A 230,686-nucleotide genomic window follows, 5' to 3' on the forward strand; every position below is an offset into this window, starting at 1 on the left:
CCTCTCAAAAAGGTGATCACCAGTTTTGCCGGGCTGCGTGCCCATGAGGGCGGAAATGACTTTATCATAGAGGAGGCTTCAGATGCCCCGGGATTTATCGACTGTGCGGGAATAGAATCTCCCGGCCTTACCAGTGCACCGGCTGTGGGGCTTATGGTGGCGGATATTCTGCGGGATAAGATGCACCTGCAGAGAAATCCTGATTTTCAGGGGAGGAGAAAGGGGATACTGAATCCAGCGCTGCTCTCCATAGAAGATAGAAATAAACTGATTCTGAAACAGCCGGCCTATGGACATATTATCTGCCGGTGCGAAATGATTTCCGAAGGGGAGATATTGGATGCCATACACCGGCCGCTGGGGGCGCGTTCACTGGACGGCGTGAAGCGCAGGACGAGAGCCGGTATGGGGCGGTGCCAGGCCGGATTCTGTTCGCCGAGAACGATGGAGATTCTGGCAAGGGAACTGGGCGTATCCATGGAAGCGATTACAAAGGCCGGCGGAAACTCCGGACTGATTGTGGGGACGAATAAAGATGTGCTGTAGATGGATTGGCATCACATGTAACAGTCAAGGCAGGCATGAAATGTGATCATCAGATCAGCAGCAAGGGGAAGATGAACTGGAAGTTTGCGGACAGCGGGAGGATATAAAAATGGAGAAATATGAGATCGTGATCATCGGAGGAGGGCCTGCAGGACTGGCAGCGGCAGTTTCAGCCAGAAATGCAGGAATAAAGAGCATTCTGATCCTGGAACGGGATAAGGAGCTGGGGGGAATTCTGAACCAGTGCATCCATAATGGGTTCGGTCTGCATACCTTTCAGGAGGAGCTGACCGGTCCGGAATATGCGGCGCGCTTTGAGGCGCGCGTTTTGGAACTGGGGATTGAATACAGACTGGAAACAATGGTCATGGACATCAGCCGGGAGAAGCTGGTTACTGCCATGAACCGGGAAAGAGGCATGTATCAGATTCAGGCGGAGGCCATCGTCCTGGCCATGGGATGCAGAGAGCGTTCCAGAGGTGCGCTGAACATACCGGGCTACCGTCCGGCGGGGATTTATTCGGCCGGGACGGCGCAGCGGCTTGTGAATATGGAGGGGGTTCTGCCCGGCAGAAAGGTTGTGATACTGGGATCCGGGGACATTGGACTGATTATGGCGAGAAGAATGACGCTGGAAGGCGCAGAGGTGAAAGCAGTGGCGGAGCTGATGCCATACTCCGGAGGGCTGAAGCGGAATATTGTACAGTGTCTGGACGACTACGGCATACCACTGAAGCTGAGCCACACCGTAACAGATATTAAGGGAAAAGAGCGCGTGGAAGGGATAACGCTTGCGGCGGTTGATGAAAAAGGAAGACCCATTCCCGGAACAGAGGAGGACTACGAGTGCGATACGCTTCTCCTGTCGGTTGGCCTGATTCCGGAAAATGAATTATCCGGGCAGATGGGAGTGGAGCTAAACTCCGCCACCTCCGGGCCGGTCGTGAATGAAAGTCTGGAGACCAGTGCGGCGGGAGTCTTTGCCTGTGGAAATGTTCTGCATGTCCACGATCTGGTAGATTTCGTATCAGAGGAGGCGGAAATGGCAGGGCGGAATGCCGCACATTATGTGAAGAGGCATGTGGATAAGTCCAGCGAAAACAGCGGAGGATATGAAAAAGTGATTCTAATACAGCCGTCAGGCGGGGTGCGATATACTGTCCCTTCATTTATAAGACCGGATCATATGGGGGATAAGCTGACAGTAAGATTCCGGGTTGGCAGTGTGTACCGCAAGTGTTATGTCAGCGTCTATCTCGGGGAAGAAAGAATCATTCACAAAAAACGTCCTGTAATGGCTCCGGGGGAGATGGAAGAGATCAGGCTGGAGAAGTCCCGTCTGCTGTGTTGCAATGGAGATGAAACAATCAGAATTCGGATAGAGGAGGCATAGAAATGGAGAAAAAAGAACTGATCTGTATCGGCTGTCCCATGGGATGTGCCTTAACGGTGGAGACAGAGGGAAATGAGGTTCTGTCCGTGACGGGAAACACTTGTCCACGCGGGGAAAGCTATGCCAGAAAGGAAGTGACGAATCCCACCAGAATTGTGACCACAACGGTCAGGATGAGAGACAGCCGTGAGAAGACGGTCTCTGTAAAGACGGAGGCGGATATTCCGAAAGATAAGATATTTGAGTGCGTAAGGCAGCTGAAGGGTGTAGAAATGAAACCTCCTGTGCATATAGGGGATATCGTTCTGGAGAATGCTGCGGGAACCAGAGTAAACGTGGTGGCTACCAGGGAAGTGATTTGCTAAAAACCGTTACTGGCGCAGATAGCGGGTACTATCACAGGAATTTAGAGTATGGACTACTAGTGGGAATTTAAACAAATATAAACTTATCGCTGCGGTAAATGGTTCTGGCCACCTCAACAACGGTTTTGGAGGGAAGAGTGACGCAGCGGCAGGTGAGAACAAGGCTGGGAGCGTACCCCTTTATCTGCAGAAGGGAGCGCTCCTTTTTGCTGAGAGAAGAGACCGTAAGCTGCCGGTTCTCTGTATGCAGATTGAAATAGCCGCAATTATGGATATAGTCATAGACCGAAGTAATCGAGGCGCCGTCCTCCTGAATGCAGGGGAACAGATCCTCAGCCATATAGCTGATATGTATGGCAGCAGGCTCCCCATCCAGAATACGCAGGCGGGTGATCTTATAAATAGGCTCTTCGAATTCCACACCCAGCATGCTGTGAATCAGAGAATCACCCCGCAGTTTCTGGCATCCCATATTCCGGGTCTCAAAGGAAAGATTGAGATCCGCCATCTTGCTGGAAAAACTACGGTCCTCCATAGAAAGCAGAATCTTATCCCGCCTGCCGGAAAAAAAACTGCCATAGCCCTGCATGGCATAGATATAACCCAGTTCCTTCAGCCGTTCATAAGCCTTCCGGATCTCAGAGCGGGGTACGCCAAATCGAACGGCCATTTTATTTTCGCTTGGCATCTTATCGCCCTTCTTGTATATATTTTCCTGAAATTCCTGAATAAGAACATCAACAATGGACTCCCATGTCCAGTTTTTCTTCATATGAGTACACCTCCGCATATATTCTGACAATGAAGAGCATGGGGGTCAGACCCCTTTGCAAAGGGGTCTGACCCCCATGCTCTTCTGCCTGTTTTCCCCTCGATTATAGCAACACTATCTTATGCTTACAATAATATTCAGACAACTTTACGAAGAGTTTACGCAACCCAGTTGGCAACTTTACATTCCTCCCATAAGATGCTCAGAGAAGCAAAATATGGTTGCGATGCACGCCCCACAGGCCGTGAATAGCAGCAAAATATGAGAACTTATACAAAGGCAGATCAGGAGGAATTGTTATGACGAAACGGGAGATATCCGTAATTCTGGCAGGAGCTTCCCAGAAGGAAATTATTGAAATTGCCGCGGCGATTCAAGAAAGCTGTGAGATTCAGATTATGAAGCCGCCGCAGAAAACACTTGTGATGGTAAAAGCCAGGGAATCTGTTAAAAAGTCTCTTTTCTATCTCGGTGAAGTGCTTGCATCAGAATGTATGGTGCTGGTGGATAGTGCCAAAGGCGCGGCGGTACTTGCAGGGGATGATTTTGACAAGGTGACGGCGGCAGCTGTCATTGACGGGTTTCTGAATCTGCCGGATAAAAAGGCGGAGAAGGAGCAGGTACTCGGGCAGATTCAAAAGCTTGGCAGACAGCAGGTGGCCGAACGGGCAAAGTTAAATCGTGCGCTTAGAAAATCCAAGGTTAATTTCAATGTAATGGGAGAATAAAAAATGGTGAAGGAATTAAAACTTGCATATGAGTTTGATTTTGTATTTGACGGACAGAAGGTATTCAGAGAACTGCTCCATGTTCTGGCTAACCCGGGAACAATCGGCAGTATTAGAAACCAGGCTGGTAAATTTGCAGGCAGCCACCAGGCTTTGATGGCGCTGGGGTGTACATTGCTGGATAATGAGGAAACAATGTATGTGGAAAAGAATCCAGTTCTTTCTGCGGATTTACACAGCCTGACACTGTGCCATGAGACGGATCTGGATAAGGCAGACTATATCTTTCTTTCCTCCGAGATGAATTACGGTTCCATGGAACAGATTTTGAAACATATAAAACACGGGACGTATGCCGATCCCCAGCAGTCAGCTACGGTGTTTTTGCAGTGTACGGAGCTGGCAGGCAGAGACTCCATGACACTGGAGGGTCCCGGCATAAAAGACAGACTTACTGTCCATGTATGTCCCTATATAAAAAAAGTCACCGCCCTGCGTCAGAGCCTGCAGATTGAATATCCGCTTGGGGTGGATCTGGTATTTGCGGATCTTACCGGAAACATGATGGGCGTTCCGAGGCTGTGCAGGCTGATATAAAAAGAAGAGTACGCAAGAAAATAATAGGAGGCAGACATATGGCTTATGTAGCAGTTACCGGCGGCAGAGAGGCAATTGAACAGTCCTTGAAACTGCTGGAAATATTCAGAGAGGGCAAAGAAGATATCAGCGTGTCATGTATAAAAGAAAATATGGCGCTGTTAGTAGATAAGATTATGAGCGAGGCTGGGTTTTACTCAGAAGAGTATGCTGCGCTGGCGCTGAAGCAGTGCCAGGGGAGCGTGGAGGAAGCGGTATTTTTACTGCGGGCCTACCGTTCCACCCTGCCGAGAAATTACTATTCACTGCCGATTGATACTGGAAAAATGCGGATTCTGCGGAGGATTTCAGCTGCCTTTAAAGATATCCCGGGAGGGCAGATACTGGGGCCTACATACGATTATTCACATCGTCTTCTGGACTTTTCACTGATGGAAGGCACTATGGAAGATAATATAGAAGGCAATATAGAAGGCAGTATAGAAGACAATACGAAAGTCACCGAAGAAGACCATTTAAATTATAACAAAGCGCTGGAAGTGCAGGAACAAATAAAAAAAACAGAGGCAGATGACGGCGCCGATATCCGATGCAGCCGCGTGACAGATCTTTTAAAAGCAGAGAATCTTCTGGAGAATACGGAGGAAGATAATACCCCGCCCTTTGATGTGACCAGCAGCCTGCTCACATTTCCTGCCCCGCGCAGCGCCAGGCTGCAGACGTTTGCGAGAAGTGATGCAGGATTCCTGGGAGGAGTGGCATACAGCTCCATGCGCGGATATGGGGCTGTGCATCCGACCGTGTCCGAGCTGCGGTGCGGATATGTGGAAGTATGTATCCCCTATGCACTGAATGAGGAAGAAGAGATCTGTATCGGAGAAATCCTCGTGACCGAAGTGGAAGCATTAGTGCCCTCCCACACAGAAACAGATGAGGAATTTGATAAGATGACGCTTTCCGGAGGATACGGCCTGATTTTCGGCAGAAATGAGAACAAGGCCATTGCCATGTCGATTGCAGATGCGGGACTGGAAACAGAGGGAAGCACCCCCTCCCAGGATGAGGAATTTGTTCTCACCCATGGCGATTGTCTCGAAATGAGCGGCTTTATTTCCCATTTAAAGCTGCCGCACTATGTTACTTTCCAATCAAAGCTGGACAGAGTCAGATAGGCAGTGCCAAATGAGTTATGTAAAATACGAATACGGGCTACTAGAGGGATCAGACCCCTCTGCAGAGAAAAGGAGGAGGAATAAATGATTGATGCAAAGCACTATAATTTTGCTTTTCTGGATGAGGGATCGAAGCGTGAAATCAGAAGGAGCATATTAAAGGCAGTGGCCATCCCCGGCTACCAGGTCCCTTTTGGTTCCAGAGAGCTGCCCATTGGCAGGGGCTGGGGGACGGGGGGTATTCAGATCACTCTGTCCATTATCGGAAAAGAGGATGTACTGAAAGTGATCGATCAGGGCAGTGATGACAGTGTCAATGCTGTAAATATAAAAAAACTGGTGGAAGAATGCACCGGGGTGGAACTTACCACGGATTCGGAAGAAGCCAGTATCATTCAGAGCCGCCACAGAATACCGGAGATTCCCATGAGAAATGACCAAATACTGGTCCTTCAGGTGCCGACGCCGGAACCTCTGCGTATGGTAGAGCCGAGGGAATCTGTGACAAAACAGATGCATGCGGAAGCAGAGTACAGCGGTATGTGGCTTTCCCTTTTTGAGGATCTGACCCAGTACGGGGATATCAGCATCAGTTCCGAATACCCGGTCATGGTGGAGGAACGTTATGTCATGAATCCCAGCCCCATCCCGAGGTATGACAACCAGAAGCTGAATGACAGCGATACCCTGTATCTGTTCGGCGCAGGACGGGAAAAGAAGATCTATGCCATCCCGCCGCATACGGATGTGGTATCCATGTGTTTTGAGGATGTTCCGTTTAAAACAGAAGACTTTGAAGGAAAACAATGCAGACTATGCGGTGCACAGGGAGTATATCTGGATGAGATCATAGATGAGAGTACCGGAGAAAAGGTATACGAATGCAGTGATACCGGATTCTGCCGTGGCAGAAGGGAGCGTGGAGCATAATGGAAAAGCCCGTAATGGATATTCAGAATCTGACCGTGCGTTATGGAAAAACCTGTGATTACTGCAGGAATGGAGGAGCACTGGTCAAAAACACCTGTCCCCGTTGTAAAACCGTCTGGGCATGCAGCGATATTCATATAACTTTGTACGAGGGCGAAATACTGGGAATCGTAGGAGAGTCAGGTTCCGGAAAATCAACACTGATGAAAAGTCTGTATTTTGATTTTGATATAACGGAGGGAAAAGGGTATCTCCGCGATTTTGAGAATGGGGAGGCCGATATTTTCGAACAGAGCCTGCAAAGGAAAAAGTATATAAAAAACCATATCATGGGAATGGTTTACCAGAATCCCCTGCTCGGCCTTCGGATGGACTACTCCGGCGCAGGCAACATTGCCGAGAAGCTGATAGCTGCCGGCCAGCGGAATTTTGCGGGGATGAACGAACGCGTAGAGGAACTGCTGGATGCCGTGGAAATTCTGCAGTCCAGGAAGAAGGAACCGCCGAAAAACTTCAGCGGAGGCATGCAGCAGCGCGTACAGATCTCCAAGGCACTGGCAAATAATCCGGCGATTCTCCTATTGGATGAAGTCACCACGGGGCTGGACCTGTCCGTGCAGGCAAAAGTGCTGGAACTGATCCGCAGAATCCGGCAGGAATTCCACATTTCCATCATGCTGGTTTCCCATGATCTGGCGGTGATACGCATGCTTGCAGACAGAACAATTGTTATGCTGGACGGAAAGATCATCGAGCAGGGGCTGACCGATCAGATCCTGGATGACCCGCAGCAGCCATATACCCAGCAGCTGGTCCATTCCCTTTTGTAATAGGCGGAATAGGAATTATGTAACAACTAGAATGGGAAATATGTAACAGCTGGAATAGGAATTATGCAACAGATGAAATGGAATTTGTGTAACAGAGGAATAAAATATGCAACAGCTGAATTGGAAAAATGTGAGGAAGATTACATGCAGAAAATAATAACAAACGGAATCATTGTCCTGGAGGATCAGATGCTGCAGGACAATGATGTGGTGATAGAAAACGGCAGGATCACCGGCATCCGGCGAACTGGGGATACGGATAAAACCGGTTCCCGCGAAATCTATGATGCCGGTGGAGCCTATATTATGCCGGGCATTATAGATATTCATTCCGATATGATCGAGACATATATACAGCCGCGCAGTACTGCGGTCATGGATTTTGAAATGGCCCTGGGGGAAGCGGAGCGGGTGCTGGCTGTCTGCGGTATCACGACAATGTTTCACTCTATATCCATGTTCAGAGACGGTTCCTGGGACGTAAAAGAAATCAGACAGTCCTCCCAGGTAAAGAAACTGGCCGGGCTGATCGGAGAATACCGGCACAGGAGGAGGCTGATCCGGCATAGATATCATCTGCGCTATGAAATAGATAATCTGGACTGCTATGAAGAGGTGGCGGCCATGCTTGAAGGCGGCCTGGTGGATCTGCTGTCCTTCATGGATCATTCGCCGGGACAGGGACAGTATAAAAATCTGGATATTTACCGGAAACATCAGCCAGACGAGGGCAGGGGCCTTTCCGGGAAGGAATTTGAGGAACTGGTACAGCGGGAAATGCAGAAAAAAACAGTGACGTTTCCACAATTGAGGAAACTGGCAGAGATAGCAGCAAAACATGGGATCTCCGTGGCGAGCCATGATGATGATACTATAGAAAAGCTGGACATGAACCGGGAACTGGGCGTGTCCATCAGTGAATTTCCGATTACGCTGGAAGTGGCAGAGACCGCAGTGAAACAAGGACTTCAGACCGTTTTAGGGGCGCCGAATATACTGCTGGGGGGATCCCACTCCGGAAATTTGTCCGCACTGGAGGCAATTCGGGCAGGCGCCGCCAATATTCTTGTATCTGACTATTACCCTCAGGCCCTGCTGCAGGCAGTATTCTGTCTGAACAGGGAACACGGCATCCCTCTCTGGGAGGCAGTGCAGTATGTGACGGCCAATCCCGCCAGGGCTGTGGGGCTGGATCAGGAGCTGGGGTCTGTGGAAATTGGAAAGAGAGCAGATCTGCTTATCGTAGATGCAGAAGAGGGAAAACCTGCAGTGAAGCAGGTATTTGTGAATGGAGAATGTATTATGGAATGCCGTTACCGTGTGGCGGATTAGGAGGATATATGGAGCATATACTGGAAATTAAGGGGCTGTCGAAACAATTTTATCTGCATGAGCAGGGCAGGGAGATCAAGAGCTGCAGGGACATCAGCTTTACACTGGACAAAGGTGGGTTTATTGGAATCGTGGGAACATCAGGGGCCGGAAAATCTACGGTTCTGCGCTGCATTTACCGGACCTATTCCGTCACCACCGGAAGCGTGATGTACGATTCACTTTCCTACGGCAGGCTGGATCTGGCAAGAGCGGAAGAAAGAAAAATCATTCATCTGCGGAAAGTAGAAATCGGATATGTATCGCAGTTTCTGAGCATACTTCCCCGCACCACAGCCCGGGAGCACGTGATCAACGGCGCTCTGGACGCAGGCTTTTCCTATGAAGAGTCCAGAGAAAAAGCGGAAGAAATGCTGCGATACTTTAAGCTGAGCGAGACGCTCTGGGATATCTATCCCAACACGTTTTCCGGCGGGGAGAAGCTGAGGCTGAACCTGGCTCATGCCATGGTAAAGACACCAAGGCTTTTATTGCTGGATGAACCGACGGCATCACTGGACAACAGCACAAAGCTTCTGGTAAAAGAATTACTGATGAAACTAAAAGCAGAAGGAACATCCATGATCGGTATATTCCACGATCTGGAGTTCATGGAAGGACTTTGTGACCGCGTGTACAATATTTCAAAGGGCAGCTTTCAGACAGAGGAGGCGGTTTGATGTACCGGGCGGACTTACATATACATACAGCGGTATCTGACTGCAGCCTGCAGACTGAGGCCATTCTTGCGGGGGCGAAAGCGGCGGGGATAACACATCTGTCTTTTACAGACCATGATACAACGCTGGATGCAGAAAAGCACAAGGAATTGGCGGAACAACAGGGCATTCAGTCTATTATTGGAATCGAAATGTCCGCATTTGATTTTAAAAGAAATAAAAAAGTTCATATACTTGGATATAAGTATCAGACTAACCGGCAGATTGAAGCCATTGGAAAAGAAACATTGAAAAAAAGAAATGAAAACTGTCTGAAGCAGATCGAGATACTACGGGACCTCGGATACCGCATATCCGCGGAGGAGATCAGGAAGACGGCAGGGTCCTGCATTTATAAGCAGCATATTTTGGATTATCTGGTAAAGACCGGGCAGAGTGAAACGCTGTTCGGGAGAGTTTACCAAAATATATTTAAAAACCAGGGTCCCTGTGACTTCGACATTGAATATCCCGCTGCAGAGGATGTCGTGCAGGCAATCAAGGCGGATAAAGGATACGCGGTGCTGGCCCATCCGGGGCAGCAGGGAAACTACGGGGTGATACACCGGCTGGCGGAGGCAGGTCTGGACGGGATCGAGTGGAACCACCCCTCCCACGGAAAGTCCGACAGAAGAAGGATTGAGGAGTACTGCCGCAGCTACCGCCTGTTCATGACAGGGGGAAGTGATTTCCATGGCAGGTACGAAAACGGGAAGACAATGCTGGGAGCCTATCCCGCACATGAAAGCAGTGAGATCTTGTTTATTCCATAAAATGTAAAATAATTTAACATATCCGGGGAAATATTTTACAGAATTCCAACCAACAGATGATAAAAATTCAATAATCGGACGATATAATTACCTTGTGAAATGAAGATTAATAAGAAATCTGGAGGTAATTATGAAGAAGATTATAGTAATGGGAATGATAGCCCTCATGACTCTGAGCACACTGACAGGATGCGTGACAAAGGCAGATGCAAAGGACAGCAGCAGCACATCGTCAGGTGCAGGAGACGAAAATGTCATCAATGTATATACCGCTCTCGAGGACGAGCAGGTGACGGATTATCTGGAAGAATTTAAGGAACAGAACCCGGATGTCACAGTAAATGTAACCAGGGAATCCACCGGTATCATTACATCAAAACTGCTTGCGGAAAAGGACAATCCGGTTGCAGATGTGGTATGGGGCCTGTCGGCTACCAGCCTGCTTGTACTTGCACAGGATAATATGCTGGAACCTTACGAACCGGAAGGAGCGGACAGAATTCTTCCGGAATTCAAAGACAGCGCGGATGTACCTTCCTGGGTGGGTATTGATGCTTGGGAAACTGCATTCATTGTAAATAAGGAAGTCCTAAAATCCAAGGGAATCGATACTGTACCAAAATCTTATGAAGACCTGCTGGATCCGAAGTATAAAGGTCTGATTGCAATGTCTAATCCCGCATCTTCCGGCACCGGTCTCTTAACTGTCAATGGAATTCTCAGCCTCTACGGCGATGAGGAAGGATGGGACTATCTGGATAAGCTTCATGAAAACGTAGCAGTTTATATGCATTCCGGTTCTCAGCCAGCTAAGGCCACAGCAGCAGGGGAATATGGAATCGGCATCTCCTTCGGTTACCGCTGCATTCAGTCTGCAGAAGAAGTGGGAAGCGAAATCTGCGAGGCAGTGTTTCCGTCAGAGGGTTCCGGATGGGATATGGAAGCAAATGCGCTGATCAAAAAGGAAAACGAAAAAGAGATATCTAAAAGTTTCCTGGACTGGGCAATTTCTGACAACGTAATGAAAAAATATGCAACCAATTATCCGATTGTTGCAACCGGCGCCAGCGATAACATTCCAGAAGGGTACTCCCAGAATCCGCTGGATCAGCTGATCCCGGATATGGACTTTAACAAAGCTGCAAAGAACAGAGAATCCATCCTGGAAAGCTGGACCGAGCGTTACGATTCCAAGAGTGCTCCGGAAGAATAGAGGTACAAGATATGAGCGTAAGTTTAAAAATCAGCGGTGTTTCTAAGGTTTTTGAAAAGAATGTGGCATTGAACCATGTGAACTTACAAATCCAAGCAGGCGAATTCGTATGCCTGCTTGGCCCTTCCGGGTGCGGCAAATCCACATTGCTGCGTTTAATAGCCGGCCTGGACCGGCCCAGTGAGGGGCGGATATATATCAACGACAGAGATGTGACCAATCTCCCGCCGTCCAGAAGAAATTTTGGGATCATGTTCCAGTCCTATGCGCTCTTTCCGAACCTTTCGGCATACGAAAATGTGGCATATGGGCTGCGTAATAAAAAGATAAAGAATAAAGACATCGAAGAACGGGTAGGGCGCCTGTTTGAGATGATTAAACTGACCAATGCAAAGGACCGCCTGCCGTCCCAGATGTCGGGCGGAGAACAGCAGCGTGTTGCACTGGCAAGGGCACTGGCGACAGAGCCCGATTTTTTGCTGCTGGATGAACCCTTATCCGCGCTGGATGCTAAGGTCAGGGTTGCCCTGCGCAAAGAGATCTGCAGCATTCAGAAAGAACTGGGGCTTACGACCATTATGGTAACCCATGACCAGGATGAAGCCCTGACCATGGCGGACAGAATTATTGTCATGAATAAGGCGGTTGTGATGCAGGAGGGAACTCCGGAAGAAATCTATGAGCATCCGAAGAATCCTTTTGTAGCGGATTTCATCGGCTCTATTAATTTTATTGACCGTGAAAAGAGCAGAGTATACAACCTGGGAAATTATGAGCGGGTGGCCATACGTCCTGAAAAGATAGAAATAGAAAGAACGGCAGGCAGGGAAAGCCTGCGCGGGAAGATAGCAGATATTGAATTCAGAGGATTTTATAACCGTGTTTCTGTGCAGGTGAGCCATGTGGTCTATGGCGATATGGTGCTGTATGTGGATGTGCCTTTCCAGGCGGCAAAAGAAAAGAAATTCCGAGTGGGTGAGATCGTGTTTGTTAATATGCCGCGCGAAGAACTGCTTGGGTTTGAATCCGCATAATTAAAACGGGCGGGTCCCGGAACATCATTTAAGGAGAAAACAACATAACATGAACCGTATAAAAACATTCGTAAGGAGAGGAGAAAAGGAGGATATTGTCAGAGGAGCCGCAATTTACCTGGTTATGATTTTTCTGGTTCTCTTCCTGGTTCTCCCCCTGTGTACCCTGTTCCTGAAGGCATTTCAGGACAAGAGCGGTGCATTTGCAGGCCTGTCCCAGTTTGCAAAATATTTTCAGAGCAAATCCATGGTTTATTCCATATCACATACCTTTTTTATTGCAGTTGTATCCACATTCATATCAGTGACACTGGCATTTTTTTTCGCCTATTCCCTGGCACGAAAAAACGTGCCGTGGAAAGGATTTTTCAGGTATGTAGGAATGATCCCGATCTTCGCTCCCACCATGCTGCTTGGGATTGCATTGATCTATCTGTTTGGAAATAAAGGGATCTTCACCGCACTCGGCTGGCAGGTACCCTTATACGGCAGAGTGGGGATTATTATCGCGGAAAGCATCTACTGTTTCCCGGTGGCGACAACGATTCTGACGGTGGCATTTTCCGCTGCTGACAACCGGCTGTATGAGGCTGCAGAAACAATGGGTACTTCGGCGGTCCGGAAAATGTTTACGATCACCATACCGAACGTCAAGTACGGACTGATCAGTGCCATATTTGTAGCGTTTACCTACAGTTTTACCGATTTTGGCGCCCCCTCGGTTGTGGGAGGCAACTATAACGTGCTGGCAACAGACGTCTACAAGCAGGTAGTGGGGCAGCAGAACTTTAACATGGGTGCGGTAGTGGGAATCATCCTGCTGTTTCCGGCCGTTCTGTCCTTCGCAGTGGATCGGATTACAAATAAAAAGCAGAATGCGGCGATCAGCGCAAAATCCATACCATACCAAATCAAACCACACAGGCCCAGCGACATGGCGGCAACTATATTCTGTTTTCTGATCACGCTGGCTATGCTGTTGTTTTTTGCAGTCGCCCTGTTTGCCTCTCTGATCAAATTCTGGCCCTACAACCTGACATTTACACTGTCCAACTATGACCTGGGCAGAATCTCCTCAGGCAGCGGAATCACTGCATTCAAAAATTCCATAATCATAGCGCTCATATCGGCATTTCTGGGAACTTTCATCACATTCCTGGGAGCATACCTGATTGAGAAAAACCAGAAGTTCAAGGCCAGCAGAAGATTTACATACATGCTCTCCATCACCCCAATGGCGATTCCGGGAACCGTTGTAGGCCTGAGTTTCATCATGTTTTTCAACGCGCCAGACTTCAAGATCCCATTCACAGACGGCTACGTACTACAAAATCCTTTCCACTTTCTATACGGAACCATCTGGATCATCGTATTGGCAAACATGATTCACTTCTACTCCGTGCCCTTTAGCACCGCCACAACCGCCCTGAAAAGGCTGGACAAAGAATTCGAAACCGTATCCGAATCCCTCGCAGTCCCCTTCTATAAGACCCTGCGCCGCGTCACACTCCCTCTGTGTACGCCCGCAATCTGCGAAATGTGGGTATACTTTTTCGTGAACTCCCTGGTCACCGTATCCGCGGTCGTATTCCTGTTCACCCCGACGGCCCCCATAGCGGCCGTAGCCATAGTAAGCCTTGAAGGCGCAGGTCAGACCGCCCCCGCCGTAGCGATGTGCATGCTCCTCCTCTTCATAAATCTAATCGTAAGGGCACTCTACGAAGCCGGCCGGCATAGAGGGCAGAAAACAGGTTTATCATCCTGATGTTTCTGCAAAGCCGGGGCAGAATACCTGTCCCTCAGCATGTGTATGTGCACCGGGGCGGTTATTCGTGTTATTGCGAAAAATATAAGAACTATTTGTAATTTTTTATCTGATCGTCGTTCTTGTGTTGACAATATTCTTATTTCAGGGTATGTTTGTCTGGAAAAACTGAATCATACTATTCATCAAATGCTCGAAAGAGGTAAAAGGGAATCAGGTGAAAAGCCTGAACGGTCCGGCCACTGTATCCAGGGAGTGAAAGCTGTAAGATGTCATTGCAGAATCTGTATTTTGTGAGAAGGCACAGCATGAGCGGTAATCTGGAAGTCAGGAAACCTGTTTGACGAATAAGAGAGGAAACTTCCGGTTAAAAGTGCCCTGTCTGAATATTTAAAGTTGTTACGTACATTTTTGGAGACAACTTTGTTTGTGTGTACCTAAAGTATATACATGTATTAGACATTTGCTTATTTCGGGCAGATGTCTTTTTTATGATATAGGAAGTTCCTCTGGGAGGATGCACACGCCGCGATAAGGCATATAGCCGCGAAGCGGCGCGGCGGCGCCAAATCGTGCAAGCTCACTCTGTACTTTTGCAGTTATAAGCAGAAGTTAGAGAATGAAGATGAATATTTGTGAGGATAGTTTTAAACTATTAATGGAAAGAGGAGAAAAAGTATGAAATTGAGAAACAAACTGATCAGCATAATGCTGGTGCTTGCATTAGGAATGAGTATTACAGCATGTGGAAAAGATGCTTCCGATGCGGATGCAGCATCCGCGGAAAAGGCAAAACCGGCACAGGAAGAAGAAACTAAAACGGAGGGGGAATTTCCCTTTACATTAAAAACGCAGGATGATATCGAAGTTACATTTACACATGTGCCTGAAAGAGTAATTGCAGCCAATGCATGCACAGGTGACGAATTAATGGCAATGGGACTGGGAGACAAAATTATCGGCAGAGCATATACAAATTCTAAAATCAATCCAGAGTGGAATGATGCGTATTTAAAGATTCCAGAGCTTGCAGAGTCAGCCCCCTCATTGGAGGCAATCCTGGCGCAGGAGCCGGATTTTGTCTATGGGCGGTCCAGTGCATTTTCTGAAAAAAATAATACAGAACATGGGACATTAAACGGCTATGGTATTATGTCACTTGCTTCAATTGAAGGATATACGATCGGTGCGGATGTTGATGTTGTATATGAAGATTTTTATAACCTCGGACGTATCTTTGGTCTGGAAGACAGAGCAGAAGAAATCGTAGAGGAAATGAAGGCTCAGATCGAGTCGGCTGAAAATGCGGTGAAGGGTCAGGAAACCGTGAAAGTATTTGTTTATGATATGGCGCAGGACGGCGGAGCATATACCTGCGGAAATAATTTTACTGCAAAACTGATTGAACATGCAGGAGGGAAAAATATCTTTTCCGATATGGATAAGACCTGGGCAAATGTAAGCTGGGAAGAAGTAGTAGAACGTGCCCCGGAAGTCATTGTGATAGACGATTACGGTGATACCTCTTTAGAACAGAAAATATCCGAATTAAAAGAGAATCCGGCATTGGCAGCAGTACCGGCAATTGCAAATGACAGAATTATTTCTGTAAATCTTTGCGAGGTATTCGCAAGCTCTATGACGGGAGATACAATTGAAAAATTTGCAAAAGCATTCCATCCGGACTGTTTTGAATGAAAGTGATGTACAGGTATGAAGAATATTTGTATGGCTATAAAAAAGCATAGCGTTGTATGTTCCATTATTCTTTGTATACTGCTGATCATTTCTATTGTTTTGGCCGTCGGAATAGGGCCGGTTACCATAGACTTTTTTTCCGTCTGGAAAATTGTGCTGCATAACATATCCCAGTACATTGGTCTGGAACATCTGATTTCTATAGAAGAAATGAAAAACAGTACACAGAATATTGTCTGGTTTTTAAGGGTGCCAAGGGTGCTCCTGGGCGGCCTTGTAGGAGCGGGGCTGACACTTTCCGGGATCTGTATGCAGGCGTTTACAAAGAATCCGCTTGCAGAACCCTATGTGCTGGGAATTTCATCCGGCGCATCTTTGGGGGCCGTGCTGGCAATGCTTGCCGGAGTCTGGCTTCCATGGAGCGGAAGGTTAACCGTCTCCACAGGTTCTTTTGCCGGAGCGATGGTATCAATGCTTTTTGTGTACACTCTGGCAAGAACAGGAAATGCAGTGACGCCAGTACGTTTAATCTTAGTGGGAGTTGCAGTCTCGTCTTTATTCAGCGCTTTGACGAATTACATCGTGTATACGGCCCCGAATGATGCGGCGGTAAGAGAGGCAACCTTCTGGATGCTGGGTGGATTAGGAAGTGCTGAATGGAGCGATATCCCTCTATTGGGGATACTCATTATCCCGGCATTTTTGTGCCTGATGTACCTGTCCAGGGCCTTAAATGCACTGCTGATGGGAGAACATTCAGCCATTACACTTGGTGTAAATGTAAATATTGTGAGGCGGATTCTCATCATTGTGTCTGCCTTATTAACAGCTTCTGCCGTTGCAGTAAGCGGCTGTATTGGATTTATCGGGCTGGTAGTTCCCCATATGATCCGCTCCATTGTAGGAGCGGATCACAAAAAACTAATTCCGCTTTCAGTTCTTACAGGCGCCCTGTTCATGATCTGGGTAGATGTGGGAGCCAGAATGCTTCATCCGCCGACGGAAATCCCCATAGGAATCCTGACAGCATTTATCGGGGCCCCGTTATTCCTGTGGATGATAAAGGTACGTCAATACGAGTTTAAATAAGGGGGATCAGCATGACATGATAGAAATCAAAGAACTTTCTTATCAAGTACGGGACAGACAGATACTATCCCAGATTGATATGCACATAAAAAAGAAAGAATTTGTAGGCATAATCGGCCCAAACGGAAGCGGAAAGTCTACACTTCTAAAAAATATATATAAAGTCCTCAAACCACAGGAAGGCAGCATCTTCCTCATGGAAGAAAATCTAACAGCTATGAGCAATCGGGAAATGGCGCAAAAATTATCGGTCCTCATCCAAGAGCAGGAAGCAAGCTTTGACTTTACCGTAGAAGAAGTTGTAATGATGGGCCGTCACGCCAGAAAAAAGATGCTGGAATCAGAAGACAATAGGGACAAAAAAACAGTACAAGAAATCTTAAAAAAGATCGGACTCTATTCCATAAGCAGCCAGAGTTTTCTCACCCTCTCAGGAGGCGAAAAACAAAGAGTCCTGATAGCCCGTGCATTCGTCCAGGACACACCCTGCCTAATCCTGGACGAGCCCACAAACCACCTGGACATCAAATACCAGCTAGAACTAATGAATCTGGTAAAAGCCCAAAACAAAACCGTAATAGCCGCAATACACGACCTAAACATAGCATCCTTATATTGCAGCTATTTATATGTCTTAAAAAATGGCCAAATTGCAGCCCAAGGTCCGCCCCAGGAAGTCCTGACAGAAAAAACAATCCACGAAGTGTACGGCGTACATGCAACTTTATACACAGACCAAACCGGCCAAAAACACATCCTATTCCACCCTCGATAGATGTTAAACACCTGTCTCCCAGCGAGCTTAGCGGCAGTTAGGAGGAAAACGGACAGAAACGTATGGCTGAAAACTGATTTCCGAATCAGTTTTCAAGAAAGCCTAAGCCGTATAGGCATCAGCCTGGGCGGTGAATGCTTTCGGTGCCATACATTTCTGTCCGTTTCTTCCTTACTGCTGCTTAACGAAGCGCCCATATTTCTCACGCCGTATGTGTCTCTGCACCCGGCCGGACATTCTGACGCACACTTCGCGCCCCCCATCTGCCCAAAAAACTTCCCTCCCCACAAACCGCCCCCTTTTATTGTAATGATTTAGATGCTATAATGATCACATCGAATAAAAAGAGAGGTGTACTATGAGTATTTATGATTTGGATGCGTACGAACTGATATTAAAAGAAGATTTATCAGACTTAAAATCGAAGGGCAGCCTTTTGCGACATAAAAAGAGCGGAGCGAGAGTTCTGCTAATGGAAAACGACGACGAGAACAAGGTATTTTCCATTGGATTCCGCACTCCGCCTTCCGACAGCACGGGTGTTCCGCACATCATGGAACATTCTGTACTGTGCGGTTCCAGGGACTTCCCGGTTAAGGATCCTTTCGTAGAACTGGTGAAAGGTTCTCTGAACACTTTTTTGAATGCCATGACCTATCCGGACAAGACTGTTTATCCGGTTGCGAGCTGCAATGACAAGGACTTCCAGAACCTGATGCATGTATATATGGATGCGGTATTTTATCCGAATATCTACGAGCACGAAGAAATCTTCCGCCAGGAGGGCTGGAGCTATAAACTGGACAGCCCGGATGGGGACCTGGAATACAACGGTGTTGTTTACAACGAGATGAAGGGGGCGTTTTCCTCTCCTGAGGGAGTGCTGGACCGGGTAATCCTGAATTCCCTTTTCCCGGATACTTCCTATGCAAATGAGTCGGGAGGGGATCCGGAATTTATTCCTGAATTGACATATGAGCAATTTTTGAATTTTCATAGAAAGTATTATCATCCTTCCAACAGCTATATCTATCTGTATGGCGATATGGATATGAAAGAGAAGCTTCAGTGGCTGGACAGGGAATACCTGAGCAGATTTGACCAGATTCCGCTGGACTCAGAGATTAAATACCAGAAGCCTTTCGAAAAAGTGAAGGAACTTGAAATTGAATACTCTATTTCAAGCGAGGAGACAGAGGAGGATAATACGTATCTGTCCTATAACAAAGTGATCGGTACGAGCCTGGATGAGAGGCTGTACCTGGCATTTCAGATTCTCGACTATGCGCTGCTTTCCGCTCCGGGTGCCCCGCTGAAAAAAGCGCTTGTGGATGCCGGAATCGGCAAAGATATTATGGGGTCCTATGACAATGGGATATACCAGCCTATATTCTCTGTGATTGCAAAGAACGCCAATTTGGAACAAAAAGAAGAGTTCCTTTCAATAATTGAAGGTACACTGAAAGACATTGTAGAGAAGGGAATCGATAAAAAGGCACTGGAAGCCGGAATCAATTACCATGAATTCCGTTTCCGCGAAGCAGATTTTGGAAATTATCCGAAAGGGCTCATGTACGGCCTTCAGATGTTTGACAGTTGGCTTTATGACGAAGAAAAACCATTCATCCACATGCAGGCAATTCCGACTTTTGACTTTTTGAAAGGGCAGATGAACACCGGATATTTTGAGTCACTGATTCAGACCTATCTTCTGGACAATACACATGCCTCTGTTGTAGTGGTGAAACCAGAGAAGGGAAGGACAGCGCGGCAGGACAAAGAGCTGGCTGATAAACTGCAGGTTTATAAGAGAAATTTAAGTCGGGAAGAAATAAATAAATTGGTAGAAGACACAAAATCATTGCTTGCATACCAGGAGGAAGAATCTCCGAAAGAGGATCAGGAGAAGATACCGGTATTGAGCCCGGAGGATATTTCCAGGGAAATCGCGCCGATCTGCAATGAAGAAAAAGAGTTGGACGGCATTAAAATGATCCATCACAATGTGGAGACAAATGGCATCGGGTATATCACACTGATGTTTGATTTATCCGGTGTTCCGGAGGAAAAACTGGTATATGCCGGACTGCTGCAGGCGGTGCTTGGAATGATCGATACGAACCATTACGGTTATGGGGAATTATTTAATGAGATCAATGTCCACACCGGGGGAATCGGAACTTCCCTGGAACTGTATGCGGACGTAACGAAAGTAAAGGAAAAGGAATTCCGCGCCACGTTGGAGATGAAAGGTAAGGCCCTTTATCCGAAGATGGATATCCTGCTTGCTATGATGCGCGAGATTTTGATGGAGTCCAAACTGGATGATGAAAAGCGCCTGAAAGAGATCCTGGCTATGCTGAAATCCAGGATGCAGATGAGCTTCCAGTCCTCCGGGCATACAACGGCGGCTCTGCGTGCACTGTCCTATGACTCACCTCTTGCTAAGTTTAAGGATGATACGGAAGGCATCGGATTTTATCAGGCCGTAAAGGAAATCGAAGAAAACTTTGAAGAAAAGAAAGCAGAACTGATCAGGAACCTCAAAGCGATTGCCATGGATATTTTCCGGGCAGATAATATGATGATAAGCTATACGTCCGCAGAGGAAGGGCTGGAATCCATCAAAGCGGGGATCGGGAAAATAAAATCAGGTCTTCATGAGGAGCCTAAGCCTGAGGAAACACCTTGTATTATTCACTGCAAAAAAAGAAACGAAGGCTTTAAGACATCTTCCAAAGTGCAGTATGTTGCTAGGGTGGGCAACTTTATTGACCATGGGGCGGATTACAACGGAGCGCTTCAGATCCTGAAAGTTATTTTAAGCTATGACTATCTATGGCAGAATGTACGTGTAAAAGGCGGAGCATACGGCTGTATGAGCAGCTTCAACCGGATTGGGGAGGGGTATTTTATCTCCTACCGCGATCCGAATCTGAGGAAGACCATGGAGACTTATAAAGGGGTTGTGAATTATCTCAGAAAGTTTACTGTAGATGAAAGAGACATGAATAAGTATATCATCGGCACCATCAGCAATATTGACCGGCCAATGACTCCGGCCACAAAAGGAGACCGTTCCATGAATCTCTATATGAATCATGTATCGGCGGACATGATCCGAAAAGAGCGCATGGAAATACTTGGCGCACAGCAGGAGGATATCCGTGCGCTCGCAGATGTTGTGGAGGCGGTACTTGCCGCAGACCAGCTGTGCGTAATCGGAAGCGAAGAAAAAATAGAAGAACAGAAAGATATGTTTGGCGAGGTAAAGACATTGTTTTAGCGTGTATCTGGCAAATCATGTCCCCGGCAGAGGCCGTTTTGCGCTGCAGATCGTTACTATGCATAGGACGGTCCGCACAGCAGTGGATGCCCGCCGGGGGCGGCGAATGCCCATGTACACTCTGACCCAGGCCAAAATGAAGGGTGAAAGAATGAAAGAAAATTATAAATCAGGATTTGTTACTTTGATCGGACGTCCAAATGTGGGAAAGTCTACTTTAATGAACTATCTGATCGGCCAGAAGATTGCGATAACGTCCAATAAACCTCAGACTACCCGAAACCGGATTCAGACGGTTCTGACGACGGAGGAAGGCCAGATTGTATTCGTCGATACTCCGGGGATCCACAAGGCCAAAAATAAGCTGGGCGAATACATGGTAAATGTTGCAGAACGGACGCTGAACGAGGTAGATGTAGTCTTATGGCTCGTGGAGCCGTCCACCTTTATCGGCGCCGGAGAGCAGCATATCATCGAACAACTAAAGCGTGTTAAGACACCGGTTATTCTTGTGATAAATAAGACAGATATGGTAAAAAAAGAAGAAGTCCTGACTTTCATAGATGCATATAAGAACGCCTATGATTTTGCTGCGATCGTGCCGGTGTCCGCGAGAAATGGGGAAAATACAGAGGAGCTGGTCAAGGTGATTATGCAGCATCTCCCATATGGTCCGCAGTTTTATGATGAAGACACGATTACGGATCAGCCCGAGCGTCAGATCGTAGCAGAACTGATCCGTGAGAAAGCCCTGCACTGCCTGCAGGAAGAGATTCCTCACGGAATCGCCGTGGCGATCGACAGCATGAAGATGGAAAAAAGGGTCATGCATATTGATGCGACGATCATCTGTGAACGGGATTCCCACAAAGGGATTATCATAGGAAAGCAGGGAAGTATGCTGAAAAAGATCGGCAGCACCGCGAGGTATGAGATCGAGCGTCTTCTCGGCTGCAGGGTAAATCTAAAACTTTGGGTAAAAGTGCAGAAAAACTGGCGTGACAGTGATTTTATGATGAAAAACTTTGGCTACCAGGATGAGCAAAGATAGAGCAAAGCCAGGAAAAATAAGGGTGTCAAGGCATTTTGCCCAAAATGTGCTGGCAGATTTTACGAGGTATAGCACTGTCTGAATCGGAGAACCTAATAGTATAACCCAAGGGTATTTCATAACAAGTACCCGGCAGGCGGGGCTGCGGCAAATCCGCAGAATTATGTATACCCAAGGGCATCCCGTAACTCATGCCCTTCGGGCGGATCTGCGGTAAAGCTGCAGAATTATGTACCACATAAGAAGAGGTGATCTGATGGAAGAAGAATACTGGAATAAGTTTTTTGCAACCGGAAGTGTGAAGGATTATCTGTCCTATAAGATGCAGGAATCTGCAGATGAGAAAGGGCAGATAAAGGAAAAAAGTGTGGGAGTAAGCAATTGTGAATCAGATTGTACTGACAGGTATGGTTCTGTCTACAGCGCCAATTGGGGAATATGACAGAAGAGTAGTAATTTTAACAAAAGAACAGGGAAAGTTAGCTGCGTTTGCCAAGGGCTCAAGGCGTCCAAACAGCCCTCTGGTAGGCGCAGTTAATCCGTTTACATTTGGGGAGTTCACCATGTATGAGGGGCGCTCTTCCCATACGATACAGTCTGTCAATGTTCTGAACTATTTTGCAGAACTCCGGGAAGATATTATGGGCGCATATTACGGTTTTTATTTTCTCGAGTTTGCAAATTATTATACAAAAGAATCAAATGATGAGAGAGAAATGCTGAAACTTTTATATCAGACCATGAGAGCGCTGACCAATCCGCATATTCCCAACAGGCTCATCCGATACATATTTGAACTAAAGGCCTACTGCATCAACGGAGAGGGGCCGGAAGTTTTCCAGTGCGTGTCGTGCGGAGATAAGGAGCGCCCAGCTGTATTCAGCGTCCGAAAAGGAGGCCTGGTATGTACAGAGTGTGACAGAGATCTCATAGACGGCATCCGTTTGGACAACTCGACATTATATAGCATGCAATATATAGAAAGCAGTAAAATAGAGAAGTTGTATACATTTAATGTAACAGATAAAGTACTGGATCAATTGTCCCGGGTATTGGACCGCTACAGGGAAGTCTATGTAGATAAACGGTTTAAATCACTGGAGATACTTGAGACTCTCCTATAAAACGGGAGTTAGCGACGAGCTTTAGTCTTGGCGCGGATGGGGGGGACGCGGATGGAATTGGCTATGCGTATTATGTATCTTGTTTAAACGGATTTTACAGCTATTATTATGGAATCTTTAACAGAACTACCAATTCTATCCCATCCGGTGCAACCGTACGGGGGCCCTCCGGGGAAATGAGCTTTTACCTGCCGTCTGGATGCAACAGCGAATGACGAGGTGAGTCCGGGAGCTGGCGGGGCGATGTCTGCTGGTGAAAAGTCCATAAAGCGAGCGTTTAGAAGCTGTTGAAGAAAACGGAACGGGAAGGGAGGGCAGAATTTGCCTTACCAGGCAAATTCTGAAGCCGCCTGCGGCGCGAATGCATCGGCATTCGGGCCAAATGCGGTGGTACCTCCCTTCCCGTTCCGTTTTCTTCTACAGCTTCTTAGCGCAGTGTCAGGACATTTCACCAGCAGACATCGCCCCGCCAGCTCCCGGACTCACCTCGTCATTCGCGTCCCCCGGCCGTCAACGAGACTGAAGCTCGTCACTAAATCCCGATTTTTGGGCAAACGGCTTGAAAATCTCCCCCATAGCCGTTATAATAGTTACCAATTGAGATGAAATAGAATGTGAGGAGCAGTATTATGGTAGAAAAAACGATGGATAAAATTGTGGCTCTTGCCAAAACAAGAGGATTTGTTTACCCGGGGTCCGAGATATACGGTGGACTTGCTAATACATGGGATTACGGAAACCTCGGTGTAGAGCTGAAGAATAACGTGAAAAGAGCCTGGTGGCAGAAGTTTATCCAGGAGTCCCCTTATAATGTGGGGGTGGACTGTGCAATTCTTATGAACCCACAGACATGGATTGCATCCGGACATCTGGGCGGATTTTCAGATCCTTTGATGGACTGCCGGGAATGCCATGAGCGTTTCAGAGCAGACAAGATTATTGAGGACTACTGCGCGGAGCATGATATCGCAATCGAAGGCGCTGTTGACGCATGGTCACAGGAACAGATGTCTGCGTTTATTGAAGAGCACCAGATTCCGTGCCCTTCCTGCGGAAAGCATAATTTTACGGATATCCGTCAGTTTAACCTGATGTTTAAGACCTTCCAGGGGGTTACGGAAGATGCGAAGAACACAGTTTACCTCAGACCAGAGACTGCCCAGGGTATTTTTGTGAATTTTAAAAATGTCCAGAGAACATCCAGAAAGAAGATTCCGTTTGGTATCGGACAGATCGGAAAATCTTTCAGAAATGAAATCACACCCGGTAACTTTACCTTCCGTACAAGAGAATTCGAGCAGATGGAGCTGGAATTCTTCTGTGAGCCAGGCACCGATCTGGACTGGTTTGCATACTGGAAGCAGTTCTGCCTTGATTGGCTGAGTTCACTGGGGCTCAAAGAGGATGAGGTCAGATACCGTGATCACGATAAAGAGGAACTTTCCTTCTACAGCAAGGCAACTACAGACGTGGAATTCCTTTTCCCGTTTGGATGGGGCGAGCTGTGGGGAATCGCAGACAGAACCGACTATGACCTGACACAGCATCAGGAAGTTTCGAAACAGGACATGTCCTATTTTGATGATGAGAAGAAAGAAAAATACATCCCATATGTCATCGAACCGTCACTGGGAGCGGACCGTATGGTACTGGCATTCCTCTGCAGCGCATATGACGAGGAAGAGCTGGAGGGCGGAGACATGCGTACTGTTCTGCATTTCCATCCTGCGCTTGCGCCGGTGAAGATTGGTGTTCTGCCGTTGTCCAAGAAACTGAATGGGGGTGCGGAAAAGGTATTTGCAGAATTGTCCAAACTTTATAACTGTGAATTCGATGACCGTGGAAATATTGGAAAACGTTACCGCCGTCAGGATGAGATCGGAACACCGTTCTGTGTGACCTACGACTTTGATTCAGAGGAAGACGGTGCTGTGACTGTACGAGACAGAGACACCATGGAACAGGAAAGAATCAAAATCGAAGATCTGAAAGCATACTTTGAAGAAAAGTTAAGATTTTAACAATTTTAGGGCGTACTCTTTAGAAAAAGAGTTGCGTCCTAATCTGCTATCAGCAGAATCTGTTACAAAACGTGCGGGGCATTTTCTCCAGACGGTAAATATAAAAATAAAAGAAAGGATAACGCAGGCACGCATTTTGCATACAGTGTCTGCGCCCTTCAGATACTGGAGCATCTGAAGACTGCAAGTATCTGCAGGGGGCGGTAAAGGATATGGAAAAAAATTTATGGGAAGTTTATACAGAAGATCAGTTAAAAGAACTGGAATCGTTGACAGGTGACTACAAAAAGTTTCTGGATACAGGAAAAACAGAACGTGAGTGTGTTACAGAAGTCATCAGACAGGCTGAGGCTGCCGGTTACATAGAACTCTCCAAGGCAAATGAAGTGAAACGCGGAGATAAAGTGTATGCTGCATGGATGGGCAAATCAATTGCGCTTTTTAACATCGGGGAGGAACCGGTTGAGAATGGTATGAACATTCTAGGTGCACACATCGATTCCCCGCGCATGGATCTGAAACAGAATCCATTGTATGAGGACAGTGGATTCGCGTATTTTGATACACATTATTACGGCGGCATTAAAAAATATCAGTGGGTGACGATTCCGCTGGCAATCCATGGAGTAGTAGTACGCAAAGACGGAACTACGGTAGAGGTCTCAATTGGAGAAAAAAGCGAGGAACCGGTTTTTGTTGTAACGGATCTGCTGATACATCTTTCAGGCAAACAGCTGGAAAAGAAAGCAAACACAGTGGTGGAGGGGGAAAACCTGGATATCCTGATTGGAAGCAGACCGCTGGCAGGCGAGGAAAAGGATGCGGCTGCCGCACAGATTCTAAAGCTGCTGAAAGAGACTTATGATATTGAAAAAGAAGACCTGATGTCTGCTGAGTTGGAGGTAGTTCCGGCAGGAAAGGCCAGGGACTGCGGACTGGACAGAAGCATGATCATGGCTTATGGCCAGGACGACCGTGTATGTGCATACACCTCGCTCGCCGCCATGCTGGATGTTAAGGATGTGAAACGCACTTCCTGCTGTATCCTGGTAGATAAAGAGGAGATCGGAAGCGTTGGCGCTACCGGAATGCATTCCCGTTTCTTTGAAAATGCAGTAGCAGAGCTGATGGATAAGATGGGAGTCTTTTCTGAACTAAAGCTCCGCCATGCACTTGCGAATTCAACAATGATTTCCTCCGATGTCGGGGCTGCTTATGATCCAATGTATGCAGATGTGTATGATAAGAAATCTTCTTCTTTCTTTGGAAACGGACTTGTGATCAAGAAGCACACGGGTTCCAGGGGAAAGAGCGGTTCCAACGATGCGAATGCGGAGTATATCGCAAAGCTGCGCAGAGTATTTGATGAAAATCAGGTTGCCTTCCAGATGACAGAGATGGGCAAGATCGATGTCGGAGGGGGCGGCACTATAGCATACATACTGGCTCAGTTCGGAATGGAAGTGATAGACGGCGGAGTCGCAGTGCTCTGTATGCATGCACCTTGGGAGGTATCAAGCAAGGCGGATGTCTATGAGGCTTACCGTGCATACTGCGCATTTTTAAAAGATATGCAATAGTACTACAGCGTGATTGAAAATTGCTTGTTGCAAGTCAGTATTAGACTGTCCGGCAGGTAAGTAATAGTAAGACGGGATGAAAGGGCAGCGGCAGCCGCCGCATAACTGAAATCCCGTCTTTTCCTATGTGAAAAGAATAGATTCTGGCAGAATCATCCATACTATCTTTTAGTAAAAGCAATGATACTGAATATAAAAGTAGAAAGAGGAAGTAGTTATGGAGAGAAAAAATGCCTGGAACTATTACGGTGCGGAGGAGAGAAAACGTGTGGAAGATATCTGCCATGCATACTGTCATTTTTTGGACTGCAGTAAAACGGAACGGGAGTGTGCAGCGTCGGCGATCAAACTTGCCAGGGCCCAGGGGTACCGGGATCTGGATCAGATCCGGGAGGCAAAGGAGCCGCTGAAGCCCGGAGATAAAGTGTATGCCTGCCAGATGGATAAAACCGTGGTGCTCTTTCAGATCGGCACAGAGCCTTTTGAAAAGGGGATGAACATACTGGGTGCACATATCGATTCCCCCCGGATCGACGTGAAGCAGGTTCCGCTTTATGAGGAAAAGGGGAATGTGTATCTGGACACCCATTATTATGGTGGCATCAAAAAGTATCAGTGGCTGGCGCTGCCTCTGGCACTTCATGGCGTAGTTGTCAGAAAGGACGGCACCAAAACCGAGGTCAAAATTGGAGAAAAGGAGAAGGATCCGGTATTTGTCATTACAGACCTCCTGCCCCATCTTGGGAGAGAGCAGAACGAAAAGAAAGTAAAAGAACTGATCGACGCCGAAAAACTGGATCTTCTAATTGGAAATCTGCCATGCGCAAAGACAGAACTTAAAAAAAGCAATACAAAGAAGCATCTTGAGTTTATAAACAGCGATGATGATAAAAAAGAAACGGAAATGGTAAAACAGACAATTTTAAAGTTGCTTCAGGATCAGTATCAGATCAAAGAAGAAGACTTTATTTCTGCGGAACTGGAGATCGTGCCTGCCGGCAGGGCCAGAGACTGCGGCCTGGACCGGAGTATGATATTGGCATATGGGCAGGATGACAGAAGCTGTGCCTTTACCTCTCTTCTTGCACTCCTGGAACTGAAGATGTCCAGGAGGACCTCGTGTTGTCTTTTGGTAGACAAAGAGGAGATCGGCAGCACCGGCGCTACAGGTATGCGCTCTCATTTTTTTGAAAATACAGTGGCAGAGATTATGGATCTGTGCGGTGACTTTTCCGAATTGAAGCTGCGCCGGACTCTGAGCCGTTCCCAGATGCTTTCCTCGGATGTAAGCGCAGCCTATGACCCTATGTTTGAAGAATATTATGAGAAAAAGAATTCCGCATATCTCGGAAACGGTCTGGTCTTTAACAAATATTCCGGCAGCGGAGGAAAATCCGGCGGAAATGACGCAAATCCCGAATATATGGCCCAGCTGCGGCAGATTATGGACAAATATAAGGTCGTTATCCAAACGGCGGAACTGGGAGCGGTAGACAAAGGGGGCGGCGGTACCATAGCCTACCTGATGGCCGACTATGGGATGAATGTGATCGACTGCGGGATTCCTGTACTGAACATGCATGCGCCCTGGGAAGTCTCCAGTAAGGCCGATATTTATGAAGCGCTGAAAGGATATCTCGCATTTTTAAAAGACGCATAATAATAGGTACAAAAAGAAATCGTGAAAACCGGGGAAACTCCTGTGTACAGTGAGATTTGCCCGGTTTTAACCTTATACCAAAAAGAAAATTGTGAATAATTCCGAAGAAATGTTGAAGAGAAATCGTAAAAAGGAATATTACACAAAAAAAACTTGCAAATCTTGTGCAAATTTACGGACAAAATGCTTGACGAGCATAACTAAAACCATTAGAATATTATATGCGACTTAGTGCAGTTTTATTTGAAAAAATTATTTAGGAGGTCATTAAAAAATGGCAAAATGGGTTTATATGTTTACGGAAGGTAATGCAACCATGAGAAACCTGCTTGGTGGTAAAGGTGCTAACCTTGCTGAGATGACAAACCTGGGTCTTCCTGTACCACAGGGATTTACAATCACGACAGAAGCTTGTACCCAGTATTATGAAGATGGCAGAAAGATCAATGACGAGATTATGGATCAGATTATGGATGCCATCACAAAGATGGAAGAAGTAACCGGAAAGAAATTTGGTGATAAAGAGAACCCGCTTCTTGTTTCCGTTCGTTCAGGAGCAAGAGCTTCTATGCCAGGTATGATGGACACTATCCTGAACCTTGGTTTAAATGAAGAAGTTGTTGACGTACTGGCTGCTAAGTCCGGCAATCCGCGCTGGGCATGGGACTGCTACAGAAGATTCATCCAGATGTACTCTGACGTAGTTATGGAAGTTGGTAAGAAATACTTCGAAGAGCTCATCGACAAGATGAAAGAAGAAAAAGGCGTAACACAGGACGTTGACCTGACGGCAGAGGATCTGAAGGTTCTGGCCGGACAGTTCAAAGATGAATATAAAGCTATGATCGGCGAAGAGTTCCCAACTGATCCGAAGGAACAGCTGATGGGCGCTATCAAAGCTGTGTTCCGTTCATGGGACAACCCGAGAGCTAATGTATACCGTCGTGATAATGATATCCCGTATTCATGGGGAACAGCTGTTAACGTACAGATGATGGCATTCGGTAACATGGGCGACACATCAGGTACAGGTGTTGCATTTACACGTGACCCAGCTACAGGCGAGAAGAAACTCATGGGAGAATTCCTGATGAACGCACAGGGCGAAGATGTTGTTGCCGGTGTCCGCACTCCTCAGAAGATTTCCCAGCTGCATGAAGTTATGCCGGAAGTATACGATCAGTTTGTTGCAATCTGTGATAAACTGGAAGACCACTACAGAGATATGCAGGACATGGAGTTCACGATCGAAGACAGAAAGCTTTACATGCTGCAGACACGTAATGGTAAGAGAACAGCTCAGGCTGCTCTGCAGATTGCATGCGATTTAGTAGACGAAGGAATGATCACAGAAGAAAAAGCTGTTGTAATGATCGATCCTAGAAACTTAGATACACTGCTTCACCCACAGTTTGATGCTGCTGCGCTGAAAGCTGCTGTACCGGTTGGCAAAGCACTCGGAGCTTCACCAGGAGCTGCTTGCGGTAAAGTTGTATTTACAGCTGACGATGCAAAAGAGTGGGCTGCAAGAGGCGAAAAAGTCGTACTTGTACGTCTTGAGACTTCACCGGAAGATATCGAAGGTATGAAAGCTGCTCAGGGTATCTTGACAGTACGTGGCGGTATGACATCTCACGCTGCCGTTGTTGCACGTGGAATGGGTACATGCTGTGTATCCGGATGCGGTGACATTGTTATGGACGAAGCAAACAAGAAGTTCACACTTGGCGGAAAAGAATACCACGAAGGAGATGCAATCTCTCTGGATGGTTCTACAGGTAACATCTATGACGGATTAATCCCGACAGTAGACGCTACAATCGCTGGTGAATTTGGAAGAATCATGGGATGGGCTGACAAGTACAGAACTATGAAAGTTCGTACAAATGCAGATACACCAGAAGATGCTAAGAAAGCTCGTGAACTTGGAGCAGAAGGTATCGGACTCTGCCGTACAGAGCACATGTTCTTCGAGGGCGACAGAATCGATGCATTCCGCGAAATGATCTGCTCAGATACATTAGAAGAAAGAGAAGCAGCACTCGATAAGATCCTTCCTGTACAGCAGGGAGACTTTGAAGGCCTGTTTGAAGCACTGGAAGGAAACCCGGTTACAATTCGTTTCTTAGACCCACCGCTTCATGAATTCGTTCCTACAGAAGAAGAGGATATCAAGAAACTTGCAGATGCTCAGGGCAAGACTGTAGAGCAGATTAAGACAATCATTGATTCCCTTCATGAATTCAACCCAATGATGGGACATCGTGGATGCCGTCTTGCAGTTACTTACCCAGAGATTGCAAAGATGCAGACAAAGGCTGTTATCCGTGCAGCTATCAACGTACAGAAAGCACACGCTGACTGGAACGTTTGCCCGGAAATCATGATTCCGCTGGTTGGAGATATCAAAGAATTTAAGTTTGTTAAGAAAATCGTTGTTGAGACAGCTGACGCAGAGATCGCAGCAGCTGGAATCGAGCTTAAGTATGAAGTTGGTACTATGATCGAGATTCCAAGAGCCTGCCTGACAGCTGATGACATTGCGAAAGAAGCTGACTTCTTCTGCTTCGGAACCAATGACTTAACACAGATGACATACGGATTCTCACGTGATGATGCTGGTAAGTTCTTAGATGCTTACTATGACACCAAGATCTTCGAGAACGACCCATTTGCAAAACTTGACCAGACAGGTGTTGGTAAGTTAATGGAAATGTCACTGAAGTTAGGAAAACCGGTTAATCCAAGTCTGCACGTAGGTATCTGCGGCGAGCACGGCGGAGACCCAAGCTCAGTAGAATTCTGCAACACAATTGGTCTGGATTATGTATCCTGCTCACCATTCCGTGTTCCGATTGCAAGACTGGCTGCTGCTCAGGCTGCAATTGCTAAGAAGAATGCTTAAGAAGTAATTGTTGTTTTTTCAATAATAATCAGACCTTTGGTTTCAATGCCAAAGGTCTTTTTTTCAGGAAATTGCTGCAAAAGGACTTCGGTATTCTCGTTCAAAAGCTGCGAAAAGTTGCCTGCTGGTACAGGCTAAATTGTGGTGGACAGCCTTTTCCTGACGTGATATAATGCGAATCAACAGATCGACAAATCAGGATATTATTTTATCTTGTGTATAAGAGGGATTTGTGATGGAAGCAAAATTTATATTTGCACAATTTCTGGCTTTTTGCGGCGCGGTGTTATATTTCATTTCATATCAATGTCGAGACAACCGTAAATTGTATATGGTACAGTTGTTTTCGTACTTATTCTATACTGTACACTTCTTCGTTTTGGGTGCCGAGACAGGGGGGATTAGTTATATCCTTAATCTTGCAAGGTCTATCTTCCTTGCTGGTAAATGGAACTTTGCACGTAGCAATAAAATGTGCATGATTCTTTGTTCCCTTCAACTAGTTGTTGCAGCTGCCACTTGGGCGGGCTGGATATCGCTGCTTCCGGTCAGCGCAAATATCGCGTCTACAATTGGCGGGTATACCCACAATGCACAGAAAATTCGAATTGCCACTATGTTTTTCAATTCACCCTTATGGATAATTTATGATATTATAATTGGCTCCTGGATAGGTGCCTTAGATGAAATCGCAAGTGAAGTATCTGCGCTGATTTCAATACGCAGATACGGATGGAAGAACTTAGGGAATGTCAAAGATTGATTTTATGATTTAGATAGATTTCAGTTTATCGGTGCGGACATAAACACATTCCGAAGAAAACACACCCCGAAACTTCATACCACTCAGCGACCGCCGACTGCAAAAGGGAGGTGGTCTTTTTAGTAGATTAAGAAATTAATCCAATTGTTCCGGATAAGAAGTGGTACTTTAAAAAATAGAGTTTCGCTTGCGAAACCCGCGCCTGCGGCGGTTACAACTTACGCCGCAGTGTGCATCCCGCCGGGAGGGCTTTTTATTTTACAGGTGAACTTTTCTGTGAAATATAAAAGTTTTTTCGACAACTTTTTACCTGTACAGCAGCTGAAAAACTATGAATACCTCCGGGATTTTGCTATAATCAGGGATGTGAAAGAAGTTCTTATGAAAAAGGTGATTTGTAAAATGAAGAGTAAAATACTGATTATAGAAGATGATAAAAAACTGAACGATGGTATAAAGCTGGCGCTAAGAAGGGAATATTTATGTGATCAGGCATTTAATCTAAAAGAGGCGAAAGAATTATATAATGTTGATCATTATGATGTGATATTGCTGGATGTAAATCTTCCGGACGGTAACGGATTTGACTTTATGGAAGAAATCAGAAAAACAGATCTGACACCGATTATCCTGTTAACTGCTAATAAAATGGAGATGGATATTGTGTCCGGACTTGAAATGGGAGCAAATGATTATATTACAAAGCCGTTTAGTCTTGCAGTTCTTCGAGCAAGAGTGGCAGTACAATTGAGAAATATAGCGGCGGCCCCATTGTCTTTTTCAATTGGTGATTTTTATTTTGATTTCCAAAAAATGGAGTTTCGCAAGAAAGATAGTTTGCTCGAATTAAGCAAAACCGAACAGAGATTACTTAAAAAACTGGTTGAAAATATGGGCAGGAGCATTAGCCGGGAACAGTTAACCGATTACATTTGGCAGGGAGAAAATGAGTTTGTAGATGAGCACGCTTTAACAGTAGTTGTGAATCGTCTGCGCAATAAATTAGGGGACGATAATCAGAACTATATTAAAACAGTTTATGGCGTTGGATATATGTGGGTGAGAAAATAGGATGTGGTATGTTTGGATTGGAATCATTACTTTTTTAGCCGGAATTTTTATAGCAATCTATTTTTGGCGAAAAGAGAAGAAAACAACAGGGCAGATTCAGAAAATGCTGGATAATGTCATAGCAGGAAGAGCTGTAGATGTACAATTGAATGAATCAAAGGCAGCGGCAATCGAGAATGATATGTGGCGGTATCTTTGTGGTAAAGAAGCGTTTGAACAAAATATACGAAGAGAGAAGATGCAGATACAGTCAAAAATATCTGATATTTCCCATCAGGCTGTTATACCGATTTCAAATATTATTTTATATTCACAGTTGGCAGAAGAACAACTAAAGACAAGGGACATAGAAGAAATGGCTGCTGTTGAAGAGGAAATGGCAGCAATTCAGGAACAGGCTGAGCAGCTCGATTTTTTAATTGAAACATTAGTAAAACTTTCCCGTACAGAAACAGGTATGATTCATGTAAATATGAAATGCCAGTTATTACAGCCACTTTTGGATACCATCCGAATGCAGTTTCAGGAGAAAGCGGGAAAAAGGGGAATCAAATTAATTATAGCAGATACAGAGGAAGCGGCAGTCTTTGATCTGAAATGGACGATTGAAGCAGTTGCTAATATTGTAGATAACGGGATTAAATATACAAAGCCTGGTGGAAGCGTAAAGATTCAGGTGGAATCCTATTCTTCGTTTGTGAGAATGGATGTCACCGATAATGGAATTGGAATTGCGGAGACGGAGCAGGCGTCTGTTTTTAACAGATTTTACCGATCAGAAATGGTAAGTGAGGAGCCCGGAGTAGGAATAGGGTTATATCTTGCACGGGAAGTTATGAAAGCGCAGGACGGATATATTAAGGTGAGTTCCAGGATTGGAGAAGGCAGTCAGTTCTCCTTGTTTTTCTTAAAAGAAGAAATCTCTCAAAACTGAGATACTTGTGAAACCAGTTTGAGATCATAATGTGCTATAGTCTGTATTGAAGGAGGATGCCGGAATACAGGCTATTTTTATATTTTCATAAAGGAGACGGATTATAAATGAATATTCTTGAAACAAAAGGATTGAAAAAAATATATGGGAATGGAGCAGCCAAGGTCACTGCTCTTGATGGGATTGATCTTGTGGCAGAGCGTGGAGAATTTATTGCAATCGTAGGTTCTTCTGGAAGTGGAAAGACAACACTTTTAAATATGATTGGGGGCCTGGATGTTCCTGATGAAGGGGAAATATTGATTGATCAGAAAGAACTGCAGAAATTGTCAGATAATGAGCTGACGGTATTCCGAAGAAGAAAAATAGGTTTTATTTTTCAACAATATAATTTGATTCCGATGCTAAGTGTTTGGGAAAATATTATTTTGCCTTTGAAAATGGACGGGAGGGCAGTGGATAAAGAGTATGTTATGGAAATTGTTAACATCCTTGGCATTCAGGAAAAACTGAAGAATGTACCAAATGAATTATCAGGCGGACAGCAGCAAAGAGTGGCGATTGCAAGAGCACTTGCCATAAAACCTGCGCTTATTCTTGCAGATGTAAACTGGACTAGCCTTTTTAGCTGTGTATAGCGTATATACTGTTTAAAACAATGGAATATAGGTACAGCATACACAAGTGATGATGAAATATGTATACGCAGTATAGAGATAAATCAGATGTCTGGATGAGGAGAATGGAACCTCAGACCAGATTTTTTTAATGTCAATTCATACCAGATTGGAGACAGTATCTTTGGTGGCTATTGGTATAGCATTTATCGTTTCAATGGAGTAGGGTTGTGATGAAGAAAACAAGCAGGAAGGAGAAGTGAATGGCATTACAAAGAAAGCAGTCTGGAACAGCCAAGGTAAAAAGAAACAGCTGGGCTCGTGGTAAAGGAGCTTATAGCTTCAGGGGAGAGCTGAAGCGTGGAATATCGCTTAATAAGAAGATGCTGAACAGGAGGATCCGGCATGGCAATATCAAGGACCTAAAAAATGCAGAGTACAGAAAAACTTGCAGGACAATCAATATCGTTTCTTTTTCCTGAAAAGTTCCTGACATCCTACACTTCTGTCTAAGATAGACAGAAACAAGGCATCTTCTTTGGTAGGTTCTGTGAATTGATTATTTTGCAGAAGCTGGTATAGTGTTGTCTCGTAAAGGAGGCAACAAGGATGGAACCAAACACCCAAGATATTACATGGCTGGATGAAATGGAATCTGAACTGGATCACTGGATGGTGCAGTATCTCACCGGACATCATGAAGGATACCGTACATTATTAAAAGAGCAGTCTGAGATTTTAAAGCAATATCCAGTCATAACGAAATTGCAGGAAGGAACAGACGGACTGTACCTCACTCCAAAGGAACATCGCATGTATTTTAAGTTTAGGAGCGTGCAGACGGAGAGGGAAGCCTTGGAGAGAAAATACTTTTATCTTATGGGGCAGGCAGATATGATACCGTACAAGCAGGTTCTGCAGGGACTCTCCAGAAAAAAGGAGAGAAAAAGACAATCCATAATCCAGCACCTGAATTTGGAATCCTGGCAGATGGAATTAATCAACCATGCGGTTGTAGAAGCAGAAATGCAGGCAAAGGAAAACTGTGCAGAGTATGAGGATATCAACGAGCAAATCAGCACACTGTATAGTAAATATCCATTTATAGACCGGCTGTTGGACAGAAGCAAGATTACGGAAGAAAAGGTGTTTTCAGCTGAAGAACTGCAGGGACTGTCGGAATGCCTGAAATTAGAGGCGGACAAACGTTACATTGAAGAAATTGAGCTGTATCTAAAAGGGATTCGGGATGGCCATGCACTGAAAAAATTGTTAGAACCAAAATAAAAACGAATAAAGCAGCTGGAGGAATCAGATCCCTTGCCGGCTGCTTTTATTAGTCTACGTGAGAATATTTCCAGAAGGGAAAGATTATGAAGGTTAAATGTCCTCATGTAAGGGTAAAAAGAGGGACGCACAGGAGAAGGTTCAGATCCTTCGATTGTCCTCCTCACTGCCATCAATCAGATATTCATATGAGACATCAAAAATCTCAGACAGTGCCTTCAGTTCCAAGTCAGTGACATACCTTTTATTTGTCTCAATGCGGGTAATCACATTCTTATCCATATCATAACCAGCCAGCTGCAGTTTTTCGGCTAAATCCCTTTGGGAGAGGCTATGCTCCTTACGAAGCGCAATCAATTGCTGGCTGATTAAATTTTTCTCACCGGTTTTTGTACGAGGTTTTGGCATACGTATCCCTTCCTGCAAAATGAAACAAAAATATTTTGTCTCACTTTTTACACTTTTCTATTGATTTTACATGGGAAAGACGATAAAATCGGTTGTAAAAGTGATACAAAAATGAAAGGATACTAAATGTGGAGGGCACGGGAATAAGCAATGGGTGTATAAGGAAAATAATGAATCAGTTTTGGGAAACATTTGTGATAGGAGCCAGAAAGTAAAAAATCAGTTTTGAAGGATTCCTTTCTTATTATGTGCTATGGAAAGATATTTGATACAAAAAGAAGGGGGAAAAGCTGAGGTAGAATCAGACATAGAAGGATTACATGCAGAACTGTACACAAAAAAGAAGGCATCTACGAAAATGCGCTATGGGACAAAGCTACTGAACACGGCAAAGGGATAACTCTGAAAATGTTCTGCAGGAGGTTATATCAGACCGTTGAAAAAGGCATTGATGTCCGTGCCAAATATTTTAGACAGGGCAACCAGTTCACTGACTTTGATATTCATGCGGTTCGTTTCTAATTTAGCGTATGTACTTTTGGATACTTCTATGCCCATCATGCCAAGTTTTGCTATCACCTCATCCTGTGTGAGTTTGCTCTGATAGCGCAGTGCCTGAATATTTTGTCCAATGTCCATATCTGGTCTTATTTTCTGCATAATCTAACCCTTTCATAAGAAAAATGTTTCGCAATAAGGAAACTTTGATATTGATTTTACTGGTTTTATTATCTATAATGTTTCGTAATAAAGAATTATTTGCAGCAGGGAGGAAAAATATGCAGCGGACAGATATGGAACGGTTTGCATTCCTGTATCTATGCGGTTCAAAAGATGAGGAGATTCTGACAGGGAAGGAAAAGATGGCTTATTCAGACTTTGACCGGCTGACTTATCTGACGGATTTCTTTGGATTTACATCTTATAACCTGGAAATCTGGAATCAATATGTGGGGCTGTTCTCGGAGCAGTTTGAGGCGCTGATACAGCTCATCAATGAAGCGTATCCGGAGGAATTGGATTTCTCAGGAGATGATAGTGGATACCGGCTTCATGAGATGTGGATTGGTGATTTCTGTAAAAGTGCACCAACGGAGGACCTGAAGGAATGGCTGAGGCATGAAGCGGTAGAAATCAGCGAAGTAAATGGATTGGAATATAAAGAGACTGAGTCAGAGGTATGATAAAAAAGAGTCATAGAACAGGCAGGCATATGGTTGAAAGAACCAAGTGCCGTGCCTGTTTTTTGCTATAGATTCGAGGGGAGGTGAGGATACTGGAAAGGAAAGAAATGAGCGTATACGAATTGCTGGCAGCTGCCAGAGAGGCTCAGGGGACTAACTACGTAAAAGGGGATGGGATATTCTGTGAAAAGCGGTTCCGAAAAGAGACAGCCCATATGGTTGAATTCCTAATCAGGGAAGGGCAGGATGCTTTTGGAGGGAAGGGGGAATACCACAGGAAGTTCCTGACAGAAAAAGAATATCAAAACATACTCCTTCAGGTGAAACAGGGAAAAATATGGATAAAAAGACATGCGCAGATACAAGGACCTTCCCTTTGCTATACCCCGGTCCCTGATTCCCCAAATATCGGGAAGAACACTCCAAAAAGGATTACCAACTGGGAAAAAAGATGATGACTTCGTACGAGGAACACAGCCACCATCCGGTAGGAAATCTTAAATATAATTATAACTAGGACATTAAAAAATAGAAGAGAGGATGTGATATCTATCATTATAGGAATCGACCACGGATATTATGCCATAAAAGGAAGCCATGTGTGTTTCCCAACAGGACTTGCAGCGTATGATTATGAGCCGTATACCATGCAGAATGTCCTGCAGTACCAGAACAGCTATTATGTCTGCGGTACAGGACGTCAGACGCTTTTAAAAGACAAGACGGCGAATGACAATTATTATCTGCTGACTATGGCAGCCATTGCACAGGAAATACGTTATCGGAAAGCAGAAAAGAAAACAGGGGTTGTTCTTGCAGCCGGACTTCCCCTTGCCAGTTTTGGCAGGGAAAAGCAGCCGTTTAGGGAATATCTGTTTCGGAAAGAGCAGCCGCTTTGTTTTCGATATGAAAATGAAGGCTACGAGATCCAGATAGAGGATGTGAAGCTGTTCCCCCAAGGCTATTCTGCGCTGGCACTCCATCCCGAATTCATCAATAGGGAGCCCTCTGTCCTCCTGATTGATATCGGGGGATGGACGGTGGACCTGATGCGGCTGGACAATGCTGTTCCAAATGCGGGAACCTGCCGCAGTCTGGAGTTAGGTGTCATACGGTGTATTGACGAAATCATGGAGCAGGTTCGGAGGAAGACCGGACTGTCTGTGACGGATGTACAGATTGAACGTGTTCTGGGCGGCAGTTCCTGCAGTATGGAGCCGGAGGCGAAAGAAATCATCCAGCGGCACGGCAGGCTGTATACTGAACGGATCCTGTCTTCTGTCATGGAGGCTGGTTTTGATTTAAGGGCAGTCCCGTCTGTATTCATGGGTGGGGGAGCAGCCATCGTGAAGCGCCACGTGAGGCCGCAGGACGGCCTGTGCCGGCAGATTTTCCTTACAGACGTCCATGCCAACGCTTCCGGGTATGAACGGATTGTAGGGCAGATGTGGGCACAGTGAAACGTCCCGTTTTTTCCTTCCGCCCCAACATGGACCATGCGGATCACAGGCAGGCATGGGAAATACTGTCACGTGTCCCGGAAGGGCAGAAGAACCAATACCTGGTCCAGGCAATCCTTGAGGTGCAGGAAAGGGCATATCTGGAGAAGGTCATCCGGGAAACTGTTCGGGAAGAACTGAAAAGTGGCGGTATGCCACATCCTGAAGCATCTGTGAGAGAAACAATCCCAAATCAGATGTTGGATTTTTTATCGAAACTGGAAAGCAGTGGGTAAAGGAGGTGATGCCAATTGAGGGGATAATAGCACCAATCTGAACAGCCTGGTTCTACATAGATGTATTATTGTATATGCTTCGTTTCCGGGACTTTCAAGGACTGATATTTGTTAGGTATTGTGAATAGCTTTCCATACATCTTTGGAGTATGTTGTGTATAGCAAAAGAAAGGAGATATACAGATGCCAGAGATGAAGAACATATGCGGAAAAATCCCTCTGGACCTGCATGAAAAGGTCCGGCAGGAGATTGAACAGACTGAGAGCAGCACACAGAAATTTATACTTCAGGTCATTGAAGAGCATTTCAGCAAAGGAGAGATGGGCATGGAAATGAGGACAGTAGCAGTACAGGTATCGGAGGAACTTTTTGGCAGGCTGAAAGCAGTCATCGTGAAGAAAGGGTGCAAACAGAAAGATTTCCTGCTTGCCATTATCCAACAGGCGATTGAAGCTGAGGAAGCGAAATACGGGCAGGCAGAGGCGCAGAAGCCGGAGGCAGGGGAGATACCGGAAGAAAGCGCAGAATGCCAGGAGGAGCCAGAAATAGAAGCGTCAGAGGACGGTGCCGGAGCGTCAGAGGACGAGGAGCCAGTAAGGGAGGATTCGGATGCGGAAGCAGCAGATGAGGACGGGCTTCCAGAAGCAACAGAGGATTCATGGCAGGAAGAAACAGAATAACCGAAACGAAGGAAGAAACGGTGTGGAGCAATCCATGCCGTTTCTTTCGTCAAATCACAAAGTGAAGGAGGCTGATAAACGCAACCATACGATTTTTTGATTTATTCAGCGGAGTCGGAGGATTCCGCGAAGGACTGAGAAGGGCCGGAGGATTTACCTGTGTGGGGCACTGCGAAGTGGATGTCCATGCGGATAAGAACTACCGGGTACTGTTTGATACGGAAGGGGAGTGGTTCTGTAATGACGCAAGAAACATTGACACCGGAGAAATGCCAGATTTTAATCTGCTTTGTGCGGGATTTCCCTGCCAGTCATTTTCAATCGCTGGAAAAAGGGGAGGCTTTGCAGATGCCAGAGGGACCCTCTTCTTTGAAATTGCCAGACTGCTTAAAGATAGGCGGCCTGCATATTTTCTCCTTGAAAACGTACCCGGACTGCTATCACATGACAAAGGGCGGACGTTTTACACCATCCTCTGTACGCTTTCAGAACTGGGGTATTTTGTGGAGTGGAAAGTGCTTAACAGTAAGGATTTCGGAGTCCCACAGTCAAGGAAGCGGGTGTATCTTGTCGGATATCTTGATGGAAGATGTGCCGGAAAAATATTACCTTTCCCAGAAACAAACGGAGCAGCTCTTATACAAGTCCATGCAGGCAAGCAGGGGGAAAGGGTCTACCACCCCTCCGGCGTAAGCTGTACCCTGACTGCCGGGGCAGGAGGAATGGGGGGAAAGACTGGACTGTATGAGTTTGGCGTGCCTATCAAGGAGAATACGAAAAAAGGATATAAGATGGCATTTCCTGGTGACAGCATCGACTTTGGGTATGCCAGAATGAATACGAGGAGAGGCAGGGTGGGGAATGCAATCGCCCATACACTGACAACCGGAAGCTCGCAGGGAACACTGGACTTTGAGGAAGAAACCCTATCCCCTAAAATAGCGGAACCAGACCAGCGTCCGGCAATGTACCGGAATAATGGCATAAACAGCCAATCAGGGGAGCATTTCGGACTATTGGAAGAAACAGGGCCAAGGGCGGTTCTGACCCCGGCAAAAGAAAATCCAAGGCAGAGCGGTCGGAGGATGAGGGAACCGGAAGAACCTATGTTTACAATTACAGCTACGGACCGGCATGGTGTTATCCACCACGGGAGGATCCGGAGGCTGACGCCACGGGAGTGTCTGCGGCTGCAGGGGTATTATGATTCCCAGATTGACCGGATGATGAAAGAAACCTCAGATAATCAGCTATATAAGCAGGCAGGAAATGGCATCACAGTAAATGTGATTGAAGCTATTGGAAGGCGGCTTCGGGAAATAGATATTCAGTTGGGACAGAATCCAGACAATGAGGAAAGGCAGTGACCGCTTATCGATATACAGGGACAATATTTCGGTACGGAGATTGAGATGACCGGAATCACGAGGAATGAGGCGGCAGAGGCTGTGGGGGAACTGTTTGGAACCGTGCCATATTATATTGGGACTTATTACAGAACATAGGGAGTAGAAGACCCGGAGGGGAAGGAATGGAAATTCACGTATGACAGCAGCATCCATGCCCAAAGGCGGGAAGGTGACCGCTATATCAATGCAGGAAAAGACTACAAAACAGAGATGGTCAGCCCAAAACTTGAATACTCCGAAATGGAAAAACTGCAGAACGTTGTGCGGTGTCTGCGTCAGCATGGCGGGAAGGTGAATTCTTCCTGTGGGATGCATGTCCATGTGGATGCGGCGAACCATACCCCGAGGAGCCTCAAAAATGCTTTGACGATTATGTATTCTAAGGGAGATATTCTGTTCAAGGCATTAAAGGTCAATCCATCAAGGGTGGAGCAATGGTGCAAGAAAGTAAGGGGAAATGTGTTGACAGATATCCGGAAGATGCCATCTGGCACCATGTCTATGGAACAACTCCGCCGGCTCTGGTATGAGGAGCAAAGAAACGGCGGAGACTCCCACAGCCATTATGACCAGACAAGATATTATGCGTTGAACCTCCATGCGGTCTTCGACAAAGGGACTGTGGAATGGCGGTGCTTCAACAGCACCCTGCATGCAGGGAAGGTGAGGGCGAACATTACGCTTGCCCTTGCCATATCTGCACAGGCAATCAACCAGAAATGCGCCCACATGAGAAAAACGGAGATTACAGAGAATCCCTGCTTTACTTTCAGGACATTCCTGCTAAGGCTGGGTCTGATTGGACCAGAATATAAGAATGTCCGGGAACATCTGCTCGCAAATCTGGAAGGGGACAGGGCATGGAGATATGACAAAAGCAATTATGAGTGTCTCAGGAAAAACGGGGAGATACGGTAGGAGGTGTTTGAAATAGAAGAAAGATACTATTTTGCCTATGGCAGCAATATGAATTTGGACCAGATGGGGTTCCGATGTCCGGATGCCGTAGTAGTGGATAACGTCCGGCTGGAAGATTACCGGCTGGCATTCTGCGGAAGAAATCCGGGAAACGGCGTGGCAACGATCCTGCCAGAAGAGGGCAGCCATGTGGACGGGGTGATGTGGAAGATTACCCCACGCTGTGAGGAAAGTCTGGACCATTATGAGGGATATCCCCATTTATATGGAAAAGAGATGGTAAGTGTTCGTAAACAAGGAGGTGTGCAACAAGATGTGGCAGTCTATGTCATGAATGCCCCTTATAAGGACTGCCCGGCAAAACCTTCGGATTTTTATCTGAAAGGGATCTTAGAAGGGTGCAGGCAGAACCAGCTTCCCGTAGCGCCAGTCATGGATGCTGTGAAACGCACAAAACAGGAACTGGGGGAAGAGAAACAAAAAGGCAGAAGCTGCAGTGAGAAGTGGATGGGCAGATGACCGCAGGGAAGAGTGTTTCCCTGCGGTTTTGCAATACAAAAAGAGACACCACGCAACAGCGGGTGGGAAGGAGTATGATATGGAAACGAGAAAAATGAAAAAGAGGGTTATCGCATTGGGACTTGCCTTTTTAATGGGGCTAAGTCCTTTTGGCAGTGCCGTAACTTATGCTTCGGAAAACAACACAGAGTCAGTGGAAGCAGAAGCTGAGGTCGTTATTTCTCCTGATACAGCAGGGATAGAAGCGAAAAGTTCCGTAACGGCAGAAGATATCACAAAAGATGTATCGGACGATACCTTCGTGGTGGAAGACTGCATGGAGGGAATCATTTACGATGCCTCCACGGAGGAGGTGACACTTGCCGGTATCGAAGCAGAGGGCGGTGGTGCATATCATCCGGATCAGGCAGGAACGTATATTGCGAACTATATGGTAGTGCCCAAAGATCAATCAGATGTTTACTATATCACCCGCAAGGTCGTGCTGACTGACACCGAGGGAGAGGCACATGGGGAAGCAAATGGTGGAGACAGGCAGAAGGAGGACACTGCCTCAGAAGAGGATTCGGAGGATGCTTCTGCGTTGGAACCAGAAGTCAAAGTTGTCAGTGGTGCTGAAGATGTGACACTGGAAGCAGTGCGACAGTTAGAAGAAAAGATTGAATCTGGAAATGTCATGGTATTTTCCGGTGCAGCTAACAATTTTTCAGCAAGGTCCAGCGTCACATTAGAAAAGGGAGAAGACATCTATTACCCTGATTATATTGGAAATTATCTGACCAGCTGGTTCTGGGTGAATGGGAAGATTGCATATTGTCTGGAATCCCACAAGGCAACTCCCCCAAGTGGTGATTATGTTGCCGAAGTACTGGATTCCAATAAGGCATTACAGAAAATTTTATATTATGGGTATGGCGGCGCCGGGGATGTGACAGGCAGTTATCTGTCAGGAAAGAGTGCGGAAGAAAAATATGTCTATACCCATATTGCAGCAAGTTACTCTTATGCAGGGGAAGCAGCGTTCACCGGCTGTGATTATAATGACTTGGTTAATGCAGGTGTTATTGCCTATATTGACTATCTGACTGGGATGGAAGAGCCGCCGAAAGGAGAAGTCTCTCTTTCGGGGACAAGCGTGAAAGCTGTCAGAAGCGGGGATGTGCAGAGAACACCCGATATCAAACTGGATGGGGATTACCGGAATTATATTTCCATTGATATCCCTAAGAATGTAACCGGTTATAATAAATCAAAAGGGACTTCGGCAACGAACGGAAAACTTCAGGTTTACGGGGGCGATACCTTTTATCTGGAAGCAAAGATGACCGTATCGGGTGCGTATTCTTCCGGCAGTCTGAAAGGCTCTGTGGGAGAGACATGGAGAACCCTGGTACTTACAACAGGGGAAGCCGATCAGGATATCGGTGTCTTTGAATCAGAAAGCGCACAGCCGGTAAGCTTCAAGGTGGACTGGCTGGAGATGGCAAGGATTGAACTGGAAAAGAAGGATAAGGAAACCAGCCATCCTCTGTCTGGGGCAGTTTATGGCATCTATACAGACTCTGCATGCAAAAACAAGCTGATGGAGATGCCGGTGACAGATGGAAACGGAAAGGCGGTCAGTGATTATTTTGATGCAGATATTAAGAAGGTATATGTAAAAGAAATCACACCGCCTACATACTATGCCACAAATAAGACGGTGTACCCAGTTTCAGTAACAGCCGGAAACATGGTAAAGGTCGAGGCAGTCGACCAGCCAATCAAGGGGGAAATCACGCTGAAGAAGATTGACGTGGAGACACAGGCATTTCTGGCACAGGGTGATGCAGAACTTACCGGGGCAGTCTATGGACTGTATGCAAAGGAAGATATTCAAAAACCGGATGGAACGGGCATCTTACATAAAAAAGGCAGCCTGATCCAGCAGAAAACCATTGGGGAAGGCGGTGAGATAAAGTTTCAGGACCTGTATCCGGGGGCGATGTTCATCCGGGAGATAACAAGTCCGGTGGGCTATCTGCCAGACCCGACTGAAATCGATGCAACACTTACGAGGGAATCTCCGGAAAAAGAAGTAGTGGTAAAAGCAGTCACTTCCAAAGAACAGGTTATGAAGCAGGCGTTCCAGATTATTAAGGTTTCTGAGGATGGAACGCAGACAGAGACGGATCTGGTGAAAGGCGCAGAGTTCACGGTTTATCTGATCAGCGATTTATCAGAGGTAAAAGATGGCAGCCTGAAACCATCCAATGGTTCCGGGTATACAGCGGAAGACTTTACCGCCTATGATTTTACGAAAGAAACACCGGCTGTCACCTATGAAAATGGCAAGGCAGTGAAGGTGCCTGTTCTTGTGACGGATGGGAAAGGGTATGCCAAGAGCGTGGAGCTTCCCTATGGAGCCTACATCTGTGTGGAAACCAAGACACCGGCTAATTTAAAACAGGTCAATCCCTTTGTGGTCACGGTAAGCATGGACAGCCGGGAGCCACAGCAGTGGCGGATATTTGATGACCGCCCCTATGATTTCCTTCTGAAAATCATCAAAAAGGATGCCCAGACAAACCAGCCGGTTCTGAAGAATTCAGCAGTCTATAAAATTTATGACTGTGAGAAAGAGAAATATGTGGAACAGGTCATCCAGTACCCCGAGAAAGGGAAAATATCAGAATTTTCCACCAATAGCCAGGGATTTCTGGTGCTGCCACAGGCGCTGAAAGCGGGACATTACCGGATTGAGGAGATTTCTGCCCCTGATTCTTATGTAAGGCAGGGGTATGAGCAGAGCCTGAATGATGGGGAAACCGTGTTTTCTCCGCTGGATGTAACCAATAAGGGCATCTACGAAGAGAATCCAAAGGAAGGAATCGAACTCATAATCAATACCGATACCCCACACCAGATTGACCCGGATACGGGCGCATACCTTGTGGAGGTGGCGCAGTACAACGATGAGCAGGTGGGAAGCCTGACGCTGAGAAAAGTAGGCGGGCAGTTAAAAACGGTCAAAGGAGAATCCGCTCTTGAAAAAGTAGCAGGTTTTTTCTCTGGCCTGAAGGATGCGGTTACAGGATCGGGTACAGACGGGACAGGAATCAGACAGGAATTTATTTATGAAGAAGACAGCGTGGAAGGAGCCGTTTTCGAACTCCATGCAAAAGATACCATCTATTCTCCAGACGGTGCCGTGGATGAAGCCGGGAATCCGGTTGTCCGTTATCAGAAGGACGACTTGGTGGCGACTTTGACAACAGATGCCGAGGGAACCAGTGTCGTCAATAACCTGCCGTTGGGCACGTTTTATCTGAAAGAGACGAAGGCGGGCGAGAATTTCGTCCTAAATACGGAACAGAAAGAATTCACGCTGTCTGCCGGGGATGATACGGCGGCAGTTGTCTATGAGGGAGTCACTTATAAAAATGAGCGTCAGAAAATAAAAATCTCCATCCATAAGAAGGACAGCATATCTGATAAACCGCTGGAGGGCGTGACTTTTGAATTGTATGCGGGGGAAGATATCCTGTCTGCACAGGGCAAAATTCTGATTCCGAAAGATACCCTGATTGAAACGAAAACGACCGATGAAGAGGGGAACCTTACCTTTGACAGCGAGGTATGCCACGGAAAATATTATGTAAAAGAACAACATCTGCCGGGATATCTTCCAAATGAGGAAATCTGGGAATTTGAAGCTGTCTATGAAAACCAGGAGGAGAGCCTGGTTGAGATTACGAAAGACATAAGGAACCAGCCAACGGAATCCCATTTTACCAAGACGGACCTGACCACTGGGGAGGAGCTGGAAGGGGCATCTTTGCAGATTATCGACAGTGAGAATCATATCGTGGAGGAATGGATCAGCACGAAAGAAACCCATGTGGTATATGGACTGCCGGAGGGAGACTATATTCTGCATGAAGAACTTGCGCCTCTTATAGATGGCTATGTGTCGGCGGCAGACGTGGAATTTACGGTGCTGGAAGACGGAAGTATCGCAGAGGTCGAGATGAAGGATGAATATTCTAAAGCGGAGATATCCAAGACAGATATCACTACAGGGAAAGAACTGAAAGGGGCAAAGCTGCAGGTTCTGGACAAAGACGGAAAGGTTCTGGAAGAGTGGGTAACCGATGGAAAGCCACATCAGATAGAAAAGCTTCCGGTTGGGACAGAACTGACCTTGCGTGAAATCACGGCTCCGGAAGGGTATGTAACTGCGGAGGATGTAAGATTTACGTTGGAGGATACCAGAGAAATACAAAAGGTAGAAATGAAGGATGAATGCTCCAAAGTGGAGATATCCAAGACGGATCTCACAACCGGGAAAGAGCTGGAAGGGGCAAAATTGCAGGTTCTGGACAAAGATGGAAAGATTTTGGAAGAGTGGGTGACCGATGGAAAGCCGCATCAGATAGAAAAGCTTCCGGTAGGCATAGAACTGACCCTGCGTGAGATCACAGCCCCGGAGGGCTATGAGATTGCGGAAGATGTGAAATTTACATTGAAAGATACTACAGAGGTTCAGAAGATAGAGATGAAAGATGCAAGGATTCCGGAAAAACCTGTGGCATCTGTACCCAAAACAGGGGATGACCCGTTAAAGCCAATCCTACTGCTGGCACTCTGTGCCGTAACGGCGGTGGCATGGGTTGCGGTCACTATCCGCAGGAGAAAGAGAAAGAAAGCAGATGAGAAGGAATAAGGGCAGAATACTGCAGGTTATCTTATTCCTAATCTTTGTAGTCAGCAGCGGAATCCTGATGTATGATTTGGTGATATCCCCAAAACAGAATCAGGAAATGGCAAAGCAGCTAAAAGAAGAATTCCCGGAGAAAGATACGCAATCTCCGGGAGTTTCTCCCACGGAAGAACCTGCCCCGGAAGGGGAAAAGCAACCGGCTGGGAGAGAAAGGGAAGCGCAATCCATTGATATTGCGGCACTTCAGGTGGCATACCCGGATGTGAAGGGATGGATTACAATTCCGGGTACAAATATTGACTACCCTGTCCTGAAAAGTGGGGAATCGGAGCCGGAATATTACTTAAACCACAACTACAGAAGGGAGTGGGATGCAAATGGCAGCCTGTTCCTGCAGTGGAACTGTGATGTGTCTGAAAGCCAGAACCTTATCGTCTATGGGCACAATATGAACAGTGGAGCCATGTTCGGCAATTTGGACAGGTTTGCTTCAGCGGACTACTGGAGGGAACACAGAAATATCTTTTTCCAGACGCTTCATGGAACTTCGGAATATGAGATTGTGTCTGTAATGAAAGCGGATCTGTCTATGTTCCCGTTCCAGCAAGTGCATTTTGTTGGGGAGGGAAGTCTGGAGGCGCATGTTGGGCAGGCGAAAAGCCTGGGAATGTTCGGGACGGGGGAGTTATGCCACGTTTCGGCACCTGTTTTGACGCTGGTCACCTGCGCTTATGAGTGGGAGGATGCCAGGACGGTGTTGGTGGCGGTAAGAAAGGGAGCGGTTCAGGTTGATTAAAGGGATGCCTTTGATATATAATGGGAGAAAGCAGAAGAAATACTAAAAGAATGACAGGAAAAATGCAGTAAGATTTTAATTAAAATATGTAAAGGAGTATGCCTTATGGAGAATAATCAAATGGTAGACCTTCTGAAGAGACGGTTCCATATAGAGGCAGGGAAACAGGACAGAGGGGGTGTTTATGCACTTACACAGAGGAAGATGGCATATAATTCAAACCGTATAGAAGGAAGTACTCTGACAGAGAAGCAGACGGCATCTATTTTTGAAACAGGAACCATCCGTGCAGACGGAAGTATCTTTAGAACGAAAGATGTCGAGGAGATGACAGGACATTTTACCATGTTCAACTATATGCTGGAAACCTGTGAAGAGTTATTGTCTCAAACCTTGATTAAAGCATATCATTACCGCCTGAAAGCAGGTGTATTTGAAGATATTGCAAATGGATACCCTATCGGAGAATATAAAAACAGGAGAAATATGGTTTCCGATATCATGACCTCAGCACCGGAAAATGTGGAAGAGGATATGAAAGCTCTTCTGGACAGCTATAATGAGAAAGAATCCCATAATTTAAAAGATCTTGCCAAATTTCATGCAAAGTTTGAAAAAATCCATCCATTCCAGGACGGAAACGGCAGGACAGGACGGATGATTCTGTTCAAGGAGTGTTTACGCAGCAATGTCATGCCTTTTATTATCGGGGATGACAGAAAAGCGGATTATTATGAATGTCTGAACAATGCCCAGCGAAATGAAGTTTATGAACCTCTTATCCAATTTTTTGAGCAAGAGCAGGAACGATACACTGAGATGGTGAAAGATTTTATCTGCCCAGTAATGAAGACCCGGAATACAAATCCGGCTTCAGACAGAGAGCGGTAATTGATTCCCAAAAGAGATATAATCTCGCAAAGGGATGGAATTTTCTGCAGTATAAGCAGATTTTAGAAAGAGTGCTATTTATATAGAATCAAAGGGAAGTGCGAGGAAAATTCGGAGAAAACAGGAGGTATCCGGTCATGAAAAAATTGTTTGAATGCGCGAATCAATATGTTAAGGACAGCAATTGGAAGGATCTGGCACTGATTAAATTTTGCTTATGCGCTATGGGAATGATGATAGGTCTGTGCATTCCCAAGGAGAAAAAGAAGTATCCACTTATTCTGGCTGCAATTGTATTTACCGTCACATACATTCCATTGATGACAAAATATATAAAGATTGCAGCAAGGTCATTAAGTCCTGAAAAAACAGCTAAAGGACAGTAGGAAAAACAAAAAAATAGCAAGAAGATGAATAGCAGGGTGTATTCCGTAAAAAGAAGACACCCTGCTATTTTTGTAGTAGAAAGAAGGGATGTATTTATGAAACGATTCTATACAGCAGAAGCAGTAACAGAGGGGCATCCGGATAAACTGTGCGACATCATCGCAGACAGTATCCTGGATGCGTGCCTCACAGAAGACAGGGATTCCCACGTGGCATGTGAGGTGCTTGCCACAAAGGGGAACATTTTTGTGGCGGGGGAGATTACATGCCAGTACGAACCGGATGTGTTTGGGATTATCCGGACGGTTTTGGAAGATGTGGGATATCCGGCAGACGGGATACAGATGGATGCGCTGATACACAGCCAGAGTCCGGATATTGCCAAGGCAGTGGCGTGTTCCATAGAAAAAAGAAAAAGCCGGTCAGACAATGCGGCTGAATGGGAGCGTGGAGCCGGGGACCAGGGCGTTATGATTGGCTATGCCTGTGATGAGACGCCGCAGATGATGCCCCTGCCGGTGGTGTTGGCAAACCGGATTGTCCGGGAGCTGTCTGCCTGCAGGAAAAGTTCCTACATTACAGGAATCCTGCCGGATGGAAAAGCGCAGGTGACTGTGGAATATGAAGACGGCAAGCCTGTCCGCGTGGAATCTGTTGTGGTGTCCTGCCAGCATGAAGCAGATAAAAATACGAAGAAACTAGAGCATGAAATCCGGGAAAAGGTATTACGTCCGGCTCTGCGCCCGCTTCCGGCAGATGAGGATACCAAGATTATGATTAACCCTTCCGGACGTTTTGTATGCGGGGGCATGGACGCAGATACGGGGCTGACCGGCCGAAAGCTGATGGTGGATACTTACGGAAGCGTAGTGCCGCATGGGGGCGGGGCGTTCTCCGGGAAGGACTGTTCCAAAGTGGACCGCTCTGCAGCGTACATGGCGCGCTATATAGCAAAAAATATAGTAGCCGCAGGTCTTGCCAGCCGGTGTCAGGTGTCTCTTGCCTATGCCATCGGTGTTGCCCAGCCAGTCATGGTTCAGGTAGATACTTTTGGTACCGGAAAAATCTGTGCCGATGACTGTCTTGCGGCAGCAATCCCTCTGGTATTCGGACTGGCACCAAGACAGATCATGGACTGTCTGCGCCTGGACCGTCCTATTTTTAAGCGGACAGCGGCTTACGGGCATTTCGGCAGAAAGGAATTCCCGTGGGAACGGATTGATAAGGCAGAGGCATTGAAGGATGCGGTAATCTGATGCCCTGGGTAGGTGAAGAGGAAATCAAAGCAGCCAGGGCCATGTCCTGCATCGAGTACCTGAAGCGGTTTGAAAGCACCAGACTGGAAAAAGCCAGTGCCAGGAATGAATGGCAGCTAAAAGACCATGACAGCTTCAAAATCAATGAAATTACAAGCGCATGGCATTGGAAATCCAGAGGGATTGGCGGTTATAATGCGCTGCGTTTTTTAACAGAGGTGGATGGGATGGGGTTCGTGGAAGCAGTCCAGTTTCTGAGCGGGCAGAACCCTTCTTATATCCCTCCGGAACATATGGAAAAAGAAAAAGCGCCTTTTGTATTGCCGAAACGCTACCAGAACTGTGGGCGTGTCCGGCAATATTTACTTGGCAGGGGAATCAGCAACGAAGTCATTACTTACTGCATACAGAAAGGGATTCTTTATGAGAGTGCCCCATACCACAACGCTGTTTTTGTTGGACTGGATAGGAATCAGGAACCTAAGTATGCGTTCCTTAGTGGCATCTATGATGGATCGGGAAAGCGTTTCCGGATAGAGCAGGAGGGCAGTGACAAGACCTGTTCTTTCTGTATTCCGCCATCAGAAAAAAGTGTCCGGGTGGCACTTTATGAAGCGGCCATCGATGGAATGGCACATATGACACTGGAGCAGAACCGGGCAGACAAGTACCGTCTGTCCCTTGGGGGAATCAGTGCACCGAAGGAAGGAGAGCAGAGAAAGGGATTTAAGAACCCTTCTGCGCTGACAGCCTTTTTAGAACAGCATCCGGATATTAAGGAGATTGAAATCTGTACGGATAATGATTTTGCAGGAAGGTGGGCATGCGACCACATCAGGGAAGCCTATCAGGGACAGTACCGTGTTATCGTGAACCTGCCAGCATTGGAAGGTGCAGATTATGGAGACATGGCAAGAGAGGCAGTGAAGAAGACTGCAAGGGCAAAGGAACTAGAAGACAGAGGGAGGTGATTGGAATAGGAATAGAAGAAAACGGTGTATTACCAATTGAATTACTGACACCCCTTACCGCAGAATTTTATCCGGATGATGCCGGAGACGGCTTTGACGAGGAAGAGGGCGGTGTTGAAGATCTGGATGGGGAGGATTTGGCCCAGTATGAGGAAACCATACAGAAGATGGTGGAAAAGGAAAATTCTTATGGTGCGGAAGATGGAAAGGCCAGAAGTTTCTGTGCGGAAGGTGGAGGGAATCTTATATGGCTGTACCACGCTGAAACTTAAAGAATATCTGGATACGCAAGAATTCAGTGAACTGTGCGAATTCATCACCGGCCAGTATAGTGATGGCTGGGGCGAGGGATTTGAGCAGAGAGAAATCCCGGTAGAGGGAGGAAACCTGTATGTCCATTTCTGGCAGGGGCATGAGACAAAGTTCCGGCAGAGGACGAAGCCACAGGAAGAACATAACACAATGCCGCCGGAAAGAAAGCCTAAATTGAAGCTGCTCGGCCATGACGGAAATATCTTTTCCATTTTAGCGGATGCCAGAAGACTGTTAATCCGCAATGGGCAGGCAGAACAGGCGGAAGAGATGTATGGGAAGGTGCGGGAATCCGGTGACTATTATCAGGCGCTGGGGATTATCAGTGAGTATGTGGAAACAGAACTGAGCCCTTCACGGGACACGGATAAGAGCAGGAAGAAAACAGAGAAGGGGGAATGCCGGTGATTTATCAATTAAAGATGCCAATGCAGGGAAGATTCCAGATGGATGAACCGTTTTATGAAATGGATGATGATCCTAATTTACTGGAACCTCCTCAGGAGCAGTACATACCCGATTATGTTCTGTTGTCTGAAGGGGAGCTGGCAGCATATGAAGAGGAGGTGCAGTCATTTCTGCAGCAATGGACCAGCGGGAATGAAACATTGGATAAAAGCGGACTGTTTGAAGATTTGGCGGAGAACGGCAGACTGCGGAACAAATTAGAATGTGTGGAAGTTACTGCAGCTGCAGAAGCTTGCTGCCTTCAGGGGAGAATTACGATACGGACAAAAGAAAAGCTGACGGATGAAGAACAGTATATATTAGAGAGCCATGTAAGGTTACAGATGGAAAATGGCTGGGGCAGCAGCTTCCCGAGTATAGCGGTTCCGGGAGGCAGTCTGCAGTTTTTTATGGAGCAACCGGATTCCTGCTATTTTAAGGCTCAGAAGAAATATGAGATTACCAAGATTCCACACCCCAAATACCCTTGGCTGCACCGGATACGTTCTCTTGTCACTATTAATGAGCGTGTTCCGGCAGGCACGCTGGGGGGATTTGTCCAGAGTGAGAAGAACCTGTCTCAGGAAGGAAAATGCTGGATTTACGACAATGCACTCTGCTGTGAGGCGGCAGTGACAGAAAAAGAGGCAGGACTGTTTGATGGCGCTGTTGCAAGAGGGGATGCACTGGTGACCGGGGATGCATGCCTGTATGACCGGGCGGTTGCAGAAGGGCGGTGCGTTATCCGAAATGGGGAAGTCAAGGAAGATGCGAGGATTGCAGGGTTTGCAGTTCTTTCAGAGGGGACAATAGACGGATTGTCTCCGTTGGTTGCCGGACACAGCAATGTATATGGGGAAGTCTGGGGATTGTTTGTAATTAAGGACATTGTATTGCCGAAAGAGGAACTGATCAATCCAACAGAGGATCTGTTTATCATTGAAAATGGACAACGTGACGTACTTGTAAAACAAAAGAAGCTGGAACCGCCTAAGAGGTATGTCATGCAGCAAGAGAAACAGAAAAAAGCAGTGAAGAAACAGCCAGAGCGCTGAAAAGAAAGGATGATGCCTATTGGAACATAGCCTGAAACTGGAAACCATGATGAATGAGGGGGATATCCCCAAGGAGCACACAGGAGGTGAGAATTGGGAGATTCTTCACGGGGATACCCTGAAGCTGGTAAAAGCATTTAACCCCGGAATCTTTGATGCGGTAATCACAGATCCGCCTTATGCTTCGGGAGGTACGAAGCAGAATGAGAGGAACCGCACGACCAACCAGAAATACAGCAGCATGAAAAGTGGGAATGCCCTGCCGGACTTTGACGGGGATAATAAGGACCAGCGATCCTGGACCCACTGGATGGCAGAGTGGCTGTATGATGTGCGGAAAGCCTGTAAATCAGGTGCTCCCATCTGTCTGTTTATTGATTGGAGACAGTATCCATCCATTACGGATGCCCTGCAATGGGCAGGCTGGATATGGCGTGGGACTGCTGTGTGGGATAAGGGCAACTCCCGTCCGCAGAAAGGGCGGTTCCGCCAGCAGGCAGAATACATTGTGCGGGGCAGTAACGGACCGATGCCTGTGAGCCGTCCAGTGTCCTGCCTTCCGGGGGTGTTCCGCTATGGGAATCCCCAGAACCGCATCCATGTGACGGAAAAGCCTTTGCAGCTGATGAAGGATGTCATCCAGATCTGTGAACCGGGCGGGATGCTCTTAGACCCCTTTGCAGGAGCGGGAACAACGATTTTAGCGGCAGCACAGGAAGGCTACCGGGCAGTGGGTATTGAAGTGACGGATACTTATTATAAGCTGGGCACAGACCGGGTACGGTTTGCGCTGAATGCTACAGATGGAAAAAAGGAGGATGGCAGCAATGGAGAATAATTTATCATATCGGGATTTTCAGGAAACCCTGATGCGGTCAGTCAGCCAGAACCTGAACAGAAATGGAACATATCACTGTGAGCTGACGCAGACACAGAAAAATAATGTAGTCCTGTCAGGTTTGTCCATCAGGCAGGATGGCAGCAAGTCAGCACCTGTCATTTATCTGAATGATTTTTATCAATCTTACCTTAAGGGAAAGCCTCTGCACCAGATCAGCAGGGAAATGGTGGGATTTTATCAGAGTCAGGAAATCCCTGAATTTGACCATGCCGACTTTGCTGATTATGGAAAGATGAGAGATAAGCTCCGGGTACGGCTGGTCAACAAAGAAAATAACCAGACATACTATAAGCAGGGACCCTATAAGATACATCCGATGGGGGCAGAGATCCTGTTTTTGGAGTTGGAGAAAAATGAGTCAGGAAGTATGTATGTACAGGTGACAGATGCTATGGCAGAGTCATGGAAGGTACCCAAAGCAGAATTATTTAAAATAGCATTAGAAAATACGCAGAACAGCAATCAAGTAAAATTCCAGTCTATGAATGAGGCAATGGATGAGATATTTTCATTAAATGCAGAGGGGGATTTCGATACACCCATGCATATATTGAGTAATGAAAATAACCAATACGGAGCCACGGTAGCATTGTATCCAGATGTGCTTAAGGAGATTAGCAAACAGATTGGAAGCGATTATTACATACTCCCCTCAAGTGTTCACGAACTAATCATTTTGAGAAAGAAGGACTGTGACATAACAGAGAAGGAACTGCGGAGTATGGTCAGGGAAATTAACCAGAGTATCGTATCGCCAGAGGAAATTTTAGGGAATGAGGTATTTGAGTACCGGGCAGATATGGACAGGGTGAAAAAATGTGTAAAAGGAGAAAGAGCGAGGTAATCAGGGCATCCATATGGATGCCCTGAAATCATGTTCAGGAGAATGAGAGCATCCACAGGGATGCCCAAAGGAGGGATGTGTATTGGAACAGGCGTTGGCTTATGTATGCTGTCCGGCAGAGGAGAGCCGGACAAAGCTGCAGAAATACTGCCGTAAGATTTTTGAAATGGGGTATGTGCCTATCTGTCCTCAGTTTGGTTTCTCACCATTTTTAGATGAAAGTGAGGCGGAGGATCAGCAGGCTTTCAACCGGATGGCGCACTTAGTCTTAAGGAGATGCCGTATGGTAGTGGTCTGCGGTCGGGAGGTAACAGGAACAATGAATACGGAAATCAGCATGGCAGACCGGCTCCATATCATTTGCACCACGTTGGATGGGCTAATTAAAATCAAGGAAAATCAATAGTCAGCAATACTTAACTGATAGTTATGGCTGACTATTTGGTGCGACTGGTTTTGCAAGCATAGCGTTTGGATATCCAAACGCACTTTGGGGAGAACCCCAATCCCCCGGCAGTCGAGAAAGGAGAGAAGAAACATGTTTTTTGCAGGAATGGCTCTTGGGGCAATGGCAGGCGCAGCCTTTGGCATTGGATTGATGTGCTGTGTGGTTGCCGGAAAGCGGGAAGATCAGCAGATGGAGCAGATGCGGATACGCAGACAAAAGGAGGGAGAACTGAAAACAATCCTTTTCCGAGATATGGAAGGGTTGGAGAGGTTCTCCCTTTTTGGATGGGGAAAGTCTTTGCATGATGGCGGAGGACGGAACAAAAGAGATTGGGCTTTGCCGCTTTGTGGATGAAAAGCAGGTGGATGTGAATGGGCAGGTCTGGGAGATCGGGGAATTCCTCTGGCAGATGGAGCGCAGAGGGATCCAGGTGTATCCCTTAGAAACAGCAGAAAAGAAGAAAAGGTAGGTGGTCGAATGAGAAAACGAAACCATGTGGTTCCGGTACGGTTGAATGCAAAGGAACTTCGGCATCTGGACGGTCAGGTAGCAAAGAGTGGATTAAGCAGGGAAGAATTCTTACGTTCCCTGATTTTAGGCGCACAGCTGCAGACAAAGCCCTGTGAACATCACGTAGAACTTCTTCGAAAGATTGCGGGGCTTTGCAATAATGCCAACCAGCTTGCCCATGTCGCCAATGGCACCGGAATGGCAGGGGAAGCCAGCGTCCAGGAAATGCTCCGGATTTCCAAAGAGACCTGGCGTCTGGTGAAAGAGGAATGGTAGATGGCATATACCAGCGTCCTCCCCGTCCACCGCCTGGATCGTTCCATTGATTATGTGAAAGACCGGACAAAGATCACCAAAAGCGCAGGCTCCTTGGAAGAAGCTATCGATTATGCATTCAATCGGGAAAAGACGGAACAGACCATTTTTGAGGATGCCATGGGGTGTACCTGTGAGAATGCTTATGCAGACATGGTAAAGACCAAAGAGTGCTTCCATAAGAAAGGCGGGGTACAGGGCTACCATCTGGTGCAGAGCTTTGCAGAAGGGGAAGTATCCCCGGAACTGGCACATCTCATTGGGCAGGAACTGGCAGAGCAGCTATTGAAAGGGCAGTATGAGGTGGTGATCACTACTCATTTGAATACCAGTCATTATCACAACCATCTGGTATGGAATTCGGTGAGCATGGTGGAGGGGAAGAAATACCACAGCAATGCTAAAAGTTATTTTACCGAAGTGCGTCAGATTTCCGACCAATTATGCAGAAAATATGGTCTCTCGGTGATCCAGACGAATCAGGGAAAAGCCATGCATTATGCCCAGTGGAAAGCAGAAGCGGAAGGGAAATCTACCTGGAGGACTGCCATCCGCATGGATATCCGGGATGCCATTGGCGTGAGCTTTTCCTGGAGTCAGTTTATCAAAGAAATGGAGAAGCGGGGTTATACGTGGAAGCTGAACCGGAAGTACCCATCCTTAAAGACACCGGGGATGGAGCGGTATATCCGCCTGCGTTCCTTGGGAAAAGGATATGGGGAGGCAGAAATCCGGGAGAAAATCTTACGTCCAAAGATCCGGCAGGTGTATGGAACAACACAGATGCAGTTTCCAAAGAGGAAACTTACTGGCTTACAGAAATTGTATTATTCCTATTTATATCAGATGGGGGTATTTCCGAAGAAGCCAAAGCGGATTCCCTATGCAGTACGTTCCGATATTCGGAGGCTGGACCAAAGGATTTGCCAGATGGAGTTTTTGCAAAAAGAAGAGATTACCACCAGGGAAGAGCTGGCAGCATACCGGAAACCCTTGGAAGAACAGGTACTTTCTTTGATGAAAGAGCGCAGAGAATTATACCGGAAAAAACCGGGAGGTATGCGCATTCAGGAAATCAATGGGGAATTAAAAGAACTTCGTAAGAGAATCCGCTTAAGCCAGCAGATTGAAAAACAGTCCTTTGAAATGGAAGAGCGGTTAAGGCAGGCAAAAGAACAGGAGGAGGTACAGGAAGTGTCAGGGAAACAGCGAAGAGAGGCAGAACGGAATCGGTAAGGAGGTGAGAGCGTATGAACTATGGCGGTGATGCGGCGGATCAGATTGTCCGGTATTCCATGGAAGGCATGGAACATACCTTACGAATCAGCGGGAGCATTGCAAAAAATCTGGCGGTGCTGATTGTAGCGGTGATGAAGGATCAGAAAAAGACCAGGGGAAAAACCAACTTGCTTCGGATGTTAAAGGAACAGCGGGCAATGAAGTTTTTCACCATTCCCCATGACAGGCTGCGGGAGTTTGCCGGGGAAGCCAAATCCAGGGGGCTTTTGTATGTGGTCATCCGGGATAAGAAAAATCCCAAGTCCGCAGAGATCATGGTGTTTGCCGATGATGCAGCGAAGGTGAACCGGGTGCTGGATAAGATGAATCTGGACTTTGTAAAATCCGAAGCCGGGGAAGCGGTTGTGGAGCAGGCGCCAGTCCTGGAAGCAGAGCGAGTGATCGATGCAGAGTTTACCGAGAAAACTGAGGGAAAAGAGGAACTTCCAGTCAAGACCGAAAAGGTGGTGCTGCCGGAAGGAACCATTGAATTTGAACTGGATGAAGAAGAGCATTTGTTTGATGTAGGGGAAGTTTCTCCTTCGGGGGAAATTTTTACCCAGGCGGAGAAGGCAGAGAATCTGTCCGAACCTTCCTCGCACAACAGCGATTCTTTTTCCGGGCAGGAAACTAGCTGGAAAAGGGACAAGCCCTCTGTCCGGCAGGAACTAAAGAAGATTGAAGCCGAGCAGAAACAGCGCAGGCAGACACAGAAGAGTCGGAGAAAACCGAGAAACCAGCAACGAAAGAAGAAAAAAGTGAAAGGCAGGTAAGATGATATGGATTTAACGAGTATGCTCCCAGGTGGAGCAGGGGAAGAACAGGCTCCAGAGCAGCGGCTGTCAAAAGAAGAGTATGCAGCCATGAAAAAACAGCAGAGGGAAGAAGTGTGGGCAGAGGTTGACACCCAGGCGCAGGCAGTGTTCCAAAATGGAGGATCTTTAAAAGGATTCTTGGATTTTATGGCACAGTGCAACACTCAGAAAACGCCCAACCTTCTGCTGATCTACGGACAGAATCCACAGGCAACCGAGGTAAAGTCTTATGATTACTGGAAGGCAGAGAACCGTTCTCCAAAATCCGGGGTGCATGGATACACTTATATGGTCAGCACCGAATATGAAAAAGACGGAGAGATGCGGACAGGCTATACCATCAGTAAGGGCTTTGACATCAGCCAGATGAGTGGAAAGCCTCTGGAGGAACGTCCGCAGCGTTCCATGGAAGAACTGATCCATGCAGTTTTAAAGGATCAGCCAGTGCGGATGCAGATCGCAGACAATCTGCCGGAAGGCATCCAGGCACAGTATATCCCAAAACAGCGTACCGTATATGTGCGCAATGGCATGGATGAGAATACAACGTTCCATGCAGTGAACCGGGAACTGGCGTGTGCAGCATTAGACCAGCATGATGGGAATTATGTCAGGAAGAAAGTCAATGCCCAGGCATACTGTGCCGCCTATGTAATCGGCAAGCGGTATGGGGCAGAGGTGTCCGGTTTCCAGTTTGGAAAAGTAGCAGAAATGCAGGCGAATGGGCAAAAAGATCCCCAGGAATTGCGTGGCTTTTTAAATGATGTGCGTCAGGCAGCCTATACCATCCGTAATCATATGGAACGGAACTTTGGGGAACAGGAGCAGACTTTTGCGAAGGATGATTTTTCCTTTGAGGAACCGCCAAAGCAGGCACCGAAGAAGGAGAAAAAAGAGAAACAGTCGGAGCGGTAAGTTCTGAAAGAAGTTCCGTCTTTGGGATAGCTATTGTGAGGCTCTTGTGGTATGTTGGGTGTAACAAAGGAGGTGCCGAAGATGGCAGATTACTATTTGAAAACAGATAATATCATGAAAAACATGTTTACGGTGGCATTAAAAGACGAACTGGCAGCCCAGAGTCAGATGGGAAAGGTTCGCCCAGCTACAGAAGCCATGATGCAGAAAGTCCGTTCCTATGAACTTTCCGAGAAAAGGCTTCCCATCACCATAGAGGAACAGAGGGAACTTCGCAATGCCCTCAACCGGCTGCGGGATAAGTATCTGGCCATGGGCAGGTACAGCGACGGCATTGACAGCGTGATCTTAAAGGTCATGAAACCAAACACCAGCAGGCGCTTCTTCTGGTAGCAGAAGGGAGGGATGTCTATGAGGATGTATGATCAAAAACAAGTGGAACAATTACGAAAGCGGTATCCAAAAGGAACAAGGCTCTGCCTGGACTTTATGGATGAGGCAGGGATGCCGCCGGGATTGCAGGGAACGGTAGCATTTATCGATGATGCCGGACAGATTCACATGCATTGGGAGAATGGGCGGAGCCTTGCCATCGTTCCCAGTGTGGATTCTTTTCATAGGGTAGACGGACCAGCAAACGAAGTGCCAAAAGACGAAAAAGAGAAGAAGGAGCGAAGCCAGCAGAGGTAGCATGGAAACGTTCTGACCTTTGGGTGTGGCTGTTGTTTCTGCCCGTTGTCTGGTGGGCAGGCGCCATCACTGCCTGTGCCATCAAGCCGGATACCAATCTGTTACAAATCTTACAAGTGCTGACCGAAAAACTGGATCAGCCATTTTCTATCACCTATACACCGTACACACTGCGGTGTGTGTTCACATTCACAATCGCCTATGTGTTAGGCATCGGTATTTATTATTCCCAGAAGAGAAATTATCGAAGAGGGGTGGAGCATGGCTCTGCCAAGTGGGGCGATGCAGCTTCCATCTGCAAGCGTTACCGGGACAAGCGGTACACCCAGAATCTCATTTTAACCCAGAACTTCCGTATGGTGCTGGACTGTTATAAGCATAAACGAAACTTGAATGTCCTTGTGGTGGGCGGTTCCGGTGCGGGAAAAAGCCGGGCATACGCCGTAGTCAACATTATGCAGTGCAACTGTTCCATGGTGATCACCGATCCCAAAGGGGAACTTCTGCGGAAAACCGGAGGGCTGCTGGAACGGGAAGGGTATGAAGTGCGGGTGTTTGATCTGATTAACCCGGAAACGTCCTTTTGTTATAATCCCTTTGCTTATGTGCGGGATGACAAGGATGTGCTAAAGCTCATCAACAACCTGATCCGAAACACCACCCCGAAGGGGGCGCAGAGTTCGGATCCGTTTTGGGAGAAAAGCGAGACCGCGCTGTTGCAGGCACTGATGCTGTATCTGTTACATGAAGCGCCGCCGGAGGAACAAAACTTCTCCATGATTATGGAAATGTTAGGTTCTGCCCAGGTGAAAGAGGACGATGAGGAATACCAGTCGCCTTTGGATATCCTGTTTGAACGACTGGAGATGCGCAATCCGGAAAGTATTGCAGTCAAGCAGTATGCCATTTACAAGCAGGCGGCTGGAAAAACTGCAAAGTCGATTCTGATTTCCGTGGGTGTCCGTCTGGCAGCCTTTAACTTAAAGCAGATTGCCAATTTAACCTGCACCGATGAACTGGATCTTTACAGCATCGGGGAGAAAAAGGTGGCGTTGTTTTGTTGTATCCCGGATGCAGATACCAGCCTCAACTATCTGGTGGGCATGATTTATAGTAACCTCTTCCAGACCCTTTATTATGTGGCAGACCGGAAATACCATGGGAAACTGCCCATTCCGGTACACTGCATCATGGATGAGTGGCCCAACGTGGCATTGCCGGATGATTTTGACAAACTTCTGGCAACCATGCGGTCGCGCGCAATTTCCTGCAGTATCATCATTCAGAATATTGCCCAGATGAAAGCTTTGTTTAAGGACAGCTGGGAAAGTCTCATAGGAAATTGCGATGAATTTTTATACCTGGGTGGTAATGAAAAAGAGGGGCATAAATATGTCTCAGAACTACTGGGAAAAGAAACGTTGGATACCAATACCTACGGGCAGACCAAGGGAAGAAGCGGAAGTTATTCTGTGAATTTCCAACAGTCTGGAAGGGAACTTCTTACCCCGGATGAAGTGCGACTTTTGGATAACCGGAAAGCGGTGCTGCTGGTGCGTGGGGAACGTCCCATTTTGGATGAGAAATATGATCTGCATAAGCATGTGAATGTGAAATATACCGAGGATGGCGGTGCGCCTCCCTATGATTATGCGAAAGCACCGCTGTCCCATGAAGATGTAACCATTGATACCAGGAGACTGGATGATTATGAACTGCTCTCAGCTGAGGAAATCCTCGGAGGGGAGCAGTCTTTTTGATTGGAGGAATGCCATTGAAGAAAACAAATGAAATGCCAAAGAATCAAACAGGAAGCCGTGCCTTTGTACCGAAACGGATGGGAAAAGGGCCCAAATATCCCTTTGCCTTTTATGTGGCACTGGTGCTGTCCATGACGGTAGGGGCAATGCCGGTGCTTGCTGCCGGAGATCCGCTGGCGGTCATTAATAACCTGTCCACCTTTATCTTTTCCCTGATCCGGGCCATTGGTCTGATCTTATTGGGATTTGGTGTGGTACAGGTAGGCTTGAGCCTAAAGAGCCACGATCCCAGCCAGAGAGCCAACGGGTTTCTGACGCTGGCAGGCGGCGTCATCATCACCTTCGCAAAAGAGATCCTGGACCTGATCGTTGGGTAGCAGGAAGAAATGGAAAGGGGCGGGGAGAGATTCTTCCTGCCCCGGCAAAGGAGGTGAAGCTGTTTGAGTGATAACTGGATCGTGCAGAACCTAAACTCTGCACTGAACACCTGGAATGAGAAACTGGCAGAAATCTGGACACTGCTTACCCAAAGCCCGGAATCCTTTAAGGGGGGAGATATTTGGAGTGTCATCACTGGAATCAACGGAGCGCTGACCGCCATTGGATATGGACTGTTAGTCTTGTTTTTTGCTGCCGGGATTGTAAAGACCTGTGGCAGCTTTACAGATATGAAGAAGCCGGAGCATGCCCTCAAAGCCTTTATCCGGTTTGCTCTGGCACAAGGCGCCATCATGTATGGCATGGAACTGATGACAGCGCTGTTCTCCATTGTGCAGGGGATTGTGTCCACCATTATGGCACAGTCAGGTATGACAAACGGGGGTGTGACAGAACTTCCGGCAGAGATTGTGGAGAAGATTGAAGCGGTGGGAATGTTGGAATCCATTCCCTTGTGGATCGTGACCTTGCTTGGAAGCCTTTTGATTACGGTGCTGTCCTTCATTATGATCCTTACCGTATATGGAAGGATGTTTAAGCTGTATATGTATACTGCCATTGCGCCCATCCCCATTTCCACTTTTGCGGGAGAACCCTCCCAGTCGGTGGGAAAGAATTTTATCAAGTCTTATGCCGGAGTGTGTCTGGAAGGGGCGATCATTGCACTGGCCTGCATTATCTTTTCCGTGTATTCTGCCAGTCCCCCGGCCATTGGGGATACGTCCTTAAGTGCAGTGACCATTGTGTGGAATTATATCGGAGAGTTGGTGTTTAACTTATTGGTACTGGTTGGGGCGGTAAAAGCATCCGACCGGATTGTAAAAGAAATGATGGGATTATAGGAGGAAGTAAAACCATGAATGAGAAGAAAAATAGAAACGAAAGAAAGACTTTGCCATTTCCTTGGGAATACGGGCAGGAAGAAATTACTTTGAAGGTATCCAGCTATGCTTACGGAAACGGACTTGCGATTTTGATGTATCGCCAGGAGGAAGGGGAGTTGGAATTGTTTGATGATCTGACGGTAAATCTTCCGGGCGGATATGGTCTGGAACCCCAAGAGGCATTTATAAGCGGTGATTTTACGAAGGACAAGCTGACATTCATCGAAAAGAACAGGCTGGGAAACAGACTGCCGGGACAGGCTCGGTCAGGCTTTGCTACCTACACCCCAGTGGCGTTTGACCTTTCAAGGCTTGCCCAGTATGACAGGGAAGGGGTGGAAGAATTTTGCAGACAATGGGGACTGGATGTGCCAAAAGAATCGGAAAAAATACAAGGGAAACCTGCAGGCAGAAAGAAAAGAGAAAGAGAGAGATAAAAATATATGGAAGTAAAAATGAATAAAGAAATCCGTAACTATCAGGAGTCCATGTTTATGGGGCTGAATCTGCGCCAGTGTATCTTTTCCCTACTTGCCATCGCTGTGGCAGTAGGGATTTATTTTGGTCTGGGAGACTATGTGGGGAAGGAAATGACTGGGTGGCTGTGTATCTTAGGCGCTGCCCCATTCGCAGCCTGCGGGTTCTTCCAGTATCATGGCATGAATGCGGAGCAGTTTGCCTGGGCGTATATCAAGTCCGAGTTTTTATACCCCAAGCGATTGCTGTTTCAAAGCGAGGATCTGTACCATGCCTGCATGGAAGAAACTATGAGCCTTAGAGAAAAGACCAGGGGAGATGGTGCTGCCCTTTTGAGAAAGCGGGAACAGCGGGCAAGGAAAAAACAGATGAAGCAGAAAAAGAAGTCAGGAAGGAGTGGTGCGTTTGATTAAAACCTTACAGCAGGCATTAAAAATGGACCGGGAGAAGTTCAAAGTCCCAAGGTCTGTCCAGAAGGCGATTCCCATCCAGCGGATCTGGCCGGATGGGGTGTTCCAGTCCGGGACGAAATTTTCCAAATCCTTTCGGTTTTCGGATATCAACTATGCCATTGCAAGCAAAGAAGATAAAACGGAAATGTTCTTAGATTACAGTGAGCTGTTAAATGCTTTGGATTCCGGCGCATCTGCCAAGATCACCCTGAACAACAGAAGAATCAATAAGGAAGAGTTTGAAGCTTCCTTGCTTTTGCCGATGAAAGAGGACGGGCTGGATGAATACCGGAAGGAATACAACGAAATGTTGCTATCCAAGGTCAGCGGCACCAACAACAGCATTTATCAGGAACGGTATCTGACGGTTAGTGTCCATAAGAAGAACATTGATGAGGCAAGGACGTATTTTGCCCGTGTGGGAACGGATATCATCACCCATCTGAGCAAGCTGTCCTCCATTGGGGAAGAACTGGATGCGGAACAGCGCCTGCAGATTTTCCGTGATTTCTTCCAGGTAGACCAGCCCCAGTGCTTTCCGTTTGATATGAAGGCGTTTGCCAAACGGGGGAGCAGCTTTAAGGACTGGATCTGTCCCCAGTCCATGGAGTTTTCCAAAGACTGTTTCAAGATTAATGAGCGGTATGGACGGGTGCTGTATATGCAGGATTATGCCAGTTATGTAAAGGATGACATGATTTCGGAGTTATGTGATTTGGGCCGGGATCTGATGCTGTCCATTGACATTCTCCCAGTGCCAACAGACGAAGCAGTGCGTGAGATCCAAAACCGTTTGCTCGGCGTGGAGACGAACGTGACCAATTGGCAGAGACGCCAGAATGCTAACAATAACTTTTCTGCCATTGTGCCCTATGATATGGAACTGCAGAGGAAAGAGACCAAAGAGATGCTGGATGACCTGACCACCAGGGATCAGCGGATGATGTTCGGCATCCTTACCATGGTGCATATGGCAGGCAGCAAGAAACAGTTGGATTCGGATACAGAGAGCATCTTATCCGTGGCAAGAAAGCATTTGTGCCAGATGGCAACCTTGAAGTGGCAGCAAGTGGATGGACTCAATACGGTACTGCCTTATGGCATCCGCAAGATCAATGCCCTTCGTACCCTGACTACAGAATCTACCGCAGTGTTGATCCCATTTCATACCCAGGAGATCATGCAGCCGGGTGGGATTTATTATGGGCAGAATGCGGTGAGCAAAAATATGCTGGTGGCAGACCGAAGGAAGTTATTGAATGGAAACTCCTTCCGTCTGGGTGTCAGCGGTTCGGGAAAAAGTTTCTCGGCAAAAGAAGAGATTGTGGATCTTGCCCTGTCTACGGAAGATGACATTCTCATCTTAGACCCGGAGTCCGAGTTCGGTTCTTTGGTAGAAGCACTGAATGGAGAAGTGATTACAATTTCCGCCACATCCAACACCCATCTGAATGCACTGGATATGGATTCTGCCTATGGAAACGATAAGAATCCGCTGATTGAAAAGTCGGAATTTATCCTGTCTTTGTTTGAACAGTTAGTGGGGGCTGGCAATCTGTCGGCAAAGGAGAAATCCATTCTGGACCGCTGTACCGCAGATGTGTACCGGGAATATATCCGGAGCGGTTACCAGAGCGAAGCGCCGACCTTGAAAGACTTGTACCGACAGTTCATGCTCCAGCCGGAAGAGGAGGCCAGAGGGCTTGCATTGTCTTCGGAACTGTTTATCAATGGAAGTCTCAATACCTTTGCACAGAAAACCAATGTGGATACGAAGAACCGTATCATTGCCTATGATATCCGGGAACTGGGAGAGCAGCTCATGCCCCTGGGGATGCTGGTTACTTTGGACAGTATTTTCAACCGTGTGATCCAGAACTGGAAGAAAGGAAAGACTACCTGGATCTTTGCCGATGAGTTTTATCTATTGTTCCGGTACCAATATAGCGCTGACTTTTTCTACCGCCTCTACAAGAGAATTCGTAAATACCAGGGATTTGTCACAGGTTTAACGCAGAACGTAGAAGAACTGTTAAAATCCGATACGGCAAGGCTGATGCTGGCAAACAGTGAGTTTTTGATCCTTTTGAATCAGGCAACCACAGATCGGGATGAACTGGCGTCCCTTTTGAACATTTCCGAGAACCAGTTATCCTATATCACCAATGTAGGTGCAGGAAAGGGACTGATCCGGTGTTCCGGGAATCTGGTGCCATTTGAGAACAGCTTCCCGAAGAATACGAAGCTGTACCGCTTGATGACAACGAAACCGGGAGAGTGTTAGTCGAAAAGAGATTTTTTAGGGTGTTGCTGGAATTTCTTCGGCAGCATCCTTTTGGGAAGGAGGGAATGTAAATGGAAGAAGGACAAACAGTGGAAATCCAGGAAACGAGAGAACCGCTTCGGGAGCAGGGCAGTATCCGGGCATTGCTGGAACTTTTGGAACAACAGGGCATGGAGCAGGAAAAAGGGGATGTGCTCCGTATGGCAGACTATATTGATTCTATGGAAATGCAGCTGGGAACTGTCCTAAAGGAATTGGGAGAGGTGAAGAAGCAACTGGGTGTGATGCAGGAAAGCAAGGTCAAACTCTTTGCGGTGAACACAATCCAGAAGGCGGAACATCAGGTGAAAACACTTCGTTTTCAGGTGGGAGAATGGAAAAGAAAGTTTGTGGAACGGGCAGAACAGGCAGTTGTAGACTTTAAAGAAAAGGGAAAAGATGCCCTTGCCTGTGCGGTAAAGGGAATGCACCTTACGCAGGGATTGCAAAAAATCCAATCGTCTCTGCATACGGTGATGCTGTCGGTGGATCAGAAGATTGACCGTCTGGGGAGCATGGTGGAAGAACTGCATGTTGCCAAAGGGCATCTGCGGAATGCATTTCTGGAAGCGGGTGGAAAAGAGGTGCGAAAGCTCACAGAACGCAATCCCGAACAGGGAATCATCTTTCAAACCCAGAAGGTGTTATTCCAATCCATGCAGAGTATCCATAAGCTGGAACAGAAAACGGAGCGATTGCAACAGCAGATAGGGAAGCTGGAAGCAAGAGAAGGAAAACAACCGTCTGTGAAGGATACCCTGCAGAAACTGAGACAGGAACCACACCCTTTGAAGTTTGGTAAAGAAGAAAAACAGAAGTCTGCGGTTCGATAAAGAGAAGTTTTTCAAAGGGAGGTGAAATCCATGAAAGAAGAAACAACCATTACCTTTCTTGCAGCGGAGTGCGGGGAGTTTCATGGGATGGGGGAGTGTATCGAATGTACGTCTTTAAAAGAAGCCTTCCGGCATTACCAGAGATTTTGCAAACGTTCCCCTCAGATGCTTCCGTCTTTGGAATTTTCTCTGCACCATGCAGAGGATCCTCTGTATAACGAGGGAGAATATCCATTGGCTACCGGGGAGAAGGGAAAAGAGTTACTATCCTATGTTCCCTACTATGCCAATCATCCGCTGGTGCAGGAAGCGGTAAGGGAATTGGAACAGCTGGAGAGTCAGCAGAAGAAATCAAAAAAGCGGGGAAGGGAACGTTAGAAAGTACAGAAGATGGGAGGTGTGTGATTGAAAGATATCAAAGAAAAAGTGCGGGATCAAAGTCCAAAGATCCGCAATCCTGCCTCCCGGCTTCCGAAAGAACTGGTGCGTTCTGCGATGCTGGAGACAAAAGAAAAGACCAGCATCATGGCAGATAAGATCGGAAGAGAAACGGGAGAGGAATCCCCGGTAGAATATGCTGGAAACCGGATAGAACGAGTGGAACAGCGGGCTGGGAAAGAAAGCGCTTTTGCAGCCTATCGTGGCGGAAAGAAGCTGGCAGTGAAAACCTATGAAAAGTTAAAAGAACAAAGACAAAAGCAGAGAGAAGCTGTTACCGCCCCTTTGGACGGGGAAACAGGAAACGGCGGAACATCTGCCCAGACAGGACAGGCAAGAGCAAAGAAAGGGCGCACAGGAGCCGGACGGAGCATCAAGGTCAAACCGGAAGCGGAGAAAACGATCAAGGAAGCCGGAAACCGGGCAGTAAAAACAGCGCCCCGCATGGTGAAAGCGTCCCCGGTTTCTTCCAAGAAGGTGAAAACCCAGGCAATCTTACAAAAAAAGCAGGCTCTAACATCTATGAGGGCGGCAAGGGAAGCAAAACGGGCTGCCATGCGTTCTGCCCAGGCAGCAAGACAAAGCGCCAAGGCGGCAAAAACAACTGCCAGGGGGCTGAAAGCTATGGCGGAAGCTGCCGCCCATGCGGTAAAGGCAGCTTTTGCAGCATTGATGGCAGGCGGTGGTATGGTATTTGTGATCTTGATCCTTATTGTAGGAATCATTGGCGGCGCTTCGTTTATCGGGAGTTCCCAGAGCAGCGAGCCGCTGAGTGCGGAAGTCCTGGCCCATACCCCAGTGATCCAGCGGTATGCCAGTGAATTTGGAATCCCGGAATATGTATCGGTCATCCAGGCAATCATGATGCAGGAAAGCGGCGGGAGAGGAACCGATCCCATGCAGGCCAGCGAGTGTCCGTATAATACCCAGTATCCTAATACGCCTGGTGCAATTCAGGATGCAGACTATTCCATCAAGGTAGGCGTACAGTATTATGCAGATTGTGTCCGGGAAGCCGGATGTAAAAGCCCACAGGATATGGACAAGTTAAAACTTAGTTTACAAGGCTATAATTACGGGAATGGGTACATCACATGGGCAATCCGAAAACATGGGGGCTATAGTGAAGCCAATGCACTGCAGTTTTCCCAGGAACAGGCAGCCGCCCATGGATGGCCAAGGTATGGCGATCCGGAGTATGTACCCCATGTGCTTCGATATTATTCCGGCGGGGGATTGTTTGCCGGACTTTTTGGAAATGGGCAGCTTGTGACCATTGCGAAAAGCCAGTTGGGGAACGAAGGCGGCCAGAAGTTCTGGTCATGGTATGGATTTGACAGTCGGGAAGAATGGTGTGCCTGTTTTGTCAGCTGGTGTGCGGATCAGTCAGGACTTATTCAAAAGGAAGTAGTGCCAAAGTTTTCTGTTTGTACGGACGGTGTGGCTTTGTTTCAGGCAAAGAGAAAATGGCAAGGTGGTGGAAGTGTTCCGACACCAGGAAGCCTCATCTTTTTTGACTGGAATCAGGATGGAGCCAGTGACCATGTAGGAATCGTGGAAAGCTGTGATGGAACTACGGTACATACGATTGAAGGAAATAGTGGAGATGCAGTAAAGCAGAATAGTTATACAGTGAATTCCCAGTCCATTTTGGGATATGGACTGGTTACTTATTAAAAAATGAGAAAAAATCAAAGAATGGATTGCATTGTAGGAGCAGAGGAACAATGCTATAATAGAAAAGGTGGGCAGGGCTAATGTCCTGCCTGTTGATAAATACAAAAAGTACAATCATGAGATTGATAAAATAGAGTAATCAGGGAGTGGAATATTTGAAACGAGAAGAGATTTTTGAATATGTAAAAAACCAATATGGAACAGTTCCAGAGTATCTCTGGGAAACATCACCGAAAAGTGCAGTGCTTCGGCATAAAAATGGAAAGTGGTATGCAGTGCTGATGCAGGTTGAAAAATCTAGGTTGGGATTAGAAGAAGAGAGCATGGTAGATGTCATCAATGTGAAGTGCGAACCGGATATGGTTGGACTTCTGACACAGACTTATGGTTTTCTTCCGGGATATCATATGAATAAAAAGTACTGGATTACAATGTTGTTGGATGGAAGGGTGAGCGAAGCAAAGATATTGGATTTTTTGGATCTGAGTTATGATTTGATAGATCAGAAGAAAGATTGATTTGTAAATAAATTTGAATGGTGTGCAGAGGATGAGAAAATATGAAAGCAATAAATATATATATTCAAGAATACAAGAGAATATGGCCACTGAATTTGAAAATATTTTCTCACAAAGATCAAAAAAGTTAAATGTAAAAGTATAGGAGTTTCTTGCGATAAAAACTCTTGTTGACTTGTTGCTGGATATAAATATAGAAATAAAGCATTTTGAGAATATTTTTGCTTCCTTTACGATAGAACAGATTGGAAAAGAAACAGAGTAGATACCTTACTCATGAGGGAATATCTCTGTGGTTGGAGACAGGAACTATAGAGGCAGGTGGAAAACAGGCAGAGCTTACAAAAAATGAATTGCGGATCATGTATTATCTTTTTGAGCATGACGGAGTCATCTGTACAAGGGCAGATTTGATTGAATACTTATGGGATAATCGGCTCTACTCAGATACATCTTACCACAATGAGGAATTAAAGTCACTAACCCGTTATCGTTTTGATAAGGTCAAAGAACGGGCAAAATTGAAAAGTTCTGTTTCAAGACTTGTCTGTATTCTTTTCCCGGAGCTGGAAAGACTTGTTCCTACGCTTCATATGGCATCCGTCTATGCTTTGCTTTGTGAATTTCCAAGTGCAGATGCTGTTGCAAATGCACATCTCACAAGGCTTTCCAACCTACTCTTTGATAGTTCGAAAGGCAGATATGGAAAAGATACTGCTGTCATGTTTCGTGACGCTGCAAGAAGTTCTATCGGTTCTCATATGCCTGCCAAGTCTTTGGAACTAAAGCACACCATAAAACTTATTCGGGAATTAGCGATTGAGATTGACGAGATTGAAGCAGCCATCAAACGAATCATGGATAAAGAAATCCAATCGCCAATCTTTACCATTCCCGGTATCAGTTACCGGATGGGCGCAATGATCATCGCTGAGATTGGGGATTTCTCTCGTTTTGATTCCGCAGATAAGATATTCGCATATGCAGGAATGTCTCCCTCCACTTATCAATCCGGACAGTTAGACAACTGTTATTCCCATATGGAGAAACGAGGTTCCAGATACCTCCGGTATGCCCTTTACAATGCCACAAAATATGTCTGTCACTGGGATAAATCTTTTGGTGCATATCTTGAAAAGAAACGCTCGGAAGGCAAGCATTATAATGTTGCCATATCCCATGCCGCTAAGAAGCTTGTGCGATTGATTTTTGCAATGGAGAAATCAGGAAAAGCATATCTGCCAACTGCTTAATTTTTTTCTGTAAATATCTCCTTTTAGAGCACCTATAAAGATGCTCTTGTTGTCATACAGTTTTCAAGGTTCAAATATATCTGAAATGCATTTCTGCAATTCATTCAAAAAGCTTTCATTTTAGATTTGACTTTTAATAGTTAGTCTTTCTATACTCATTTTCACTTCAAATGTCGTTCCGCCCTGCTCATTTCCATGAACCTCAATCTTCCCGTCATGCGCCCGCACGATCTCGCGTACCATTGCAAGTCCAAGACCTACACCGCCAATTTTTCGGCTTCTTGACTTATCCACCCGGAAGAATGGTTCAAAGATCTGCTCTCGGAATGTCTCATCGATTCCATTTCCTGTATCTGCAATCGTCAGAACAACTTCTTTCCTCTTTCGTTCTGCCGATACCGTAACTTTTCCATCTGCATGGTTGTATTTAATCGCATTTTCAACAAGGTTATAAAGCATCCGATAGATCAGTATATCACTTCCTGTCAGCATCAGACCCTCGCCTGCATTCTCTTCTTTCTCATCTACTGTACTCTGCGATTTCTGTATCAGTGCAACACCTTTTTCCTGTGCCAACGGTTCCAGATCTGCCAGCACTTCCTCGATTAGTCCGCAAAGTTCGATCTTGTCATTGCGCGCTACTGTCTGTAACTCACTCATATCCAGAAGTGTTCTGACCAACTTGCTGAGACGCTCGTTCTGCTCTGTCACCATCTGGATCGTCTCTTGCGCCGCTTCCCCATTCTCCAGATTTTCTGACGCATGATAGAGGTCCAGTTGTGCTTGAATTAATGCCAAAGGAGTCCGCAGCTCATGCGCTGCATTCCCGGTAAACTGGCGCTGTGTCTCGAACGATTCCGACAGTCGCAAAAGCATCTTATTATAAGACGTACGAAGTATGTCCAACTCTGCAATCTTATTCTCTTCGATCGTATAATCCGTCAGGTTCTGTGCCTGTACTTTTTCAACTGTCTCAGAAAACTCTCTGAGCGGTTTTAATGCACGACCACTAATAAAATATGTCACCGCTCCACCAAGTAACGCTACAACACCTGTGATCAGTAGACTTCTGTTTCTATAATCGGATTTCGAATTATACACCTCCGTAGCAAATTGTGATGCAAAATTGTCCCACTCATTATCCGGAATCTCAATGTATAGTGCTTCCGGTGTTTTTCCCTGATCTGTAACTGTTTCCTGAAGTGTATCGATATAATAGACTCCATTCTTATATAAGAAAAATGTAAGGCATCCGCACAATACTGTGATCAACACTGTAGTAAGGATTGTCAGTCTCCACTGGAGTGATAATTTTCTCATGCTTTGCCATCTCCTCCTATCTTATAACCCTCGCCAATCCTATTTACGATCGGATCATAGCCAAGTCCCGCCTTGAGTTTTCTCCTCAGGGAAGACATATGCACACGAATAGAGCCGCTAAAACTATCCACAGAAGAATCCCAAACATGCTCAATCAACTCTTCCTGGCTGACCGGCCGGCCCTGATTCAGAAGAAGATACTCTAGAATCCCATTTTCTTTTCTCGTCAACGCAACCGGATTCTCTTCTGCATACGCCACTCGTTCTCTTATATCAAACCGAATGCCGTTGCATTCCAGGCAGACATTTTTCTGTATGAATTTTCGTCTCGTCAGACTTCTCACGCGTGCCTCGAGTTCCTGCAAATGAAATGGTTTTTCCATATAATCATTCGCACCTACATCCAACCCTTCAACTTTATCTGCAATCTGACTTCTCGCAGACAAGATCAATACCTTTGTCTCTTCATCTTCTTTACGAAGTTCCCGAAGAATCTCCATCCCATCCACCCCAGGAAGATTAAGATCAAGCACGATCAGATCATACATTTCAGCATAAATCATATCCAATGCTTCTTCTCCGTCATTGCACACATCCACCTCATAGCCGGTCTGGTGCAGACTTTTCGCGATCATGTCACATAATTTCTTCTCATCTTCAACGACTAATAATCTCACTTTATTTTTCTCCATCTTCTTAACAGAAATTTTACACCTCCTATTGTATAATGCCAACATCGAAAAGTCAATAAACTGACTTTGAACATTGAAAGGAGTATTTTATGAAATCTGAAAAAGCATCACAGATTCTTTTACTTACAGCCGGTCTGGTTCTTTTCTTTGGCGGAATTTTCCGCGGCGAAGCCGCTGTAGTACTCAGCAAAGCAATAAAATTATGTATGGAGTGTGTCGGAATTGGATAAGAAAATAAAATCAAACAAAAACATTTTCGTCCGTTTCCGCGGATGGATTCAGGCCGCTGCAACACTGCTTACAAACATTCACATTCCGAATCTATGGAAAGGAAAAATTTATCAGGGAAATGTAAAGACAATGTGTGTACCCGGACTGAACTGCTACTCTTGTCCGGCCGCCACAGGTGCCTGTCCGATTGGAGCTTTCCAGGCTGTAGTTGGTTCCTCAAAATTCAAGTTCACCTACTACATCACCGGATTTTTCATCCTGTTAGGAGTTCTGTTAGGACGATTTATCTGCGGTTTCCTTTGTCCGTTTGGATGGTTTCAGGATTTGCTGCATAAGATTCCGGGTAAGAAATTTTCCACCGCAAAGTTGAAACCCATACGGTATCTGAAATACGTGATTCTGGTCGTCTTTGTTATACTGCTTCCGGCATTTGTAACCAATTCACTTGGTATGGGAGATCCTTTCTTCTGTAAATACATTTGCCCACAGGGCGTACTTGAAGGCGCAATTCCTCTGTCACTTGCCAACTCAGGAATCCGTTCTGCACTCGGACATCTGTTTACATTTAAGTTCACAATCCTTGTGCTTTTTATCATCTTAAGCATCTTGCTTTACCGTCCATTCTGTAAATGGATCTGCCCACTCGGTGCCATCTATTCTCTGTTTAACAGAGTATCTTTTCTTAAGATTCAGGTGGATCACGAGAAATGTGTTGGCTGCCAGAAGTGTAGCCGTGTTTGCAAAATGGATGTCAATGTAGTAGACACACCGAACCATCCGGAGTGTATTCGCTGCGGAGAATGTATGAAAGCCTGCCCGACTGATGCAATCTGCTATCATTACGGATTTTCAAACAAGAAACAGGCTGACAATAAACTAAGATAAAATCAATAAAATGAAATTCAAAAGGAGCTTTAAAATTATGAAAAACAAATCAATCAAAACAAACTCAATGAAATTAAAAAAGGTAATCGCTGCATCACTTGCCATTTCCGTACTTCTTGCTTTCACAGGCTGCGGAAGCGCTTCCTCCTCAACAAACAATAAGAAACAGGAATCCACTTCCTCTGTAGATGCCGGAAGCACAGATGAACTGAACGACCTTTACCAGCAGGAAAATCAGCTTTTTGCTGATCACAAAGACGCTTGGGACAAAGTATTTGGTTTTATGAGCAAGAATACTGCCGGTGATGCCATGAGTGAAAACTATGCAGACGTCCTTGCAAGTACAGTTGAATCTAATAAAGATTCCTTCTCAGAAGAAGAGTATGAAACTCTGAGCAAAGACATTGAGACGATCCGCGGCATCGAAGAAGAAATTGCAAAGCTTGAGAAAGAGATTGCTGCATCTGATTCCTCTGACAGTGCTTCCTCCAAATTAGATGAATCCGCAAGTGTGTTTCACAGGTTCAAAGGAAAAGATTTGGATGGAAATGATGTAGATGACAGCCTTTTCACTAATAACAAAGTTACAGTTGTAAACTTCTGGTTCAGTGGGTGCAAGCCATGCGTTGGAGAGCTTTCTAAACTGAATGAATTAAACGAAACACTCAAGAAAATGGGTGGCGAAGTTGTTGGTATCAATACAGACACTTTAGATGACAATCAGGATGGAATCAAAGAAGCGAAAGAAATCTTAAAAGCTCAAGGTGCTTCCTACAAGAATCTGACTTTCGATTCTGATTCAACAGTTGGAAAATACGCCGGCAACATTATGGCATTCCCTACAACAGTTCTTGTTGATAAAGACGGAAATATCGTTGGCGAGCCTTTGATGGGCGGAATTGACGATCAAGCAAACTACGATCAGCTGATGAAACAGATTCAGTCCGTAATCGACCAGAAATAATTTATCTTATAATTAAGGATTGTCAATTTTTACGTATAAATTTTGGAGAAATCTGTGGGTAGGGATGTATCCCCCAGTTTTAAGAAAAATGGATTAGATTATCAAAATATTGTTATTTTTGCAGGATATAATATCGATAGTCTTTCGTTAATGAAAAGTCTAATCCCCTAGCTATGTTGGGGAGAATGGAATAAGCAGAGGTGTGTGGGGGCAATAAAAAAGGATCCTATGTGCTTGTGATATCCGTCTTTTAGGACGAGCAGTAACAGTAACCTTAGGAGAGCTGATAATAAACCACCATTGAATTGTGGGTGTAACTAGAAATTGAATTAGCAGGCCTCGATTTTGCTGGGCCGAAGATTCCAAGAGATTGTGATATATTTTGGAGGTAAGCTATGACGAAAATAGAAGAATTTGTAAAACTGATAACAGGACGATTTGACAATAAGGAGCAATTTGATGCAATGAAAAAGGCAGGAAAGACATACCCTTATGCACAGCACGTAAATACGGTTTGCAATGATAAAATTAAAAATCTTCCTGCTGATTTTAAGGGCATGTTTATTGTAGAAGAAAGTTATTATGAAAATGAAGGAAAGCGTCATGCGTCACCGCATCTTTTCTTGATTACAGAGAAAGAAGATAGAATTTTACTTTCATCCTATGAAATTCCAAATGGGGAAGATAAGAACACGTTTTCATATGAATTTATGAAAGAGGTGGAATATATTGAATTAAAAAAATCCAAAAAATTTACTCCTGCACTATATTATGAGAGAAACGGTGTCTGGGAGGGAGGCAGTACTAGTCAGTTCTCACCCGTTATGATATTTAAACTATGGGAAAAGTTTTCGGATACGTGTTTGGAAGTATTCGAAAGTATGGAAGTGAATGGAAAAAGAACATTTGGATATGACGTTCCGATTGTCTATAAGAGGGTATAAAGTCTTTGTTTAACGGTTCGAAAATTCTGAAAATAAAGGAAGCAGTTCGAGTATAGCTAGTACTACAGCGAACAACTAAGTTTCTTTTTACGATGCGACAGATAAGCACAATGATTCCTTTTTATATAATAGCAGATGATCCTCTGCATGCAGGAAGATGTGAACTCTATCATGCTATACAATAACCTGACGACCATAGGCATCGTCAGCGGAATTCCTTTTTTAGCCATCCTCCGCATTTTTCAAAGCATTGTTCAATCGGCCAACGCAGCGTTGCTGCCCGATCCAGCTAGGTATACGAGATATGATCCGGTGCATTGGATACAAAATATTTGATGGTCCCATCCTCGTATCTGCGGGCATATAACCAGACAGCTTCCCCTGGTTTTACGTAATTCCGGTTCCCATCCTTGCGGCAGGACACGACACGAATGATAAACCTCTGCGCTTGATTGGTTTTTTGGAGCCTTCCGTAAGAGTTACCGGTTCCCATGGGAGATCCGCTGCTTCTGCCAGGCTTCGCACACTGACCGGATGGCCGGATCACACAGGGTATTTCTTTAGTCGGCCACGGCCTCTGTCCGGTTCTGAGCTTATGATACGTGGAGGTTCCAGGAAAATCTGCTCCTTTGTATTGGTTGCCGCAAAATACCATACTCCATCTGGCAGATGTAAGCTATCCAGGAATGCATGGTCACAGCCATATGCGGCATCGCATCCGACCCATCGGACCCGAAACCGTCCTGTCTGAAAGGCACGGTTGAGAAGATCCTGTGTAATCTGATTTTTTGTAAGGAAGGTCCTGCCCTATGGAAAACGGCATTTGGCACGCAGGGGCTGGTGGGAATCCTGGAACCATGCCTGGGGGATATAAAGGTCATAGTCCACCAGGCCGTAACCGGAGTCACCGGCATAAGAAAGGAATCCCCCAACCTGACAGTTTTCCCGTTTGCCCAGCCTGCCGCAGTATTGTCGTTTTACTCCAATAGAATGTATTCCTTTTTTTATGAAGCTGGTATCATCAACAGACAACATGGCACCCTCATGGTTCAGTTGGGCTGCCAGAAGCTGCTGGCAGATGTCAAGGATTGCCGGCTCATCCAGCGGAGCACATGTAAAGAACTGTTGCATGGGCTGGACAGATTTCTCATCTAATAAATGCAAGGCGATGGGTTCAATAGATTTACGGTCTAAAGGACTGAGTAATCCCTTAACAAAAGCTGCGAAATGGCTTCTCTGTTTTTTAGAGAAAAAGGCACAATCGTATTGGTGCAGGTATGTCTCTAAGAGCCTTCCGATATCCTGTGTACTGCTAGGATCGATCGCCCACTGTTCTAATAATCGTGGATCATATGTTGTGTTTGTCATCATAATATCCACCCCCTTTTATTATATCAGTTATAGGGGACAATTTAAGATAACTATTGAAAGTTCGCTGTAGTACTAGAATGATTGTAAAAAATCCTGATGTAATGTTTTTTGATCAAGTCACATCAAATTTGGCTACTAAAACTAGTGGGTTACTGAAAGAGTCGATTCATTTGATTTTTGCAGATAAAATTTGTATTATCATAACGCATGATTTAGAAATGGCATCTATTGCGGATACAAGTATAAATTTATCAGATTAATGGTTAAAAAGGATTTTAATTACTTCTTTTTAAAAGGCAATAAATATTTCTTTAGGTCTTGTAAAGAGATGGAAACTATTTTTTATCATTATGCAGAAAATCATGTGGAAGAATTAAAATTTAGGAACGAATGTGTAGTAAGTGGAAATGAGTTCAATGAGTTTATACTACGAAAATTCGATTATAACCTTGGAAGAATATATAGACCTTTTTTGCAGTACATACGTTAAAACGTTAAGTTTGGTAGAATGCCCATTATATTCTAAGCAGCTTATAACTTGGGAAAAATGAAAAAAATAGTTTTACAAGGGGATATATAAAAACTTAAAAAAATCCACGGTGTTACGAATTGTACAAATCTTTTTGGAATAATTTGAAGTTTTTAATCGGAAACGGGAATTAGGCACCAATAGAGTATTTGATGCTTCCAACAAGTACTTATAATTGTCTTAAAAGACAAAAGTTTTGTTTTATCCAGAATTTAGAACAAAAATATAATTCTGTTGAAAAATTATGCTGTATCCGAAAAATGGGTGTGCATTCTTCTGAAATTGTGATAAAGGCACTGTAAAAATGGGATGATAAAGCAAAAAAACTATAGGTCACTCAATTCTGGAGCAGGAAAAAGATTTTTTGTGTCCGTGGGAAAATCGGTTTATGATGTAAAATGTAGATATTACAATACCGCTTTAAAAATAGTTCTGGGAGAATATGAAGAATACATATATAGGTGTTAAATTCAAATGCAGACAAGGAAAGATTTAACTATTCGTATATATATCAAAGACTTTTTCGATATGGAAATGTTTATTGGCTTATGGAACATCAATTGCGGGACTTGTAAGTAAATGAGGATAGGTCTTTGATGAAACTCATTTTATACCGGATGAAGCAATAATTCATGTGAAGTGCAGCAAATATTTTTTCTGGCGTTATTAAAAAATGAAAACTATTTTTATCATTATACAGAAAGTCATGTGGAGGAATTGTAATATGAGAAACAGAGAGATGGGGGTGTGAAGAAAAACAGAATTATAGTAATTGCTGATGAAGGAGAAATGACATGGGAAAGTTTGATTTTGTTGGAACAACAAGCAGAGTTTTATCAAATGAAAAGTATCCAGGATGCCCTTTCCAACCTGACAGTTTTCTCTTATCATTTGATTTTAATTGCAGTAAAACGAGAACTGGAAATAGTATGCCAACTTGTAGAAGCAATCCGAAAGCTGGTGATAACACCTATGATTGTTTTATTACCGGATCATTCTGAAATGCGAAATAAAATCATTTACTTGGGGGCAGATGTGGTATTGACACAACCGTATACAGCGGAAGAAGTCAGTCTGCAGTCGTATGCATTGATTCGCCGCTATACAGAATGGAAATCGGAAAGAAAAGAAGAAATCCCTGTTATGGTAGGAAAACTGAAAATCCTTCCACTTCAAAGAACAGTAGAATGGGAGCATAAAAGAATCCCTGTTGTAAAAAGGGAGTTTGATTTTCTGTATCTGTTAGCAAATACGCCGGGAAGAGTATATACATACAGTCAGATCTATCAACTGGTATGGCAGGAGTACCCACATGGGGATATTACAAATATTATTTACTGCATGGTACATCGACTGAAACAGAAATTGAAAAAAGTAGATGTAAATGCAGAGCATATAATCAGCAGTGTAAAAGAGGTTGGATATTGTTTAAAAGTATATAAGGAATCATAGAAGGCGGGTTTCTGAAAATGGAGCCTGCTTTTTATATGGTGAGATTTGGTTGTAACTGTAATAGAAAAGAAATGACAGGAAAACTGACATTTATTTGACAGAAAGCTGACAGTCTGATGACAGATTCGTCTTGTATACTACTTCTTTATGTAAAGAATGGGCTTCGTTCCATGACATAAAGGAGCAGTATATGTGCCGGAAAGAGTTACAAAAGAGGAAAAACTAACTTCATATGCAGCGTTTGGTGGTGTCGCAATTCGAAACAGGATTGCGGCATCTTTCTTTTTGTGGACAAAATTTCAGTTAGCACGACCTTTCTCGTGTGAGAATGCAAGATCACCGCCGCTCCGATTTGATTTCAAAAAAATTCAGATCGGAGGAAAAGAAAGGTGACATTTCATAAAGCAAAAGAAGAATATAAATGGAAACAGTGGAAGGAGCAGGAGGAACGGATTTTGCGAAAATCCGGTGTCAGTGAAGAGGTGATCCAAAGACTTCGTGAATTAGACTGGCAGGATTTTAATGCGGAGCGGAGATTCTGGGAACATTTTTCTTCTAGTCAAGAAGAATTATACACCAGGGAATTGGAAGAACCATCTTCAGTGGTGCTTAATATTCAACAGTTACTTGACAGTGTGGAGAATGAGCAGCTATTACAGGTTCTTTTGGAGTCGGATAAGAAAACACTGCAGATTTTACTTCTGAAGATGTGGGGATTTTCTGTTCGTGAGATTGCAGGCCAGATGGGACTAGCGGAAAAGACCATTTATACACGGATTGAGCGATTGAAGAAAAAAATTAAAAAAGTTTTGAAGAAGTGAAGAAAAATGGGGTATCTCATCGGCTCTATATATGAAAGGGGTAATTGCCCCTCGTTCCTTGACAACCACATACCAGCATTACAGGTACGTTCCCAAAGATAGAAGCGTGACAGCATAAGCGCCAGGACGGATGGGAACAAGCACTGCAGGATTGTTATGGAAAGGTCTGTACAAAGACTATGGCGAATCAGTTCGTGAGAAAACTGTCAGTGCCTGTTCTCATTCTGAGCGACTCCTTATAGCTGTGAATGGACTTTTGCAGGTCTTTCGCCAGGATCATCGGAGGGGGATAATGATACGAAATTCTTCTCAAAAAAGAAGAGGATGGACTCTAAGTTGTAATCAGCAAGACTTTCAGGAAATCTGTGAGCGGTGCGAAGCGAAGCATCCGCCTGTGATGTTCCCTACCATAGATGTGGTATGGCAGCCGGGGAGTCGAGGACAAATACGGTGCTAAAGAAAAGAAAAAACGATAAGAAATCAAAAAAGAGTGTGTCGTTGATATCAGATACATGCGGCTGTGGGAAAGTGCCACAGCCGTATTCTTGTGGTATTAACGCCATGCGGAAAGAAGTACTATGTTTTATAAAGTTGAATATCAAAAAAGAGCGCATCAGGAAGTGGAGAAGATCTTCCGGGTGCTATTTCCGGAACAGGGACTGGCAGTCCGGGAAGAGCAGATCCGTCTATGCCATGAAATGCTGGATACTCTGCTGGGAGAACAGATTGCCTTGTGTGATGCAGGGGTGGGGATTGGGAAGACCTATGCTTATCTGGTAGCCTGCGTATTATTGCGGAAGTATTCTATGCTGACAGGGCGAGGAAATCCGTTGGAACATCGTCCGGTGGTGGTGTCCACCTCCAGTATCGCATTGCAGAAAGCTATATTGACGGAATATATTCCCTTTTTGTCCAGGGTGCTGCTGGAGCAAGGAATCATTCAGTCTCCGCTTCGGGCAGTGGTGCGAAAAGGGAAAGAACACTTTGTCTGTGACAATAGGCTGGAACAACGAATCGAAGCAATCCGCCATAAACAGAAGAATGCTGCCCAAAAAGAAGCACTACTGTCCTTGCGGAAACAGTATGATATGGATAGCGTAAAGAATCTGAGCGGGTTTGACAGAAGGCTGGTCTGTGTGCCGAAATTCTGTCCAAGAGAATGTCCGGGCAGGCAGATGTGCCGCTATCAGAGATATCTGGAAGAATCCAGGAAACAGGATGTGTTCATTCAAATCTGTAATCATAATTATTTACTGGCAGATGCGTATCACAGAGCAGAAGGATACAAGCCTTTATTGTCTGATTATCGGACGTTGATTGTAGATGAAGCTCATAAGTTACCGGAAGCGGCAAGGCAGATGTTTGGAAAAAACCTGTGCATGGATGATATCCGAGAAATAGCATATTATCTGGAACGGGAGCATCAGAAAGAAGAGGCAAGAATCCTGCGGACAGTGATGTGTGACGCATTGCATGTTGTTGGTGCAGAACACCGAATTGGAAAAGGAATCCGGGAAACATTCCGTCATACAACAGATAGTGTGGTTTCTCTGTGGGAAGGAGTAGAAATGTTGGAATTTCTTTTGGACAAGCTGGAAAAATGTGTTCCAAAGTGGATACGGAATCGACTGGAGGATGCAAAAGAGGTGCTGAAGTGTTTTTGTAGCAGCGATGAAAAATATGTCTGCTATCTGCAATTCGATACAGAGCAGCTTCCCATTTTATGCGCAGCCAGCCGGGAAATCCCAGAATTGCTTCAGAAGATGTTATGGGATCGGGAAGAAGGGATATCCGCCATCTTAACCAGCGGAACGCTAAAGGCAGGCGCAGGCTTTTTGCGCACACGGCAGATCACCGGGCTGGAAGGAAGAGCAGGAGTGCAGGAATATGTGGCAGAGTCCCCATTTTCTTATGAGAGGAACTGTCTGTTATACTTGCCAAAGACGCTGGAACATTGCAGGAGAGGGAGCAGGGAAGAGGCAGTAATGGTGGCAAACCATATCCATTCTCTGATCTGTTCTACTTACGGGCATACGCTGGTACTGTTTACCTCTTATACATTGATGGGAAGTGTGTATCAGATTTTAAGAGACAGCCTGCCATTTCCCATGGTGGAAGTATGGAGACACTCCCAGGAGGAAATTTTGCGGTTCAAGACCATGGAGAATGGGGTGCTGTTTGCAGCCGGCTCCTGCTGGGAAGGGGTGGACTTTCCGGGAGATATGGTATCTTCGCTGATTATTGTGAAACTGCCTTTTGCAGTACCAGATCCCATCAGCGAGGCAGAGAAGGAAACCTATGATTCCCTGGAAACCTATATCCAGTCCATCATTGTGCCGGATATGCAGAAGAAACTACGCCAGGGATTTGGGAGAGCCATTCGTACAGAAACTGATACTTGTGTGGTGTCTATTTTAGATATTCGGGCGGTAAAAGGCGGCAAGTATCACGAAGATGTGATGTGTGCGCTTCCGTCCTGCCGGATAGCAGAGGAGTTGAGAGAGGTGCAGGATTTTATCCGCAGCCGGAAAGGGGTGGAATATTATTTGTAATAGACGAAATTCCCTTTCCAGCCTTGTTGCTTATGCTTATTTTCTGGGCGCTTTTAAGGGAAAAGTTTAGTACAGTTTTGGGGGCACTTTTGGAGGGATTGTTGGTATTGATGAATAGCTATTTGAACATGAAGTGGGTATAATGTGTATAGCGTTAGAGGAAAGGACGGTGAGCAAAATGGCACGATATGCAGTGGAACATATCTGGGAAGGAAAACAGGAATATTTCTTGATCCGGGATCATCAGAGTTGGCAGATGGTGCTGCTCCCGTCCAAGTATCTGACGCATTTGATCCGAGCAAACCGTTCCCCGAATACCGTTGGCCGCAGGGCAAAATCCATCCGGTTCTATCTGGAATATCTGGATGAGAAAGAGATGGAACTGTCCCAGGTGGCAGAACTGGAATTCCAGGAACAGTATGAACATTATGTGGGATTTCTCCACTGGCTGAAAGCCGGAAACCATTTGCATGAAAAGAAAGAGAAACTGCCAAGCAATAAAACCTGCAATGCGTACTTAAAAGACGTGTTCAGGTTTTTCTGTTTTTTAGAACTGGAAGCAGATATGGAAAGGCTGAAAGTGTTATATTATGACAGTTTTACCACCCATGATTCCATCGGTGTAAAACGGAAGCTGCGGTTCCGGTCATTCAATGGCTATCTGAAAGAGGAAGAACGAAACGTCCGTCCGGCAGAGCATCAGGAGATTTTGGAACTTTTGAAGCAGTGTACCAACTGCAGGGACCAGCTTCTGATCATGCTGCTGGCAGAGACCGGATACCGGATCGGCGAGATCTTAGGGGTAGATTATACCAGAGATATTGATTACGAAAGACATACCATCCGGGTATTCTTCCGGGATGACAATGAGAATAAGGCAAGGGCGAAGAATGCGGCATACCGAAGATCCAAAGTCAGTGATGCCACCTTCCAGTTTTTATTGTTTTATCTGTCCAAGTACCGGGAATTTCTGCAACACCAGCCGATGCTGTTTGTAAACATCGAAGGAGAGACAAAAGGAAAGGCACTGCAGGTGGATGCAGTTTACCGGATGCTGGAGCGGATGGAGAAAAAGACAGGCATCCATACGACGCCCCATATGTTACGGAGATACTTCGGAAACATGAGGCGGGATGCCGGATGGCCACTGGAAATGATCAGTGAGGCATATGGACATAAGCACATCGACACAACCATCAAATATCTGAACATTGTAGATGACCAGCTTATGGAAGCCAGCGACCAATATTATGCAAAACATTCAGCCCTTTATGATGTGGAGAAACTCCTGTAGGAGGTGAAGAATATGCCCGCTTATCAATTACATATTTATGAACAGCAGGAAAAGCGGGAAGCACTGGAAGAAAAAATCTGTGAACAGGTGGGTGCCTGCACAGAAGTAAATGGAACCATACGAAAAAGGGTAAAGAAGTTCCTGATAGAAGAGGGGATTACAGATATTTCAGAGATGGACGCAGCCCTAAGAATCCGCTACGAAGAATATTTGGAAAGGAACGAAACCGTTCTTGCACCGATTACCTGCCTGCGGGGATTTGATGAAATCGTGATTCATCGGATGAAAGAAGAACTGCAGACACTGGTAGGGAGAAGAAACTATACTACTGAGTATCAGGAACAGTGGATGTGCCTTACCCATTATCCGGAGATTGAGATTGCGGAATCCTTTCTAGCAAGCAAAGACGGAAAAGAACTGCTGTGGAATTTTACCCTGGAGTGTCCAAGAAATTTGAAGATGCAGATTTTTACAGTACTGAAAGAGATAATCCATACCTACAAAGGTCGTTACAGAAAAGAGAAACTGCTGGCACTGCAAAGGTTCTATCAATTCTGTGCGAAACATCAAGTGGCTGATATTGAAACCATGACACTGACCAAAGAACAGCAATTTGAACAGGAACTCTCGGAAGAATTTTGCGGGAAAAAGAGAAGTACTATGTTTGGCATCCTGCAGATAAGCAGAAAAATCCTATTTTTACAGGCGCCGGAAATTCATTGGCAAGCGAATGTGTGGTTTTTGGAACGTTTCCATTTTTCCAGGGAACGGATGAATCCAAGTAAGCCTGTGGAATCGGTATCCTTTAAAGAGGTGACCAACCTGGAAAATCAAAAGATTTTGCAAAAATATCTGCGGTATCTGTTTGGAATTACAGATTTATCTATCAGTACCATCCGAATCAAGTTGCTGGAACTTCGTATATTCCTGGCACACTTCAATGGAGAAGAAAATCCGATTTATGAAGTGGAAGCGGAGAAAATTCAGAGATATCTGGAATCTGTTCAGGTGCAGGATATCCGTGAAAAAACAGCAAATGGGAGAATTTTTATGATTTTGCAGTTTTACAATTTTCTTGTAGTAAAAGGATATCTGAAGAAGATTCCCTTCTGGCATGCGTATTATCTGCAGAAAGAAGTGCATGTCCACCATGACCGCAGTGTACCGGAAAAAATCTATACGGAAATTTTATCGAAACTGGCAGAGTTTCCGGAACATCTGCGGTTGATGTTCCTGCACTTATGGTGTACAGGAATCCGGGGAAGCGAAGTATGTACCCTGACAGGTGGTGATTATGAAGAAAAGAATGGAGATTACTGGCTGAAAGTGTATCAGGTGAAAATGAAAACGTATAAGCGGATTCCCATTCCAGAAGCATTGTATAAGCTGGTGCAGGTGTACAAAAAGAAATATCAGATCGGATCAGAAGAATATCTGTTTAAAAGCAAAAAAGGTGGAGCATTCCAGTATGCTACATTACGATATCAAATGTTGAAATACTGTGAGAAAAATCAGATTGCAGATGGAGAATATATATTCAGATCCCATGATTACCGCCATAACCTGGCTACGCTTTATTATGATAATGGTATTTCCATCCAAGCGGTACGAGATTACTTGGGGCATGAATATGAAGAAATGACTAGGCAGTATGTGGACTATATGCCGAAGAAACTGGAAAAAGCCAGTGAAGCGTATTTCCAGGAAGAAACCCACAGCTTTGCGGCGGAACTGATGAAAGGAGAGTTCCATGGATGAGAAATTGTATCTAATCGATTTGGACTGCTATGTAAGAGCAGAGGAAAAAGAGAAAAAGAAGGTAAAGGAATCCTATTGCTTTGATTTAGGATTGCTTCCAACAAAAGGGATTCAAAAAGAATTCCGTTCCTTTATTGAGAATCGAAGCCGACAATGTGCCTTGGCAACGATGATACAGGAACGAGTGATCTATCAGAGATTTTGCAGAATGGTAAAGGATAAGCACATCCGGGCAGAGAGCCTGCAGGAACTGGGGTGGGAACAGTGGCTGTTAAAAATTCGAAGCTGGCTTCTGGAACATGGGCAGAAACTGACCATGCAGGGAATCAGTGTATATGGGAAAGAAAAGACAGTGCCATCGAGCCTCATCACTTATGTGCGGAAGGCATATCAATTTACAGAAGCCAAAGAGGAACGGGATGAGATTGAGAAAGATATCTGGAAATTAGAGAATCTGGATATTGCCTATAAAAAGAATCCGATTAAAAATGTACAGACTTTGAATTTTACAGCGATTATCCAGGATGACTTACGGGAAGAAACAAAAAAGGCAGTTTATGAACATTTACATCACGAAGCGATTGCAACGATTATCAAAGAACTGACAGCCGTCCGGAGATTATCCAAATATCTGAAAGAAAAATATCCCGATATCCATTCGGCAGAAGAACTGAATCGGGAGTTGCTGGAAGAATATCTGACGTACCTTGCAACGGAAGCGGAGGGCGTGAATAATTACCGAATGGATTTGACAAGACTCCGGGAAGTGCTGGAAACCATTGGAAAATTATATGGGTATCCACATTTAGAAATTTTATTCCTGGCCAGCGACTTGCCCAGACAGGTGCAGCCGAAAATAAAATCTTATTCAGACAGTGAGCTGATTCGTTTTAATGCAGCGCTTGCGGAACTGGATGAGCAGATGGAGCGGCTTATGGTCATCCACCAGATGTTAGGAACAAGGATATCTGATACCCTTACTCTGCAGACAGACTGCCTGTATCGGCAGGACCGACATCCTATGATCCAGATCCGGCAGATGAAAACAACTACATTTGTGAAGCCTATCAGTGCAGAACTGGAACTGCTGATTGAAAAAGCAATCCAATATACTAGAAAAATGTTTGGAGATACGGTTTACATTTTTGTGGATGAGAAAAATAGCAAGAGACCTATGCAGTACAATACCGTTCAAAACAAGGTGATGGATCTGATCCAGAAAAAAGATTTGCGGGACGATCATGGAGAATTGTTTGGATTTGGAACGCATATGTTCCGCCATGTATATGGTATCCGCTTAACAGAACTGCATCTGGATGACTGGACCATCGCAAAACTACTGGGGCATACATCCGTAAAGAATGTGAAATTTTACCGGAAGATGAGTCTCCAGATCATCGCAGATGAAACAAGAGAAATCAGAGCAGAGATGAGCCGGATGATTCGGGCGAATTTAGCAGGATGGGGGAAAGAGTATGAGCAAATATGACAAGATGCTGGAAGTAAACCATAAGCAGAGAGTGGAGAAGATTCAGAGGGCAAAACTGACAATTCAGGAAATGATTGAAGAAGAGGATAAAGTGACCGTTCCCAAACTGATGCAAAAGACCGGACTGTCCAGAGGATTTTTCTATAAGAACCCGGAAGTGCGAAAGGCAGTAGATCGTGCCTTGCAGCTACAGGCTGGCATGGTAGATAAGAGAAGAAAGATTTTAGATATGGCAATGGACAACCGTATCCTGCAGCTGGAGCAACAAGTAGCGAAACTGAAAAGAGAGAATGAAATATTACGGAAAGAAAATGAAGCAATGCGGAAAGCATTGAATAAGAGAGATTTGAATCTGATTAAGAATTTCTAATGAAGAAGAAAATAATCAGCGACTGGCAGGGGCGTGAAGAACGTGCCTGCTGGTGGCTGTGGGGATAAAATAGAGGAGAAAGCAAGACTTTTTCATTTTGTTATTTAAATATTTCATGATACAATAGTGCTATAAGTTAAATTTGAGGGAGGGATTTCTACGATAGCACTTTTGGAGAAAATTCGTGAAGTAATAAATAAAAGAATACAAGAGAAAAAGAAAAATGAATTTACAGACTTGGCGCCCATTGATGATATTGAAAATGGAGCTGAATATTTAAAGGCATTACATTGGGCGATAAAGAAAAAGAAAGTTAAAAATATTGCACTGGCAGGTCCATATGGTGCGGGCAAGAGTAGTATTATTGATACATATTTGAAAAAACATAGAATTATTAGAAGTAAATCGCTTCGTGTTTCAATGGCAACTTTTGTTGAAAACGAAACTGATGAGAAGGGGAATCCTAAGAAAATTTCTTTGAAACAAGATGAAATTGAATTAGGAATTTTAAAGCAATTATTTTATAAAGTCAATTATAAAAAGATCCCGCAGAGCAGATATCTGAAGCTGCACAAAATTAATTGGAAACGTGTCTGGGGATATTTGGTTTTGATATTTTTAATTTTGGGAGTGATGGAATTTATATTTTTTCCAGATACTTTTCAAATGATAATCGAAAAAATAGAAGAGGCAGGCGGAAAATTTGGATTAAAAGAAATGGTTTCGGATAGTATTTTCCTTGCTTTTTGTGCGGGAATATTGGCAATCATCGCCCGAACATATCGTTTGGTGCTGTTTCGCTTTAAAGTAAATGAAGTAAAATTGCCAGCAGAGACAGTTGTGAAAAATTCTGAAACTGCAACGGAAACTGTATTTAATAAAAATATGGATGAAATTGTATATTTCTTTGAAGAGACAAAGTATAGAATTGTGTTTTTTGAAGATCTAGATCGTTTAGAAGATCCATCTATTTTTATCCACCTTCGGGAATTGAATACATTATTGAATAATTACGATGGGATTAAGGGGCGCATCGTTTTTGTTTATGCTATTAGAGATGATATATTTACTGATACAGACAGAACAAAGTTCTTTGAATTTATTATTCCGGTAATTCCAATTATAAATTCTACGAATTCAGGGGAAATCTTTTTACAAAAACTTGAGGAATCTGAAAAGAAAGGGATTGTTCATGAAATCTCACAGGAATTTATATTAGACGTATCTCCATATGTTGAAGATATGCGAATTCTTCAGAATATATACAATGAGTTTGTCATCTATAAGGAAACGATTCGTACTGATCAGGAACTGAAATTGTCAGATGAAACAATGATGGCATTGATTATTTTTAAAAATTTGTATCCACGGGAGTTTGCGGAACTTCAAATGGAGAGAGGAGTAGTGAAACAAGCTTTTGAGGATAAGCAAAGATATATCTCTGGACAATGTATGCAATGGCGAAATGAGGTCGATGAGCTTACACAGGAACTAGAAAAATATCATGATGACTGTTTAGAACACGTTAAAGAACTTAAAACAGCCATGCTTGGTGCTATGGTGGATTGGCAGGGTATTCCATATAGTATAAATAAAAGCCATTGGGATAAATATTCAGTAAGTAAAATAATGGAGGATTCGTTTGAATTATTGAAACTTGCGGAATTAAAGGATGTTGAAATTGAGTATTATACATGGAGTCGTTTCCAGTCGGAAAAATCTGTGAATAATTTTCAAGAAGTTTTTCAACGATATTATGAAAGAATTAAAAATTTTCAATTTGTTCGAGAAAAAGGTGTTAGTTCAATAAAAAATGAAATTGAAGATTTGAAGAAGAAAGTACATGAACTTTCAGGTTGGTCACTTAAAAAGCTGATAGAAGAATTTGGAGTCCATAGTGTACTATCTGAAAAAGTTACTGAAAATAAATTGCTTGTATTTATGCTTCGAAGAGGATACATTGATGAAAAATACGCAAATTATATCAATTATTTTAAGGGGACAAGCATTACAAAAGAAGATATGAATTATATACTGGCAGTAAAAAATATGGAAAAGCTGCCATATAATTATAACTTGACAAAAGTTGGAATGGTTATACAGCGTTTACAACCGTATGAATTTGAACAAAAAAGTATTTTCAATTTTATTCTTTTGGAATATTTATTATCTGAAGAAGAGGAAGAGGACATTGAAAAACGTACAGTCTTGATTGGACAATTATCTGATGGAACAGTAGAAAGCTGGAAATTTATAGACGAATTTATTGATCTAACTCAATATAAAGAAAGGCTTATTCAGTTATTAGCAATGTACTGGGAAAATATGTGGAATTATATTGTCCAAGACATAACAATAACATATGAAAGAAAAATTTTTTATTTAAGATTACTTGTCAATAATGTGGATTCGGAACGTTTGTTTGAATTAAATGATAAGCATAATATAAGCAGTTTCATAGAGACAAATCCAGATATATTACAGCAGTTATCATCTATTCAAGATCAAAAGGTGATTTCCTTAATTGAAACACTTGAAATTAGTTTTACAAATGTTGCTATTGAAAATGTTTCGGAGGAAGTTTTGAGATATGTTTTTGAAAATCAGCGTTATGAGTTAAATGGTACGATGATACGTAGGATTGTGGAATTTGAAGATGGTACAATGCTTTCCGGTTTAGATACCCGCAATTATACAACAATTATTTCACTAGGATATGAACCGTTAATTAAATACATACAAGAAAATCTGAAACAGTATGTGAAGGAAATTATATTGGTGCCTAATAATACTAAGGAAGATGTTGAACAGATTATGGATTTGTTAGAAAGAATGTTGGAAAATGCTCCAGAAGAGACCGAAATCTGTTTGGAATTAGTGAATCATGAAGAATTTTGCGTAGATGATATTTCTGAATGTTGTGGAAAGTTTGATTCTAATTTTGATAAGGGCGTGAAAATTCTTTGGGACGAGTTATTAGATAAAGAAAAAATAAGCTTGAAATGGGAGAATATCAAATGTTATCGGGACAGATATAAGATTACGCCAGAACTACTTCGATACATTGAGGCAAATAGCGAGCAACTTGCATGTTTAGAAAATCAATGCTTAAATGAAGTGTTTGCCGAAGAACTTATTACAAGTACAATTGACGATTCTGCTTTTGAGAAACTATTACCTCAGTTAGAATTGGAATTTGATATTCCAATAGAGAAGGTTGAGAAACAGAAAGTGGGAATTTTGATTAAGAAAAAATATATTCCTTTTGATGTTAATAAATATGGTGAAATTAAAGATGTCTATCCTGATTTATGTCCAGATTTTATTTTGTATAATCAAGCGGAATATATGGAAGTGATGGAAAAGATTCCAATGGGAGAAAAATTATTAGAAACACTATTGCTTTCGCCTGTTCTCGATTTTTCTAATGCAGAAGTTCTGTTGGATGCTTTTGGAGAAAATTGTATGACTACACATATTGCACAGCATTTGCTCCAGATACATGTAAAAATTAGTATATCGGTATTTAATACAGCATGGACATACTTATTAACTGACGAAATAAAAAATAGTTTGATGCTTAAATATTGTTCTATTTTGAATGCGCCAGATTTTGAATATTGTTTTTCGGAACTTTCAAAAATATATCCTAAATTTGGTGATAGAAGCAAAAGACATAATGCTGAAATGTCAAATACAAGTGAAAATAAAAAATTGGCTGAACGGTTAAAAGAAGTGGGTTACATAACTAGCTATACTGAACAAGAAAAAGATGATTTTGATCCAGTTAAGGGAACGGGAGGTAAGAAAAATATTATTTCGTGTTGGATAAAAATGGTGAAAATGTGAAAAATGGAAACACGGTTGCATTCGTAGGATAAAGGTGGGGATAGAACCCCGCCTTTTCTATAATAAAGTCTACATAGTACACAAGTGTGTATTCCGTTAAAGCCCCTATTTTCAAGGCATAAGGGGACAGGGGTACAGTTTACGGACGAACCGACAGGAAATCTGGATTCCCGGACAAGTCAGGATGTACTGGGGCTGTTAAAGGTAACGAGTGCCAGGTTCAGTCAGACAGTCATTATGATTACACATAACGAGGAAATTGCACAGCTTGCAGATCGGATTTTACGGATCGAGGATGGCAAAATCGTTAGAAAGTAGGTGTGTTTGATGAGAAACAATTCGGAAGAAAAATTAAAATTGCATCTGCGTTTTTTAAAGAACTATAAAAAAAATACAGCAGCGATTTTTCTGAGTTTTTCCCTGACCTTTCTGCTGCTTACCGTTATGCTTGTTCTAATCCGAACGAATTTTCAAATTTCGAATTTGCAGGCGAAATTAGAGTATGCACCGGGTGATTGTTATATAGAGTCTTTATCGCAACAGCAAATAGATAAGCTGAAAAAAGATCCGGACATAGAATGGGTATTTGTACAGCAGGGGGCATATACTGCTTATCAAAAAAGCAAACAGACTGCCTTCTTCATAAAAGCCGATAAGTCTGTTATGACAATGACTGCCAAAATAATGGAAGGTACATATCCGCAAAAAACAGGGGAAGCTGCCGCAGAAAAGTGGGTACTTTTGAATCTTGGCATAGAACCTGTAATCGGAACAACATTTACATTAACAAATTATAAAACAGGAACGGAAGAAAAATTTTTGCTGACAGGAATCCTGTCAGATATTTATCGGAATAAAAAATCAGGGGTATTGGAAATGTATTCGGTAATGGATGCAAAACCGGCGGATCCGGAATCTTACATGGCATATCTGCAATTCAGGGAGAATGTATCCTATGAAGAAAAAACAGAGCGCCTGCAGACGCAATTAGGAATAGAGAAAAAGCAGATTAAGGAAAATCCTGCAAGAGAAAATTATAAAGAGTTTTATGTGCTGTGTGCAGAAATAGTTCTTTTGATTTTTGTAATCTGTATGGTGATTTTTTATGGAATATATCGAATTGCTATCTTTGCCAGGGTACAGCAATATGGTATTCTGAGAGCATTGGGAATGAAAAAAAGGACAGTGATGAAACTAATACTGGCTGAACTGTATCAAATATATATCGTAAGCGCACCAATCGGGATTATGTTCGGAATATTATTCTCATATTTTATAATGAAATTATCCGGTGATTTTGAAAAGAAAATCTTTTTGTTTAATGAATCTGCAAAGATATCTCTCATCATACCAATAGGAGAAATCATACTTAGTGTCGTACTTGTTGCGGCTGGGATAGGGATAATCGGGTACAGAATCGGAAAACGCATTACAAACAGACCGGTTGTACAGGTCATTTCAGGGGAATGGGAAAACAGGCAAAAGAAATATACAGGTTTTTCCCTTGAAAAAGCCGAAAGTAAAACCGGAACTTTGGTCCGAATGGGATGCAAATATATTTTCCGGGATATGAAAACCAGTTGTTTTGTTGTACTCACCATTTGTCTCGGTGCAGCATTATTTACCGGTTTGGCATATGAAATAAAAATAGCAGAAACTTATCGGTCAGATATAAAAGAAAGAGATTATCTAAACGGGCAGTATGCAATGTCTATGCTTTATTATGGGAATGTTGATGAAGGTGTCTCAAGGAATAGTGCTGAGGAAATAATGAAGCTGGAAGAAATTACAGATATAAAGACCAGTTCAGCACTTCCTGTCCGCGTAATTGATGAATCTGATGTTGTAAGAAATACGAATTATTATGATGAGTATAATAAACGACTGGAAGAGATTTATGGTTATAGTAAAGCAGGTTTTGACGGGGAAAATCAAATATATGAATCGAAATTATGCGGATATAACACAAGTGCTTTGAAAGCATTGGAAAATTATGTGATTGAAGGGGAATTTTCACCGGACAAACTTGCCGAAGATGAAATCATACTATCTGTTTTCAGAACAAAGGGAAACCAAACAGATAATCCGGGCTCATATCAAGAAGGGACCCCTTTGATGGAGTATCAGGTGGGTGATGAAATTACATATAAATATCGGCAGGATTTACAAACTAATTCTATTGAGTATGACAGTTTGCAGGACAGAGATTCAGAATATGTAAATCGCACAGTAAAAATTGCAGCAATTGTATCGTTCCCGTATATGTTGGATTGTGACAGAACAGTTTATCCCCTTTTGATTACACATGACCGTTACATAAAGAAAATGGCTGCGAACAGCTCGTTTCAATGTTTGTATCTGAATGGTAAGCAGGAGATGAGCAGAGAAGCACAGATGGAGCTGGAGAGAGCTTTGATCAGAATTGGAAATGAGCATTCGGATGTTTCCACCCGCAGCCTTATTGATGAAATCGAACAGAATGAAATGTTATACCGGAAACAGATGGTATATATCTACAGTATTGCAATTGTCAGTTTTATTCTTGTAATCATCAATATGTTAAATAATCTGCATTACCGCATGCAGGTACGTACCAGAGAAGTATGTATGCTTCGGGCGGTTGGGTTTAGTGTGTCCATGACGAAAAAAATGATTATGATCGAGAATGTGGTTTTGGGGTGTGCAGGTATTGGCATTGCATTTGTATTGTCAAATCCGGTTTCGAAATATTTATATAAAATATCGGATATGGGGGCATTTGGACATAACTATTCTTTTGATTACCGGGCATTTATATTTGTGTCAGTATGCGCTTTGGTTATTTGTGTATTGCTTTCTCTGGGAATCTTAAAAGAATGGAAGACAAAGCGGATAATTGAAGGGATAGGTAAGTTTGAATGAGAGGATGAAGAGGAGCGAAATATATCGGGAAAACGCTTATTATTTATGGTGAAATAGAAGAGAAGTGCGAGCTGAGAAATCAGCATAGCTGATTTCCTCTGGCGAGTGGAGGAAACTCTTCTCGCTTTTGTAAGCTGATTATATATAGCAGGGAAATCCTGTCGGGTAAGGTCTAACCAACCGCCCGTACCGAGTCTTTGGAGTCGAAGCGGTAACGTCAGATTTAAGTGTAGGGCAGGGAGCAACAGAGCCGAAACGAAAGTGAAGTAATTGAGCTGGGAAATTATTATGAGGCCGGAAATGGTCGATACGTTTTTTCTCGTAGCAGACAACACTCCTGTAACCGATATGGTAAGGATACAGGGACGTCCCCCAGTCTGAGAGCTTGGCGAGGTTGATGATAAATATATAATACAGAACAGCTGAGGTCCTGTTATCTCCTTGTATAAGGTATGGAGATCAAACCAAAGAAATGCGATAGAAATCCAAATGGATCACAGGAAGTCCGATACATCCATAGTACCGTAGAAGCTGCTAATCACAGTGGAGGAATGGGATGTACACTTTATAGCTTCAAGTAAATCTGAATCATGCAGACAAGGAGAGCTGATATCATGGTAAACGAATTGCTTGGAATACAATACAACATTGCGAAAGCAAATGTAACCGACAGACGGGTTCAAAATCTTGCGTCATATATCAATGTGGACAGTCTTAGGGCAATCCATAAAACAATGGATAAGAATAAGGCAAGCGGCATAGACAGAGTGACAAAAGAGGAATATGAACGAAATCTGGAGGAAAACCTTGAAAATCTCGTGAAAAGAATGAAGAACGGTAGTTACCGTCCTAAACCAACAAGAAGAGTTTATATTCCAAAAGAAACAAAAGGCAAAATGAGACCGCTTGGTATATCCGGTTATGAGGATAAACTGGTGGAGAATGCAATCGCGCAGATACTTGAGCAAATCTATGAACCAAAGTTTTATAATGAGAGCTTCGGCTTTAGACCAAATCAAAACTGCCATGAGGCAGTAAGAGAAATCATGGAAATGATACAGTATCACAAAACGAATTATGTGGTGGAAGCAGATATCAGAGGATTCTTTGATAATGTAGACCATAACTGGCTGATGAAAATGTTAAGTCATGATATAGCGGATAAGAGATTTCTTGAAATAGTAGAGAAGTTTCTGAAAGCAGGAATCATGGAAAACGGGAAATATACAGACAGTGAACGAGGTACCCCACAGGGAAATGGAGCAAGTCCGATACTTGCAAACATATATTTACATTATATACTGGATAACTGGTTTGATGTGATTGTGAAAAGACAAAGTAGGGGAGAATGTTATTTAATCCGCTATTGTGATGATTTTGTATGCTGTTTCCAGTATGAAAATGAAGCAGGAGTATTCCGCCAGAGATTAGAAGAACGTTTTGCTAAGTATGGACTGGAGTTAGCAGAAGAAAAGACGAAGATTCTTGAGTTCGGGAGGTTTGCCAGGCACAATAGGGAAAGACGAGGAGAGAGAAAGCCAGATACCTTCGACTTCCTAGGTTTCACATTTTATTGCGGAATGGACACAAAGAAGCAGTTTTTCCGTTGTAGAGTGAAAACGAGCAGAAAGAAACTACGCAGTAAAATCAAAGCAATGAAGGAATGGATTAAGAACCATAGAACCATTCCCATGGAATTGATATTCAAGACAATCAATGCAAAACTAAGAGGTCACTACCAGTATTATGGAGTGACGGACAACACAAGAGAGGTTAAGCTATTTCTGAATGTCACCAAGCGTCTATTATTTAAGTGGCTGAATCGTAGAAGTCAGAAAAAGAGCTATACATGGGAAACATTCAATAATGGAGTGCTCAGAACATTTCCGCTACTAGAACCCAGTATCAAGGTTAGCCTGTTTTACAGGTAGGTATGAATATAAAGTGAAAAGCCGTATGCGTTAATAGCGCACGTACGGTTTTGTGTAGGGGTATGGGGAGTAATCCCCATATCTACTAGAGAGTAATGCAGAGTGATATCAGGTTGGGATAACCTTATGGTAAATTCCGGATATGGCCAGGTGCGAATGTAAAGTGAACATAAATTCCCGGGGAGATTCGCACCAGATAAAAGGGGGAAATTTGATAAAGTGACGAGAAAAAAAGATGATTTGATCGGAAAGAATTGTAATTTTTAGGCGTATGGTATAAAATTTAGAAGTAAAGCATAATTTTCGTGTATGAAAACTGTGCAATTTTGCTGTCGCTCCTTGCGTGGGAGCGTGGATTGAAATGCACAAAAAATATGCTGCCATAAGAGATAAAAAGTCGCTCCTTGCGTGGGAGCGTGGATTGAAATAGTCGATCCATGTGACCATAGCAAGGGGGCAGGGGTCGCTCCTTGCGTGGGAGCGTGGATTGAAATTAACGATCCCATAGGCGTATCGTTTTCCAGTAACGTCGCTCCTTGCGTGGGAGCGTGGATTGAAATATTCTGAACGTAACCATAACGAGTAAAATACTCGTCGCTCCTTGCGTGGGAGCGTGGATTGAAATCATCAATAACTGACTATTTGATTTTGAATCGTTGTCGCTCCTTGCGTGGGAGCGTGGATTGAAATATGTAGTCATCCACCTTGAGTACAGGGATGTATTGTCGCTCCTTGCGTGGGAGCGTGGATTGAAATTGTAATCACAACACATCTACTCGATGGTTTTACGCGTCGCTCCTTGCGTGGGAGCGTGGATTGAAATATGGTATAAGGAAAAAGTTGATGTCTGGTGGGCTGTCGCTCCTTGCGTGGGAGCGTGGATTGAAATCGCTGTCGATTTAGTTTAAAACCAAGATGCCTACCGTCGCTCCTTGCGTGGGAGCGTGGATTGAAATAATCTGAAACAAGCCATTACTGTCCGGATGAGATTGTCGCTCCTTGCGTGGGAGCGTGGATTGAAATCTGCGAATCTGCAGACATTGGTATCCGCGCCCCCAGTCGCTCCTTGCGTGGGAGCGTGGATTGAAATACAAATTAGTATTTGAATAATTTTGTATACATATCGTCGCTCCTTGCGTGGGAGTGTGGATTGAAACATATATAGTGATGATGCCTCCTTTGGTTATATGGTCGCTCCTTGTAGTAGTGCGGATTGAAATATCCAAGTGTTCATCTACCTGTGCTGACAGTGATGGTCACTTCCTACACAGCTACAAGGTACAAGATGTCGATATGAGGGCATAAGTTGAGCAAGGCTAAGAAAAGGCGATCTCCTTTACAGTACTATCATTGGATTTGTTATGTTTACTATGTTAGAAAAAAAGGAGGAACTTAATGAGATATTTAGCCCATATTGAAGAAGATTCAGGAGAACAAACGTTAAAGGAGCATTTGATAAATGTAGCCGATTTATCAGCAGAATTTGCAAAGTCCTTTGGCTGCTATGATTGGGGCTATTGTTGTGGTATGCTGCATGATATTGGAAAATATTCCGAGGAATTTCAGCAACGCCTGGCAGGCAGCAATATACGTGTTGACCATTCTACCGCTGGGGCAAAATTATGCTATGAAATAGGCGGCATGTATGGCTTTCTTAGTTACTGTATAGCTGGGCATCATACAGGCTTGCCAGATACGGGAGAGGACTCGAATACAAGTACGGCGTCTACCTTAAAGGGAAGGCTGAAGAAAAACGTGAAAGACTATCAGGCATATAAAAAAGAGATCAGTGTTCCGCCTTTGTCAAATCCTCCGTTTAATCCAAAGGACGCCAAAAATATAGATTTTACGCTAAGTACGTTTATCAGAATGCTCTATTCCTGTCTGGTAGATGCTGATTATTTAGATACTGAAAATTTTATGAAACCAGGGGAAACAGCCAGAGATCCAGGTGATTCTGTAGAAATATTGCTTGGAAGACTAAAAAAACATATTTCAGGCTGGATCGCTAATACGGATATTGAAACGGTAAATGGCAGAAGGACGGAAATACTTAAGAACTGTCTGGATATGGGGAATTCAGACAGAGGACTTTTTAGCCTTACAGTACCAACTGGTGGCGGAAAGACAGTGGCCTCGCTGGCCTTTGCCCTCCAACATGCCGTTAAGAACAATATGGAACGAATTATTTATGTGATTCCTTACACCAGTATTATTGAACAAAATGCCAAAGTTTTCAGTGAGATTCTGGGCAAGAATAATGTCCTGGAAAATCATTGCAATGTAGATTATGAAAGTGATGAAGAATTAAAGCCGATGCAATTGGCTGCAGAAAATTGGGATAAGCCAGTGATTGTTACGACAAATGTCCAGTTTTTTGAGTCTCTTTTTGCAAATAAATCATCTAAGTGCAGGAAGCTCCATAATATTGCGAACAGTGTGATTATTTTTGATGAGGCACAGATGCTGCCGAATGATTATTTAAAGCCATGTATAGCGATGATGGAAGAACTCTTAAAACGTTATCGGTCAAGTATTGTTCTGTGTACAGCGACACAGCCGGCATTATCACAATTTTTTCAGGAAGATGTAACACCAAAAGAATTGTGTCCCAGATGCAAGGAACAGTTCCAGTTTTTTAAACGTGTATCCTTTCAAAATTTGAAAACGATATCGGAGGATGAATTAGTTGCCAGACTGGAAACAGAAAGCCAGGCACTATGTATAGTGAATACGAAAAAGAGGGCACAAAACATCTATAAAAGACTGGAAAATGAAGGAGTATATCATCTCTCTACGTGCATGTACCCCTGCCATAGAAAACGTGTGTTGGATGAGATCAGGAAGCGTTTGCAGGATGGAGAAAGATGTATTGTGATATCAACCAGCCTTGTAGAGGCCGGAGTGGATTTGGATTTTCAATCAGTTTACAGACAGTTAGCCGGAGTGGATTCCATCATTCAGGCAGCGGGAAGATGCAACAGAGAGGGGAAAAGAGGCGTCGAGGAGAGCAAGACTTATATATTTCAATTTGTTGAAAAAGAATATGTCCCAGGACAGAAACAACAGATTGCGGTTACGAAAGATTTACTGGAGGATGAAGCTGACATATCTTCGCTGGAATCCGTGTCTAAATATTTTAGAATGCTGTATCATTTCCGGGGAGAAAGTCTGGACAAAAAAGATATTTTAGGAGAGTTTAGAAAAGGAAGATTCCCTTTTGCTAAAGTAAGCCGAGAGTTTAAAATCATAGAAGAGAATACAAAGACTATTTTTATAAACAGAGAACAAGCGGCGGATGAGATACTGACAAGATTAAAATATGAAGGTTTTACAAAAAGACTAATGAGACAGGCAGGGCAGTTTTGCATCAATGTATATAACAACGAATTTCAGAAACTCTTTGCTGCGGGCATGCTTCAGGAAATTACGGAAGACATGAAAGAAGATTTTTTCTTGCTGCGTACGGAAGAGCAGTATACAGAAGAAATGGGGCTGGTTTTGGATGTTGAGTTTGGCAGGGCAGTCATGTTATAAAAAGTAAGGGGTGCAATTAGGAGGTTATTGTTTAATACTGACTGTGTCAGATGGAAAAATATGGTCAGAATAATCTATGTATATTTTTTATAAGGGTGAGTAATATGATCCCGTACCATGGAAACAAATTGTAGATTATCCAGAAATAAGAAAAGCCCGATATAACAAGAACTTCTATTTTGGTTTCTATTGTACAAAATATGAAAAACAGGCAGAACGTTGGGCAACACGTTTTGGAAAAGATGGCTATATTAATAAGTATGAGTACACTCTTAACGATCAACTAAAGATCTTAAGCTTCAGTAAAATGACGGAGAAGTGGTTGGATTTTATTATCGCTTGCAGAAACGGAGCGTCTCACAGTTATGATATTGTAGAAGGCCCTATGGCTGATGATTCAATATTTAATTATGTTCAGAACTTTATGGATGGGAAGATATCAAGGGCAGCATTTTGGGAACTTGTAAAGTTTAATCATCCAACTCATCAAATTAGTTTCCATACTATTTCTGCTCTTGATACTCTCGACTTTATTGGAAGCGAGGTAGTGTATGGGAACAAAAAATAATGATAAACTATTTTTTACTTGCAGCTTAATTGAATATATTGGAAGAAGGATGAAAAGGACAAGAAAAGAAATTACAGATGAGCTTGGGAAAGAGGCTATTGAAAGAATTTACGAGTATGCAGATGTTTTTCATTGTGAACCAATTGAAACGGTAGCAGTGGAGTTTATAGAAGAATATGGAATAACACAAGGCGATTTTGATAATGAAAAGGAGTGCAGATATAGAGTTCCTGATTATTGGACCATGGGGGAGGTGTATGAACGTCTGATAGAAGATTTGTATTCAAATGAAGCGATAACAGATGGGATCTGGGAGGTTTATCATTCCTGGATTGATGAGCATCTGTCAGATTATAATACGGATTTCTATTATCAGCCAAGGGATTATATAGCTGCATGCTATCGCTCGGGTGAGATTTTATCTTGAAAGCAGATAAGACTCCCACCGATATAAGTGGCAGGTAAATAATAAGTTCGTCCTGGCGGGAGTATAATCTCCTTCCAGGGGAAAGCCGTCGGTGGATGGCAGAGGCACGCAGAGGTATTATGTCATGCGGAGCATGCGCGTGTCTCGCTGCAAGGACGCCAGGGCGTACTTCAAAAAATACGGGAAGGAGGAAGAAGTATGGGGATAGGCGTGAAAGTAAGGGTCTGGGGGGAGTATGCACTCTTCGGCAGACCTGAGATGAAAGTGGAAAGATGTTCCTACGATGTCATGACGCCTTCAGCAGCCAGAGGGATTTTAGAGGCTGTATACTGGCATCCCGGCATGCGCTGGGTGATTGACCGGATCTATGTGGTAAACCCCATACAGTTTACCAGCATACGCAGGAATGAGGTGAAAAGCAAAATATCCACCAGCAATGCACTGGCGGCATATAATGGCGGAAAAAAACCGCTTTATATCAGCACCAGGGAAGACATTGTACAAAGGGCATCTCTGCTTTTGTGCGATGTGGAATATGTGATCGAAGCGCATTTTAATATGACGGAAAAAGCCAATGCAACTGATAATCCCGGGAAATTTAAAGACATTATCATGAGGCGGCTGAAGAGGGGGGAGTGTTTTCACAACCCCTATTTTGGATGCAGAGAATTTCCGGCTAATTTTAAGCTCTGTGAGGAGGCGGAAATATCAACGGCTTATGAGGATGTGGAAGAGAAGGATTTGGGCTTTATGCTGTATGATATGGAATATTTAGACGACGGGGAGATCAGGCCCATGTTTTTCCGGGCTGTTATGAAAAAAGGCGTATTAGATCTAAGAGACTGTGAGGTGATCCGATGATTTTACAGGCTTTGGTGAAGCATTATGAGACGCTTGCAGATGCAGATAAAGTTACAAGGCAGGGCTGGTGCCATGCGAAAGTGTCATTTGGAATTAACCTCTCAAAAGACGGAGATATAAAAGGGATTATATCACTAAAACGTGAAGCGGAGCGAGGAAAGAAAACAGTGTGGCTTCCTTCTTTAATTATAGTTCCAGAGATGGTCGCAAGGTCATCAGGAGTGTCTGCGAATTTTTTGTGCGACAATTCGAAATATCTGCTGGGAATTGATGCGGAGGGGACAAATCAAAGGGTATTAGATTGTTTTCAGGCGGCAAAGGAAAAACACTTGTTATTATTAGCCAATGTCCACAGTGAAATGGCGGAAGCGGTCAAAAAGTATTTCGAAAAATGGGAACCTGAACATGCGGCTGACAATCCGGAACTGCAGGAAGACTGGGATGAAATAACGGAGGGCGGTAACTTAATATTCTGTATGAGCTTAGACTATGCGCAAGACGACAGTGAAATAAAAAGAGCGTGGGAGCAGGCGCTGGCAGCAGGGTCAGAACAGGTTACAGGGACATGCCTGGTTACGGGTGAGAAAGCGGAAATTTCGAGAATACATAACACAATTAAAGGCGTGCCAGGAGCGCAGTCCAGCGGTGCGGCACTGGTATCTTTTAATGCCCCGGCATTTGAATCCTATGGGAAGGCGCAGAGTTACAATGCCCCGGTTGGTAAATATGCTGCATTTGCATATACAACAGCATTGAATTATCTGCTGGCCCAGAGGAATTACACCTTTCAGTTTGGCGACACGATGGTTGTATTTTGGGCGGAAGATGGGAATGAAGTTTATCAGGATATATTTTCCTGGTCAGTAGATCCGAAACCGGATAATCAGGAGACGGTACGCGGGGTATTTGATGCATTAAAAAAACAGGAAGCTATTGATATTGGCGGAATTCAGATAAATACGGAGCAGGAATTCTATATTTTAGGTTTAGCACCCAATGCTGCCCGGCTGGCTGTCCGGTTTTTTTATCAGAACTCTTTTGGGAATATTTTAAATAATATTTCCAGGCATTATGAAAGAATGAAAATTGTAAAGCCTTCATGGGAGGAGCGCGAATATTTGGGAATAGGCCAGATGCTCCAGGAGACGGTGAATCAAAAATCAAAAGATAAGAAACCTGTACCGAATATGGCGGCGATGGTTTTGCAGGCTGTCTTATCCGGCGGCAGATACCCGGCCAATCTATACAGTAATACCATGATCCGAATCCGAGCAGAACAGGGAAAGATAACATGGGGAAGGGCAGGGATTATAAAGGCTTATTTAATAAGGAATTGTACATGGGGTAAAGGAGATGATTTTATGGGATTAAATGAAGATTGTAATGATGCGGCATATGTATTGGGACGAATTTTTTCTGTATTGGAAGCTGTTCAGGAAGAAGCGAACCCGGGAATAAATGCAACCATTCGGGACAGATACTTCAATGCGGCATGTACTACACCGGAATCTATTTTTCCGATCCTGATTAAATTAAAGAATAGTCATATCAAAAAAATAGATAGAACAAAAGAAGCTGCAAAAGTGTACTATGAAAAACTTCTTACGAATCTTATGGGAAAGCTGGACCAGTATCCAAAGCGCCTGACATTGGAAGCGCAGGGTAGATTTATGTTAGGTTACTATCATCAGGTACAGAAAAGGTATGAGAAAAAGGAGGATAAGTAAATGAGCGAAGTGATAAAAAACAGGTATGAGTTTGTCGTATTATTTGATGTAGAAAATGGTAACCCGAACGGAGATCCGGATGCAGGTAATATGCCGAGAATCGATCCGGAGAGCGGATATGGTATTGTTACAGATGTATGTCTGAAAAGAAAAATCAGGAATTATGTAGAGACTGTAAAAGAGGATGCGGAAGGATACAGGATATATATCAAGGAAGATGTTCCATTAAACAGAAGCGATAACGAGGCTTATATACATCTGGGCGTGAATGATAAAACAATAAAAGAACTGAAAAAGAAAGATCCTGATGCAGATGTGAAAATCAGGGATTTTATGTGTGAGAAGTTTTATGACATCAGAACTTTTGGAGCTGTGATGACTACCTTTGTGAAAGCGGCACTGAACTGTGGTCAAGTCAGAGGCCCGGTACAGCTTGGTTTTGCAAGAAGTATTGACCCTATTATCAGTCAGGAAGTAACAATTACCAGAGTTGCTATTACAACGGAAAAAGATGCTGAAAATAAGAGTACAGAAATGGGAAGAAAAAATATTGTTCCATATGCACTGTATCGTGTGGAGGGGTATATTTCTGCCAACCTGGCCAGAAAGGTAACTGGATTTTCCGAGGAAGATCTTGAACTTTTGTGGGAGGCAGTCATTAATATGTTTGAGCATGACCACTCTGCCGCCAGAGGGAAGATGGCAGTCCGGGAACTGATTGTATTTAAGCACAGCAAAGAGTTGGGCGACTGCCCGGCTTACAAATTATTTGATGCTGTTGAGGTGAAGAGAAAGGCGGATGTTCAGTATCCGAGAAAGTATCAGGATTATACAGTAGAAATACATGAGGACATGATACCGGATTCAATAGAGGTGAAATGGAAGATATAATGGAATATTCAGAAGATGATTATTTGATGATATCAGGAATACAGCATTTTAAATTTTGCCGGCGGCAGTGGGCTTTGATTCATATTGAACAGCAATGGGATGAAAATGTTCATACGGTGGTAGGTGAATTAATGCACAAAAAAGTCCATGATCCATATTTAACGGAGAAAAGGAAAGATGTTTTGATCACGAGGGCGCTTCCAGTGTCTTCCAGGACAATGGGAGTCAGCGGAGAGTGTGATGTGGTAGAGTTCCAAAAAAGTGAAGATGGAATCAAACTGCACGGACATCGCGGACTTTATAAAGTTTATCCAATTGAATATAAAAAAGGAAAACCGAAAGTAACCGGGGAAGATCGGCTTCAACTTACTGCACAGGCACTTTGTCTGGAAGAAATGTTTTCCATCCCAGTCCCCGAGGGGGCAATATTCTACGGTGAGACGAGAAGACGGGAAGTCATTGAAATAACAGAGGAACTTCGAAAAGAAGTGAAGGATATGTTTCTGGAGATGCACCAATACTACAACAGGCAATACACTCCAAAAGTGAAGTATAGCAAAGCATGTAATGCATGCTCTCTTAAAGATATCTGTCTTCCTAAATTGGGAAAGGCTGTTTCCGTGAAGGAATACATGGATCAGATGCTGAAGGAGGGGGAGGAATGAAAAAACTACTAAACACACTTTACGTTACATCTGAAAACAGCTATTTATCTTTGGATGGAGAAAATATTGTAGTGCTGGATTCAGAGAAAGAAGTTGGCAGGCTTCCTCTGCATAATTTGGAAGGAATTGTTTCCTTTGGTTACCGTGGTACAAGCCCTGCTCTGATGGGAGCCTGCGCAGACCGGAATATTTCGTTATGTTACCTGACGCCGCAGGGAAAGTTTCTGGCAAGAGTTTCGGGAAAAATAAAAGGAAACGTTATCTTGAGAGAGCAGCAATATGCAAGCAGCCAGAGCGAAGAGAAGAGTCTGGAAATCGCAAAGAATTGTATTATAGGAAAAGTACATAATGCCCGCTGGGTACTTGAGAGAGCAACGAGAGACCATAGCATGCAGATCGATGTTGAAAAAGTTAAAAGTGCGTCCGATAAATTAAGGAAATCCTTAGAACTTATTAAGTCATGCCAGTCAAAAGAGCAGTTGAGAGGCTTCGAGGGAGAAGCGGCAAGCGTTTATTTCGGCGTGCTTGACGAATTGATCTTGCAGCAGAAAAAGGAGTTTACTTTTCAGGGGAGGAATAAAAGACCGCCCCTGGATCATGTAAATGCTTTGCTTTCTTTTGTTTATACATTACTAACAAATACAATAACCTCTGCGCTGGAAACCGTAGGATTAGATCCGTGCATCGGGTATCTGCACACTGAACGTCCGGGACGGGTATCATTATCATTAGATCTTATAGAAGAGCTTCGTGCTGTGTTAGCGGATCGTTTTGTACTGTCTTTGATCAATAAAAAGATTATTAGCGGAAAGAACTTTGATAAAAAAGAAAATGGCGCGGTTCTTATGGATGATGAGCTTCGTAGAATTGTATTGACGGAATGGCAGAATAAAAAGAAGGAAACTTTAACGCATCCATATTTGAAAGAAAAAGTGGAATGGGGAATGGTACCCTATGTACAGGCGATGCTGCTTGCCAGGTACCTTAGAGGTGACTTAGATGGATATCCCGTGTTCTTGTGGAAATGAGGTGGGGCAATGCTGGTACTGATTACATATGATGTGAATACGGAAACGGCTGCCGGAAAAACCAGATTGAGAAAAGTGGCGAAACAATGTGTCAATTATGGAAGACGAGTGCAGAATTCAGTATTTGAGTGTATACTGGATCATGCACAGTGTGTCAGGCTGAAGGCAATATTATCTGAAATCATTGATGAGAACGTGGATAGTCTTAGATTTTATTATTTAGGCAATAATTATAAGACCAGGGTTGAACATTTTGGGGTCGAAAGGGGAACTTCTGCTGATCAGACGTTGATTATGTAGCATCCTGTAAGTTCTCTTTAAACAATGAAGAAAGGCGTAGACTGATGGCAGAGTTTAATATGGGGTTACAACTAAATAATGGTATTCAAATGCCCCGCATTGGCATGGGCGCTTGGCTTTTAGGTGAAAGTATAAAAACGGAAAAGGAAGAACTTGAAGCGCTGCAGGCCGGACTGGATGCAGGCGTGTGTCTAATTGACACTGCCGAGATGTACGGGAATGGCCGATCAGAACGGCTTATTGGTGAAGCGATAAAAGGATACAATCGGGATCATTTATTTCTTGTATCAAAGGTCTTACCGCAGAATGCCGGGCACCGGCATATATTTAGAAGCGTTGAGATGACATTAAAGAACCTGAAAACTGATTATCTGGATCTCTATCTGCTTCACTGGCGCGGGTCAATTCCTCTGGAGGAAACGGTATCCTGTATGGAACAACTGGTGAAAGACGGGAAAATAAGAAGCTGGGGCGTTTCTAATTTCGACACAGATGACATGGAAGAATTGTTCAGTATTCCGTCTGGCAGAAACTGCGTTGTGAATCAAGTTTTGTATCATCTCGGCTCCCGGGGCGTGGAATACGATTTGCTGCCGTGGCTGACAGAACATAAAATTCCGTTGATGGCATACTGCCCACTGGCACAAGCGGGAGATCTCAGAGGAGAACTGTTGTCTGATGAGAGCGTCCGCAAGGTCGCAGAAGCACATGGAATTACAAAAATGCAGGTTCTGCTGGCATTTGTGCTGTATAAGAAAAATGTGATCGCGATTCCGCGCAGTGGAAAAAAGGAACATGTTCTGCAAAACTGGGATGCACGAAGAATTGAATTGACGGAGGAAGAGTATCATTTGTTGGATGAAGCTTTTCCAGCTCCACAGCGAAAGACTTACCTGGATATTGTTTGAGATACAGATGTTTCTTTGTAAAAGGTCAGGCAGCTCTGTGCATTTATTGCACAGACTGTAATGAAACATGATGGTTTCAGACATTCAGTATCCACTTCGTTTCATGCTATCCGTGCGCTAATGGCGTACGGCACTATCCATCATAGATGAATTTCAATGAGCTGGATACGTAACAGTTATGCCTAAACTATTACCTTACGATAACAGTATAATAATATTACGGTAGGAGCATGTAGTTCATTTAGGGACTGCACCATGGAGACCTTGGGGAATATAATTATCAGTAAACTGTCAAAATATAGAAAATATTAAAAGAAAATTGCTGATGGGAATGTTCTGATAGTATTTATGGTGTTTTAGGTGCGAATGTGAAGTGAACATAAATTCCCCGGGAGATTCGCACCATATAAATCTATAAAATGTTATATTGAGACGAGAAAAAAAGCGAGTTTGAGCTAAAACAGTTGTAATTTCTAGGAAAATGCTATAGAATTTTAGGAGAAATGTATAATTATCATGTGTAAAAATTGTGCAATTCTGCTGTCACTCCCTGCGTGGGAGTGTGGATTGAAATCTGCTGTACGATTACCCACACAGAGATATATCTCTGTCACTCCCTGCGTGGGAGTGTGGATTGAAATTATATAGCTGTACGGATAGGTGTATAATTTTGAATGTCACTCCCTGCGTGGGAGTGTGGATTGAAATTAATAATTCGTCAAAACTCTGGACTGTTCCGTCTGTCACTCCCTGCGTGGGAGTGTGGATTGAAATTGTGCACTTTCCCATTTGGCATCTACATGCCAAGTCACTCCCTGCGTGGGAGTGTGGATTGAAATTGCTGCCTCGTATCCCTTAAGATGTATAGAATCGTCACTCCCTGCGTGGGAGTGTGGATTGAAATCACAATTTATCATTTGACGGATCATTTATAGTCGTCACTCCCTGCGTGGGAGTGTGGATTGAAATACAAACTGTAACCGTCCATCCTCGTCATAAAACGGGTCACTCCCTGCGTGGGAGTGTGGATTGAAATGGCAATTACGTCTTACGCGATGAATTTTACAATGTCACTCCCTGCGTGGGAGTGTGGATTGAAATTGTCGGAACGTACTTATCTGCACCACCTGCTACCTCGTCACTCCCTGCGTGGGAGTGTGGATTGAAATCAGAGTGGGTGCTATGTTTTTTGACGAGTATCAGGAGTCACTCCCTGCGTGGGAGTGTGGATTGAAATATCGTCATCTTCCTGATCGATTCGGACAAACTGGTCACTCCCTGCGTGGGAGTGTGGATTGAAATAAAAGGTGCGTGCAGCGAAAAGAGTGAAAAATAGTCACTCCCTGCGTGGGAGTGTGGATTGAAATATCTGCAATGCTTCCGCTTTTTCCGAGCTCAGAGTCACTCCCTGCGTGGGAGTGTGGATTGAAATCTTATGTATTTCTGCCTGAGAGTATAATTTAGACGTCACTCCCTGCGTGGGAGTGTGGATTGAAATTCCTTGTCAGATCAGACTCGATCCTGTCGATTTCCGTCACTCCCTGCGTGGGAGTGTGGATTGAAATTTTCAGGCGGTCAAGTTCATCCTCGACGTCGGAGTCACTCCCTGCGTGGGAGTGTGGATTGAAATCGTACAAAAGTCTGGGATGGAACATATAACCCGGTCACTCCCTGCGTGGGAGTGTGGATTGAAATGATTTTAAATGGATCTGTCATAAGTGCCCTACGGTCACTCCCTGCGTGGGAGTGTGGATAGCCATATAGAATCCACACTGATAAACAAAATAAGGTAGACTGTCCGAAAGCGCTAGTAGCCAGGAAAACCATTAGCTGTAAGGCGGATTTACCATAAGAGGGGGATTAGCTTTGCTTGAATTTTAGATTGATTTATGAGGTTTTGTTTCAGATTGTGTGTGGATCATATTCATCAACATGAACGTCGCAGTTTTTGGGGCAGTACAGCAGATAGTATTGTCCATAGAGCTTGCGACATAATAGAGAACTACGGCTTTTTTAAGTGTATCCCCTTATGAGTGGTTGAGCTCATTGGATGTCTTTTCATCACGGTGCCTTCATTCATCATGATTATAGCGATATATGGCAGTTTTTTGAGCTACCTTACTGAAATTGCTGCGATCTGCTTTTGCAGGAGAGCAGAGCCAGAGTGTTGGAAAGCGTTTTAACAAGAATTATTTATTGTCTATCGGAGGGGGCTATTATTGTGCTTGTCTGTATTATCTTTTCTGTGTTTGCGGCTTACCTGCGGAGCGTTATTTTAAATGTGGTGGCAGTTAGGATGGTACTGCGTTATATCGAAGCGCTTGTGTCCAATATGCTTGTCCTTGCCAGTGCGGGAAAAATGGAAGACCGTGTTGTTAAAGAGATGCTGGATTCGTAATTGTGAAAATTTATGTGTTGCAATTGACTTTATAGTATTAAATGAATATAATATGATTAGAATATTACTACCGCTACAAACTCAAGGAGGTGCCGTTATGAATATTCGTCCATCTGCAGCAATACGTCAGAATTACAATGAGATTGCAGAAATGTGTAGAAACACCGCAGAACCGGTTTTCCTTACTAAAAACGGCGAGGGAGATTTGGTTGTTATGGATATTGAAACCTATAATAGACGGGAAAAAATGCTGAAGCTTCGTGAGGAATTGCTTGCCGTCGAGGAGGACAGGATGCATGGTAGCAAAGGATACTCTGTCAGTGAAGTTACTACGATGATGCGTAGTGCAGTCAAGGAGGCAGCAGGTCGTGGAACAGCAGAATAAATACCGTGTCATTATATCGGAAAGGGCAACGCAGATGCTTATTTTTCATGCAGCATTTTTGTCACAGGTTAGCCCCGAAGCGGCAGAACGGTTGACAGTTGAATTTGAAAAGACAGCAAATTCGTTGGAAATGATGCCGCAGAGATGTCCGTGGCTTACAGGTGAATATATTCCCAGAAATGCTTACCGTTTTATCCTGTTTGAAAAACGCTATGTGATAATATTCCAGATAGTAGATAATATAGTCTATGCCGATTATGTGGTAGATTGCAGACAGGATTACAGTTGGCTTATCAGATAAGATTGGAATAATCAGAACAGGATATCGTCACTCTATGGCAGGTGGCGTTTTTTCGTCAAGCAGTGGTTCCCTATATTGACTGATTACAGCTTGATATAGGGGCTTTTTTAAATTATTATCTGTTTTATTATTGATGAACAGAAACAGATGGACGGAGCTGTGTGTAAAATATAGGTACTTATAGGTGTATTTTTCACCGCAACGGCTACGGAGCTGAAGGCTCTGTCATAAAGTCTGTATTTATTTTTCGTATCCTGTAACATTATCTTATTATGTCAAGGCACTGATGTTTACCTACTTACGATGCGAGTAAAATGGTAAGAATATTATACGAATTATAAGGTGCGAATGCTAAGTGGACATAAATTTCCTGGGAGATTCGCACCAAATAAACGTGTAAATTGTAATATAAAATACAAAAGAAGTGGGGATTTGTGCGAAAAGAATTGTAATATCTAAGAGAATGGTATAAAATTTTAGGAGAAAAGCATAATTCTCTTGTGTGTAAATTGTGTGATTTTGCCGTCACTCCCTGCGTGGGAGTGTGGATTGAAATCTGCGGTATGTCGATTTTTTTACGGTTCGTTCTTGTCACTCCCTGCGTGGGAGTGTGGATTGAAATATCGTTAGCTTTTGTTTTTCATCACAAACGATCGTCACTCCCTGCGTGGGAGTGTGGATTGAAATGCCCGATATCATCGTGGGTTTTCCAACAGGATACGTCACTCCCTGCGTGGGAGTGTGGATTGAAATTTTGTGTTGCGTGTCTTTTTTGATCATATACCAAGTCACTCCCTGCGTGGGAGTGTGGATTGAAATTTTTAAAACCAAAACGTCATTCTCAATATATTTTGTCACTCCCTGCGTGGGAGTGTGGATTGAAATGTCAATTACCCCAAATCCGTCAACACCAATCTGTCGTCACTCCCTGCGTGGGAGTGTGGATTGAAATATATTCTTCGCTGGTCGAATATGTTTCAAAAGGAGTCACTCCCTGCGTGGGAGTGTGGATTGAAATTGGAAACAGGTTTGATAACCACGGACTTCCATCAGTCACTCCCTGCGTGGGAGTGTGGATTGAAATATTTTAACCATTTTTTGATATAATACATGCGTGAGTCACTCCCTGCGTGGGAGTGTGGATTGAAATACCCATTACTCCAATTACTTTCGCCATCTTTTTCGTCACTCCCTGCGTGGGAGTGTGGATTGAAATGGTGACGGTCTGCAAGAGACAGGCTGTCTTTTTGTCACTCCCTGCGTGGGAGTGTGGATTGAAATTTCTTTACTTTTTGAGAAAAGTGTACTTCCGTAGAGTCACTCCCTGCGTGGGAGTGTGGATTGAAATACACGATGAATTATCAAAAATTTTATCCTACAACTGTCACTCCCTGCGTGGGAGTGTGGATTGAAATCCCCGGGCACCCCTTCTTTGCCATATTGCTCGCGTCACTCCCTGCGTGGGAGTGTGGGTTGAAATCCCACAGAAGTTACGACCGAATGGAAAAGATACGTCACTCCCTGTATCAGAACGTGAAACGAAATTTTTAATGTATATAATGGAGTTGAATGAAGCAGGACTATATTAGAAGTATTTTATTTAATTAGGGCAGTTCTAACAAAAAGAACCGTTTTTTCACTTATGTTCTAATTTGATTAGCGATATTATATATAGCTCAATAGACCCGGACATAATGTGTAATAGCAGAGAAATTGACTATCGGATTGAAGATTATATGAGTAAAGCATTTGAGTGTAATATGCTTACGTTAGAGCATCAGAGTTTTGTTTATAAAACTATTTGAAAAACAAACAAGAATAGTTTACGTAAACGTTCAATAGTGAATGCGTCCAATAAAGAAACTGCTCATAAGGATGGCATACACCCAATGTGTTATTAAAAGCAGATGATGCGTCAATAATTGTCAGGCATCATTTTGTTTAAATGAAAATAAATTAAGCAGGAGGACCACTTTGAAAGAAAGATTAAAACAAGTAATGTCAGCAGAGGCGCATGTCATACAAAAGATGTCGGAGGAGATTGATTACGATGTCCTATGCCGGATCGCTGAGATATTTTGTCATGTGAAGGAAAACAGTAAGAAAGTAATTTTAGCAGGTTGCGGGACTGCAGGGATGGCCGCAAAAAGAATTTCCCATACACTCTGTGTAGTTGAAATTCCGTCTTTTTTTCTATCACCTGCAGATTCGATCCATGGCGGGATGGGGGCAATGCAGAAAGGCGATGTGTTGATATTGATCAGTAAGAGCGGGAATACGCAGGAAATTATGAATTATATCCCGGCAGCAAAGCAAAAGGGACTGACCATTATTGCTGTTACGGAAAATGCAGAGTCCAAATTAGGAAAGAATGCAGATATTACATTAAAAATTGCAGTGGAAAGAGAACCAGATAAATGGGGAATTATCTCCTCTGCCAGTACACTCGCCTTTATCTCGGCATTTGATGCCATTGCATTTTCGGTGATGGAAAAGACGGGCTATACAAAAGAGGAATTTTATCTGATCCATACAGGGGGCGGTGTGGGTGACATACTTCGCACCGAAGGGATGCAAAGATAACGTGGGGAAAAATGCCATATAGATGTGGAAAAAAGAAGAGCAGTTGTATAAAATGAAGCCTGTCCATAACCATGACTGCAAATAGGGCATTGGAGACAAAGTTAATCTTTGTTTTGATTGCAGTTGTAGTCTGGTTTTATGGCTAGTTTTTTTAAAAAACAGTAGCCATTTTTTTGCATTTTTGGTATAATTATAAATTAACGGGAGAAATAGTTACAAAGGGGAGTACAACTGAATGAAAGAAAAATTAATTAAGGGGTTTCTTGCGCTTGCCGCCCTCCTTACTTTTTCTGGTATGGAATGTAAGGCGGAGATTGCAGGGGACGATGCATTTTCCAATCTTGCCTGGGAGCAGGTATTTGAGGAGAATCTGATTGGATCTGTGGGAGTGGTCCAGTCTATTTGTGCTACGGATGATTATATTATCTGTATTGAGAACACGGGAGAGAATCAGGATCCGGATGTTGTGTCAGCTTATTATAAGAATAAAGTGGACAAGGATGGCAACCCGGTGGAACAGTATTCACTGGCAAAACGTGTAAACGATATGAATTGGGAGCATGGCAATGGTATGGCCTATAACCCGGATAAAAATGAGATTTATGTTGCCTTGTATACCAATATTGATCCAGAGAACAGGGGATGCCTTTATGTAATGGATCCGGATACACTTGGATATAAGGGCAAGATAAAGATCAGCGACAATTATAATATACTTGGGATTGATTACAAAGAGGATACGGATCAGTATATCATCCAGACGAATGTGGATGACGGATATAGTTTTAAGATTCTGGATTCAGAGTTCCAGGTTGTGGACGAGTTGGGAAGTTTCCCGGAATCGGCTAAGGGTTATAATTTTCAGGATCTGGCCGTGTGCGGCGATTACATTTTTAATTTCCCGCTGACACTTGACTGGGGAATCGGAGATTTTCTGCACGTATATTCCATATCAAGAAGAACGATGGTCACTGCGCCACAGCTGGATTTCCGTTTTGATAATATTACACACGATGAGCCGGAATCTTTGTGCGAGATCGAACCGGGCGTATTTCTTGCTGCGGTCAATGTTACGAACACGGCTGGTGAAAGAAAGATACGGTTTTACAAGACGGAGATGCCCTACTATTTTCAGGTTACTGTTAAGGGCGAAAATGGAACGGTCAGCGAGAGCGGTAAGGTTTTGAGAGGGGAAAGTTTCCCTGTTACCTACCAGGCAGAGGATGGGTATGAATTATCCTCACTCTTGGTCAATGGGGTGGAAGAAGATATTGAAAAATATCAGGATGGGTATTCACTCACCGATATACGAGAAGATTGTGAGATTCAGGTCTCATTTACAAAGATCCAGCCGGCAGCAGTGCCAAAGGGAAATTCCGGCGGTACCCACATAAGGATACCGGCGCCGGCGGCAGCAGGTTCCGTGGCTGGGGCGTGCATGGTTATCGGATTTGGCTTTTTCCTTTTCCATATCCGTATGGAGAGAAAGAGAAAGTTATCTTATGCCAGAGAACTGCGCAGGCAGATTATATTGGATATGGCTTAATAAGTGTTTGATCATTCGTGATACACGTCTGATGGACATGGTATATACCCGCAAAACGGGCAGAACCTTCAGGAATGAGGGGGCTGCCCGTTTTGCTTTTACAGGTTATAATAGGATTTACTGCGTCAATTGAAGCAGCAGATCCAGTTCTTTTTGAGGCCACAGTCCAAGACTGCCTTCATGGTGCAGAATGTGATGCACCTCATCCAGTGAAGCATTTCCAGACTTCATTAAGTATTCAAAACGAGTACATACAATTGCAATGTTAAGCAGTGTTGCAGATGGTTCGGAAAGGTTCTTGGGAAAGGCCGTATCTTTCAGATTACTGTGATGACAAAGAATAATTGTATGTATATCTTCCGGCAGAAATTTTTCTGCGATTTCAGCGCCCAGTATATTATGCCTGTCGCTGTCATTTCCCAGATCGGTAATCTCACCGGGAAGCGATAAGTATCCGATATCTCTAAGAAGAACCGCATAATGCAGGGTCAGCAGATCTTTTGTTGAAAGCCCCAGCGTTATGCCAAGACGTTTGGTAAAGTAAGCACACCGCAGATTACTGATCTGGATATCAGGTTTACGCTGCGAAAGGGCACATAAAAATCCCTGCGTAATCTTTTCGAAAGAGATCATATTTAGCTTATCTTCCTGCATGAGCAGTACGGCTTTGATCTTGGTCAGAAGTTCGATGCGTTTGAAGGGCTTGCTCAGGAAATCAATTGCTCCGGCCTCAAGTGCACGAATTCTATGCTGGTCTTCATTCAGTGCGGTCAATATGATGACCGGAAGTTCTCTGCACTGTGGCAGGCATCGCAGACGCTCGCATACCTGATAACCATTAAGGGTGGGGAGCATAATATCTACAATTGCCAGATCTGGTTTTTCTTTCTCTGCGAGGCTGATCGCCTCCAGGCCATCCGTCGCAACTACGGCGGTATATCCGTACTTTTCTAAGATATCTGTCATTAGCATCTGACTGGCTATGTCATCTTCAACAACTAATATTTTAGACATATATGTCCTCCTTCATAACTTCTATAAATAAAAACGAGCAATTCTGACCTTTAACACAATTATGCGTGTAAAATGTGTTAAAGTCAAGAAAAATTCTGATTATTAACACATTCTGTGGGTGATGAAAATGAAAATTTACATGTACAGGGGAAAGAAAAATTTATGCGGTGAAAAAATACGAATGGCACGATTAAAAAGGCGGATTACGCAAAGCAATTTAGCTGCCAGGGTTCAGCTTGAGGGGATCACACTGGAAAGAGACAGCATAAGCCGCATAGAGAAAGGAACACGGTTTGTAACAGATTATGAGTTGAAAACATTTTCAAAGATTCTTGGGGTAAGCATGGAGTGGCTGACCACGGAAGATGCGCTGTAGTGAAGACACTGCAGCGCTTTTTTTTATCTTGTAAGAAAGTCTTCTTACCAAGATAAAAAAAGCTTCTGCGAGTGTTTCACAAAATGGCAGGTATATACTTTTAGGATTCTGCAGGACTATTATTCTCAGGTATAGATGGACAGACAGGCAGCACAACCTGAACGACCAACCCAGCAGGAGGATTATCTTCCAGCCAGATTTTGCCCATATGCAACTCAACAAGACTCCTGCATATGGCCAGCCCCAGGCCCACGCCTTGATAATTACGGGTAAAACTTGAATTTACCTGCTCAAATGGATAAAAAACCTTTTCTTTTAATTCATCTTCTATTCCAATACCATTATCAATTACGCTGATCGAATAAGTGGTTTCATTAATGGGGCGGAACCGAATGCATATTTCTTTATTTTCTGGAGTGAATTTGATCGCATTTGATAACATATTTAACAGCAGCTGACGGATCTTCTGTACATCCCACATGGCTGTGAGGCCGGTATCCTCCGGTTTTATATCGATTACAAGCTGCAGGTCCTTGCTCTGGATCAATGGCATGACTGATACGGAAACGCTTTCTATGATGTCAGCCACATTTACCTCTTCCAGGGATAGGGTCTCAACATGTCTGTCCAGTTTAACAAAATGTAATATATCATCTATTAATGCGAGCAGATGATTGCCGCTGTCAAGTATGACAAAGATATACTGTTTCTGCTTTTCGTTGAGCTTCCCAAATAATTCGTCATGTAGGATAGAGGCGAAACCGATGATGGAGTTGAGCGGTGTGCGCAGCTCATGGGACATATTGGCAAGAAACGCGGATTTGCATTTGTTGGCTTCTTTTAATTCGTCAATCGTATGTATAAGATACTCGGTTCGTTCCAAAACACGTTTTTCAAGAATCAAATTTTCCGCAATCAATTTTTTAGACATCGTGAGCAGGTCGTCAGTGAGTTCCTGAATCTCTATTGGAACAAACCAGTTATCCCAGAAAATATTTTCAGGGGGTGTACTGTCTTTGGCAATTGAGCGTGAGAATCTCTGCAGCTTATGGAGGGGAGCAGTAATACGGCCGCAGAGAACGCGGAGGACAAAAGCTGCAATGAGGATTAGAAGCAGGGTTATTACGCTGATAAACAGCAGATCACCGTAACCAAGATCTGCAAACAGGTAAGTAGGTGCGCCGACCCCGATATTCCCGATCACTTCATTTTTTATGTTATACAGCGGATCAGCTACAATGATTCCATATCCGTTCCTTTCATCCATTAGGATCTTTCCCTGCCAGCGTTTCCCTGAATTTGTAGTTTCGTAGAGTTCACTGTTCTGAAAGGAGCCTTCCAGGTAAGAAAAGTCATCGATATCGATATTGGAACAGATTCGAAGCCCTTTTCCTGCGCTGACAGACAAGTATGTACCAGGGACTGCGGAAGTATAATTGTGTGCCAGGGTATTATTGTTATTAATAAGGAAGCCGCCGACAATGGCTCCGTGCAGCCTTGTTCCATCATAGAGCGGAAAGAGGACTAGGTGCAGCATCGCCGGGATGTTTTCGGTGTTAGCATTTAGCCGTACACTTTGTCTGAAAGAAGGCGAAGCCTGATTGACAGACTCTGCCGATAGTATCTCTGTTGTATGTAAGGGGGCGGTATCGTTTTCAAAGAATTGAAGCAGATAATCCAGTTCCCATTCAGTGCCTGCCTGATGGTCCGCACTGCACAGAATTGTGCCATGTTCATCTACTACAAGGTAATAACCGGGTTCCTGCTTATCTGCGAGCTTAAGGAGTTCATCTAAGACCTGATAGTCTTTGCCGGCGATCAATGCATTCAGGTCATTGTAATTGCAGATTCCGGCTAAGGTCTGCTCAATGGCTGTCTCGTGAATAAGCATCTGGTCTTTGGCTACGTTGAGGGCGACATCCAGGCGGGACAGGACTCCTTTATTGGCTGTCTTATAATTATGGTAAGCGATGATACTGCCAAGAGTTCCGAGTGTCAGGACAAGGATAAACAAAAAAGCTATATAGATGTAGAACGCAATCGGTTTTTTCCTCATAATACCTCTCTTTCCGACAGGGGCAGCTAATTCAGCATTTCGTAAACTGCTAGCTGTGTTCGGTTACTAAGACTCAGTTTTTTTAGAATATTGCTAATATGTGCTTTTACTGTATGCTCACTAATCTGCAGATGGCCGGCGATCTGCTGGTTAGACATACCGATACTTACAAGATGGATTATTTCCTGTTCCCGGGAAGTCAGTTCACTGAGAGCTTCTTTATTAATCTTGATTTTGTCCTTTTTGTGGAATGTCAGTGCAAGGTCGTTGGAAGACATTAGGGAGAATATGATATCAAAACCGGACACGATTAGATTGGAAAGCTCGTAGAAATCGGTGGTTTCCGGATCGGAAGAGAAGGATTCGATATCATGAAACGAAGTAAAAAGTGCTTCCGTATTCTGATGCTGCGGCTGTGTAATGATAATGTAAAAATTTGCGTTGTCTGTATCGGAGATGTCCAGTGGAAGCCCCAAAGGGGCAATCGCATAAAAACACTGGTAAGGACAGGTGGTAACGGTTAATGCTTCGGGAGGCCGCTGTGTCAGCCGTTTAGAAAAAACTTGACATACGCTGTCAGTTTCCGTGAGTTTACTGTTGCAGAAAGGGATCTGGTTGGAAGGGATTGTGACAGGCTGGTTATCCACATTGTAAATGGTGATCGACACCTGAAAGTATTTGGAATACATATCCTGCAGCTGCTGTATTTTTGCCAGGGCGTATGCAAAACTTGTCTGTTTGGGTGTCATTGGGAGTCCTCCTCTTTCAATATGGGGCGTTTACAGGATCTTCAGAGTAAAAGCAATCCGTAATGCTGCCCGTGCTGTCCCAAGTCTTTATTCCGGAAAATTCCGGGGTTCAGGAAAAACATTACGTTTTAGATCAATACTCCATCAATCATATAATACCAGAGATCCGGTTAAAAAAAAATTAGAAATAAGTATTAAATCGGGGCAAATCTAATACTTTTGACCAGGTAAAGGAGGAGAGTAGCACATTATAGCTATATAGAGTGGAAGTATAGACAAATAAGACTATTTATAAAAATTATCTGAAAAAAATAGGTAATTATCCTAATTTTCAAATATATTATTTTGCACTATACTGAAAATATAGATTATCGCATAGAAAGAATCCGGACTTTCGAGTGAAAAAAAGAGAAAATAAGAGGAGGTATTACAAAGTATGGAAAAAACAAAATCTCGCGTTCTTGAAATGCTGGAAACGGGGAAAACGGTAGCATGGCCGCCAACAGCTAATGCAGATAGGGAATTGACGGACTTTGTCCAAAAAGAAGTGGTAGGTAAGCCGTCTACTGATCGTACACAGAGGCTGTTCGACCATTTTTTGAATTCAAAATGCCGTTTTGACGGGCAGATGCCATTGTTATATACCGAAGCGTGGAAAAAGTATGACGGCATGCCGCTGTATATCCGCAGAGGTCTTTCATATAAGTATATGATTGAGAATATGGACGCTACCGTAAAAGAAGATGAAGTAATCGTTGGTTCAAAGACACGTTTTACGCGTGGTGCAACGATGTATCCTCAGTTCTCTACAAAATTTATGATTGATTTCTTGAATATGGCGGAGGATGAGGAAGCAAAACTCTTTTCTGTGAGCGGTGATGATGAGGCTCACAATATCAAAGAAGAGGGCTGGATCAAATTGGGACAGTTGTTCTCTATCCGTGAAGAAGAAGTAGCGCCGATGAAAGAGTGTCTCGAGTATTGGAGCACACGTTCAATAGAAGATGTATCTGAGAAAGTAATGGAAGAATCCTTCCCATATTATAAAGATTTGAAACTGGCACAGAAAGTGGGGATATTCCCTGGCTCCGGCCTTGCATCCGGATGTGACGGACGCTGGACACCGGCATATGATATTATCGTTGAGCGCGGCTTGGAAGATGTGATTGCTGAGTGTAAGCGTCATCTGGAAGAAGAACAGCCGATCAAAAAAGAGGGGGCAGAGAAAATCTATTTCTGGCAGGCTTGCATCTATACTTGTGAGGCAATCATTACATGGGCAAATCACTATGCTGAGGACGCACGCCGTCAGGCAGAGACTGCAGCTGAGCCCCGTAAGAGCGAGCTGCTTTTGATGGCGGAAGGTCTTGAGTGGGCTCCGGCTAAACCGGCCCGTACATTTAGAGAAGGGCTGCAGGCTGCATGGCTCGGACATTTGATGGTTTGGAACGATTCTATTTCTCTTGGACTGTCACCAGCTCACTGGGGTAAGCTATTATATCCGTTATATGCGGCGGATCTTGAAGCCGGACGTATCACAAAAGAAGAGGCTCTTGAGCTTTGGGAAATCATGAGAATTAAGTTCAGTTCTGAAGAATATATCACACCATCAGCATGGGCTGCTATGGCATCCTCCAACTCCTTCCAGCATATGACGGTAGGCGGACTGGATCCGAAGACTGGACAGTGTATTGATAATGAATTAGAGGATATGATTCTTGAGGCAGGGGTGAATATTCCGACACCGCAGCCGACGCTGGGTATTCTTGTAAGCTCCAAGACTTCGGAACATCTGCTTTTGAAAGCGGCAGAGACAACGAAGGCCGGGTGCGGATATCCCGCATGGTTCAATTATGATATGCAGGTTCAGCACCTTCTCTGGTGTCATGCGGAGGAAAATATAACTCTGGAGGATGCAAGAGATGTTAGTATAGCCGGATGTGTTGAGATTGGTATGCAGGGTACCACACATGGCATTAACCATCCTGCATTCTATAATGAAGGAAAAACATTCGAACTGGCATTAAATAATGGAGTTGACCCGAGAACCGGTGAAGTTTGTTTCACAGGCTGTAAACCGATTACATGTTATCAGGATGTCTGGGATAACTTTATTATGATCCGTGAGCATTATATGAGAGTTTACATGCGTTACTGGGATTTCGTAATCGGTATCTGCCGCGGGATTCATCCGAAGATTGCAGGCTCCGTACTGATGCATGACTGTGTAGCGGTTGGACGTCCGCAGGATGATAATGGATGCCGTTACAATAAGTCAGTCACACTGCTTGATTCCGGCACAGTAAACGTCTGCAATGGTCTGGCAGCTATGAAGAAACTGATCTGGGATGAAAAGAAATATACATTTGAAGAATTTAAAGAGGCGATTGATAACAACTTTGGCTATAAGGTTGGCGCTGTTGCAGGTAACTTCTCTATGCTTAACCAGGAAATCGAGCCTTCATTACATATGAAATATGCGAAGATCCATAAGGATATCCTGGAGGCGCCGAAGTTTGGTAACGATGATGATTATGTAGACAACATCTTTGTAGATCTGTGGCACGACTATGACAGAGTCTGTGCATCAGAGATTACATATCTTGGATATCGTTGGCTGACGGCGGCATTATCTATATCTGCTCATGGGCCTCATGGCAGGGTTACCGGGGCTACGGCAGATGGCCGTCTGTCAGGAGTTACTCTTTGTGATGGTATTCTCTCTGCATCGCCTGGAACGGATACAAATGGGCCAATGGCGCTCCTCAATTCCGGAGTGAAGCTGGATCCTACAGAGTATCGCAGCGTTCAGCTCAACATGAAGATTCATCCGAATGCAATCCGCGGGGAAGAAGGAAGCAGAAACTTTGTAGATTTTATTAAATCATACTTTAATAATGGCGGCTATCATGTACAGTTCAATATTGTTGACTCGAATATGCTCCGCGACGCCCAGAAGCATCCTGAAAACTACCGTGAACTGATGGTTCGTGTTGCCGGATTCAGTGCTTATTGGTGCGAGCTTGGGAAACCGATTCAGGATGAAGTTATTGCCCGTACGGAATACAATCAGGTATAAACCAGATGATTCATCAGCTAATTTAGATAAGTCTTTAAGCCTGGAGGAGGGGAGTGGTTTCTCCTCCTCTTTAAAATTTCGGTGAGGAGGAATGAAAATGAGTGAAAAAAGTGTAAAATTCTCTGGCTGGTCAGTGACGGGGGCGGCATTTGTGATTGTATTGTTCCATATGACAATCCGCGGTTCATTTGCAACGTTAATCAATGGAATGGTTGAAGCGACCGGCTGGTCAACGGCTGCTGTTTCAGCAGGCAGCTCAATCTTCATGGTTATGTACGGGCTCTTTGCTTTTTTCGTTGGGACATATATTGATAAGCTTGGCTGCCGTGTTACTTACACGATGCATGGTATTATCATGGGAGTTGGTCTATTCCTTTGCAGTTTCGCAAAAGAGCCATGGCAGTACTGGTTATTCTACGGTGTAATTGCCGGTATCGGTTCTGGCGCGTTCTGGGCTCCTATTACCTCTATGGTTCGTCAGTGGTTTATGGATAAGTTAGGCCTTGCAATGGGCCTTACAACAGCTGCTGCCGGTGTTGCCATGAGTATCGGGCCTCTTCTGTCCATGATTCTGATATCAACTGCTTCATGGCAGATCATGATGAGAGTATTCGGTATTGTCCTGATGATAGGTATTACAATTGCGGCACAGTTTACCAAGAGTAAACCAGAGGCCTTTGGCCAGAAACCGCTGGGCTATGACAACTTTATGGCAAAGCTGGCAAAAGCAGATACTGGCAAGAAAAAAGAAGAGTTCTACGTCCCATTTAAATGGGCGGTAAAACACAAATCTTTCTGGACGCTTGCATTGTTATGGTTCTTCTCTAACTTTGCAGAATTTATCGTATTTTCACATTCTATTAACTATGTTACAAGGGATCTTGGTTATGATAAACTTTCTGCAACCTATATATACTGCATCATCGGTCTGATGTTCATTATTTCAGCAGTAGTGGTAGGCGGTTATGTTGATAAACTGACAAAGAAGATGAGTGATCCGGTTAAGGCGCGCAAGAGAGTTCTTACATTCTCTTATGTCGGATGTGCAATTATGGCGCTGTGGCTGAATTATGGAGTCAGGCTTACTGCAAATGGCGGACAAAGCCACTGGGCGTTCCTGGCCTATGCAATTCTCTTCGGTCTTGTATATGGAATGTACATTCCGACAGTAGCAGGCTACGTCGGAGTTATCCTTGGCCGAAAAGAGATGCCGCCTGCATGGGGGCTTATCTCATTGGTCGGAATGGCAGGCGGAGCAGGTATGGGTCCTTACGTTGCAGGTGCCCTTCGTGATGCGACAGGAAGCTACTTTGTAGCGATCTGGATTTCTGTAATATTCTACCTTATAGCGTGTGTATTTGTTAATGTAGCGAAACAGCCGTCGAGTGAAGAGGTGTGGGGCGATAAGTAGACAATTAGATTCCTGGGATTAGACAGCAGGGGCGGGGAATTCGGATGCCCCGACGCCCCCCTGCGGCGTGGCTTAGAGCATGATTTTAATAAAAAAGAATACTTAATGTGGATAACCTGCTCAATTTTAAACACTCTGGTTTATGATTTGAAAATTTTGTACTAAGCTGGGAGAAAGGAGAGCCGTCCGCCGGACTCGAAAGAGGATAGCAGGATGGTATGTATAGATATGGAAAATAAAGATGAGATGAAGGCATTGGTTTTTGATATTCAGAGTTTTTCGACCCATGATGGACCGGGAATCCGTACTAATATCTTTTTTAAGGGATGTCCGCTCACCTGCCTATGGTGTGCCAATCCGGAGGGACAGAAGGCTGTACCCCAATTATTCTATACAAAGATGAAGTGTGCAGGATGCATGTTCTGCGCAAAAGTATGCCCCCATGATGCAGTTACGGCATATGAGACGCCGGAAGAGATCGAAAAATATGGTTTTGTCCGTCACGACAGGGAAAAATGCGATAAATGTAAGACTCATGACTGTGTGGGAATGTGCCTTCAGAATGCTCTTGAGATTACCGGCAAATGGATGACGGTTGATGACATTATGGAAAAGGTACATAGAGACGCTTCTTACTATGCGGGAAAAGGCGGAGTTACACTTTCCGGAGGGGATCCTCTGATCTATCCCGAATTTGTGACAGAACTTCTGCGGCGCTGCAAGAATGAAGGAATTAATACGGCTCTTGAGTCGGAATTGTGCGTGCCGTGCCGGAACCTGGAACTAGTCATGCCGTATATTGACCTGTATCTGACAGATATTAAAATTATAGACGAGCAGAAACATATAGAGATGACCGGAGCCAGCAATAAGCAGATCCTGGAGAATCTCCGTTTCATCGGGCATACCTGTCCGGAAAAGGCATGTCTCCGCTATCCGATCATACCAGGCTGTACGGACTCGGAGGACAATGTTCATGCAATAGGAAAGTTCTGCAGGGATAATGGCTTCAGCCGGGTGAATATTCTGCCATATCATAAACTGGGTTCGTCTAAACATGAACGGCTGGGAAGTACGTATCTTCTTCCGGATGTGCAGGCGCCGGGGGATGAAGAAATGCGCTGCATTGCGGATATATTGGAAACCTATGCGATAACGTGTATTATTAATTGAGTAAAAGGAAAATTCATGGAACCGTTCCTGGTTCTGAACAGAGACAAATTCTTTTCCCTATATGGGCAGTGCCGCGGCAATCTATGTTGAACCGGCACTGCTCTTCCATTTTCATAAATCCTTTCTGCAGTATCAGGCTTTTTCTCTGCCCTGTTTAACTGATATTTAGCGAGATATATCAAAAGAATTTAAATGAATATGACTTGACTCGGCTCCGATGCTGACTTATAATCAAATAAAAAGCGGTCAGACCGGTAAGGAGCAATATGGAATACAATAGAGAAACAGAAAACAAAAGATTACTATATTCTAAATTGTCGGATAAAATTTATCAATATATAAAAGATGAAAACCTGCGTCCCGGAGACAAACTGCCCGGGGAGCGGAAGCTTGCAGCAGAATGGAAAGTAAGCCGCCCCAGCCTGCGCGAAGCTATCCGGGAGCTGGAGAACCAGGGAATTGTCCATGCGGAAGTGGGAAAAGGGACATTCGTCACAGACTATGTGGAAGGCAGACAGTTCAGCATCCACCTGGCTTTAAAGAATTTCCTGGAATTGTTTGAAGTAAAGACGGTATTAGAGCGTTACAGCTTGGAGAAAGCGATTCCCAACATATCCGAAGAGCGCCTGAACAAGCTGGAAGATATGGCTGTCCAAATGAATGCCATAGCGTCTACCGGAATCATGCCCAAAGAGATGGACCATCATTTTCATAGATATATTCTCGAGTGCTATGGCAACCAGGAGATGACCAATCTGGTCTGTAATATGATCGAGATGTACGAGACCTTTGACGACGAATTGTACGGATACTTTGAAGAAAAAGACTTTGATTACTTCCAGATCCTTCTAAAGACGTTCCCTTACCACCTGGAAATGGTGCAGATGATGAAAGAAAGAAACGTGGAAGAAGCACTGAAACGATATGATAAAATAGTGGCACTGGATTTGGAGATTTATAAGCGGATTGAGTAGGTGGGAGGGGCGTTGGGCAGAAGGAGATCCAGGCTCTGGACGGAGCTGTGTATGCTGTTTCAGAACCCGCACTATGTGCCTGGAAGCAGTAACAGATAAAATGTGAAAAATAGAGGTACCTGCCTTTGGTCCGAAAGCCGATGCTTTCGCACCTCGCACCGCAGGCGGCAACAAGATTTGATGCGGATATCAAATATTGTCCTTTATTTTTCACATTTTTTTCTGTAACTGACTCTATAGCACACCTAAACGATATCTTTCACCCGCTCACAGTAGTACTGTACAATTTCCCACTTTGCGTCTTCGGGAATTCTGTGATCAGGACAGGGGATATACCCCAATTCTTCTGCCATTGGTTTGAGCCTTTGGATTTCTTCGTCGATGGCGGCATAATCAAGGGACAGGAGGTGTTTGCGCATTCCGCCGATTCCTTTCACTTGTTTTCCATACTTGGCGCGCCAGGGGGATATGCTGGCGTCCCAGGTACCTACTTCGATGGGAAACATGGTGTTGACTCCATTTTCCAGCCAGGCGGGGAGGAGGGAATCTACCAGGCCGTCACAGTCTACGCTGATGATGCTGATATGATGCGTGTTTAAAAGATCAGTGATTTTTTTGTAATAGGGGGCGGTGTATTCTTCAAACATCACGGGAGAGAGCAGGGGGCCGTTTTTGTAGCAGACATCTTCCCAGAAATGTGCATAATCGAACTGCACGCCTGTTTCCAGTGTGCGCTTTACGGAATGATAGCAGAGATCGCCCACGGTGCGGAACATTTCCTCCAGCAGTTCTTCGTCATCGGCCATCAGATAACTGAGGCCCACGATTCCAAGATAATCCCGGATCCTGCCGCAGAGGCTGCCGCAGTGGAGACCGATGGGGAGGCCCTTGGCCTGCTCTGTCTTTGCATATTCTAATTCAGCCTGAGAAAATCGCTCCTCTGTGTAGGTGAGCCTGGGAAGATAATGTTTTTCCCAGGAGTCTCTGTCGGTTAGGAGATGGTCTACTTCGGTAGGAATAGATTTCGCACCGGTTCTTTGGAGGACAAAGACACCGTCACAGTTCAGATATTTGTCAAAGCCATTGTCCAGGTGCTCTACTACTTTTTCCTCAAAGAAAGGAAATAATTCCGTCGTGGTTATACGGTTTGCATGCCATCCGAAATCAAACCCCAGTTTTTCGGAGAGAATGGCCTCGGCCTCAAAGGAGTACTCTTCGAGATCCAGTATGTCTTTGCTGACATGTCCCTCCCGGACCCATTTTTCAACGACCTCCGGCGTAAATCCAAAGTGTACAGCGGGCATGCGGTCCGGTTTTTCATAATTCATAATTGCGTGCAGACGTTCACGGTTGTTCATAATGACCTCCTATAAAATAATTGATTTATGCGCTTTTATTTTGTATAATCGTAGCATGTATAATAAAGGAAATGTTTTGGATTGTTGCTATAAAATATAGGAAAATTGCTATAAAGGAGACGGGATGAAACTACAATATCATTATGCATTGTCGGGAGATTCCTATGATGTGAGGCATACGTCTGGCGCGATTGCAAAAAACCTGAATTTTCATGTGGATTCGCTGGGGCATTACCATACATATCCGGGATACTACACCGACAGAGAAGGGCTCGATACCTATCTGCTTCTATTTACTTTATCCGGACAGGGGTATCTGGAATATCAGGGGCAGGAATATTTTATGACGAAGGATACTGCGGCGTTGATCAGCTGCAGCGAACATCAGTTTTACCGCACAGAGTCTGAGGAATGGGAATTCAAATATATCCATTTTTATGGCAGCTCTGCCGATAAGTACTATGAGATGCTGCGAAGCCAGGGAGCAGTATTTCTGGATATTTCGGATCCCATCAGGATGAATGAACTCCTGAAAGAACTGAAGAGCTGGGCGGCTCAGAGCGGAGGGGCCGCGGACATCAGGACAGCCAGTACCATGGAAAATATTTTCGCAGAACTTCTGGTAGAACAGCTGAATCCCAAACAGGATAAAGCGTATATCCTTCACAGAAAAGCAATTATGGATATAACCGATTATATACAGGAACATTATCAGGAAGACCTGACAGTAGAATTACTGGCAGATAAAGTATCTATGAGCAAGTATTATTTTATAAGAGTCTTTAAGAAAGCAATGGGGATATCCCCCTATGAGTATCTGAAATGCTGCCGTATCAATGAATCCAAGCGGCTGTTAAAAGAAACAGCCTATTCCGTAGGCCAGATCGCAGACATGACGGGATATAAAAATGTAAATATCTATATCCAAAACTTCAAACAATGCGTGGGGACAACACCGCTAAGGTATCGGAAGAAGGCGGTTTAAAGGGGGGAGGTCGCCTGTCGGGAGCGGGACTTCTGCCGCGGCCCGGGAAACTTCTGTGTCCCTTTCCGGCTGCGGGCCGTTTGCCTAGGCTCTCTAAATAAAAACTACATCCGATTGGGAGGCACCGGCGGCATTCACCCCGCAATTCATCAGAATTGCGGGGTGAATGCCGCCGGTGCCTCCCAATCGGATGTAGTTTTTATTTAGAGAGCCTACGGCGCACTCTATGCATCCGGAAAGGGACACAGAAGTTTCCCGGGCCGCGGCAGAAGTCCCGCTCCCGACAGGCTGGATGCCTCCTTGGTGGAACGAGCCGGTAGGGGGATGGGCCCAATGAATCGTGTTGGGAGAAATCTTATTTTCAACCGGGGCTACGCAGCCCCAAAAAACGAATCCATCCACTGCCCCCGTAAAGAAGCCCCCGGGCAAACGAGTTATCCCTGCCGGCTGGATGCACCAGCGATATGAAGGGATGGCCGTAATCCTCCCAAGTGCACACATGCCGTTTTGAAGCGCTAAAGCGGACCTTAGAAATTCTTGGAAGCCGCCAGCCGCAAAAGAGGGGAGATTTTGTGATCACCGAATCACAAAATCGGCTGACTCAGCGCGAGAAATCATTAGATTTCTTGCGATGTGTCAGCCCGTGCCCCTCTTTTGCAGCTGGCGGCTTCCTAGAATTTCTTAGGTCCGTGTCCGCGCATCAAAACGGCATGTGTGCACTTGGGAGGATTGCGGCCATCCCTTCATTTCGCGTCCCCCTACGCACCTACTCCTTTGTCCCCCCCTTCCCACATACGATGATCTGCTGAAGGGTGAATTCTGGAAGTTTGACGATTGTTTTTCCAGCCTGTTTTTCTGTTTCCAGAATCCGGGATTCTGGATAAACCATTTCGATCTGTCCAACAGGCTGCGTGATCTCAAGAGTACCTCCGCTCAAGGGATAGGCATCTCCGTGGAAACGTTTGGGAACCATGGATATCTGGTGGATGATCCAGCTGTCTTTGGTCTCGAAATAAGCGGTCCTTATGGCCTCGGGCAGGTCTGTGTTGTTTCGGACTGCGGGGGTGATTTCTTCCATTTCCAGGAGATCCCGGAATAGTTCATGTGGATATTGAAAGCTCTCCAGGGATGCCATGGTGAAAAAGTCAAAGGCCATGTAGTAGGTTCGGCCTTTTTCTATGCTGTTGCAGAGCAGGGCCGGGAGTTCTGCATCTTTTCCCGGCGGCGGGCTCCACCAGTTTACCCAGTGCTCTGCATCACAGGCAACACAGGGGAGCACAAAAGTTAAAAGTGTCTCTGCTGCTGCAGCCGATTCTGTTTCTATAAAGTGTTCGCTCACCGGTGGAGTGGTGCAGGACAAAAGGCCCGAAAAACTTTTGGTTTCTGTGTTTTTCAGGTAAGCGGACCAGCGGTTCGCGGTATATTCGGTATTAATAGCAGCACCTCCCGTTCCAAACAGCTCACTGATGGAGGATGCGGGACGCTTTGTGGAATCGGCGTTCCAGAGGCCGCTCTGGCCCGAACTGATGAGAAGGCCGCCGTTTGCCACATATTCTTTTAACAGTACGGCGGTGTCTTCCTCTATGACGTAAACCTCCGGCAAGAGAAGCACATTGTACTGCGCCAGGAGTGACGGGGTTAATGTCCGCTCCGGCAGAACCATGTAAGGAACCTTGGCATGCTCGCACAGCTGCATTGCACCCAGTACGGCATTCTGGTGCGGGTTGTGACGCTTCATGCGGATAATGGCATCCGGATGAAGAGCGGGCAGGTTAACGGTCATGGACAGATCGCTCTGCAGGATGCCGGCACACTTAACAGGACTGCGTCCCGTCAGATAGGGCTCCATTTTTTCAATCTCGGTAAATGCTGTTCCCAGACGTCGGGCCTCCTCAAAATCCAGGGTGCCGTCGATATGCTGGGATCCGCTGTACATTCCGACGCGGCAGCCCTGGGCTGCGATTGAAGAAAGATCGCAGATATATTCATTGACGGAACTGTAGTTGTAGACCTGGGATGCCTCTCCGGGTACCAAGATCGGGTACTGTCCGATGGCAGTGTCCCTCGCATAGGCGGACGAGAACCAGTTGTCTTTGAGCAGAGGCTCAGAAAACTGATAGTCCAGCATGTCACGGATTTCCTGCGGATAGTGGCAGGAAAAATTGATTGTAACAGCAAGATCAGGATCAATGGCTTTCACCCGTTGCTTTAGTTCCTCCAGAAAATCTTTTGCGTTTTGATTTAAAAACTGTACGATATCGGCCTTGTGTGCCAGAATATCCCCGTCGGTTTCAGGAAGCGGATAGTGGTAGACAGAAGCAAATTTACTGCGGCAGGCATCACAATAACAGAGTGAAGCGCCGAAAATATCGAGAAACAGGGAGTCCGGGGTGTAATTTTTTACGATTTCTTCCAGCTGCGCAAGGCAGTATTCTCTGTACCCGGTCTGATAGCAGCAGAGGCTCCATTTGGCGAATTCATCGTCACGGATCAGCGGAGCGCCGTCCGGCCGCCTTACACGCCATTCTGGAAATCTTCTGGCAGCACCCTCATCATATTCAATACAATAGTAGGCAACAAATTCAATGTCTTTTTCTTTCAAAAGAGTACTGACCCTGCGGATCCAGTCACCTTCGATTCCCTGATGTTTCTGGGCCCCTTCAATATGACTCGGATAATAAGTTACCCCCCAGTGGTCTTTGCAGTATACCATAAGAGAGTCTATATGTGCGGTCTCAAAAAAGTCCTCGTACTCTTTGATATCCAGATGGTTAAGTAAAACATCGGGGGGCTGCGGAGAATGATGGTCAATCAGGTAGCATCGCCTTGTGGCAGTGTATTTTTTACTCATCTTTTATTAAGCAATAGACAGTACAAACTGTGTATTGCCTGCTCCTTTCTGAAATTTGGAAAATAGCAGTGCTAAAAATAACTTAGAAGTGAGAGCAGATAAGGGAAAGTATATTAAGCTAAGAATATAAAAATTAAACAGGGTTGTCAAGCGCATTTTAGAAGATAAGTAATAAAAAATAACCAAAAATGTTATGGATAAATTAGATAAAAAGTATAAAAATTACAAATTTATTGACAATTAATTGGTTAGATGTTAGGATAATTGCATAAGTGGTCAGACCGGAAATACCTCACGCCAGTGACCGGCAGGACCAGGTAAGGGAGAAGTGTTACAAAAAAGTAAAAGGGTTCGGATCATTTGGTATTGTGGTCTGAAAAAACAGAAAAAGGAGAGGAAAATATGAAAAAGAGATTATTGGCGGCACTCATGGCAGCGGTAATGGTAGGCGGACTGCTTGCAGGATGCGGTTCATCCGATAAGAAGGAAAAGACCGACGCAGATACCGCAAAAACAGAATCGGAAGTGACACTGCGCTTCATCGATGTCAGCCCCAGCCCTCAGCGTCAGAAGTATTACGAGGGCGTATTTGAGAAGTTTAAAGAGGAGAAAGGCATTACAGTTAAGTATGAGAGTGTTCCGTGGGATGATGCGGCAGATAAACTGACCGTGCTTGGAACATCAGGACAGTTGCCGGATGTTATTACAACACACCCGCTCTGGCTGGGACAGTTCACAGAGGCTGACTGGGTAATTCCGATTGATGATTATGTGGAGGAGAATGGCGACCAGTTCGTAGAGGCAGTACAGAAGATCAACTGGGCACAGGAAAAAGAGAGATACGGACATGTATACTCTGTACCGGACGGGTTTATGGTGAAGGGTATCTTCTACAGAAAAGACTGGGTTAAAGAGATCGGCTATGAGATTCCAACAGGGGATAAGTGGACATACGATGCATATTTTGATCTGATCAAGGCTTTGACAGACAAAGACCAGAAGCGTTACGGTAACTCTTTCAGAGGCGCCAGGGGTGCATTTGACCCGCTGCTGGCTTACTTACAGTCATTTACGGGCGGTTATGTATACGATGAGGAAGGAAACTTCATCCTGAACACACCGGAATGCGTAGAAGCCTTAGAAAAATGGTGTGAGATCTATACAGACGGCTATGTGCCGGAAGACTCTGTTAACTGGGGATTTGTTGAGATGGTCGATAACTTTACCGGCGGCCTGACAGGTACAATATCCAATGATTCAGAAGTGGCAATGGCCTGTGAAGAGAAGATGGATCCGGAACAGTGGGGCGTACTTCCGATGCCGGTATCAACTGTAGACGGAAAGATGATGAACACAGCAGGAAGCCCATATTCCTACACGATTGCAAAGACCTCTGAATATCCGGATGAGGCACTGGAACTGATTGATTTCCTGGTTAGACCTGACAATAACATTGAGTACTGCAAGATGGGCGGCCTGATTCCGATCAAAAATGATGTCGGAGACGATGATACATATGGTGAAGACGGACCTTATGCAGTATTCTTAGACGAGCTGAATGACCCGAACTTTACAGTTCCGCCGATGTATGGACCATTCAACTATACAGACCTGCACCAGGATATGTTCCATACTGAACTGCAGAAGTATCTGCTTGGGCAGCAGTCAGCGGAAGATGTGCTGAACCACATCGGAGATGAACTTACAACCAGAATGAAACAATACCTGGCAGATAATGAAGGATCTACGATTGAATCACCGAAGACGATGCAGTAGGCGTGGGGAAGGAAACAGTTAATCGTATATTAAGATAAGATTTAAAAGGGGGATTTAATGTGGAAACTTTAAAACATTAATCCCCCTGTTTTAGCTTCATAGTTAAAAACATTTGGGCTGCGCCTCGCGGCAGAAGTATCGGGGCATACATGAAAACGAACCGACAAAGGAGAGTGATACCTGCATGAAAAAGAAAATGGAACCGTGGTTATTTTTACTTCCAGTACTAGTTATTTTGCTTCTGCTGTTTGGCTATCCGCTGATTAACAGTATTATTATGGCGTTTCAAAATTATAAGCTGACTGCGCCGAATGATATCCAGTTTAACGGGCTTGAGAATTTTGCCAAATTGTTTGGTGATCCGGACAGCATGATGATCCTGAAAAATTCCTTTATATATGTGATTGTATCCGTTCTCGGGCAGTTTCTGCTGGGGATGATGCTGGCGCTGGCGCTGAAAAAACAGTTCCGCGGCAGAGGGATTTACCAGTCCATCGTATTTCTTCCCTGGGCTTTTTCCGGATTTGTAGTCGGCCTGATCTTCCGCTGGTCATTTAATGGGGAATATGGTATTGTGAATAACCTTCTCATGAAATTCGGCCTGACCGATCATAACATTGCATGGCTGGGCACGCCCGGATTCTCATTGGCGGTTGTCATTATGGCCATGATCTGGATGGGAATTCCTTTCTTTGCCATTATGATATTGGCGGCGCTGCAGTCGATCCCTTCCGACGTATATGAGGCGGCGGATGTAGACGGCTGCGGTACGGTACGGCAGTTTTTCCAGATCACGCTCCCGTACATAAAGCCGACACTGATTACGACGGTTCTGTTGCGGACGATCTGGATCTTCAACTCCCTGGACCTGGTGGTAATTATCACGGACGGCGGACCTGCAAACACCTCGCAGACGCTTCCGGCGTACATGTATTCCAAGGCGTTTGGGTCCTATGACTTTGGATTTGCGGCGGCTCTGGGTGTGATTCTGATGCTGATACTGGGAATCTATGCGATGGTATTCCTCAAGGTTACCAAATATGATAAGGCAGGTGATTTTTAAATGAGCAGAAAAACAAAGAATGCAATTGGCGGAACCATACGTGTATTGATTTTAATTTTCTTCTTTTTACTGGTTGTGCTGCCCATTTACTGGATCGTGGTTACCTCCTTTAAATCCAGCGGCGAAATACTGGATCTGAATAACATCACCTATTTTCCAGAGGCATTTACGTGGAAGAACTATACGGATCTGTTTGAGCAGTTTAACTACGGTGTTCTGCTGAAAAACAGCCTCCTGGTATCTGTGGCTTCCGCATTGGTCGTAACTGTATTTTCCATGTTGGGCGGATATTCACTTGCTCGTTATAAATTTAAGGGAAAACAGACGATTATCCTCTTTTTCCTGGTAACACAGATGATCCCCGGGATTTTGGTTATCATCCCGCTGTATATCATTTTCTCGAAGATGGGGCTGATCAATACCCATATTGGATTGTTTATCTTTTACGTGACGGCGAACCTTCCGTTCTGTGTCATTACCATGCGGAGCTTCTTTGAACGGATACCGGTAACCCTGGAAGAAGCCGCCAGAGTAGACGGGTGTACGAAGATGCAGTCGCTGTTTAAGATTGTATTTCCGATCATGTTCCCGGGAATTGTGTCCGTATTTGTATTCGGATTCATCGGGGCATGGAACGAGCTGATTGCCGGTTCTATCTTTATCAGCACCCCGGAGATGTGGACGATTCCGGTGGGATTGAAGACATTGATCGGAAAATACAATGTAGAATGGGGCCTGCTAATGGCCGGCGGTGTTATGGCGCTGCTGCCTACTGCGGTCATGTTTGCGGCCATGCAGAAATTTATCGTGGAAGGTATGACGGCCGGAGCCGTGAAAGAATAGGTGGAATCTATGAGAGAAGACAGATTGGCAGTGACACATCTTGGGGAAGACCAAAGCCAGTATTTAAATGCGGTGGTTCCTCCGGTCTTTATGAATTCTCTGCATATATTTGACAGCCTGGAATCCTATGCGGCTCATGGGGAGAACGAGGCATATGTTTACGGCAGGGCGGCAAATCCAACGGTGAACATCCTAGAAGAAAAGGTGGCTGCCCTGGAGCAGGGCTGCAGAGGAATTGCATTTTCCAGCGGTATGGCGGCGGCATCGGCGGCAATCCTGGCCGTGTGCCGTGCAGGCAGCCACATTATATGTATGCGGGATGTCTACCAGCCTGTGAAAAATATACTGAACAACTATTTTATCCCGCGTATGGGCATGTCGGTTTCGTACTGGGACGGAACCGATATGGATGTGCTGGAGGGGATGATTCAGGACAATACGGATATGATTCTGCTGGAGAGTCCCGCAACCTTTGTATTTACGGTAACAGATATAGCGAAGACGGCAAAAATCGCCAGGGCACATGGAATCAGAACTTATATTGATAATACATTCTGTACGCCGCTGTTTCAGAAACCTCTGACAATGGGCATTGATATCGTGATGCATACGATGTCAAAATATATTGGCGGGCACAGTGATATTATCGGAGGTATCCTCGTTGTAAAAGATGAGAATTTGGGGAAATATCTGAAGGAAACCGTCAGAGCGCTTTTCGGGGGCATCCTTGGGCCGATGGAGGCGTGGCTGGGGATTCGCGGGCTGCGCACTCTGCAGGTGAGGGTGGAAGAACACCAGAGGACTGCTATGGCTGTGGCTCAGTATCTGGAAAAGCATCCGAAGGTCGAAAAAGTATATTATACGGGACTGGCATCGCATCCGCAGGCTGAACTGATTCAAAGGCAGCAGACAGGACACACAGGCCTTATGAGTTTTGTGCTGAAGGAGGCGCCCGAAAAGGCGGCAGAGACAGTCAATCGACTGAAGGTATTTGAGATCGGATGTTCCTGGGGCGGATTTGAGAGTCTGGCGCTGTGTCCTCTGATACACTACAGCCAGGAAGAATTGGAGTTTTTAAATCTGCATGCACATGACAGCGGTTTGATCCGCATTCATTGTGGTCTGGAAGGCGCAGATGTGCTGATCGAGGATTTGGAGCAGGCGCTGCAGGAGAGGTAACGGTATTTAGAGAGGGAATCTATGACAAATCGAGAGCGAGAACAGGCAACCTTGAATTTCGGCCGGCCGCAGGGGCGCGGATCTGTGGAGGAGACATTCTATCCATGGGATCTGACTGTCGGCAGATTTCACGGGGAGGGCCTTCCCGAAGCAGTCTGGAAAGGGCTTATACAGCAAGAAGAGGAAGCCTGTGAAAAGTATTTTAAAGTGAGTTTTGGAGAGCCGGTGATGGCGTACGAATCTTATCTCGGGTTTGATCCGGTCAGGAGGGCGAAGTTTCTGATTCCCCATGGCGGCGAATCCGGACTGCGGATTTCGTCTTCCAGCAATTGGGAGGCGGTTCGGGAGGCCTCTGAAAAAGAAGTCGCGAGCTGGTTTACCGATGAAAACATAGAAAAGGTATATGGAAGCCTTGCAAAAGGGCATAAAAACGGGGATTATTCTGTGCGCATGAATATAGAGGGCTTTTTCTGGATACCCCGGGAACTGCTGGGCGTGGAAGAGCATCTGTATGCTTTTTATGACGAACCGGAACTCATTCATGAAATCAACAGTTTTACCCTGGAGATATATGAAACATATCTTCCAAAAGTGCTGTCCGTGATACAGCCCGATCTGATCTATATTCAGGAAGACCTGAGCGGAAAGAACGGCCCGATGATATCGCCGGACTGTTTCAGGGAATTTGTGGGTAATTATTACAGAAAATTAATTCCGCTGTTGAAAAAACACGGCTGCGGCAATGTTTTTGTGGATACGGACGGGGATTTTATGAAGCTGATTCCTGAATTCATTGACTCAGGTGTAGACGGATTTCTTCCCATGGATGTGAATGCGGGCATGGATATTGCAGCTGTGCGCGGCAGATTTCCAAACCTGAAGTTCGTGGGCGGTTTTAATAAGCTCTGCATTGCAGAAGGGCCGGAGGCAATAGACAGGGAATTTGAACGGATTCTGCCGGTGATCAGGCAGGGCGGGTACATACCTGGGGCAGACCATCAGGTGGCGCCGTCTACTTCTCTGGACAATTACAGATACTATATCAGCAGGCTGCAGGAAGCAATGAAACAGGCAGGGAGGGTGAATCATTGAATAAAAAGGAGATTAGAGACCAGCTGTGCCATCCCCGCAGGGAGACAAGGGGCAGGACGCGATGGTGGTGGTACGGCTGTGCGGTAGATAAAGAAGAAATTGTACGGGAACTGGATCTGATGCAGGAGGCCCGGATTGGTGGAGTGGAGCTTCAGATACTTTATCCCCTGCAGGCGGATGATGAGGCAAAAGGCATACATAATTACGAATATCTGTCGCCGGGATTTATGGATATGATACGGTTTGCGGCGGATGAGGCAGCAAAGAGAGACATGCAGTTTGATCTGACCCTCGGTTCGTCCTGGCCTTTTGGAGGCCCTTTCCTTAAGGAAGAGTTAAGCGGACAGAGCGTTCTGCCGTTTACAATTGATGTAGAAGGGCCTTGCACTTTTTATAAAGACCTGACTACGGTTATCTATGGAAAAGTAGTCGGGGCGGTGCTTGGTAAGATGGAAGGAGTCAGCATGCTTCCGGAGACCATTGTGGATATTACGGAGCGGGTGGTGGATAAGTATCTGTTTAACTGGCCCTGGGGTACCGAGATTGGCGAGATCCAGGTGCCGGAAGGGCTGCACAAGATCGTACTGTTTGTTTCAAGCGATAAGAAACAGCGGGTGCTTAAACCTCTGCGCGGAGGTGACGGGCTGATTATTGACCACAACAGAAAGGAGTCTCTGCGGGCATTTTTGGAATACGGCGGAGACCCCATTGTGGAAGCCGTGGGAGAGGGGAAGATTCGGAACTTTTTCTGCGATTCCATCGAAGTATTCGGGCATAACTGGACGGATATTCTCTATGAAGAATTCAAAAAGAGGCGCGGATATGAACTCAGGCCGTATATCTATGCTCTCTGGGGAGAAATCCGCGGGATGACAGAGCAGGTAAGATATGATTTTCAGAAGACCATGGCAGAGCTGACGGTGGAGAATTTCTTCCAAGAACTGACAGACTGGTGCCATGAGAAAGGCGCGCTCTCCAGAATCCAGGCGCATGGAACCTGGGGGGATATCCTGCAGGCATATGGCGCGGCAGATATACCGGAGGGAGAGACCTTCTCGGCCTTTGACAGATATGAAGTAAATACGGTGCACAGAAGGCTGGCTGTTTCCGCAGGCCATGTATATCACAGGCCGGTTATTTCTAATGAATCTTTTACATGGCTCCGTTTTCCGCGCTTTGTGGTATCACTTGAGAATATCAAGGCGGCCGCAGACAGCATATTCCTGGATGGAATCAACCAGATTGTCAATCACGGCTATGGCTACAGCAGGGCGGATGGGGATGAGATGCTGGCTTTTTATGCATCTACCAACATCAACCATACAAATACATGGTGGAAATACTATAAATATATCAGCGTTTATATCAACCGGGTATGTGACTTCTTGCAGCGCGGCGAGGCAGTTGTTACGACGGCGGTCTATCTTCCCCAGCATGATATCTGGGCGGAGACGCCCCTTGCGGATACGCATATGTGCATGAAGCTGGATGAGAGACTGGATGCGGCCTGTGTAGATGCGGTCCATAAAGCGGGATACTGGTTTGACTATGTAAATGACGATGTACTGGAACATTGGGATGCATATCCGTACGACACCCTGATCCTTATAGAATGTGACAGTATTCCGGCCGGTACAATGAGAAGAATCCGGGAATTCGCGGAGCATGGCGGTAAGGTGATTGCAGCAGACCGGCTTCCGAAGAAATCCTGCGGACGCATTGGGTACGAGGAAAATACAGAAGAGGTCCTGAAGATTGGAAATGAACTGCAAAGCTGCGGCAGAGTGGCAGTTACGGCAGATAAATATGGCAGCCTCATCGCGGAACTGCGCAGGGGGAAAGTACCGGATGTCAGGATCGGCATGCACCCTGATATGGTGGGATATGTGCATCGCAGAACAGAGACGGAAGATATTTATTTTATATCTAATATCAATCAAAAAGGATATGAAGAAACTATAAAATTTACAAATACAAGAAATGGGTTCTGTGTGTTTGATCCCATGAGCGGTCAGGAAAAAGCGGTACGGTCTGTATTGGAAGATATAGACGGAATAGAAGTTAAATTATATCTGGAAGCATTTCAATCCCTGATCTTTGTATTTGGCAGCGGGATGGAACAGCCGTTGACTGAGACAGAGCCTGAGGAGAGCGGACTGCTGGATATTTCCTGCGGATGGACGTTGGAAGTACCGGAAAGATCTGTACAGAGAAGCTATGACCAGCTGGAAAGCTGGGAACAGGAGCCGGAGCTTAAGTACTATTCTGGAAGCGGCAAATATGAGAAAGTGTTCCGGATTACGGAAGGACAGTGGAAGAAATTTTCCGTCCAGGACAGGATTCTGCTGCAGCTTGAACATGTTGGGGAAACAGCGGAAATCTATGTGAATGGCCGACTGGCAGATACCCTGATTAAACGTCCTTATCAGGCGGATATTACCGGATTGTTGCAGGTGGGAGAGAACAAAATTGAAATTGTCGCTGTAAACCTGTTAATTAACAGAATGATAGATCCGGGATATCCGGAAAAAGAGCTGGAAAAGATGATCCCCCAGTGGCCATATGCGACCGGCGGGCTGGATCAGTGCAGAAAAGAAAGGCTTTTTAACTGGCGGGAGAGAGACATGATCACGGAACCGCTTCCATCCGGGCTTTGGGGGAAGATTCAGATCTTGGGCCTGAGACAGAAGCATAAAGTATACCCGCAGGGCACCCCGTAATACATGCCCTGCGGGCGGGTCTGCAGCAAAGCTGCAGAATAAGGTATACCCAAAGGGCACCCCGTAATTCATGCCCTGCGGGCGGATCCGCAGAAAACTGCGGAACAATGTATAGAATACACTGCAGGGGAGCTGTGAAAAGCGCAAGATGCAGGATGTTGCTGCATGGAGGTTTTAAACACTTTCCGGGGCAGATGTGAAAAGGAGTGGTTGGTATGGCAGAGCAGAATACAATGTGGGCGCTGGTGAAGGAAAAACCGGAACCGGGGCTTTGGATGAGACGCGTGGAGATTCCGCAGGTCGGTAAGAACGAGGTAAAGATCAAGATCCTGAAAACTTCCATCTGCGGAACGGATGTACATATATACAACTGGAACAAATGGGCGCAGGAGACAATCCCGATCGGCCTGACGGCAGGCCATGAGTATGTCGGAGAGATCGTTGAAACCGGTGAAAATGTAGAGGGGTTCTATGTCGGAGAAAAGGTATCCGGAGAGGGCCACATTGTCTGTGGCAAATGCAGGAACTGTCTGGCAGGCCTTCCCCATCTCTGCAGGAACACGCAGGGAGTTGGAGTAAACCGGAATGGGGCGTTTGCGGAGTATCTTGTAATCCCTGCTACGAATGTGTGGAAGTGTTCTCCTCAGATCAAAGAAGAATTGTATTCCTGCTTTGATCCGCTGGGAAATGCGGTGCATACGGCGCTGTCCTTTAACGAAATCGGCGAAGATGTCCTGATAACAGGGGCGGGCCCCATCGGAATTATGGCGGCTGCGATCAGTAAGCATGTGGGGGCCAGGTATGTAGTGATTACGGATGTGAATGAATACCGTCTTGCGCTTGCCAGGGAAATGGGGGCCAGCCGCGCCGTCAATATCGCAAAAGAGAATCTGAAAGACGTGATGTATGAGCTGGGGATGAAGGAAGGATTCGATGTGGGGCTGGAAATGTCCGGAAATGAAGCCGGCTTTAATGATATGGTCAATAATATGAAAAATGGCGGAAAAATTGCGCTGCTTGGACTTCAGAAATCCAATGCCCGGATCGACTGGAGCAAGGTGATCTTTAACGGTCTGACCATCAAGGGGATTTACGGAAGAGAAATGTGGGAGACATGGTACAAGATGGATACTATGCTTCAGAGCGGGCTGGACATTGAACGAATTATTACTCATAGGTTCGATATTAAGGACTACGAAGAGGGATTTGCCGTTATGAACAGCGGAAATTCCGGCAAAGTAGTATTGGACTGGACATCTTTGTATTAGTGCACACTTTATTGCAGCTTGCTGCAAATCCTTTCAAAGGGCAAAAATTACGGGCTGTCCTTTGGACATGATTGAAAATTCATTTGCCCTGCCGGTTGTCCGGTTAAGCGGGAATGCTCATATAATAACAGTTTATTCTTGCATGAACTGTTACGATTATACACGTTTTAGCGGTATAGAATATATTGATTTTGGGAGGAAGACTGAAATGAAAAAAGAGGACGCTCTTGCATACTATAAAAAAGAAGTGGATGATATAAAAGAAGCCGGCCTGTTCAAGGGTGAAAAGCTGATCACATCACCGCAGGGGGCTAAAGTAAAACTGGAGGACGGCCGGGAGCTGCTGAATATGTGTGCCAATAATTACCTTGGACTTGCCAATGACTCCAGGGTCATGGCAGCTGCTGCAAAATCCTATGAGGAAAGGGGATATGGGCTTTCTTCTGTAAGATTTATCTGCGGGACGCAGGATGTGCATAAAGAGCTGGAGGCTGCCATCAGCCGCTTTTTCGGTACGGAGGATACAATTTTGTATTCATCTTGTTTTGATGCTAACGGCGGGCTGTTTGAGACCATTCTGACATCGGATGACGCAGTGATCAGTGATGAGCTGAACCACGCCAGTATCATCGACGGCGTGCGTCTGTGCAAGGCAAAACGATTCCGGTATAAGAACAACGATATGGAAGACCTGCGGGAACAGCTGAAAGCAGCGGATGAAGCGGGTGCAAGAATCAAACTGATTGCTACGGACGGCGTTTTTTCCATGGACGGTATCATTGCGGATCTGAAGGGGATCTGCGATCTGGCGGACGAATATCAGGCGCTCGTAATGGTGGATGACAGCCATTCGGCCGGTTTTGTGGGCAGGACAGGGCGCGGAACAGCGGAACACTGTGGAACAGAAGGCAGAGTGGATGTGATCACAGGTACCCTGGGAAAGGCTCTGGGCGGAGCATCCGGCGGGTATACCACCGGCAGAAAAGAGATCATAGATCTGCTGCGCCAGCGCAGCCGCCCTTACCTTTTTTCAAATACACTTGCACCGGCTATTGCCAAAGCCAGCCTGGAAGTATTTCGGATACTGGAGAGCGATACTTCTCTGAGGGATCACCTGGAAGAGATCACGGCTTATTACAGAAAAGAGATGACAGAGGCAGGATTCGATATTATTGAGAGTACACATCCGATTGTGCCGGTAATGCTTTATGATGAGAAGCTGGCGGGGGAAATGGCGGCTAAGATGATGGAGAAAGGGATTTATGTCGTGGCTTTTTCTTATCCGGTGGTGCCTAAGGGGAAGGCGCGGATCAGAACACAGGTTAGTGCGGGACATACGAAAGAGGATATTGATTATATCGTGAAGTGCTTTAAGGAGGTCAGGGATGAGGTCTAAGGGGGACGCTGAGTGAAAGGCGAGTCTGGTTCCCTCCGGGGAAGTGTATGCCATGTCAATGTCCTTTCCGTTCACGAAGAATCCGTAAGCGAAAAAACAGGGAATATGGAGGGTGTTTGCCGCAGTTGGCCCGAATGCTGATGCATTCGCGCCGCCGGCGGCATCCGGGCGGGAGGGCGGCGTCACGGGAAAGGCGTATTTGGGTGGGCTATTTGGAGCCTTTTGGATTGAGATATTTCTGTTAAAGAACATGGAGTGGTACTGAATTTTTAAGATTAACCGGGAAGCAAGGTGGATGTGGAAATTAATGGATGCTGGTTTTGTGGGATGTGCATAAATTGGGGGCGGTAAAATAGGTAGTTTTTACTATTGTTTTTTTGGCTTTGATTTGTTATAGTACTTTTTGTAAGAAAATTGATTATATGGAATGTTATGATTCAGTTCAGCATGATCCGTTAAGATGTTTATTTCATAGTTTATATGGAATCGTCGTACGGGTCTTTTTTATTTTACTTTGGGGGAAAGCAGATGAAGATTTCCAGAGTTTTGAATAACAGTTGTGTGATTGTGTTAGATGATAATGAGAAAGAGCTGGTTCTTTTGGGGAATGGGATTGGGTATGCTAAGCGGCCGAAGGATACGGTGGATAAGACCAAGGTTGAGAAGGTTTTTGTTCTGCAGGAGGGGCAGCATGTGGAAAGGTTTGCGGAGCTGCTGGAACGGGTGCCGGATGGGATCGTAGATCTTGCGGAGGAATTGATTGAGATGGCACATGACTGGCTGGGGACGGAACTGGATGAGTCTATTCATATTTCGCTGCCCGATCATATTGCGGGGGCGGTGGATAATTATAAGAATGATGTGGTATTACACAATACATTGCTTTTGGAAATAAAAAAGTTTTATGAGAAAGAATATCGTATCGGAGAGGCGGGGCTGAATTTGATTGAGGAACGCCTGGGAATCCGAATGGCCGAGGATGAGGCGGGGTTTATTGCAATGCATTTTGTGAATGCCCAGTCTAATTCGGAAAATGACCAGACCAGGGCAGTGATTACGCTGGTGGATGAGATGGACCGGATTATTTCGCAGTATTTTGGTAAGAAGATGGCGGCTTTGGATAAGAATTCTCTGATTTATTGCAGATATATGACTCATTTGAAATTCTTTGCGCAAAGGGTGCTTACCAAGACTTATTTTGAAGAGAATGATGTGAAGCCGCTGAACCTTACGCTGAGGAAATATAAAGAAGAGTACGCATGCAGCAAGAAGGTGTGCGGGTTTATTGAGAAGAAATATAATTACGAAGTAAATGAGGACGAGGTGCTGTATCTGACTGTGCACCTGGTACAGATAATGAACAGGAAGCAGCAGGTGTAGAATGCTGCGTGTTACTATTCACGGGGCCGTGCACCAAGCTGCACGGCATTCGAGACAATAAAGTGGTGGGGGCGGCAGATGACATGAGGGGCCGCTGGAAGTATAAGTAGATAGTGAAACAGGAATGTTATGATTTAGTTCAGCATGATCCGGATAACCAAGGGGGGCGATTTAAACTGCCGCTAGGTTTTCTGGGTCATTTTTATATATAATAGAAACGTGCTTAGCATTTTCCTATTATATAAAACCCTCTGGGGGATGCACACGCCTCGATAAGGTATATAGCAGCAAGGCAGTATCGCGGCGGCGCCAAAATGTGCAAGCCCCTTATGAGTGAGGGGATGGGGAGTTGAAACGGGCTTGGCCACATTGTTATCATCAGGTCATTTTATATGACCTGCAGCTGATGCTTCCGGGCATCTGTAAACTTGGGAAATACCGCTGTTACGGTGTTTTAAGGTCTCCTGCAGGGACGGATAGATTTCACTTCGGACATGTGATGTTCTAAGGAAACACAAGAGATAAGTTTAAACAATTTATCAGGAAGAAAGAGAGGAAGAGAATTATGGCAAAGGATTACAGCAGGCTGGCGGAACAGATTGTTCAATGCGTCGGCGGAAAAGAAAATATTAAGTCATTGATCCACTGCATGACAAGGTTGCGGTTTCAGCTGCAGGATACGGAGAAAGTGGATACAGAGAAACTGCAGCAGACGGAGGGAGTCATTAAGTTAATGATCTCTGGTGAGCAGTATCAGGTCGTGATCGGCACGCATGTGGATGAAGTGATGGCGGCCATTGAGAAAGTGACCGGTGTTTCCTATGGCGGAAAAATTGATGCGGTGGAGCCGGAAGATGTTAAGAAGGGCTGGAAGGAGAGGCTGTCACCGAAGAATATTGTGAATATATTTATAGATACTGTGGCGGGAATCTTCCTTCCGTTGATGGGCGCTATGATGGGCGCGTCGCTGTTGAAGGCAGTGGCTATTATGTGCTCCACATTCGGATGGCTTTCACCCGATAACACAACGTATACGATTTTATATGCAATCGGGGACGGATTTTTCTATTTTATGCCGATTTTCCTGGCATTTACGGCGGCGAAAAAATTCGATGCAGAGCGTTTTGCAGCGGTTGCAATTGCAGCGGCTATGGTATATCCGGATCTGACGGCACTGTATAGCAGCGGCGCAGAGACACAGTTTCTGGGGATTCCGGTCGTACTGATCAGCTACACTTCATCTGTACTGCCGATTATCGTAGCGGTATATGCGCAGAGTAAGCTGGAAAAGGTTTTGAATAAGATTTTCCCCAAAATGATACGTTCCATCTTTGTGCCGGTTTTAACATTGCTGATTATCGTACCTGTTTCCTTGATTGTAATTGGGCCTGTTACGGATGTGATCGGTTCAGGAATCGGGAACGGACTTGGGTGGCTGGTAGAGACGGTTCCGGCAGTGGCTGGTTTTGCGCTTGGCGTTCTATGGCCAATCCTGATAATTTTTGGATTTCACTGGGGGCTTGTACCGGTTGTAATGAATAATATCACCGTGTATGGAGGGGATATGCTTCTCCCTTGTACGGCCGGAACTAATTTTGCAATGGCCGGCGCAGCACTGGGGATCTGGCTCAAGACCAAGAAGACTTCCGTGAAAAGCGCCGCTCTGCCGGCAGCCGTGTCGGCATTGGTTGGTGGTATTACCGAACCGGCTATTTATGGACTGAACCTGAAATATAAACGTCCGTTTTTTATCGCATGCCTGTGTACCGGCGTGGGCGGTATCTTTGTTGGAATGTCGGGAGTCATGTTCCCATCTGTTATGACAACCTGTATCTTAACCCTGCCGGCGTTGATTGGTTTGGGCGGTGTATCGGTTATCATTGCTTCTGCAATCGGATTTTTTGGAAGTGCGGTACTGACCTATTTGTTTGGATTCAATGATTCTATGGTAAAAGAGGAGGAGTAAATAATGAAGAAACCGGCAGTTAACCCGTATCTGCCGTCCTGGGAATTTGTACCGGACGGGGAGCCACATGTATTTGAAGGCAGGCTCTATGTATATGGATCCCATGACCGTTCACATGGAACCACCTATTGTGAGGAGGACTACGTAGGCTGGAGCGCGCCGCTGGATGATCTGGGAGACTGGAAATACGAAGGCGTGATCTATCGGAAAAATCAGGACAAAGAGAACCCGGACGGTAAGAAGCTGATGTTTGCGCCGGATGCCGCGCAGGGGCCTGATGGACGGTATTATCTGTATTACGGGCTTTCGGATGTGGAATACATAGGGGTGGCGGTCAGCAGTTCGCCGGCCGGCCCCTTTGAATATTACGGAAGAGTAGCATATGAAGACGGCAGTGGTCTGGAGGGGCTGGCATTTGACCCGGGGATTCTAGCAGAAGAAGACGGTATCTATCTTTATTATGGTTTTTCACATAAAGCAGATGATAAAACTAAGAGACAGTTTGAGGTCATGAACAAAAAGATTATGCCGGGTGCATACATGGTGAAGCTTGACAGGGACATGAAAACAGCGGTTTCAAAGCCGGTTCTGATTGCCAATGGCTATTCTTCTGCGAAAGGAACCAGTTTCGAAGAGCATCCGTTTTTTGAGGCTTCCAGTATCCGGCGTATTGGCGGGAAATACTATTTTGTTTACTCCAGCCTGCAAGGACATGAGTTGTGTTACGCAGTATCCGATTCCCCGGAGGGGCCGTTTGTCTACGGCGGAGTAATTGTATCGAACGGTGATATCGGCCTGGGAGAGGGGCAGAGGGCCTATGATGCAAATAATCACGGCGGAATCGTGGAAGTTATGGGGCAGTACTACATTTTTTATCACCGCCATACCCACGGAACACATTTCAGCCGTCAGGGGTGTGCGGAAAAAATACGGATCATGGAAGATGGCAGTATCCCGCAAACGGAGATCACGAGCTGCGGGCTGAATCGCGGCCCGCTGTCTGCAAAAGCACAATATCCGGCATACATTATCTGCAATCTGCACGGTCCCAAACCTGCCTGCCACATACCGTCTAAACCTCCTTATGACGAGACAGTTCCTTATCTGTGGGAAACAAAAGCGAAGGACAGGGAGCAGCGGATATTATATCTGAAGAATCTTCAGAAAAATGCGGCCTGTGGGGTAAAATACCTGGAATTTTCAGGCGTATCAGAGATCAAGGTCACAATCAAAGGCGCATCCGGTCGGATTCATGTCTGCCTGGATGATGAAAAGAACAGCCCGTCAGCCGTGATACATGTGGGAAACACTTCCGAAGAATGGCAGTCCTGCACTGCGCCCGCAGTTATTTCCGACGGCATTCATGCAGTCTATTTCTGGTTTGAACCAGACGCAGGCTCCATGGACATGCTGGATTTCAGGTTCTCATAATATGAAGAATATTTCTGAAATAAGAAAAATTGACGGTATATGGACGCTGCTTGTGGATGGGAAACCATTTACCATGTTATGTGGGGAAGTGCATAACTCGTCGGCGTCCGATGCCGGATATATGGAAGAGCAGGTATGGCCTTTTCTGAAAGGGCTTCATATAAACAGCCTTCTGGTTCCGGTTTACTGGGAAATGATAGAGGCTAAGGAGGGGGATTTTGATTTTAATGTATTAGATGCTATTATTGAACAGGCAGAAAGGGAAGGCGTCAAACTTGGAATACTTTGGTTAGGCCTGTGGAAAAACGGAATCTCCAGCTATGCCCCGGAGTGGGTGAAGAAGGATCCGGGACGCTTCTTTCGGTCAGAAGACAGATATAACCGGCCCATGGATGTCATTTCCGCGTTCTGCAAGGCGGCTGTAGAAGCGGACGCAAAGGCATTTGGCAGATTGATGGAACACATTGGTGAGAAAAATAAAGAGACGCAGAACGTCATTTTGGTACAGGTAGAAAACGAAGTGGGGCTGCTGGGCAGCGACAGAGACTATTCCCCGGAAGCAAATGCGCTATTTGCGAAAGAAATTCCCGGGGAGGTTTCGGGGATGTATGAGAGAAGCGGTTCCTGGGAGCAGGCGTTTGGAGAAGAGGCTGCCGAAGTTTTCATGGAATATGCCTACGCCCGTGCCGTAGGGTGGATTGCCAAAGCCGGAAAAGAGGCGTACCCGCTTCCGATGTGCGTGAATGCATGGATTGAAAAATTTCCATGGCGTCCGGGCGGATATCCAAGCGGCGGCCCAATCGCCCGCTTCCTTCCGCTCTGGAAAAGATTTGCACCTGATATAGATGCAGTATGCCCGGATGTGTATACCTCAGATTTCAAAGGGATCTGCAGGGAATATAAGACGGCGGGGAATCCGCTTCTGATTCCGGAGCACAGACGCGATATCAGGAATATCAGCCATTTGTTTTATGCAGCAGGTGCGTGCCAGGCTCTGTGCTTTTCACCCTTTGGCATCGAGGATTTTCTGATGCCGCCGGAGACACGGACAGGGATCGGCAATCCGGAGGTTATGAAAATCCTAAATATCGATAAGAGCGCATGGGAGTGCGAAAAGACAGGTGTTTTTCTGGGCTTGGCATATCAACTGCTGGCTTCCTCCATGGATGTGATATACCGATATCAGAAAATGGGGAAAGTGCATGGATTTCTGCGGGAAAATGAACATGATAAGGGAACGGTCATACACCTTTCATCCTGCGATGTGCAGATCGGCTATATAGACCAGAAGCCGGATACGCCGAAGTCGGCAGGGCTGATTATAGAAAGCGGGGACAGGGAGTTCTATGCCGCAGGCGTGAATTTTAGATATTCACTGCTTCCGCCTAAAAACGAGATGAGAGAGGCAGGCATATTGGAATACAGCGAAGGGCAGTTTAGAGATGGTGAGTTCCGAAGAGGCCGCATACTGAACGGAGACGAGAGGTACTGCATGCTGATGTTGGAAAAACCGGAGCTGCAGCGAGTGAAATGGTATTTTTATCAGGAGGATATAGAAAGATGAAACAGATATTTCCGGAAACATTTTTGTGGGGAGGTGCGGTGGCGGCCAATCAATGTGAAGGCGCTTATCTGGAGGACGGAAAAGGACTTTCCATACAGGACGTGACTCCGAGAGGGATTATGGGGGCGCCCACTGAAACACCTACCAAAGATAATATGAAACTGACGGGCATTGATTTTTATCACCGCTATAAGGAAGACATCAGGCTGTTTGCAGAGATGGGGTTTAAAGTGTTCCGGACTTCCATAGCATGGTCCAGGATTTACCCGCATGGGGACGACAGAGAGCCGAATGAGAAGGGACTTCAGTTTTACGATGATTTATTTGATGAATGCCATAAATATGGAATAGAGCCTTTGGTGACAATTTCTCACTACGAAACGCCCCTGCATCTCGCTAAAGAGTACAATGGATGGACCAATAGGAAACTGATTGGTTTCTATGAAAATTATGTGAGGACTATTTTTAAGCGCTATAGAGGGAAAGTGAAGTATTGGCTGACGTTTAATGAGATCAATTCCGTCCTTCATGCCCCTTTTATGAGCGGAGCAATCATGACGCCGAAGGAGTCTCTCTCCCAGCAGGATCTGTACCAGGCAATCCATCATGAACTGGTAGCAAGTGCACGGGCGGTCAGCCTCGCACATGAGATGATGCCGGGGGCCATGGTGGGCTGCATGATTCTGGGAAACCCCACATATCCGCTGACGCCGGATCCGTCCGATGTTATTAAGGCGATGAAGCGCGATCAGGAGAATTATTATTTTGCTGATGTACAGGTAAGGGGATATTACCCCCGGTATATGGACAGCTTTTTTGCGGAAAATAACGTGAAGATACAGATGCTTCCCGGAGACGAGGAAATTCTGAAAAATACGGTGGACTTCATATCTTTTAGTTATTACGGAAGCACATGTGAATCTGCAGACCCAAAAGCCAAAACGGGGGAAGGCAATATCATGGGAGGCGTGACCAATCCCTGCCTGCCGGTCAGCGAGTGGGGATGGCCTATCGATGCGCAGGGGCTGCGCTACTATCTGAATCAGTTGTATGACCGATACCAGAAGCCTTTGTTTATTGTAGAAAATGGCCTTGGAGCCGTGGATGAGCTCAAGGCAGATGAGGGCGGTGTACTGACTGTGGAGGATGATTACCGAATCCAGTATCTGGACGCCCATATCCGGGAAATGGCGAAAGCCATAGAAGACGGCGTAGATTTGCTGGGATACACTACCTGGGGCTGCATCGATCTGGTCAGTGCAAGTACGGCACAGCTGAAGAAGAGATATGGATTTATCTACGTGGACAGAAATGACGACGGCAGCGGTACGCTGAACAGATATAAGAAAAAATCATTTTACTGGTACAAAAACGTAATTGAAACAAACGGGCAGTGTCTGGAAGATGAAAAGAAAGGAGTGTAGGGCTATGTTATCATTTTTAAAGAAAAAGAACCAGGAGGAAACCGTAAAAGAGCTGAAAGCATGTATATCCGGCAGAGTCATTCCGATCACAGAAGTAAAAGACCAGGTATTTTCATCCAGGGCGCTTGGGGACGGCATTGCGATAGAACCAGAGGGCAATATCATAACAGCCCCTGGTGACGGCGTCATATCGGTTATCATGGAAGATACCCGCCACGCAGTGGGAATGACACTCAATAACGGGGCCGAGATTTTGATTCATGAGGGGCTTGATACCGTAGAAATGAATGGAGAGGGATTCGAACTATTCGTGAAAGCGGGTGATAAGGTAAAGGCCGGGGACAGACTGCTGAAGTTTGATGCTGACCTCATATTGGAGAGAGGGTTTGAGAGGACTTGCGTTCTTGTATTGACAAACACGGATGAGTTTCCAGACGTTACCTTTCATACGGGGATGTCTGGGGAGCAGAATCAGACGGTAGTGGTTAGCTTTTTAGGGACGGGTGGGGGTGCGTCCAAACGGTAGTAGTGGTCGTCTGCTAGGGGACGCTTTGTAAGCTGGGAAGCATATTGAATCGTATGGCGGGAGCGTATAGCAGCGGTTTGTAGAAAGGGCAGGGCGTGATTGGCTTATTTTAAATGGCGAATGGTATATGTTATCATTTAGAGGCGCATTCTATAAAAATTCCTACTTGTCCTTTTTTAAAAAATAGTTATACTTATAAGTATAAACATATAGGAAAGTTGGGATGTTGCTTTATGGCAAGCAAATACGTAAAAGTCTACAGTGCATTAAAAAAGCAGATTGAGCTTGGTGAATATGGCGTAGGCCAGCTGATTCCCCCGGAAGGGGAGCTGATGCAGGAATACATGGTATCCAGGGACACGGTGCGCAAAGCGCTGGGGATGCTGGAAAACCAGGGGTATATCCAGAAGTCCAGAGGAAAGGCAGCGGTTGTTGTTGAGAAAAAGGACTACAAGTTCCCGTTCGCGGAGATTGCCAGCTTTAAGGAACTGAATGAAAATCTGGGACGGCGGACGGAGACGGAGGTGGAGAACCTGGAGATTCTGACGGATAAGAAGCAGATCATGGCAGTTTTTGGAGATGACAGGGAAAAAGAAATCTATGAGCTGCTGCGCATCCGGAAGATCGAAGGCGAGCGGGTGATTATCGACCATGATTATTTCAAAAGAAGCGTGGTGACGAACCTTCCTCTCAGGGCCTGCAGGGATTCTGTCTATGCATACCTGGAAAAAGAACTGGGAATTCGGATTGGCTATGCCTCCAAAGAAATATCCGTAGAGACAGCAAATGATGAGGATAAAAAGTATCTGGATCTGGGAGAATATAACCTGGTGGTGGTAGTGAAAAGCTATACGTACATGCGGGATCATTGTTTGTTCCAGTTTACGGAATCGAGACACAGACCGGACCACTTCCGCTTTGTAGGATTTGCACAAAGAAAAGAATAGAAATTTATGAATGGTGCCGAAAATGAGTGCGGCACCATTTTTATTTCCTAAAATGCTTGACTAACAAATACGTATATGATAGCTTAAAATTAACATATACGTATAAGTTGATAAAGGAGATTCACTTCAAAATTAGGAGGAATAGGGAGAATGGCTGAGTTTTCAAAAGACGCTGAAAAGCTGTTAGAATTGATCGGAGGGAAAGAGAATGTGGTCTCTTTCACCCACTGTGCCACCAGAATGCGCTTTGTTCTCGCAGATGAGAAAAAGGCAGATGTAAAAAAGATCGAGGAATTGCCTTCTGTAAAGGGAAGCTTTACACAGGGAGGCCAGTTCCAGGTAATTATCGGTAACAAAGTATCCGTTTTCTTTGATGAGTTTTCCAGGATCAGCAGAATGGACGGCGTGGATAAACAGGAAGTAAAAGCGGCGGCCAAAGGCAAGATGAACCTTCTGCAGAGGGGCGTTGCGAACCTTGCGGAGATATTTGCGCCGATCATTCCGGCCATCATTGTCGGCGGTCTGATCCTGGGATTTCGAAATATCATCGGTGATATCAAGCTTCTGGAGGACGGGACAAAATCCATTACCGAAGTGTACCAGATGTGGGCGGGAATCTACAATTTCCTGTGGCTGATCGGCGAGGCCATATTCGTATTCCTGCCGGTGGGTATCACATGGTCCGTATGTAAGAAGATGAATGTGGACCAGATGCTGGGGATCGTGCTTGGTATCACACTCGTCTCCCCGCAGCTGATGTCGGCAAGCGATTACATCGCTGCTGTGGAAGCAGGCGAAGCGGTGAAAACATGGGACTTCGGCGCATTCCATATCAACATGGTAGGATATCAGTCCCAGGTCATACCGGCCATCTTAGTCGGCCTGGTTTTCGCGGTGTTCTACCGGTTCCTGAAAAAACGTGTGCCGGAAATGATTTCTATGATTGTCGTGCCATTCTGTTCCCTTGTACCGGCGGTGCTTTTGGCACATACCGTAATCGGCCCATTCGGAAGGATGATTGGCGACGGCCTTGCAAGCATTATCATGGCAGGATTCAGCTCCTCATTCAGCTGGCTCTTCAGCGGAATTTACGGACTCCTGTATCCATTGCTGGTGATCACCGGGCTGCACCACTCTATGCTGCCGATTGATCTTCAGACTGTTGCAGCCATGGGCGGAATCTATACATTCCCGGTTGTAGCTTTAAGCAACATTGCACAGGCCTCCGCAGTAATGGCTTTTGTATTTCTTCATAAAAAAGACGCAAGGGTCAAAGAAGTGGGGATCCCCTCATTTGTATCAGGGTTCCTGGGAGTTACGGAACCGGCAATGTTCGGTGTAAATCTGAAATATTTATATCCCTTTATCGGAGCTATGCTGGCAAGCGGCGTCATGGGGATTATATCCCGGGTATTTGGGGTGATTGCAAACAGCGTCGGAGTCGGGGGTATCCCTGCATTTTTATCAATGCGCGGAGATAAGATGCTGATCTATATCGTATGTATTGTGATTGACATTGTTCTGGCATTTCTTTTTACCGTTCTTCTGTCTAAGACCAAACTGAAAGATTACGGAAATAAATAGGAAGTACATCAATGGACAGAAAAGAACATGAATTAAAAGGAAGATTATGAATCGATAATCATTATGATCAGGAGACTATGAGAAGGAGAAGATATATGAATTTAGGAAATAAAGTCGTTTATCAGATTTATCCAAAGTCATTCCAGGATTCCAATGGGGATGGCCTTGGAGATCTGGCAGGGATCATCAGCCGGCTGGATTACCTGGCAGAGCTGGGAGCAGACTACCTTTGGATTACGCCCTTTTTTGTATCCCCCCAGTATGATAACGGGTACGACATAGCGGATTACCGCAGGATTGATCCCCGTTACGGCACGATGAAAGAATTTGAAACCCTGGTAGCCGAGGCGGGAAAGAGGAATATGTATCTGATGATGGACATGGTGTTCAACCACTGCTCCACCCGCCACGAATGGTTCCAAAAAGCGCTGGAAGGAGATCCATATTACCGTGATTTCTTCATCATCAGAAAAGGGAAAAACGGACTGCCCCCGACAAACTGGGTGTCCAAGTTCGGGGGGAACGCATGGAGCTATCTGCCCGCGACAGACGAGTATTACCTGCATCTCTTCCATGTGACACAGGCGGATTTAAACTGGGAAAACCCAAATGTGCGAAAGGAATGTTATGATATCATACGCTTTTGGATGGATAAAGGGGTAAAAGGTTTCCGTTTTGACGTGATCAACCTGATTTCCAAACCAGAGGTATACGAGGACGACCTGATTGGGGATGGGCATACATTTTACACGGACGGCGCAAAGATCCATGATTATCTTCATGAGCTGAACCGGGAGACATTCGGCAGATGCGGCGACATCGTTACGGTTGGGGAGATGTCGTCTACAACCCTGGAAAACAGCATCCGTTATTCCAACCCGGAATCAGAGGAGTTGTCCATGATTTTCAGTTTCCACCATCTGAAAGTGGATTACCCGTCCGGAAATAAATGGGCAGTGGAGCCTTTTAGATTCCACGATCTGAAGAAAAATCTTTTTACCTGGCAGAGGGAGATGGAAAAAGGCGGAGGATGGAATGCGCTGTTCTGGTGCAATCACGATCAGCCCAGAATCGTATCCCGTATTGGGGATGACAAAGAATACCGCCTGGAATCTGCAAAAATGCTTGCCACAACCATACACGGACTGCGGGGGACACCCTATATCTACCAGGGAGAAGAGATCGGGATGACCAATGCTGGATATACAGAGATCGGCCAGTATCGGGATATAGAATCGCTGAATTACTTCAACATCCTGAAGCAGGAGGGCAAGAACGAACAGGAGATCTACGAGATTCTGGGCAAAAAATCCAGAGACAACTCCCGCACCCCGATGCAGTGGGATGACACAGAACATGCAGGGTTTACCGATGGAACCCCGTGGATATCCGTAATCCAGAATTATAAAGAGATCAATACACTGGACCGGAACCAGGAAGATTCTATCTTCCAATATTATAAAAAACTCATTGAACTTAGAAAAACCTATCCGGTCATAGCGGACGGAACCTTTGAAGCACTTCTTGAAGACCATCCACAGATCCTGGCCTATAAGCGGGCCAATGCACATAGCGAACTTTATGTGTTCTGCAACTACTATCCCCGGAATGTAGAAATACCGATGGAAATACCGGGGGACTGCAGAAGCATCCTATCAAACTATCCCCAGAGCAATCTTTCCGTGCTCCGGCCTTATGAAGCAGTTATGCTGTATCGGGAGAAAGGGAACGAGGAATAGGAAGCGGCCCTGGCTTCCGGCACCGGTCTCAACCATTGGTAGAATTTACGCAGAATCTCAATGAATGGGTGATTGCCTTTGAATTTACTGCCTTGTATAATGAAAGAAAAGGTGGTGAATGTAATGTCATATCTGGCACAAAATCTGGTATGGTTCAGAAAGAAGAACGGATTGACACAGGATGATCTGGCGACGCGGCTGGGAATCTCTTATCAGGCAGTATCCAAGTGGGAAAACAATCAATCTCTTCCCGATGTGGAACAGCTTGTTCGGATTTCAGATATCTTCCATATCAGCATGGACGCGTTGATGGGCCATACGCCGTCCCGCGAAAAATTGACCCAATATGAGGCGAAGTATCTGCAGGAAGATTATTATTGGGGCCTGGAGCCCTCCCCATTGTGTTATGAGGTCATGCGGCTAAAGCCTCCCACGCAGCCGTGGCGGGTCTTGGATATTGGCTGCGGAGAGGGCAAGGATGCGGTTTTCTTTGCAAGAAATGGATACGACGTGTCTGCATTTGATCTTGCAGACCAGGGCCTTGAAAAGGCGAAGAAGCTGGCGGCTGTATACGGTGTGGAAGTGAATTTCTTTCAGGCTGATGTGCTGGATTTCAGAGCCAATTCCGAATTTGATATCGTTTTTTCCTCAGGTGTTTTGCACTATCTGACGGAGGATATCCGAGAGGCAGCCATCCGGTCCTACAAGGAGCATACTGCGAATGGAGGCATCCATGCGCTGAATGTATTTGTAAGCAAGCCGTTTCTCTCACTTCCGCCGGACGAGGAGTCCCCCGAGACATTATGGCGCTCCGGGGAATTGGCAATGTTATACCACGACTGGCATTTGCGCAGCTTTTCGGAAGAGATTTTTGACTGCAGCAGCAGTGGGATACCGCATAAACACTGTATGGATGTGATGATCGCGGAAAACGGCTTTTTGGCCGGCTGCTGATACGGCCGCTTGGCTTCCTAACTCCGCTTATACTTAGTGGGCGGCTCCCCATAATGTTTTTTAAATAATTTGCTGAAGTGGTAAGCATCGTCATACCCTACCATTTCCGCCACATTCTGGATACTGAGTCCGGGAGCTGCTTCGAGAAGCTCCCGGGCTTTTTCCATCCTTAGCTCAATCAGATAATTGATCGGCGTGTCGCCGGTCTCGCTTTTGAATATTTTAGAAAGATAAAACGTACTCAGATACATATTGCGGGCAATCCGGTCCAGGGAAATCTTTTCCTGATAATGCTCATTGAAATAGCGGATCATCTGATTGACGACGTATTTTTTATTCGGTGATTCAAAAATACATCCTTTCGTATTCCTGATCCCCTCAGCCGCTTCCTTCTGCTCCCGGAGAAGCAGAAGAATCAGCTGGATGAGGTAGGCTTTCAGCATAAAATAGCGCCCCGGGCGGTAAGCCTGGAACTCCTTCCCCATGGATGCACAAATGCGGAATACCTCCTGCCGGATGACTTCCTTCATGGGAAGAATCACATTCCCCCCAGGGAGCGGAAATGTGTTGGGAGGCAGATCACGCAGATGAAGATCCGAGAATGCAATATAATACTCAACTGCACTGTCGCCGGGGCAGGTGTAAAGGCTCTTGTGGTAGACTCCCGGATTCAGGATGATTAGGTCGCCCTGCTTTACGGGATATTCCTTACCGTCTATGTAAAAAGTACAATGTCCTTTCTTCACAATGGACAATTCGATGTGTTCATGACAGTGGTAATTGTTTTCAGACTCCGTGCGCTTAAGTTCACAAAAAAACAAAAACGTGGGGTTCAAATCATCGTAGGTCAGATCATATTCCGGTCTGCACATATTGAGGCCTCCTAAAAAGTATTTAGATGCATTATACTCCATGATCCGGCAGATGAAAAGAGAAAATCGGGATTTAGTGGCGAGCTTTAGTCCCGGGGCGGATGGAGGGGGACGCTTAACGTGAGCCGGGAGATGCTGCGGAAAGTGTCTGCCCTGTTGGAAATACAGCCCGCTGCGCCAAGCAGCAGTAAGAGGAAATCCGCAGAACCAGCCGGAACCGAACACATTCACCGCTTAATCTGATGATTAAGCGCCTCAGGTGTTCTAAAAAGCTGCTTCGGGAGCAGCTTTTTTCCGGCTGGTTCTGCGGATTTCCTCTAACTGCTGCCAGGCTCGCTAACATGCATTTCCAACAGGGCAGGCACTTTCCGCAGCATCTCCCGGCTCACGGTAAGCTGGTTCATCCGGCCGGTAGGTTTAGGACCCGTTACTAAGATGGGGCCTCAAACGGGGGCAGCGGATGTGGATTGGCTATGCGTATCTTTTCATCTTCAAGATGTGTATTGAATTATTTTGATACTGAAACCGTATCCCATTGCTTATGTACACCTACTGAGGACATAAAAGTACCGCCAATTCAATACCATACGCTGCCCCCGCTTGAGGCCTCTCCTTAGAAACGAGCTTTTTCCTGCCGGTTGGATGCGCCAGCTCCATGAAGGGATAGCTGAAAGCCTCCCGGAGAACATCCATGTCCTCCGGGAGGTTTTCGGCTATCCCTTTATGGAGCGCCCCCATCCGCGCCGAAACTAAAGCTCGTCGCTAAATCCCGATTTTTTTGGTATTGTTTTGGCGGCATCCCCGTCACCCGTTTGAAGACTGTGATAAAGTAGTTATAATCATGAAACCCACAAGCAAAGGCGATTTCACTTATCGGCATTTTGGGCTTCTCAACAAGAAGCTCCTTTGCTTTTTCAATACGCAGGGACCGGATATGATCTACAATCCCAATCCCATAATTTTGTTTTGCAATCTCATAAAGCGTTGTTTTCCCAATTTGAAAATGTTCACAGAGCATCTGCGTATTCAGATCCTCGGTATAGTGGTTCGCGATATACTCATCGATCTGTACGGGCAGGTCTTTTTGGCGTATGACGGCCATCCGTTCCAGACAGAGGTATGAGGCAACCGCCTGTAAGATATGGGAGGCGGATATGATAAAGTCCTCTGATATGATGGGAAGCTTATTACATGCGGCTTTTAACGCAGAAAAGTCGAGATGATATGACCCGCATAGTTTCTGGATGTTTTTCCAGCCTTCTTCATGTGCTGTATAAGAGAATACGTGCCCGAAGAAGAGGTAGCCGATCAGGATGTTTCCTAAATACAGGGGCATGATGCTTTCTGTTAAACCGGCATGGCACCGGTAGGTATATGCAGAGCGCCTTCCGACGGCAGTTTTACAGGCATTGCGGTCGCATTCCCTGCAATTTGCGGCGGCCCTGGCATCGGTTCGGATAATCCGGCAGAAGGGGGCTATCTGTTCCGGATAAGCGGTTAGTTCACGAAAGGTCTCATCAAATACTGTGATGCGGATATGGGTAAGCGTGTAAAAGTCCTGCAGCAGAGAATTCAATTTTTGCAGATTAAAGGTGGAAATCATGATAAACCTCCTGTTGAAATTCGGGTGACTATGATCGTACTATAAGACTGCAATTATACTTATATTTATCTGCATAATACCACGAGAACGAACAAAATCAAAGTAAAAAGAACAAATACCTATATCATCCGGTAGCAGGAGTTTATAAAATAGAGATATAAACAGATAAAAATGACATCCAAATCCAGACTAGTACGGCATAGTGTAATTAACAGTGATAAAGCGCCTTGGGTTTGGAAGAACGTACTTTTTAGAACAAAATCAAAGGAGGATTCACAATATGAAAAAAATGACATTTGCACTGTGTTTCTGCAACAGAGGATTTATGCCGGGCGAGCTGATTTATGAGGCAAGGGAAGACATGATAAAAGCGGTCACGGATGCGGGATATGATTATATTGCTATGGATGCAGAGCTGACCCGGTATGGCGGGGTTGAGACAAGGGAAGAGGGCCTTTTATACGCAAAATGGCTGAAAGAACATGAAGGAATGTATGATGGCGTGATATTCTCAATGCCCATTTTTGCAGACGAGAACGGAGCCATTACCGCATTGCAGGACGCGGGAGTGCCGATTCTGATGCAGGCATATCCGGATGAGATTGGAAAAATGGATTTCCGGCACAGAAGGGATGCTTATTGCGGTAAGTTTTCCGTAACAGATGTTTTTACACAGTATGGCGTGCCGTTTACGGTGATGAAGCCCCATGTAGTTCATCCGCTGTCGAAAGCATTTGCCCTGAATCTGCAGGATTTTGCGGCGGTCTGCCGGGTAGTAAATGGTATGAAACGGTTTAACCTTGGCTGTATTGGGGCAAGGACCACGGCATTCAAGACGGTGCGGTTCGATGAGATTGCAATGCAGAAATACGGGATCAATGTGGAGTCATTTGACTTATCCGAGGTGTTTTTCAAGGTAAGAAGTATGGCGGACGATGATGAGGCAGTTACTGCCAAAATAGAGCGCCTGAAAAATTACAGTGATTTTTCCCTTGTACCGGAAAGCAATATGCTGACATTGGCAAAGATTGGGGCAGTAATCGACCAGTACATTGCAGAATATCATCTGGATGCACTGGCGCTGCGCTGTTGGAATGAGATGGAGACGGAGATGCGGGTATGTCCGTGCGTATTGCTTAGTGAACTGAATGACAGGGGAATTGCAGCATCCTGTGAAATTGATATGTGTTCGGCGCTGACGATGCGGGCTATGAGCCTGGCGAGCGAACAGCCGGCGACTGTTCTGGACTGGAATAATAATTATGGTGAAGATGAGAATAAGGTGATTCTGTTCCACTGCGGGCCGGTTGCACAGTCTCTGATGACCGGGAAGGGGAAGGTCACCGAGCATAAGATGTTCGCAAAGAATGATCCGGGATCCGGATGGGGATGCAATGAGGGGCGGATCAGGGCGTTTGATACTACGCTTTCCAATTGCCAGACCAGGGATGGGAAAATTATCGTATATGCAAGCGAGGCCAGATTTACAGACGACCCGATAGAAGATGCATTTTTCGGGTGCGGCGGGGTAGCGGAAATTCCTGATCTGCAGAACAAGCTGATTAAGCTGGCCAGAGGCGGATTTAAACATCATACATCCATAGGCGCAGGACATATGAAAGAAGTATTGAAAGAGGCATTTACAACTTATCTTGGTTATGAATGGGCAGAGATTGACTAGTTTATTTTTACAATGTATCCGTAAGGACGGAAGCGGCTGCCGGCGGACAAAAATAGATGCGGGAGGATGAAGATTATGAAAGTGGCGGGGCTGGATATCGGGACAACAGGCTGTAAGCTGACAGTCTTTGATGAAAATGGTACTTATCTGGATGAGGCCTATCAGGACTATTCTGCGAAAAGGAACGATGGGGTGCATGAGATTGATGCGGCTGCAATCATGGAGAGCGTATTCGGGGTGATCCATGCAATAACGCATACACATCCGGACATTGCGGGGATTGGCGTGACCAGTTTTGGGGAGACCTTTGTTATGGCAGACGCAGAAGGAAATCCCCTGCATCCGGCGATGCTGTATACGGATCCGCGCGGGGAAGAGGAGTGCCGCTATTTGACAGAGCAGATGGATGGGAAGACCATTGCTTCTATTACCGGGGTAAAACCGCACGTCATGTACAGTATTTCCAAAATGATGTGGATGAAAAGGCACAGGCCGGAGATATATGAACAGGCGGAGCATATCTTCCTGATGGAGGATTTTGTGGTGTTTGCGCTGACCGGACGGGCTCAGATCGATTATTCTCTGGCGGCCAGGACGATGGCATTTGATATTACGGCGTTGAAATGGAGCCGGGAGATCTTTGCTCTTGCGGGAATCGACATGGAACTGATGTCAAAGCCGGTGCCCACGGGAACCAGCGCCGGTAGAATCCGGCCGGGAATTGCGTTAAAAACAGGCCTTTCCAAAGAGACGCAGATCATATCTGTGAGCCATGACCAGGTGGCTGCTGCTGTGGGTTCCGGGGTGTTTTCATCCGATAAAGCGGTGGATGGCGCCGGTACGGTCGAGTGCATGACACCTGTTTATGACAGTATTCCGGAATTGGAGGTCATGTATGAAGGGAATTACGCGGTTGTACCGTATGTGCTGCCGGGAAAATATGTCTGCTATGCATTCTCTTACACCGGCGGAGCGCTGATTCAGTGGTGTGCAGATACGCTTGCTAAAAAGGAGAAAGAGCTGGCAGAGGCACAGGGGATTTCGGTGAACGAGTTTTTAGAGCAATTGTATGAGGCAGAGCATGAATGCCTGGAAAATGCAGCCGGTAAGGATATGCCCAAGTCTCCTACGGGAATATTGGTTCTGCCGCATTTTGCAGGGGCGGCCACGCCCTATATGGATACCGGGTCAAAGGGGGCAATCGTGGGCGTGACGGCGGCGTCTACAGTCAGTGATATATACCGCGCATGTATGGAGGGCGTTGTTTACGAAATGATGTTGAATATGGAATGCCTGGAAGATGCGGGGCTTCAAATGAAACGGCTGAATGCCACGGGAGGCGGCGCAAAATCAAAAGTCTGGATGCAGATGAAGGCGGATGCTTTGAATGTGGAGATCACTTCGCTAAAAACTGTAAATGCGGGAACTGCGGGGAGCGCTATGCTGACAGGAATTGCGGTGGGATGCTTTCAGGATTTGGAGGATGCAGCGGCGCATATGGTGGAGGAGACCGAAACCTATATTCCAAATCCGGAAATGACGAAGAAGTACAGGGAAGTTTATAAAAGATACCGGCAGCTGTATAAGGCAGTGCGTCCTTTGGTATGAAAGGGAAGCAGCTTAGAATTGTCTGAAGTGCCGTGTGAAAGGAGAATTTTGATGAACCCATATATCGGTCATGATTCCCAAGTGTATGGAATCGAGGAACACCGCCTTGTGGGCGGTAAAGGCGATGGAATGCGCCTTCTGGAAATAAATAATGGAAAAGGGGTGGAACTGACGGTTGTTTTGGACCGCTGTGCAGACATCTCCCGGCTGCGTTACAAAGGGGTTAATCTGTCCTACTTCTCGCCCTGCGGCTATGTGGCTCCGGCGTATTATGATGCGGCAGGGGCAAACTGGCTGAAATCATTTACTGCCGGCTATCTGACTACCTGCGGGCTGCAGGCGGTCGGCTCTCCCTGCACGGATGAGGGGGAAGAGCTGCCCCTGCATGGTTCCATCGCTAATATACCGGCAGAACAGGTATATTGGCTGGAAGAAGAGGGGGATCTGGTGGTTTACGCGACGATCAGGGACGAGGGGATTTTCGCACCGAAACTGCGGATGTCCAGAGAGATCAGAGTCAGCCTTAGGAGTAATGAATTTTCGATTCAGGATACCATCGAGAATACTGGAGATACAAGGCAGCCCTTTGAGATTCTGTATCATATGAATATGGGCTATCCGATGCTTGATGAGGACAGCATACTGGAGATTCCGTCCGCCGAAGTGCTGCCACGGGATGAGCATGCCGCGGAGGATATCGGGAATTGGATGCACATGATGAAGCCGGAGGCAGGCTATGTGGAGCGCTGTTACTACCATAAGTTTCCGGATAGAAACGGGAAAGCCGGTATCTACCAGCCAAAGCTGGGAAAAGGGCTGGAAATCACCTTTGACGCAGAGGAACTGGATGGGTTTGTAGAATGGAAGATGATGGGAGTCCGCGATTATGTGCTGGGGCTGGAGTGCGGCAACTGCTATCCCGATGGGCGCGATGTGATGAGACAGACCGGAATGCTGAAATTTTTAGAACCGGGAGAGAAAAAAGCGTACCAGGTGAAAGTGCATATGTTTGAGCGGGTTTAAAATATAGATGAGCTGCTGCTCACCAGTACATCGTAAAATTAGGCCGGCTTATGTGGTAGTTAATTATTATACGATGTACTAGAAAGGAGAAAGCAAAAATGTTAGTAACGCTGAAGCAGATATTAAATCTATGTGAAGCAAAAAGATGTGCGGCAGGATCTTTTAACACGCCGAATCTGGAGTCGGTTATGGCGGTGATTGGCGCAGCAGAGGAATTGGGCGTGCCAGTGGTGATCCAGCATGCGGAAGTGCATGAGGAGATTATGCCGATTGAGATTATCGGGCCGATCATGCTGGAGCTTGCCGGGAGGGCAAAAGTACCGGTGTGCGTGCATTTGGATCATGGGGAAACTTTAGAATATGTATGTAAGGCTTTGAACATCGGGTTTACCTCTGTGATGTACGATGGTTCGGTTCAGCCATTTGAAGTCAATATGGCTAATACTAAGTTGGTTGTTTCATTTGCTGCACAGACAGGGGCCTCTGTGGAGGCAGAGATCGGCTGCATGGGAAAACGGGAAACCGGAGCAGGGACAACTGGAAACGGGCCGGATCCAGAGAAGATTTATACAGATCCGGAGCAGGCAAAGCTCTTTGTGGAGGAGACGGGGATAGATGCCCTGGCCTGTTCCTTCGGGACGACCCACGGAGTGTATATTACAAAACCAAAGTTAGACTTTAATGTGGTAAAAAATGTGCGCAGGAAAGTAGACATTCCGGTCGTTATGCACGGAGGCTCCGGTGTCAGTCCGGAAGAATTCCGCATGGCGATTGAGAGCGGGGTGCGAAAGGTGAATTACTATACATATATGGCGATGGCTGGAGGGGAGAAGATAGCAAGCCAGTTCCAAACGGGGTGTATTCCTGTCGAAAAAGGCGGGCGGCATTATAAATACTGCTATTCTTTGATAGAGAGCGATAAGGATACGCCGATTATGTACCATGATATTGTGCAGTATGGGACAGAAGCTATGAAAAGGAATTGTAAGGAGGCGATGGAGATATTTGCTATGAGGTGAGATCTCTATGATTAACTAAACAGAAGCGGTGGCAGGAAAACACATGTGGTTTTCTCTATTTTATAGGAGGGTACTGCAAATTTATCAGAATGATGGGTTTGCAGCACCCTTGCTCTATCTGTGTATAAATATTCATTGTCATTCGGGCAAAATACTACATTCATTGTACAAGAAACTACATTCTGCTTTTTCAATTAATGCTTATAATAGAGTATGTTTAGAAAACGACAGGAGGTATGGATATGACGAAAAAGATGACAGAAGGCAGCCCGGCAAAATTGATTGTAATGTTTACGATTCCTTTGCTGATCGGAAATATCTTTCAGCAATTATATAGCATGGTAGATACTTTGATTGTAGGAAGAACCCTGGGGGTCAATGCCCTGGCGGCGGTAGGCTGCACAGGGAGCATCAATTTTTTGATCCTCGGTTTTGCAATGGGAGTGAGCGCAGGACTGGCAATTATTACGGCACAGCGGTTTGGCGCTAAGGATGAGAAGGGGGTCAGAAAAAGCGTAGCCGCCGGAGCCTGGATCAGCCTTGCAGTGACGGTAGTGCTGACAGCGGTATCTGTTCCAGCAGCCCGGAAGATTTTGGAACTTCTGAATACGCCGCCCGAAATTATGGACGGTGCATATGACTATATTGTCGTAATATTCTGGGGGATTATAGCTTGTATGCTATTTAATTTTTTATCCAACATTATCCGGGCACTGGGGGACAGCCGGACGCCGCTTTTATTCCTGGTTATTGCATGTGTACTGAATATTATTCTGGACTTTGCGTTCATACTTGGCGGCGGGATGGGGGTTGCCGGCGCGGCCTGGGCAACAATTATCTCGCAGATGGTATCTGCACTGCTCTGCCTGTGGTATATCAAAAAGAAGCTGCCGATTCTGCATTTAACGAAGGATGACTGGAAGGTATCCGCATGGGATATGAAACAGCACTTTCGGATCTCTATGCCAATGGGGTTCCAGATGTCGATTATCGCCATCGGTGCTGTGGTGCTCCAGTTCGTGCTTAATGGGCTTGGTTCCGCCGCTGTAGCAGCATTTTCTGCGGCACAGAGAATTGACCAGATCGCCGGTCAGCCTATGAATTCTTTTGGTACCACAATGGCTACATATGCGGCTCAAAATTATGGGGCAGGGCGGATAGACAGAATTAAAAAAGGCGTTCTGCAGTGCAGCCTGATATCGGTAGGATTCAGTATTGCAGTGGGGCTTCTGAATATAGTTGCGGGTTATCAAATGGCAGGCTTCTTTGTTGGGGCAGGGGAAGAGACGGTACAGTCTATGGCTCAGACTTACCTTCAGATTAACGGGGCTATGTACTTTGTGCTGGCACTGCTGTTTATCTTCAGATTTACCCTGCAGGGGCTGGGGAAAGGTGTTATGCCAACTGTGGCGGGCGTGATGGAACTGATTATGAGGACATTTGCCGCGGTATATCTGACGGCGGCTGTCGGCTTTACGGGGGCATGCTGGGCCAACCCGCTGGCATGGGCGGGGGCATGTATCCCACTAGCAGCGGCATACTTTTTGATCATGCGGCGGCTGTCTGCCGGAAGAGGAGATGCAGATACCGGCAGTTTGTGCAGTAAAGCTGAAACCAATGCAGCATGAGAATTACTTATATTATTAAAATAGTAAAACCCCGGTCAATACTAAATTTACTGACCGGGGTTTTACTATGAAAAAATCAATTCTGTAATTGAATTATACTGTTTAAAATTATCAAGATGCCAGCCAGTCTCAATCATTACCATCAGATAAAGCTGCTTTTTAAAGTCAGAGGTATAGTCTTTTCTTAAAGTCAGGGGTAAAGCCTCTTCTCAAAGTTACCGGATACTGAACACCCTTCCGTAAATATCATAAATGCATTGGGATCAATTCCCCGCACAATTCGTTTTAACTGGCTGACCTCATATTTAGAAATTACAACGAACAGGATGTAGGAGGCCTGATTTGTATATGCTCCGGCTCCGTCCCAGTTGGTGACTCCCCTCCCCATCTGTTCGATGATAGCCTGGGAGATGCCCAGCTTTTTGGTAAATATCATGACACTCATATTAATATTCTGGATATGTACTCTGTCGCAGGCGATGGAATATACTACGCCGTAAATCAAAGAATAAATCACGATCTCGATGTTAAACATCATGAGGCATATTCCGTAGACGAAACAGTTGATGATGATGGAGACCTTGCCGACGCTGAATCCAGGGAATTTTTTTGAGAAGTAGATGCCCAGAATGTCCTGTCCGCCTCCGGAACTGCCGCCCCGGAGGATCATGCCGGATCCGGTTCCCGCGATAATACCGCCAATGACACAGGCAGTCAGGTAATCGTCAATGACCGGGCTGGATGGAATCGGGATAAAGGTGAGCGCTGCGGTCTGTATAATTATGGTAATAATAGAACGTGCAAAAAAAATCCGGCCCATTTTACTCCACGCCAAATAGATCAGGGGCAGGTTGATCAGAAAGTAAATGATACCTGCAATATCTGTCTGCCCGAGAGAAAAGGGCAGTACTTTAACCACTAAGGTACGGATCAGCTGGGAGATTCCCATGAAGCCGCCATTATATAAAGATAGCGGTATGATAAATACATTCAGTCCAAATGCAAACATGACAGAGCCTGCAGTTGCGTAGCCCATACCAAACAGACGCTGCCTCTGCCGCTCACTCAAAGAATTAAAAAATGACATATTATTTTCCCCCACTAAAGCGATAAAGTTACCGATGTGTATATATTCTAGCACTTTGATTTCGGCAATACAAGACAAGATACTGCAAAATCTTATAATAGTTCATTATGAGTGTATAAATAGCCATTATAAGGGGAATCCCTGCATCTCCCGGCAGTCCAGAAAGTGTGCTGGATTATCTATGTATCATAAGGTTCATTTATGTTAGTATAATCCCACTTATGTTCGTGAAAAAGGAGGAAATGGCATGATTTGGCTAAAGAAGCTGACGATGGATTATGTGAACAATTTAGAGGGTACAACCCATATGCCGCAGCTGGGCTGGGTGATTGAAAGCGATAAACGTGATGTCAGGCAGGAGGCTTATCGGCTGCAGATAGCAGAGGAGGATCAATTCCGGAACTGTCTTTATGACAGTGGAACAGTGTACAGCAGCGAATCGCAGCATCATGTACCCGAACTGGCACTGGAATCGCTGAAAAAGTATTATGTGCGAGTTAGAGTCAGGACAGAACATGGAGAAATCAGCACATGGAGTGAGCCGGCGTCTTTCCTGACGGGATTGGTAGAAAATGAATGGGAAGCAAAGTTCATATCTGCGGATTCGGAAGAGGATGCAAGAAACTCAAAGGGGACGTATGTAAGGAAAGAGTTTACAATTCAGGGGAAAATCAGGCAGGCTTATCTTTGCAGCACCGCGCTGGGATTATATGAGGTGTATCTGAACGGAAGGCGGGTTGGAAAGGATCAGCTTGCCCCGGGATTCACATCTTACAGGAAACATCTGGTATATCAGACCTATGACGTATCCGGGATGCTGGAGGAGGGAGAAAATGCAATCGGTGCAATGCTTGGCGCCGGCTGGTATAAGGGCAAAATGGGATTCATCGAACGTTATAATATTTATGGGTCCCGTAGCGCTTTCTTAGGGCAGCTCATGATTCAGTATGAGGATGGAACCGTGCAGATGGTTGTTACGGACGATAGCTGGAAGGGCAAGGACTCGCCGGTTATTTTTGCAGAGATATATGACGGGGAAATCTATGACGCCTCAAAAGAGGTTGAAGGCTGGAATAAACCGGGACTAAAGGAAAACGGTTGGAAGAGGACGGAGGAGATTCCGTTTGATATGGAGGTACTGACAGCACAGCCCTCTGCAAGAACAGCGGAAATAGAAGCACTTCCTGCCACACGGGTGTTTCGGACACCTCAGGGGGATATGGTCGTTGACTTTGGCCAGAATCTGACAGGCTGGATTTGTGTAACAGCAGCCGGCAAAAAGGGAGATATGATTGAGCTCAACTGTTTTGAAGTGCTAGATAAGGATGGAAATGTATATACGGATAATCTGGATGGGGCTAAACAGCAGATTAGGTATATTTTTGCGGAAGATAAGACAGTGGCCTATCACCCAAGATTTACCTTTCAGGGCTTCCAGTATGCAAAGATTACTAGTTATCCAGGAAACCCCGAGACTGAGAATTTTACGGCTTATGCAGTTCACAGCGATATGGAAATGACGGGGAAATTTACCTGTTCGAATCAGGATATCAATCAGCTGCAGCATAATATTTTATGGGGAATGAAGGGGAATTTTATAGACATTCCAACGGACTGCCCGCAGCGGGATGAAAGACTGGGCTGGACCGGAGACGCGCAGATTTTCTGCCGTACGGCTAGTTATCTGATGAATACCTATCATTTTTATAAAAAGTGGCTGCGCGATGTAGAGGCAGACCAGACAGCTGAGGGAGGCATTCCTCATGTAATTCCGGATATCATTTCTGGATATGAGGAAAGCAATTGGCTGTTGTCACAGGGAACACATTCGGCAGCAGCCTGGGCAGATGTGGCCGTCATTATGCCGTGGGTGCTGTATCAGACCTTCGGAGATACAGAGATTCTAAAGATCCAGTATGATAGTATGAAGAAGTGGATCGGATTTATGCGGGCACACGCAGTAGACTACATATGGAATTATAAACTGCAGTTCGGAGACTGGGTTGCCCTGGATGCAGAGGAGGGCAGTTATTTTGGCGCTACACCGAATGATCTGACCTGTACAGCCTATTTCGCTTATACGACAGGTCTGTTCGTGAAGATTTGCGGAGTACTTGGAAAAACAAAGGAGAAGGAAGAATATCAAAAGCTGTATAATAAAATTGTAAGAAAATACCAGAAGACATTTTTCCTTCCTGATGGTACTATGACTGTCCAGACACAGACCGCGCACATTGTCAGCCTTTATTTTGGCTTGGTGCCGGAAGAGTATAAACAGGCAGTGGCAGCAGGCCTCATAAAGCTTCTTGAAAAAGAGAACGGACATCTTGTCACGGGCTTCGTAGGTACGCCGTATTTCTGTCATGCTTTGAGTGAAAATGGCTATATAAAAGAAGATTACGACCTGCTTTTAAAGGATGATTTTCCATCTTGGCTGTATCAGGTAAGGATGGGGGCTACTACAATATGGGAACACTGGGACGGAATCAAGCCTGACGGTTCTATGTGGAGCCCAAATATGAACTCTTTCAATCACTATGCATATGGAGCGGTAGGAGAATGGCTTTATCGTGTATGTACAGGAATTGAGATTGATGAAAGCAATCCAGGCTACCGTCATACTATTTTCCAGCCGCATCCAGGCGGGGGATTTACTTACGCAGAAGGCGTATATGAGTCTATTTATGGTACGGTACGGTCAAAATGGTCCGTGGATGGTGACAGTGTAACTTTGGAAGTAGAAATTCCAGTTAATACCACAGGCACCATCATGATAGAAGCAGCCCGAAAAATCCAGGAGGCGGACGGACTGGATTTCCAGGAAATAAATGGAAGGATGCAGGCACAGGCCGGCTCCGGAGAATACCGGATTGTATACCGGATATAAAAGAGATAAAACTCAATAATACAGTATACTTTGCTGTGCTAAAATATCCATCCGATAGTATTGATTTTTCTATGTTACATTGAGGGGGTCAGATGATAATATTTATTTATCAAAAAGGAGGAATAAAGATATGAAAGGAAGAATGAAAAAAATCGGTGCACTTTTGTTGACAGGTGCCATGACGGCAGGATTACTTGCAGGATGCGGGACTTCACAAAGCGGTAAAAAGAATAATGAACCCAGTGGAAATGGGAAAGAATTTGATGGCGTTACACTATCATTCTTTGTCGATGCAGATGTTGAAAAAGGCGGGTATCAGGCTGTCATAGACATGGCAGAAGAAAAGCTGGGACTGACAGTAGAGGTAGAAGAGCATGTGGGCGGTTCGGACGGAGATAATATTGTGAAAACCCGTCTGGCTTCAGGTGAAATGTCAGATATCTGTATGTATAATGCGGGGTCGTTGCTTAAGGCATTAAATCCATCCGAATATTTCTATGATATTTCAAACGAGAAGTTTACAGAGAAGCTGGATGACACATTTAAGGAAACTGTAACGGTAGACGGCAAGGTGTATGGGGTACCTCTTACATCAACACAGGCAGGGGCGATTATATATTACAAGCCGGATTATGAGGAACTGGGGCTGGAGATTCCTAAAACATGGGATGAATTTCTGGAGAATTGCGAGAAGCTGGAAGCAGCCGGGAAGACTGCGATGATTGGAACGTTCGGAGACAACTGGACATCACAGGTTCTATTTGTAGGTGATAACTATAATGTTCTGGCTGAGAACCCGGACTTTGCAGAGGAGTTTGAGGCGGGCACAGCAAAATATGCAACGACAGATGCAGGCATAAAGAGCTTTCAGAAGCTGTTGGATGTACAACCATATTATAATGAAGATTATCTGGCTGCCACTTATGACGATGGTGTTGAAATGATGGCAAACGGAGAGGGTACGCATTGGGCTATGCTGACACAGGCTCTTACGGCAATTAATGCATTATATCCGGAGGTAATGGACGATCTGGGTGTATTTGCGATACCGGGGGAGAATCCGGAAGATGTAGGGCTGACCGTGTGGGAATCCACATCTATGTATATCAATAAAAATTCAGAGAATCTCGATGCTATACTGGCATTTATGGAGCTTTATTTGTCAGAGGAAGCTCTGGATACTTATGCTGAAGTAGTACCGCCTACCGGGCCATACTGCATCAAAGACTATGAGCTTCCGGACAGTGCTTTTTCAGCAGTAAAAAATGACATGCAGGCATATTTTGACAGTGGCAAAACAAGAACGGCTCTTGAGTATATGACTTCTGTAAAAGGTGCCAATTGTCCGCAGATTTGTCAGGAGGTAGGTTCGGGACAGAGTACGGCGAAAGAGGCAGCGGCAGCATATGATGAGGACTGCAAAAAACAGGCCGTTCAGCTGGGACTGGATTGGGAGGATTAAATTAGCATGAATAAAAAGAAAATTTATACGTTATGGTTTCTTGTACCAACCATAATCATATTCGGTGTTTTCTTTTTAATACCATTGGCATCATCATTATTTTATAGTATGACTGTCTGGGATTTTAATAGTTTCCGTTTTGTGGGACTGGAAAATTTTAAAATGTTTTTTTCCGAGCATTCCTTAAGCGGCAGTATTTTACACACTCTGATTTATGCGTTTTTAACAAGCGGATTGAAAGTGATATTAGCATTTTTTATCGCGGTATTTCTGACAAGTAAGATCAGGACAAAAAATGTTCTGAGGGCGGTTGTTTTTTTCCCAAATCTTGTAAGTACAATAGCAATTGGCATTACCTTCTCTGCGTTGATGCATCCGACAAAAGGGCTTTTTAATCTGATTTTGCAGGCAGCAGGATTCGGTGCCGTTGACTTTCTCGGAAATGCAGATCTTGCACTTTACAGTGTGATATTTACAGATGTCTGGAAAGGCGTCAGTATTGCTACAATCATTTATATTGCAGGTATTCAGTCCATTGATACAAGCTATTATGAAGCAGCAAAGATTGACGGTGCAAATTGGGTGCAGAGACTGGTAAACATAGTAATTCCGCTGATCCGCCCGGCTATGAATTCTGTGATTATCCTTTCACTGGTAGGAGGACTGCGATGCTTTGATCTGATCTGGGCAATGACAGGAGGAGGACCCGGATTTGCAACAGACGTACTGGCGTCTGTTATATATAAGCAGTATGCGGCCGGGTACTACGGACTGTCCACAGCTGGTAATGTCATCATGTTTATACTGATTGCAGTCATTGCCTATCCGCTCCAGAGATTTCTGTTGAAGAGAGAGGAGGGATAGTATGAAGCAGAAAAAAAGTATTTTAATAATAGGAGATATACTGGGGGTGCTGGGAGCTTTTTTCATCTTCATCGTTCCATTCCTCTTTATGCTTACAAACTCACTGAAGGACCGGAAGGAAGCAAATCAGCTTACGTTATCACTGCCAGAGGTGTTTCAATGGAGTAATTATAAGGAAGTGCTTACTTACAATAATGGAATAGTGCTGACTGCATTTAAGAACAGTTTGATTATTACAATATGCTCCGTTATAATATTAGTCATCACCTGCGCGATGTCCGGATATATTCTGCAAAGGCGGAACGATAAGAAAATGACGGTGTTTAATGCAGTGATCATGGCGGGACTAATGATACCGCCGGCTATTCTGCCAACAATCTCTCTGATGCAGTCATTACACGTATACAAAACGTTGTTCGGCATGATTATGGTAGAGGTTGCGCTGCAGACACCATTTACAGTGATGTTGTACAGAGGATTTATGAGCTCTATACCGGTCGAACTCGAGGAAGCCGGTTATATTGACGGCTGTAACCGCCGGCGGATGTTTGCTTCCGTTATTTTTCCGCTGCTGAAGCCTGTTACAGCAACGGTGGTGATTCTAAATGCAGTAACCGTATTTAATGATTTTACCAACCCCTTATATTTTCTGCCGGGAAATAAAAATGCAACAGTGCAGCTGACTCTGTATAATTTCATGGGACAGTTTTCAAGTTCCTATAATATGCTGTTTGCTGATGTAATTGTCATAACCATTCCCATGCTGATTCTGTTTATTATTTTTAATAAGCGCATTGTAGACGGAATGGTGGCAGGCTCTGTAAAAGGATAATACATAGGGAAAATGACCGGTATGCGGATCTGTTATGCGTATACGGGGGAAAAGAAAGGAAGAGGAGTGCATGCGGTTTCAGACGAAGATGATAGTAGGATATACCATATTGATGTTTGCGCTTGCACTCTTCTTAGGAATCGAATTCTCGAGGATTGAGGTTAAGACTCAGGAAGAACGGGAAAAGAATAATCTGCAGATTACCGCTAATCAAATCACTGCGCAGATGGAGGAAAGGCTTGGGAGGATGGAGGCATCTATGAATTATGTCCTTTCCAATTCAATGATCCGGGATGGGATTATGATTCTGGGAAAAAAGGAGAAGGAAAGGGTGGATAATCGCTTAGAATCGGAAGCCAGAGCCAATATAAAAAAGGAAATCAATACAGATTTTGTTACATCCTCGTGCTACCGTATGATTATTTTTAACCCCAATGGAGATATATTTACAACCTATAATGCCTTATCGGGACGGGTAATTGAATCAATCGACATGGAAACACTCCCCTATCTGGCAGAAGCAGCTAAGAGAAATGGAAAGCCTGTAATAGTTTCTGCCCATGAAGATGTATGGGGCTATCAGACACGGCCGGAAGTGTATTCGCTGGTGAAAGCAGTGCAGGGGTACAGGGCTGGATGGATTGAGACGCAGGCTTTAACAAAAGAACTTTCAGAATTTCAGGTTTCGCAGGAGGAGACTGACTATATGCTCTTTGCCGATGATGCGGGCGTTTTGTTCAGCAGCAGGGAAGAACTGCAAAAGGAGGATTATCAGGAAATACTTGCGCAGCCGGGCAACAAAGTAGTAAAGGATGCCGAGCATAAACAACTGGTGGCAAAAGCCTCTTCTAAGAAATATGGAATTACAGTTCTGTGCATGGAAAGTATGAAAGACCTATGGGACTATTCCTATAATAAGTTTACCCCTTTTCTGATTGCACTGCTCTTTTTTATTGTATCTATGCTTTTTGTGGTTGCATTATCCCAAATTCTGACGAAGCCGCTGAGACAGCTGCGTACTGTTATGACGAATACCAAGTTGGATAATCTGAGCAGTCAGGTTCTGATTGATACACCAAATGATGAGATCGAAGCCCTTTCTGTATCTTATCAGGAGCTGTTAGAGCGGTTGAAGAAAGCCATTGTAAAAGAAAAGCAGCTGGTCACCTTGTCCCTGCAGGCACAGTTTGATTCTTTGCAGGCACAGGTGAATCCTCATTTTATGTATAATGTGCTGAATATTATATCTGCGAGGGGAATTGCAAATGGAGATGACAGTATTTATGAAATGTGTGGAAGCCTGGCAGCCATGCTGCGCTACTCTACCAGTAATTTAAGCCGCATGGCAACGATTGCGGAGGATGTGGAGTATTTAAATCAGTATTTTTATCTTTTAAAAGTCCGTTACGAGCATAAGCTGGAATATTCTGTGCAGATAGCCCCGGAGATTCAGGGACAGCTTATACCAAAAGTAACACTTCAGCAAATCGTAGAAAACAGTATCAATCACGGATTCCAAAACAGTGCAGGAAAGATGCGGGTAGAAATCAGCGGATGGCAGGAAGGCGAGTATTGGTACGTTAGAATCCATGATAACGGTCAGGGGTTTGAAGAGGATACACTTAGACACCTGGAGGAGAAGATGGAACAAACACGGAATAAAATATTAGAAAACAAAGATAATATGCAGCTTGAAATAGGCGGACTCGGATTGATTAATACCTATGCAAGATGCCTGCTTTTATATAATGGCGATATTATATTTGATTTGAGAAATACAGCAGATGGTGCAGAAGTTACGATAGGCGGATATATAAGGCCGAATAATGGAGGATAATAATATGTACAGAGTATTGGTTGTGGATGATGAGCCGGCCGCAGTTACCAACCTGTGTTACATTATTGAGAAGGTGTGTCCTGATTATGAGGTTGTCGGCACTGCGGAGAATGGAAGAGATGCGCTGGAAAAAATGCGTCTGAGCTGCCCTGATTTGATTGTGACGGATGTAAGGATGCCGATTATGGACGGAATTGAACTGGTGGAGACGGTGATCAGAGATATGCCGGAGGTCTATTCGGTCATTGTCAGTGGATATCAGGATTTCGAATATGTGAAAAAAGCGATTCAGTCAGGAGTGTGTGATTACATATTAAAACCAGTCATGCCGAATGCTATGCGTGAAACTTTGGAAAAGATTGCCCTGCGGTTAAGGGTGAACTATTATCATGCACGAAATGAAATCGTACATAAGGTATGTAACGGTGTTGTGTGTGAAGAAAAGGAGATAGCACGTTTTTTCCCATATCAGGAATATTACCGGGCAATTCTGCGCCGTAACGGTCTGCCGCGCAGGTATTCAATGGGAGGCGAGAGCAGAGAGATTTACTCAGATATTAATGAAGTCATCACGGTATATGGAAGAGATGAGATGGAAGCATTGTATTTGATTCCAAAGGATCTGTTGTTCGGCAAAAGTTTTCAGGAGTATATACAGAGATTAAAAGAGAAGGAATACGGTGAAAATCAGTATTTTACGGTCGTCTATGACCGGAATAGCTTTCTTATTGATGAACTGTTTGACAAAGTAAAGGAGCTGTACCGCTGTCTCGATACAGTTAGCGTTGTCGGGCAAAGCCAGACGATAGATGTATCAAGAGAAGGGATGGTAAAGGATATTGTATTTGTTCATGAGGAGATCAATCTGGTACTGGAAAATTGGGAGAAAATGCTCAGGAACAGGGATTATGAGAAGCTGAAAAAGGATCTGCGGTATTATTATGAACTGTGGGAAGCAGAGAAAAAGCCTCAGCTCTGGCTGGAATATGTCTCACGTCAGGTGCTGTATATTGTTAGAAAGTATACAAGCTGGGCGCAGCCTCTGATAGAGTACGAATATATGCTGGAAGATGCCTTTTTCTATGCAACGTCTGCAAAATCGCTGAGGGAGAGTTTGCTTGATCTGGTTTTTTACTATCTGCGTGAAAACAAGGCTCCGGCGAAAGTGAATTCGCCTGAATTTTTCGATGGAGTTAGAAAATATTTGAAGCAGCACATAAATGAGAACATTACACTGCCTGAACTTTGCGAGCATTTTTCCATTTCACAGACTTATATGAGCAGAATGTTCCGAAAGTACGCTCAGCGTTCATTTAATAAATTTTTTACAGAACTTCGTATAGAGCAGGCGATGGAACTTATGAGGAAAAATCATAATCTTTTTATTAAAGATGCTGCCTTAATGGTGGGGTATCAGGATCAGTTTTACTTCAGCAGGCTTTTCCGGTCCTATGTTGGAAAAAGCCCCAGTGACTTTATGGAGGAGATGGATGAGTAAAATGAACGAAAAAGAAAAATTAAAGAAGCCTCCGCTGTATCGCTTTGCAGCATTCATATTGATGTTGTTTCCATATATTTTCTTATATGCAGGAATACAGGTCATAGCGTCTTTCGCGGTGGAGATTATGGAAGATCTTACGATTAAAGAAGCAAGTCTTTCGTTTCTGTCTTCCTTGGGAACCCTGTCTATGGCAGTTACATCCGCAGCAGCAGGGGGATTAGGTAACAGGTACGGGGGCAAACGTACGGTAATTCTCGGACTCGTCATCATGGCTGTTTCGGGAGCTTTGTATTTGGGGAATGCAGGGAGCATTTTCGGATTATACATAATTCGTTCTATACAGGGAGCCGGTACAGGTGTTGTGTGTGCCTGTCTGATGGCTCTAGTGAGCGCATGGTTTCCTAAAAAAGAAAGAGGAACTGCACAAGGGGCTCTTGGAAGTTTCTATGGGGCAAGTATCTCGCTTGTCACAATCTATGCACTGTCCTGCCGGAAAAGGGGCCTGGCGTGGAATGGTGCAATTGGTCAGATGCTTTTATGTGGAGGAATTTTCCTTGCAGTTCTGATTGCTTTTTTCTACAAAGATATCGAAAAGACTTATGGTGTGTCAGTTATTGATGAAGTAATAGCAACAGATGTCGGGAAATCAGACACTTCAGACTTAATGGTACACAAAGGAAATACTTTTGATAAGCCCTGTAATTGGAAGGAGTCACTTACATTCCCGGGTTTTTGGCTTATCGGACTTCTCCTTTTTTTCAATGGTGCCTGCACGTATGGCATTGGATTTATAATACCCCTGTTTTTTACCTACTGCGGATTTAACTCGGACAGCGCAGCATCTATTATGTCTGTTGGTACTCTGAGCAGTATTTTTTTTGCGCTTTTTGGAGGATTTATCAGTGACCATTTCTTCAGATCCAGACGCTGTGAGGTAGGGCTGATCTCATTTGGGGGGGCAATGACTTTGTTTTTCATTATAGTGCGAATAGGTGGATTACTCTCTGCGGCAGGGTTGACGATATGTTATTTTCTTGCCTATGGCATGATGTATCTGTCAGTTGGGCCGCTGTGGTGTCTGCCGGCAGAAATGGTGTCATCTGAATTTGCATCACGCAGCATGGGAGCGGCGTTGCTGTTTTCAGGTATTGGCGGTTTTGTCATGACGAATCTGTTTGGAATTATCATACAGATAAGCGGTGCGGGAACAGGAATGTATAGCCTTGTCGGCTGTATGATGATTGTATTTATCAGCTTCTTTCTGATCAGAAAAGTATATAGAATATAAAACAGACTGCTTTACTGCGGGAGAGAGTGGTTTATACGATTCCATCGGTCACGTTTCTATTATGTATATTTCAAATGCTTTATCCGGAGCTTATATTAAATGAGACAGCTATGGCAATTGCCAATCTGGTTCTGATTATCAGTTTTCAGAACAGGGCAGTCAGAAGGGATTATTTGACTATGGTGGGCAACAAGGAGAGCTTTTATGATAACCTTACGCTGAGGAATGCCGGGAAACAGGAATTTCAGCCGATACTTCTGTCTCTGCGGCAGTATGATATTGTTAGCCAGAATTACGGGAATCAAAAGGGGAATGAGATCTTATATTTGTAAGGGAGTATAGCTGACGCGATTAACGTTCATGTCAGGGTGGAACTTAATTTGAAAATTAAGTAAAGTAACGATTATTTCTGGAAATAGATGATAATGATTGAACTGTGAGTGCACGATGGGGTATAATATAATTAACAATGAGGCGGTGTTACAATGTCAGAGATGAGGAGTTGATAATATGACAGACCACACGATTATTACCATTGGCAGACAGTTTGGGAGCGGCGGGCATGAAATTGGGAACCGCCTTGCAGAACGGCTGGATATTCCGCTTTATGACCACAACCTGATCCGGATGGCGGCCAAAGAGCTGAAGGTAAGCGACGAGGAGGCTTCCCGTGTTGATGAAACTATACTGGGGAGGTTTTTATCCGCATATGTTGTTGGGACAGGAGATTATACGGCATTTATGAGCCAGGAAGCTTATGGTGTGCCCCTAAGTGACCGGATGTATGAGACGCAGACGAAGATCATTAAGAAGCTGGCGGCTCAGAGTTCCTGTATTTTTGTGGGCAGATGTGCGGATTATGTGCTGGGAGATTATACGAATTGTATCAACATTTTTATTCATGCCTTTAAGGATGACAGAATACGCAGGATTATGAATATCTATAAGCTCACTGAAAGACAGGCATGGGATAAGATCAAGAAAGTGGATAAGGAGCGCAGGCTTTATTATGAAGCGCATACCGGACGGGAGTGGGGCAGCAGTGAGTCACATGAGATCCTGTTCAATGCCAGTCTGCTGGGGGTGGATGGAGTTGTAGATGCAATGGAAGCAATTTATAAAACCTGGGAAGGCAGAAAGCGATGAAAAAACATGGAAAGAAGATGATAGCGCCAGTCATTATAACGATTTTGCTGCTGCTGTATTTTATTGGGTTTGCGGCGGTGGTATTTATGCTGAGGCCTCCTCTGGCGGTTTGCATTTTTGGCGCAGTTATACCTCTTGCTATGGCAGGAGTGGCGCTGGGAGTCTGTATCCAGCGGATTAAAGAGATAAGGAGTGGAGAAGAAGATGATCTTAGTAAATACTGATTATATCACAGGAAAGAATTTTGAAATGTTGGGTCTTGTAAAGGGAAGTACGATCCAGTCAAAGAATGTAGGAAAAGATATTACACAGGGTTTTAAAACTCTGGTCGGCGGCGAGCTGAAGGCCTACAATGAGATGATGAATGATGCGCGGGCTCTGGCTACAAAGCGTATGACAGAAGAGGCGGAAAGCATGGGAGCCGATGCGGTGATTAATATCCGCTATGCTTCCTCCGCAGTTATGGCCGGGGCTGCAGAAGTTATGGCCTACGGTACTGCAGTGAAGTTTACGGAACCGTAAGCAAGTCCTGTAATTTATGAAGCATCAGATATGCAGAGCAGGAGATTCTGTCTGATATGGCAGAGTCTCCTTTGCGTATACAGCAGTGCTTATGAACAGGGATACCGGAAAAGACAAAATCATAATAAGGGGATGGATCAATGGACGGAAGAAGTTGGAAAAAGAGAATTCTGGCACTTATACTGCCGGCTTTTCTGATGCTTTTTGGGCTTGCGGCAGGCGCACCGCAGGCGGATGCGGCAAAGGCAGCGGGTGGGAATAACAGGCTGGAAGTACATTTTATGGATGTGGGCCAGGGGGACGCGACGCTGATTATGACGGACGGGCATGCCATGCTGATCGATGCGGGAAACAACAGCAAGGGGACGGCAGTTCAGAACTATCTGCAGAAACAGGGCATCAAGAAACTGGATTATGTGATCGGTACACATCCGGATGCCGATCATATCGGGGGGCTTGACGTTATCATATACAAATTTGACTGCGGAGAGGTGCTGCTGCCGGATTACCAGAAGAATACAAAAACCTATGACGAAGTGGAAGACACTTTGAAAGCCAAAAGTTATCGGGCGACGCATCCGGCAGCAGGGGATACGTACCAGCTGGGAGACGCTGTATTTACCGTAACCGCGCCGGCTGATAAAAAATTTGACAACGCCAACGATTATTCGATTGCAGTACGGCTTGAGTACGGAAAGAATGCATTCTTGTTTGTGGGGGATGCGGAGGAGGATTCCGAGCATGAGATGTTGAAAAGTAAGCAGAATATCAGCGCCGATGTGTATAAGGTGAGCCATCATGGGAGCAAAACGGGAACATCCGAAGAATTTCTGGAGAAAGTAGATCCCCAATATGCCGTGATCAGCTGCGGGGAAGACAATTCCTACGGGCATCCCCACGCAGAGGTTCTGAATCTGCTGCGCCGGGAAGGCGTCCAGGTATTCCGTACAGACGAGCAGGGTACCATTGTGGCTGTTTCCGACGGCAGGAAAATCACCTGGAACATGTCCCCGGATGATAGCTGGAAGGCCGGCGAACCAAAGGGAGCCGCTGGCAATGAGGACAGCGGTGGTCCGGGCACTGTGCAAAAGGCAGAGAAAAAGGCAGCAGGGACCAGGAGTGTGGATGGATATATTTTAAATGCCAGTACAAAAAAAATCCATCGGCCGTCCTGCAGCAGCGTAAAAAAGATGGCGGAAAAAAATAAAAAAGAGACGGACAAAGAGATAGAGGAACTGAAAAAGGAAGGATATAGTCCGTGTAAAAAATGTCTGTAACCTCAAGATAGGATTTTGGGGGACGCCAGGCGGACTGTAAGCGGCCGGTTTAGTTCAGAAAGATATGCGGTGAAAGCAGAGCCTATTCGTAGTTTGCGGCAGTGTGCCGATTACTATGGATAGGCTCTTTTTATCTGACAGGGAAGTCTGCCTATCAGATAAAAATCCTCCCGGCGGGATGCGCACTGCGGCGTAAGAGGCAAGTGGCGTTATGCAACCGCCGCAGGTACGAGTTTCGCAAGCGGAACTTTATTTTTGTGCAATTTGTATAAAGTTTTGAGCGTTTTAAGTAAAATGCTATGAAATTGAAAGAAAATTATCATGTTTTGTGCGGATATGTTGATTTTTTTGCTCAATAAGTGATGTAAAATAGAAGCGAAAAGAGGCAAAGAAAGGGGGCATGAAGCATGGATAGTCTGAAATTCATCAGCTGGTATGAAACGTTTCTTGGCGAGGAAGGCCGGAAGATTTATGCGGAGACTGTTTTAGATAAGCGGGAGATGAGAACGGTTCATATGTTTCAAATTTCAGGCAGTGAGATTACGGTTGAAGATTCTATTTTACAAAAGGACGATAAGATTGAGGTCATCCGCCATGTTCGGGCAAATGGAAAGGCAGATACAGGAATTGAAAAAAACGGGATTGCATTCGGTATGGAGATTCTGCTCGGGGAGGGAAAACAGTTACGATATGGCATTCCTTCCTGCCGGTATTCTTCGGGACAGGCGGGGAAACATACCTATATGGAGGAGCGGCTGACGGCGCCGGTCATTATGGCATATGATGAAAGTGCCAGGACAGCAGTATCTGTGGCCAGGACGAGGCCGCCTGCGGATACGGGAAAGGAAATACGAAAAACAGGGGATTCCCGTTATCTGCACAAGACGGAGGTGGGATCTCTTGGATATGAATGGCGGGAAGGCAGGGAAAATATTCTGTGTGCCCGCTGGCCATACGAGGAGATGGAAAAGAGTGTGGCGTTGGATGCCAAGGGGACGCCTGTTCAGGCCTTTTACCCTATAGACGGGAATGCCTGGGAGATGGTGCTGCATTATGAAGTTCAGCAGACCTGTGACAGAACATTTACTGACGCTCTGTATCACGTTTTTTCGGGGCTGGCAGAGCAGTTTGAAACAGAAGGGCATCATACAGTCAGCCTTCCGTTCACTTTGAAGGAAGAGATTATCTGCCGTGAGACAAGCCTCATGCGGAGCTACCGGGAATTCGGAGGAGACGGGGCGGGATTTTTCTTTCATTTTGATCCGCGCAAGGGGTACGGTTCAGAACCGTCCGGTTTTGGAACCTCTTTCAATACAATACCCCACAGCACGTATGTACACATTCTGGAATACGGTTTTACCGGCCGGCAGAATCATACGGCGCTGATCCTGGCCAGAGATAAAGGCGGTGAATGGATCGAAAAGGGAGAGAAGGTAGTGGACTTCTTCCTGAAGCACTGCATGATGGAGAATGGGTGGGTGTATTCACTTTATGACCTGGATCGGGAGGAGCCTTTTTTCTCCTTTGGGGATCCGGATGCTCCAAAGCTTCATTATATGGATTACCGGGGAGCAAAAGGGAACTATCTCAGGACAATGACGGAGCCGGTAAACGATGTACTGGAATACTGCAAATGGTACCGGGAACAGGGCCATGTTAAGAAACAATGGCTGGAGGCTGTAATGCGCTATGCAGACCTGCTGGTCTCTCTGCAGAATGAGGACGGTTCCTGGTACCGGGCGTACGAACCGGACGGGACTCCTGTTTTTATGCTGGAGGAACCGTGGATGACAGAGCAGGAAAGAGAGCGGGGCAGAAAAGCCGCGTCAGCCATTCCGATCGTGTTTCTCTGTAATCTGGCAGAATATCTGTCCGAAGGGGAGTACAGTACAGACGTTGAGAATACAGAGCCAGCTGGTTCGAAACGATCCGTCTATCTGCGCGCCGCAGTAAGGGCCGGTGAATATGTCCTTTCCGGCGGATGCAGGGAAGAACTCTTTCAGGGAGGAACACTGGATAATCCCAATGTGGTGGACAAAGAGGCGGCACAATATGCAATGGCCGGATGCTGGCACTTATATGAACAAACCGGTGAGAGACGGTTTCTGGATGGTGCGGCGACGGCCGGGAAACAGTTTGTGACATGGAATTATATCTGGAATGCACCGGTGAAAGAGGGAACGGTCCTTGCTGAAAAAAAGTTCCGGACAAAGGGCATGGGTGCCATTAATTCTATCTGGTGCGGAGGCGTGGTCGATATCTACTCCCTGTTCCATATCCGGGAGCTGTATCTGACGGGCCGGGAGACCGGGGATGAATTTATGATCCGGATGGCAGAATGGATCAGCACGGCCGCACATCAGATCATGTCCTGGCCGGGTGACCGGATGGGATTCGCAGATATCGGAATGCAGCCGGAAGGATTTGGCATATGCCCCCAGGGAATGGATGAGGGAATGATACAAAAAGGAGATATCTGGGGAACACTCGGATGGATTTATTCCGCCGGAATAGACGGCGTGGATAGATATATAAGAGAACTGCCTCAGGCAGAACAAAAGGAGGAAAAATGATGAAGAAAAAAGTATTGAGTGTGCTGCTGGCGGCAGCGATGACTGTAACTATGCTGGCAGGGTGCGGCTCATCCAATAAGGAAGAGCAGCAGAAAGCAGAAAAGTCTGATTCGGGGGCGGTTGTCCTGAATATGTACCACAGCTGGAGCACTGACTCTGAAAGGGGTGCGGCGCTGGATAAGTTAATTCAGGAGTTCAACGAAGAGAATAAGGGAAAGATCGAAGTAGATGTGACCGTGAATCCGGATTTCCCGGCATATCAGGAAAAAGTAAAGACCATGATCTCCACAGATACGACGCCGGATATCTTCCATTACAATTTTAACCCGAACGATCTGTCCAGGCAGGAGTCCGGCAAGCTGATGGATTTTTCAAAGTATATGGATGATGAGTGGGCGGACAGGTTCGGCGAAGGGGATCTTGAGACGCTGACCGTGAATGGGGAAATCTCATCCATCCCGTTTGAAAAGGCAGGAGCAGTCTTTTATTACAACAAAGAGCTCTTTGCACAGGCAGGAATCGAAGAATTCCCCGACACGTGGGACGGGCTTCTGGATGCATGCGCAGCATTAAAAGAAAAGGGAATCACTCCATTTTCCCTGTATACGGCTGACGATGCCTGGTATACGTGTAATTTATTCTCTTATCTGGCCGCAAGCTATGCGGGAACAGAGACGCTGAATGAGGGCGGAAGCATTGACACTCCGGAAATGAAACAGGCGGCAGAAATGCTAAGAAAATTCTGGGATTATACGACAGGAGATGCAATCGGGGCCAATTACTCTGTAGCCATGAATAATTTTGCTTCCGGCAAGACAGCCATTGCGATTGACGGACCGTGGCTGATCGGTTCCCTCTCAGAGATACAGGATAAAATAGGAATTGCAAAAGCGCCTACATTTGGGGACGGAAAAGTGGCTGAGAATTATCTGGTGACGGATGCACAGACTCCGTGGGCAGCGGCTAAGGCGGATGATCCGGAAAAGGAAGAGGCAATCGTTGCATTTATGAAGTATATCACTTCCGAAGAAAGCGTGAAACAGCTGACATTGGAAGGTGCAGTTTTCCTTTCACCGAAGCTGAATATGGAAGACCCGGATGTAAAGAATACGGAAGGTCTTCTTGGAGAATATCTTGCCCTGAATTCTGTGGTAGAGGGAAGTACAGTCAATATCCAGAGAAACCTGACGACCACGGCAAATACAAAACTTCCGTCTCTTCTGGAAAGCCTTGCACTGGACAGTGTAACTCCGGATGAATTTATACAGCAGCTGTCCAAAGAAAATCAATAGAAAAAGAAAGGGGCTGACGAACGATGAAAAGACGGCAGACCGTATTATATATGGCGCCTGCAGTGATTCTGATACTTGCGTTTTTTCTGGGGCCGCTTTGTTATCTGGGATATGTAAGCTTTTTCGAGTGGAACGGACTTGGACCGAAGACATTTGTAGGAATCGAAAACTTCCGATATGTATTCTCAGATCCGGTTTTCAGGCTGGCGTTTAAAAATACTGTTATCTGGCTTCTGTCAGCCCTGTGTTTACACATTCCCTTCGGGCTGCTTCTGGCACTGCTTTTAAATAAGCAGCCCAGGGGATGGAAATTTTTGCGGGTGATGTATTTTATTCCCAATGTAATTTCCACGACGGCAGTTGCCTTTCTGTGGTATTTTATCTATCATGTTGATGTGGGGCTCCTGAATAGTGTGCTGAAAAGTATTGGGCTGGGAAAGCTGGCACATGCGTGGCTGAATGATCCGGGAACCGCATTGATCTGTAATCAGGTTCCGTTTATTTTCTATGTGGGGCTGACAATGATCATATTCCTGACACAGCTGTCTACCGTGCCGAAGGAACTGAAAGAAGCCGCCATGGTGGATGGCGCCACCGGATTTCAGATTGATATTCATGTATATCTGCCAATGATGAAACCGGCAGTCATTACGAATATTATGCTGAACATGGCATTTTGCCTCAGGACATTCGAATATCCGTTCCTGATGACGGGCGGCGGGCCGGCTAACAGTACCACGAATCTTTCTTTATATATTTACAGGGAAATGGTCGGATCCAACAGGTATGGAATATCTATGGTAGCGGGGTTGATTACCGTACTGCTTGGTTTTGGGATTATGCTGCTGGTTAATGTGCTTCAAAGAGAAAGGGGGAGCCGTCATGAATAGCAGAAAAACACCGGGGCGCACAGTGATGTACATATTTCTTGCCGTGGTGCTTGTCTTTATGCTGGTACCGTTTTTATGGCTGCTGGTTTCTTCCTTCCGGCCCAACGCGGACCTGTTCAATGAACCGTTTGCAGTGCCGAAACATCTTTCTCTGGAAAACTTCAGGGCAGTTATGGAAAGCCATCCGATGGTTTTGTACTTTTTTAATACGGTGGGAGTGGCAGCCCTGGCAACGGTTATTTCGATCCTGTCAGCCACTTTAGCATCCTACGCCATGCTGTACAGATTCAGGAGCAGAAAAATCCTGACCGTACTTTTTTCCATGTGCCTGTTTATTCCAACCAATGCATTTTTGGTTCCGTATTATGTCATGATTAATAAAATCGGACTTTATGATAACATTCTTGGCATAGCGCTGGTGTATGCGGGCGTGAACCTGCCAATGAGCCTGATGGTAATACGGGGATATATGGAGACGATTCCCGGAGAACTTCTGGAATCGGCAAAGATAGACGGCGCAACGGCGGGACAGGCTTTTCGAAGGATTATACTGCCGGTTTCGAAACCCGGTATTGTTACGGCATGTGTGTTTATTGTCATTAATTCATGGAATGAACTGCTCTTTGCAAATCTCCTGAACCAGAGTGACTCCTCCAGAACGATCCAGGTGGCGATCCGCTCCTTTTTAACAACCTTTGAAGCCAATTATGCCTATGCGTTTGCTGCGATGGTGATTTCTATACTTCCTACCATTGTGATCTATGCAATGCTGACTGACAAGATTATAGGGGGTATGACGGCCGGTGCGGTGAAAGGCTAGCGGATCCCGGCGTAAATACTTCGAGTATAAACCAAAGGGGTCAGACCCCTCTGCTTGGATAGGGAGAATGTCTTATGAAAATTATGATAGTGGAAGATGAGGATAATATTCGTGAGGGGCTGGTCTCTCTTCTGGACTGGAAGAAGGCGGGCTTTGACCCGCCTGTCCTTTTCGGGGGTGCGATCGAAGCGCTCGAATATCTGGAAACGGAGAAAGTTGATGTTATTCTGACCGATATCTACATGCCAGTCTTAAGCGGCCTGGAGTTTATTAAGATGATACGGAAGGAGAACCTGACCTGCGACATTATCATTCTGACCGGGCATGACCGGTTTGAGTTTGCACAGGAAGCCGTGGAGCTGGGGGTGAAGAGGTATTTGTTAAAGCCGGTATCCCCCGAAAAGCTGAAGCAGGTACTCGCGGACATCAGGAAAGACATTGCGGAGCGGATGAAGCTCATGGACTGGATTGCGATTGCCGAGAAACAGCTGGAAGAATATCTTCCGGTTCTGCGAAACCAATTCTGGAATGACCTGTTGGGGGAACGTTTTGCGGACAGGGAACAGTTGGAGCTGGGCGCACAAAAAGCGTCTGTCAGTCTTCCGAAGCAGGAGATTACCTGTGTTGCAATCCGTCATTTTCATCAGGATTCGAGCCTTACAAAGGAGGTTGCTCTGCGGCAGATAGTGGATGAGATATTGGGAGATGCAGCTATTTACCTGATGCCCTATGACGGTACCGAGCTGGTGATCATGGAAGGCAGGCTGTTCCAATTTAAGCTGGAAATCATGAAGGAATCCATTGCGCAGAATCTGGGGCTGGACGTATGCTTTGGCATCAGCAAAACGGGAAAGGAGCCGTTAACGATCAGCCGGCTTGCCAGGGAAGCAGTCGAAGCGGCAAAGTCGATCCGGGACATACAAGAGGTGTATTACCTCTATTTTGCAGATATCGCCCTCAAACGTGCGGGCGAACCGGAATACCCATATGCGGATGAGAAGCAGATCCTGGATATGCTGCGGTTTCATGATACCTTAAATGACAGGCTTTTGCAGACATTTTTTCATAAGATAATGCCTCCCAAGTACCCGGTGGAGGAATCACAGGTTATGCTGTTCCAGCTGCTGGTGGCTATGAACCGTACCGCAAACGATATGGGAATAGATGAACTTGACGAGTTCAGAGATACCCAGAGCAGTATCATGAACTTTGAAGGGATAGAAGAGGCCTTTCATCAAATGGCAGAGAGGATGATTCAGAAAAAAAGAAATTCTACCAGAAGATATGTGGAAGTGATCGCCGAACAGGTTAAAGAGATTGTCGACAGGGAGTATTCCAATCCAGACCTCTCCGTTAACAGCCTGGCCGACCGGCTTGCGCTGACGTCTAATTACCTGTCCAGAATATTCCGGAGCACGACGGGCGAGACCTGTATCGAATATATCACAAAGGTACGTATGAATGCTGCAAAGGAGATGCTGGAACATACTGATAAAAAAAGCTATGTGATTGCGGGTGAAACTGGATATAAAAATGCAAATTATTTCAGCGCAATGTTTAAAAAATACACCGGGCTGTCCCCGAAAGAATACCGGGAAAGGAGGAAAGGGTGAAACGCAGATTTAAATCTATAAAAAACAGGATCATGGTATTCTTTATTGGAGTGGCGGTCTTTCAGATCGCCGCTATGGCGTTGTTTGCGGTTTTTCATCTGCGTCCGTCCCTGACGAAGATGTATGAAGAACATCTGGAAAAATTTACGGAGTCCGCATTCTGGGAAGTTACATCGGCAAAGATGAAGATAGAAAATTATACCGTAAATATGATCGGAGATTCCGACATTCAGGAATTTTTGGAATCCGCGGATAACAGCAGCAGGAATTATGTGCCTTCTATGACGGCCGAGATGCGAAACCGGATTCTGTCCTATACGGATTATGACAGTGCAATTCGATCGATTTACCTGATCGATAATTTCGGGAGGATGTACAGTAACCTGTCCCATAAGGCCATATCAGGGTATTTGGAGTCAAAAGAGGAACTGAGAAAAAGAAGCGACGCTTCTGCCGTATGGTTTACGGACTTTAATGACAGCAGCATCGTAGTGTACCGGATTGTGAACAATAATACAACGGATCTGAAGCGTAAGATCGGCGCCATCTGCATGGTAATTGATAAGAGTCTTTTTGTAGACCGCATCCAGCAGCTCCTTCTGGAAGATACACAGAACTACCGCCTGGAAAGTGCGGACGGTAATTTCCGAATCTCGTCTGCTGCAGACAGGGACACATTTTCTGCGGAGAAATATATAATCAGTTCGTATGATAACCGGATATGGAGGCTGGAGACATGGATAGATAAAGATGAGGCATATGCTTCTATTTATCTGATTTTCAAAATACTGACTCTGGAGCTGATGGTTCTGCTTGTAATCAGCATATGTATGGTAATATATCTTTCCGGCAGGATTACCAGGCCTATATCAGACATCAGAAATGCCATGAAGCAGATCGGAAAAGGCAATATGGAGGCAGAAGTGCCTGTCAGCGGAGAGGATGAGATCGGACAGCTTGCAGCCACCATGAACCGGATGTCGAAAAAAATAGGCGAGCTGGTGGAACGGATCAGGCGTGAAGAAACCAACCAGCGTCTTCTGGAACTAAAAGCCATGCAGTATCAGATTAATCCCCATTTTCTCTATAATACACTGGATTCTATCAGTATGTTTGCCCGGAAGAACCATGATGAACAGTGCGAAGAACTGGTGATTGCGCTTTCTGACTTTTTCAGGATCAGCTTAAGCCACGGACAGGAATTTGTGACAGTGGAGAAGGAAGTGAAATATGCAGAGTGTTATCTGGAAATACAAAATATTCGTTTTCCGGAACAAATCACATGGGATGTCACCGTTGAAGAAGAGCTGAAAGAGATCAAAATCATGAAGTTTATTTTGCAGCCCCTAGTTGAAAACAGCATTTACCACGGTATCCGGGATGCCGGACGAAAAGGACATATACAGATATCCGCATATCAGGATGCAAACGGATTGATCCTGTGTGTTCAGGATGACGGGATCGGCATGCTGCCGGAGGAACTTACGGAGCTTATGGCAGATTTAGAGTCAGAGGAAATCAGAGAGAAGGATATCCATGAGGGCGGTTTCGGGCTAAAAAATGTCCACCAGAGGCTGAAACTGATGTATGGGGAGAATAGCGGACTGCAGATAAAAAGTGAATGGGAGGAGGGGACATGCATCACTATCTATATTCCATACAAATCGGGATTTAGTCGGCAAGCTTTAGACTTGTCGATGGACGGGGACGCTTCATGACAGGAAGGCCGGGGAGGCGCCGGGGCTGTATATGCCGTTGCGATATGCACCCGTGCTGCTAAGTGCTTCTAGAACAGCCGATGCCGGATAGGCGGGTACGCTGAACACATCACGGGAAATCTGATGATTTCCCGCGCTGGGTTCAGCAAAAACTTGATTTGGAGATCAAGTTTTTCCCCGCCTATCCGGCATCGGCTGTTCAAGAATCACTAAGCGCACTCCAGCATTTCGCAACGGCATATACAGCCCCAGCACCTCCCCGGCCTCCCTGTCATAAAGCTGGCTCATCCAATCGGCAGGAAAGCTCGCCAACCGGGTGGGATCCCGGACCAGGGCAGCGGATGTGGATTGGCTATGCGTATCTTTTCATCTTCAAGATGTGTATTGAATTATTTTGATACTGGAACCGTATCCCATTGCTTATGTACACCTACTGGGGACATAAAAGTCCCGCCAATTCAATACCATACGCTGCCCCCGCTTGAGGCATCTCCTTAGAAACGAGCTTTTTCCTGCCGGTTGGATGCGCCAGCTCCATGAAGGGAGGCTTTCGGCTATCCCTTTATGGAGCGTCCCCATCCGCGCCGAGACTAAAGCTCGCCACTAAATCCCGATTTTTTTCTTGACAATTTTGTGATGGCGTGTTATATTACAAATAGAACAATGGGAGCTTGATTATGAACCTATTGTTGGACAGCATGTTTTCCCCGAAAGTATTTTCGGGGATGTTTTTGATTGGTCGAGGGGGCTTTTTCCCACAGATTTAACAAGATAGGAGGATTCTCCCAACGTTATAGGGAAAAGATGAATCTCTTAAAACAAGAAGCCAGAAGGTAGGACCAGGAGGTGATGGCAGTGGCTGCAAAGAGGGATTATTATAAAGTTTTGGGAATTGATAAGAGTGCAGATGAAAACACGATAAAAAAGGCGTACCGGAAGCTTGCTAAAAAGTACCATCCGGATACAAATGCCGGTAACGCCCAGGCTGAGCAGAATTTTAAAGAGATTACAGAGGCATATACGGTTTTAAGTGACGAAGAAAAACGTAAATTGTATGACCAGTTCGGCCATGCTGCTTTTGAAGGCGGTTTTGATGCCGATGCCGCGAAGGCATACAGCCGTCAGAATGGAGGGACACGGGAATATCATTTTGAAAGTGGCGATATGAATGATATTTTCGGGGATATTTTTGGCGATATGTTCAGGGGGGGCGGTTCAGAGGGATTCGAATACCATAATTATTCCGGCAGTGGGTTTGGAGGCGGAGGATATGGCAGAAAAACGTTCCGCAGAAAGGGAACGGACCTGCATGCGGAAGTTGCAGTTACTTTTGACGAGGCGGTTTTTGGATGTGAAAAGATTATTACGCTTCAGAATCAGGATGGTATGACAGCACCGGTGCAGTCCCTGCAGGTTCGCATTCCGGCAGGTATTGAGACCGGCAAGAGTATTCGGCTGCGGGGCAAAGGGATGCCGGGCTCGGGTGGCGGTGAACCGGGAGACCTGTTCTTAAAAGTACAGGTCGGCGGGAAGGCAGGCTTTGAGAGAAAGGGGCAGGATATTTATACGACGGCTTACATCCCGTTTACGACCGCAGTATTCGGCGGGGAAGTGATGGTTGAGACTCTTTATGGAAACGTACTCTGCAAGATCAGGGAAGGAACGCAGTCGGGGACGAAAATACGGCTTCGGGGAAAGGGCGTTGTGTCCATGAAGAATCCAGAGGTGCACGGTGACCAGTATGTATGCGTGCAGATTCAAGTACCGCAGAATCTGAACAGAGAAGCCAGGGAGAAATTGCGGGAGTTTGAGGCGGCGCAGCGAGGGGGAAGACAGTCCGCCTGACAGAAGTATGGACACACCTGTTTCCTTCAGGCGTGTCCATATTTTTATCTATGTGTCGAATATGGGTTGTATCCTTTGGTTTATTGGTGGTATCATAAGAGAAAGTGTCGAATATGTTTTAGGCTATGCAGTGTATGCAGGATGGCTGAGCTCTGTTTGGCGGAGGTGAAGCCGGAGGTTTCAAAAACATGGAGCTTAAAGGAGGAAAAGGTATGAAAAGAGTAATCAGCTTCGCGGTGTGTCTGTGCCTGGCTATGGGGATGCTGGCGGGATGCGGTGTGAAGGAGAAGGATGAGAAAAAAGAAGCAGAGGATATAACGCAGAAGGAAAAGGGAGACCGGCAGATTACCTTTATGATTCCGGACTGGGGGGTGCCCACGGATGAGATGCTGGAAGATTTTACCGGGGAGACCGGGATCGATGTTGTGATCAATGAGGTAAGCTGGGATGATATCAGGGATAAGATTGCAATTGCAGCTTCCGGCGGTTCTTCGGCTGCGGATGTGGTGGAGGTGGACTGGTCCTGGGTAGGTGAGTTCTATGCTGCAGACTGGCTGGAGGAGATCCGGCTTTCAGAAGAAGAAAAGGCAGATATGCCTACGCTGGATACATTTACTATAGAAGGAAAAGTACTGGCAGTTCCTTATGCCAATGATTATAGGCTGTCTTATTATAATACCGAGCACTATAAAGAGGCCGGGATCCAGTCGGCGCCGGAAACATGGGAGCAGGTATATGAAAATGCGAAAAAGCTGAAAGAAGCTGGTGTGGCTGAGTACCCGTTTGCGATTCCGCTGAATGCGGAAGAAGCGGCGACGACGTCATTAATCTGGCTGGCTTATACAATGAATGGCGCTGTCTTTCATGAGGACGGTACGCTGATTAAGGACTCCGTGCTGGCGGCGCTTAGTTATGAGGAAAAGATGCTTCGGGAGGAACTGATTGACCCGGCCGATAAGACTTCGTCCGGTATGGATGCATACCGGAGACTTTTATCAGGGGATGCCAGTTTTATGACGGGGCCTACTTCCTTTGTGGCGAGAAGCAGCAATAGTGAGGAGTGCAGTATTGTAGGGCAGATCGAGCCCATTCTGGTGCCGGGAAAGACAGGTACTTCAGAACATACCATGGCGCTTCCTGAGGCGATTGGAATAACGAAGTTCTCAAAAAATAAAAAAGATGCTGAGACATTTGTAAAATGGTATACGTCGCCTGAGATCCAAAAAGAACTTTATAAAACGAAAAGTGCCATCCCAACTCATAATACGATCTTGGAAGAACTCATAAACGACGGTTCAATCACAGATTCCGGCGCTATGCTGGAGGAGGCTGAGCGAATCTCGTCTCCGTTCCCCAATGGTGTACCGTCCTATTATGCAGAGATGAGCAATGCCATTTATAATGCGGTGAATAAAATGGCTCTTGGGGAATTGACTGCGGAAGAAGCCTTTGAAGAGATGGACAGTAAGATTACAGAACTGGCAGGAAAATAGTGATGAAAAAGGCATTACCATATCTATTACTGGCGCCCATGATGATTATCATGGGTGTCTTGGTATTTTACCCTGTGATTGTAACATTTTCATATAGTCTGAAAAAGTGGAAGCTGACGGCGCCCGGTGATATCGAATTTATTGGTCCAGCCAATTATGTCAGTGTATTAAAGTCATCTTCTTTTTGGTACAGCCTGCAGAATACCCTGTTTCTTGTCGTGATGATCGTTCTGCTTACAACAATGATCGGTATAGCCGTTGCGCTTTTTCTGAATGTGGAATCCCGGGTATCCGGACTCATGCTTGCCGTGGCAGTGCTGCCCTGGGCGCTTCCGCCCTATGTCAACGGGGTGCTGTGGAAGTTCATTCTGAGTTCCGGGTATGGATTCATGAACAAGCTGCTGATTACTCTGCATGTTGTGGACCAGCCGGTGGAGTGGCTGTCGTCGCGGTGGCTTCTGCTTCTGTCGGTTTCACTAGTTGTTACTTGGCGGAGCATTCCTTTTATGGCCCTGGTCTGCCTGGCGGGAAGAAAGGCTCTGCCTGAAAGCTTGTATGAGGCGGCAAAGATCGACGGGGGCGGCAGCCTGCAGATTTTTCGGAAAATTACCGTGCCACTGATGCTTCCGTTTGTAGGAATCGGAATCACAAGCACCTCGATCACCGCGGTAAACGTGTTCGATGAAATTGTGGCGCTGTCCGGTATGGGCGATCTGGGTAAGAATATAGTTGTTGAGAGCTATCTGACCACATTTTCCTTCCTTGATTTTGGGAAGGGAAGCGCTATCACGTATCTGGTAATGCTTCTGGCCGGCATTCTTGGCATATTCTATCTGAGGAGTCTGAACCGGGAGGTGATGTACGGATGAAGAGAAAAAAAGGGTACTGGCTGTTTATGGTTCTTTTTCTGATTTTTACAATCGGGCCATTTGTGTGGGCTTTCCTAATTTCCGTGACTCCCGAGTACGGTATGTTTGGAAGATCTGCCAATCTGCTGCCGGAGCATATCACCTGGGAGAACTATCGGAATCTTCTATTAGGGACAGGACAGCAGGGGCAGCTGTTTTACACGGGGATGCTGAATTCCCTGAAGGCTGTGGGCGTGACGCTTCTGCTGGGAATGCCGGCGGCGCTGTCATCCGCATATGCGCTTTCGAGGATGGAATTCAAGGGGAGAAGCCTGATCAAAAATATGCTGTTGATTACCATGGTAATTCCGGTTATGGCCACAATTATACCAATCTATAAAATATTTGCGGATCATCAGCTGCTCGACAATATGTTCTGGCTGAGTGTAATTTATGTAAGCGCTCTGCTGCCGGTGACGACATGGCTTATATCGAACTATTTTGCCACCATACCGAAAGAACTGGAGGAGGCGGCACTGGTGGATGGGTGCGGAAGAATGCGTGCGTTTTTAAGGATTATTCTGCCGGCTTCCGAACCGGTAATTGTATCGGCAGCACTGATCTTGTTTTTAAATACCTGGAGTCAGTTTCAGATTCCGCTGATTCTGGCTTCGTCACTGGCTACCAAACCGATTGCCGTTGTTACTTCGGAGTTTATGACAAAAGATGCCGTCCAGTATGGGATCACTGCGGCTGCGGGAATCTGCGCTGTGGTGCCGCCGGCGGTTTTGGCACTGGGGATGAAACGATTTCTCGTAGCGGGGATCATGGGGGGAGCCGTGAAGGAGTAAGGGGGGGCGCTTGTAAGGATGAGCTCCAGGATGCCGCACAGCGGCAGGAGGACACATATGCCCGGGTGAGATGCTGCCCGCTTGCTAAGGGATTTCAGGACGGAAGAAGGCAGGGAAGGTGGACACGGGCTGACATGCCACGCGAAATCCTGATGGATTACGCGCGTCAGGTCAGCCGAAAACGTAATTTGGTGATTACGTTTTCGTCCACCTTCCCTGCCTTCTTCCGTCCTGAAATCCCTAAGCGCGCTCTATGCACTTCACCCGGGCATATGTGTCCTCCTGCCGCTGTGCGGCATCCTGGAGCTCATCCTTACAAGCTGGGTGCATCCTGCAGGGAGGTGGGAGAGGCAGATGGGATTGGCCGGGTTTGGCGTGGCGGGCGGGGGAGCTTATATTAGTGATTTTTGCGGCCTGGAAAGCGGATGCTGATGGGGGATTTCTCGCGTTTTAGGATGTGTTTTAGGATTACGATGGAGGATATTAGCAGCGTTCCGCAACGTAGGGTGGAGGATTGGAGGTGGCGGAGGCTGGTGATGCTGAAGCAGAGGTAGGTGATGATTGTGCGCAGGAGGTGGGGGCGGATGATGATCAGCAGGGAGAATAGGAGGTAGAAGAAGGCGAGCAGGAAGAACGGGGATAGGTTGGGGAGGAGGCCCAGCAGGCAGCCGAAGGAGACGGCTATGGCTTTGCCGCCTTTTGTGGGGTGCATGAATGGGAAAGCATGACCGATGACCGGGGCGGCCAGGATGATGCCGAAGAGAGGGGCGTGGACGTCCAGGATATGTGCAGCTGCATAGATGGGGAGGAATCCTTTTGCCAGCTCCAGGATGAGGACGATAGCACCGGTTTTTCTGCCGGCCAGTTTGAAGGCGTTAAAGGCTTCGGGATTGTGGTCAATGCCGGCTTCTCTGATGTCGATTCCGTTTAACAGCCTGGGAATCAGTTGAGCGTACAGGATGCTGCCAGATAAGTAACCCAGCAGTATGAATAGGTAATACATTATATTTCACCTCCGGATTTTCTGCAGATACGGCGCAGGAGTCTGTAGGTTTTGAGTGCCGCGTCCCCCGGGACTGCTGATGACTGGGCGGTACGCATGGCTTCGCAGCGGGCGGGGTTTTGCAGCAGGCTCTGGCCCGCGGCTATCTGGCCGTAGAATTTGTCTGAAGTAACGGAGAGTCCGTGGGCGGAGAAGAATTCCAGATTCCTTGTTTCACAACCTGGGATGGGCGTGGTGTGGACGATGGGGATTCCTTTTACCGCTGCTTCCGTGCTGGTCATGCCTCCGGGTTTTGTGTACAGCACATCACAGGCGTCCATGTAGGCGGCAATGTGCTCTGCATAACCAACGATCCTGATGTTGGCAGAACGGCCGAATTCTCCTGTCAGAATACGGTATAACTTTTTGTTGGCGCCGCAGATGACGATGATGTATTCATCGGGCTGAATTCTGCGCAGCAGTTCCGCGACGAACAGCTGGATCTTTCCGAAACCCATGCTGCCGCTCATGATCAGATAGACGTGTGCATTCTCGGGTATCCTACACATCTGCCTTGCTGCTTTTGGAACCCGGGGAGCCGAAAATGCCTGCCGGACCGGTATGCCGTAAGGTTTCAGCCTGTGTGCGGGGAGTCCCCTGGCAGCAAACTCTTCTTTTAGTTCTTTGTGGGGGATTATATAAAAATCACAGTCCGTTTCTTCCCAGAATGGAATGCAGGTATAGTCGGTTTCAATAGCAACTACCTTATGGGAAAGCATCTTTTTATGCTTCATGTAGCTAAGTGTTTCCGCAGGGAACAGATGCGGTGTGGCGATGACATCATAATGGTGTTCCTCCAGATAGCGCTTCAAGGGTTTGGCGAGCATGGCGTTCGCATAGTATACGGGAGACTTGCGGTGTGATGAGCTGACCACCCCTCCCAGTCTATACAAGAAATGAAAAAAGCGGGGAGCATGTTTTACAATTGACACATACCCACCGCCCACGAAACGGGACACACGTTTACCCGCAAGCAGCATGATGTCAAGTATATCCGCTTCATCACCGTGAAGGCGGATACACTCCTGAAGTGCTTTTCCGGCATAGTTATGTCCTTCTCCTGTGCTGCATGATAAAATTAAAACTTTCATATAAACTCTCTCTGAATCTGATTAATAGTCTCTCTTACAGGATATCCATTTTCCCTTAGAAATTTCTATTTTATTAAAAATCCGGCAATAAAAGTAACGAAAGGAATCGTCACCATAGATAAAACGGTAGTAAATGCAAAAATTTCTGATGCATATGTATAGTTTCTTTTATAACGAATTGACATCATTGTCATTGTGGTTGCTGTAGGACATGACGCTGCGATTAAGGTAGTATATGCGATGTCGTGGTCTATACGAAGCAGGTATAAAAATACGGTCACGGCCAGCGGCACAGCGATCAGTTTCAGAAAGCTGACCCAGTAGATGTGCAAATGTCCGAATATTTTCTTCAGGTCAGCCTGTGCAACAGAAAAGCCGGCAACCATCATGGCAAGAGGCGTATTCATATCCGCTATATAATCCATAGAATCCAGAACAGCGGCAGGAATCCGAAGCTGTGCAAAAAATAGAAGAAGAGCGGCACAGGTAGCAAGGATCATAGGAGATAGCAGCCCCTCTTTCAGCTGTCGCAAAGAGAACTTATTCTCCAGCAGGCTGAGCCCGTGAGTCCATGTAAACAGATTAAACATGGTCATATAGGCGGTGAGATAGAAGACCCCTTCATTTCCCAGCACACTGTAGATCAGTGGAATTCCGATAAAGCCGCAATTGGAATAGATCGAGCCAAAGCGGTCGAGATAATAATTCGGGTTATTTTTCTCAGGCACCAGAAAACGGGCAATCAAAATGGCTATGATATGGGCAGCAAAAGCGGCCGCAAATGCGGTCAAAAGACCTCTGACAAGTCTGGCGTCATAGTCTGTCTGATATACAGTAATAATCAGGCAGGGGTTGACAATCATAAGGAGCAGATTGGATATACTTCTGTTTCCTTCCTGGCTTACGATCTTCAGCCTGTAGCAGGCAAACGCCAATATCATAATAATGAGCATTTTCAGCAGTTGATTAAAAATTAATAGAAATTATATATGTCTTTTTGACTATCTTTTTATATCTCCTTAAATGTCCGCAAAGCCTTATTTTATAGGCTCTACGGGCATTTTGCTTTTGTGGTAAACCTCACATATCTAGGTCTATCTTCTTATATTTTCGCTATCAAGCGTGGTTAAAATCGTGGTAAATACTTCTATGCGATTAGACGCTGAACCTCTGATTTTGCGGTATCTATGGACGCATGAGCGTACCAGTTCATTGTGATACTAATGTTTGAATGTCCCATGATATACTGTAAATCTTTTGGGTTCATGTTCTTGCTTGCCAGTCTTGTGCAGAATGTATGGCGTAGCGTATGCGGTGTGATATGTGGCAAGGGATTGTCCTTGTGGTGCTTGTTATATTTCTTTACCATACGGACAAATAAGGCGTTGTAATCAATCGCAACTTTGGGCTTGCCTTTATGATTGACAAATAAGAAATTGCTCTGTCCGTCTATCACAAATGGTTCTGCCTTTGGGCGTTTCTTCATAACCCGTTGAAATGCCTGTATTGTTTCTCTACTTAATGGCACTTGTCTTATTCCGCTTTTCGTCTTAGGCGTTTCAATATAATAGCCCTGTTCCTTGCTCTTTAGTAACTGGTGGTCGATAATTACAACTTCATTCTTGAAATCAATATCAGCTACTGTCAGTCCGCACAGTTCCGAGATACGAAGTCCAGTCTTTAACAGTATCAGCACATCATCATAATGCTTGTGATACACATTGTCTGTCTTGATAAATGAGAGTAAGGCTTGTTCCTGTTCCTCTGTCAATGCGACTTTCTCTTTGGTATCATTTTCTAGGACTTCACTTAACTTAAAATCAAAAGGGTTCTTCCTTACACAATCGTCTTGTATGGCGATATAGAATGACGCTTTTAACGAGCGTTTATGGTTGTTAATGGTGTTATAGGAAAAGCCTTTATCTTTCATGCGTAACGCCCATTCCTTAGCGTCAGAGGGTTTTATCGCATCAATGCTCCTAGCACCCAACTTGTCCTCTTTCAATAACCGCATGAGTTGTTCCCGTTGTTTTTGTGTGCTTTTCTTCACATTCGCCCTCTGTAAGTTCTGTTTGGCATAGAGTTGGCAAAGCGTCATTTTCTTGCCTGTGCTGTCGATACCGTCCTCAATATCCCGTCTTATCTGCTGTTCCAGTTCACGAAGTGAGGGTTTTTCCCGTTTTTCCTTTGGTGTCGGGTCTGTGGGTGTCAATCTCCAAGCATACACATATTTTGTGTTTCCAAATGCGTCTACATATTTATATAAGTATTTCCCGTCTGTTCGTTGGCTCTCTCCAGTATGCAGGATACGTCCTTTACTATCCCGTCTTTTTTCTTTCATGGTGTCTGCTCCTTTCCTTGTTGGAAAGAGCCTTGATATGACTTGTGTTCATCATAACACATACAAGGCTCATTTGCATTAGATTGCGTCCAATTTGTCAATAACCTGTTCAAACTGTCGGCGTTTAATCTGTATGCGGTTGCCATTCATAATGAGCCAGCCAGCGTCCTTGTTTTCCTCTGCTAAGCGTCTTAACTTGTTTTCTCCGATACGGAAATACTTTGACGCTTCTTCAATGGTAAGGGTATATTTTTCCCATACGGGAATATCCTGTGCATTACTCATAAAACACCCCCTCACTTTCGATTACATCTGCTATATCCGTACACATCTGTTCTACAAGCATTTCCTGTTTTTCGGAAAGGTTGGTACATTCATCAATCATTTTCATGTAGTTTGAGCCTGTCAGCCTGTCGATTTCCTCTATCATCACGATTGACGGCATGACCTGTCTTTCCAGCCATTGCAGAGTGCGTTCCATATTGACAGGTACGGGGTTCATTTCAAAAGGTAAACTGTCATGGGAAATGAATATCTCCCACAGCGGATAATCGGGAAATTGCACAAAATCAGTAATAAGGTAAAACACCAACCCATGAGGGTTATATGTCAATAACAATTCCTCAACTGCCTGTACTGCCTTTTTATCACGCAGACGAATTTCAAAACGGTTGATAATATCCGTATGTTTCTTTTTGGTTGCCTGTTCCTTTTGTTTTTCATACAGGCAGAAATATTTTGTGCTTGCCTTTGAGCCGATATAAAGGGTACTTGCTAAATTACGGTTTTTTCCGCTTAGTTTTCCACCTTGTACATTTTCATAGTTTTTACAGCGACAATCCGCACCGCCATTTTTGTATTTTTCAGACAAAACGGGAATATCCAGCAGACCGCACATATCATTGATTGCCAAGTCAAAACGTCGGATAACACCGCCACAGTCAAGACAGCGGTTTAAAAATGAATACCAATCCCTGTTCTGTGCCTGTAAGACATATTCCATGTTGCGTGAGCCTGCCCCTTTTAATTCTAAAAATACACCCATGTGTTCATCATCAGAAGCCATGACCTTGATTTCCCCGTAGGCATAATGCTCCTTATAGCCATAATACCCATAGTCATAATGGATAAAATAGTCCGCTTTCATGCCAAGCACCTTTCGGATAACTTCTAATGCGTCAGTCGTTGGAAAACGGACAGACAGATAATCAACGAGCAGATAAAAAGGCTTATCACAGACATAGTAATTCAGACAACGCAGGATAATGTTCTGTGTTTCTTTACTTGCGTTGGCTTTTCCGTTCTCAAAGCGGTTGATACTATATCTTGATACATGGGTAAGACTTGCAAGTTCTCCTTGTGAAAGACCGCTTGCAAGACGTTTGTTCTTCATTTCAAGTGCAAATTCTAAATTGTTCATTGTATTCCTCCAATCCCACAACAGCCTTGAAATACCTGTAAACCACTATTCAAAAGAATGTGAAATTACTATCTTCTTAAAACTTCTCATTACTACTCACAGGTTTGGGGTTGTATGGTTTTTGACTTGTCTTTTGTGAAATAGTGCCCCCCTGTTAGATAACGGGGGCACAGTCAAGGCTCGCAGGCTCGCCAGCCGACAAAGCATTTCTTCCCCTTGACACAAGGTGTCATGGCGGTAAGCCTGAGAGGCTTCCGCCACCGTGTCAGAAATACTTTGTCAGCAAGTCCTGTTTTGCCTTTTCTAACAAGTTCCATTTCAACCAATATTCATATCTACGGGTTTAATCAGATGGGTATTTCTTTTTGAATGTTTTTGTATTTCATGCTATTGTGCTTATTCACTCACAATAGCATAGTAATTCTTATATGCTTATTTGTCAATATCTTTTTTTGTCTTTACAAATCATATTAAGCATGATAGACTTATAACAGTGAAGATATAACGAGATATGGAGGGTTGTGCAATGAAAATAAGCCATTTAGGAAATAATATACAGACCATAAGAAAATTTAGGGGAATGAAACAACAGGAACTTGCGGACAAAATCGGTATCAATATGCAGAGCCTTTCCAAGATTGAAAGAGGGTTGAACTATCCTGCTTATGAAACGCTGGAAAAGATAATGGAAGTGCTGGACGTAACGCCGAATGAATTATTATCGGGAGAATGGAAGTATGTCAATCAGTCTGAAAAAGAAGTCTGTCAGTTTTTAAGAACAGAAGAACGTCTAAATGCAGAACTGAAACACGGACACTATGATAACTTCTTTGACAGCGAGGAAGAATGGCTGGAATATGAGTTGGAAAAGTTACGGGAATACATTACAGACTATATCAACGGGAAAAGCATTGAAGCGTCCGACCTTTACCCAATCAAAGAATTTATCCAGCATTTGAAGTTTCAAAAATTACTAGACCGCTATGATGATTTATACAGTATGGATATGTTTGGGGAAAGCATAGAGGGACATAAATATAGGACACCTTATCAAGTCGTGAAAATGATAAATCCGAACTCAAAAGAGGATATGGAACTGTTACGGGAAGTATTAAGGAATAACCATTTTGATGATGAGGACGAGTAATCTTTTTCCTCTTGCGAGAAGATACAGCAAACAAAAAGCCCGATCAAGAGTGCAAAGCACCACCAATGGTGGCAAGCTCTTGACAGGGCTTTTTCTTTTCTGTTGTGGGTACTCAAGAGGAAAAAAGGAAAAGTGTGATGTCTCAATTTTTTTATCTTGCACGCATAAAAAGATTGAAAGAGGTGTTTGTTTCCAGTATAATGTTTTTTGTATAGAAGCAAGGATTGAATTTTTTTGAAAGAAAGGGTTGACAGTCATGTTCACACATTGTTACGCTTGCGACAGACAGACAGACAGACAGACAGACAAGTAAATTCTGCCCTTTTTTCAATTCTATCAATAATAAACAGAACGCACAGATTATCCAGTTATAAGGGGGAGTTTGTGCGTTTTTCTATGCAAAGAATTTATGAAAAATAAGGAGTGAACAAACTATGAAGAAAAAACAAGTCCTTGCAGTAAGTTCCGCATTGATGATTGGAACAACAACTGCACTTACAGGGCTTCCTACTCCTGTCATGGCACAGGAAAACACAGAAGTTGTGCAGGAAGCCGTTGTAGAAGAAAACAAGACAGAGCAAGTTCCTGTGGAACAGAAAACAGAAAACGCAGAAGTACAAGAGAATATAACAGACAAGGAACAGGAAGAAACTGCTGAAAATGCAGAAACTTTAAAAGAAGAAAGTACAAAACAGGAAACACCTGCAACACCAGAAAAAGAAGTGGTTACCGAAGATAAGACCGTTGAAGCAAGCAAAAATACAGAAGTAAAAGCTGGAAGCATTGCTATTGATGAAGCACATTTTCCAGACAAAGTATTTAGAGAACAAATCATTGCAGAATTTGATAAAGACGGCGATAGTGTGTTATCTGTTGATGAAATATCAAAAGCCCAATTCTTAAACTTGCATGATATGAAAACGATATCTTCATTAGAGGGTATTCAATATCTAACAAATTTGCAGTCTTTAGATGTTTCTACGACTTCTGTTTCAGACTTAAGTCCGGTTAAAAACTCATCTTTAAAAAGATTAGATTGTCGTTCTTCAAAAGTAAGAAGCGTTGATTTAACACGTTATCCGAATTTGGAAGCTTTCGTTTGCGATAATACATCAATTAACAGTCTTGATGTATCTAAGAATGAAAAATTGAATACGTTATTTGCAGATAGTACCTCTATTTCCAATTTAGATGTAACAAACAATCCTAACTTAGAACAACTATCTTGTAGCAATACAGGATTAATGGAACTTGATGTCACACATAATCCGCAATTAGTCACTTTAGATATAGGAGATACAAAAGTAAAAACACTTGATATAAGTAAGAACCCTAATTTGAAACAACTATCATGTTATATGACAAATATAGCTGAATTAGATGTAACAAAAAACACAAAACTGACACGCCTTTTTTGTCATGATACAACTATTAAAAAATTAGATTTAAGCAATAATTTAGAACTTGAAATGCTACGTTGCGGTGAAATTTTTGAACAAGGGATAAGAGGTCTTGATATAAGTAAAAACACAAAAATTAAAAAATTAATTTGCGATGATTTATACTGGTTAAATGTCGGAGAGAATAAAGTTCTTGAAAATAATCATGCTTTTGTAGGCAACGGTTATATTGATATTAAAGGGAATAAAATCGACTTAAAAAAAGATGTTGAACAAGGAATAGATATTTCAAAAGTAAAAGTTACTGCAAATGGAACTTTAGATAAAGATACAGGAATTATAACGGTAGATGATGTAAAAAAACCAGTTACTTATGAGTATGATTGCGGTACTTATAAAGACGGAAACGTTGTTTTAAAAGTAGAATTATCGTTAAACTCACAAGGAGAAGATAATACAGCACCAACTATTTCTGCAAATGATGTTACATTGAATGTAGGCGATACTTTCGACCCATTGGCAAATGTAACAGCAACAGATAAAGAGGACGGAACTATCACTTTGACAAAAGATAATATTGTTGCAAATGATGTAGATACTTCTAAGGCTGGTACTTACCATGTGACTTATAAAGTAACAGATAAAAACGGAGCTTCTGCTAAAAAAACGATTACTGTAACTGTGAAACAAAATACAGGCGACCTTAACTCTGCTCCAATCATTTCAGCAAATGATGTTACATTGAATGTAGGCGATACGTTCGACCCATTGGCAAATGTGACAGCAACAGATAAAGAGGACGGAACGATTATTTTAACAAAAGATAACATTATTGCAAATGATGTAGATACTTCTAAGGCTGGCACTTATCATGTAACTTTCCGTGTAGTAGATAAAAATGGTGCAATTACTGAAAAAACAATTACAGTTACCGTAAAAGAAAAAGTAACAAATAAACCTGTAAGTCCACAACAGCCACAGAAACCGAGCAAGCCAACTACTCCAACAAAGCCTAGCGGACAAAAGAACCCTGTAAAAACAGGTGATATGACAAACGTAGGATTGTTTACTTCTATGTTTGCTGGTTCAACCGGTGTATTAGCTGTTTTATTAACGACAAAAACATACCCAGGAGGACTTTTACATGACCCAAGTACATTTTACACTGAAAAGCGAAGAGATTCAAAGCATTATTGAATATTCTGTAAAGGATGACGTTTCTAAAAATATTTTAACAACGGTATTTAATCAACTAATGGAAAATCAACGAACAGAATATATTCAAGCAAAAGAATATGAACGAACAGAAAACCGACAAAGTCAACGAAATGGCTATTATGAGCGCAGCTTTACGACACGTGTAGGCACGCTAGAATTAAAAGTACCCAGAACACGTGATGGCCATTTTTCACCCACAGTGTTTGAACGTTATCAACGAAACGAAAAAGCCCTCATGGCTTCAATGTTGGAAATGTATGTATCAGGCGTTTCAACTCGTAAAGTATCAAAAATTGTGGAAGAACTTTGTGGTAAATCCGTCTCTAAGTCCTTCGTTTCTAGCTTAACAGAACAGCTAGAACCTATGGTTAACGAGTGGCAGAATCGTTTATTATCAGAAAAAAATTATCCTTACTTAATGACCGATGTACTCTATATAAAAGTACGAGAAGAAAATCGAGTACTCTCAAAAAGCTGTCATATAGCGATTGGAATAACCAAAGATGGCGACCGTGAAATTATCGGCTTCATGATTCAAAGTGGCGAAAGCGAAGAGACCTGGACAACATTTTTTGAATACCTAAAAGAACGCGGTTTACAAGGTACGGAACTCGTTATTTCTGATGCGCACAAAGGATTAGTCTCTGCCATTAGAAAATCCTTCACCAACGTAAGTTGGCAAAGATGCCAAGTTCACTTCCTAAGAAATATCTTTACCACCATTCCTAAAAAAAATTCAAAATCTTTCAGAGAAGCTGTTAAAGGAATTTTTAAGTTCACAGATATTAACTTAGCGCGTGAGGCTAAAAATCGATTGATTCATGATTATATCGATCAACCAAAATATTCAAAAGCTTGCGCATCATTGGATGATGGATTCGAAGACGCCTTTCAATATACCGTACAAGGAAATTCCCACAATCGACTAAAGAGTACCAATCTAATTGAACGACTGAATCAAGAAGTACGCAGAAGAGAAAAGATTATTCGCATCTTCCCCAATCAAACATCAGCCAATCGCTTAATTGGAGCCGTTCTTATGGACCTACATGATGAATGGATTTATTCTTCAAGAAAATACATCAATTTTGATAAGTAGAAATGGTAAAAACATTGTATAGCATTTTACACAGGAGTCTGGACTTGACTTTATCTATTTTCAGCCTGTATCATAGCTAAACAAATCGAGTTGTGTGTCCGTTTTTGGGCGTTCTGCTAGCTTGTTTAAAGTCTCTTGAATGAATGTATGTTCTAAGTCAAAAAACTCTGACAGCGCCTTTATATAGCTTTCTTTTTCTTCTTTTTTTACTTTAATGATCGATAGCAACAATGATTTAACACTAGCAAGTTGAATGCCACCATTTCTTCCTGGTTTAATCTTAAAGAAAATTTCCTGATTCGCCTTCAGTACCTTCAGCAATTTATCTAATGTCCGCTCAGGAATGCCTAGCGCTTCTCTAATCTCTTTTTTAGTCGTCACCAAATAAGGCTTGTATACATCACTTTTTTCGCTAATATAAGCCATTAAATCTTCTTTCCATTCTGACAAATGAACACGTTGACGTTCACTTCTTTTTTTCTTGAATTTAAACCACCCTTGACGGACAAATAAATCTTTACTGGTTAAATCACTTGATACCCAAGCTTTGCAAAGAATGGTAATGTATTCCCTATTAGCCCCTTGATAGTTTTCTGAATAGGCACTTCTAACAAGTTTAATCACTTCTTTTTCTTCTAAGGGTTGATCTAATCGATTATTAAACTCAAACATATTATATTCGCACGTTTCGATTGAATAGCCTGAACTAAAGTAGGCTAAAGAGAGGGTAAACATGACGTTATTACGCCCTATTAAACCCTTTTCTCCTGAAAATTTCGTTTCGTGCAATAAGAGATTAAACCAGGGTTCATCTACTTGTTTTTTGCCTTCTGTACCGCTTAAAACCGTTAGACTTGAACGAGTAAAGCCCTTATTATCTGTTTGTTTGAAAGACCAATCTTGCCATTCTTTGAAAGAATAACGGTAATTGGGATCAAAAAATTCTACATTGTCCGTTCTTGGTATACGAGCAATCCCAAAATGATTGCACGTTAGATCAACTGGCAAAGACTTTCCAAAATATTCTCGGATATTTTGCGAGATTATTTTGGCTGCTTTGACAGATTTAAATTCTGATTTTGAAGTCACATAAACTGGCGTTTCTAAAACAAAATATGCTTGATAACCTTTATCAGATTTGATAATTAACGTAGGCATAAAACCTAAATCAATAGCTGTTGTTAAAATATCGCTTGCTGAAATAGTTTCTTTTGCCGTGTGAATATCAAAATCAATAAAGAAGGTATTGATTTGTCTTAAATTGTTTTCAGAATGTCCTTTCGTGTATGAACGGTTTTCGTCTGCATACGTACCATAACGATAAACGTTTGGTGTCCAATGCGTAAATGTATCTTGATTTTCGTGAATCGCTTCTTCGGAAGTCAGAACAACGCCACGTCCGCCAATCATGCTTTTTTTTGAGCGATACGCAAAAATAGCCCCTTTGCTTTTACCTGGCTTGGTAGTGATTGAGCGAATTTTACTATTTTTAAATTTGTACTTTAACAAGCCGTCATGAAGCACAGTTTCTACAACAAAAGGGATATTCATTCAGCTGTTCTCCTTTCTTACGAAAATTAATTAGTTAGAAGCTACGATCAAAGTTGAATCACAACAAAAAAGGCAATCAACTAAGTTTTTCTTAATTGATTGCCTGGTATCTTCTTAAAGACTTGAAATTCCCTCAAAAACCCGATATAATGGGTTTACAGATATTTAAGTATCTGATTAATAAAGTAATTAAATACTTTACCAAATTTCGGGTCTCGACTTCTTTAATTGATTGGTGGTAATCAATTAAGGCTCGCAACTTATTTTCTTGGCGGAAAATAAGTTGGTCGTGGCTCTTTTTTTGTATTCTTTATTCAGTTCGTTGTTTCGTTATATCTAGTATACCGCTTTTAAAAAAAATAAGCAACAATTTCGTTAAATATATTAACGACAATCATTGCTTCTCTTCTTCTATTTGCAACTCTACTTGTTCTAATTCATTAGGAATTAAGTCAATAACTAAGGTTGAGTTTGTCAATTCTGCAATTCGTTCCAATGTTTTTAATGTCGGATCTGATTTTCCTGATTCAATCAATGAATAATTTGATCTACTCATTTCTAATTCTTGGGAGAATTTTTCTTTTGATTTGGTACCTCTCATCTTTTTTAAGCTTTCTCTAAATGCTAGTTCCAAGTTTCTCCCTCCTGTTTATGTAAATATTTTGCACGTTTTCCATTTAATTATATCGTTACACCTTGTAAATCACAAGTGATTAATCACAAATCACTTGTGATTAGTGATTGTTATTGGTGTTGCCTAGAACGATTCTAAGCACATGTTTAATTTTAAAGTGGGCAATTATCTTTAAAATGTCCTACAATGATTCAATAAAAGCATGGCTGCTAGTGAAACTTGCGACCATGCTTTTAAAAATACTTAATGGGGTCCCGAGCGCTTTAGCTCCTTGGAAGCTGTCAGTAGTATACCTAATAATTTATCTACATTCCCTTTAGTAACGTGTAACTTTCCAAATTTACAAAAGCGACTCATAGAATTATTTCCTCCCGTTAAATAATAGATAACTATTAAAAATAGACAATACTTGCTCATAAGTAACGGTACTTAAATTGTTTACTTTGGCGTGTTTCATTGCTTGATGAAACTGATTTTTAGTAAACAGTTGACGATATTCTCGATTGACCCATTTTGAAACAAAGTACGTATATAGCTTCCAATATTTATCTGGAACATCTGTGGTATGGCGGGTAAGTTTTATTAAGACACTGTTTACTTTTGGTTTAGGATGAAAGCATTCCGCTGGCAGCTTAAGCAATTGCTGAATCGAGACTTGAGTGTGCAAGAGCAACCCTAGTGTTCGGTGAATATCCAAGGTACGCTTGTAGAATCCTTCTTCAACAATCAGATAGATGTCAGACGCATGGCTTTCAAAAACCACTTTTTTAATAATTTGTGTGCTTAAATGGTAAGGAATATTCCCAACAATTTTATACCTCTGTTTGTTAGGGAATTGAAACTGTAGAATATCTTGGTGAATTAAAGTGACACGAATGTTCAGTTTTAATTTTTCTGACGATAAGTTGAATAGATGACTGTCTAATTCAATAGACGTTACCTGTTTACTTATTTTAGCCAGTTTCGTCGTTAAATGCCCTTTACCTGTTCCAATTTCGTAAACGGTATCGGTTTCTTTTAAATTCAATTGTTTTATTATTTGGTTGAGTACTTTTTCACTCGTTAAAAAGTTTTGAGAATATTTTATATTTTTGTTCATGTAATCACTCCTGAAGTGATTACATCTATAAATAAATACAGAAGTTAAACGATTTGTTTGTAATTTTAGTTATCTGTTTAAAAAGTCATAAGATTAGTCACTGGTAGGAATTAATCTAACGTATTTATTTATCTGCGTAATCACTGTTTTTAGTCTGTTTCAAAACAGTAGATGTTTTATCTACATTACGCATTTGGAATACCAACATGACGAATCCCTCCTTCTTAATTACAAATTTTTAGCATCTAATTTAACTTCAATTCCTATTATACAAAATTTTAAGATAAAGTCAAGTCCAGACTCCTGTGTAAAATGCTATACAATGTTTTTACCATTTCTACTTATCAAAATTGATGTATTTTCTTGAAGAATAAATCCATTCATCATGTAGGTCCATAAGAACGGCTCCAATTAAGCGATTGGCTGATGTTTGATTGGGGAAGATGCGAATAATCTTTTCTCTTCTGCGTACTTCTTGATTCAGTCGTTCAATTAGATTGGTACTCTTTAGTCGATTGTGGGAATTTCCTTGTACGGTATATTGAAAGGCGTCTTCGAATCCATCATCCAATGATGCGCAAGCTTTTGAATATTTTGGTTGATCGATATAATCATGAATCAATCGATTTTTAGCCTCACGCGCTAAGTTAATATCTGTGAACTTAAAAATTCCTTTAACAGCTTCTCTGAAAGATTTTGAATTTTTTTTAGGAATGGTGGTAAAGATATTTCTTAGGAAGTGAACTTGGCATCTTTGCCAACTTACGTTGGTGAAGGATTTTCTAATGGCAGAGACTAATCCTTTGTGCGCATCAGAAATAACGAGTTCCGTACCTTGTAAACCGCGTTCTTTTAGGTATTCAAAAAATGTTGTCCAGGTCTCTTCGCTTTCGCCACTTTGAATCATGAAGCCGATAATTTCACGGTCGCCATCTTTGGTTATTCCAATCGCTATATGACAGCTTTTTGAGAGTACTCGATTTTCTTCTCGTACTTTTATATAGAGTACATCGGTCATTAAGTAAGGATAATTTTTTTCTGATAATAAACGATTCTGCCACTCGTTAACCATAGGTTCTAGCTGTTCTGTTAAGCTAGAAACGAAGGACTTAGAGACGGATTTACCACAAAGTTCTTCCACAATTTTTGATACTTTACGAGTTGAAACGCCTGATACATACATTTCCAACATTGAAGCCATGAGGGCTTTTTCGTTTCGTTGATAACGTTCAAACACTGTGGGTGAAAAATGGCCATCACGTGTTCTGGGTACTTTTAATTCTAGCGTGCCTACACGTGTCGTAAAGCTGCGCTCATAATAGCCATTTCGTTGACTTTGTCGGTTTTCTGTTCGTTCATATTCTTTTGCTTGAATATATTCTGTTCGTTGATTTTCCATTAGTTGATTAAATACCGTTGTTAAAATATTTTTAGAAACGTCATCCTTTACAGAATATTCAATAATGCTTTGAATCTCTTCGCTTTTCAGTGTAAAATGTACTTGGGTCATGTAAAAGTCCTCCTGGGTATGTTTTTGTCGTTAAAAACATTGTACCGTAAAAGGACTGTTATATGGCCTTTTTACTTTTACACAATTATACGGACTTTATCTAAGATAATGCACTATCAACACACTCTTAAGTTTGCTTCTAAGTCTTATTTCCATAACTTTAGGGTTAACCATACGCAAGACCAATCACTCTCGGACAATACTCATGATTTTCGGTAAAAAACGTAAAAGAAATAAGAACAATTAACAAAATGTATAATAACAATCAATAGCGACTAATGATTTTCATGTAAAAGGACACCAAACTATACGGTGTCCTTTTCAAATTCTTACGTCATATCAAGGCTCATTCAATCGTGGTAAATTCGTGGTAAAATGAGTGCTTTCCTATATTTCAAAATGCTTGAAAGTATAGTGTTTATGCGGATAATCAAAAATCAGATATAAAATTTATAATAAACATAATAGATATTTTACCCTCTCCTATAAAAACGAAAGCTCCGGCAGCGAATACGATGTTTCAGCGAAGCAGGCTGAATACCGGTATGCCTGACAGTCAGTTAACAACTCAATCAGTATACTTTATAATCCTTAAAAAATCAATCCTGCAAAAGTGGACGGATACATAATGATTGTACATCTTGCACAAAAACGAACTGCGGTTTTTGACTATAGTGTGGAAAAAATCGTTGAATCTTGACTTAATTATAAAGAAATGATAAACTGTTTATGAAATGAGAATTTGATTCACATATATGAATCAATGGAACGGAGTAAACTTTAAATGTGTCATTTTAAAGAAAAGAAAGGAAGGTACTTATTATGGCATTAATGGGAAGAAAGATTGCAGCAATCCGTGCTTATGTAGTCGAAGGAGGTGGCGCTGATTATCATGATCAGAGTGAAGATCATTGGATTGTTAAGCAGATTGCAACTCCTATGAGCATCTATCCGGAGTATAAGGCAACCAGATCCAGCTTTGGAATTAATGCGCTGAAGACTCTTGTAGTGGAAGTTGAGGCGGATAACGGTGTAACTGGATTCGGTATTACGACGGGCGGATATCCGGCGGCATGGCTGGTTATGAATCATCTTGACCGCTTTGTTGTGGGCAAGGATGCCAATGAGATAGAGATCATCTGGGATCAGATGTATCGTGCCTCTCTTTACTATGGACGTAAAGGCGTGGTAATGAACGCGATATCTGCAGTCGACCTGGCGCTCTGGGATCTGCTCGGCAAGTTAAGAGAAGAACCGGTATATGCGATGCTGGGAGGAAAGGTTCGCGAGGAACTGACATTTTACGCTACAGGACCGAGACCTGACCTTGCAAAGGATATGGGATTTGTCGGTGGAAAGATTCCGCTTGTTTACGGACAGGCAGATGGAATGGAAGGCCTGAGGAAAAGCATTGAACTGGCGGCTGATATGCGTGAAAAGTGCGGGGATGACTTCCTGCTGATGTGGGACTGCTGGATGGCGCTTGACCTTTACTATGCGAAACGCCTGATGCAGGCTTCTGCAGACCTGAAGTTTAACTGGATCGAAGAGTGTTTCAACCCAGATGATTACTGGTCATACCGCGACCTTAAAAAAGCAGCGGGTAACCAGATCATGGTAACAGGCGGTGAGCATGAAGCTTCCAAGTTCGGTTTCCGCATGTTGATCGAGGACTGTGACCTGGATGTTATTCAGCCTGATGTCGGCTGGTGCGGTGGTATGACAGAACTGATTAAGATCGGTAACATGGCAGAAGCGCACGGCAAACTGGTAATTCCTCATGGAAGCGGTACATACAGTTATCATTATGTAACAACGAAAACAAATTCACCGATCACAGAGTGCCTGATGATGGCGCCGCAGGCTGATAAGGTGGTTCCGCAGTATTATCCGCTGCTGAAGGATGAGCCAATGCCGGTTAACGGTAAGCTGAAAGTCAGCGATAAGCCGGGATTTGGTGTGGAACTGAATAAGGATAAGACACTCATTGAAGTAAAAAAGGGAACAAGACTGTAAAAGCAGCCTTTATGTAGGAGGGTAAAATGTCAACAGCATTTTTAATTATAAGTTTAATAATCGCAATCGCAGTTGTTGTATTATTTATTATCAAGGCCAAAATGAATCCGGCGATCGCCCTGATCCTTGGTTCTCTGCTCCTTGGTGTTTTGACAAAAGTACCGCTGGTGGATATTACAGCCGCGGACGGGACGGTAACCACCGGCCTGGTTAACGTGATTAATAATGGTTTCGGAAGCATGCTGGGAAGTATCGGATTCCCGATCGGCCTTGGTATTATCCTCGGCCAGTTCGTAAGTGATACCGGCGGTGCAAGTGTAATCGCTGACAAACTGGTATCCGTATTTCCAAACAAATGGGCAATGTACGCGGTAGGATTTGCCGGATTCGTACTTTCTATCCCTGTATTTTTTGATGTAACATTTGTAATTTTGATCCCCATCGGTGTAGCTTTGATGAAGAAGCTGAATAAGGGAATCGGTTATATCGTAGGAGCGATCTCTATCGGTGCCGGTGTTGCGCATACCCTGGTTCCTCCGACGCCAAACCCGCTGGTTGCTCCGGAATATTTTGGATTTGACCTTGGTATTATGATTGCAGCAGGACTGCTGTTCGGTATTCCTATGGTACTGATTGCCGTTACGATTCATGGGTTCTTGATGAAGAAAGGGCTTTGGAATGCAGAAAAAGATGAGAATGGAAACGGCTTGGACATCAATGAGCTGGAGCTTCCGGAAAAAATGCCGGGATTCTTTGTTTCACTGCTTCCGATCCTGCTTCCGATTATCTTCATTCTTTTGAATACAGTAGCAGGCGCTATGATGGATTCTGTTCCGACATGGATTGATTTCCTTGGACAGAAGACAACATCTATGCTGTTGGGAACTCTGGCTGGTATGATTATCTCTATTAAGTACCTGGGACTGGCAAAGACGGAAAAAGTAGCCACTACAGCCCTGAAATCTGCTGGACTTGTATTTCTGATTACCGGAGCCGGCGGATCCTTCTCCTCTGTAATTACTGCATCAGGCGTGAGTGAAGCAATTAAGAATATGGTATCTAATATCTCCAACAATATCGTGCTGATCCTGCTGATCGGCTGGATTCTGGGACTGCTGTTCAGACAGATCACCGGATCCGGTACAGTGGCTTCACTGACCACCTTTGCGATTATGCAGAGCGTTGCAACAACCGTAGCTATCCACCCGGTATTTATCGCTCTGGCGTGCCTGGACGGCGCACTGTTTGGCGCAACGGTTAATGACTCAGGCTTTTGGATTGTATCAAATATGACCGGATTTAATTTTACCGGCGGATTGAAAACATATACTTTGGGGCAGGCAATTGCTTCGGTTGTAGGTATTATTCTGATCATTATTGTAGGTTTGATATCATGCCTGTTCATCTAGTGCAAAATGCATCAGGTATGACATAGGTTTACGGCGGGGCACTATGCCGGCCGCTGCGGACATGGATGCGGCGGTATGCCGTAATGTACAGGCCCCTCAGAATTGAGGGGCTTGTGCACATTATCTTCATTTTAGGCATTCTCTTTTTAATAGGAAGAGAAAGGCGTTATAGAAGAGCCATACAGAGCTCTTCAAAGTTGACAAGAAAAGTTGGGCGTGGTAATGTAATTTTATATTGAAAATGGGAAAGTCGCCTTTTGAAAATGAAAGGAGCAGGTGTTTTATATGGCGGTTAAATCGGCAGAAAGAGTTTTAAAAATTTTCGACCTTTTAGAGGGTAGCTCCGATGGGCTGACGAACAAGGATATCAGCACTCGTCTGAATTATGCTCCAAGCAGTACGATAGCTCTTTTACAGACAATGGCGGAAAACGGTTACCTGGCGGTAGATGAGCAGAAGCGGTATTCACTGGGGGGCAAGCTGGTAAGCCTTGGAGCGGTAGCGGCATCCAGGTTCGATATCGGGAGGATGGCTACACCTTATTTAAAGCATCTCATGCAGACGCTGGGTGAGACCTGTTTCCTGGGGGTTCTCTCGCAGGGAGAGATTGTGTATATTGCGAAGGAAAACTGCGAACGGACGATTAATACAAATGCACAAATCGGATCCAGAAAGCCGGTTTACTGTACCGGTCTGGGAAAAGCATTTCTATCCTTTCTTCCGCCGGAGGAAAGCCGGGATATTATGAATGGGCTGGAATTTACCGCATTTACGGAAAACACGGTGAAGGGCGTGGAAGAATTGAGAAAGCAGCTGCAGGAATTTCGTCTCCAGGGCTATGCAACGGATGACCAGGAGATCGAAGAAGGATTATGGTGCCTGGCAGTTCCGGTCTATGACGGCTACCATAGAATGATTGCTGCACTCAGTGTATCTGGCCCGAAAGAGCGCATGATGGACAAGAAGGAACTAATCATAGCAGAGATGCTGAAGGCCGGAAAGAGTTTATCCAGAGAGCTGGGGTATCAGAAGGAGGAATAGTATAATGAAGAAACTGTGTGGCGTGAATCCGCCGGTCATCACGATATTTGATGAAAAGTGTAAGATAGACATTGAGGCAAGCAAGAGACAGGCAGATTTCCTGATCTCAAAAGGTGTGGACGGACTGGCATATCTGGGGACATCCGGAGAGTTCAGCATTATGACGGTAGAAGAAAAAAAGAACTTTATTAAAGAAATGATAGATCACGTTAATGGGCGGGTGAATGTGATTGTAGGTGTTGGCGATACCTGCCTTGAGAATACAATGGAGCTGCTAAAATATGTGGAGGCTGCCGGCGCTGACGGCGTACTCCTGATTAATCCGTATTTCAGTGTATACAGCTCAGAGATGGTGGAGGCATATTTCGGTTATGTAGCTTCCCATACGTCTCTTCCTATTATAATATACAATTTCCCGGATCTGACAGGTTACTGCTTCAATGCGGATGTAGTGAGCAAGCTCGTGAAGGATAACCCGAATATTGTGGGAATCAAAGATACGATCAATGATTTTAACCATGTTCTTTCTATGCAGAAAGTGAAGGAAGTAAATCCTGATTTTTCTGTGTTCTCGGCCTATGAGAACCAGGCTATGGGGCTTCTGGTCTGCGGTGTGGACGGATTTATCAATGCAACTGCAAACTTTGCGCCTGAGTTTACGGTCAATACGTACCAGTCTGCAAAGAGGGGGGACTATAATGAGGCAGCGCTCTGGTTTAAAAAGATGGTGAATGCCATGGACATCTATGGTTACAGTACGCCGCTCTTTCTGGCATGTAAACAGGCTATGTACTACCGTGTGCTGAACCAGGACGGCCACGAAAGGCTGCCGGCTCTTTCTCTGGATGCAGAAGCTAAGGCTAATGTATATAATAAGATGAGAGAACTGAAACTGCTGTAGATGCAGACGCAGATTTGACAGATTGGAGAGGTAGCATAATATGATAATGGATAAGCTGGAACATTTCCGCTATTATCAGCGGTGTGTGCCCGAACTGTGGGATGCGGTGCGTTTTGTGGAACGTGTGGAGAAGGAACGCCTGCCTGCTGGCAGATACCCTGTCGGAAAAGGGTTCGCATTCGTTCAGGAGGGACAGACCCGGAGCTTTGAGGAAGCGGATTTTGAAACCCATGACAAGTATCTGGATGTGCAGATTCTTCTGGAAGGTTCGGAAATGTGGGAATATGCGGACAAGGCGGATCTGACGGTGAAGACACCATATGATCCCGACACAGATATAGAATGGTTAACCGGGAAGGGCGACAGAATACAGATGAAGCCGGGAATGTTTTACCTGGTTTATCCCACGGACGGACATAAACCCTGTTGTCATGAACGTATACCTTCCTCCTACCGGAAGGTCGTTGTGAAGATCAAGATTGACAAGCTGCTGCACGGAGTGAACACAGGCAGAACCGGAATGCAGCACAGGCGAATATCCTGGTAAAGGAGATACGAAGATGGATTTAAAGATTGATGATATAGTAAAACAGGTTCTCTCTGAAGTCGGGACACACAAAGAGAACAGGACAGCATTTACCCTGGAGAGAATGCCGGTGTTTACGGGCAATGAGACGGGGAAGAGTGCCGTGCTGGTGTCTCCTGAAAGTTATGAACTGAAAGAATATAAGCTGCCGGAGATCGGCGCAAAGGAGATTCTCGTGGAAGTGGAAGGCTGTTGTGTGTCACCTTCCGATACGATAGAATTCATGAAAGAAAAAAGAGTGGGCCAGGCGTCCCTTCTGGGACAGCAGGGAACCGGCCGTATAGTGAAACTGGGCAGCCCTTCTCTGCAGGATGCGGCAGGAACAGCCCTGAAGGTCGGTGACAGAGTCGTTGCCGTAAAAAAGGCCAGCACAGCGGCCTCCGCTTTCGGTGGAAACCGCGGCAGCGCAGGGAGCGGCTTTCACGGATGGTATTCCAACTATGTAGTGCTCAGGGCCGACAACCAGATCTACCAGGTGAATGATCTGGATTTGGAGTCCCGTCTGCTTACAGAGACGGTCATCGCGGTAAACAGTGCGGTACAGAGGACTGTCAAGCTCGGACATCTGGACTCTTCCAAACGTGTGATTGTGCTGGGATGCGGGCTGGAAGGCCTGACAGCCATCGCCATACTGAATTGTATGGGCATATACAACATCATAGCAATAGACGGAGACGAACAGGCTCTCAAACTGGCCATAGAATTCGGTGCCAGGGAAAGCATCGATTACCGTAACAAAAACGGCATATCAGCCGTACTGGAAAAGATCCAGAAGTACTTCGGCGGAAGCCTTGCAGACGCCGTATTCCAATGCACCGCATCCCCACTGGGCCGAAGCACTGCAAAACGTTTCACAAAAAGCAGCGGCAGCATCTGTGAACTGGAATACGTCCTGGGCAAGTCAAAGACAGCCATAAGACATTACGAAGATTCCATGCCGGCAGGAGGCAGATACTACACAACCCGCGACTACGAAGAATGCTTCAAATTCATGAAAAAAGCCGCCGAAAAAGACCTCCCCCTCTACCGCCTCATCACCCACCGCTACCGCCTCGAAGAAATCAACGAGGCCCACTGGTCAGCCATAAGAGGCGAAGGCCTGGCAATAGCCGTATTTAACAGATAGAAGGTCTGTTATTGCATGTCCTTCTTTCGGAGACGATCAACCAATCCAGCCCGATCCACCGCCCCCGTCTCCCGGCAGGATGCACCCAGCCCGGGGAACAGGGGCGTATGGGCTTTTCAGGGGCGTCAAGAAAGACGTGCTAGATTTACTTAAAGTTCAAATAGGCCGATTGCAGGTTAAAAATATGATTTCCAAATCATATTTTTACTTTGACCTGACATGCGAAATCATCAGATTTCGGATGGCATGTCAAAGGTACCTGCAATCGGCCTATTTGGACTTTTAGTAAATCTCACGTCTTTCGCCCGCTCCAGAAAAGCCCATACGCCCCTGTTCCCCGGGCGACCCCTTCTTTTATTGGATTAAAGATGCCACGATCGTACTTACAAGTTTCCCATCAGCCTTTCCTTTTACCTTAGGCATAAGTTCCTTCATAATTTTCCCTTTATCCTTCGCCGTGGGAGCCTCAATTCCAAGATCGGCAAGCACGCCCCTCACGATTTCTCTAATTTCATCCCCGTCCATCATCTTCGGAGCATACTCCTCCAGAACAGTAAGCCGCTTCTGGCACTCCTCAATAATATCCGTGCGGTCTTTGGGAGTCAGTTCCAGTGTTTCCTTTGTCTGTTTGATCTCTCTTAGTATTACCTGGTTTTCTTCCTCCTCCGTCAGATCTGCCCGCTTGTCAATTGCCTTATTTTTCAGAGAAGACAACAGAAAAGAGAGGGCTGCTTTTCTTTCTTTGTCGCCGGCCTTCATAGCGGCCATCATAGCGCTTCTTACTTCATCGATTTTATTCATGTTAAAATACCTCCATTTTGAAATTGTCAGAATAGTGTCGGATTTGCGCGGGGGTCTGACCCCTTTGCAAAGGGGTCAGACCCCCCTGTTGATTCCGGACTGCAGTTCATCTGCCCATGTCTGCAGATTATAAGTATGCCCGTCAAATAGTTTTAAAATCACGCCGGTTGGGTTATCTTCGTTGGCAAATGCGTTGGCCTCGTCTGTATCCACATGCATGGACAATGCGAATTTGGGGCTGACCCGGACGACCACATCGGAAAAGATAAGGGAACGCTCATAGCTTGTAGTTATGACGAAAACGATATCGTTGTCCTTTACATGTGCCCTGAGGGCATCGATGGGCGTCATATGAATGTGGCGTTTGGCTACGATGACCCCTTCCTTCAGCTCTACTTTTCCGTGAGGGCCCACGAGAGTGCATCCCGGTGTGCCGGCGATATCTCCGGACTGGCGGATGACGCTTGGTATGCCAAGCCTGCGGGCATCTGTAACGGATATTTCGACCTGGGTTGCAGGACGAAACGGGCCCAGTAAGATGACCTTTTCGAAGCGTCCTTTGGGACCGATGACGGTCAGCCTTTCTTTGCATGCATACTGGCCGGGCTGACTGAGCTCCTTTGTATAGTTCAGGCGTGCGCCGGGGCCAAAGAGTTGTTCAAAGTCTTCCTGGGAGACATGGATATGCCTGGCGGAAGTTTCTATTGGAATTTTCAGGCTCATATTGTTTTCTCCATCCTGCGTATACTTTTTTATTTCATGACATGTAAATTTTAGCAGAATATAAGGAGGTTTTCAATATCTACATGGCGGTTTTGCAGAGGGGATATCTGATTTGAAGTGGAAATTCATTCGCGGGAAGCTTTGCTCAGGCAGCGGCCGCGTATTAATTTGTACGATATGACGTAAAAGTACCAGAGTAATTAAGAAATCGCTAAGAAACGAACCGGTCAGATTGACCTCGTGTTTTTGGCTATGATAATCTGTGTTAAGAGTGCGTAAAAATTAAGGCATGCAAAGGAGAAGTATGAGAGATGGGAATTAAGGATTTACTTGCATTACTGGGAGGGCTCGCTCTCTTCTTATACGGAATGCAGATGATGAGCAACGGTCTGGAGGCTGCGGCGGGCAACCGGATGAAATCAATTCTGGAAAGACTGACGTCTAACAGAGTAAAAGGGGTGCTGGTGGGAGCGGGCATCACAGCGGTCATACAGTCTTCCTCCGCTACGACTGTTATGGTAGTCGGATTTGTAAATTCCGGGCTGATGACATTGAAACAGGCTGTATGGGTGATTATGGGCGCCAACATAGGGACAACGATCACCGGCCAGCTGATTGCGCTTGACATTGGCGCCATTGCCCCTCTATTTGCCATCGGCGGTGTTGCAGCCATCATGTTTGTAAAAAATGAAAAGGTCCACCATATCAGCAGCATTTTTGCCGGACTTGGTATCCTGTTCATGGGCATGGATATGATGGGAAGTGCCATGGAGCCGCTGCAGAATTCACCGGCATTTATTCAATTTATGACTACATTTAAAAATCCACTGGTGGGTATACTGATTGGGGCAGTATTTACCGCAGTGATCCAGTCCTCTTCAGCATCAGTGGGAATCCTGCAGGCACTGGCGGGCACCGGTATGATCCCGCTGTCCAGTGCGGTATATATTCTTTTTGGACAGAATATCGGAACCTGTATCACAGCGGTTCTGGCTTCCATCGGAATGAAAGTCAATGCCAAGCGTACAACCGTGATCCATCTAATGTTTAATATATTCGGTTCGGTATTGTTCACCCTGATCTGTATGTTTACACCGTTTGTCGCATGGATGGAGGCACTGGTTCCGGGAAACCCGGTGTCCCAGATCGCCAATGTACATACCGTATTTAATATAGTAACGACCCTGATTTTACTTCCGTTCGGCGAATACATGGCCCAGGCTGCAGTAAAGATTCTGCCGGACAGCAAAAAAGAGGAGGAGGAAGAGTACCGGCTGAAATATATTGCCAGATTCGAACCATCGTATGCCATCGGACAGAGCGCCGTGGCGATATCCCAGGTGGGGAATGAAGTAGGAAGAATGCTGGGAATGGTAGAGAAAAATATTTCGCGTGCATACGATATCCTCATGAAATACGATGACAGGGAAATGAAAAAGATCCGGGAAAGAGAGACTTATATCGATTATCTGAATCAGGAAATATCCGCTTATATTGTATCCCTTATGGCCAATGAAATGTCCATGTCGGACTCCCGGCAGATTAATGGATATTACGTGATCATAAGCAACCTTGAGCGGATCGGGGACCATGCGGTCAATTTGGCGGAATATGCGCAGGATTTAAGAAAATGGAACGGTGAATTTTCGGATATTGCCAGGGATGATTTGAAAAATATGAAAAAGCAGTGTTTGGAGGCTTTGCGTATCATAAACAGGCAGGAAGAGGATGTTCCCGCCGTTATTCTGAACCAGGCGGCTTTGATGGAGCAGAAAATAGACGACACCAGAGAAAAATATTTTAAGAAACAGATGCAGCGTCTAAAAAAAGGTAAATGCCGTCCGCAGACGGGAATTGTATTCACAGAGATCCTGACAGATTTTGAAAGAATCGGCGATCATGTGAAAAATATAGCAGAGCAATACGTGGAAATGGAAAACTGACAGGAGCACGAATATTTTCCTCTATTTAACAAATACTAGTAGAAGTGCTAATGATTACTAAGACGTTAAATGGAGGAATTTCTTTATGAAAGCTACAGGAATCGTAAGGCGGATTGACGATCTGGGAAGGGTTGTTATTCCGAAGGAGATACGAAGAACCCTGCGGATCCGGGAAGGGGATCCGTTGGAAATATTTACAGACAGGGAAGGTGAAGTAATACTTAAGAAATATTCCCCGATTGGGGAACTTGGCACACTTGCCAAACAGTATTCAGAAAGCCTTGCCCAGACAATGGGATGTACAGTGTGCATCACCGATAACGACCAGATCGTGGCTGCATCAGGCAGCGGAAAAAAGGATCTGCAGGATAAGTATATCAGCAAAGAGCTGGAGAAAGTAATTCAGGCAAGAGAACAACTGCTGGCAAAATCCGACAGTGCCAAATATGCAGGGGTTGTGCAGGATGAAAAAGAATTCAAAGAGGAAGTCGTGTGTCCGATCCTCTGCGAGGGAGATGCTATAGGCGCGGTTGTTTTCCTGAATAAGGATGAAAAGAAAAAATTCGGCGAACTGGAGCAGAAAGTTGCAATGAGCGCGGCTGGTTTTCTGGGACGTCAGATGGAACAATAGATAGAGATATTTACTCCCTTAGTCAGTTGGGATGGCGGGGGACGCGAAAGGAAGAGATAGTCGCAATCCGCCCAAGTGCACATATGCCGTTGCGAAATGCGGACACGAACCTAAGAAATTCTAGGAAGCCGGCAGCCGGGCTAGCGGGGTACAGCTGACACATCACGAGAAATCAAATGATTTCTCGCGCTGGGTCAGCAGATTTTGTGATTCGGAGATCACAAAATCCCCCCACTAGCCCGGCTGCCGGCTTCTTAGAATTTCTAAGGCTCGCTTTAGCATTTGGCAACGGCATATGTGCACTTGGGCGGATTGCGGCTATCCCTTCCTTTCGCTGGGTGCATCCAATAGGCAAGGGTGCAAATGGGGAGGCTCATTAACGGGGGAGGCGTATGGATTCTTTTGATGGTACATCACAGCTCCGGCAGATAAAAAGAAAAAATCATACCTTATTTTGCAGTTCACTGCGGATCCGCCCGCAGGGCATAAATTACGGGGTGCTCTTTGGATATACCTTATTCTGCAGCTGTGCTGCAGACCCGCCCGCAGGGCATGAGTTACGGGGTGCCCTTGGGTATACCATATTCTGCAGCTTGGCGGCGGTCCCTTCATTTTGCGCCCCCACCCATCCACAATACGAACCTTGCCTGCCACACTCCGCTTTTTTGGGGATAAATGGCATATTCCGGGAAGGACAATCATATGTTGTAATAGTACATAGATGGACGAGGAGGAATTAGATGGAGAATAAGACAAATAAGGGGCGGGGAGCCGAGGGAAAAGTCATCTGGCTTTTAAAGGCTCTTTTGTGCGCTTATGTGGTAACGGGAATCCTTCTGCTTTTATTGACTCTGCTGCTCTATAAATTGAACCTGGATGAGGGGAAAGTAACGGGAGGGATTATCGTTATTTATGTTGTTTCCACATTTGTAGGCGGCTTTGCGGCAGGGAAGATGGCAAAATTCCGTAAATTTGCATGGGGGCTGACGATCGGGATTCTGTATTTTGGTCTGCTGCTTTTGATCTCTCTTGGAGTGTACCGCTCTATGCAGGGAAGCGGGGCAAATATACTGACCACATTTCTGCTCTGTGCGGGAGGCGGAATGCTGGGGGGCATGGTCTCCTGATGAATTAAGATATACAGGAGAATATGTGCGGAAACAGCGTATAGACAGCCTGTACCGTTCACGAAAAAAACACTTTAAAAACTACAGGCACTGTGCTATAATGTTACGAGGTAAATACATGCCTGCAGCATGAATATAGGAGGAGAGAACATGAAACATATTAAAACACTGAATACACAGACCTTAAACAATACAGTAAAAAAAGGCGGATGCGGAGAATGCCAGACATCCTGCCAGTCAGCATGCAAGACTTCCTGCACAGTGGGAAACCAGACCTGCGAACATAAGAAGTAATATATTTGCAACGGGAAACAGAATATAAGCACAGCACTTACATAACGGCGGATGGTCGGGCGTGTGCTGTGCTTTCAGAGTATTTAAAAGTACCAATCAGGGCAGCGACCTCGGCCGCTGCCTTACGCTTGTTACCGGGAATCAAAATCGGTAATGGCCTGAATTATGATGAAAGTGAGGGTATCTGTTGTGATACATCAGTACCAGAATAATGGATATAACATTGTCCTTGATGTGAACAGCGGTGCTGTCCACGTGGTGGACAAGTCCGCATATGATGTGATTGCATGTCTCGAGGCAATGAATTCTTCCCATACTGTGGAATCTCTGCAGTCAGAAGAAACATACCGGCGCCTCAAGGAGACTTTGGGTGGATCCTTGAGCGAATCGGATCTGCAGGAAGTGCTGGAAGCGGTGATCGAGCTTACCGAATCCGGGCTGCTTTTTACGGAGGACATCTATGAGGCGTATATTGGGGAGGTAAAGCAGCGGAAAACGGTGGTAAAGGCGCTCTGCCTTCATATCGCACATGACTGCAACCTGGCCTGTAAATACTGTTTTGCGGAAGAGGGGGAATATCACGGGAGACGTGCGCTGATGTCCTATGAAGTGGGCAGGAAGGCGCTGGATTTTCTGATTGCCAATTCCGGAAGCAGAAGGAACCTGGAAGTGGATTTCTTCGGAGGCGAGCCTCTGATGAACTGGCAGGTGGTAAAGGATCTGGTGGCATACGGAAGAGAACAGGAAAAGCTGCATGACAAGCATTTCCGTTTTACCCTGACCACGAACGGTGTTCTTCTCAATGATGAGGTTCAGGAATTTGTGAACCGTGAGATGGATAATGTCGTACTGAGCCTTGACGGCAGAAAAGAAGTGAATGACAGCATGCGGCCCTTCCGCAACGGAAAGGGAAGCTATGACCTGATTGTGCCTAAGTTCCAGAAGCTGGCCAAGAGCAGGAATCAGGAGAAATACTATATACGTGGGACATTTACCCGGGGGAATCTGGACTTTTCGAAGGACGTGATGCATTTTGCAAAACTTGGCTTCCAGCAGATATCTATTGAGCCGGTCGTAGGGGAAGAGACAGATCCCTATGCCATACGCGAGAGCGACCTGCCGCAGATCTTCAGCGAATACGATACGCTGGCAAAGACAATGGTGGAACGCGAGCGAAATGGCGAAGGATTTACATTCTTCCATTTTATGCTGGATCTGGAAGGCGGGCCGTGTGTGGCCAAGCGTCTGTCCGGCTGCGGTTCGGGAACTGAGTACCTGGCTGTGACGCCATGGGGGGATCTGTACCCCTGCCATCAGTTTGTAGGGGATGAAGCATTTTTAATGGGAAATGTGGACAGCGGAATTGTGAAGCCGGAGATTGCAGATGAATTCCGCAGCTGCAGCGTTTACTCAAAGGAAAAGTGCCGCAGCTGTTTTGCAAGATTTTACTGCAGCGGCGGCTGTATGGCTAATTCTTACAAATTCCATAATACAATCCACGATACCTATGATGTCAGCTGTGAGATGGAACGTAAGCGTGTGGAGTGCGCGATTATGATAAAGGCTGCATTGGCAGATGAAGAAAGGAATGTGACTCATGAAGAAAAGTAAAGGCGTTATCAGCCTGATTCTGACTGTTGTCCTGATTGCCCTTTTGGGCTTTACAACAATTGTCGGATTCGGGAAAACAGGTTCAGGCGCTGCAAAGAACATTAAACTTGGGCTGGATCTGGAAGGCGGTGTCAGCATCACCTATCAGGTAAAAGGGGACAAACCGTCCCAGTCTGACATGGATGACACAATCTACAAGCTGCAGAGGCGTGTAGAGCAGTATAGTACAGAAGCAACCGTATATCAGGAAGGCGATGACAGAATCAGCATCGAAATCCCCGGCGTTAAGGATGCTAACAAGATCCTTGATGAACTGGGGCAGCCCGGTTCCCTGTATTTTATCCGGGAGAAGGACAGTGAAGGCAATGCAAACTACAGTCTGGATTCCAGCGGCAAATACAAACTGGACAAGACCATTGAAGAACTGCAGGAAGACGGCTCCATTGTTCTCAATGGTACGGATGTTAAGAATGCGCAGGCAGCGACCACCCAGGATGATCTGAAGAATAAGGAAAATATCGTACAGCTGTCCTTTACAAAAGAGGGGACGGAGAAGTTTGCGGCGGCTACAAAGGCTGCGCTGGCGGCAAAGGAAACCATTGCGATCTATTACGATGGAGAGCTGATCAGTGTACCTAGTGTAAATTCCGAGATTAAGGATGGCGAGGCACAGATCTCCGGCAGTATGAGTTTCGAAGAAGCAGACAAGCTGGCTTCGACGATCCGTATCGGCGGACTGAGCCTGGAACTGGAAGAACTCCGTTCAAATGTAGTGGGTGCACAGCTCGGCGAAGAGGCAATCAGCACCAGTTTAAAGGCGGGAGCGATCGGCCTTGCTATTGTATTTATCTTTATGTGCGCTGTTTACCTGCTTCCGGGGCTGGCAGCAAGTATTGCGCTTATCATTTACACAGGGCTGATTCTGGTTCTGCTGAATGCATTTGACATTACACTGACCCTGCCGGGTATTGCGGGTATCATCCTTGGTATCGGTATGGCGGTGGATGCGAACGTAATAATCTTCGCCAGAGTGCGGGAGGAACTGACGGCCGGCAAGTCCGTGAGGGCATCCCTGAATGCAGGTTTCCATAAGGCAATGTCAGCCATTCTGGACGGCAATATTACAACCCTGATTGCTGCGGCAGTCCTGTGGCTTAAGGGGAGCGGTACTGTAAAAGGTTTTGCGCAGACGCTGGCCCTTGGTATTGTGGTTTCTATGTTTACTGCCCTTGTAATCACCCGTCTCATCGTATATGCCTTCTATGCCGTAGGCATTCACAACCAGAAAGTATACGGACGTGTGAAAGCGGAACGTAAACCGATCGATTTCCTCGGAAAGAAAAAGGCATTTTTCGGAATCTCTATCGCGTTGGTTTTAGTAGGCTTCGTCTTTATGGGAATCAATGGAGGCCAGGGAAAGGGCGTTCTGAATTACAGCCTGGAATTTAAGGGCGGTACTTCGACTAATGTGACCTTTGATCAGGAATACAGCCTGGAGGAGATTGATAAAAATATCGTACCTCTGATTGAGGATGCAACCGGCGACAACAATGTTCAGGTTCAGAAGGTGGAAGGAACTAGCCAGGTCATCTTCAAGACACAGACTCTGGAATTGGATAAGCGCGAAGCATTTAATAAAGCTATGGTCGATAATTTCAAGGTAAATGAGGATGAGATTACGACGGAAAATATTAGTTCAACGGTCAGCTCAGAGATGAGGCAGGACGCGGTCATCGCAGTTCTGATTGCAACGATCTGCATGTTGCTTTACATCTGGTTCCGTTTCAAGGATATCCGCTTTGCAACCAGCGCGGTACTGGCGCTGCTGCATGACGTACTTGTGGTACTGACGTTCTATGTTATCGCAAGGGTATCCGTTGGAAATACATTTATCGCATGTATGCTGACTATAGTAGGTTACTCTATTAACGCGACCATCGTAATCTTTGACAGAATCCGTGAGGAGATGAAGACGAAGAAGCGCGGGGAGGATCTGGCTGTTCTTGTAAACAGATGTATCACCCGTACACTGACGCGTAGTATTTACACCTCGTTGACAACGTTTGTAATGGTGGCGGTACTTTATATTATGGGTGTAAGTTCAATCAAAGAATTTGCACTGCCGCTGATGGTGGGAATTGTATGTGGAGCTTATTCATCTGTGTGCGTAACGGGGGCACTCTGGTATGTGATGAAGAAGAGAAGCAAGTAGGATATTGGCGGGGGCGCCTGAGAAAATCGGGATGCTCCGCCGCTGTCCGGTGAGGCTTATGCTGATTCCGGAAACCGGCCGCTTAGCCAAGAAGCGCTAACTGAGAAAAAGCCGCATTTTATGGAACCGAGCGTATTCACTTAGAAAGCCGATGCTTTCTAAGCTCAGACGCTCTGGATAATTGATTCGGAATCAATTATCCTCCATAAAATGCGGCTTTTTCGCAGTAAGCGCTTCTATGGCACGCTAGAGGCTTCCGGAATCAGCATAAGCCTCACCGGACAGCGGCGAAGCATCCCGATTTTCTCAGGCTGAACGCATCCTTGCGGGAGGGGGGCTTGCCCGGAGGTTTGGCGGGGGCGGCTGATTGGATTGGGGAGACGGGGGAGCTTTTTAGAGAGTTTACAGTTACTATGCGCGACTCCTGGGCCGTGAATAGTAACTGTTTATATGCTGCGTCGACAAATTACGACAGGTTCTTGTTGACAGTGGGGTGTGTTTGTGGATAATATGGTACTGATATGTGTAATTCGGAGATATTTTGGGTTATGCGCTTTTAGGGGCGGCAGTGAGTTGTTATGCAATGCACGGGTGTGCTGATGCGGTGATGTTTGAGCAAGCTAATAGGTGAAGGCAATAGATGTGAGCTGGGGTGCGGTATAACATGTACGAGGAGGACAAAAGGTGGAGAAGTGGTTTGTTTCTATGAAGAAGGCGGATTTTAATGGGATTGCTGAGCGGTACCATGTTTCTCCGATTCTTGCGCGGCTGATTCGGAACCGGGATTTGATGACGGATGAGGAGATTGGGTTTTATCTGCATGGGACGATTGCGGATTTGTATGATGGAATGCTGATGAGGGATATGGATAAGGCGGTGGAGATTCTGGCGGAGAAGATCCGGGAAGGGGAGGCCATTCGCGTTATTGGGGATTATGATATTGATGGGGTGAATGCCACTTATGTGCTGCAGGAAGGGATTTCTAAGCTCGGCGGTGAGGTGGATACGGATATTCCGGACCGGATACGGGATGGGTATGGATTGAACAGGATGCTGATTGACCGTGCCCTGGAGGACGGTATCGATACGATTGTTACGTGCGATAATGGGATTGCGGCTGCGGAGGAGATTGCTTATGGCAGACAGAAGGGACTTACGATTATTGTGACGGATCACCATGAGGTGCCATATCTGGAGGCGGGCGGTGTGAAGGAATATCTGCTGCCCCAGGCGGACGCGGTGGTGGATCCGCACCGGGTGGATTGTGAATATCCTTTTAAAGGACTTTGCGGGGCGGCAGTGGCCTACAAACTGGTGGAAGCGCTTTATGAGGTGATGCAGAAAGATGTGGATGACATTGATTATCTGATGGAAAATGTGGCCATAGCTACTGTAGGGGATGTGATGGACCTGACCGGTGAAAACCGGATTTTTGTGAAGCAGGGGCTGGAAATGCTGAAGCGTACCGGTAATCTTGGACTGAGGGCGCTGATTGAGTGTACGGGAGTGCCTGTGGACAGACTGTCGGCTTATCATATTGGATTTGTGCTGGGACCCTGCATTAATGCCAGCGGCCGTCTGGACACGGCAAAACGCGCGCTGGAACTTTTGAATGCTCCGAACCGCAGAGAAGCCGTGATGCTGGCGGAGGATCTTAAGGCTCTCAATGACAGCCGCAAGGAGATGACGGAAAAGGGCGTGGAGCAGGCGGTGGAGCAGATTGAGAATACTTCTTTGAAGGAGGATAAGGTTCTGGTTGTTTATCTTCCGGAGTGCCATGAAAGTATAGCGGGCATCATAGCGGGAAGAATTAAGGAGAGATATTACCGTCCTACCTTCGTGCTCACCCAGGGCGAGGAGGGTGTGAAAGGCTCCGGGCGGTCTATTGAGTCCTACAATATGTTTGAGGAAATGTGCAGATGCCGGGCGCTGTTTACGAAGTTCGGGGGGCATAAGCTGGCAGCAGGGCTGTCCCTGGAGGAGGAAAATGTGGACAGATTCCGTGAGACAATCAATGAGCTGGCTGCGTTATCCGAGGAAGACCTTCTGCCGAAAGTATCCATAGACATGCAGCTTCCTCTTGCATATGTGACCGAATCGCTGGTATCCGAACTGGAGCTTCTGGAGCCTTTTGGAAAAGGAAATACGAAGCCCCTGTTCGCGGAAAAGAATCTGAAGGTACTCAGCCCCAGAATTATCGGAAAAAATCAGAATGTTCTGAAATTTCGTGTACAAGACAGGCAGGGAAACCAGATGGAGGCAATTTATTTCGGGGATGCGCAGGACTGCCTGGACTACATAAGGCAGAAAGACGAGATGTCGTTTACCTTCTATCCGACTGTGAATGACTATATGGGTAAGAGAACACTGCAGATTACTGTTGTAAACTATCAATAGGCCAATTTCAATGGGCAGGATGCGTAACAGTTCAGGCTTGCCTGAACTGTTGCCGATTTTATGTGTTTTTGCGTCTATTTATGGGGAAATAGTTTGAAAATTGTTAAAATAATGTTATACTTAAGGGTATGAAACTTACCATAGAAGAAAGGGGGAATTGATATGGCGGGAACTCCGGAATATGAATTACTGAATAAAAACCTGGAGATTGTGGATGGGCATGCTGTGAAAGCACCCGAAGATTATCAAGACCCTGAACAATTATATCAGGCTTTGATAGCCAGAGTCAGGAAGTATCACCCATCCGCAGATATTACCCTGATTGAGAAGGCCTATAGGACGGCTAAAAGCGCGCATAAGGACCAGGCGCGTAAGTCAGGCGAACCGTATATTATACATCCTCTCTGGGTGGGCATTATACTCGCCGATCTGGAGATGGATAAGGAGACAATCGTTGCAGGTATGCTGCACGATGCCGTGGAAGACACGGAAATGACACTGGAGGATGTGGCAAGAGAGTTCGGCGAGGAAGTAGCGCTTCTGGTCGATGGGGTCACGAAACTGGGACAGTTATCCTACTCCCAGGATAAGCTGGAGGTTCAGGCGGAGAATCTGCGTAAGATGTTTCTGGCCATGGCGAAGGATATCCGTGTGATCATTATTAAGCTGGCGGACCGGCTGCACAATATGCGTACACTGGAGTTTATGACTCCGGCCAAGCAGAAGGAAAAAGCCCGGGAGACGATGGACATTTACGCTCCGATTGCACACCGGCTCGGTATTTCCAAGATTAAGACGGAACTGGATGACCTGTCGCTGAAGTATTCCCAGCCGGAAGTGTATTTTGACCTGGTGCGGGATCTGAATGAGCGCAAGACTGAGAGGGAGGAGTTTGTACAGCAGATTGTGGCTGAGGTTTCCACCCATATGAAAAACTCTCACATCGAGGCGAAGGTATATGGCCGGGTCAAGCATTTTTTCAGTATTTATAAAAAGATGGTAAACCAGAATAAGACGCTGGATCAGGTATATGATCTGTTTGCTGTGCGCATCATTGTGGATTCGGTTAAGGACTGCTATGCTGCGCTTGGCGTGATTCATGAGATGTACACGCCCATACCGGGGCGTTTTAAAGACTATATTGCCATGCCGAAAGCAAATATGTACCAGTCCCTCCATACAACGCTGATGGGACCTTCCGGGCAGCCTTTTGAGATACAGATCCGCACGGAAGAGATGCACAAGACGGCAGAATTCGGAATCGCGGCGCACTGGAAGTATAAAGAAGGCGGTGCCGGAAAGAGCGTGAAAGCGCAGGAAGAAGAAAAGCTGAGCTGGCTGCGCCAGATTCTGGAGTGGCAGCGTGATATGTCGGATAACCGGGAGTTTTTAAGCCTGCTAAAAGGCGACCTGGACTTATTTGCAGAGGATGTATATTGCTTTACCCCCAACGGGGACGTAAAGAATCTGCCTAACGGTTCCACTCCGGTGGATTTCGCATATGCGATCCATAGTGCGGTGGGGAATAAGATGGTGGGTGCCAGGGTGAACGGGAAGCTGGTCAATATTGACTATAAGATACAGAACGGGGACAGAATTGAGATTCTGACCTCTCAGAATTCCAAGGGGCCCAGCCGGGACTGGCTGAATATTGTCAAAAGCACCCAGGCGAAGAACAAGATTAACCAGTGGTTTAAGAGAGAATTTAAAGAAGACAATATCATCAGGGGAAAAGAGCTGATCGCTGCCTACTGCAAGACAAAGTCTATCAATCCGCAGAATATCATGAAATCGAAATATCAGCAGATTGTACAGCAGAAGTACGGATTCCGTGATTGGGATGCGGTGCTGGCGGCGCTCGGACACGGCGGTGTGAAGGAAGGCCAGGTCGTGAACCGCCTTGTGGAGGAGTATGAGAAAGAACATAAGAAAGAGATCACGGATGAAACTATCCTGGAGAAGATCTCCGAGGCGAATAATCAGAAGGTGCATATCGCTAAGTCCAGGAGCGGGATCGTGGTCAAGGGAATCGATGATATGGCGGTGCGTTTTTCCAAGTGCTGTAATCCGGTGCCCGGAGATGAGATTGTTGGTTTTGTCACCAGGGGACGGGGGATGTCGATTCACAGGACGGACTGTGTGAACATGATTCATCTCTCCGAGACCGAGCGTGAGCGGCTGATTGATGCCGAGTGGGAAGAGACGGCAGCGGAAGAAAACGGCGGACAGTATCTGGCGGAACTGAAGATGTTTGCCCATGACAGGCAGGGGCTTTTGATGGAGATTTCCAAGATTTTCACAGAGGCTAAGATTGATGTGAAGTCTATGAATATTAGAACGAGCAAGAAGGGAACGGCTTCTCTGGATATGG

Annotated in this window: 195 protein-coding genes, 4 pseudogenes, 3 CRISPR repeat arrays and 1 riboswitch (2 of these 203 cut by a window edge); of the genes and pseudogenes, 171 read left to right on the forward strand and 28 right to left on the reverse strand. The window is 45.0% G+C overall.

The annotated features are described in order from the left end of the window. The 3 genes from MWG26_RS05890 to MWG26_RS05900 all read left to right on the forward strand — a co-directional run. A protein-coding gene (locus MWG26_RS05890) for an NAD(P)/FAD-dependent oxidoreductase (protein WP_025655129.1) crosses the window boundary here: on the forward strand, positions 1-546 show its 3' portion. The gene continues 891 nt to the left of window position 1, outside the view; only the last 546 of its 1,437 coding nucleotides appear in the window; its start codon lies beyond the left edge, outside the window; its stop codon occupies positions 544-546. Between the two features lie 109 nt (positions 547-655). Further along, positions 656-1,939, forward strand: coding sequence for an NAD(P)/FAD-dependent oxidoreductase (locus tag MWG26_RS05895; protein ID WP_025655130.1), 1,284 nt, complete (start codon positions 656-658; stop codon positions 1,937-1,939). A 2-nt stretch (positions 1,940-1,941) separates the two neighbouring features. Continuing rightward, positions 1,942-2,304 carry a DUF1667 domain-containing protein gene (locus tag MWG26_RS05900; protein ID WP_025655131.1) on the forward strand — a complete coding sequence of 121 codons (363 nt, stop codon included), beginning with the start codon at positions 1,942-1,944 and terminating at the stop codon, positions 2,302-2,304. A gap of 67 nt (positions 2,305-2,371) precedes the next feature. On the opposite strand, the gene MWG26_RS05905 is transcribed toward MWG26_RS05900, so the two are convergent. Beyond that, complete coding sequence (locus tag MWG26_RS05905; RefSeq protein WP_025655132.1) at positions 2,372-3,076, reverse strand: GntR family transcriptional regulator; 705 nt, start codon at positions 3,074-3,076, stop codon at positions 2,372-2,374. Between the two features lie 299 nt (positions 3,077-3,375). Here MWG26_RS05905 and phnG point away from each other — a divergent pair, with 299 nt between their 5' ends. The 28 genes from phnG (at position 3,376) to MWG26_RS06045 (ending at position 36,069) form a co-directional block, all read left to right on the forward strand. Further along, positions 3,376-3,804, forward strand: coding sequence for a phosphonate C-P lyase system protein PhnG (phnG, locus tag MWG26_RS05910; protein WP_025655133.1), 429 nt, complete (start codon positions 3,376-3,378; stop codon positions 3,802-3,804). A gap of 3 nt (positions 3,805-3,807) precedes the next feature. Beyond that, positions 3,808-4,401 carry a phosphonate C-P lyase system protein PhnH gene (gene phnH / locus MWG26_RS05915; protein ID WP_025655134.1) on the forward strand — a complete coding sequence of 198 codons (594 nt, stop codon included), beginning with the start codon at positions 3,808-3,810 and terminating at the stop codon, positions 4,399-4,401. 38 nt (positions 4,402-4,439) lie between these two features. Next, positions 4,440-5,573 carry a carbon-phosphorus lyase complex subunit PhnI gene (locus MWG26_RS05920; protein WP_025655135.1) on the forward strand — a complete coding sequence of 378 codons (1,134 nt, stop codon included), beginning with the start codon at positions 4,440-4,442 and terminating at the stop codon, positions 5,571-5,573. An 84-nt stretch (positions 5,574-5,657) separates the two neighbouring features. Beyond that, positions 5,658-6,503, forward strand: a complete 846-nt coding sequence (locus MWG26_RS05925; RefSeq protein ID WP_117440752.1) for an alpha-D-ribose 1-methylphosphonate 5-phosphate C-P-lyase PhnJ — start codon at positions 5,658-5,660, stop codon at positions 6,501-6,503. Continuing rightward, the gene (locus MWG26_RS05930) at positions 6,503-7,333 is read left to right on the forward strand and encodes an ATP-binding cassette domain-containing protein (RefSeq protein WP_044926550.1); all 831 of its coding nucleotides are present in this window, start codon (positions 6,503-6,505) and stop codon (positions 7,331-7,333) included. Before MWG26_RS05925 ends, MWG26_RS05930 begins: the two co-directional genes overlap by 1 nt. 144 nt (positions 7,334-7,477) lie before the next feature. Continuing rightward, positions 7,478-8,665 (forward strand): phosphonate metabolism protein PhnM, encoded by a 1,188-nt coding sequence (gene phnM, locus MWG26_RS05935; RefSeq protein WP_025655137.1) that lies wholly within the window; start codon positions 7,478-7,480, stop codon positions 8,663-8,665. Positions 8,666-8,673: 8 nt separating this feature from the next. Continuing rightward, on the forward strand, positions 8,674-9,384 hold the full coding sequence (locus MWG26_RS05940) for a phosphonate C-P lyase system protein PhnL (RefSeq protein ID WP_025655138.1): 711 nt from the start codon (positions 8,674-8,676) through the stop codon (positions 9,382-9,384). Further along, on the forward strand, positions 9,384-10,196 hold the full coding sequence (locus MWG26_RS05945) for a PHP domain-containing protein (protein WP_025655139.1): 813 nt from the start codon (positions 9,384-9,386) through the stop codon (positions 10,194-10,196). The genes MWG26_RS05940 and MWG26_RS05945 overlap by 1 nt, the downstream gene beginning before the upstream one ends. A gap of 130 nt (positions 10,197-10,326) precedes the next feature. Continuing rightward, positions 10,327-11,409: a putative 2-aminoethylphosphonate ABC transporter substrate-binding protein gene (locus MWG26_RS05950; protein WP_025655140.1), complete on the forward strand. Its 1,083-nt coding sequence runs from the start codon at positions 10,327-10,329 to the stop codon at positions 11,407-11,409. 11 nt (positions 11,410-11,420) lie between these two features. Then, a complete protein-coding gene (locus MWG26_RS05955) occupies positions 11,421-12,443 on the forward strand; it encodes an ABC transporter ATP-binding protein (protein ID WP_025655141.1) in 1,023 nt (340 codons plus the stop codon). A gap of 49 nt (positions 12,444-12,492) precedes the next feature. Further along, positions 12,493-14,208: a putative 2-aminoethylphosphonate ABC transporter permease subunit gene (locus MWG26_RS05960; protein WP_117440751.1), complete on the forward strand. Its 1,716-nt coding sequence runs from the start codon at positions 12,493-12,495 to the stop codon at positions 14,206-14,208. Positions 14,209-14,378: 170 nt separating this feature from the next. Beyond that, positions 14,379-14,566, forward strand: a riboswitch (cobalamin riboswitch). Between the two features lie 320 nt (positions 14,567-14,886). Then, positions 14,887-15,906 carry an ABC transporter substrate-binding protein gene (locus MWG26_RS05965; protein ID WP_025655142.1) on the forward strand — a complete coding sequence of 340 codons (1,020 nt, stop codon included), beginning with the start codon at positions 14,887-14,889 and terminating at the stop codon, positions 15,904-15,906. Positions 15,907-15,921: 15 nt separating this feature from the next. Next, on the forward strand, positions 15,922-16,995 hold the full coding sequence (locus MWG26_RS05970) for a FecCD family ABC transporter permease (RefSeq protein WP_025655143.1): 1,074 nt from the start codon (positions 15,922-15,924) through the stop codon (positions 16,993-16,995). 16 nt (positions 16,996-17,011) lie between these two features. Beyond that, complete coding sequence (locus MWG26_RS05975) at positions 17,012-17,770, forward strand: ABC transporter ATP-binding protein (RefSeq protein WP_025655144.1); 759 nt, start codon at positions 17,012-17,014, stop codon at positions 17,768-17,770. 358 nt (positions 17,771-18,128) lie between these two features. After that, complete coding sequence (locus MWG26_RS05980; protein WP_025655146.1) at positions 18,129-21,056, forward strand: insulinase family protein; 2,928 nt, start codon at positions 18,129-18,131, stop codon at positions 21,054-21,056. A gap of 151 nt (positions 21,057-21,207) precedes the next feature. Next, positions 21,208-22,107: a GTPase Era gene (gene era / locus MWG26_RS05985; protein ID WP_025655147.1), complete on the forward strand. Its 900-nt coding sequence runs from the start codon at positions 21,208-21,210 to the stop codon at positions 22,105-22,107. Positions 22,108-22,363: 256 nt separating this feature from the next. Then, positions 22,364-22,549, forward strand: a complete 186-nt coding sequence (locus MWG26_RS05990; RefSeq protein ID WP_025655148.1) for a hypothetical protein — start codon at positions 22,364-22,366, stop codon at positions 22,547-22,549. Further along, a complete protein-coding gene (recO, locus tag MWG26_RS05995; protein ID WP_044926552.1) occupies positions 22,515-23,231 on the forward strand; it encodes a DNA repair protein RecO in 717 nt (238 codons plus the stop codon). The genes MWG26_RS05990 and recO overlap by 35 nt, the downstream gene beginning before the upstream one ends. Positions 23,232-23,860: 629 nt before the next feature. Continuing rightward, positions 23,861-25,252: a glycine--tRNA ligase gene (locus MWG26_RS06000; protein WP_025655150.1), complete on the forward strand. Its 1,392-nt coding sequence runs from the start codon at positions 23,861-23,863 to the stop codon at positions 25,250-25,252. 212 nt (positions 25,253-25,464) lie between these two features. Beyond that, positions 25,465-26,832: an aminopeptidase gene (locus tag MWG26_RS06005; RefSeq protein WP_025655151.1), complete on the forward strand. Its 1,368-nt coding sequence runs from the start codon at positions 25,465-25,467 to the stop codon at positions 26,830-26,832. 217 nt (positions 26,833-27,049) lie between these two features. Then, the gene (locus MWG26_RS06010) at positions 27,050-28,492 is read left to right on the forward strand and encodes an aminopeptidase (protein WP_117440750.1); all 1,443 of its coding nucleotides are present in this window, start codon (positions 27,050-27,052) and stop codon (positions 28,490-28,492) included. Between the two features lie 274 nt (positions 28,493-28,766). Then, positions 28,767-31,397: a pyruvate, phosphate dikinase gene (gene ppdK / locus MWG26_RS06015; RefSeq protein WP_025655152.1), complete on the forward strand. Its 2,631-nt coding sequence runs from the start codon at positions 28,767-28,769 to the stop codon at positions 31,395-31,397. Positions 31,398-31,632: 235 nt separating this feature from the next. Beyond that, positions 31,633-32,160: a YgjV family protein gene (locus MWG26_RS06020; RefSeq protein WP_025655153.1), complete on the forward strand. Its 528-nt coding sequence runs from the start codon at positions 31,633-31,635 to the stop codon at positions 32,158-32,160. A gap of 402 nt (positions 32,161-32,562) precedes the next feature. Beyond that, positions 32,563-33,231 (forward strand): response regulator transcription factor, encoded by a 669-nt coding sequence (locus MWG26_RS06025; protein WP_025655154.1) that lies wholly within the window; start codon positions 32,563-32,565, stop codon positions 33,229-33,231. A gap of 1 nt (position 33,232) precedes the next feature. Then, entirely contained in the window at positions 33,233-34,165 is a 933-nt protein-coding gene (locus MWG26_RS06030) for a sensor histidine kinase (protein WP_025655155.1), read from the forward strand. 107 nt (positions 34,166-34,272) lie between these two features. Beyond that, positions 34,273-34,803: an ABC transporter ATP-binding protein gene (locus MWG26_RS06035; protein ID WP_025655156.1), complete on the forward strand. Its 531-nt coding sequence runs from the start codon at positions 34,273-34,275 to the stop codon at positions 34,801-34,803. 242 nt (positions 34,804-35,045) lie between these two features. After that, a complete protein-coding gene (locus MWG26_RS06040) occupies positions 35,046-35,264 on the forward strand; it encodes a hypothetical protein (RefSeq protein WP_117440749.1) in 219 nt (72 codons plus the stop codon). 127 nt (positions 35,265-35,391) lie between these two features. Continuing rightward, on the forward strand, positions 35,392-36,069 hold the full coding sequence (locus tag MWG26_RS06045; protein ID WP_025655157.1) for a hypothetical protein: 678 nt from the start codon (positions 35,392-35,394) through the stop codon (positions 36,067-36,069). 141 nt (positions 36,070-36,210) lie between these two features. On the opposite strand, the gene MWG26_RS06050 is transcribed toward MWG26_RS06045, so the two are convergent. Further along, the gene (locus MWG26_RS06050) at positions 36,211-36,477 is read right to left on the reverse strand and encodes a helix-turn-helix domain-containing protein (RefSeq protein WP_025655158.1); all 267 of its coding nucleotides are present in this window, start codon (positions 36,475-36,477) and stop codon (positions 36,211-36,213) included. Between the two features lie 253 nt (positions 36,478-36,730). On the opposite strand from MWG26_RS06050, the gene MWG26_RS06055 reads away from it, so the two are divergent. After that, complete coding sequence (locus MWG26_RS06055; protein ID WP_153917479.1) at positions 36,731-36,877, forward strand: hypothetical protein; 147 nt, start codon at positions 36,731-36,733, stop codon at positions 36,875-36,877. 23 nt (positions 36,878-36,900) lie between these two features. Here MWG26_RS06055 and MWG26_RS06060 read toward each other — a convergent pair whose 3' ends face one another. Next, positions 36,901-37,137: a helix-turn-helix domain-containing protein gene (locus MWG26_RS06060; protein ID WP_025655159.1), complete on the reverse strand. Its 237-nt coding sequence runs from the start codon at positions 37,135-37,137 to the stop codon at positions 36,901-36,903. Between the two features lie 119 nt (positions 37,138-37,256). On the opposite strand from MWG26_RS06060, the gene MWG26_RS06065 reads away from it, so the two are divergent. The 40 genes and pseudogenes from MWG26_RS06065 to MWG26_RS06255 all read left to right on the forward strand — a co-directional run. Then, on the forward strand, positions 37,257-37,661 hold the full coding sequence (locus MWG26_RS06065) for a hypothetical protein (protein WP_025655160.1): 405 nt from the start codon (positions 37,257-37,259) through the stop codon (positions 37,659-37,661). Between the two features lie 107 nt (positions 37,662-37,768). Then, positions 37,769-38,116 (forward strand): DUF5720 family protein, encoded by a 348-nt coding sequence (locus tag MWG26_RS06070; RefSeq protein WP_025655161.1) that lies wholly within the window; start codon positions 37,769-37,771, stop codon positions 38,114-38,116. A 96-nt stretch (positions 38,117-38,212) separates the two neighbouring features. Continuing rightward, positions 38,213-39,121, forward strand: coding sequence for a ParM/StbA family protein (locus tag MWG26_RS06075; protein WP_181969570.1), 909 nt, complete (start codon positions 38,213-38,215; stop codon positions 39,119-39,121). Then, positions 39,118-39,396, forward strand: a complete 279-nt coding sequence (locus tag MWG26_RS06080) for a plasmid segregation centromere-binding protein ParR (protein ID WP_117440748.1) — start codon at positions 39,118-39,120, stop codon at positions 39,394-39,396. The genes MWG26_RS06075 and MWG26_RS06080 overlap by 4 nt, the downstream gene beginning before the upstream one ends. 183 nt (positions 39,397-39,579) lie before the next feature. Continuing rightward, positions 39,580-40,077, forward strand: coding sequence for a hypothetical protein (locus MWG26_RS06085; RefSeq protein ID WP_117440747.1), 498 nt, complete (start codon positions 39,580-39,582; stop codon positions 40,075-40,077). A 71-nt stretch (positions 40,078-40,148) separates the two neighbouring features. Further along, a complete protein-coding gene (dcm, locus tag MWG26_RS06090) occupies positions 40,149-41,444 on the forward strand; it encodes a DNA (cytosine-5-)-methyltransferase (RefSeq protein ID WP_025655163.1) in 1,296 nt (431 codons plus the stop codon). 6 nt (positions 41,445-41,450) lie between these two features. Then, positions 41,451-42,404 (forward strand): annotated as a pseudogene (locus MWG26_RS06095) (amidoligase family protein). A gap of 12 nt (positions 42,405-42,416) precedes the next feature. Further along, positions 42,417-42,923, forward strand: a complete 507-nt coding sequence (locus MWG26_RS06100) for a gamma-glutamylcyclotransferase family protein (protein ID WP_117440771.1) — start codon at positions 42,417-42,419, stop codon at positions 42,921-42,923. 79 nt (positions 42,924-43,002) lie between these two features. Then, positions 43,003-47,628 (forward strand): SpaA isopeptide-forming pilin-related protein, encoded by a 4,626-nt coding sequence (locus MWG26_RS06105; RefSeq protein WP_117440746.1) that lies wholly within the window; start codon positions 43,003-43,005, stop codon positions 47,626-47,628. Continuing rightward, on the forward strand, positions 47,615-48,421 hold the full coding sequence (locus tag MWG26_RS06110; RefSeq protein WP_153917474.1) for a class B sortase: 807 nt from the start codon (positions 47,615-47,617) through the stop codon (positions 48,419-48,421). Before MWG26_RS06105 ends, MWG26_RS06110 begins: the two co-directional genes overlap by 14 nt. 105 nt (positions 48,422-48,526) lie before the next feature. Beyond that, positions 48,527-49,312 (forward strand): Fic family protein, encoded by a 786-nt coding sequence (locus tag MWG26_RS06115; RefSeq protein WP_025655165.1) that lies wholly within the window; start codon positions 48,527-48,529, stop codon positions 49,310-49,312. Between the two features lie 137 nt (positions 49,313-49,449). Then, entirely contained in the window at positions 49,450-49,698 is a 249-nt protein-coding gene (locus tag MWG26_RS06120) for a hypothetical protein (RefSeq protein ID WP_025655166.1), read from the forward strand. A 96-nt stretch (positions 49,699-49,794) separates the two neighbouring features. Continuing rightward, positions 49,795-50,955 carry a methionine adenosyltransferase gene (gene metK, locus MWG26_RS06125; protein ID WP_025655167.1) on the forward strand — a complete coding sequence of 387 codons (1,161 nt, stop codon included), beginning with the start codon at positions 49,795-49,797 and terminating at the stop codon, positions 50,953-50,955. Beyond that, positions 50,955-51,926: a DUF3991 and TOPRIM domain-containing protein gene (locus MWG26_RS06130; RefSeq protein WP_025655168.1), complete on the forward strand. Its 972-nt coding sequence runs from the start codon at positions 50,955-50,957 to the stop codon at positions 51,924-51,926. Before metK ends, MWG26_RS06130 begins: the two co-directional genes overlap by 1 nt. Next, on the forward strand, positions 51,923-52,198 hold the full coding sequence (locus tag MWG26_RS06135; protein WP_049915512.1) for a hypothetical protein: 276 nt from the start codon (positions 51,923-51,925) through the stop codon (positions 52,196-52,198). The genes MWG26_RS06130 and MWG26_RS06135 overlap by 4 nt, the downstream gene beginning before the upstream one ends. Then, complete coding sequence (locus tag MWG26_RS06140; protein ID WP_049915514.1) at positions 52,158-52,646, forward strand: hypothetical protein; 489 nt, start codon at positions 52,158-52,160, stop codon at positions 52,644-52,646. The genes MWG26_RS06135 and MWG26_RS06140 overlap by 41 nt, the downstream gene beginning before the upstream one ends. Further along, entirely contained in the window at positions 52,643-53,740 is a 1,098-nt protein-coding gene (locus MWG26_RS06145) for a hypothetical protein (RefSeq protein ID WP_240285642.1), read from the forward strand. Before MWG26_RS06140 ends, MWG26_RS06145 begins: the two co-directional genes overlap by 4 nt. Positions 53,741-53,786: 46 nt before the next feature. Further along, a complete protein-coding gene (locus MWG26_RS06150) occupies positions 53,787-54,578 on the forward strand; it encodes a DNA-methyltransferase (protein ID WP_347554410.1) in 792 nt (263 codons plus the stop codon). Beyond that, positions 54,568-55,485, forward strand: a complete 918-nt coding sequence (locus MWG26_RS06155; RefSeq protein WP_025655170.1) for a DUF5688 family protein — start codon at positions 54,568-54,570, stop codon at positions 55,483-55,485. The genes MWG26_RS06150 and MWG26_RS06155 overlap by 11 nt, the downstream gene beginning before the upstream one ends. Before the next feature lie 82 nt (positions 55,486-55,567). Next, positions 55,568-55,891, forward strand: a complete 324-nt coding sequence (locus MWG26_RS06160) for a DUF7768 domain-containing protein (RefSeq protein ID WP_025654254.1) — start codon at positions 55,568-55,570, stop codon at positions 55,889-55,891. 132 nt (positions 55,892-56,023) lie between these two features. Further along, the gene (locus tag MWG26_RS06165) at positions 56,024-56,287 is read left to right on the forward strand and encodes a hypothetical protein (protein WP_244062706.1); all 264 of its coding nucleotides are present in this window, start codon (positions 56,024-56,026) and stop codon (positions 56,285-56,287) included. Continuing rightward, positions 56,280-56,402 carry a hypothetical protein gene (locus MWG26_RS22695; protein WP_276519058.1) on the forward strand — a complete coding sequence of 41 codons (123 nt, stop codon included), beginning with the start codon at positions 56,280-56,282 and terminating at the stop codon, positions 56,400-56,402. Before MWG26_RS06165 ends, MWG26_RS22695 begins: the two co-directional genes overlap by 8 nt. 8 nt (positions 56,403-56,410) lie before the next feature. Further along, complete coding sequence (locus tag MWG26_RS06170; protein WP_024853724.1) at positions 56,411-56,719, forward strand: plasmid mobilization protein; 309 nt, start codon at positions 56,411-56,413, stop codon at positions 56,717-56,719. Further along, on the forward strand, positions 56,720-57,994 hold the full coding sequence (locus MWG26_RS06175; protein WP_025655171.1) for a relaxase/mobilization nuclease domain-containing protein: 1,275 nt from the start codon (positions 56,720-56,722) through the stop codon (positions 57,992-57,994). 14 nt (positions 57,995-58,008) lie between these two features. Next, a complete protein-coding gene (locus tag MWG26_RS06180) occupies positions 58,009-58,809 on the forward strand; it encodes a PcfB family protein (RefSeq protein WP_025655172.1) in 801 nt (266 codons plus the stop codon). Positions 58,810-58,815: 6 nt separating this feature from the next. Beyond that, the gene (locus MWG26_RS06185; protein WP_025655173.1) at positions 58,816-59,766 is read left to right on the forward strand and encodes an ArdC-like ssDNA-binding domain-containing protein; all 951 of its coding nucleotides are present in this window, start codon (positions 58,816-58,818) and stop codon (positions 59,764-59,766) included. An 81-nt stretch (positions 59,767-59,847) separates the two neighbouring features. Next, positions 59,848-60,159, forward strand: a complete 312-nt coding sequence (locus MWG26_RS06190) for a hypothetical protein (RefSeq protein ID WP_024853728.1) — start codon at positions 59,848-59,850, stop codon at positions 60,157-60,159. Positions 60,160-60,177: 18 nt separating this feature from the next. Continuing rightward, a complete protein-coding gene (locus MWG26_RS06195) occupies positions 60,178-60,456 on the forward strand; it encodes a DUF4314 domain-containing protein (protein WP_024853729.1) in 279 nt (92 codons plus the stop codon). Positions 60,457-60,479: 23 nt separating this feature from the next. Continuing rightward, positions 60,480-62,216: a VirD4-like conjugal transfer protein, CD1115 family gene (locus MWG26_RS06200; protein ID WP_025655174.1), complete on the forward strand. Its 1,737-nt coding sequence runs from the start codon at positions 60,480-60,482 to the stop codon at positions 62,214-62,216. A gap of 8 nt (positions 62,217-62,224) precedes the next feature. Then, the gene (locus tag MWG26_RS06205) at positions 62,225-62,593 is read left to right on the forward strand and encodes a hypothetical protein (protein WP_044926585.1); all 369 of its coding nucleotides are present in this window, start codon (positions 62,225-62,227) and stop codon (positions 62,591-62,593) included. Positions 62,594-62,656: 63 nt separating this feature from the next. Beyond that, on the forward strand, positions 62,657-63,496 hold the full coding sequence (locus MWG26_RS06210; RefSeq protein ID WP_025655176.1) for a VirB6/TrbL-like conjugal transfer protein, CD1112 family: 840 nt from the start codon (positions 62,657-62,659) through the stop codon (positions 63,494-63,496). A gap of 14 nt (positions 63,497-63,510) precedes the next feature. Beyond that, on the forward strand, positions 63,511-63,975 hold the full coding sequence (locus MWG26_RS06215) for a DUF4313 domain-containing protein (RefSeq protein WP_025655177.1): 465 nt from the start codon (positions 63,511-63,513) through the stop codon (positions 63,973-63,975). Positions 63,976-63,981: 6 nt separating this feature from the next. Further along, a complete protein-coding gene (locus MWG26_RS06220) occupies positions 63,982-64,428 on the forward strand; it encodes a PrgI family protein (RefSeq protein WP_025655178.1) in 447 nt (148 codons plus the stop codon). After that, positions 64,421-66,751, forward strand: coding sequence for a VirB4-like conjugal transfer ATPase, CD1110 family (locus MWG26_RS06225; RefSeq protein ID WP_207708082.1), 2,331 nt, complete (start codon positions 64,421-64,423; stop codon positions 66,749-66,751). Before MWG26_RS06220 ends, MWG26_RS06225 begins: the two co-directional genes overlap by 8 nt. Positions 66,752-66,822: 71 nt before the next feature. Continuing rightward, the gene (locus MWG26_RS06230; RefSeq protein ID WP_025655180.1) at positions 66,823-67,623 is read left to right on the forward strand and encodes a DUF6674 family protein; all 801 of its coding nucleotides are present in this window, start codon (positions 66,823-66,825) and stop codon (positions 67,621-67,623) included. 30 nt (positions 67,624-67,653) lie between these two features. Beyond that, positions 67,654-68,001, forward strand: a complete 348-nt coding sequence (locus tag MWG26_RS06235) for a hypothetical protein (protein WP_025655181.1) — start codon at positions 67,654-67,656, stop codon at positions 67,999-68,001. Between the two features lie 27 nt (positions 68,002-68,028). Then, positions 68,029-69,738, forward strand: a complete 1,710-nt coding sequence (locus MWG26_RS06240) for a lysozyme family protein (protein WP_025655182.1) — start codon at positions 68,029-68,031, stop codon at positions 69,736-69,738. 155 nt (positions 69,739-69,893) lie between these two features. After that, entirely contained in the window at positions 69,894-70,256 is a 363-nt protein-coding gene (locus tag MWG26_RS06245) for an MmcQ/YjbR family DNA-binding protein (protein ID WP_025655183.1), read from the forward strand. A 296-nt stretch (positions 70,257-70,552) separates the two neighbouring features. After that, positions 70,553-70,696 (forward strand): annotated as a pseudogene (locus MWG26_RS23225) (winged helix-turn-helix domain-containing protein); the annotation flags it as partial. Next, positions 70,697-71,509: pseudogene (locus MWG26_RS06255) on the forward strand (transposase); the annotation flags it as partial. It abuts the pseudogene before it with no gap. Positions 71,510-71,629: 120 nt separating this feature from the next. Here the strand turns inward: MWG26_RS06255 and MWG26_RS06260 are convergent. Further along, positions 71,630-72,829, reverse strand: coding sequence for a sensor histidine kinase (locus MWG26_RS06260; RefSeq protein ID WP_025655185.1), 1,200 nt, complete (start codon positions 72,827-72,829; stop codon positions 71,630-71,632). Then, a complete protein-coding gene (locus tag MWG26_RS06265; RefSeq protein ID WP_044912325.1) occupies positions 72,826-73,566 on the reverse strand; it encodes a response regulator transcription factor in 741 nt (246 codons plus the stop codon). The genes MWG26_RS06260 and MWG26_RS06265 overlap by 4 nt, the downstream gene beginning before the upstream one ends. 44 nt (positions 73,567-73,610) lie before the next feature. On the opposite strand from MWG26_RS06265, the gene MWG26_RS06270 reads away from it, so the two are divergent. From MWG26_RS06270 to MWG26_RS06285, 4 genes are all read left to right on the forward strand, one after another. After that, positions 73,611-73,751: a CD1871A family CXXC motif-containing protein gene (locus MWG26_RS06270; protein WP_004058840.1), complete on the forward strand. Its 141-nt coding sequence runs from the start codon at positions 73,611-73,613 to the stop codon at positions 73,749-73,751. Next, a complete protein-coding gene (locus MWG26_RS06275; protein ID WP_004058842.1) occupies positions 73,744-74,637 on the forward strand; it encodes a 4Fe-4S binding protein in 894 nt (297 codons plus the stop codon). Before MWG26_RS06270 ends, MWG26_RS06275 begins: the two co-directional genes overlap by 8 nt. Before the next feature lie 37 nt (positions 74,638-74,674). Continuing rightward, a complete protein-coding gene (locus MWG26_RS06280) occupies positions 74,675-75,601 on the forward strand; it encodes a TlpA disulfide reductase family protein (RefSeq protein WP_018597295.1) in 927 nt (308 codons plus the stop codon). A 395-nt stretch (positions 75,602-75,996) separates the two neighbouring features. Continuing rightward, on the forward strand, positions 75,997-76,545 hold the full coding sequence (locus MWG26_RS06285) for a hypothetical protein (RefSeq protein WP_025655187.1): 549 nt from the start codon (positions 75,997-75,999) through the stop codon (positions 76,543-76,545). Between the two features lie 289 nt (positions 76,546-76,834). Here the strand turns inward: MWG26_RS06285 and MWG26_RS06290 are convergent, their stop codons facing one another. Both MWG26_RS06290 and MWG26_RS06295 read right to left on the reverse strand, forming a co-directional pair. After that, complete coding sequence (locus MWG26_RS06290) at positions 76,835-77,038, reverse strand: hypothetical protein (protein ID WP_147324097.1); 204 nt, start codon at positions 77,036-77,038, stop codon at positions 76,835-76,837. Positions 77,039-77,352: 314 nt separating this feature from the next. Further along, entirely contained in the window at positions 77,353-77,916 is a 564-nt protein-coding gene (locus tag MWG26_RS06295) for a transposase (RefSeq protein WP_049915527.1), read from the reverse strand. A 678-nt stretch (positions 77,917-78,594) separates the two neighbouring features. Between MWG26_RS06295 and MWG26_RS23160 the strand changes: the two genes are divergently transcribed. The 27 genes and pseudogenes from MWG26_RS23160 (at position 78,595) to MWG26_RS06425 (ending at position 114,987) form a co-directional block, all read left to right on the forward strand. Beyond that, positions 78,595-78,747 (forward strand): hypothetical protein, encoded by a 153-nt coding sequence (locus MWG26_RS23160; protein ID WP_369123812.1) that lies wholly within the window; start codon positions 78,595-78,597, stop codon positions 78,745-78,747. A gap of 445 nt (positions 78,748-79,192) precedes the next feature. Then, on the forward strand, positions 79,193-79,897 hold the full coding sequence (locus MWG26_RS06300; RefSeq protein WP_240285644.1) for a response regulator transcription factor: 705 nt from the start codon (positions 79,193-79,195) through the stop codon (positions 79,895-79,897). A 389-nt stretch (positions 79,898-80,286) separates the two neighbouring features. Beyond that, positions 80,287-80,718, forward strand: a complete 432-nt coding sequence (locus tag MWG26_RS06305) for a sigma factor-like helix-turn-helix DNA-binding protein (RefSeq protein ID WP_025655190.1) — start codon at positions 80,287-80,289, stop codon at positions 80,716-80,718. Positions 80,719-81,296: 578 nt separating this feature from the next. Next, positions 81,297-83,270, forward strand: a complete 1,974-nt coding sequence (locus MWG26_RS06310; protein WP_117440742.1) for an ATP-dependent DNA helicase — start codon at positions 81,297-81,299, stop codon at positions 83,268-83,270. A 178-nt stretch (positions 83,271-83,448) separates the two neighbouring features. Further along, the gene (locus MWG26_RS06315) at positions 83,449-84,564 is read left to right on the forward strand and encodes a tyrosine-type recombinase/integrase (RefSeq protein WP_025655192.1); all 1,116 of its coding nucleotides are present in this window, start codon (positions 83,449-83,451) and stop codon (positions 84,562-84,564) included. Between the two features lie 12 nt (positions 84,565-84,576). Further along, the gene (locus MWG26_RS06320; RefSeq protein ID WP_025655193.1) at positions 84,577-86,322 is read left to right on the forward strand and encodes a tyrosine-type recombinase/integrase; all 1,746 of its coding nucleotides are present in this window, start codon (positions 84,577-84,579) and stop codon (positions 86,320-86,322) included. Continuing rightward, a complete protein-coding gene (locus MWG26_RS06325) occupies positions 86,315-87,811 on the forward strand; it encodes a tyrosine-type recombinase/integrase (protein ID WP_025655194.1) in 1,497 nt (498 codons plus the stop codon). Before MWG26_RS06320 ends, MWG26_RS06325 begins: the two co-directional genes overlap by 8 nt. Continuing rightward, positions 87,798-88,181, forward strand: a complete 384-nt coding sequence (locus tag MWG26_RS06330; protein ID WP_025655195.1) for a DUF6262 family protein — start codon at positions 87,798-87,800, stop codon at positions 88,179-88,181. The genes MWG26_RS06325 and MWG26_RS06330 overlap by 14 nt, the downstream gene beginning before the upstream one ends. A gap of 171 nt (positions 88,182-88,352) precedes the next feature. Then, a complete protein-coding gene (locus MWG26_RS06335; RefSeq protein WP_025655196.1) occupies positions 88,353-92,030 on the forward strand; it encodes a YobI family P-loop NTPase in 3,678 nt (1,225 codons plus the stop codon). A 132-nt stretch (positions 92,031-92,162) separates the two neighbouring features. After that, positions 92,163-92,348 (forward strand): annotated as a pseudogene (locus tag MWG26_RS06340) (hypothetical protein); the annotation flags it as partial. 9 nt (positions 92,349-92,357) lie between these two features. Beyond that, positions 92,358-94,931: an ABC transporter permease gene (locus MWG26_RS06345; protein ID WP_117440741.1), complete on the forward strand. Its 2,574-nt coding sequence runs from the start codon at positions 92,358-92,360 to the stop codon at positions 94,929-94,931. Between the two features lie 614 nt (positions 94,932-95,545). Next, complete coding sequence (ltrA, locus tag MWG26_RS06350; RefSeq protein WP_025655199.1) at positions 95,546-96,862, forward strand: group II intron reverse transcriptase/maturase; 1,317 nt, start codon at positions 95,546-95,548, stop codon at positions 96,860-96,862. 331 nt (positions 96,863-97,193) lie between these two features. Further along, a CRISPR array of direct repeats spans positions 97,194-98,019; the repeat unit is 32 nt; unit sequence GTCGCTCCTTGCGTGGGAGCGTGGATTGAAAT. A 238-nt stretch (positions 98,020-98,257) separates the two neighbouring features. Continuing rightward, the gene (locus MWG26_RS06355; RefSeq protein ID WP_025655200.1) at positions 98,258-100,399 is read left to right on the forward strand and encodes a CRISPR-associated helicase/endonuclease Cas3; all 2,142 of its coding nucleotides are present in this window, start codon (positions 98,258-98,260) and stop codon (positions 100,397-100,399) included. A 127-nt stretch (positions 100,400-100,526) separates the two neighbouring features. Continuing rightward, a complete protein-coding gene (locus tag MWG26_RS06360; RefSeq protein ID WP_044926594.1) occupies positions 100,527-100,967 on the forward strand; it encodes a DUF3990 domain-containing protein in 441 nt (146 codons plus the stop codon). Further along, complete coding sequence (locus tag MWG26_RS06365; RefSeq protein ID WP_025655202.1) at positions 100,951-101,394, forward strand: hypothetical protein; 444 nt, start codon at positions 100,951-100,953, stop codon at positions 101,392-101,394. The genes MWG26_RS06360 and MWG26_RS06365 overlap by 17 nt, the downstream gene beginning before the upstream one ends. A gap of 198 nt (positions 101,395-101,592) precedes the next feature. Then, positions 101,593-102,255, forward strand: coding sequence for a type I-C CRISPR-associated protein Cas5c (gene cas5c / locus MWG26_RS06370; RefSeq protein ID WP_025655203.1), 663 nt, complete (start codon positions 101,593-101,595; stop codon positions 102,253-102,255). Further along, complete coding sequence (cas8c, locus tag MWG26_RS06375; RefSeq protein WP_025655204.1) at positions 102,252-103,982, forward strand: type I-C CRISPR-associated protein Cas8c/Csd1; 1,731 nt, start codon at positions 102,252-102,254, stop codon at positions 103,980-103,982. Before cas5c ends, cas8c begins: the two co-directional genes overlap by 4 nt. Further along, entirely contained in the window at positions 103,983-104,873 is an 891-nt protein-coding gene (gene cas7c, locus MWG26_RS06380; RefSeq protein WP_025655205.1) for a type I-C CRISPR-associated protein Cas7/Csd2, read from the forward strand. Further along, a complete protein-coding gene (cas4, locus tag MWG26_RS06385) occupies positions 104,873-105,538 on the forward strand; it encodes a CRISPR-associated protein Cas4 (RefSeq protein ID WP_025655206.1) in 666 nt (221 codons plus the stop codon). Before cas7c ends, cas4 begins: the two co-directional genes overlap by 1 nt. Further along, positions 105,535-106,566, forward strand: a complete 1,032-nt coding sequence (gene cas1c, locus MWG26_RS06390; protein WP_025655207.1) for a type I-C CRISPR-associated endonuclease Cas1c — start codon at positions 105,535-105,537, stop codon at positions 106,564-106,566. Before cas4 ends, cas1c begins: the two co-directional genes overlap by 4 nt. A 9-nt stretch (positions 106,567-106,575) precedes the next feature. Continuing rightward, on the forward strand, positions 106,576-106,866 hold the full coding sequence (cas2, locus tag MWG26_RS06395) for a CRISPR-associated endonuclease Cas2 (protein WP_025655208.1): 291 nt from the start codon (positions 106,576-106,578) through the stop codon (positions 106,864-106,866). 59 nt (positions 106,867-106,925) lie between these two features. Then, complete coding sequence (locus MWG26_RS06400; protein WP_173005755.1) at positions 106,926-107,774, forward strand: aldo/keto reductase; 849 nt, start codon at positions 106,926-106,928, stop codon at positions 107,772-107,774. Positions 107,775-108,316: 542 nt separating this feature from the next. Beyond that, a CRISPR array of direct repeats spans positions 108,317-109,534; the repeat unit is 32 nt; unit sequence GTCACTCCCTGCGTGGGAGTGTGGATTGAAAT. A 383-nt stretch (positions 109,535-109,917) separates the two neighbouring features. Next, positions 109,918-110,172, forward strand: a complete 255-nt coding sequence (locus MWG26_RS06405) for a hypothetical protein (RefSeq protein ID WP_244062707.1) — start codon at positions 109,918-109,920, stop codon at positions 110,170-110,172. Between the two features lie 97 nt (positions 110,173-110,269). Next, a complete protein-coding gene (locus MWG26_RS06410; protein ID WP_025655211.1) occupies positions 110,270-110,557 on the forward strand; it encodes a type II toxin-antitoxin system Phd/YefM family antitoxin in 288 nt (95 codons plus the stop codon). Then, positions 110,541-110,858 carry a type II toxin-antitoxin system RelE/ParE family toxin gene (locus MWG26_RS06415; protein WP_025655212.1) on the forward strand — a complete coding sequence of 106 codons (318 nt, stop codon included), beginning with the start codon at positions 110,541-110,543 and terminating at the stop codon, positions 110,856-110,858. The genes MWG26_RS06410 and MWG26_RS06415 overlap by 17 nt, the downstream gene beginning before the upstream one ends. Before the next feature lie 524 nt (positions 110,859-111,382). After that, positions 111,383-112,338: direct repeats of the CRISPR family, unit length 32 nt; unit sequence GTCACTCCCTGCGTGGGAGTGTGGATTGAAAT. Between the two features lie 494 nt (positions 112,339-112,832). Beyond that, positions 112,833-113,441: a KpsF/GutQ family sugar-phosphate isomerase gene (locus MWG26_RS06420; RefSeq protein WP_025655213.1), complete on the forward strand. Its 609-nt coding sequence runs from the start codon at positions 112,833-112,835 to the stop codon at positions 113,439-113,441. 235 nt (positions 113,442-113,676) lie between these two features. Beyond that, positions 113,677-114,987, forward strand: coding sequence for a hypothetical protein (locus MWG26_RS06425; RefSeq protein WP_025655214.1), 1,311 nt, complete (start codon positions 113,677-113,679; stop codon positions 114,985-114,987). Between the two features lie 117 nt (positions 114,988-115,104). Here MWG26_RS06425 and MWG26_RS06430 read toward each other — a convergent pair whose 3' ends face one another. After that, on the reverse strand, positions 115,105-116,001 hold the full coding sequence (locus MWG26_RS06430; RefSeq protein WP_025655215.1) for a response regulator: 897 nt from the start codon (positions 115,999-116,001) through the stop codon (positions 115,105-115,107). A gap of 181 nt (positions 116,002-116,182) precedes the next feature. Between MWG26_RS06430 and MWG26_RS06435 the strand changes: the two genes are divergently transcribed. Continuing rightward, positions 116,183-116,377, forward strand: a complete 195-nt coding sequence (locus MWG26_RS06435) for a helix-turn-helix domain-containing protein (RefSeq protein ID WP_330588072.1) — start codon at positions 116,183-116,185, stop codon at positions 116,375-116,377. Positions 116,378-116,477: 100 nt separating this feature from the next. Here the strand turns inward: MWG26_RS06435 and MWG26_RS06440 are convergent, their stop codons facing one another. Both MWG26_RS06440 and MWG26_RS06445 read right to left on the reverse strand, forming a co-directional pair. Further along, entirely contained in the window at positions 116,478-118,433 is a 1,956-nt protein-coding gene (locus tag MWG26_RS06440) for an ATP-binding protein (RefSeq protein ID WP_117441196.1), read from the reverse strand. A 26-nt stretch (positions 118,434-118,459) separates the two neighbouring features. Next, a complete protein-coding gene (locus MWG26_RS06445; RefSeq protein ID WP_025655218.1) occupies positions 118,460-119,182 on the reverse strand; it encodes a LuxR C-terminal-related transcriptional regulator in 723 nt (240 codons plus the stop codon). A 436-nt stretch (positions 119,183-119,618) separates the two neighbouring features. On the opposite strand from MWG26_RS06445, the gene MWG26_RS06450 reads away from it, so the two are divergent. From MWG26_RS06450 to MWG26_RS06465, 4 genes are all read left to right on the forward strand, one after another. Next, complete coding sequence (locus tag MWG26_RS06450) at positions 119,619-122,261, forward strand: indoleacetate decarboxylase (protein ID WP_025655219.1); 2,643 nt, start codon at positions 119,619-119,621, stop codon at positions 122,259-122,261. 97 nt (positions 122,262-122,358) lie between these two features. Continuing rightward, positions 122,359-123,672 carry an MFS transporter gene (locus tag MWG26_RS06455; protein WP_240285646.1) on the forward strand — a complete coding sequence of 438 codons (1,314 nt, stop codon included), beginning with the start codon at positions 122,359-122,361 and terminating at the stop codon, positions 123,670-123,672. 213 nt (positions 123,673-123,885) lie between these two features. Further along, on the forward strand, positions 123,886-124,845 hold the full coding sequence (locus tag MWG26_RS06460; protein ID WP_240285647.1) for an indoleacetate decarboxylase activase: 960 nt from the start codon (positions 123,886-123,888) through the stop codon (positions 124,843-124,845). Between the two features lie 266 nt (positions 124,846-125,111). After that, on the forward strand, positions 125,112-125,819 hold the full coding sequence (locus MWG26_RS06465) for a FadR/GntR family transcriptional regulator (RefSeq protein WP_025655222.1): 708 nt from the start codon (positions 125,112-125,114) through the stop codon (positions 125,817-125,819). A 245-nt stretch (positions 125,820-126,064) separates the two neighbouring features. Here MWG26_RS06465 and MWG26_RS06470 read toward each other — a convergent pair whose 3' ends face one another. Next, positions 126,065-127,177 carry a uroporphyrinogen decarboxylase family protein gene (locus MWG26_RS06470; RefSeq protein WP_117441197.1) on the reverse strand — a complete coding sequence of 371 codons (1,113 nt, stop codon included), beginning with the start codon at positions 127,175-127,177 and terminating at the stop codon, positions 126,065-126,067. A 124-nt stretch (positions 127,178-127,301) separates the two neighbouring features. On the opposite strand from MWG26_RS06470, the gene MWG26_RS06475 reads away from it, so the two are divergent. After that, on the forward strand, positions 127,302-128,162 hold the full coding sequence (locus tag MWG26_RS06475; RefSeq protein ID WP_025655223.1) for an AraC family transcriptional regulator: 861 nt from the start codon (positions 127,302-127,304) through the stop codon (positions 128,160-128,162). Positions 128,163-128,928: 766 nt separating this feature from the next. On the opposite strand, the gene MWG26_RS06480 is transcribed toward MWG26_RS06475, so the two are convergent. After that, positions 128,929-131,013 (reverse strand): alpha-amylase family protein, encoded by a 2,085-nt coding sequence (locus MWG26_RS06480; RefSeq protein WP_025655224.1) that lies wholly within the window; start codon positions 131,011-131,013, stop codon positions 128,929-128,931. 402 nt (positions 131,014-131,415) lie between these two features. Between MWG26_RS06480 and MWG26_RS06485 the strand changes: the two genes are divergently transcribed. From MWG26_RS06485 to MWG26_RS06570, 18 genes are all read left to right on the forward strand, one after another. Continuing rightward, a complete protein-coding gene (locus MWG26_RS06485) occupies positions 131,416-132,789 on the forward strand; it encodes an ABC transporter substrate-binding protein (protein WP_025655225.1) in 1,374 nt (457 codons plus the stop codon). A gap of 184 nt (positions 132,790-132,973) precedes the next feature. Further along, complete coding sequence (locus MWG26_RS06490; RefSeq protein WP_025655226.1) at positions 132,974-133,852, forward strand: carbohydrate ABC transporter permease; 879 nt, start codon at positions 132,974-132,976, stop codon at positions 133,850-133,852. Further along, positions 133,853-134,695, forward strand: a complete 843-nt coding sequence (locus MWG26_RS06495; protein WP_025655227.1) for a carbohydrate ABC transporter permease — start codon at positions 133,853-133,855, stop codon at positions 134,693-134,695. A 9-nt stretch (positions 134,696-134,704) separates the two neighbouring features. Continuing rightward, the gene (locus MWG26_RS06500) at positions 134,705-135,874 is read left to right on the forward strand and encodes a trans-sulfuration enzyme family protein (RefSeq protein ID WP_044926601.1); all 1,170 of its coding nucleotides are present in this window, start codon (positions 134,705-134,707) and stop codon (positions 135,872-135,874) included. 21 nt (positions 135,875-135,895) lie between these two features. Beyond that, positions 135,896-136,966, forward strand: coding sequence for a uroporphyrinogen decarboxylase family protein (locus MWG26_RS06505; protein ID WP_025655229.1), 1,071 nt, complete (start codon positions 135,896-135,898; stop codon positions 136,964-136,966). After that, the gene (locus MWG26_RS06510; RefSeq protein ID WP_025655230.1) at positions 136,963-139,686 is read left to right on the forward strand and encodes a glycosyl hydrolase; all 2,724 of its coding nucleotides are present in this window, start codon (positions 136,963-136,965) and stop codon (positions 139,684-139,686) included. Before MWG26_RS06505 ends, MWG26_RS06510 begins: the two co-directional genes overlap by 4 nt. 215 nt (positions 139,687-139,901) lie before the next feature. Beyond that, complete coding sequence (gene tdh / locus MWG26_RS06515; protein ID WP_117441198.1) at positions 139,902-140,954, forward strand: L-threonine 3-dehydrogenase; 1,053 nt, start codon at positions 139,902-139,904, stop codon at positions 140,952-140,954. Positions 140,955-141,162: 208 nt separating this feature from the next. Then, a complete protein-coding gene (locus MWG26_RS06520; RefSeq protein ID WP_044926603.1) occupies positions 141,163-142,350 on the forward strand; it encodes a glycine C-acetyltransferase in 1,188 nt (395 codons plus the stop codon). Positions 142,351-142,878: 528 nt separating this feature from the next. Beyond that, positions 142,879-143,730 (forward strand): BglG family transcription antiterminator LicT, encoded by an 852-nt coding sequence (gene licT, locus MWG26_RS06525; protein ID WP_025655231.1) that lies wholly within the window; start codon positions 142,879-142,881, stop codon positions 143,728-143,730. Positions 143,731-144,295: 565 nt separating this feature from the next. Further along, positions 144,296-145,696, forward strand: a complete 1,401-nt coding sequence (locus tag MWG26_RS06530) for a PTS transporter subunit EIIC (RefSeq protein WP_025655232.1) — start codon at positions 144,296-144,298, stop codon at positions 145,694-145,696. Between the two features lie 3 nt (positions 145,697-145,699). Next, positions 145,700-147,127: a family 43 glycosylhydrolase gene (locus MWG26_RS06535; protein WP_025655233.1), complete on the forward strand. Its 1,428-nt coding sequence runs from the start codon at positions 145,700-145,702 to the stop codon at positions 147,125-147,127. Position 147,128: 1 nt separating this feature from the next. Continuing rightward, the gene (locus tag MWG26_RS06540; RefSeq protein WP_025655234.1) at positions 147,129-148,691 is read left to right on the forward strand and encodes a DUF5597 domain-containing protein; all 1,563 of its coding nucleotides are present in this window, start codon (positions 147,129-147,131) and stop codon (positions 148,689-148,691) included. After that, positions 148,688-150,115 carry a 6-phospho-beta-glucosidase gene (ascB, locus tag MWG26_RS06545; RefSeq protein ID WP_025655235.1) on the forward strand — a complete coding sequence of 476 codons (1,428 nt, stop codon included), beginning with the start codon at positions 148,688-148,690 and terminating at the stop codon, positions 150,113-150,115. Before MWG26_RS06540 ends, ascB begins: the two co-directional genes overlap by 4 nt. A gap of 4 nt (positions 150,116-150,119) precedes the next feature. Continuing rightward, positions 150,120-150,641, forward strand: coding sequence for a PTS sugar transporter subunit IIA (locus MWG26_RS06550; RefSeq protein WP_025655236.1), 522 nt, complete (start codon positions 150,120-150,122; stop codon positions 150,639-150,641). A 233-nt stretch (positions 150,642-150,874) separates the two neighbouring features. Next, the gene (gene treR / locus MWG26_RS06555) at positions 150,875-151,588 is read left to right on the forward strand and encodes a trehalose operon repressor (RefSeq protein WP_025655237.1); all 714 of its coding nucleotides are present in this window, start codon (positions 150,875-150,877) and stop codon (positions 151,586-151,588) included. Between the two features lie 150 nt (positions 151,589-151,738). Beyond that, the gene (treP, locus tag MWG26_RS06560; RefSeq protein ID WP_025655238.1) at positions 151,739-153,172 is read left to right on the forward strand and encodes a PTS system trehalose-specific EIIBC component; all 1,434 of its coding nucleotides are present in this window, start codon (positions 151,739-151,741) and stop codon (positions 153,170-153,172) included. Positions 153,173-153,267: 95 nt separating this feature from the next. After that, a complete protein-coding gene (gene treC / locus MWG26_RS06565) occupies positions 153,268-154,911 on the forward strand; it encodes an alpha,alpha-phosphotrehalase (protein WP_025655239.1) in 1,644 nt (547 codons plus the stop codon). A gap of 99 nt (positions 154,912-155,010) precedes the next feature. Next, positions 155,011-155,865 (forward strand): methyltransferase domain-containing protein, encoded by an 855-nt coding sequence (locus MWG26_RS06570; RefSeq protein ID WP_244062708.1) that lies wholly within the window; start codon positions 155,011-155,013, stop codon positions 155,863-155,865. A gap of 17 nt (positions 155,866-155,882) precedes the next feature. Here MWG26_RS06570 and MWG26_RS06575 read toward each other — a convergent pair whose 3' ends face one another. Both MWG26_RS06575 and MWG26_RS06580 read right to left on the reverse strand, forming a co-directional pair. After that, entirely contained in the window at positions 155,883-156,737 is an 855-nt protein-coding gene (locus tag MWG26_RS06575) for a helix-turn-helix domain-containing protein (protein ID WP_025655240.1), read from the reverse strand. 721 nt (positions 156,738-157,458) lie between these two features. After that, positions 157,459-158,340 carry a PocR ligand-binding domain-containing protein gene (locus tag MWG26_RS06580; protein ID WP_025655241.1) on the reverse strand — a complete coding sequence of 294 codons (882 nt, stop codon included), beginning with the start codon at positions 158,338-158,340 and terminating at the stop codon, positions 157,459-157,461. A 280-nt stretch (positions 158,341-158,620) separates the two neighbouring features. Between MWG26_RS06580 and MWG26_RS06585 the strand changes: the two genes are divergently transcribed. The 5 genes from MWG26_RS06585 (at position 158,621) to MWG26_RS06605 (ending at position 165,299) form a co-directional block, all read left to right on the forward strand. Further along, complete coding sequence (locus MWG26_RS06585) at positions 158,621-160,021, forward strand: L-fucose/L-arabinose isomerase family protein (RefSeq protein WP_025655242.1); 1,401 nt, start codon at positions 158,621-158,623, stop codon at positions 160,019-160,021. Positions 160,022-160,087: 66 nt separating this feature from the next. Then, positions 160,088-161,629, forward strand: coding sequence for an FGGY-family carbohydrate kinase (locus tag MWG26_RS06590; protein WP_240285648.1), 1,542 nt, complete (start codon positions 160,088-160,090; stop codon positions 161,627-161,629). Between the two features lie 51 nt (positions 161,630-161,680). Beyond that, positions 161,681-162,652 (forward strand): aldose 1-epimerase family protein, encoded by a 972-nt coding sequence (locus MWG26_RS06595; RefSeq protein WP_025655244.1) that lies wholly within the window; start codon positions 161,681-161,683, stop codon positions 162,650-162,652. A gap of 98 nt (positions 162,653-162,750) precedes the next feature. Continuing rightward, positions 162,751-163,671 carry a class II fructose-bisphosphate aldolase gene (locus MWG26_RS06600; RefSeq protein ID WP_025655245.1) on the forward strand — a complete coding sequence of 307 codons (921 nt, stop codon included), beginning with the start codon at positions 162,751-162,753 and terminating at the stop codon, positions 163,669-163,671. Between the two features lie 242 nt (positions 163,672-163,913). After that, entirely contained in the window at positions 163,914-165,299 is a 1,386-nt protein-coding gene (locus MWG26_RS06605) for an MATE family efflux transporter (protein WP_025655246.1), read from the forward strand. A 190-nt stretch (positions 165,300-165,489) separates the two neighbouring features. Here MWG26_RS06605 and MWG26_RS06610 read toward each other — a convergent pair whose 3' ends face one another. Continuing rightward, positions 165,490-166,386, reverse strand: coding sequence for a YitT family protein (locus MWG26_RS06610; RefSeq protein WP_025655247.1), 897 nt, complete (start codon positions 166,384-166,386; stop codon positions 165,490-165,492). Between the two features lie 247 nt (positions 166,387-166,633). Between MWG26_RS06610 and MWG26_RS06615 the strand changes: the two genes are divergently transcribed. The 22 genes from MWG26_RS06615 to MWG26_RS06720 all read left to right on the forward strand — a co-directional run bounded on the left by MWG26_RS06615 (position 166,634) and on the right by MWG26_RS06720 (position 193,945). After that, positions 166,634-169,273: an alpha-L-rhamnosidase gene (locus tag MWG26_RS06615; protein ID WP_117441203.1), complete on the forward strand. Its 2,640-nt coding sequence runs from the start codon at positions 166,634-166,636 to the stop codon at positions 169,271-169,273. Between the two features lie 130 nt (positions 169,274-169,403). After that, complete coding sequence (locus tag MWG26_RS06620; protein ID WP_025655249.1) at positions 169,404-170,735, forward strand: ABC transporter substrate-binding protein; 1,332 nt, start codon at positions 169,404-169,406, stop codon at positions 170,733-170,735. Between the two features lie 6 nt (positions 170,736-170,741). Then, a complete protein-coding gene (locus MWG26_RS06625) occupies positions 170,742-171,599 on the forward strand; it encodes a carbohydrate ABC transporter permease (RefSeq protein ID WP_025655250.1) in 858 nt (285 codons plus the stop codon). A gap of 1 nt (position 171,600) precedes the next feature. Then, complete coding sequence (locus tag MWG26_RS06630) at positions 171,601-172,431, forward strand: carbohydrate ABC transporter permease (protein ID WP_117441204.1); 831 nt, start codon at positions 171,601-171,603, stop codon at positions 172,429-172,431. An 88-nt stretch (positions 172,432-172,519) separates the two neighbouring features. Beyond that, positions 172,520-174,268 carry a sensor histidine kinase gene (locus tag MWG26_RS06635; RefSeq protein WP_244062709.1) on the forward strand — a complete coding sequence of 583 codons (1,749 nt, stop codon included), beginning with the start codon at positions 172,520-172,522 and terminating at the stop codon, positions 174,266-174,268. Between the two features lie 4 nt (positions 174,269-174,272). Beyond that, entirely contained in the window at positions 174,273-175,766 is a 1,494-nt protein-coding gene (locus tag MWG26_RS06640) for a response regulator transcription factor (protein ID WP_049915536.1), read from the forward strand. Further along, positions 175,759-177,057 (forward strand): MFS transporter, encoded by a 1,299-nt coding sequence (locus MWG26_RS06645; protein ID WP_025655253.1) that lies wholly within the window; start codon positions 175,759-175,761, stop codon positions 177,055-177,057. The genes MWG26_RS06640 and MWG26_RS06645 overlap by 8 nt, the downstream gene beginning before the upstream one ends. 74 nt (positions 177,058-177,131) lie before the next feature. Beyond that, on the forward strand, positions 177,132-177,389 hold the full coding sequence (locus MWG26_RS06650) for a hypothetical protein (protein ID WP_244062710.1): 258 nt from the start codon (positions 177,132-177,134) through the stop codon (positions 177,387-177,389). Between the two features lie 178 nt (positions 177,390-177,567). After that, positions 177,568-178,203 carry a cytidylate kinase-like family protein gene (locus tag MWG26_RS06655; RefSeq protein WP_117441205.1) on the forward strand — a complete coding sequence of 212 codons (636 nt, stop codon included), beginning with the start codon at positions 177,568-177,570 and terminating at the stop codon, positions 178,201-178,203. Continuing rightward, entirely contained in the window at positions 178,200-178,427 is a 228-nt protein-coding gene (locus tag MWG26_RS06660; protein WP_025655255.1) for a hypothetical protein, read from the forward strand. Before MWG26_RS06655 ends, MWG26_RS06660 begins: the two co-directional genes overlap by 4 nt. Next, entirely contained in the window at positions 178,408-178,725 is a 318-nt protein-coding gene (locus MWG26_RS06665) for a YbjQ family protein (RefSeq protein ID WP_025655256.1), read from the forward strand. Before MWG26_RS06660 ends, MWG26_RS06665 begins: the two co-directional genes overlap by 20 nt. Before the next feature lie 140 nt (positions 178,726-178,865). Beyond that, complete coding sequence (locus tag MWG26_RS06670) at positions 178,866-180,002, forward strand: ComEC/Rec2 family competence protein (RefSeq protein WP_117441206.1); 1,137 nt, start codon at positions 178,866-178,868, stop codon at positions 180,000-180,002. A gap of 407 nt (positions 180,003-180,409) precedes the next feature. Further along, positions 180,410-182,575, forward strand: a complete 2,166-nt coding sequence (locus tag MWG26_RS06675) for a hypothetical protein (RefSeq protein ID WP_240285649.1) — start codon at positions 180,410-180,412, stop codon at positions 182,573-182,575. Further along, a complete protein-coding gene (locus MWG26_RS06680; RefSeq protein WP_117441208.1) occupies positions 182,575-183,867 on the forward strand; it encodes an ABC transporter substrate-binding protein in 1,293 nt (430 codons plus the stop codon). The genes MWG26_RS06675 and MWG26_RS06680 overlap by 1 nt, the downstream gene beginning before the upstream one ends. Positions 183,868-183,890: 23 nt before the next feature. Next, positions 183,891-184,757, forward strand: a complete 867-nt coding sequence (locus MWG26_RS06685) for a carbohydrate ABC transporter permease (RefSeq protein WP_117441209.1) — start codon at positions 183,891-183,893, stop codon at positions 184,755-184,757. Next, on the forward strand, positions 184,750-185,577 hold the full coding sequence (locus tag MWG26_RS06690) for a carbohydrate ABC transporter permease (protein WP_025655260.1): 828 nt from the start codon (positions 184,750-184,752) through the stop codon (positions 185,575-185,577). The genes MWG26_RS06685 and MWG26_RS06690 overlap by 8 nt, the downstream gene beginning before the upstream one ends. Positions 185,578-185,651: 74 nt before the next feature. Next, positions 185,652-187,190 carry a response regulator transcription factor gene (locus MWG26_RS06695; protein WP_025655261.1) on the forward strand — a complete coding sequence of 513 codons (1,539 nt, stop codon included), beginning with the start codon at positions 185,652-185,654 and terminating at the stop codon, positions 187,188-187,190. Further along, positions 187,187-188,908 carry a histidine kinase gene (locus MWG26_RS06700; protein ID WP_117441210.1) on the forward strand — a complete coding sequence of 574 codons (1,722 nt, stop codon included), beginning with the start codon at positions 187,187-187,189 and terminating at the stop codon, positions 188,906-188,908. The genes MWG26_RS06695 and MWG26_RS06700 overlap by 4 nt, the downstream gene beginning before the upstream one ends. Before the next feature lie 855 nt (positions 188,909-189,763). Next, a complete protein-coding gene (locus MWG26_RS06705) occupies positions 189,764-190,753 on the forward strand; it encodes a DnaJ C-terminal domain-containing protein (protein ID WP_025655263.1) in 990 nt (329 codons plus the stop codon). A gap of 212 nt (positions 190,754-190,965) precedes the next feature. Further along, positions 190,966-192,246 carry a sugar ABC transporter substrate-binding protein gene (locus MWG26_RS06710; protein ID WP_025655264.1) on the forward strand — a complete coding sequence of 427 codons (1,281 nt, stop codon included), beginning with the start codon at positions 190,966-190,968 and terminating at the stop codon, positions 192,244-192,246. Between the two features lie 2 nt (positions 192,247-192,248). Further along, the gene (locus MWG26_RS06715) at positions 192,249-193,115 is read left to right on the forward strand and encodes a carbohydrate ABC transporter permease (RefSeq protein ID WP_240285651.1); all 867 of its coding nucleotides are present in this window, start codon (positions 192,249-192,251) and stop codon (positions 193,113-193,115) included. After that, complete coding sequence (locus MWG26_RS06720; protein WP_025655266.1) at positions 193,112-193,945, forward strand: carbohydrate ABC transporter permease; 834 nt, start codon at positions 193,112-193,114, stop codon at positions 193,943-193,945. The genes MWG26_RS06715 and MWG26_RS06720 overlap by 4 nt, the downstream gene beginning before the upstream one ends. A gap of 397 nt (positions 193,946-194,342) precedes the next feature. Here MWG26_RS06720 and MWG26_RS06725 read toward each other — a convergent pair whose 3' ends face one another. The 6 genes from MWG26_RS06725 to MWG26_RS06750 all read right to left on the reverse strand — a co-directional run bounded on the left by MWG26_RS06725 (position 194,343) and on the right by MWG26_RS06750 (position 199,839). Further along, positions 194,343-194,948 carry a glycerol-3-phosphate acyltransferase gene (locus MWG26_RS06725; protein WP_081733058.1) on the reverse strand — a complete coding sequence of 202 codons (606 nt, stop codon included), beginning with the start codon at positions 194,946-194,948 and terminating at the stop codon, positions 194,343-194,345. After that, the gene (locus tag MWG26_RS06730; protein WP_025655268.1) at positions 194,948-196,078 is read right to left on the reverse strand and encodes an MGDG synthase family glycosyltransferase; all 1,131 of its coding nucleotides are present in this window, start codon (positions 196,076-196,078) and stop codon (positions 194,948-194,950) included. The genes MWG26_RS06725 and MWG26_RS06730 overlap by 1 nt, the downstream gene beginning before the upstream one ends. 65 nt (positions 196,079-196,143) lie before the next feature. Beyond that, on the reverse strand, positions 196,144-197,052 hold the full coding sequence (locus tag MWG26_RS06735) for an AEC family transporter (protein ID WP_276519067.1): 909 nt from the start codon (positions 197,050-197,052) through the stop codon (positions 196,144-196,146). 173 nt (positions 197,053-197,225) lie between these two features. After that, a complete protein-coding gene (locus MWG26_RS06740; RefSeq protein WP_021361840.1) occupies positions 197,226-198,419 on the reverse strand; it encodes a site-specific integrase in 1,194 nt (397 codons plus the stop codon). A gap of 78 nt (positions 198,420-198,497) precedes the next feature. After that, positions 198,498-198,704 (reverse strand): excisionase, encoded by a 207-nt coding sequence (locus tag MWG26_RS06745; RefSeq protein ID WP_002341493.1) that lies wholly within the window; start codon positions 198,702-198,704, stop codon positions 198,498-198,500. Further along, entirely contained in the window at positions 198,697-199,839 is a 1,143-nt protein-coding gene (locus MWG26_RS06750; RefSeq protein ID WP_021361841.1) for an XRE family transcriptional regulator, read from the reverse strand. The genes MWG26_RS06745 and MWG26_RS06750 overlap by 8 nt, the downstream gene beginning before the upstream one ends. 526 nt (positions 199,840-200,365) lie before the next feature. On the opposite strand from MWG26_RS06750, the gene MWG26_RS06755 reads away from it, so the two are divergent. The 3 genes from MWG26_RS06755 to MWG26_RS06765 all read left to right on the forward strand — a co-directional run bounded on the left by MWG26_RS06755 (position 200,366) and on the right by MWG26_RS06765 (position 204,703). Beyond that, positions 200,366-200,986, forward strand: a complete 621-nt coding sequence (locus MWG26_RS06755) for a helix-turn-helix domain-containing protein (protein WP_009242236.1) — start codon at positions 200,366-200,368, stop codon at positions 200,984-200,986. Positions 200,987-201,420: 434 nt separating this feature from the next. Then, on the forward strand, positions 201,421-203,583 hold the full coding sequence (locus MWG26_RS06760; protein WP_021361842.1) for an immunoglobulin-like domain-containing protein: 2,163 nt from the start codon (positions 201,421-201,423) through the stop codon (positions 203,581-203,583). Continuing rightward, entirely contained in the window at positions 203,531-204,703 is a 1,173-nt protein-coding gene (locus MWG26_RS06765; protein WP_000195429.1) for an IS256-like element IS256 family transposase, read from the forward strand. Before MWG26_RS06760 ends, MWG26_RS06765 begins: the two co-directional genes overlap by 53 nt. Positions 204,704-204,763: 60 nt before the next feature. Here MWG26_RS06765 and MWG26_RS06770 read toward each other — a convergent pair whose 3' ends face one another. The 5 genes from MWG26_RS06770 to MWG26_RS06790 all read right to left on the reverse strand — a co-directional run bounded on the left by MWG26_RS06770 (position 204,764) and on the right by MWG26_RS06790 (position 209,497). Further along, entirely contained in the window at positions 204,764-206,254 is a 1,491-nt protein-coding gene (locus tag MWG26_RS06770; protein WP_002380753.1) for a primase C-terminal domain-containing protein, read from the reverse strand. Between the two features lie 394 nt (positions 206,255-206,648). Beyond that, positions 206,649-206,888, reverse strand: a complete 240-nt coding sequence (locus tag MWG26_RS06775) for a helix-turn-helix transcriptional regulator (RefSeq protein ID WP_002380754.1) — start codon at positions 206,886-206,888, stop codon at positions 206,649-206,651. Positions 206,889-207,249: 361 nt separating this feature from the next. Then, positions 207,250-207,987 carry a 23S rRNA (adenine(2058)-N(6))-methyltransferase Erm(B) gene (gene erm(B), locus MWG26_RS06780; RefSeq protein ID WP_001038790.1) on the reverse strand — a complete coding sequence of 246 codons (738 nt, stop codon included), beginning with the start codon at positions 207,985-207,987 and terminating at the stop codon, positions 207,250-207,252. Positions 207,988-208,111: 124 nt separating this feature from the next. Continuing rightward, positions 208,112-208,195, reverse strand: coding sequence for a 23S rRNA methyltransferase attenuation leader peptide (locus tag MWG26_RS06785; RefSeq protein WP_001814874.1), 84 nt, complete (start codon positions 208,193-208,195; stop codon positions 208,112-208,114). Positions 208,196-208,324: 129 nt separating this feature from the next. Further along, on the reverse strand, positions 208,325-209,497 hold the full coding sequence (locus tag MWG26_RS06790) for an IS256-like element IS256 family transposase (protein ID WP_000195429.1): 1,173 nt from the start codon (positions 209,495-209,497) through the stop codon (positions 208,325-208,327). A gap of 822 nt (positions 209,498-210,319) precedes the next feature. On the opposite strand from MWG26_RS06790, the gene rhmD reads away from it, so the two are divergent. From rhmD to MWG26_RS06820, 6 genes are all read left to right on the forward strand, one after another. Then, entirely contained in the window at positions 210,320-211,513 is a 1,194-nt protein-coding gene (gene rhmD / locus MWG26_RS06795; RefSeq protein ID WP_025655270.1) for an L-rhamnonate dehydratase, read from the forward strand. Positions 211,514-211,539: 26 nt separating this feature from the next. Further along, positions 211,540-212,922 carry a GntP family permease gene (locus MWG26_RS06800; RefSeq protein ID WP_025655271.1) on the forward strand — a complete coding sequence of 461 codons (1,383 nt, stop codon included), beginning with the start codon at positions 211,540-211,542 and terminating at the stop codon, positions 212,920-212,922. A 285-nt stretch (positions 212,923-213,207) separates the two neighbouring features. Next, entirely contained in the window at positions 213,208-213,963 is a 756-nt protein-coding gene (locus MWG26_RS06805; RefSeq protein WP_025655272.1) for an IclR family transcriptional regulator, read from the forward strand. A gap of 4 nt (positions 213,964-213,967) precedes the next feature. Beyond that, complete coding sequence (locus MWG26_RS06810) at positions 213,968-214,864, forward strand: dihydrodipicolinate synthase family protein (protein WP_025655273.1); 897 nt, start codon at positions 213,968-213,970, stop codon at positions 214,862-214,864. 40 nt (positions 214,865-214,904) lie between these two features. Then, on the forward strand, positions 214,905-215,411 hold the full coding sequence (locus MWG26_RS06815; protein ID WP_025655274.1) for a NanQ anomerase/TabA/YiaL family protein: 507 nt from the start codon (positions 214,905-214,907) through the stop codon (positions 215,409-215,411). A gap of 13 nt (positions 215,412-215,424) precedes the next feature. After that, positions 215,425-216,576 (forward strand): zinc-binding dehydrogenase, encoded by a 1,152-nt coding sequence (locus MWG26_RS06820; protein ID WP_117440732.1) that lies wholly within the window; start codon positions 215,425-215,427, stop codon positions 216,574-216,576. 354 nt (positions 216,577-216,930) lie between these two features. Here MWG26_RS06820 and MWG26_RS06825 read toward each other — a convergent pair whose 3' ends face one another. Together MWG26_RS06825 and pduL are read right to left on the reverse strand one after the other, a co-directional pair. Continuing rightward, positions 216,931-217,377, reverse strand: a complete 447-nt coding sequence (locus tag MWG26_RS06825) for a GatB/YqeY domain-containing protein (protein ID WP_025655275.1) — start codon at positions 217,375-217,377, stop codon at positions 216,931-216,933. 75 nt (positions 217,378-217,452) lie between these two features. Further along, positions 217,453-218,100, reverse strand: coding sequence for a phosphate propanoyltransferase (gene pduL, locus MWG26_RS06830; RefSeq protein ID WP_025655276.1), 648 nt, complete (start codon positions 218,098-218,100; stop codon positions 217,453-217,455). A 311-nt stretch (positions 218,101-218,411) separates the two neighbouring features. Between pduL and MWG26_RS06835 the strand changes: the two genes are divergently transcribed. The 8 genes from MWG26_RS06835 to MWG26_RS06870 all read left to right on the forward strand — a co-directional run. Beyond that, positions 218,412-220,043, forward strand: a complete 1,632-nt coding sequence (locus tag MWG26_RS06835; RefSeq protein WP_117440731.1) for a Na/Pi cotransporter family protein — start codon at positions 218,412-218,414, stop codon at positions 220,041-220,043. An 85-nt stretch (positions 220,044-220,128) separates the two neighbouring features. Further along, a complete protein-coding gene (gene spoVT, locus MWG26_RS06840; RefSeq protein ID WP_025655277.1) occupies positions 220,129-220,674 on the forward strand; it encodes a stage V sporulation protein T in 546 nt (181 codons plus the stop codon). Positions 220,675-221,414: 740 nt separating this feature from the next. Continuing rightward, positions 221,415-221,801: a TIGR04086 family membrane protein gene (locus MWG26_RS06845; RefSeq protein WP_025655279.1), complete on the forward strand. Its 387-nt coding sequence runs from the start codon at positions 221,415-221,417 to the stop codon at positions 221,799-221,801. Positions 221,802-221,951: 150 nt separating this feature from the next. Beyond that, complete coding sequence (gene scfA / locus MWG26_RS06850) at positions 221,952-222,095, forward strand: six-cysteine ranthipeptide SCIFF (protein ID WP_009002406.1); 144 nt, start codon at positions 221,952-221,954, stop codon at positions 222,093-222,095. Between the two features lie 189 nt (positions 222,096-222,284). Beyond that, on the forward strand, positions 222,285-223,706 hold the full coding sequence (gene scfB, locus MWG26_RS06855) for a thioether cross-link-forming SCIFF peptide maturase (protein WP_025655280.1): 1,422 nt from the start codon (positions 222,285-222,287) through the stop codon (positions 223,704-223,706). Then, positions 223,693-225,918, forward strand: a complete 2,226-nt coding sequence (locus tag MWG26_RS06860) for a protein translocase subunit SecDF (protein WP_025655281.1) — start codon at positions 223,693-223,695, stop codon at positions 225,916-225,918. The genes scfB and MWG26_RS06860 overlap by 14 nt, the downstream gene beginning before the upstream one ends. A gap of 684 nt (positions 225,919-226,602) precedes the next feature. Next, positions 226,603-228,315: a single-stranded-DNA-specific exonuclease RecJ gene (gene recJ, locus MWG26_RS06865; RefSeq protein WP_025655282.1), complete on the forward strand. Its 1,713-nt coding sequence runs from the start codon at positions 226,603-226,605 to the stop codon at positions 228,313-228,315. A 162-nt stretch (positions 228,316-228,477) separates the two neighbouring features. Then, positions 228,478-230,686, forward strand: partial view of a RelA/SpoT family protein gene (locus MWG26_RS06870; RefSeq protein WP_025655283.1) — the 5' portion only. It continues 95 nt past the right edge of the window; the window shows 2,209 of its 2,304 coding nt (coding positions 1-2,209); the start codon lies at positions 228,478-228,480; the stop codon falls past the right edge of the window.

Origin of the sequence: Faecalicatena contorta, from assembly GCF_022835095.1 — a bacterium.
Taxonomy (GTDB): Bacteria; Bacillota; Clostridia; order Lachnospirales; family Lachnospiraceae; genus Faecalicatena; species Faecalicatena contorta.

Bases quoted from the DNA above. Each gene is read 5' to 3' on its own strand.
- MWG26_RS05895 (WP_025655130.1), top strand. From the start codon at position 656: ATGGAGAAATATGAGATCGTGATCATCGGAGGAGGGCCTGCAGGACTG.
- MWG26_RS05900 (WP_025655131.1), top strand. From the start codon at position 1,942: ATGGAGAAAAAAGAACTGATCTGTATCGGCTGTCCCATGGGATGTGCC.
- MWG26_RS05905 (WP_025655132.1), bottom strand. From the start codon at position 3,076: ATGAAGAAAAACTGGACATGGGAGTCCATTGTTGATGTTCTTATTCAG.
- phnG (WP_025655133.1), top strand. From the start codon at position 3,376: ATGACGAAACGGGAGATATCCGTAATTCTGGCAGGAGCTTCCCAGAAG.
- phnH (WP_025655134.1), top strand. From the start codon at position 3,808: ATGGTGAAGGAATTAAAACTTGCATATGAGTTTGATTTTGTATTTGAC.
- MWG26_RS05920 (WP_025655135.1), top strand. From the start codon at position 4,440: ATGGCTTATGTAGCAGTTACCGGCGGCAGAGAGGCAATTGAACAGTCC.
- MWG26_RS05925 (WP_117440752.1), top strand. From the start codon at position 5,658: ATGATTGATGCAAAGCACTATAATTTTGCTTTTCTGGATGAGGGATCG.
- MWG26_RS05930 (WP_044926550.1), top strand. From the start codon at position 6,503: ATGGAAAAGCCCGTAATGGATATTCAGAATCTGACCGTGCGTTATGGA.
- phnM (WP_025655137.1), top strand. From the start codon at position 7,478: ATGCAGAAAATAATAACAAACGGAATCATTGTCCTGGAGGATCAGATG.
- MWG26_RS05940 (WP_025655138.1), top strand. From the start codon at position 8,674: ATGGAGCATATACTGGAAATTAAGGGGCTGTCGAAACAATTTTATCTG.
- MWG26_RS05945 (WP_025655139.1), top strand. From the start codon at position 9,384: ATGTACCGGGCGGACTTACATATACATACAGCGGTATCTGACTGCAGC.
- MWG26_RS05950 (WP_025655140.1), top strand. From the start codon at position 10,327: ATGAAGAAGATTATAGTAATGGGAATGATAGCCCTCATGACTCTGAGC.
- MWG26_RS05955 (WP_025655141.1), top strand. From the start codon at position 11,421: ATGAGCGTAAGTTTAAAAATCAGCGGTGTTTCTAAGGTTTTTGAAAAG.
- MWG26_RS05960 (WP_117440751.1), top strand. From the start codon at position 12,493: ATGAACCGTATAAAAACATTCGTAAGGAGAGGAGAAAAGGAGGATATT.
- MWG26_RS05965 (WP_025655142.1), top strand. From the start codon at position 14,887: ATGAAATTGAGAAACAAACTGATCAGCATAATGCTGGTGCTTGCATTA.
- MWG26_RS05970 (WP_025655143.1), top strand. From the start codon at position 15,922: ATGAAGAATATTTGTATGGCTATAAAAAAGCATAGCGTTGTATGTTCC.
- MWG26_RS05975 (WP_025655144.1), top strand. From the start codon at position 17,012: ATGATAGAAATCAAAGAACTTTCTTATCAAGTACGGGACAGACAGATA.
- MWG26_RS05980 (WP_025655146.1), top strand. From the start codon at position 18,129: ATGAGTATTTATGATTTGGATGCGTACGAACTGATATTAAAAGAAGAT.
- era (WP_025655147.1), top strand. From the start codon at position 21,208: ATGAAAGAAAATTATAAATCAGGATTTGTTACTTTGATCGGACGTCCA.
- MWG26_RS05990 (WP_025655148.1), top strand. From the start codon at position 22,364: ATGGAAGAAGAATACTGGAATAAGTTTTTTGCAACCGGAAGTGTGAAG.
- recO (WP_044926552.1), top strand. From the start codon at position 22,515: ATGGTTCTGTCTACAGCGCCAATTGGGGAATATGACAGAAGAGTAGTA.
- MWG26_RS06000 (WP_025655150.1), top strand. From the start codon at position 23,861: ATGGTAGAAAAAACGATGGATAAAATTGTGGCTCTTGCCAAAACAAGA.
- MWG26_RS06005 (WP_025655151.1), top strand. From the start codon at position 25,465: ATGGAAAAAAATTTATGGGAAGTTTATACAGAAGATCAGTTAAAAGAA.
- MWG26_RS06010 (WP_117440750.1), top strand. From the start codon at position 27,050: ATGGAGAGAAAAAATGCCTGGAACTATTACGGTGCGGAGGAGAGAAAA.
- ppdK (WP_025655152.1), top strand. From the start codon at position 28,767: ATGGCAAAATGGGTTTATATGTTTACGGAAGGTAATGCAACCATGAGA.
- MWG26_RS06020 (WP_025655153.1), top strand. From the start codon at position 31,633: ATGGAAGCAAAATTTATATTTGCACAATTTCTGGCTTTTTGCGGCGCG.
- MWG26_RS06025 (WP_025655154.1), top strand. From the start codon at position 32,563: ATGAAGAGTAAAATACTGATTATAGAAGATGATAAAAAACTGAACGAT.
- MWG26_RS06030 (WP_025655155.1), top strand. From the start codon at position 33,233: ATGTGGTATGTTTGGATTGGAATCATTACTTTTTTAGCCGGAATTTTT.
- MWG26_RS06035 (WP_025655156.1), top strand. From the start codon at position 34,273: ATGAATATTCTTGAAACAAAAGGATTGAAAAAAATATATGGGAATGGA.
- MWG26_RS06040 (WP_117440749.1), top strand. From the start codon at position 35,046: ATGGCATTACAAAGAAAGCAGTCTGGAACAGCCAAGGTAAAAAGAAAC.
- MWG26_RS06045 (WP_025655157.1), top strand. From the start codon at position 35,392: ATGGAACCAAACACCCAAGATATTACATGGCTGGATGAAATGGAATCT.
- MWG26_RS06050 (WP_025655158.1), bottom strand. From the start codon at position 36,477: ATGCCAAAACCTCGTACAAAAACCGGTGAGAAAAATTTAATCAGCCAG.
- MWG26_RS06055 (WP_153917479.1), top strand. From the start codon at position 36,731: ATGGAAAGATATTTGATACAAAAAGAAGGGGGAAAAGCTGAGGTAGAA.
- MWG26_RS06060 (WP_025655159.1), bottom strand. From the start codon at position 37,137: ATGCAGAAAATAAGACCAGATATGGACATTGGACAAAATATTCAGGCA.
- MWG26_RS06065 (WP_025655160.1), top strand. From the start codon at position 37,257: ATGCAGCGGACAGATATGGAACGGTTTGCATTCCTGTATCTATGCGGT.
- MWG26_RS06070 (WP_025655161.1), top strand. From the start codon at position 37,769: ATGAGCGTATACGAATTGCTGGCAGCTGCCAGAGAGGCTCAGGGGACT.
- MWG26_RS06085 (WP_117440747.1), top strand. From the start codon at position 39,580: ATGCCAGAGATGAAGAACATATGCGGAAAAATCCCTCTGGACCTGCAT.
- MWG26_RS06105 (WP_117440746.1), top strand. From the start codon at position 43,003: ATGGAAACGAGAAAAATGAAAAAGAGGGTTATCGCATTGGGACTTGCC.
- MWG26_RS06110 (WP_153917474.1), top strand. From the start codon at position 47,615: ATGAGAAGGAATAAGGGCAGAATACTGCAGGTTATCTTATTCCTAATC.
- MWG26_RS06115 (WP_025655165.1), top strand. From the start codon at position 48,527: ATGGAGAATAATCAAATGGTAGACCTTCTGAAGAGACGGTTCCATATA.
- MWG26_RS06120 (WP_025655166.1), top strand. From the start codon at position 49,450: ATGAAAAAATTGTTTGAATGCGCGAATCAATATGTTAAGGACAGCAAT.
- metK (WP_025655167.1), top strand. From the start codon at position 49,795: ATGAAACGATTCTATACAGCAGAAGCAGTAACAGAGGGGCATCCGGAT.
- MWG26_RS06130 (WP_025655168.1), top strand. From the start codon at position 50,955: ATGCCCTGGGTAGGTGAAGAGGAAATCAAAGCAGCCAGGGCCATGTCC.
- MWG26_RS06150 (WP_347554410.1), top strand. From the start codon at position 53,787: ATGATGAATGAGGGGGATATCCCCAAGGAGCACACAGGAGGTGAGAAT.
- MWG26_RS06155 (WP_025655170.1), top strand. From the start codon at position 54,568: ATGGAGAATAATTTATCATATCGGGATTTTCAGGAAACCCTGATGCGG.
- MWG26_RS06165 (WP_244062706.1), top strand. From the start codon at position 56,024: ATGTTTTTTGCAGGAATGGCTCTTGGGGCAATGGCAGGCGCAGCCTTT.
- MWG26_RS06170 (WP_024853724.1), top strand. From the start codon at position 56,411: ATGAGAAAACGAAACCATGTGGTTCCGGTACGGTTGAATGCAAAGGAA.
- MWG26_RS06175 (WP_025655171.1), top strand. From the start codon at position 56,720: ATGGCATATACCAGCGTCCTCCCCGTCCACCGCCTGGATCGTTCCATT.
- MWG26_RS06180 (WP_025655172.1), top strand. From the start codon at position 58,009: ATGAACTATGGCGGTGATGCGGCGGATCAGATTGTCCGGTATTCCATG.
- MWG26_RS06185 (WP_025655173.1), top strand. From the start codon at position 58,816: ATGGATTTAACGAGTATGCTCCCAGGTGGAGCAGGGGAAGAACAGGCT.
- MWG26_RS06190 (WP_024853728.1), top strand. From the start codon at position 59,848: ATGGCAGATTACTATTTGAAAACAGATAATATCATGAAAAACATGTTT.
- MWG26_RS06195 (WP_024853729.1), top strand. From the start codon at position 60,178: ATGAGGATGTATGATCAAAAACAAGTGGAACAATTACGAAAGCGGTAT.
- MWG26_RS06205 (WP_044926585.1), top strand. From the start codon at position 62,225: ATGCCATTGAAGAAAACAAATGAAATGCCAAAGAATCAAACAGGAAGC.
- MWG26_RS06215 (WP_025655177.1), top strand. From the start codon at position 63,511: ATGAATGAGAAGAAAAATAGAAACGAAAGAAAGACTTTGCCATTTCCT.
- MWG26_RS06220 (WP_025655178.1), top strand. From the start codon at position 63,982: ATGGAAGTAAAAATGAATAAAGAAATCCGTAACTATCAGGAGTCCATG.
- MWG26_RS06230 (WP_025655180.1), top strand. From the start codon at position 66,823: ATGGAAGAAGGACAAACAGTGGAAATCCAGGAAACGAGAGAACCGCTT.
- MWG26_RS06235 (WP_025655181.1), top strand. From the start codon at position 67,654: ATGAAAGAAGAAACAACCATTACCTTTCTTGCAGCGGAGTGCGGGGAG.
- MWG26_RS06260 (WP_025655185.1), bottom strand. From the start codon at position 72,829: ATGAGAAAATTATCACTCCAGTGGAGACTGACAATCCTTACTACAGTG.
- MWG26_RS06265 (WP_044912325.1), bottom strand. From the start codon at position 73,566: ATGTTGGCATTATACAATAGGAGGTGTAAAATTTCTGTTAAGAAGATG.
- MWG26_RS06270 (WP_004058840.1), top strand. From the start codon at position 73,611: ATGAAATCTGAAAAAGCATCACAGATTCTTTTACTTACAGCCGGTCTG.
- MWG26_RS06280 (WP_018597295.1), top strand. From the start codon at position 74,675: ATGAAAAACAAATCAATCAAAACAAACTCAATGAAATTAAAAAAGGTA.
- MWG26_RS06285 (WP_025655187.1), top strand. From the start codon at position 75,997: ATGACGAAAATAGAAGAATTTGTAAAACTGATAACAGGACGATTTGAC.
- MWG26_RS06290 (WP_147324097.1), bottom strand. From the start codon at position 77,038: ATGGGAACCGGTAACTCTTACGGAAGGCTCCAAAAAACCAATCAAGCG.
- MWG26_RS06295 (WP_049915527.1), bottom strand. From the start codon at position 77,916: ATGATGACAAACACAACATATGATCCACGATTATTAGAACAGTGGGCG.
- MWG26_RS06310 (WP_117440742.1), top strand. From the start codon at position 81,297: ATGTTTTATAAAGTTGAATATCAAAAAAGAGCGCATCAGGAAGTGGAG.
- MWG26_RS06315 (WP_025655192.1), top strand. From the start codon at position 83,449: ATGGCACGATATGCAGTGGAACATATCTGGGAAGGAAAACAGGAATAT.
- MWG26_RS06320 (WP_025655193.1), top strand. From the start codon at position 84,577: ATGCCCGCTTATCAATTACATATTTATGAACAGCAGGAAAAGCGGGAA.
- MWG26_RS06325 (WP_025655194.1), top strand. From the start codon at position 86,315: ATGGATGAGAAATTGTATCTAATCGATTTGGACTGCTATGTAAGAGCA.
- MWG26_RS06330 (WP_025655195.1), top strand. From the start codon at position 87,798: ATGAGCAAATATGACAAGATGCTGGAAGTAAACCATAAGCAGAGAGTG.
- MWG26_RS06345 (WP_117440741.1), top strand. From the start codon at position 92,358: ATGAGAAACAATTCGGAAGAAAAATTAAAATTGCATCTGCGTTTTTTA.
- ltrA (WP_025655199.1), top strand. From the start codon at position 95,546: ATGGTAAACGAATTGCTTGGAATACAATACAACATTGCGAAAGCAAAT.
- MWG26_RS06355 (WP_025655200.1), top strand. From the start codon at position 98,258: ATGAGATATTTAGCCCATATTGAAGAAGATTCAGGAGAACAAACGTTA.
- MWG26_RS06365 (WP_025655202.1), top strand. From the start codon at position 100,951: ATGGGAACAAAAAATAATGATAAACTATTTTTTACTTGCAGCTTAATT.
- cas5c (WP_025655203.1), top strand. From the start codon at position 101,593: ATGGGGATAGGCGTGAAAGTAAGGGTCTGGGGGGAGTATGCACTCTTC.
- cas8c (WP_025655204.1), top strand. From the start codon at position 102,252: ATGATTTTACAGGCTTTGGTGAAGCATTATGAGACGCTTGCAGATGCA.
- cas7c (WP_025655205.1), top strand. From the start codon at position 103,983: ATGAGCGAAGTGATAAAAAACAGGTATGAGTTTGTCGTATTATTTGAT.
- cas4 (WP_025655206.1), top strand. From the start codon at position 104,873: ATGGAATATTCAGAAGATGATTATTTGATGATATCAGGAATACAGCAT.
- cas1c (WP_025655207.1), top strand. From the start codon at position 105,535: ATGAAAAAACTACTAAACACACTTTACGTTACATCTGAAAACAGCTAT.
- cas2 (WP_025655208.1), top strand. From the start codon at position 106,576: ATGCTGGTACTGATTACATATGATGTGAATACGGAAACGGCTGCCGGA.
- MWG26_RS06400 (WP_173005755.1), top strand. From the start codon at position 106,926: ATGGGGTTACAACTAAATAATGGTATTCAAATGCCCCGCATTGGCATG.
- MWG26_RS06410 (WP_025655211.1), top strand. From the start codon at position 110,270: ATGAATATTCGTCCATCTGCAGCAATACGTCAGAATTACAATGAGATT.
- MWG26_RS06425 (WP_025655214.1), top strand. From the start codon at position 113,677: ATGAAAGAAAAATTAATTAAGGGGTTTCTTGCGCTTGCCGCCCTCCTT.
- MWG26_RS06430 (WP_025655215.1), bottom strand. From the start codon at position 116,001: ATGTCTAAAATATTAGTTGTTGAAGATGACATAGCCAGTCAGATGCTA.
- MWG26_RS06435 (WP_330588072.1), top strand. From the start codon at position 116,183: ATGGCACGATTAAAAAGGCGGATTACGCAAAGCAATTTAGCTGCCAGG.
- MWG26_RS06440 (WP_117441196.1), bottom strand. From the start codon at position 118,433: ATGAGGAAAAAACCGATTGCGTTCTACATCTATATAGCTTTTTTGTTT.
- MWG26_RS06445 (WP_025655218.1), bottom strand. From the start codon at position 119,182: ATGACACCCAAACAGACAAGTTTTGCATACGCCCTGGCAAAAATACAG.
- MWG26_RS06450 (WP_025655219.1), top strand. From the start codon at position 119,619: ATGGAAAAAACAAAATCTCGCGTTCTTGAAATGCTGGAAACGGGGAAA.
- MWG26_RS06455 (WP_240285646.1), top strand. From the start codon at position 122,359: ATGAGTGAAAAAAGTGTAAAATTCTCTGGCTGGTCAGTGACGGGGGCG.
- MWG26_RS06460 (WP_240285647.1), top strand. From the start codon at position 123,886: ATGGTATGTATAGATATGGAAAATAAAGATGAGATGAAGGCATTGGTT.
- MWG26_RS06465 (WP_025655222.1), top strand. From the start codon at position 125,112: ATGGAATACAATAGAGAAACAGAAAACAAAAGATTACTATATTCTAAA.
- MWG26_RS06470 (WP_117441197.1), bottom strand. From the start codon at position 127,177: ATGAACAACCGTGAACGTCTGCACGCAATTATGAATTATGAAAAACCG.
- MWG26_RS06475 (WP_025655223.1), top strand. From the start codon at position 127,302: ATGAAACTACAATATCATTATGCATTGTCGGGAGATTCCTATGATGTG.
- MWG26_RS06480 (WP_025655224.1), bottom strand. From the start codon at position 131,013: ATGAGTAAAAAATACACTGCCACAAGGCGATGCTACCTGATTGACCAT.
- MWG26_RS06485 (WP_025655225.1), top strand. From the start codon at position 131,416: ATGAAAAAGAGATTATTGGCGGCACTCATGGCAGCGGTAATGGTAGGC.
- MWG26_RS06490 (WP_025655226.1), top strand. From the start codon at position 132,974: ATGAAAAAGAAAATGGAACCGTGGTTATTTTTACTTCCAGTACTAGTT.
- MWG26_RS06495 (WP_025655227.1), top strand. From the start codon at position 133,853: ATGAGCAGAAAAACAAAGAATGCAATTGGCGGAACCATACGTGTATTG.
- MWG26_RS06500 (WP_044926601.1), top strand. From the start codon at position 134,705: ATGAGAGAAGACAGATTGGCAGTGACACATCTTGGGGAAGACCAAAGC.
- MWG26_RS06505 (WP_025655229.1), top strand. From the start codon at position 135,896: ATGACAAATCGAGAGCGAGAACAGGCAACCTTGAATTTCGGCCGGCCG.
- tdh (WP_117441198.1), top strand. From the start codon at position 139,902: ATGGCAGAGCAGAATACAATGTGGGCGCTGGTGAAGGAAAAACCGGAA.
- MWG26_RS06520 (WP_044926603.1), top strand. From the start codon at position 141,163: ATGAAAAAAGAGGACGCTCTTGCATACTATAAAAAAGAAGTGGATGAT.
- licT (WP_025655231.1), top strand. From the start codon at position 142,879: ATGAAGATTTCCAGAGTTTTGAATAACAGTTGTGTGATTGTGTTAGAT.
- MWG26_RS06530 (WP_025655232.1), top strand. From the start codon at position 144,296: ATGGCAAAGGATTACAGCAGGCTGGCGGAACAGATTGTTCAATGCGTC.
- MWG26_RS06535 (WP_025655233.1), top strand. From the start codon at position 145,700: ATGAAGAAACCGGCAGTTAACCCGTATCTGCCGTCCTGGGAATTTGTA.
- MWG26_RS06540 (WP_025655234.1), top strand. From the start codon at position 147,129: ATGAAGAATATTTCTGAAATAAGAAAAATTGACGGTATATGGACGCTG.
- ascB (WP_025655235.1), top strand. From the start codon at position 148,688: ATGAAACAGATATTTCCGGAAACATTTTTGTGGGGAGGTGCGGTGGCG.
- MWG26_RS06550 (WP_025655236.1), top strand. From the start codon at position 150,120: ATGTTATCATTTTTAAAGAAAAAGAACCAGGAGGAAACCGTAAAAGAG.
- treR (WP_025655237.1), top strand. From the start codon at position 150,875: ATGGCAAGCAAATACGTAAAAGTCTACAGTGCATTAAAAAAGCAGATT.
- treP (WP_025655238.1), top strand. From the start codon at position 151,739: ATGGCTGAGTTTTCAAAAGACGCTGAAAAGCTGTTAGAATTGATCGGA.
- treC (WP_025655239.1), top strand. From the start codon at position 153,268: ATGAATTTAGGAAATAAAGTCGTTTATCAGATTTATCCAAAGTCATTC.
- MWG26_RS06570 (WP_244062708.1), top strand. From the start codon at position 155,011: ATGAAAGAAAAGGTGGTGAATGTAATGTCATATCTGGCACAAAATCTG.
- MWG26_RS06575 (WP_025655240.1), bottom strand. From the start codon at position 156,737: ATGTGCAGACCGGAATATGATCTGACCTACGATGATTTGAACCCCACG.
- MWG26_RS06580 (WP_025655241.1), bottom strand. From the start codon at position 158,340: ATGATTTCCACCTTTAATCTGCAAAAATTGAATTCTCTGCTGCAGGAC.
- MWG26_RS06585 (WP_025655242.1), top strand. From the start codon at position 158,621: ATGAAAAAAATGACATTTGCACTGTGTTTCTGCAACAGAGGATTTATG.
- MWG26_RS06590 (WP_240285648.1), top strand. From the start codon at position 160,088: ATGAAGATTATGAAAGTGGCGGGGCTGGATATCGGGACAACAGGCTGT.
- MWG26_RS06595 (WP_025655244.1), top strand. From the start codon at position 161,681: ATGAACCCATATATCGGTCATGATTCCCAAGTGTATGGAATCGAGGAA.
- MWG26_RS06600 (WP_025655245.1), top strand. From the start codon at position 162,751: ATGTTAGTAACGCTGAAGCAGATATTAAATCTATGTGAAGCAAAAAGA.
- MWG26_RS06605 (WP_025655246.1), top strand. From the start codon at position 163,914: ATGACGAAAAAGATGACAGAAGGCAGCCCGGCAAAATTGATTGTAATG.
- MWG26_RS06610 (WP_025655247.1), bottom strand. From the start codon at position 166,386: ATGTCATTTTTTAATTCTTTGAGTGAGCGGCAGAGGCAGCGTCTGTTT.
- MWG26_RS06615 (WP_117441203.1), top strand. From the start codon at position 166,634: ATGATTTGGCTAAAGAAGCTGACGATGGATTATGTGAACAATTTAGAG.
- MWG26_RS06620 (WP_025655249.1), top strand. From the start codon at position 169,404: ATGAAAGGAAGAATGAAAAAAATCGGTGCACTTTTGTTGACAGGTGCC.
- MWG26_RS06625 (WP_025655250.1), top strand. From the start codon at position 170,742: ATGAATAAAAAGAAAATTTATACGTTATGGTTTCTTGTACCAACCATA.
- MWG26_RS06630 (WP_117441204.1), top strand. From the start codon at position 171,601: ATGAAGCAGAAAAAAAGTATTTTAATAATAGGAGATATACTGGGGGTG.
- MWG26_RS06635 (WP_244062709.1), top strand. From the start codon at position 172,520: ATGATAGTAGGATATACCATATTGATGTTTGCGCTTGCACTCTTCTTA.
- MWG26_RS06640 (WP_049915536.1), top strand. From the start codon at position 174,273: ATGTACAGAGTATTGGTTGTGGATGATGAGCCGGCCGCAGTTACCAAC.
- MWG26_RS06645 (WP_025655253.1), top strand. From the start codon at position 175,759: ATGAGTAAAATGAACGAAAAAGAAAAATTAAAGAAGCCTCCGCTGTAT.
- MWG26_RS06650 (WP_244062710.1), top strand. From the start codon at position 177,132: ATGCTTTATCCGGAGCTTATATTAAATGAGACAGCTATGGCAATTGCC.
- MWG26_RS06655 (WP_117441205.1), top strand. From the start codon at position 177,568: ATGACAGACCACACGATTATTACCATTGGCAGACAGTTTGGGAGCGGC.
- MWG26_RS06660 (WP_025655255.1), top strand. From the start codon at position 178,200: ATGAAAAAACATGGAAAGAAGATGATAGCGCCAGTCATTATAACGATT.
- MWG26_RS06665 (WP_025655256.1), top strand. From the start codon at position 178,408: ATGATCTTAGTAAATACTGATTATATCACAGGAAAGAATTTTGAAATG.
- MWG26_RS06670 (WP_117441206.1), top strand. From the start codon at position 178,866: ATGGACGGAAGAAGTTGGAAAAAGAGAATTCTGGCACTTATACTGCCG.
- MWG26_RS06675 (WP_240285649.1), top strand. From the start codon at position 180,410: ATGGATAGTCTGAAATTCATCAGCTGGTATGAAACGTTTCTTGGCGAG.
- MWG26_RS06680 (WP_117441208.1), top strand. From the start codon at position 182,575: ATGAAGAAAAAAGTATTGAGTGTGCTGCTGGCGGCAGCGATGACTGTA.
- MWG26_RS06685 (WP_117441209.1), top strand. From the start codon at position 183,891: ATGAAAAGACGGCAGACCGTATTATATATGGCGCCTGCAGTGATTCTG.
- MWG26_RS06690 (WP_025655260.1), top strand. From the start codon at position 184,750: ATGAATAGCAGAAAAACACCGGGGCGCACAGTGATGTACATATTTCTT.
- MWG26_RS06695 (WP_025655261.1), top strand. From the start codon at position 185,652: ATGAAAATTATGATAGTGGAAGATGAGGATAATATTCGTGAGGGGCTG.
- MWG26_RS06710 (WP_025655264.1), top strand. From the start codon at position 190,966: ATGAAAAGAGTAATCAGCTTCGCGGTGTGTCTGTGCCTGGCTATGGGG.
- MWG26_RS06715 (WP_240285651.1), top strand. From the start codon at position 192,249: ATGAAAAAGGCATTACCATATCTATTACTGGCGCCCATGATGATTATC.
- MWG26_RS06720 (WP_025655266.1), top strand. From the start codon at position 193,112: ATGAAGAGAAAAAAAGGGTACTGGCTGTTTATGGTTCTTTTTCTGATT.
- MWG26_RS06725 (WP_081733058.1), bottom strand. From the start codon at position 194,948: ATGTATTACCTATTCATACTGCTGGGTTACTTATCTGGCAGCATCCTG.
- MWG26_RS06730 (WP_025655268.1), bottom strand. From the start codon at position 196,078: ATGAAAGTTTTAATTTTATCATGCAGCACAGGAGAAGGACATAACTAT.
- MWG26_RS06740 (WP_021361840.1), bottom strand. From the start codon at position 198,419: ATGAAAGAAAAAAGACGGGATAGTAAAGGACGTATCCTGCATACTGGA.
- MWG26_RS06745 (WP_002341493.1), bottom strand. From the start codon at position 198,704: ATGAGTAATGCACAGGATATTCCCGTATGGGAAAAATATACCCTTACC.
- MWG26_RS06750 (WP_021361841.1), bottom strand. From the start codon at position 199,839: ATGAACAATTTAGAATTTGCACTTGAAATGAAGAACAAACGTCTTGCA.
- MWG26_RS06755 (WP_009242236.1), top strand. From the start codon at position 200,366: ATGAAAATAAGCCATTTAGGAAATAATATACAGACCATAAGAAAATTT.
- MWG26_RS06760 (WP_021361842.1), top strand. From the start codon at position 201,421: ATGAAGAAAAAACAAGTCCTTGCAGTAAGTTCCGCATTGATGATTGGA.
- MWG26_RS06765 (WP_000195429.1), top strand. From the start codon at position 203,531: ATGACCCAAGTACATTTTACACTGAAAAGCGAAGAGATTCAAAGCATT.
- MWG26_RS06770 (WP_002380753.1), bottom strand. From the start codon at position 206,254: ATGAATATCCCTTTTGTTGTAGAAACTGTGCTTCATGACGGCTTGTTA.
- MWG26_RS06785 (WP_001814874.1), bottom strand. From the start codon at position 208,195: ATGTTGGTATTCCAAATGCGTAATGTAGATAAAACATCTACTGTTTTG.
- MWG26_RS06790 (WP_000195429.1), bottom strand. From the start codon at position 209,497: ATGACCCAAGTACATTTTACACTGAAAAGCGAAGAGATTCAAAGCATT.
- rhmD (WP_025655270.1), top strand. From the start codon at position 210,320: ATGGCATTAATGGGAAGAAAGATTGCAGCAATCCGTGCTTATGTAGTC.
- MWG26_RS06800 (WP_025655271.1), top strand. From the start codon at position 211,540: ATGTCAACAGCATTTTTAATTATAAGTTTAATAATCGCAATCGCAGTT.
- MWG26_RS06805 (WP_025655272.1), top strand. From the start codon at position 213,208: ATGGCGGTTAAATCGGCAGAAAGAGTTTTAAAAATTTTCGACCTTTTA.
- MWG26_RS06810 (WP_025655273.1), top strand. From the start codon at position 213,968: ATGAAGAAACTGTGTGGCGTGAATCCGCCGGTCATCACGATATTTGAT.
- MWG26_RS06815 (WP_025655274.1), top strand. From the start codon at position 214,905: ATGATAATGGATAAGCTGGAACATTTCCGCTATTATCAGCGGTGTGTG.
- MWG26_RS06820 (WP_117440732.1), top strand. From the start codon at position 215,425: ATGGATTTAAAGATTGATGATATAGTAAAACAGGTTCTCTCTGAAGTC.
- MWG26_RS06825 (WP_025655275.1), bottom strand. From the start codon at position 217,377: ATGAATAAAATCGATGAAGTAAGAAGCGCTATGATGGCCGCTATGAAG.
- pduL (WP_025655276.1), bottom strand. From the start codon at position 218,100: ATGAGCCTGAAAATTCCAATAGAAACTTCCGCCAGGCATATCCATGTC.
- MWG26_RS06835 (WP_117440731.1), top strand. From the start codon at position 218,412: ATGGGAATTAAGGATTTACTTGCATTACTGGGAGGGCTCGCTCTCTTC.
- spoVT (WP_025655277.1), top strand. From the start codon at position 220,129: ATGAAAGCTACAGGAATCGTAAGGCGGATTGACGATCTGGGAAGGGTT.
- MWG26_RS06845 (WP_025655279.1), top strand. From the start codon at position 221,415: ATGGAGAATAAGACAAATAAGGGGCGGGGAGCCGAGGGAAAAGTCATC.
- scfA (WP_009002406.1), top strand. From the start codon at position 221,952: ATGAAACATATTAAAACACTGAATACACAGACCTTAAACAATACAGTA.
- MWG26_RS06860 (WP_025655281.1), top strand. From the start codon at position 223,693: ATGAAGAAAAGTAAAGGCGTTATCAGCCTGATTCTGACTGTTGTCCTG.